General features: G+C 60.1%; 206 protein-coding genes, 1 tRNA gene and 11 pseudogenes (2 of these 218 running past the window's edge). 104 read left to right on the top strand and 114 right to left on the bottom strand.

The window, feature by feature from the left end; genetic code table 11:
• A protein-coding gene (locus tag ACS4RR_RS09220) for a glutathione S-transferase family protein (RefSeq protein WP_026154256.1) crosses the window boundary here: on the top strand, positions 1-689 show its 3' portion. Its footprint begins 322 nt before the window's first position; the window shows 689 of its 1,011 coding nt (coding positions 323-1,011); its start codon lies off the left edge, out of view; its stop codon occupies positions 687-689.
• Between the two features lie 80 nt (positions 690-769).
• Here ACS4RR_RS09220 and ACS4RR_RS09215 read toward each other — a convergent pair whose 3' ends face one another.
• Positions 770-1,246 carry an NUDIX domain-containing protein gene (locus ACS4RR_RS09215; RefSeq protein WP_456189993.1) on the bottom strand — a complete coding sequence of 159 codons (477 nt, stop codon included), beginning with the start codon at positions 1,244-1,246 and terminating at the stop codon, positions 770-772.
• Between the two features lie 73 nt (positions 1,247-1,319).
• Here ACS4RR_RS09215 and ACS4RR_RS09210 point away from each other — a divergent pair, with 73 nt between their 5' ends.
• The 5 genes and pseudogenes from ACS4RR_RS09210 to ACS4RR_RS09190 all read left to right on the top strand — a co-directional run.
• Positions 1,320-2,228 (top strand): metallophosphoesterase family protein, encoded by a 909-nt coding sequence (locus tag ACS4RR_RS09210; protein ID WP_162116574.1) that lies wholly within the window; start codon positions 1,320-1,322, stop codon positions 2,226-2,228.
• A gap of 159 nt (positions 2,229-2,387) precedes the next feature.
• A complete protein-coding gene (locus ACS4RR_RS09205) occupies positions 2,388-2,948 on the top strand; it encodes a tetratricopeptide repeat protein (protein ID WP_064247836.1) in 561 nt (186 codons plus the stop codon).
• 187 nt (positions 2,949-3,135) lie between these two features.
• Positions 3,136-3,645 carry an RNA polymerase sigma factor gene (locus ACS4RR_RS09200; protein ID WP_017965361.1) on the top strand — a complete coding sequence of 170 codons (510 nt, stop codon included), beginning with the start codon at positions 3,136-3,138 and terminating at the stop codon, positions 3,643-3,645.
• A 2-nt stretch (positions 3,646-3,647) separates the two neighbouring features.
• The gene (locus ACS4RR_RS09195; RefSeq protein ID WP_456189992.1) at positions 3,648-4,493 is read left to right on the top strand and encodes an anti-sigma factor family protein; all 846 of its coding nucleotides are present in this window, start codon (positions 3,648-3,650) and stop codon (positions 4,491-4,493) included.
• 4 nt (positions 4,494-4,497) lie between these two features.
• Positions 4,498-4,650, top strand: a pseudogene (locus ACS4RR_RS09190) (winged helix-turn-helix transcriptional regulator); the annotation flags it as partial.
• A gap of 40 nt (positions 4,651-4,690) precedes the next feature.
• Here ACS4RR_RS09190 and leuA read toward each other — a convergent pair.
• The 3 genes from leuA to ACS4RR_RS09175 all read right to left on the bottom strand — a co-directional run bounded on the left by leuA (position 4,691) and on the right by ACS4RR_RS09175 (position 8,848).
• Positions 4,691-6,442, bottom strand: a complete 1,752-nt coding sequence (leuA, locus tag ACS4RR_RS09185; protein ID WP_260109161.1) for a 2-isopropylmalate synthase — start codon at positions 6,440-6,442, stop codon at positions 4,691-4,693.
• Between the two features lie 427 nt (positions 6,443-6,869).
• Positions 6,870-8,069, bottom strand: a complete 1,200-nt coding sequence (locus ACS4RR_RS09180; RefSeq protein ID WP_260109162.1) for a benzoate/H(+) symporter BenE family transporter — start codon at positions 8,067-8,069, stop codon at positions 6,870-6,872.
• A 194-nt stretch (positions 8,070-8,263) separates the two neighbouring features.
• Entirely contained in the window at positions 8,264-8,848 is a 585-nt protein-coding gene (locus ACS4RR_RS09175) for an ATP-dependent Clp protease proteolytic subunit (protein WP_017965367.1), read from the bottom strand.
• A gap of 279 nt (positions 8,849-9,127) precedes the next feature.
• Between ACS4RR_RS09175 and ACS4RR_RS09170 the strand changes: the two genes are divergently transcribed.
• Positions 9,128-9,904: a DUF2076 domain-containing protein gene (locus ACS4RR_RS09170; RefSeq protein ID WP_260109163.1), complete on the top strand. Its 777-nt coding sequence runs from the start codon at positions 9,128-9,130 to the stop codon at positions 9,902-9,904.
• Between the two features lie 124 nt (positions 9,905-10,028).
• Here the strand turns inward: ACS4RR_RS09170 and queF are convergent, their stop codons facing one another.
• The 6 genes from queF to ACS4RR_RS09140 form a co-directional block, all read right to left on the bottom strand.
• A complete protein-coding gene (gene queF / locus ACS4RR_RS09165; protein ID WP_170281354.1) occupies positions 10,029-10,493 on the bottom strand; it encodes a preQ(1) synthase in 465 nt (154 codons plus the stop codon).
• Positions 10,493-11,407 carry a CDF family cation efflux transporter EmfA gene (gene emfA / locus ACS4RR_RS09160; protein ID WP_170260650.1) on the bottom strand — a complete coding sequence of 305 codons (915 nt, stop codon included), beginning with the start codon at positions 11,405-11,407 and terminating at the stop codon, positions 10,493-10,495. Before emfA ends, queF begins: the two co-directional genes overlap by 1 nt.
• Before the next feature lie 319 nt (positions 11,408-11,726).
• Positions 11,727-12,398 (bottom strand): DUF2161 domain-containing phosphodiesterase, encoded by a 672-nt coding sequence (locus tag ACS4RR_RS09155; RefSeq protein WP_170260649.1) that lies wholly within the window; start codon positions 12,396-12,398, stop codon positions 11,727-11,729.
• A gap of 15 nt (positions 12,399-12,413) precedes the next feature.
• Complete coding sequence (locus tag ACS4RR_RS09150) at positions 12,414-12,653, bottom strand: hypothetical protein (protein WP_260109164.1); 240 nt, start codon at positions 12,651-12,653, stop codon at positions 12,414-12,416.
• Between the two features lie 121 nt (positions 12,654-12,774).
• Positions 12,775-14,964: an anthranilate synthase gene (locus ACS4RR_RS09145; RefSeq protein WP_260109165.1), complete on the bottom strand. Its 2,190-nt coding sequence runs from the start codon at positions 14,962-14,964 to the stop codon at positions 12,775-12,777.
• Between the two features lie 266 nt (positions 14,965-15,230).
• Entirely contained in the window at positions 15,231-17,480 is a 2,250-nt protein-coding gene (locus ACS4RR_RS09140) for a TonB-dependent hemoglobin/transferrin/lactoferrin family receptor (protein WP_456189991.1), read from the bottom strand.
• Between the two features lie 210 nt (positions 17,481-17,690).
• Between ACS4RR_RS09140 and ACS4RR_RS09135 the strand changes: the two genes are divergently transcribed.
• Positions 17,691-18,683: an extensin-like domain-containing protein gene (locus ACS4RR_RS09135; protein WP_456189990.1), complete on the top strand. Its 993-nt coding sequence runs from the start codon at positions 17,691-17,693 to the stop codon at positions 18,681-18,683.
• Between the two features lie 24 nt (positions 18,684-18,707).
• Here ACS4RR_RS09135 and ACS4RR_RS09130 read toward each other — a convergent pair whose 3' ends face one another.
• Both ACS4RR_RS09130 and ACS4RR_RS09125 read right to left on the bottom strand, forming a co-directional pair.
• Positions 18,708-20,387, bottom strand: a complete 1,680-nt coding sequence (locus ACS4RR_RS09130; protein WP_222295067.1) for a formate--tetrahydrofolate ligase — start codon at positions 20,385-20,387, stop codon at positions 18,708-18,710.
• A gap of 199 nt (positions 20,388-20,586) precedes the next feature.
• Complete coding sequence (locus ACS4RR_RS09125; protein WP_260109168.1) at positions 20,587-22,236, bottom strand: COG3904 family protein; 1,650 nt, start codon at positions 22,234-22,236, stop codon at positions 20,587-20,589.
• A gap of 330 nt (positions 22,237-22,566) precedes the next feature.
• On the opposite strand from ACS4RR_RS09125, the gene ACS4RR_RS09120 reads away from it, so the two are divergent.
• Positions 22,567-23,292: a helix-turn-helix transcriptional regulator gene (locus ACS4RR_RS09120; protein WP_260109169.1), complete on the top strand. Its 726-nt coding sequence runs from the start codon at positions 22,567-22,569 to the stop codon at positions 23,290-23,292.
• Between the two features lie 46 nt (positions 23,293-23,338).
• Positions 23,339-23,770, top strand: a pseudogene (locus ACS4RR_RS09115) (PAS domain-containing protein); the annotation flags it as partial.
• Between the two features lie 51 nt (positions 23,771-23,821).
• On the opposite strand, the gene ACS4RR_RS09110 reads toward ACS4RR_RS09115, so the two are convergent.
• The 5 genes from ACS4RR_RS09110 to ACS4RR_RS09090 form a co-directional block, all read right to left on the bottom strand.
• On the bottom strand, positions 23,822-24,604 hold the full coding sequence (locus tag ACS4RR_RS09110; protein ID WP_050561851.1) for a carbohydrate ABC transporter permease: 783 nt from the start codon (positions 24,602-24,604) through the stop codon (positions 23,822-23,824).
• A gap of 95 nt (positions 24,605-24,699) precedes the next feature.
• On the bottom strand, positions 24,700-25,593 hold the full coding sequence (locus ACS4RR_RS09105; protein ID WP_017965380.1) for a carbohydrate ABC transporter permease: 894 nt from the start codon (positions 25,591-25,593) through the stop codon (positions 24,700-24,702).
• Between the two features lie 66 nt (positions 25,594-25,659).
• Positions 25,660-26,919, bottom strand: a complete 1,260-nt coding sequence (locus ACS4RR_RS09100) for a type 2 periplasmic-binding domain-containing protein (RefSeq protein WP_260109170.1) — start codon at positions 26,917-26,919, stop codon at positions 25,660-25,662.
• Positions 26,920-26,995: 76 nt separating this feature from the next.
• On the bottom strand, positions 26,996-28,090 hold the full coding sequence (locus ACS4RR_RS09095) for an ABC transporter ATP-binding protein (protein WP_260109171.1): 1,095 nt from the start codon (positions 28,088-28,090) through the stop codon (positions 26,996-26,998).
• A 47-nt stretch (positions 28,091-28,137) separates the two neighbouring features.
• A complete protein-coding gene (locus ACS4RR_RS09090; RefSeq protein ID WP_260109172.1) occupies positions 28,138-30,882 on the bottom strand; it encodes a glycoside hydrolase family 2 protein in 2,745 nt (914 codons plus the stop codon).
• A 178-nt stretch (positions 30,883-31,060) separates the two neighbouring features.
• Here ACS4RR_RS09090 and ACS4RR_RS09085 point away from each other — a divergent pair, with 178 nt between their 5' ends.
• Positions 31,061-32,056: a LacI family DNA-binding transcriptional regulator gene (locus ACS4RR_RS09085; RefSeq protein ID WP_260109173.1), complete on the top strand. Its 996-nt coding sequence runs from the start codon at positions 31,061-31,063 to the stop codon at positions 32,054-32,056.
• 31 nt (positions 32,057-32,087) lie between these two features.
• On the opposite strand, the gene ACS4RR_RS09080 is transcribed toward ACS4RR_RS09085, so the two are convergent.
• The 3 genes from ACS4RR_RS09080 to ACS4RR_RS09070 form a co-directional block, all read right to left on the bottom strand.
• Positions 32,088-33,218: a DUF2333 family protein gene (locus tag ACS4RR_RS09080; protein WP_260109174.1), complete on the bottom strand. Its 1,131-nt coding sequence runs from the start codon at positions 33,216-33,218 to the stop codon at positions 32,088-32,090.
• A gap of 150 nt (positions 33,219-33,368) precedes the next feature.
• Entirely contained in the window at positions 33,369-34,442 is a 1,074-nt protein-coding gene (locus ACS4RR_RS09075; RefSeq protein ID WP_260109175.1) for a hypothetical protein, read from the bottom strand.
• A 74-nt stretch (positions 34,443-34,516) separates the two neighbouring features.
• Entirely contained in the window at positions 34,517-35,119 is a 603-nt protein-coding gene (locus ACS4RR_RS09070; protein WP_260109176.1) for a thymidine kinase, read from the bottom strand.
• Between the two features lie 236 nt (positions 35,120-35,355).
• On the opposite strand from ACS4RR_RS09070, the gene ACS4RR_RS09065 reads away from it, so the two are divergent.
• From ACS4RR_RS09065 to ACS4RR_RS09035, 7 genes are all read left to right on the top strand, one after another.
• A complete protein-coding gene (locus ACS4RR_RS09065; protein WP_260109177.1) occupies positions 35,356-36,312 on the top strand; it encodes a choline ABC transporter substrate-binding protein in 957 nt (318 codons plus the stop codon).
• 72 nt (positions 36,313-36,384) lie between these two features.
• Positions 36,385-37,230: a choline ABC transporter permease subunit gene (gene choW / locus ACS4RR_RS09060; RefSeq protein WP_064247862.1), complete on the top strand. Its 846-nt coding sequence runs from the start codon at positions 36,385-36,387 to the stop codon at positions 37,228-37,230.
• A complete protein-coding gene (gene choV / locus ACS4RR_RS09055; protein ID WP_222246773.1) occupies positions 37,227-38,279 on the top strand; it encodes a choline ABC transporter ATP-binding protein in 1,053 nt (350 codons plus the stop codon). The genes choW and choV overlap by 4 nt, the downstream gene beginning before the upstream one ends.
• 31 nt (positions 38,280-38,310) lie before the next feature.
• Positions 38,311-39,060 (top strand): HugZ family pyridoxamine 5'-phosphate oxidase, encoded by a 750-nt coding sequence (locus tag ACS4RR_RS09050; protein ID WP_456189989.1) that lies wholly within the window; start codon positions 38,311-38,313, stop codon positions 39,058-39,060.
• Positions 39,061-39,175: 115 nt separating this feature from the next.
• Positions 39,176-39,493 carry an ArsR/SmtB family transcription factor gene (locus ACS4RR_RS09045; protein WP_017965391.1) on the top strand — a complete coding sequence of 106 codons (318 nt, stop codon included), beginning with the start codon at positions 39,176-39,178 and terminating at the stop codon, positions 39,491-39,493.
• Between the two features lie 313 nt (positions 39,494-39,806).
• Entirely contained in the window at positions 39,807-41,132 is a 1,326-nt protein-coding gene (aptA, locus tag ACS4RR_RS09040) for an omega-aminotransferase AptA (protein ID WP_456189988.1), read from the top strand.
• A 234-nt stretch (positions 41,133-41,366) separates the two neighbouring features.
• Positions 41,367-42,315, top strand: a protein-coding gene (locus ACS4RR_RS09035) for an IS630 family transposase (protein ID WP_260109160.1) whose coding sequence is annotated in 2 segments (ribosomal slippage) — positions 41,367-41,702 and positions 41,704-42,315 — 948 coding nt in all. Because the reading frame shifts where the segments join, the coding sequence is not laid out codon by codon here.
• A 48-nt stretch (positions 42,316-42,363) separates the two neighbouring features.
• Here the strand turns inward: ACS4RR_RS09035 and ACS4RR_RS09030 are convergent.
• Positions 42,364-43,278, bottom strand: a complete 915-nt coding sequence (locus ACS4RR_RS09030; protein ID WP_456189987.1) for an HD-GYP domain-containing protein — start codon at positions 43,276-43,278, stop codon at positions 42,364-42,366.
• A gap of 488 nt (positions 43,279-43,766) precedes the next feature.
• Between ACS4RR_RS09030 and ACS4RR_RS09025 the strand changes: the two genes are divergently transcribed.
• From ACS4RR_RS09025 to ACS4RR_RS09010, 4 genes are all read left to right on the top strand, one after another.
• A complete protein-coding gene (locus tag ACS4RR_RS09025) occupies positions 43,767-44,870 on the top strand; it encodes a branched-chain amino acid ABC transporter substrate-binding protein (RefSeq protein ID WP_456189986.1) in 1,104 nt (367 codons plus the stop codon).
• 119 nt (positions 44,871-44,989) lie between these two features.
• On the top strand, positions 44,990-46,687 hold the full coding sequence (gene ade, locus ACS4RR_RS09020; RefSeq protein ID WP_456189985.1) for an adenine deaminase: 1,698 nt from the start codon (positions 44,990-44,992) through the stop codon (positions 46,685-46,687).
• Positions 46,680-46,946 (top strand): hypothetical protein, encoded by a 267-nt coding sequence (locus ACS4RR_RS09015; RefSeq protein WP_456189984.1) that lies wholly within the window; start codon positions 46,680-46,682, stop codon positions 46,944-46,946. The genes ade and ACS4RR_RS09015 overlap by 8 nt, the downstream gene beginning before the upstream one ends.
• On the top strand, positions 46,943-47,197 hold the full coding sequence (locus tag ACS4RR_RS09010) for a ParE family toxin-like protein (RefSeq protein ID WP_456189983.1): 255 nt from the start codon (positions 46,943-46,945) through the stop codon (positions 47,195-47,197). Before ACS4RR_RS09015 ends, ACS4RR_RS09010 begins: the two co-directional genes overlap by 4 nt.
• A gap of 3 nt (positions 47,198-47,200) precedes the next feature.
• Here the strand turns inward: ACS4RR_RS09010 and bglA are convergent, their stop codons facing one another.
• Entirely contained in the window at positions 47,201-48,847 is a 1,647-nt protein-coding gene (gene bglA / locus ACS4RR_RS09005) for a beta-galactosidase BglA (protein ID WP_456189982.1), read from the bottom strand.
• 285 nt (positions 48,848-49,132) lie between these two features.
• Between bglA and ACS4RR_RS09000 the strand changes: the two genes are divergently transcribed.
• The 7 genes from ACS4RR_RS09000 to ACS4RR_RS08970 all read left to right on the top strand — a co-directional run bounded on the left by ACS4RR_RS09000 (position 49,133) and on the right by ACS4RR_RS08970 (position 56,165).
• On the top strand, positions 49,133-50,713 hold the full coding sequence (locus tag ACS4RR_RS09000; protein ID WP_456189981.1) for a peptide ABC transporter substrate-binding protein: 1,581 nt from the start codon (positions 49,133-49,135) through the stop codon (positions 50,711-50,713).
• A gap of 48 nt (positions 50,714-50,761) precedes the next feature.
• Complete coding sequence (locus ACS4RR_RS08995; RefSeq protein ID WP_017965401.1) at positions 50,762-51,685, top strand: ABC transporter permease subunit; 924 nt, start codon at positions 50,762-50,764, stop codon at positions 51,683-51,685.
• Entirely contained in the window at positions 51,682-52,599 is a 918-nt protein-coding gene (locus ACS4RR_RS08990; RefSeq protein ID WP_018495229.1) for an ABC transporter permease, read from the top strand. Before ACS4RR_RS08995 ends, ACS4RR_RS08990 begins: the two co-directional genes overlap by 4 nt.
• On the top strand, positions 52,600-53,592 hold the full coding sequence (locus ACS4RR_RS08985) for an ABC transporter ATP-binding protein (protein ID WP_456189980.1): 993 nt from the start codon (positions 52,600-52,602) through the stop codon (positions 53,590-53,592).
• Positions 53,585-54,571, top strand: a complete 987-nt coding sequence (locus tag ACS4RR_RS08980; RefSeq protein ID WP_017965404.1) for an ABC transporter ATP-binding protein — start codon at positions 53,585-53,587, stop codon at positions 54,569-54,571. The genes ACS4RR_RS08985 and ACS4RR_RS08980 overlap by 8 nt, the downstream gene beginning before the upstream one ends.
• Before the next feature lie 167 nt (positions 54,572-54,738).
• Positions 54,739-55,080 (top strand): hypothetical protein, encoded by a 342-nt coding sequence (locus ACS4RR_RS08975; protein WP_017965405.1) that lies wholly within the window; start codon positions 54,739-54,741, stop codon positions 55,078-55,080.
• Between the two features lie 164 nt (positions 55,081-55,244).
• On the top strand, positions 55,245-56,165 hold the full coding sequence (locus ACS4RR_RS08970) for a sugar kinase (RefSeq protein WP_017965406.1): 921 nt from the start codon (positions 55,245-55,247) through the stop codon (positions 56,163-56,165).
• Between the two features lie 110 nt (positions 56,166-56,275).
• Here the strand turns inward: ACS4RR_RS08970 and gstI are convergent.
• A pseudogene (gstI, locus tag ACS4RR_RS08965) lies at positions 56,276-56,466 on the bottom strand (glutamine synthetase translation inhibitor GstI).
• 432 nt (positions 56,467-56,898) lie between these two features.
• Between gstI and ACS4RR_RS08960 the strand changes: the two are divergent.
• Both ACS4RR_RS08960 and ACS4RR_RS08955 read left to right on the top strand, forming a co-directional pair.
• Positions 56,899-57,939: a glutamine synthetase beta-grasp domain-containing protein gene (locus tag ACS4RR_RS08960; RefSeq protein ID WP_017965408.1), complete on the top strand. Its 1,041-nt coding sequence runs from the start codon at positions 56,899-56,901 to the stop codon at positions 57,937-57,939.
• 245 nt (positions 57,940-58,184) lie between these two features.
• Complete coding sequence (locus ACS4RR_RS08955; RefSeq protein ID WP_170254710.1) at positions 58,185-59,369, top strand: glycosyltransferase family 4 protein; 1,185 nt, start codon at positions 58,185-58,187, stop codon at positions 59,367-59,369.
• Between the two features lie 252 nt (positions 59,370-59,621).
• Here the strand turns inward: ACS4RR_RS08955 and der are convergent, their stop codons facing one another.
• The 3 genes from der to ACS4RR_RS08940 form a co-directional block, all read right to left on the bottom strand.
• On the bottom strand, positions 59,622-61,046 hold the full coding sequence (der, locus tag ACS4RR_RS08950; protein ID WP_170283073.1) for a ribosome biogenesis GTPase Der: 1,425 nt from the start codon (positions 61,044-61,046) through the stop codon (positions 59,622-59,624).
• A 15-nt stretch (positions 61,047-61,061) separates the two neighbouring features.
• Positions 61,062-61,745, bottom strand: coding sequence for a tetratricopeptide repeat protein (locus ACS4RR_RS08945; RefSeq protein ID WP_162116474.1), 684 nt, complete (start codon positions 61,743-61,745; stop codon positions 61,062-61,064).
• A 206-nt stretch (positions 61,746-61,951) separates the two neighbouring features.
• A complete protein-coding gene (locus tag ACS4RR_RS08940; protein WP_017965412.1) occupies positions 61,952-62,536 on the bottom strand; it encodes an NnrU family protein in 585 nt (194 codons plus the stop codon).
• 120 nt (positions 62,537-62,656) lie between these two features.
• Between ACS4RR_RS08940 and ACS4RR_RS08935 the strand changes: the two genes are divergently transcribed.
• On the top strand, positions 62,657-63,646 hold the full coding sequence (locus ACS4RR_RS08935) for a polysaccharide deacetylase family protein (protein WP_456189979.1): 990 nt from the start codon (positions 62,657-62,659) through the stop codon (positions 63,644-63,646).
• A gap of 193 nt (positions 63,647-63,839) precedes the next feature.
• On the opposite strand, the gene sbmA is transcribed toward ACS4RR_RS08935, so the two are convergent.
• Complete coding sequence (sbmA, locus tag ACS4RR_RS08930) at positions 63,840-65,105, bottom strand: peptide antibiotic transporter SbmA (protein WP_456189978.1); 1,266 nt, start codon at positions 65,103-65,105, stop codon at positions 63,840-63,842.
• A 125-nt stretch (positions 65,106-65,230) separates the two neighbouring features.
• Positions 65,231-66,415: a YbfB/YjiJ family MFS transporter gene (locus ACS4RR_RS08925; RefSeq protein ID WP_456189977.1), complete on the bottom strand. Its 1,185-nt coding sequence runs from the start codon at positions 66,413-66,415 to the stop codon at positions 65,231-65,233.
• Positions 66,416-66,581: 166 nt separating this feature from the next.
• On the opposite strand from ACS4RR_RS08925, the gene ACS4RR_RS08920 reads away from it, so the two are divergent.
• A complete protein-coding gene (locus ACS4RR_RS08920; RefSeq protein WP_456189976.1) occupies positions 66,582-67,157 on the top strand; it encodes a PadR family transcriptional regulator in 576 nt (191 codons plus the stop codon).
• Between the two features lie 260 nt (positions 67,158-67,417).
• Here the strand turns inward: ACS4RR_RS08920 and map are convergent, their stop codons facing one another.
• From map to glpK, 6 genes are all read right to left on the bottom strand, one after another.
• Positions 67,418-68,176 (bottom strand): type I methionyl aminopeptidase, encoded by a 759-nt coding sequence (gene map / locus ACS4RR_RS08915; protein ID WP_456189975.1) that lies wholly within the window; start codon positions 68,174-68,176, stop codon positions 67,418-67,420.
• 135 nt (positions 68,177-68,311) lie between these two features.
• On the bottom strand, positions 68,312-69,373 hold the full coding sequence (locus ACS4RR_RS08910) for an LLM class flavin-dependent oxidoreductase (RefSeq protein WP_170260675.1): 1,062 nt from the start codon (positions 69,371-69,373) through the stop codon (positions 68,312-68,314).
• Between the two features lie 574 nt (positions 69,374-69,947).
• Positions 69,948-70,415 (bottom strand): SRPBCC family protein, encoded by a 468-nt coding sequence (locus ACS4RR_RS08905; protein ID WP_260296780.1) that lies wholly within the window; start codon positions 70,413-70,415, stop codon positions 69,948-69,950.
• A gap of 100 nt (positions 70,416-70,515) precedes the next feature.
• Entirely contained in the window at positions 70,516-71,775 is a 1,260-nt protein-coding gene (locus ACS4RR_RS08900) for an RNA polymerase sigma factor (RefSeq protein ID WP_456189974.1), read from the bottom strand.
• Positions 71,772-72,146: a YciI family protein gene (locus tag ACS4RR_RS08895; protein ID WP_017965421.1), complete on the bottom strand. Its 375-nt coding sequence runs from the start codon at positions 72,144-72,146 to the stop codon at positions 71,772-71,774. The genes ACS4RR_RS08900 and ACS4RR_RS08895 overlap by 4 nt, the downstream gene beginning before the upstream one ends.
• 173 nt (positions 72,147-72,319) lie before the next feature.
• Positions 72,320-73,813 carry a glycerol kinase GlpK gene (gene glpK / locus ACS4RR_RS08890; RefSeq protein WP_456189973.1) on the bottom strand — a complete coding sequence of 498 codons (1,494 nt, stop codon included), beginning with the start codon at positions 73,811-73,813 and terminating at the stop codon, positions 72,320-72,322.
• Between the two features lie 157 nt (positions 73,814-73,970).
• On the opposite strand from glpK, the gene ACS4RR_RS08885 reads away from it, so the two are divergent.
• From ACS4RR_RS08885 to xdhC, 4 genes are all read left to right on the top strand, one after another.
• A complete protein-coding gene (locus tag ACS4RR_RS08885; protein WP_456189972.1) occupies positions 73,971-74,747 on the top strand; it encodes a 3-hydroxybutyrate dehydrogenase in 777 nt (258 codons plus the stop codon).
• A 29-nt stretch (positions 74,748-74,776) separates the two neighbouring features.
• The gene (xdhA, locus tag ACS4RR_RS08880) at positions 74,777-76,243 is read left to right on the top strand and encodes a xanthine dehydrogenase small subunit (protein WP_456189971.1); all 1,467 of its coding nucleotides are present in this window, start codon (positions 74,777-74,779) and stop codon (positions 76,241-76,243) included.
• A gap of 220 nt (positions 76,244-76,463) precedes the next feature.
• Positions 76,464-78,803 (top strand): xanthine dehydrogenase molybdopterin binding subunit, encoded by a 2,340-nt coding sequence (xdhB, locus tag ACS4RR_RS08875; protein WP_222387028.1) that lies wholly within the window; start codon positions 76,464-76,466, stop codon positions 78,801-78,803.
• A 292-nt stretch (positions 78,804-79,095) separates the two neighbouring features.
• Positions 79,096-79,911 carry a xanthine dehydrogenase accessory protein XdhC gene (xdhC, locus tag ACS4RR_RS08870; protein ID WP_456189970.1) on the top strand — a complete coding sequence of 272 codons (816 nt, stop codon included), beginning with the start codon at positions 79,096-79,098 and terminating at the stop codon, positions 79,909-79,911.
• Here xdhC and ACS4RR_RS08865 read toward each other — a convergent pair.
• A complete protein-coding gene (locus ACS4RR_RS08865; protein ID WP_456189969.1) occupies positions 79,887-80,090 on the bottom strand; it encodes a hypothetical protein in 204 nt (67 codons plus the stop codon). The two genes, xdhC and ACS4RR_RS08865, sit on opposite strands and share 25 nt — an antisense overlap.
• A gap of 101 nt (positions 80,091-80,191) precedes the next feature.
• On the opposite strand from ACS4RR_RS08865, the gene gcvA reads away from it, so the two are divergent.
• Positions 80,192-81,088, top strand: coding sequence for a transcriptional regulator GcvA (gene gcvA / locus ACS4RR_RS08860; RefSeq protein ID WP_017965430.1), 897 nt, complete (start codon positions 80,192-80,194; stop codon positions 81,086-81,088).
• A gap of 55 nt (positions 81,089-81,143) precedes the next feature.
• Here the strand turns inward: gcvA and ACS4RR_RS08855 are convergent, their stop codons facing one another.
• Positions 81,144-81,476: a hypothetical protein gene (locus tag ACS4RR_RS08855; RefSeq protein WP_026154268.1), complete on the bottom strand. Its 333-nt coding sequence runs from the start codon at positions 81,474-81,476 to the stop codon at positions 81,144-81,146.
• Positions 81,477-81,841: 365 nt separating this feature from the next.
• Between ACS4RR_RS08855 and puuD the strand changes: the two genes are divergently transcribed.
• The 3 genes from puuD to ACS4RR_RS08840 all read left to right on the top strand — a co-directional run bounded on the left by puuD (position 81,842) and on the right by ACS4RR_RS08840 (position 85,650).
• Positions 81,842-83,080 (top strand): urate hydroxylase PuuD, encoded by a 1,239-nt coding sequence (gene puuD, locus ACS4RR_RS08850; RefSeq protein WP_456189968.1) that lies wholly within the window; start codon positions 81,842-81,844, stop codon positions 83,078-83,080.
• Positions 83,077-84,387 carry a guanine deaminase gene (gene guaD / locus ACS4RR_RS08845; protein WP_222387031.1) on the top strand — a complete coding sequence of 437 codons (1,311 nt, stop codon included), beginning with the start codon at positions 83,077-83,079 and terminating at the stop codon, positions 84,385-84,387. The genes puuD and guaD overlap by 4 nt, the downstream gene beginning before the upstream one ends.
• Before the next feature lie 120 nt (positions 84,388-84,507).
• Positions 84,508-85,650, top strand: coding sequence for an alpha-hydroxy acid oxidase (locus tag ACS4RR_RS08840; RefSeq protein ID WP_456189967.1), 1,143 nt, complete (start codon positions 84,508-84,510; stop codon positions 85,648-85,650).
• A gap of 40 nt (positions 85,651-85,690) precedes the next feature.
• Here ACS4RR_RS08840 and ACS4RR_RS08835 read toward each other — a convergent pair whose 3' ends face one another.
• From ACS4RR_RS08835 to ACS4RR_RS08825, 3 genes and pseudogenes are all read right to left on the bottom strand, one after another.
• Positions 85,691-86,131, bottom strand: a complete 441-nt coding sequence (locus tag ACS4RR_RS08835; RefSeq protein ID WP_170260621.1) for a hypothetical protein — start codon at positions 86,129-86,131, stop codon at positions 85,691-85,693.
• The gene (locus ACS4RR_RS08830) at positions 86,128-87,456 is read right to left on the bottom strand and encodes a phosphatase PAP2/dual specificity phosphatase family protein (RefSeq protein ID WP_456189966.1); all 1,329 of its coding nucleotides are present in this window, start codon (positions 87,454-87,456) and stop codon (positions 86,128-86,130) included. Before ACS4RR_RS08830 ends, ACS4RR_RS08835 begins: the two co-directional genes overlap by 4 nt.
• A 9-nt stretch (positions 87,457-87,465) precedes the next feature.
• Positions 87,466-89,249, bottom strand: a pseudogene (locus ACS4RR_RS08825) (bifunctional alpha/beta hydrolase/class I SAM-dependent methyltransferase).
• A 201-nt stretch (positions 89,250-89,450) separates the two neighbouring features.
• Here ACS4RR_RS08825 and ACS4RR_RS08820 point away from each other — a divergent pair.
• The 4 genes from ACS4RR_RS08820 to ACS4RR_RS08805 all read left to right on the top strand — a co-directional run bounded on the left by ACS4RR_RS08820 (position 89,451) and on the right by ACS4RR_RS08805 (position 93,763).
• Entirely contained in the window at positions 89,451-90,062 is a 612-nt protein-coding gene (locus ACS4RR_RS08820; protein WP_222387036.1) for a CDP-alcohol phosphatidyltransferase family protein, read from the top strand.
• A 163-nt stretch (positions 90,063-90,225) separates the two neighbouring features.
• Positions 90,226-91,362: a PspA/IM30 family protein gene (locus tag ACS4RR_RS08815; RefSeq protein ID WP_456190140.1), complete on the top strand. Its 1,137-nt coding sequence runs from the start codon at positions 90,226-90,228 to the stop codon at positions 91,360-91,362.
• Between the two features lie 5 nt (positions 91,363-91,367).
• Positions 91,368-92,015, top strand: coding sequence for an OB-fold-containig protein (locus tag ACS4RR_RS08810; protein WP_017965440.1), 648 nt, complete (start codon positions 91,368-91,370; stop codon positions 92,013-92,015).
• Entirely contained in the window at positions 92,012-93,763 is a 1,752-nt protein-coding gene (locus ACS4RR_RS08805; protein WP_456189965.1) for a flotillin family protein, read from the top strand. The genes ACS4RR_RS08810 and ACS4RR_RS08805 overlap by 4 nt, the downstream gene beginning before the upstream one ends.
• 135 nt (positions 93,764-93,898) lie before the next feature.
• On the opposite strand, the gene ACS4RR_RS08800 is transcribed toward ACS4RR_RS08805, so the two are convergent.
• From ACS4RR_RS08800 to ACS4RR_RS08765, 8 genes are all read right to left on the bottom strand, one after another.
• Positions 93,899-94,639 (bottom strand): metallophosphoesterase family protein, encoded by a 741-nt coding sequence (locus ACS4RR_RS08800; RefSeq protein ID WP_456189964.1) that lies wholly within the window; start codon positions 94,637-94,639, stop codon positions 93,899-93,901.
• Positions 94,640-94,911: 272 nt separating this feature from the next.
• A complete protein-coding gene (gene uraH / locus ACS4RR_RS08795) occupies positions 94,912-95,268 on the bottom strand; it encodes a hydroxyisourate hydrolase (protein ID WP_456189963.1) in 357 nt (118 codons plus the stop codon).
• Positions 95,265-95,786, bottom strand: a complete 522-nt coding sequence (locus ACS4RR_RS08790; RefSeq protein ID WP_441005716.1) for an ureidoglycolate lyase — start codon at positions 95,784-95,786, stop codon at positions 95,265-95,267. The genes uraH and ACS4RR_RS08790 overlap by 4 nt, the downstream gene beginning before the upstream one ends.
• The gene (locus ACS4RR_RS08785; RefSeq protein WP_017965444.1) at positions 95,770-96,132 is read right to left on the bottom strand and encodes a HepT-like ribonuclease domain-containing protein; all 363 of its coding nucleotides are present in this window, start codon (positions 96,130-96,132) and stop codon (positions 95,770-95,772) included. Before ACS4RR_RS08785 ends, ACS4RR_RS08790 begins: the two co-directional genes overlap by 17 nt.
• A complete protein-coding gene (gene uraD, locus ACS4RR_RS08780) occupies positions 96,129-96,629 on the bottom strand; it encodes a 2-oxo-4-hydroxy-4-carboxy-5-ureidoimidazoline decarboxylase (RefSeq protein ID WP_017965445.1) in 501 nt (166 codons plus the stop codon). Before uraD ends, ACS4RR_RS08785 begins: the two co-directional genes overlap by 4 nt.
• On the bottom strand, positions 96,629-97,552 hold the full coding sequence (gene puuE / locus ACS4RR_RS08775; protein WP_170260613.1) for an allantoinase PuuE: 924 nt from the start codon (positions 97,550-97,552) through the stop codon (positions 96,629-96,631). The genes uraD and puuE overlap by 1 nt, the downstream gene beginning before the upstream one ends.
• 127 nt (positions 97,553-97,679) lie before the next feature.
• Complete coding sequence (locus tag ACS4RR_RS08770; protein ID WP_456189962.1) at positions 97,680-98,387, bottom strand: DUF1045 domain-containing protein; 708 nt, start codon at positions 98,385-98,387, stop codon at positions 97,680-97,682.
• A 114-nt stretch (positions 98,388-98,501) separates the two neighbouring features.
• Positions 98,502-99,680 (bottom strand): NAD(P)/FAD-dependent oxidoreductase, encoded by a 1,179-nt coding sequence (locus tag ACS4RR_RS08765; protein WP_260109202.1) that lies wholly within the window; start codon positions 99,678-99,680, stop codon positions 98,502-98,504.
• Between ACS4RR_RS08765 and mnmC2 the strand changes: the two genes are divergently transcribed.
• The 3 genes from mnmC2 to ACS4RR_RS08750 all read left to right on the top strand — a co-directional run bounded on the left by mnmC2 (position 99,679) and on the right by ACS4RR_RS08750 (position 101,031).
• Entirely contained in the window at positions 99,679-100,395 is a 717-nt protein-coding gene (gene mnmC2, locus ACS4RR_RS08760) for a tRNA (5-methylaminomethyl-2-thiouridine)(34)-methyltransferase MnmC2 (protein WP_260109203.1), read from the top strand. The genes ACS4RR_RS08765 and mnmC2 overlap by 2 nt on opposite strands.
• 82 nt (positions 100,396-100,477) lie before the next feature.
• Positions 100,478-100,726: a type II toxin-antitoxin system ParD family antitoxin gene (locus tag ACS4RR_RS08755; protein ID WP_017965450.1), complete on the top strand. Its 249-nt coding sequence runs from the start codon at positions 100,478-100,480 to the stop codon at positions 100,724-100,726.
• A complete protein-coding gene (locus tag ACS4RR_RS08750) occupies positions 100,723-101,031 on the top strand; it encodes a type II toxin-antitoxin system RelE/ParE family toxin (RefSeq protein ID WP_260109204.1) in 309 nt (102 codons plus the stop codon). Before ACS4RR_RS08755 ends, ACS4RR_RS08750 begins: the two co-directional genes overlap by 4 nt.
• On the opposite strand, the gene ACS4RR_RS08745 is transcribed toward ACS4RR_RS08750, so the two are convergent.
• The gene (locus ACS4RR_RS08745; protein ID WP_260109205.1) at positions 101,025-104,402 is read right to left on the bottom strand and encodes a PAS domain-containing hybrid sensor histidine kinase/response regulator; all 3,378 of its coding nucleotides are present in this window, start codon (positions 104,400-104,402) and stop codon (positions 101,025-101,027) included. The genes ACS4RR_RS08750 and ACS4RR_RS08745 overlap by 7 nt on opposite strands.
• Before the next feature lie 317 nt (positions 104,403-104,719).
• On the opposite strand from ACS4RR_RS08745, the gene ACS4RR_RS08740 reads away from it, so the two are divergent.
• The 3 genes from ACS4RR_RS08740 (at position 104,720) to ACS4RR_RS08730 (ending at position 108,188) form a co-directional block, all read left to right on the top strand.
• Complete coding sequence (locus ACS4RR_RS08740) at positions 104,720-105,028, top strand: hypothetical protein (protein WP_017965453.1); 309 nt, start codon at positions 104,720-104,722, stop codon at positions 105,026-105,028.
• A 76-nt stretch (positions 105,029-105,104) separates the two neighbouring features.
• Positions 105,105-106,220, top strand: coding sequence for a DNA alkylation repair protein (locus ACS4RR_RS08735; protein ID WP_260109206.1), 1,116 nt, complete (start codon positions 105,105-105,107; stop codon positions 106,218-106,220).
• Between the two features lie 246 nt (positions 106,221-106,466).
• Positions 106,467-108,188: a DEAD/DEAH box helicase gene (locus tag ACS4RR_RS08730; RefSeq protein ID WP_260111057.1), complete on the top strand. Its 1,722-nt coding sequence runs from the start codon at positions 106,467-106,469 to the stop codon at positions 108,186-108,188.
• A 55-nt stretch (positions 108,189-108,243) separates the two neighbouring features.
• Here ACS4RR_RS08730 and ACS4RR_RS08725 read toward each other — a convergent pair whose 3' ends face one another.
• Positions 108,244-109,146 carry a DMT family transporter gene (locus tag ACS4RR_RS08725; RefSeq protein WP_170279032.1) on the bottom strand — a complete coding sequence of 301 codons (903 nt, stop codon included), beginning with the start codon at positions 109,144-109,146 and terminating at the stop codon, positions 108,244-108,246.
• Between the two features lie 386 nt (positions 109,147-109,532).
• Between ACS4RR_RS08725 and ACS4RR_RS08720 the strand changes: the two genes are divergently transcribed.
• The 3 genes from ACS4RR_RS08720 to ACS4RR_RS08710 are packed head-to-tail and all read left to right on the top strand — an operon-like array spanning position 109,533 to position 112,720.
• Positions 109,533-110,942 (top strand): circularly permuted type 2 ATP-grasp protein, encoded by a 1,410-nt coding sequence (locus ACS4RR_RS08720; RefSeq protein ID WP_017965457.1) that lies wholly within the window; start codon positions 109,533-109,535, stop codon positions 110,940-110,942.
• Positions 110,942-111,883 carry an alpha-E domain-containing protein gene (locus ACS4RR_RS08715; RefSeq protein WP_017965458.1) on the top strand — a complete coding sequence of 314 codons (942 nt, stop codon included), beginning with the start codon at positions 110,942-110,944 and terminating at the stop codon, positions 111,881-111,883. The genes ACS4RR_RS08720 and ACS4RR_RS08715 overlap by 1 nt, the downstream gene beginning before the upstream one ends.
• Positions 111,884-111,895: 12 nt before the next feature.
• Positions 111,896-112,720 (top strand): transglutaminase family protein, encoded by an 825-nt coding sequence (locus ACS4RR_RS08710; protein WP_456189961.1) that lies wholly within the window; start codon positions 111,896-111,898, stop codon positions 112,718-112,720.
• A gap of 323 nt (positions 112,721-113,043) precedes the next feature.
• On the opposite strand, the gene ACS4RR_RS08705 is transcribed toward ACS4RR_RS08710, so the two are convergent.
• The 8 genes from ACS4RR_RS08705 to chvE all read right to left on the bottom strand — a co-directional run bounded on the left by ACS4RR_RS08705 (position 113,044) and on the right by chvE (position 122,129).
• Positions 113,044-113,454: a type II toxin-antitoxin system VapC family toxin gene (locus ACS4RR_RS08705; protein WP_260109208.1), complete on the bottom strand. Its 411-nt coding sequence runs from the start codon at positions 113,452-113,454 to the stop codon at positions 113,044-113,046.
• A complete protein-coding gene (locus tag ACS4RR_RS08700; RefSeq protein ID WP_456189960.1) occupies positions 113,451-113,693 on the bottom strand; it encodes a type II toxin-antitoxin system Phd/YefM family antitoxin in 243 nt (80 codons plus the stop codon). The genes ACS4RR_RS08705 and ACS4RR_RS08700 overlap by 4 nt, the downstream gene beginning before the upstream one ends.
• 113 nt (positions 113,694-113,806) lie before the next feature.
• Positions 113,807-115,546: an L-arabinonate dehydratase gene (araD, locus tag ACS4RR_RS08695; protein ID WP_162116441.1), complete on the bottom strand. Its 1,740-nt coding sequence runs from the start codon at positions 115,544-115,546 to the stop codon at positions 113,807-113,809.
• Positions 115,547-115,607: 61 nt separating this feature from the next.
• Positions 115,608-117,041 carry an aldehyde dehydrogenase family protein gene (locus ACS4RR_RS08690; RefSeq protein WP_017965463.1) on the bottom strand — a complete coding sequence of 478 codons (1,434 nt, stop codon included), beginning with the start codon at positions 117,039-117,041 and terminating at the stop codon, positions 115,608-115,610.
• A gap of 69 nt (positions 117,042-117,110) precedes the next feature.
• Positions 117,111-118,106 carry an AraD1 family protein gene (araD1, locus tag ACS4RR_RS08685; protein WP_456189959.1) on the bottom strand — a complete coding sequence of 332 codons (996 nt, stop codon included), beginning with the start codon at positions 118,104-118,106 and terminating at the stop codon, positions 117,111-117,113.
• Positions 118,107-118,225: 119 nt separating this feature from the next.
• Positions 118,226-119,437: a multiple monosaccharide ABC transporter permease gene (gene mmsB / locus ACS4RR_RS08680; RefSeq protein ID WP_456189958.1), complete on the bottom strand. Its 1,212-nt coding sequence runs from the start codon at positions 119,435-119,437 to the stop codon at positions 118,226-118,228.
• Positions 119,434-120,972, bottom strand: a complete 1,539-nt coding sequence (gene mmsA / locus ACS4RR_RS08675) for a multiple monosaccharide ABC transporter ATP-binding protein (protein WP_164577199.1) — start codon at positions 120,970-120,972, stop codon at positions 119,434-119,436. Before mmsA ends, mmsB begins: the two co-directional genes overlap by 4 nt.
• A 92-nt stretch (positions 120,973-121,064) precedes the next feature.
• On the bottom strand, positions 121,065-122,129 hold the full coding sequence (gene chvE, locus ACS4RR_RS08670) for a multiple monosaccharide ABC transporter substrate-binding protein (RefSeq protein WP_003561803.1): 1,065 nt from the start codon (positions 122,127-122,129) through the stop codon (positions 121,065-121,067).
• Positions 122,130-122,399: 270 nt separating this feature from the next.
• Here chvE and ACS4RR_RS08665 point away from each other — a divergent pair, with 270 nt between their 5' ends.
• Complete coding sequence (locus tag ACS4RR_RS08665) at positions 122,400-123,404, top strand: LysR family transcriptional regulator (RefSeq protein WP_260296808.1); 1,005 nt, start codon at positions 122,400-122,402, stop codon at positions 123,402-123,404.
• A 159-nt stretch (positions 123,405-123,563) separates the two neighbouring features.
• Positions 123,564-124,034, top strand: coding sequence for a hypothetical protein (locus tag ACS4RR_RS08660; RefSeq protein WP_170257238.1), 471 nt, complete (start codon positions 123,564-123,566; stop codon positions 124,032-124,034).
• Here ACS4RR_RS08660 and ACS4RR_RS08655 read toward each other — a convergent pair whose 3' ends face one another.
• The gene (locus ACS4RR_RS08655; protein ID WP_260296809.1) at positions 124,035-124,316 is read right to left on the bottom strand and encodes a hypothetical protein; all 282 of its coding nucleotides are present in this window, start codon (positions 124,314-124,316) and stop codon (positions 124,035-124,037) included.
• Positions 124,317-124,742: 426 nt separating this feature from the next.
• Between ACS4RR_RS08655 and iolG the strand changes: the two genes are divergently transcribed.
• Together iolG and ACS4RR_RS08645 are read left to right on the top strand one after the other, a co-directional pair.
• Positions 124,743-125,735 (top strand): inositol 2-dehydrogenase, encoded by a 993-nt coding sequence (gene iolG, locus ACS4RR_RS08650; protein WP_017965470.1) that lies wholly within the window; start codon positions 124,743-124,745, stop codon positions 125,733-125,735.
• A 410-nt stretch (positions 125,736-126,145) separates the two neighbouring features.
• Positions 126,146-127,084 carry an IS110 family RNA-guided transposase gene (locus tag ACS4RR_RS08645; RefSeq protein WP_260109994.1) on the top strand — a complete coding sequence of 313 codons (939 nt, stop codon included), beginning with the start codon at positions 126,146-126,148 and terminating at the stop codon, positions 127,082-127,084.
• A 178-nt stretch (positions 127,085-127,262) separates the two neighbouring features.
• Here ACS4RR_RS08645 and ACS4RR_RS08640 read toward each other — a convergent pair whose 3' ends face one another.
• Positions 127,263-128,486 (bottom strand): ROK family transcriptional regulator, encoded by a 1,224-nt coding sequence (locus tag ACS4RR_RS08640; protein WP_456189957.1) that lies wholly within the window; start codon positions 128,484-128,486, stop codon positions 127,263-127,265.
• Between the two features lie 227 nt (positions 128,487-128,713).
• On the opposite strand from ACS4RR_RS08640, the gene xylF reads away from it, so the two are divergent.
• The 4 genes from xylF to ACS4RR_RS08620 all read left to right on the top strand — a co-directional run bounded on the left by xylF (position 128,714) and on the right by ACS4RR_RS08620 (position 132,414).
• Entirely contained in the window at positions 128,714-129,754 is a 1,041-nt protein-coding gene (gene xylF, locus ACS4RR_RS08635; protein WP_170257241.1) for a D-xylose ABC transporter substrate-binding protein, read from the top strand.
• 266 nt (positions 129,755-130,020) lie between these two features.
• Positions 130,021-131,334 carry a sugar ABC transporter permease gene (locus ACS4RR_RS08630; RefSeq protein ID WP_260109212.1) on the top strand — a complete coding sequence of 438 codons (1,314 nt, stop codon included), beginning with the start codon at positions 130,021-130,023 and terminating at the stop codon, positions 131,332-131,334.
• A 14-nt stretch (positions 131,335-131,348) separates the two neighbouring features.
• Complete coding sequence (locus ACS4RR_RS08625; protein WP_131711977.1) at positions 131,349-132,131, top strand: ATP-binding cassette domain-containing protein; 783 nt, start codon at positions 131,349-131,351, stop codon at positions 132,129-132,131.
• Between the two features lie 206 nt (positions 132,132-132,337).
• Positions 132,338-132,414, top strand: a tRNA-Arg gene (locus ACS4RR_RS08620).
• A gap of 38 nt (positions 132,415-132,452) precedes the next feature.
• Here ACS4RR_RS08620 and ACS4RR_RS08615 read toward each other — a convergent pair.
• From ACS4RR_RS08615 to ACS4RR_RS08595, 5 genes are all read right to left on the bottom strand, one after another.
• Entirely contained in the window at positions 132,453-133,640 is a 1,188-nt protein-coding gene (locus tag ACS4RR_RS08615; protein ID WP_456189956.1) for an IS481 family transposase, read from the bottom strand.
• Positions 133,621-134,112 carry a hypothetical protein gene (locus ACS4RR_RS08610; RefSeq protein ID WP_260109214.1) on the bottom strand — a complete coding sequence of 164 codons (492 nt, stop codon included), beginning with the start codon at positions 134,110-134,112 and terminating at the stop codon, positions 133,621-133,623. The genes ACS4RR_RS08615 and ACS4RR_RS08610 overlap by 20 nt, the downstream gene beginning before the upstream one ends.
• Positions 134,113-134,343: 231 nt before the next feature.
• The gene (locus ACS4RR_RS08605) at positions 134,344-135,609 is read right to left on the bottom strand and encodes a sensor histidine kinase (RefSeq protein ID WP_456189955.1); all 1,266 of its coding nucleotides are present in this window, start codon (positions 135,607-135,609) and stop codon (positions 134,344-134,346) included.
• A 110-nt stretch (positions 135,610-135,719) separates the two neighbouring features.
• Positions 135,720-136,391, bottom strand: coding sequence for a response regulator transcription factor (locus ACS4RR_RS08600; protein WP_017965669.1), 672 nt, complete (start codon positions 136,389-136,391; stop codon positions 135,720-135,722).
• Positions 136,388-136,735: a PepSY domain-containing protein gene (locus ACS4RR_RS08595; RefSeq protein ID WP_222296500.1), complete on the bottom strand. Its 348-nt coding sequence runs from the start codon at positions 136,733-136,735 to the stop codon at positions 136,388-136,390. Before ACS4RR_RS08595 ends, ACS4RR_RS08600 begins: the two co-directional genes overlap by 4 nt.
• 130 nt (positions 136,736-136,865) lie before the next feature.
• Between ACS4RR_RS08595 and ACS4RR_RS08590 the strand changes: the two genes are divergently transcribed.
• Both ACS4RR_RS08590 and ACS4RR_RS08585 read left to right on the top strand, forming a co-directional pair.
• Positions 136,866-137,141 (top strand): PepSY domain-containing protein, encoded by a 276-nt coding sequence (locus tag ACS4RR_RS08590; RefSeq protein WP_222296498.1) that lies wholly within the window; start codon positions 136,866-136,868, stop codon positions 137,139-137,141.
• On the top strand, positions 137,138-137,701 hold the full coding sequence (locus ACS4RR_RS08585; RefSeq protein ID WP_222387053.1) for a cytochrome b/b6 domain-containing protein: 564 nt from the start codon (positions 137,138-137,140) through the stop codon (positions 137,699-137,701). The genes ACS4RR_RS08590 and ACS4RR_RS08585 overlap by 4 nt, the downstream gene beginning before the upstream one ends.
• Positions 137,702-137,799: 98 nt before the next feature.
• Here ACS4RR_RS08585 and ACS4RR_RS08580 read toward each other — a convergent pair whose 3' ends face one another.
• The gene (locus ACS4RR_RS08580) at positions 137,800-137,913 is read right to left on the bottom strand and encodes a DUF982 domain-containing protein (protein WP_348642892.1); all 114 of its coding nucleotides are present in this window, start codon (positions 137,911-137,913) and stop codon (positions 137,800-137,802) included.
• A gap of 470 nt (positions 137,914-138,383) precedes the next feature.
• Here ACS4RR_RS08580 and ACS4RR_RS08575 point away from each other — a divergent pair, with 470 nt between their 5' ends.
• Together ACS4RR_RS08575 and ACS4RR_RS08570 are read left to right on the top strand one after the other, a co-directional pair.
• A complete protein-coding gene (locus ACS4RR_RS08575) occupies positions 138,384-138,758 on the top strand; it encodes an EF-hand domain-containing protein (protein ID WP_222296494.1) in 375 nt (124 codons plus the stop codon).
• A 53-nt stretch (positions 138,759-138,811) separates the two neighbouring features.
• On the top strand, positions 138,812-139,201 hold the full coding sequence (locus tag ACS4RR_RS08570) for a DUF302 domain-containing protein (protein WP_026154295.1): 390 nt from the start codon (positions 138,812-138,814) through the stop codon (positions 139,199-139,201).
• 136 nt (positions 139,202-139,337) lie between these two features.
• On the opposite strand, the gene ACS4RR_RS08565 is transcribed toward ACS4RR_RS08570, so the two are convergent.
• Positions 139,338-140,033 carry a VIT1/CCC1 transporter family protein gene (locus ACS4RR_RS08565; RefSeq protein WP_260109216.1) on the bottom strand — a complete coding sequence of 232 codons (696 nt, stop codon included), beginning with the start codon at positions 140,031-140,033 and terminating at the stop codon, positions 139,338-139,340.
• 453 nt (positions 140,034-140,486) lie between these two features.
• Here ACS4RR_RS08565 and ACS4RR_RS08560 point away from each other — a divergent pair.
• Positions 140,487-140,666: pseudogene (locus ACS4RR_RS08560) on the top strand (universal stress protein); the annotation flags it as partial.
• A gap of 180 nt (positions 140,667-140,846) precedes the next feature.
• Positions 140,847-143,492, top strand: a complete 2,646-nt coding sequence (mgtA, locus tag ACS4RR_RS08555; protein WP_456189954.1) for a magnesium-translocating P-type ATPase — start codon at positions 140,847-140,849, stop codon at positions 143,490-143,492.
• Between the two features lie 26 nt (positions 143,493-143,518).
• Here mgtA and ACS4RR_RS08550 read toward each other — a convergent pair whose 3' ends face one another.
• The 5 genes from ACS4RR_RS08550 to ACS4RR_RS08530 form a co-directional block, all read right to left on the bottom strand.
• The gene (locus ACS4RR_RS08550; protein ID WP_246709685.1) at positions 143,519-144,448 is read right to left on the bottom strand and encodes an ABC transporter ATP-binding protein; all 930 of its coding nucleotides are present in this window, start codon (positions 144,446-144,448) and stop codon (positions 143,519-143,521) included.
• A gap of 271 nt (positions 144,449-144,719) precedes the next feature.
• Positions 144,720-145,385, bottom strand: coding sequence for a CBS domain-containing protein (locus ACS4RR_RS08545; RefSeq protein ID WP_260109219.1), 666 nt, complete (start codon positions 145,383-145,385; stop codon positions 144,720-144,722).
• Between the two features lie 374 nt (positions 145,386-145,759).
• The gene (locus ACS4RR_RS08540) at positions 145,760-146,932 is read right to left on the bottom strand and encodes an acetate/propionate family kinase (protein WP_456189953.1); all 1,173 of its coding nucleotides are present in this window, start codon (positions 146,930-146,932) and stop codon (positions 145,760-145,762) included.
• Positions 146,925-147,278: a hypothetical protein gene (locus ACS4RR_RS08535; protein WP_222387059.1), complete on the bottom strand. Its 354-nt coding sequence runs from the start codon at positions 147,276-147,278 to the stop codon at positions 146,925-146,927. Before ACS4RR_RS08535 ends, ACS4RR_RS08540 begins: the two co-directional genes overlap by 8 nt.
• The gene (locus ACS4RR_RS08530) at positions 147,259-148,893 is read right to left on the bottom strand and encodes an MBL fold metallo-hydrolase (protein ID WP_456189952.1); all 1,635 of its coding nucleotides are present in this window, start codon (positions 148,891-148,893) and stop codon (positions 147,259-147,261) included. The genes ACS4RR_RS08535 and ACS4RR_RS08530 overlap by 20 nt, the downstream gene beginning before the upstream one ends.
• A 50-nt stretch (positions 148,894-148,943) precedes the next feature.
• Here ACS4RR_RS08530 and ACS4RR_RS08525 point away from each other — a divergent pair, with 50 nt between their 5' ends.
• The 3 genes from ACS4RR_RS08525 to ACS4RR_RS08515 all read left to right on the top strand — a co-directional run bounded on the left by ACS4RR_RS08525 (position 148,944) and on the right by ACS4RR_RS08515 (position 150,121).
• Positions 148,944-149,159: a hypothetical protein gene (locus ACS4RR_RS08525; protein WP_162116424.1), complete on the top strand. Its 216-nt coding sequence runs from the start codon at positions 148,944-148,946 to the stop codon at positions 149,157-149,159.
• Positions 149,160-149,409: 250 nt separating this feature from the next.
• Positions 149,410-149,709, top strand: a complete 300-nt coding sequence (locus ACS4RR_RS08520; protein ID WP_260109221.1) for a hypothetical protein — start codon at positions 149,410-149,412, stop codon at positions 149,707-149,709.
• Between the two features lies 1 nt (position 149,710).
• Entirely contained in the window at positions 149,711-150,121 is a 411-nt protein-coding gene (locus ACS4RR_RS08515; RefSeq protein ID WP_222387061.1) for a universal stress protein, read from the top strand.
• 10 nt (positions 150,122-150,131) lie between these two features.
• Here the strand turns inward: ACS4RR_RS08515 and ACS4RR_RS08510 are convergent, their stop codons facing one another.
• Together ACS4RR_RS08510 and ACS4RR_RS08505 are read right to left on the bottom strand one after the other, a co-directional pair.
• Positions 150,132-150,497, bottom strand: coding sequence for a hypothetical protein (locus ACS4RR_RS08510; protein WP_222387062.1), 366 nt, complete (start codon positions 150,495-150,497; stop codon positions 150,132-150,134).
• 51 nt (positions 150,498-150,548) lie between these two features.
• Positions 150,549-151,007 carry a pyridoxamine 5'-phosphate oxidase family protein gene (locus ACS4RR_RS08505; protein WP_260109222.1) on the bottom strand — a complete coding sequence of 153 codons (459 nt, stop codon included), beginning with the start codon at positions 151,005-151,007 and terminating at the stop codon, positions 150,549-150,551.
• Positions 151,008-151,137: 130 nt separating this feature from the next.
• Between ACS4RR_RS08505 and ACS4RR_RS08500 the strand changes: the two genes are divergently transcribed.
• Entirely contained in the window at positions 151,138-151,959 is an 822-nt protein-coding gene (locus ACS4RR_RS08500; protein ID WP_456189951.1) for a universal stress protein, read from the top strand.
• On the opposite strand, the gene ACS4RR_RS08495 is transcribed toward ACS4RR_RS08500, so the two are convergent.
• Entirely contained in the window at positions 151,956-153,818 is a 1,863-nt protein-coding gene (locus tag ACS4RR_RS08495) for a heavy metal translocating P-type ATPase (RefSeq protein WP_456189950.1), read from the bottom strand. The two genes, ACS4RR_RS08500 and ACS4RR_RS08495, sit on opposite strands and share 4 nt — an antisense overlap.
• A 26-nt stretch (positions 153,819-153,844) precedes the next feature.
• Positions 153,845-154,168, bottom strand: a complete 324-nt coding sequence (locus ACS4RR_RS08490; protein WP_017965688.1) for a TraR/DksA family transcriptional regulator — start codon at positions 154,166-154,168, stop codon at positions 153,845-153,847.
• A gap of 238 nt (positions 154,169-154,406) precedes the next feature.
• On the opposite strand from ACS4RR_RS08490, the pseudogene ACS4RR_RS08485 reads away from it, so the two are divergent.
• Both ACS4RR_RS08485 and ACS4RR_RS08480 read left to right on the top strand, forming a co-directional pair.
• A pseudogene (locus ACS4RR_RS08485) lies at positions 154,407-155,243 on the top strand (HAD-IC family P-type ATPase); the annotation flags it as partial.
• Between the two features lie 101 nt (positions 155,244-155,344).
• Entirely contained in the window at positions 155,345-156,178 is an 834-nt protein-coding gene (locus ACS4RR_RS08480) for a universal stress protein (protein WP_222387067.1), read from the top strand.
• A gap of 440 nt (positions 156,179-156,618) precedes the next feature.
• On the opposite strand, the gene hemC is transcribed toward ACS4RR_RS08480, so the two are convergent.
• The 3 genes and pseudogenes from hemC to hemA form a co-directional block, all read right to left on the bottom strand.
• On the bottom strand, positions 156,619-157,557 hold the full coding sequence (hemC, locus tag ACS4RR_RS08475) for a hydroxymethylbilane synthase (protein WP_456189949.1): 939 nt from the start codon (positions 157,555-157,557) through the stop codon (positions 156,619-156,621).
• Positions 157,557-159,300: pseudogene (locus ACS4RR_RS08470) on the bottom strand (ABC transporter transmembrane domain-containing protein). The gene hemC and the pseudogene ACS4RR_RS08470 overlap by 1 nt, the downstream one beginning before the upstream one ends.
• 317 nt (positions 159,301-159,617) lie before the next feature.
• On the bottom strand, positions 159,618-160,832 hold the full coding sequence (hemA, locus tag ACS4RR_RS08465) for a 5-aminolevulinate synthase (RefSeq protein ID WP_456189948.1): 1,215 nt from the start codon (positions 160,830-160,832) through the stop codon (positions 159,618-159,620).
• A gap of 72 nt (positions 160,833-160,904) precedes the next feature.
• Between hemA and ACS4RR_RS08460 the strand changes: the two genes are divergently transcribed.
• The gene (locus ACS4RR_RS08460; RefSeq protein ID WP_456189947.1) at positions 160,905-161,174 is read left to right on the top strand and encodes a thioredoxin domain-containing protein; all 270 of its coding nucleotides are present in this window, start codon (positions 160,905-160,907) and stop codon (positions 161,172-161,174) included.
• Positions 161,175-161,605: 431 nt separating this feature from the next.
• On the opposite strand, the gene ACS4RR_RS08455 is transcribed toward ACS4RR_RS08460, so the two are convergent.
• From ACS4RR_RS08455 to ccoN, 17 genes and pseudogenes are all read right to left on the bottom strand, one after another.
• A complete protein-coding gene (locus ACS4RR_RS08455) occupies positions 161,606-162,286 on the bottom strand; it encodes a CBS domain-containing protein (protein ID WP_260109228.1) in 681 nt (226 codons plus the stop codon).
• Positions 162,287-162,360: 74 nt separating this feature from the next.
• Positions 162,361-162,834 (bottom strand): cytochrome c-type biogenesis protein, encoded by a 474-nt coding sequence (locus tag ACS4RR_RS08450; RefSeq protein ID WP_260296827.1) that lies wholly within the window; start codon positions 162,832-162,834, stop codon positions 162,361-162,363.
• Positions 162,835-162,894: 60 nt separating this feature from the next.
• Complete coding sequence (locus ACS4RR_RS08445; RefSeq protein ID WP_260109230.1) at positions 162,895-163,881, bottom strand: IS110 family RNA-guided transposase; 987 nt, start codon at positions 163,879-163,881, stop codon at positions 162,895-162,897.
• Positions 163,882-164,185: 304 nt separating this feature from the next.
• On the bottom strand, positions 164,186-166,174 hold the full coding sequence (locus tag ACS4RR_RS08440) for a heme lyase CcmF/NrfE family subunit (protein ID WP_260109231.1): 1,989 nt from the start codon (positions 166,172-166,174) through the stop codon (positions 164,186-164,188).
• The gene (gene ccmE, locus ACS4RR_RS08435; RefSeq protein ID WP_260111060.1) at positions 166,171-166,674 is read right to left on the bottom strand and encodes a cytochrome c maturation protein CcmE; all 504 of its coding nucleotides are present in this window, start codon (positions 166,672-166,674) and stop codon (positions 166,171-166,173) included. The genes ACS4RR_RS08440 and ccmE overlap by 4 nt, the downstream gene beginning before the upstream one ends.
• Positions 166,675-166,878: 204 nt before the next feature.
• Positions 166,879-167,595: pseudogene (gene ccmI / locus ACS4RR_RS08430) on the bottom strand (c-type cytochrome biogenesis protein CcmI); the annotation flags it as partial.
• A 67-nt stretch (positions 167,596-167,662) separates the two neighbouring features.
• A complete protein-coding gene (locus ACS4RR_RS08425) occupies positions 167,663-168,391 on the bottom strand; it encodes a response regulator (protein ID WP_085991563.1) in 729 nt (242 codons plus the stop codon).
• 210 nt (positions 168,392-168,601) lie between these two features.
• Entirely contained in the window at positions 168,602-169,267 is a 666-nt protein-coding gene (locus ACS4RR_RS08420; protein ID WP_026154300.1) for a Crp/Fnr family transcriptional regulator, read from the bottom strand.
• A 21-nt stretch (positions 169,268-169,288) separates the two neighbouring features.
• Positions 169,289-169,447, bottom strand: coding sequence for a cbb3-type cytochrome oxidase assembly protein CcoS (ccoS, locus tag ACS4RR_RS08415; protein ID WP_017965701.1), 159 nt, complete (start codon positions 169,445-169,447; stop codon positions 169,289-169,291).
• Positions 169,444-171,732 (bottom strand): cation-translocating P-type ATPase, encoded by a 2,289-nt coding sequence (locus ACS4RR_RS08410; protein WP_260109233.1) that lies wholly within the window; start codon positions 171,730-171,732, stop codon positions 169,444-169,446. The genes ccoS and ACS4RR_RS08410 overlap by 4 nt, the downstream gene beginning before the upstream one ends.
• Entirely contained in the window at positions 171,729-172,214 is a 486-nt protein-coding gene (locus ACS4RR_RS08405; protein WP_260109234.1) for a FixH family protein, read from the bottom strand. Before ACS4RR_RS08405 ends, ACS4RR_RS08410 begins: the two co-directional genes overlap by 4 nt.
• Positions 172,211-173,782, bottom strand: a complete 1,572-nt coding sequence (ccoG, locus tag ACS4RR_RS08400; RefSeq protein ID WP_456189946.1) for a cytochrome c oxidase accessory protein CcoG — start codon at positions 173,780-173,782, stop codon at positions 172,211-172,213. The genes ACS4RR_RS08405 and ccoG overlap by 4 nt, the downstream gene beginning before the upstream one ends.
• A gap of 263 nt (positions 173,783-174,045) precedes the next feature.
• Positions 174,046-174,231 (bottom strand): hypothetical protein, encoded by a 186-nt coding sequence (locus ACS4RR_RS08395; RefSeq protein WP_456189945.1) that lies wholly within the window; start codon positions 174,229-174,231, stop codon positions 174,046-174,048.
• 11 nt (positions 174,232-174,242) lie between these two features.
• Positions 174,243-175,106, bottom strand: a complete 864-nt coding sequence (gene ccoP, locus ACS4RR_RS08390) for a cytochrome-c oxidase, cbb3-type subunit III (RefSeq protein WP_456189944.1) — start codon at positions 175,104-175,106, stop codon at positions 174,243-174,245.
• 1 nt (position 175,107) lies between these two features.
• The gene (locus tag ACS4RR_RS08385; protein WP_017965707.1) at positions 175,108-175,260 is read right to left on the bottom strand and encodes a CcoQ/FixQ family Cbb3-type cytochrome c oxidase assembly chaperone; all 153 of its coding nucleotides are present in this window, start codon (positions 175,258-175,260) and stop codon (positions 175,108-175,110) included.
• Positions 175,261-175,269: 9 nt separating this feature from the next.
• Entirely contained in the window at positions 175,270-176,004 is a 735-nt protein-coding gene (gene ccoO, locus ACS4RR_RS08380; protein WP_017965708.1) for a cytochrome-c oxidase, cbb3-type subunit II, read from the bottom strand.
• Between the two features lie 9 nt (positions 176,005-176,013).
• Entirely contained in the window at positions 176,014-177,636 is a 1,623-nt protein-coding gene (ccoN, locus tag ACS4RR_RS08375; RefSeq protein WP_017965709.1) for a cytochrome-c oxidase, cbb3-type subunit I, read from the bottom strand.
• Positions 177,637-177,874: 238 nt separating this feature from the next.
• Between ccoN and ACS4RR_RS08370 the strand changes: the two genes are divergently transcribed.
• The 3 genes from ACS4RR_RS08370 (at position 177,875) to ACS4RR_RS08360 (ending at position 181,141) form a co-directional block, all read left to right on the top strand.
• A complete protein-coding gene (locus ACS4RR_RS08370; RefSeq protein WP_026154301.1) occupies positions 177,875-178,606 on the top strand; it encodes a Crp/Fnr family transcriptional regulator in 732 nt (243 codons plus the stop codon).
• Between the two features lie 18 nt (positions 178,607-178,624).
• Complete coding sequence (locus ACS4RR_RS08365) at positions 178,625-180,550, top strand: hybrid sensor histidine kinase/response regulator (RefSeq protein WP_456189943.1); 1,926 nt, start codon at positions 178,625-178,627, stop codon at positions 180,548-180,550.
• A 387-nt stretch (positions 180,551-180,937) separates the two neighbouring features.
• Positions 180,938-181,141 carry a twin-arginine translocase TatA/TatE family subunit gene (locus tag ACS4RR_RS08360; RefSeq protein ID WP_260111061.1) on the top strand — a complete coding sequence of 68 codons (204 nt, stop codon included), beginning with the start codon at positions 180,938-180,940 and terminating at the stop codon, positions 181,139-181,141.
• Between the two features lie 114 nt (positions 181,142-181,255).
• Here ACS4RR_RS08360 and ACS4RR_RS08355 read toward each other — a convergent pair whose 3' ends face one another.
• Both ACS4RR_RS08355 and ACS4RR_RS08350 read right to left on the bottom strand, forming a co-directional pair.
• The gene (locus tag ACS4RR_RS08355; RefSeq protein WP_017965712.1) at positions 181,256-181,474 is read right to left on the bottom strand and encodes a hypothetical protein; all 219 of its coding nucleotides are present in this window, start codon (positions 181,472-181,474) and stop codon (positions 181,256-181,258) included.
• An 84-nt stretch (positions 181,475-181,558) separates the two neighbouring features.
• Positions 181,559-181,648 (bottom strand): annotated as a pseudogene (locus tag ACS4RR_RS08350) (DNA-binding response regulator); the annotation flags it as partial.
• 6 nt (positions 181,649-181,654) lie between these two features.
• On the opposite strand from ACS4RR_RS08350, the gene ACS4RR_RS08345 reads away from it, so the two are divergent.
• The 10 genes from ACS4RR_RS08345 (at position 181,655) to ACS4RR_RS08300 (ending at position 196,104) form a co-directional block, all read left to right on the top strand.
• Positions 181,655-182,143, top strand: coding sequence for a hypothetical protein (locus ACS4RR_RS08345; protein ID WP_456189942.1), 489 nt, complete (start codon positions 181,655-181,657; stop codon positions 182,141-182,143).
• Between the two features lie 146 nt (positions 182,144-182,289).
• Positions 182,290-182,652, top strand: coding sequence for a hypothetical protein (locus tag ACS4RR_RS08340; RefSeq protein WP_260056558.1), 363 nt, complete (start codon positions 182,290-182,292; stop codon positions 182,650-182,652).
• A gap of 397 nt (positions 182,653-183,049) precedes the next feature.
• Positions 183,050-184,462: a peptidoglycan L,D-endopeptidase MepK gene (locus ACS4RR_RS08335; RefSeq protein WP_456189941.1), complete on the top strand. Its 1,413-nt coding sequence runs from the start codon at positions 183,050-183,052 to the stop codon at positions 184,460-184,462.
• A 982-nt stretch (positions 184,463-185,444) separates the two neighbouring features.
• Entirely contained in the window at positions 185,445-186,401 is a 957-nt protein-coding gene (locus ACS4RR_RS08330; RefSeq protein WP_456189940.1) for an NAD-dependent epimerase/dehydratase family protein, read from the top strand.
• A gap of 31 nt (positions 186,402-186,432) precedes the next feature.
• On the top strand, positions 186,433-187,653 hold the full coding sequence (locus tag ACS4RR_RS08325) for a glycosyltransferase family 2 protein (RefSeq protein ID WP_456189939.1): 1,221 nt from the start codon (positions 186,433-186,435) through the stop codon (positions 187,651-187,653).
• On the top strand, positions 187,647-190,649 hold the full coding sequence (locus tag ACS4RR_RS08320; protein ID WP_456189938.1) for a trifunctional glycosyltransferase/class I SAM-dependent methyltransferase/polysaccharide deacetylase: 3,003 nt from the start codon (positions 187,647-187,649) through the stop codon (positions 190,647-190,649). Before ACS4RR_RS08325 ends, ACS4RR_RS08320 begins: the two co-directional genes overlap by 7 nt.
• Before the next feature lie 2 nt (positions 190,650-190,651).
• A complete protein-coding gene (locus ACS4RR_RS08315) occupies positions 190,652-191,728 on the top strand; it encodes a glycosyltransferase family 2 protein (RefSeq protein WP_260298840.1) in 1,077 nt (358 codons plus the stop codon).
• Positions 191,721-193,475 (top strand): ABC transporter ATP-binding protein, encoded by a 1,755-nt coding sequence (locus ACS4RR_RS08310; RefSeq protein ID WP_162118025.1) that lies wholly within the window; start codon positions 191,721-191,723, stop codon positions 193,473-193,475. Before ACS4RR_RS08315 ends, ACS4RR_RS08310 begins: the two co-directional genes overlap by 8 nt.
• Positions 193,472-194,596, top strand: coding sequence for a glycosyltransferase family 2 protein (locus ACS4RR_RS08305; protein WP_222386717.1), 1,125 nt, complete (start codon positions 193,472-193,474; stop codon positions 194,594-194,596). The genes ACS4RR_RS08310 and ACS4RR_RS08305 overlap by 4 nt, the downstream gene beginning before the upstream one ends.
• 1,301 nt (positions 194,597-195,897) lie before the next feature.
• Entirely contained in the window at positions 195,898-196,104 is a 207-nt protein-coding gene (locus tag ACS4RR_RS08300) for a hypothetical protein (RefSeq protein WP_004676311.1), read from the top strand.
• A gap of 371 nt (positions 196,105-196,475) precedes the next feature.
• On the opposite strand, the gene ACS4RR_RS08295 is transcribed toward ACS4RR_RS08300, so the two are convergent.
• From ACS4RR_RS08295 to ACS4RR_RS08265, 7 genes and pseudogenes are all read right to left on the bottom strand, one after another.
• Entirely contained in the window at positions 196,476-196,724 is a 249-nt protein-coding gene (locus ACS4RR_RS08295) for a hypothetical protein (protein WP_064247947.1), read from the bottom strand.
• A 103-nt stretch (positions 196,725-196,827) separates the two neighbouring features.
• Positions 196,828-197,535 carry a TfuA-like protein gene (locus ACS4RR_RS08290; protein ID WP_222386718.1) on the bottom strand — a complete coding sequence of 236 codons (708 nt, stop codon included), beginning with the start codon at positions 197,533-197,535 and terminating at the stop codon, positions 196,828-196,830.
• Entirely contained in the window at positions 197,532-198,725 is a 1,194-nt protein-coding gene (locus ACS4RR_RS08285) for a YcaO-like family protein (protein WP_456189937.1), read from the bottom strand. Before ACS4RR_RS08285 ends, ACS4RR_RS08290 begins: the two co-directional genes overlap by 4 nt.
• A gap of 42 nt (positions 198,726-198,767) precedes the next feature.
• Positions 198,768-198,980 carry a hypothetical protein gene (locus ACS4RR_RS08280; RefSeq protein WP_260296834.1) on the bottom strand — a complete coding sequence of 71 codons (213 nt, stop codon included), beginning with the start codon at positions 198,978-198,980 and terminating at the stop codon, positions 198,768-198,770.
• Between the two features lie 20 nt (positions 198,981-199,000).
• Positions 199,001-200,847 (bottom strand): annotated as a pseudogene (locus tag ACS4RR_RS08275) (peptide antibiotic resistance protein).
• 9 nt (positions 200,848-200,856) lie between these two features.
• Positions 200,857-201,282 carry a helix-turn-helix domain-containing protein gene (locus ACS4RR_RS08270; protein WP_017965729.1) on the bottom strand — a complete coding sequence of 142 codons (426 nt, stop codon included), beginning with the start codon at positions 201,280-201,282 and terminating at the stop codon, positions 200,857-200,859.
• A 163-nt stretch (positions 201,283-201,445) separates the two neighbouring features.
• A pseudogene (locus ACS4RR_RS08265) lies at positions 201,446-201,603 on the bottom strand (class I SAM-dependent methyltransferase); the annotation flags it as partial.
• 239 nt (positions 201,604-201,842) lie between these two features.
• Between ACS4RR_RS08265 and ACS4RR_RS08260 the strand changes: the two are divergent.
• On the top strand, positions 201,843-202,733 hold the full coding sequence (locus tag ACS4RR_RS08260; RefSeq protein WP_260296836.1) for a DUF6030 family protein: 891 nt from the start codon (positions 201,843-201,845) through the stop codon (positions 202,731-202,733).
• 179 nt (positions 202,734-202,912) lie between these two features.
• Here the strand turns inward: ACS4RR_RS08260 and ACS4RR_RS08255 are convergent, their stop codons facing one another.
• Positions 202,913-203,287 (bottom strand): hypothetical protein, encoded by a 375-nt coding sequence (locus ACS4RR_RS08255; RefSeq protein ID WP_260298841.1) that lies wholly within the window; start codon positions 203,285-203,287, stop codon positions 202,913-202,915.
• A 204-nt stretch (positions 203,288-203,491) separates the two neighbouring features.
• On the opposite strand from ACS4RR_RS08255, the gene ACS4RR_RS08250 reads away from it, so the two are divergent.
• The 12 genes from ACS4RR_RS08250 (at position 203,492) to ACS4RR_RS08195 (ending at position 214,756) form a co-directional block, all read left to right on the top strand.
• Positions 203,492-204,565 carry an endo-1,4-beta-xylanase gene (locus ACS4RR_RS08250; protein ID WP_222386722.1) on the top strand — a complete coding sequence of 358 codons (1,074 nt, stop codon included), beginning with the start codon at positions 203,492-203,494 and terminating at the stop codon, positions 204,563-204,565.
• A 31-nt stretch (positions 204,566-204,596) separates the two neighbouring features.
• Positions 204,597-205,748, top strand: a complete 1,152-nt coding sequence (locus ACS4RR_RS08245) for a glycosyltransferase (RefSeq protein ID WP_222295655.1) — start codon at positions 204,597-204,599, stop codon at positions 205,746-205,748.
• On the top strand, positions 205,748-206,254 hold the full coding sequence (locus ACS4RR_RS08240) for an acyltransferase (protein WP_170257253.1): 507 nt from the start codon (positions 205,748-205,750) through the stop codon (positions 206,252-206,254). Before ACS4RR_RS08245 ends, ACS4RR_RS08240 begins: the two co-directional genes overlap by 1 nt.
• Positions 206,251-207,153 carry an exopolysaccharide glucosyl ketal-pyruvate-transferase gene (gene pssM / locus ACS4RR_RS08235; protein ID WP_064247959.1) on the top strand — a complete coding sequence of 301 codons (903 nt, stop codon included), beginning with the start codon at positions 206,251-206,253 and terminating at the stop codon, positions 207,151-207,153. The genes ACS4RR_RS08240 and pssM overlap by 4 nt, the downstream gene beginning before the upstream one ends.
• A gap of 150 nt (positions 207,154-207,303) precedes the next feature.
• Positions 207,304-208,806 (top strand): lipopolysaccharide biosynthesis protein, encoded by a 1,503-nt coding sequence (locus ACS4RR_RS08230; protein WP_170257254.1) that lies wholly within the window; start codon positions 207,304-207,306, stop codon positions 208,804-208,806.
• A gap of 30 nt (positions 208,807-208,836) precedes the next feature.
• Positions 208,837-209,868, top strand: coding sequence for a polysaccharide pyruvyl transferase family protein (locus tag ACS4RR_RS08225; RefSeq protein WP_456189936.1), 1,032 nt, complete (start codon positions 208,837-208,839; stop codon positions 209,866-209,868).
• A gap of 11 nt (positions 209,869-209,879) precedes the next feature.
• A complete protein-coding gene (locus tag ACS4RR_RS08220) occupies positions 209,880-210,701 on the top strand; it encodes a galactosyl transferase (RefSeq protein ID WP_170257255.1) in 822 nt (273 codons plus the stop codon).
• Positions 210,702-210,784: 83 nt separating this feature from the next.
• Positions 210,785-211,729 carry a glycosyltransferase family 2 protein gene (locus tag ACS4RR_RS08215; protein ID WP_456189935.1) on the top strand — a complete coding sequence of 315 codons (945 nt, stop codon included), beginning with the start codon at positions 210,785-210,787 and terminating at the stop codon, positions 211,727-211,729.
• A gap of 24 nt (positions 211,730-211,753) precedes the next feature.
• Positions 211,754-212,638, top strand: a complete 885-nt coding sequence (locus ACS4RR_RS08210; protein ID WP_260296838.1) for a glycosyltransferase family 2 protein — start codon at positions 211,754-211,756, stop codon at positions 212,636-212,638.
• Positions 212,635-213,615: a glycosyltransferase family A protein gene (locus ACS4RR_RS08205; RefSeq protein WP_260296839.1), complete on the top strand. Its 981-nt coding sequence runs from the start codon at positions 212,635-212,637 to the stop codon at positions 213,613-213,615. The genes ACS4RR_RS08210 and ACS4RR_RS08205 overlap by 4 nt, the downstream gene beginning before the upstream one ends.
• 209 nt (positions 213,616-213,824) lie before the next feature.
• Positions 213,825-214,283, top strand: a complete 459-nt coding sequence (locus ACS4RR_RS08200) for a glycosyltransferase family protein (protein WP_170257259.1) — start codon at positions 213,825-213,827, stop codon at positions 214,281-214,283.
• A complete protein-coding gene (locus ACS4RR_RS08195; RefSeq protein ID WP_456190139.1) occupies positions 214,280-214,756 on the top strand; it encodes a glycosyltransferase in 477 nt (158 codons plus the stop codon). Before ACS4RR_RS08200 ends, ACS4RR_RS08195 begins: the two co-directional genes overlap by 4 nt.
• A gap of 42 nt (positions 214,757-214,798) precedes the next feature.
• Here ACS4RR_RS08195 and ACS4RR_RS08190 read toward each other — a convergent pair whose 3' ends face one another.
• From ACS4RR_RS08190 to ACS4RR_RS08175, 4 genes are all read right to left on the bottom strand, one after another.
• Positions 214,799-215,494, bottom strand: coding sequence for an SGNH/GDSL hydrolase family protein (locus ACS4RR_RS08190; protein ID WP_170257261.1), 696 nt, complete (start codon positions 215,492-215,494; stop codon positions 214,799-214,801).
• A gap of 148 nt (positions 215,495-215,642) precedes the next feature.
• A complete protein-coding gene (locus ACS4RR_RS08185) occupies positions 215,643-216,950 on the bottom strand; it encodes an HlyD family type I secretion periplasmic adaptor subunit (protein ID WP_017965745.1) in 1,308 nt (435 codons plus the stop codon).
• A gap of 15 nt (positions 216,951-216,965) precedes the next feature.
• Complete coding sequence (locus tag ACS4RR_RS08180; protein ID WP_017965746.1) at positions 216,966-218,732, bottom strand: type I secretion system permease/ATPase; 1,767 nt, start codon at positions 218,730-218,732, stop codon at positions 216,966-216,968.
• 463 nt (positions 218,733-219,195) lie between these two features.
• The gene (locus ACS4RR_RS08175) at positions 219,196-220,806 is read right to left on the bottom strand and encodes a right-handed parallel beta-helix repeat-containing protein (protein WP_170257262.1); all 1,611 of its coding nucleotides are present in this window, start codon (positions 220,804-220,806) and stop codon (positions 219,196-219,198) included.
• A gap of 688 nt (positions 220,807-221,494) precedes the next feature.
• On the opposite strand from ACS4RR_RS08175, the gene rapA2 reads away from it, so the two are divergent.
• Positions 221,495-222,205: a calcium-binding lectin RapA2 gene (rapA2, locus tag ACS4RR_RS08170; RefSeq protein WP_170257263.1), complete on the top strand. Its 711-nt coding sequence runs from the start codon at positions 221,495-221,497 to the stop codon at positions 222,203-222,205.
• 227 nt (positions 222,206-222,432) lie between these two features.
• Here rapA2 and ACS4RR_RS08165 read toward each other — a convergent pair whose 3' ends face one another.
• From ACS4RR_RS08165 to ACS4RR_RS08145, 5 genes are all read right to left on the bottom strand, one after another.
• Positions 222,433-223,137: a hypothetical protein gene (locus ACS4RR_RS08165; protein WP_170257264.1), complete on the bottom strand. Its 705-nt coding sequence runs from the start codon at positions 223,135-223,137 to the stop codon at positions 222,433-222,435.
• Positions 223,137-225,413 (bottom strand): polysaccharide biosynthesis tyrosine autokinase, encoded by a 2,277-nt coding sequence (locus ACS4RR_RS08160; RefSeq protein WP_170257265.1) that lies wholly within the window; start codon positions 225,411-225,413, stop codon positions 223,137-223,139. The genes ACS4RR_RS08165 and ACS4RR_RS08160 overlap by 1 nt, the downstream gene beginning before the upstream one ends.
• Before the next feature lie 51 nt (positions 225,414-225,464).
• On the bottom strand, positions 225,465-226,172 hold the full coding sequence (locus tag ACS4RR_RS08155; RefSeq protein WP_170257266.1) for a sugar transporter: 708 nt from the start codon (positions 226,170-226,172) through the stop codon (positions 225,465-225,467).
• Positions 226,173-226,251: 79 nt separating this feature from the next.
• Positions 226,252-227,463 (bottom strand): polysaccharide biosynthesis/export family protein, encoded by a 1,212-nt coding sequence (locus ACS4RR_RS08150; RefSeq protein WP_206120196.1) that lies wholly within the window; start codon positions 227,461-227,463, stop codon positions 226,252-226,254.
• Between the two features lie 289 nt (positions 227,464-227,752).
• Complete coding sequence (locus ACS4RR_RS08145) at positions 227,753-229,177, bottom strand: O-antigen ligase family protein (RefSeq protein ID WP_456189934.1); 1,425 nt, start codon at positions 229,175-229,177, stop codon at positions 227,753-227,755.
• A 307-nt stretch (positions 229,178-229,484) separates the two neighbouring features.
• Between ACS4RR_RS08145 and ACS4RR_RS08140 the strand changes: the two genes are divergently transcribed.
• Together ACS4RR_RS08140 and ACS4RR_RS08135 are read left to right on the top strand one after the other, a co-directional pair.
• A complete protein-coding gene (locus tag ACS4RR_RS08140) occupies positions 229,485-230,084 on the top strand; it encodes a transglutaminase-like cysteine peptidase (protein WP_456189933.1) in 600 nt (199 codons plus the stop codon).
• 266 nt (positions 230,085-230,350) lie between these two features.
• On the top strand, positions 230,351-230,686 hold the 5' portion of the coding sequence (locus tag ACS4RR_RS08135; RefSeq protein WP_017965755.1) for a UDP-glucose dehydrogenase family protein. 993 nt of this gene lie beyond the right edge of the window; the window shows 336 of its 1,329 coding nt (coding positions 1-336); its start codon is at positions 230,351-230,353; its stop codon lies beyond the right edge, outside the window.

Genomic DNA, 230,686 nt, shown 5'->3' with positions numbered 1-230,686 from the left:
ACCTCTTCGACGCCACCACGCTCTGGCAGATCTATGTCAGGGCCGATCCGCGCTATTCCGGCCGCGTCACCGTTCCCGTGCTCTGGGACAAGAAGACCGGCACGATCGTCAACAACGAATCCGCCGAGATCATCCGCATGTTCAATGGCGCCTTCGACGGGCTGACCGGCTCGACAGCCGATTTTTATCCCGAGGACCTTCGCTCCGACATCGATGCGCTGAACGCTATCGTCTACGACACCGTCAACAACGGCGTCTACAAGGCGGGCTTTGCCACCACCCAGCAAGCCTATGAAGAAAACGTCGGCAAGCTGTTCGAAACGCTCGACATGCTCGACGAGCGCCTTGGCAAGGGCCGCTACCTCTTCGGCAACCGCCAGACCGAGGCTGACTGGCGCCTGTTCACCACGTTGGTGCGCTTCGACGCTGTCTATGTCGGCCATTTCAAGTGCAACATCCGCCGCATCGCCGACTACCGCAACCTGCCGGGCTATCTGCGAGACCTGTATCAAACCGCAGGCGTTGCCGAGACGGTGAACCTCAACCACATCAAGCAGCACTATTATCGCAGCCACAAAACGATCAATCCGACCGGCATCGTTCCCGTCGGCCCGGCGCTCGATCTCGACAGTCCGCACGGCCGCACTACAACGCCGCGCGCCTTTTTAGACGTGCAAAGGACGCTGTAGCACTTCGAATTGCTGCAAATTTTATCCCTAAATCGATTCCGATTTAAGAAATTATGCAGTCGCTTGCCGCCGCCTGAGGTTCACCAGCGGTGGTCGGACTCCCGCTCGCCGCGAAGCTCCGCGAGACGGCGATACGTCGCCTTGGTCGTGCCCTCGGGCAAGCTGTCGAGGAAAAAGAAGCCGCTGTCGGATATCTCCCAGTCCGGCGGCCGCGGAGCCGTCTGCTCGACGGTCGCCCGGTAGAAGACGACATGGTCGCGCCTTGTGGTCGTGGTATTGAAATAGACCTGGATCAGCTGCGGCTTGCCGATGATCCTGAGGTTGCCCTCCTCGCGCAATTCCTTGGCAAGCGCTTCCTCGACCGTCTCGTTGCGCTCCAGCCCGCCGCCTGGCATATGCCAGCCGCCGACATAGCTGTGGCGCACGAGAAAGATGCGCCCGTCCGCATCGAAACAAGCGGCCCGCACGCCCACGGTCATGCTGCGGACGAAACTGAAATAGACATGCAGCAGGCGCAATGCCAGCCTCATGTGAAGGGGCCGGTTCTCTTTATCCACTATCACTCCGTTTCAGCTCTTCATCGCGCCCGATGTGTTTGATTTGTCAATAAGCTGGTCTATGTCTCGTAACATGTTCAAGCTCGCGCATATCTCCGACGTCCACCTCGGGCCGCTGCCCAGTCTTTCCGTTCAAGAGCTGTTTTCAAAACGCATAACAGGCTTTGTGAACTGGCATCGAAATCGACGCAAGCACCTTTTCGGCAGCACGTTGGATCTGCTGCTCGACGACATTCGCGCCCACCAGGCCGATCACCTGGCCGTCACCGGCGACCTCGTCAATCTGGCGAGCGGCATTGAGATTCGCGCCGCGGCTGCATGGCTGCGCGCGTTCGGCGATCCCGCGAACACGTCAGTCGTTCCCGGCAATCATGACGCCTATGTACCAGGCGCCTATGAGAAGTCGATGCGCGCCTGGTATGATTATGTCCGCGGCGATCTGGCTCCGCCGCAGTGGCAGGACGACCGCCATATCTTCCCCTATCTGCGTGTTCGCGGCAAAGTCGCGATTGTCGGCTGCTCGACGGCGGTCGCCACTCCTCCCTTCGCCGCCTCCGGCTTTTTCGGCGCGCGACAGGCCCGCGATACTGTCAACATGTTGCGCGCGGCTGGGGAAGCCGGGCTCTTCCGCGTTGTCATGATCCATCATCCGCCAATCCGCGGCGCCACGGCCTTCTACAAACGGATGATCGGCATCCGCCGCTTCGCCGCCGTGATTTCGACGGGCGGCGCCGAACTCGTGCTACACGGTCATACGCACCTGAACACGCTGCATTGGCTGCGCGGCCAGGTGCAGCCGGTGCCGGTCGTCGGCATTGCCTCAGCCTCGCAGGGACCGGGTAGCGTCAAGCCGCCCGCCGCCTACAACCTCTTCTCCATCGACGGCTCTCCCGGCGCCTGGGAGCTCAGCGGCGAGCGCTTCAGCCTCAACAGGGCCGGCGACGCGGTGATGCCGGAAAGTGCCGATATTTTCGCGCCTTAGCGTCACTTCTGAACGCTTTTTATGCAGCACTTGAATCGATCTGCGAGGACATCGGGCCACCGTCGCAACATTTGCCATGGAGGTTGCTTACCCTCTTGGTATTTTTAGTGGTAAGCGTACAATCCGAGCAACTGCATTGCCTGAGAATGGAGCGCGCCGATGACTTCTTCTTTCCGTTACCTGTCCAGACTTTCGCTCGCCGCCGGCTTTGCCTTCGGCATCGCCACGGCCGCTTTTGCGGCCGGCGACAGCAACGATGACACCAATCCGCCGCCGAAGACCCAGACGACCAAGACCTGCACCGGCGGCAAGGTCTGGGACAAGGCCAAGAAAGAATGTGTCAACCCGAAGAAGAGCAGCTTCAATGACGACGATCTCTATCAGTTCGCCCGCGAGTTTGCATATGCCGGGCAGTATGACAACGCAATCACGGTGCTCAATCTCGCTCGCAACCAGAACGACCCGCGCGTCCTGAACTATCTCGGTTACGCCAATCGCAAGGCCGGCCGCATGGAGCTCGGCATGTCCTACTACCGCAAGGCGCTGCAGGCGGATGAGAATTATATCCTCGCCCGCTCCTATATGGGCATGGCGCTGGTGGAACAGGGAGACATCCAGGGCGCCCGCGTCCAGCTTGTCGAAATCCGTGATCGCGGCGGCGAAGGCACCTGGGCCTATCGCTCCCTGCTGCAAAGCTTGAACGGCTACAAGACATATTGACGCAAGCTTTGCGGGCCACAATACGAAAATCTCTCGGGAAAGAGGGATGAAGACGACCGGATGCTTGCGAAGTGCAGGAGACTTGTTTCATAAAGCTCATGCATCGACAGCGTCGATAAAGTCGGTTTCGCGCCCGACGGCGAACCCTTCGTCCGCGAGACCATTGTGAATGCTTCTTGGATAGACAATGCGTCAGCCCGCAACGACCATCGATCTCCGGCGTGATCTCGTCGGCCTCCTACCCCGCCTTCGCCGCTTCGCGATCACGCTCGCGGGTGAGGTTGCCGTGGCCGATGAACTCGTTCAGGCCGTCTGTCAGCGCGCCATTTCCAAAGGTCATCAATGGAGCGGCGAAGGCCGGCTGGAAAGCTGGATTTACACGCTTGCCCGCCAGCAATGGACTGACGACATCCGCAAGCGCAAGCCGAAGGCTTCCGTCCGCGGCAACGTCACCGATATTCGCGAGGCCGCGCGCGAACGCTCGGCTGCGGTCGATCCCGACACCATCCATCACATGATTTCCGATATGCCGGATGGCGTTTCCAGCATGTTCCTGCTCGTCGACGTCGAAGGCCACAGCTATCAGCAGGCGGCCGACATCATGGGCATTCCGTTGACAAACGTCGTCTCTCAGCTCGCCACCGCGAGGCTGCATTTCGCCGGGCTCGCCGGCACTCACCCGATCCACAGGTACTGAATTTGCTCGATTTTAGGAAATTGCCGCTCGAAGCCCAGCTCACCGCCCTTCTCGACGGCGAAGTCTCGCCCGAACAGCGGCACGAATTGGAACAGCGTCTGGCAAGTGACGAGAATGCGCGCCGGCTGCATGAGAAGCTGCGTCACGGCGCCGATTTTGGCCGCCGCCGCCTCGACGATATCCTCAAGGAGCCGGTGCCGCTCGCCCTCGTCCGCTCCATCAAGAGCACGCAGCCGCCAAAAACGCCGATCGCCCAGCGCGCCACGCGTCCGCAGGTGAAACTGGCGCCGAGCGGCCCGCAGGCGCTGGCCGCCGCTCTCATCCTCTTCGTCGTCGGTTGCGGCATCGGCTATTTCGTCGGCGCAGCCCCCGATGCCGACGAGATCGCCACCATGGCCACCACCAATACGGCACCGACCAATACCAACGACTGGCTGGGCGACGTCACCGCCTATCAGCGCCTGCTGATCCGCCAGCCCCGCCATCTCGTCGAAGTGCCTGCCTCGCAGGCCGAGGAAATCTCCAGCTGGCTGACGACCGCGATCGGCGTGCCCTTCCGTGTGCCTGATCTCAGCGCCGAAGCCTGGACCTTCCAGGGCGCGCGCGTCATCCTCGGCGACAGCCGCCCTGTCGGGCAGCTCGTTTATTCCAACGCCGACGGCGACGTTATCTCCATCTGTTTCCGCAAGGACGCGCAGCCGCCCGAGACCGACGACTTCAAGGAAACGATCAAGGACGAGATCGGCCTCGTGACCTGGCACAATGCCGGCACCTCGTATGTGCTTGCCGGCCCCTCCGCCGAGGCAACCCTCGGACACCTCGCCATGGAGATCGCCACCGCGATCTGATTGCCTCGGCCTCGAGCCGGTGCTGCTGGCGCTCTGCCAACGGGGCCAGCGCCATGCCGAGGCGCGCAACGAAGCCGGCGATATCGCCGACTGCATCGTCAGGCCGCGCCGCGCGACGGCGCAGCGCATCTTTTCAGACGCGGATAGGACGCTGTAACACTTTGAATTGCTGCGGTCGCGGCCTGAGTCCTTTAAGATCAGGCCTTGCCGGCCTTCACGTCGAGCACGCGGTTGGCGGCCGAGACGATCGCTTCCAGCGATGCCGCGACGATGTTGGTATTGATGCCGGCGCCGAAGAGTTTGCCGCCGGGATAGGAGGTCTCGACATAGGAGATCGCCGCCGCGTTCGAGCCATGCTGGAGCGAATGCTCGGAATAGTCCTCGACCGACATCTCAATGCCGAGATAATGCGACAGCGCATTGATGAAGCCGTCGATCGGACCGTTACCGCGCCCTTCGATGCGCTTGATCTCCCCATTGTCGTTAATCTCGGCTGCGACGATCCGCTGACCTTTGTGCTCGGTGTCGGGATAGGTGTGATGGTCGACGAAGCGCAGGCGCCCTTCCGGCTGCGTCACGTAGCGCTCGATGAAGCGGTCGTAGATGCGCCGGGACGGAAGCTCCTTGCCCTCTACGTCGGTGATGCGCTGGATATCCTCGCGGTATTCCACCTGCAGGTTACGCGGCAGGTTCAGCCCGTAATCCTGCTGCAGGATATAGGCGATGCCGCCCTTGCCGGACTGAGAGTTGATGCGGATGATCGCCTCGTAGGAACGACCGACATCGCGCGGATCGATCGGCAGGTACGGGACCTCCCACACGGGATGATTGGCGACCTGTGCTGCCTTCATACCCTTGTTGATCGCATCCTGATGCGAGCCGGAGAAGGCCGTATAGACCAGTTCGCCGACGTAGGGATGACGCTCGCCGATCGCCATCTGGTTCGAATATTCGAACACTTCCTTGATGCGCTCGATATTCGAGCAGTCGATCTCGGGATCGACGCCTTGCGTGAACATATTCAGCGCCATCGTCACCATGTCGACATTGCCGGTGCGCTCGCCATTGCCGAACAGCGTGCCTTCGACGCGGTCGGCACCTGCCAGCAGAGCCAATTCGGCAGCGGCAATGCCGGTGCCGCGGTCGTTATGCGGATGCAGCGAAACGATCAGGTTCTCGCGATTGTCGAGGTTGCGACACATCCATTCGATCTGGTCGGCATAGACGTTCGGCGTCGCCATCTCGACGGTAGATGGCAGGTTGATGATCAGCTTGTTATCGGGCGTCGGCTTGACGACCTCGATGACGGCGTTGCAGATCTCCAGCGCCACATCGAGTTCCGTGCCGGTAAAGCTCTCCGGCGAATATTCGAAACGGTAACCGCCGCCGGCCTTCGCGGCCATATCGGTGATCATCTTGGCCGCATCGACGGCGATCTGCTTGATGCCCTGCACATCCTTGGCGAAGACGACGCGGCGCTGCAACTCGCTGGTGGAGTTGTAGAAGTGCACGATCGGCCGATTTGCGCCTTCCAGTGCTTCGAAGGTGCGGGTAATGAGTTCCGGGCGGCACTGCACCAATACCTGCAGGGAGACGTCGTCGGGCACATTGCCCTCCTCCACACACCAGCGGGCGAAGTCGAAATCGGTCTGCGAGGCCGAGGGGAAACCGATCTCGATTTCCTTGAAGCCCATCTCGATCAGCAAATGGAACATCCGCGCCTTGCGATCGTGTCCCATCGGGTCGACGAGCGCCTGGTTGCCGTCGCGCAGGTCGACCGAGCACCAGACCGGTGCCTTGGTAATGGTCTTCGTCGGCCATGTGCGGTCAGGAATGTTCACCTGCGGATAGGCCCGGTATTTCACCGCGGCGTCAGGCATGCCTTTTGCGGAGCTCGTTCCGCTCTTGGAGGCCATCTTATTTTCGGAGGATTGCGTCTTTGCGTCCATCGTATCGTCTCCTCGTCCCGGCATTTGCCCGCTCTTAGCCGATCAGGTCGGGCTTGGCGATAAACAAATGCGGACCTCGTCGGTCGTTAGGTCAATTTTGAAAATGAGTCGCGAGGAGCGATGGCCGGGCGGGCTTTCGGCCGCCGGGCGCTCCTCAAAGGACCCGGCAACCGCGTGTAAGGCCGAGGAGAAGAAGCGAGGTCAGGGCGCGCGAGACGTCACGCAGGGCGATGCGGCCGCGTACAAACGTCTCAGAAATTCTGGCGCCAGTGGTCTTCATGACCGCGCTTATAACCTCGGGCAGTAAGACTGGCAAGTCCTTGCCCGGCTTTTGGTCGCCGCCAACGATCGACGAACTGTCCTTATTGCCGGCGGAGCTGCTTGAAAGCGCCAGGATCCGGCATTTGGGGAGCACAACGACCTTCCGTTACCTCGACTGAGCTCGGTCTTTCCAAATCTTCACCAGCCGCGACAGCGCCAGCATCAGCCCACCCGCGATCAGGCCCCAGAAGGCGCCGGAAATGCCGCCGAAGGAAACCCCGGATGCGGTGACGAGGAAGGTGATTGCCGCCGCCTCACGGGAGGCTGGCGCCTGGAAGGCCGACATCGCCGAGGACGAGAAGGCGCCGACCAGCGCCAGCCCCGCTACCGCCTCGATCAGGATCGAAGGCGCCAGCGCGACGAAGGCCGTCACCGCGCCGGCAAGCAGCCCGAGGATGATATAACCGACGCCGGCGATCAGCGACGCCCAATAGCGCCGCTTCGGGTCGGCATGGGCATCCTGTCCGGCGCACATCGCCGCGGTGATGGCCGCCAGATTGACCGCGTGGCCGCCGAACGGCGCCGACAGCAGCGAGAAGAAGCCGGTGACGGCAAAGAGCGGACCGGGCTTCGGATCGTAGTGGTTGACCTTCAGCACCGCGATACCCGGAATGTTCTGTGAAGCCATGGTGACGATGAAGAGCGGCAGCGCGATCGAGATGAGGCCGGCCAAATTGAACACCGGCCGGACGATTTCCGCCGTTGGCACGAGTGATTGTTCCAGCGAGCCGAGCGCACCGTCGGGGATATCGACGCCGAAGGCGAGCACCAGCGCGAAGGCTGCGAGTGCTGCCGGCACCGCCCAAAGCCGCTTGAAGACGCCGACGACGATCCATGCGACGGCTATCGGCAGGCCGAACAGCGGATTGAAGCCGATCGCCTTCACCGGTGCGAAGCACAGGCCGATGAGCACGCCGGCGAGCATCGCATTGGCGAGTGGTGTCGGAATCGCGGCAACCGCTCGCCCGAGCGGCTTGAACAGTCCCGCAACGATAATCAGTACAGCGCAGATCAGGAATGCCCCGACCGCCGCATTGAAGCCGCCGTCGATCGCCCCGGTGCTTGCCAGCAGTGCGGCACCCGGTGTCGACCAGGCGATGCTGACCGGCAATCGGGTCACGGCACTCAACACGATCGCGCAGATGCCCATCGAAATCGACAATGCCATGAGCCCCGAAGCCGCCTGTACGTCCGTGGCGCCGACCGCCTGTAACCCGTGCAGCACGACGGCGAAGGAGCTGGCAGAACCGACGAAGGCAGTCAGCAGCCCCATGAACAGGGCCTGGACGGAAAAATCTTTGAGCATGGCAGGACTCGCGGGCTGCGGGAATGGCGCATGGAGCATGATGGTTGCCGCAGGCGCAAGTCCGGACTCTGTGCTTTCCGTTCAGACCTTGTCGATAGGAGACCATCTCCGTTCAAGCCTTATCCGAAAACAAAGCGCCCTCGCCTGCCATCGGCAGGCAAGGGCGGGTTCTCGGCAGCTTTGGCTGAGAAAGCTCAGATATCGGCCTGCGACGTGACGATCCGCGAAACGAGGCCATACTCCTTCGCCTCTTCGGCCGAAAGCCAGTAGTCGCGATCCGTATCCTTGGCGATTTTGTCGAGCGGCTGGCCGGTGGCCTCTGCCATGATCCTGTTCAGGCGCTCGTTCATCTTGATGATTTCGCGCGCCTGGATTTCGATGTCGGATGCCATGCCGCGCGTACCGCCGGAGGGCTGATGCAGCAGGAAGCGCGTGTTCGGCAGGCACAGGCGCCGCTCCTTCGGAGTGGCGACATAGATCAGCGCGCCGGCGGAGGCGACCCAACCGGTGCCGATCATCCAGACCTTCGGCTTGATGAACTTGATCATGTCATGGATGGAATCGCCGGATTCGACGTGACCGCCGGGCGAATTGACATAGATGCGAATGTCCTCGTCGCTGGCCGCGGCCAGTGCCACGAGCTGCGAGCAGACCTTCTGCGCCAATTCCTGATTGATCGGCCCGTAGATGAAGATCGAACGCGACTTGAAAAGATTCGCCTCCGTTTCCTTGCCGAGCGGCAGTTCCTTCGTCTTGTCGTCCTGGTCTTCGTCGTTCATTCGAACCTCTTGGAGATGAATTCGGCTTCCCCGCACATAGTGCGACTCAATGCCTAAAACAATGTGGGAAAAACACAAGGCACCGAAGCGATGGAGATATCCTTAAGAAGCCGCGCGCCGTTCTGCAAGCCTTACTGAAATGTAACGGTGAAAGGCTTTGAAAAGCCTGAATCGGTTCCTACCTCAACCTCACGCAGCGATAGCTGCACCGAAAAACCATGGAGCGCTGTACGCGTCCGGTCGGATACGAGAGTGCTCCGGACCAACAGGAGGCAGAACATGTCACCCGAAGAACGCCAATTGCTGACCGCCCTCTTCGACCGTGTGCGCACCGCAGCGGCCCAGCCGCGCGACCGCGACGCTGAGGCCCTGATCGAACAGGCGACACGCGAACAGCCCTCCGCCACCTACTATCTGGCCCAGGCCGTCATCGTTCAGGAAAAGGGGCTGGAGGCGGCGGCCAACCACATCAAGGAACTCGAAGAGCGTGTCCGCCAGCTGGAAGCCGGCGAGAGTGAACACCACCAGGCCGAGCGGGGCGGCGGCTTCCTGAGCTCGATCTTCGGCAACACCCAGACGCAGCAACCGGCACCCGTCCCCTCCAATCCCGGTCCCTGGGGTCAGCAGTCCCGCGCCGATGACGATTCACGCGGCTATGACCGCGATGGCCGCCATCCGCAGCAGCAACAGCCGACCGGCCCCTGGAGCCAGCAGGTCTCGGCGCCGTCGGCCGGCGGCAGCTTCCTGCGCGGTGCGCTCGGCACGGCAGCCGGCGTTGCCGGCGGCATGCTGCTTGCCAATTCGCTGAGCGGGATCTTCGGCAATCACATGTCCTCACTTGGTTGGGGCTCGCCCTTCGGCGCCAACCCCTTTGGCAATGCCAGCGCGCCCACAGAGGAAACCGTCATCAACAATTATTACGGCAATGACGACACCCGCCAGGCGTCCGACAATGCGGCCGATAATAACGACAACGACAATCTGCAGCAGGCCGATTATGACGACGGCGACGACTACACCGACGATTCGTCCAGTGACGACGTTACGGATGTGTGAGGTTTGGCGGTTGGAGACGGGCAGCGGTTGCCGCACCGTATCCCGGCCCTTCGCTTAAGCTCAAGGCGTTCGCCGCTGCAATCGATTCGCTGGATCGATTGCTCGGGCTTTGCCCGACCGCGGCTCACCCACGGCCGCGGTAGGTGGCGACGCCCTGTTCCGGCAGCCACACGCCCTCCGGCGGTGTGCCCGTCTGCCAGAAGACGTCGATCGGAATGCCGCCGCGCGGATACCAGTAGGCACCTATCCTCAGCCACCTCGGATCGAGCAACTCGACGATGCGCTTGGCGATGTAGATCGAGCAATCCTCGTGGAAAGCGCCGTGATTGCGGAAGGAATGCAGGAAGAGCTTCAGCGACTTCGATTCCACCAGCCATTCGCCTGGAATGTAGTCGATGACGATATGGGCGAAATCCGGCTGCCCGGTCATCGGGCAGAGCGAGGTGAATTCCGGCGCGGTGAAGCGCACGACATAATCGGTGCCGGCATGGTTGGACGGCACTTTCTCAAGCACTGCCTCTTCCGGCGATCTTGCGGTTTCGGTTTGCTGACCCAGCATCGACAGGCTGGAAACATCGGTATTCGGCATCATGCCTCCTTGACGACTTTGACGCGGATGCCGTGAGCCTTCTCGCCCTCCGGCTCCACATGAATTGCGATAGTGGCGCCCTCGTGCACCGCCCTGATGGCATCCTCAAGGCGGTCGCATATATCATGCGCCTGCCGAACGGACATCGCTCCTGGCACCACCATGTGAAAATCGATGAAGGTGACTTTACCCGCACGTCGCGTTTTCAGGTCGTGCACGCCGATTGAGCCTTCGGCGTGGGTAGCGATCGCTTGTTTGATCGCCTCCTCCTCCTGCGGCTCGACCGCCTGGTCCATCAGGCCGCCGATCGATTGCGAGATCACCTTCCACCCCTGATAGAGGATATTGACGGCAACAAGGATGGCGAGTATCGGGTCGAAGATCGCATAGCCCGTCGCCAGCGCCAGCAGCAGGCCGACGAGCACGCCGACAGAGGTCACCACATCGGACATGATGTGCTGCCCATCCGCCGCGAGCGCCGCCGAGCGGTGCTGGCGCCCCGTCCGGATCAACAGCCGCGCCCAGATCGCATTGATGACGCCGGCCGCGAAATTGATCGCAAGGCCGAGTACCGGCGCATCGAGCATGCGCGGTTCGGCGAGGAAACCGATCGCTTCGTTGACGATCAGCAGGGCGGCGACGATGATCAGCGCGCCCTCGGTGACGGCAGACAGATATTCCGCTTTGTGATGGCCGAAGGGATGGTCGTGATCGGCCGGCTTCTGCGCGTAGCGGATGACGAAGAAGGCGATGAAGGCGGCGGCGACATTGACCGACGATTCGAGCCCGTCCGACAGCAGCGCCACCGACCCGGTGACCCACCACGCCACCATCTTCAGACCCATGACGCCGAGCGACAGCGGAATCCCCCACATCGCCAGCTTCCGAACCGTAAGATCGCCGTCGTCACTCATATCGTCCCCCTGCGGTTGCGAATGAATTGCAGCTTTTAAGCCGTTGAAACGCAAAACCGCCCACGCGAATGTCGCGCAGGCGGTTCAGTCTAGGGTGATATGGGCGATGACGGAGGATTTGTCAAAGGGGAATGACACGCCGTTCACAAGCGTTGCCGGCCTTACAGCGCCGCGCATCCTTTCGGACGCGTAAAAGACGCCGTAACACTTTGAATTACTGCATAATTTTATCCTCAAATCGATTCCGCTTTACGGGGCTATGCAGTAGCCGGAAAGCAGCGCTCGTCGAACGATCCCCTTTGCTTGGTACTGCGCCGGCTCAAGGAGCCGGGTCGGAAAGGACAGGCTGCGGCCAGCGCAAAAGAGCAGCCTGTCCTGCAGACGTCAGGGCGTAAACACCCTTTTCTATCCGCTCGAACCATCCGTAGACGTTGTCGCGCAGGATCGGGCCGGCATTGGGCACAAGCGCCTTCATATCTCGCGGCCGCTTGAGCCCTCCATCGAGTGCTGAGGCGCAGAGCAACGCCTGCTGGCGATAGGCGGTCATGATCGGCGCCCGCGAGCCGCCACCGACGGCGGGGTCGCCACGGCGGCGCTGATGCTCCCTGACAAGGCGCGAGCGCCGCTTCGGATTGGTGCGCGGCATAGGCGAGACAGAGCTGACGATGACGCTGACCTCGCCGCCATCGGAGACGCCAAGCATGCCGATACCAAGTCGCCGGCAGAGGTCGCGGTATCGTTTGTCGGCCTCCCGCCCTCGGCCTTTGGCAGAAACGCGGGCCGCGACCCAGACTTCATCACTCATCGCCGCGCGGTCAACCGCCTGGAGAAGCAATTCGAGATTGAAGGAGAGTTTCAGTTCGCAGACCACCACGACCGGCGGCTCGGCGCCGCTCAAGCCGACGAGATCGCATCCGCCGACCTCGCCCTTCACGACATAACCAGCCGCCTCCAGGAAAGCTTTGACCGGCAGGTAGAGCGACGTCTCCATGGTAAAAACGGCGCCTCAGGCGGCGTTGAGATCGGCAATCTCGCCATATCGTGCAAGCAATCGCGGCGACGACATGTCGCCGGTTTCTTCATCGACGATCACGGCATAGGCCGCCACGCCGACGAAACGCTCAGCCATCGCCGAGGCGATCTTTTCCGCACTGACGGAGTTCGATGCCTGGCGCATTTCGCCGGCCACGAGATTGCCGCGGTTCTTGCGGTAAGGGAGAACGATGAACTTTTCAGCATTGGCCACGGCGACAGGTTCCGATTGATCGTTCCTGAAATGTTCTGATTTGCCGGAAGAAGTCAAGTCGCGGCCCGGCGGCCTGACGCCTGGCCCTTCCCATAGTAGGAAGGGCCAGGCGAAATTGCCGTCACGCAGCCTTCGTCTTCACCCTGCGCGCCAGATGCGCCACGACATTTTCGATCATCCGCATTCCCGCATCGCCACCGAGCGTCATGATCGACTCCGGATGGAACTGCACTGCGGCGATCGGTTCCTTGGCGTGTTCGATACCCATGATCGTGCCGTCGTCGCTTTCCGCCGTGATGATGAACTCGCGCGGCAGCGTCGAGGGATCGGCGAAGATCGAGTGGTAGCGGCCGACCGTCACCTCCTTGGCAAGGCCGGAGAAGACGATGCCAGGCTCCAGCACGCGGATGCGCGAGGGCTTGCCGTGCATCGGCAGCGCCAGATGGCGCAGTTCCCCGCCATAGGCTTCGGCGAGCGCCTGCAGGCCGAGGCAGACGCCGAAGATTGGCAGGTTGCGCGCCCGCGCCTTCTTGATCGTCGCCTTGCAATCGAAATCCTTGGGCGTTCCAGGTCCTGGCGACAGCACGACGAGGTCCGGGTTCAGCCGGTCGAAGATTTCCTCCGGAACGGGCGTGCGCACGGTCGAAACCGTCGCCCCCGTCTGGCGGAAATAATTGGCGAGTGTGTGGACGAAGCTGTCTTCGTGATCGACGAGCAGGATGCTGACGCCCTTGCCGACGCTCGCGACGTCGCGCTGGATCCTGCCGGAATTGCCGGTCTTGGCGTCTCGGATGGCGGAAAGCATGGCGGAGGCCTTCAGTTCTGTTTCGGCTTCTTCTTCCTCAGGAATGGAATCGTTGAGCAGCGTCGCACCGGCGCGCACCTCGGCGATACCATCCTTGATGCGCACGGTGCGCAGCGTCAGGCCGGTGTTCATGTCGCCGTTGAAGCCGACCATGCCGATCGCCCCGCCATACCAGGCACGCGGGCTCTTTTCATGGCTCTCGATGAAGCGCATCGCCCAGAGCTTCGGGGCGCCGGTGACAGTGACCGCCCAGGCGTGGCTGAGGAAACCGTCGAAGGCGTCCATGTCGTCGCGCAGCCGCCCTTCGATATGGTCGACCGTGTGGATGAGGCGCGAGTACATCTCGATCTGCCGGCGGCCGATGACCTTGACCGAACCCGGCTCGCAGACGCGGCTTTTGTCGTTGCGGTCGACATCAGAGCACATGGTAAGCTCGGACTCGTCCTTCTTCGAATTCAGGAGCTTCAGAATCTGCTCGCTGTCGGCGATCGGATCGTCGCCGCGCTTGATCGTGCCCGAAATCGGACAGGTTTCGATGCGACGGCCGGAAACGCGCACGAACATTTCAGGTGAGGCGCCGACCAGATATTCCTGATGGCCGAGATTGATAAAAAAGGAATAGGGCGACGGATTGATCGCCTTCAGCCGCTTGGAAATGTCGGACGGCCTGCTGTCGCAGCGCTCCATGAATTTCTGCCCGGGCACGACTTCGAAGAGGTCGCCCTTGCGGAAACTTTCCTTCGCCTTGGTGACGAGCTCGGCATATTCGCCCGGCCGGTGATCGCTCTTCGGCGGAATGGCATCCGTGTGTTTGAAGGGCTCCGCCGCGATATCTTGGGCCTTGCCCTCGGTCGACACGCCGCCTTTTTCGAAGTCGTAACGGTCGACCCAGGCCTTGGCGGCGTAGTTGTCCACGACAAGGATCTCGTCCGGCAGATAGAGCACCATGTCGCGCTGGTCTGAGGGCCGCGTCAGCTTCAGATCGATCGCATCGAACTGGAAGGCGATGTCGTATCCGAAGGCGCCGTAGAGCCCGAGGCTCGCATCCGCCTGCGAATAGAACAGGTCGGTGACGGCGCGCAGCACGGTGAAGACCGTCGGCATCTTCGAGCGCTCTTCCTCGGTAAACACCCGGTCCGGCGTCTTGACGGTCAGGTCGAGGCGACGGGCGGAGGACACGCCGAGCACGATGTCGGACACCGTCTTCAGCCGCTCGGTCACGAAGCCGAGGATCACTTCGCCGCGTTCATTATAGGCTTCGATCCAGACGTCACGCCCGAAGGAGGAGATGCCGAGCGGCGGATCGACGACGGCAGTATCCCAGCGCGTATAGCGGCCCGGATATTCGTAGTTCGACGAAAACACCGCACCGCGGCGCTCGTCGAGCTTGTCGACATAGGAAGAGACCGCATCGCCGTAGGGGATCGCCCGCCGCTGCCGCGTGACGGATATGCCGCCCTTGGTCTCGTAGATTTCCGCACCATCATCCCGCAGGATCGTTACCATTGTTCCACTCCGTTATCGGGGCCCGGACGACAGGCGGCCATAAAACAAAAAAAGCCGCCTCGAAGTTTCGGGCGGCTCACTCGTCGTCTTTGAACACGATTGGTCGAGGCCGCCTTAGCGAACCCACCACCAAACTGCAATGTTCAAGGACTTGATCATGGAGAAAATTGTTAGCCTGAGATCAGCCATTGCGCAAGAGGCGAATGCGGGAATGAAAAGGGCGACCCGAAAGCCGCCCATCCCCAGCCCTGGAAGCGTGATCGCGATCAGAAGGTCTTGGTCAGCGACACCTTGAACGTACGACCCGGCTCCGAATACCACTCCCGCGGCTGGGACGCCGTCGAGCTCAGGTTGACATCGCGCACGGCGAGCGCGTTGAAATATTCCTGGTCGAAGATGTTGTAGACGCCTGCCTGCACGCGCAGGCCCGGCATTTGGTCCGGCGTCCACCAGCCGGTCAGGTCGACGATTGCGTAGCCGGGCGCATCGAAGGTTGTGTCGGCGGTGTTGGTGACGGGTGTCTTGAGATGGTCGGTGAGCATGCCGGCCGAAAGCGTAGAAGAAAGATCGAAGCCGAAAGTCTCATTGCTCCAACCGCCGCCGACGATCGCCTTGAATGGCGCCACCGAGCGCAGGCGCTGGGCGGTATCCTCGTTCTTGCCATAGGCATAGACAAGTGACGCATGCAGATTGATGCCGTTGTTGAACGTCTTGACGGCGCTGGCTTCAATACCGGAGATCGTGGCCGCTGACACATTCGCGTAGTTGAACGTCGTGAAGCCGGTCGCATCGATGCTCGTCACCGTCTCGATAAAGTTCTGGTAGCGGGTGTGGAAAGCCGCGACCCGACCAGTAAAATCGCCCGTGTCAAAATTGGCGCCGATTTCGACGCCGCGGCCGATTTCGGGTTCAAGATCGGGATTGCCGAGCTGGGCGTAGCGGCCCGTCGGGTTGTAGAAGCGGCTGTAGAGTTCGTCCACGGTAGGTGCGCGGAAGCCGACTGCCAGCTGCATGTAGAGCTGCACGTCAGGCGTCAGGTCGTATGTCGCAAGAATCTTCGGTGACAGGCCGGCTTCCGTTCGGTCGTTCAGGTCCCCGAAACGGGTAAGCCCGGTATTGCTTGCGAAACTCCCGCCGGTTGAGGGATTGTAGTTGAACCAGTCAAAGCGGAAGCCGGGTGTCAGCGCGAAGCCGGTATTGCCGATTTCGATCTTGTCTTCGAAGCTCAACCCAAGGTTCTGAATGTCGACATCGGGCACTTCCGCCTGGTTGTTCAGCGAGGGGCAGGTCGTCGGTGTGGGGCAAAGTGCCCAGCCATACTGGCTCCAGCTGGAAACGCCGACATCGAGGCCAACGCGAACGGAGTGGCTGAGACCGGAATATTCGAAATCCTTCGTCGCCGTGCCGCTGAAGCCCCAGGTTTCGTTTTCGATCTCGTTGTTACGGCCATAAGCCACATTCGCTGCCGTACGGCCCTTGCTGCCGGATTCCTTCTTCAAATCCAGCCAATAGAGCGTGGCTCGCGCACTGCTGAAGAATGCGTCGGAAGACTGGGCCTCATAATCATAATCGAGCGATACGCGATCGCGGTCACGCAGTTCGCGACCGTCGTAGTTGCCGATCATATAGGTGCGTCCGGTGCCTTGCTGTTCACGCAGGTCGGTCTGCAGGTCGCGACGGAAACGCTCGGCCGTCAGGCCGATGCGGTGCCCGCCTTCCATCTCCTGACGCAGTTTGAAGAGCAGATTGTGTTGATCGAAATCAGCCGGATCTGCCTCGGTGCGGAAACGACCGTAGCTGTCATTGTCGCCCATGTTGTCGCGTTCATGGCCCTTGCGGTAACCGCCCTGAAACAAGATCGACGTGCCGCCGATCTTCTTGGCTGCGGCGGCCGAACCGGAAATGCTGCGGTCTTCACTGTCATAGGTCGACTTGACGATCGCGCCCCAGTCGCGGCCTTCAGGGATAAGATCCTCCGGCTCCAGCGTATTGAGGACGATGGCGCCGCCGAGCATACCGGAACCGCCCTTGCTCGAATCTGCCCCGCGCACGATATCGAGCGAGGACAGCGAATCGAAATCGAAGGTGTCGCCGCCGCCGTTGGCGTTGCTGAGGGCGAAAGCACCCTGGCGCGCGCTGTTCGAAATATAAGGGATCGGAATGCCGTCAATGGTAGTCAGGATGCGCGCGCCGGAAAGGCCGCGCAGGTTGAAGCCTGCGTCACCACGCGAATAATTTACGCCTGCATCGACGCTGCGGCCGATATCGTCAAAATTGGTGACCTGCTTTTCTGCCATCTGCTTGGCGGTGATCTCGGTCGCCAGCGGCGTGTCGGCGACGCTGCCCGGCGCCACGCGTTTGCCCTTGACGACGATCTTCTCCAGGACGGTGCTGTCATCCGTCGCGGCTTGCGGCGTGGCTGCCGGAGCGCTTTGCGCAAAAGACTGCGAAACAGGAAGAACAACTGTGGCTGCCGTGCAGACCAATAGAACCGAGCGCCAATGCCGGACGATCATAACCTACCCTCTAATGATGATTACCGGGCTGGCTGGTCGTGGCGTGTCGCACGCTCGAGGGGCTGGCTAGGCTTTTGCGGATGAAGGCGGAGCAGAATTCCGCCTTCTTTTCGCCGCTTAAAAAACATGATTAATATTGTCAACATAAGTTGACCGCCTTATGTTGAATATATCAATCACGTTTTAGCGATCTTCAAGGACGTTGCACAATTGCAACGAAAAACGCCCTCATGCGTTGTCTTCGGCCACGGACACGAGGAATCGGACGCGTTGAGAAAACTTTCGATATTAGCGATCCTTTTCGCCGCTAGCGCCTTTCTTGCCGGCGCCCGCCTGCCCCCGCAAGGCCCGATGCCCGAACCTCGGCCAGATGCCGGACAGGCGACCAACCCCACTTCCCCGTCCTCGGAAAAGGCGGAACCGCCCGCGCCCGAAGAGGTCCCGGCCCCTCAGCCGAAACCCGATCTAGAGGATCCGGAGGCACCGGTGCCGAGCCAGCCGCCAGCGCCGCAGGCCGCACCGTCAAAGCCTGGGCCGACAGAGCAGATGCAAGGTCCGCCACGACCGCCCGGCAGCCCTGAAGAAGGTAAGCCGCCCGGCGAGCAGACACTGGAAGAGCAACACCTGACGATCGAGCCCGAAAGCGATGCCGAGCATGCCGAATGCACGGCTGCGCTTCAGGCCCTGGGTGTGGTCTTCAAGGAAGCGCCGCGCATCGACGACGGCAATGGCTGCGGCATCGACAAGCCGATCATCGTCTCCGAAGCCCTGCCCGGCATCAAGCTGAAGCCGGAGGCGACGATCCGCTGTCCGGCAGCGCTTGCCCTTGCCCGCTGGATGAAAGACAGCGTCATCCCGGCGGCCTCCGCCGCCCTGCCGGAGCAGGGCCGCATCACCACCGTCAACCAGGCAACGGCCTATATGTGCCGCCTGCGCAACGGCGCTGGAACCGGCAAGATCTCCGAACATGCCCGCGGCAACGCCATCGACATTGCGAGCTTCCATTTCGAAAAGGGCGAGGATGTTGCCGTCCGCTCCCGCCGCGAGGATCCGACGCTGACCGGCGCCTTCCAGCGCACCGTCAGCGCCGCCGGCTGCCTCTATTTCACCACCGTCCTCGACCCCGAAAGCGACGCCGCCCATGAGACGCATTTCCATCTCGACGTGATCGAGAGGAAGGGTGGCTATCGCTATTGCCACTAATCATCCCGGTAGGCCGTCGCCGGATCAGAACAGACCTTCGATATAACCCTGATCGTTCAGGAAAATCCGCTCCGCCGACGGCGATTTCGGCAGGCCGGGCATTGTCATGATCTCGCCGGTGATGGCGACAACGAAGCCCGCTCCCGCGGAAAGCCGCACCTCCCGCACGGTGACGATGTGGCCTTCCGGCGCGCCACGCAGGTTTGGATCGGTGGAGAAGGAATATTGCGTCTTCGCCATGCAGATCGGCAGCTTGCCGTAGCCCTGTTCCTCCCATGTCTGCAACTGGTCGCGCACCGCCTTGTCGGCCGTCACCTCGCCCGCATGGTAGATCTTCGAGGCGACGATCTCGATCTTTTCGAACAGCGAAAGATCATCGCCGTAAAGCGGCTGGAATTTCGCCTGCCCGGATTCTGCCAGTTCCACCACCTTGTGCGCCAGGTCCTCGATGCCGGCCGAACCCAGCGCCCAGTGACGGCAGAGGATTGCCTCGGCGCCAAGTCTCGAGACAAATTCCTTGACTGCCGCGATCTCAGCCTCGGTATCCGAGACGAAATGGTTGATCGCCACGACGACGGGCACGCCGAACCGGCGCACATTGGCGACGTGCCGGCCAAGATTGGCGCAGCCCTTTTTCAGCGCCACGACATCCTCGGAGCCGAGATCTTCCTTCTTCACCCCGCCATTCATTTTCAGCGCCCGGACGGTCGCGACGATGACCGCCGCATCCGGCTTCAGCCCTGCCTTGCGGCACTTGATGTCGAAGAATTTCTCAGCCCCGAGATCGGCACCGAAGCCCGCTTCCGTCACCACATAATCGCCGAGCTTCAGCGCCGTCTTGGTCGCAGTCACCGAGTTGCAGCCATGGGCGATGTTGGCGAAGGGGCCGCCATGCACGAAGGCCGGATTGTTCTCCAGCGTCTGCACCAGGTTCGGCTGCATCGCATCTTTCAAGAGCACCGCCATGGCGCCGTCGGCCTTCAGGTCGCGCGCATGCACCGGTGTCCGGTCGAAACGATAGCCGATGATGATGTCGCCGAGCCGCCGCTCCAGATCCTTGAGATCGGTGGCAAGGCAGAGGATCGCCATCACCTCGGAGGCGACTGTGATGTCGAACCCACCCTGGCGCGGGAAGCCGTTGGCGACGCCGCCGAGCGAGGAGACCATGCTTCTGAGTGCCCGGTCGTTCATGTCCATCACCCGCCGCCAGGTGATGCGGCGGATGTCGATATTCTCTTCGTTGCCCCAGTAGATGTGATTGTCGATCATCGCCGCCAGCAGATTGTGTGCCGAGGTGATCGCATGGAAGTCGCCGGTGAAATGCAGGTTGATGTCTTCCATCGGCACGACCTGCGCGTAACCGCCGCCGGCCGCCCCGCCCTTGACGCCGAAGCAGGGGCCGAGAGAGGCCTCGCGGATGCAGACGACGGCTTTCTTGCCGATCCGGTTCAGGCCGTCGCCGAGCCCGACGGTGGTCGTCGTCTTGCCCTCGCCCGCCGGTGTCGGATTGATTGCGGTGACGAGGATCAGCTTGCCGTCCTTCTTGCCCGCTTGGGCGGCGATGAACTCGGCGCTGACCTTTGCCTTGTCGTGACCATAGGGAACGAGCTGCTCGACCGGAATGCCGAGTTTCGCCCCGATCTCGAAGATCGGCTTTTTGGCCGCGGCGCGCGCGATTTCGATATCGGATTTGATGGATGGCATGGATGTTCCCCCGTCCGACATCCGCGGGCGCGGAGCCGTTGTTTTTCTCTTGATCGAGATAGCGAAATATCGGCGGGGTGTGAATAGTGCTGCGCCTTGCGTCAGTTAAGGATTAGCGGGCGGCACGGGCGCCTTCGGAGCTTGACCAAGCGGCAGCCGGACGCGAAACGCTGAGCTGTGCCTGTTCCGCATTCCGATATCAATTTAGCGAAGCAGCAGCAGGAGCGATCTCTGCTTCAGCTTTTCTGGGGCATCGAAGACTTTGCTTGGCATCAGGTCCACACAAGCGATAGCCGGGTTCGTCACCATAAGGGATGATACCATTGATGAGGCCAAGCTCGAGCGCCTGAGAACGAGGCATGGTTTTTTGCTCGATCGATGTCACAAGCATCATCGTCTCGAATGTCGCGGAACTGACACCCATCTCGTCGAAATAGGCGAAGAATTTTGGATATTCAGCCGTCGTGGGTCTGGCGAGGCCGATATCGGAATATCCGACAAGCCGCGGCGTTCCGCTGATCAAGACCAGAGCACAGGTCGAAAGGCAGTATGCGCCGCCGGCAGAGACCTCGCCCTTGGTCGGGCCGCTTTTTGCCATGCTCGCCTTGCAACGCGGATCCAGCGTCGGGCAGTTCGGCAACCGCGTTCTGCCAATCGAGGTCTCCAGGCCAGCAGCCCGGATCATACGCCCCATCGCGAAAGCCGCATCCATGTCCCCGCCATTAGACTGAAGGACGACCGGCAGCTTTCTTTCGCCAAGCGTTTTCAAGATTGCCTTGAACTGAGCCGGTGTCTCCGGCGTGATGTCTCCTTCCGCAGAAATCCACTGTGTGCATTCGTCCTGGCAATTGCCGTCATACAGCAGCAGAAAATCCATCGGCCGATTTTCCGCCGGAGTCTCGCTGGTTATCGCCGCCGCATCCTGCGCCCGCCCCTCGGTCGCCGGACGGCGGTGACAAACAGCCTCAGCCGCCGCATCCAACGCGCAAAGCGGCATGCCGGGCCATTCGTTATACGCCAGCACGTCCGTTGCGAGACCCATTCGAAGTGCGTCTTCGGGCGGTACGACATTGATTTTGTCAGGTGTGGCACTCATCATCACACCGATGAGATCGGCACTGACGCCCATTTCTTTCAGATAGACTGTCAGGGCAGCGGTTGCCTTCTTTCCAAGTTTGGTCGAACTGCTTTGCCCCGCTGACTTGCGTCCAACCTCCTTGCGGGAAATTTCCGTCTTCTTGCCGTTCACGATCTTGTATTCGATGCGATAGGAAACGCGCACCTTGCTATAGATGGTCGTGATCTGGTGGACGCCGATGAAAGCCCATTGCGGCGCCGCACGCACAGTCCCGCCGGCGAACACCAGTGGACAAGCGGAAAAGCAGTATGCACCATAGGAATAGGCGTCGCCAAGCGAGGGCCCGTCCTTCGCGACAGCAGCATCGCAACGCATATCTTCCGCCGGGCAATCCTTCAACCGGGTGCCGCCGACCGCTGTTTCCAGCCCGGCCTTGCGGATCATTCGGCCCATTGCATAGGCCGCGTCTACTTCGCCACCCTCCGAAAGCAGGACAATAGGCAATTTCCGATCGCCGATCTTCTTCAGAATTTTTCGGAGCTGGGCCGGCGTATCGGAGGTTATGCGTCCCTCTGCCGATATCCATTCCGGACAGTCTTCCATGCAGAGGAGACTGCGCACGAGGATGAAGCGCATCGGCGGCTGCCCTGCCTGCTTCTTCTGCCCGGCGGCCTGCGAGGTTGCCGCTCCTATCGGCAGGGTTAGAAATAATAAAACGAGTAATATCAGGGAAAATAGGGACTTCACTGAAAAAGAAATCGCAGAACGCACGGTTGAATTGCCTCAATTATACATGGTAAGACGCTTAGCAATTGCATTGATCGCCAGCAAGCCGGTTTTCGACAAGTGTTGCCGCCAGGCTCTTCCCAAGGTGATTCTCTTCCTACATCACTGCGCGAAACCCATGACGGATGCGCATGGAGGAAATCAAAGATACCACAACGCTATATCCGCAAGTCGAAACTCAACTAAAGCGCGATCTGCTGTCAATAATTTTACACAATATGAGTAAATCGGCCGACGTTAAGTCAATTGGGACTAGCATCCGGCCGCCTTTCCATGTTTGATAGCGTTAACATTGAGGCTGGCGGGGGCGCACAAATGTCTTACATGACTACCTCTGAAAGACAGTCATTGCTTTCGGCAGAGCTTGCGACCGCTCGAACCCGCAGCCTGTTTGCGCACGCGCTCGGCAGAGTGTCCACAGCCTTCGGATTGTCGCATGCGACGCTGATGCACGCTCCTTCCCCCGAAGATCTTCTCTTAAAACCCCTGCTGATCGAGAGCTCGCTTCCGGCCGCCTATATCAGGGATTTCGACCACGCCCACATGATGCGCGGCTGCCCTTTCGGCCTAAGGCTGAGGCAGTCCGTTGTGCCGCCGGCCTGGCATCTCAACGACGCTGTCAATGGCCAGGCCTTTCCCGCCGAACTTCGTGCCCTGATGCTGCGCCATGCCATACCGGCGGGTGTTGCCATGCCGACCATTGCAGCCGACGGCCAGCGCCTGGTCTTTTGGTTCTGCGGCGACCGCGCCGCACTCGGCCAGAGCGAGATCAATGAGCTGGCAATGATCATTCTCCATGCACTCGATGCATACAATGCAGTCAAGCGCAACGAGGAATGCGCGCATAACGCGCTATCGACCAGAGAACTAGAAGTTGTACGCTGGACTGCTCAGGGCAAGACCTCGATCGAAATCGGCCAGATCCTGACGCTCTCGGATCATACGGTGAACGCCTATATGACGAACGCGATCAAAAAACTCGATTGCGTCAACCGCACCCAGTTGGTAGCTAAGGCAATTCGATTGAAGCTGATCAACTGAGGAATCGGAAGAGAGTCGGCACGTCGTCCCGTGATCTGGGGGAATCGTGCCTGTTCACTTCGAACAGCCCGTCACTAACAAGACAGAGCAATCCCGCGCTCAAATCGGCATCACCGATGCTGAAGTTGTCCAGATGCTTGCTGCCTATCGTCTTTTCGGCTTCTGGCGCATCGATATCGAGACAGGACATTTCTTTGCAAGCGAGGACGTCCACGCGATCTTCGACCTCCCCTACAGCGACGGCCCTATCAACCTGACAGAGCTAACGTCACGTTTCCACGAGGACGATCGCAGCCTGATCGCCCAAACCTTCGAAGACGCGAGCCTTGACGGCGTCGGCTTCCATTTCGTCTATCGCGTCGACAACCGGCTTGGCGGCCACAAGATGGTGCGCAGCGTCGGTCGCTTCCGCGACGATGAAATCGGCGGCGGCATCGTCGGCATCACCTATGAATTCGTCGGGAAACTGCGTGTCGTCGACTTGGGCGGCGCTCTAGGGTGTTATTACAGAAATGCCCACGAAGCCCCATTATCCCTTTATTCCGGCGGAGAGCATGATGGCGCGCGTGACCTGCTTCTGAAAGAGGAGGTAGAGTATGGCGACGGGAAGACCGGCCAATACCGCCGCAGCCATGTCCTTGGCAAAGCGCACGCCGAAGACGTCCTTCACCTGGGTGATGCCGACGGGAATGGTGATTGTGGCGTCCGAAGTCGCGACCAGGAACGGCCATAGGAAATTGTTCCATGCCGCGATAAAGGTCGTGATACCAAGCGCGATGATCACGCCCCAGTTCATCGGCACATAGATCTTCCATAACGTTCGCAAATGGCCCGCATTGTCGAGCATCGCCGCCTCGCGGAATTCCTTCGGGATCTGGTCGAAGAACTGTTTGAGGATGATAATGACCGATGGCACCACGAGTTGCGGCATGATGATGCCGCCCCAGCTATTGATCAGCCCGAATGAGTTCATCAGCACGAAATGGTTGATGATAAGCGCCTCCGCCGGGACCATCACCGAGGCAATCAGCGCGCCGTAGATCAGGCGGCGGCCGGGAAAGTGAATTTGGCTCAAGGCATAGGCACAGCAGACGCTGGCTGCCAGCACCACCAACGCAATGATCGTCGATGTGCCGACCGAGTTGATATACCATTGCACGATACTGGAGCGGTCGATCACGTAGAGATAGGGCTCGATCGTCGGTTCTTTAGGTAACAACCCGGATGCTGGGCTCGCCACCTCAGTGTCGGATTTCAGCGAAGTCACGATCGCCCAGTAAAGCGGGAAGAACCAGATCAGCGCCCCGAGCACGGCCAGAGCAGTCAGCGCGCGGCCGCTCCAATTGCTTGCGGCAATGCTACCGTTCGTCCGCGCCAGAGCCGCTTGTTGATCGGTTGCCAGAACGCTCATTTTTCACCTCGCGCCCGCAGGAACTGATATTGGAAAACGGAGGCAATCAGGATGATGATGAACAGTATGGTAGCGACGGCTGCACCTTCTCCACCCTTGTTCTGCTTGAAGGCGAGGTCGTAGATGACGGTCATGACCACGGATTGCGCGTCAGCCGGCGTGTGGGCGAAATAGCCGAGCAGATACGGCTGCGAAAAAATCTTGAACTGCGCAATCAGCTGCAGCGTCAGCACCAACGCTGTCACCGGCCAGATCAGCGGCCAGGTTATCTTTGAGAACACCCGCCAGCGGCTGGCATTGTCGAGCGCCGCCGCTTCGTAGATGTCGGACGAAATGCTGCGCAAGGCGGCAAGAAACAGAAGAATGTTGAAACCGATCGTCCACCAGATCGTGACGACGGCGACGGAGGGCATGAAATAGGTCGGCGAACGCAGCACCGGCAGCGGGCGGCCGCCGGTAAACAGGCCGATGACATTCTGGATGACGCCATATTGCATGTTTGCGATCCAGGTCCAGATCTGGGTCACCACCGATACCGGCAGAATGGAAGGCAGAAAAAAGCACGCCAGGACCAACATCTGTATGCGCCCGGTCAGACGATTGACCCCCATGGCAACGAACAGCGCCAGAGACGTGCCGGGAATGACGGTCAGAACGATGAAGTACAGCGTGTTCAGAAGCGCCTTCTGAAATTGAGGCGAATAGAGTTGGCGCGCGTAATTGTCGAGGCCGACCCACTCGCCGGGACCGATCAGCGGCGCATTGGTGAAGCTCATCGCCACCATGCGCCACGTCGGATAGGCAAAGATCACCAGAAACGCGATGACGGCCGGTGCGACCAGCAGCGCTGCAATCAGGCTGTCCTGCTTCTTGTTGCTGACTGCAGCCATCTATCACCTGCCTCGGTTATGCGATCCCGGGCCAGGAACTGCCCCGGGGACTGTTGAAGGAAAACGTCACTGAGAGTTCATATGATCGCGGAACGTCTCCAGTGTCTCCTTCAGATCGCCGTCGCCGTTCAGCGGTCCGGACGCCATGTTCTGCCAGTCGTCGTCGAACTTGGACGCAGCGCCGGTGAGCGGCGTCTTCGGCATATAGAAGGCGTTGAGCGCCATGGCGGCATAGTCCGCTTGCGGCTTGAGCGCCTTATAGGCGTCAGACGTGCTGACCGGCAAATAAGCCGGGATATGGCCGGCGCCGGCCCATTCCAGTGAGTTCACATTCATCCATCTGATGACTTCGAGAACTGCGGCACGCTTTTCCGGCGTCATGGTCACGCCGACATTGTTGGGCATGACAAACGAGTGCGAGTCCGCCCAGTTGGCAGGCTTGCCCATCCAGGCGGGAATGTTCACCATGCCGTAATCGAAGCCGCTGCCCTTGGCCACTTCGGTTTCCATGGTCGGCAGCTCCCAGTTGCCGTTCAAGAAGAAGGCGGATTGTCCGGCCAGGAAGGTCGGAGTGATGGTTTCAGGGTCGATATAGGGCTGCGCCCAGCCTTGCTTCACCCAATTGGTGATCTCGCCATAGGCCTTTTGCATCTTGTCGAAATTGTCGCCCTGCAGGAATTTGCCATCGGTGGTCAATTGACCGCCCAATTGGCCGAACAAAGTATAGATGTCGCGCAAATCGCCGCTGGACGACGCGATGACGACGCCGTTCTTGCCGGCTTCCTTGGCCTTGGCCAACAGCGCCCGCCAGCCTTCCAGCGTATCGATGCCGGTCGGCTTGCCGTCCTTGCCCAATGCTCCAAGTTCCTTCAGTACATTCTTGTTGTAGTAGAGCACCTCGCCGTGCACGTCGAACGGTACGGCGTAGCGCATATTGTCGACCGTCGAGGCGGCGATTGCATTCGGCGGATAGTCGCTGTCCTTCAAACCGACAGCCTGAAGCTCCTTCGGATCGATTGGCGACACGGTCTTGGCCGAAACCGCACCGGCCAGGCGCGACAGGTGGTAGGTGGCGATGTCAGGTCCCTGGCCGACAGCAGTTGATGTCTGCAGCTTGGTGTAATAAGGGATGCCCCATTCGAGGGTGGTGCCCTTGATTTGGATCTTGTCCTTATGTTCGTCGTTGAAGCGCTGAATCAGCGCCTTCATTCGCACGCCGTCGCCTCCCGACAAAAAGTCCCACCAAACGACATTTTCGGCTGCAAATGCCGGGAAGGCAATCATGACGGCGAACGCCGCAATCGATGTTTTCAACAGGTTACGCATTCTCACTCCTCCAGAATGATCGGTTTTCCTGCCGGGACCTCCTTCGGAGGGCGGCCTTGCTGTCTCGCGCCGCAGCCTAGCCGGCCGCGTGATAACCTTTGCCCATTTCATCAAACAGCATCGCCGTCGCTCCTTCGACGGCAAACGCGATTTCGGAACCACCACGGGCCGTGGTGATTGGGGCGTCAACGCCGACGACCTGCGTCCCGTCGGCGAGTTCGGCGTGGACCAGAGAGCGGTCGCCCATCTGCTGCACTGTGACGACTTTGCCCCTTAGCGTGCCGTGCGGCGAGACCGTCAGGCTCTCCGGCCGCAAGCCAAGCGTGAGGTTGGCACCAGGCAAACTGTCGAACGGAACCGAGGTTTGCAGCCCGACGCCGCCGCCGGTTGTGACAATCGCGCCGTCCAGACCGCTCTCAATCCGTGCCGCCGGCAGGAAGTTCATCGGCGGCGAGCCGACGAACTGGGCAACGTAGCGGGTGCTGGGGCGGGCATAAATATCCATGGGCGCGCCGACCTGCTCGATCCTTCCTTTGTTCAGAAGGACAATCCGGGTCGCCAGCGTCATTGCCTCGGCCTGATCATGGGTTACGAAAACCATCGTGGCGCCAAGACGATCATGCAGCTGCGACAGTTCGAAACGGGTGCGTGTACGCAGGCCGGCGTCCAGGTTCGACAGGGGTTCGTCAAAGAGGAAGACTTTTGGCTCACGCACGATGGCGCGGCCAATCGCAACGCGTTGGCGCTGGCCGCCGGACAGATGCGCCGGCTTGCGGTCGAGGAGATGGTCCATCTCCAGCATCCTGGCCGCCGTCGCAATGCGGGTTGCAATCTCGGCTTTCGGCGTACCGACATTGACCAGTCCAAAGGCAAGATTTTCTCGCACGCTCATATGCGGATAGAGCGCATAGGACTGGAACACCATGGATACCTCACGCTGGCCGGGGGCAAGCTGGTCGACACGGCGCCCGCCGATCCAGATTTCGCCGCCCGAAACCGTCTCCAGCCCGGCGATCATGCGCAGAAGGGTGGACTTGCCACAGCCGGAAGCGCCCAGGAAGACGATGAACTCGCCGCTGTCTATCCCGAGCGAGATGTCGTTGAGCACTTCCACCGCCCCAAAACTCTTGGAAACGTTGCGGATGTTCACGCCTGCATCTGTCTTGGCCACCTAAACCTCCTCCCGGTCATGTGCGGCGGTTCAATTCTACAAACGGCCTATCCCGCGGCGGCCGTCTCGATGATGCAATCAAGCAAGGTCGCTGCGACCGGATCGGCGCCCGCGGGTTCGCGCATCAGGCCGAAGGTCGTCGCCACGATACGACCTGAGCCGACCCGCCGTTCGGCAATGGTCGCGCAGGGCTTGTGAATCCAGCCCGCCATCGTGCCGGCATGGACCAGCCCATCGAAATGGATCGGTCGGAAGCCGGTGATGACGCGGTTGGGGTTGACGCCGACAAAGGATAGGTCGGTGAGCGGGCCGCCCGGCAGACGTTCAAATACCCCGGAACGCTTCACCCAGCTGAAGCCGGTGACCCAGTTACCCTTCCAGATGGTGCCGTTGCGTTCGGTGACGCGCATCTGCGGCATGGGCTGCCCGCGATCGCCTCCGGTCGGATAATTCCAGTTTGGCTGATCATTGCGCAGATTGCCAAACGACAGGAGCGCAACATCGGCCAGCGACACGTAATGGGCGCCGTGCTCCAGGGCATCGATATCGGCCTGGCTCAATGTCGAGACAACCCGCACATGCGCCTTGTCGGCGTTTACGACCTCATAGCCAAGGGAGGTCAGATATTGCGCGATCTCGGGCTCTGCCGACGAAACCGAACGCACAGTTTTGGACCGTCGGGCATAGACGCTGATATCGAGGCTGTTGCGCGCCAGCTCGTTGTCGCCGGCGGTCAGCGTGAACTGGACACTGGCCTGATTGCCGGCTTTTTCTGCGGCGAAGGATAGATCAATTGCTGGCAGGCGGCACACTGACGTCGCATCCACCGCTTCGACCGCCATCTTGCCAGCAGCTGCGCCATCGACACTCCAGCCCAATTCGGTCGCTGGCAGCGCCTTGCCGCCCGTCGAGATTTCGAGCTCGATGCTGGCCGTGTCGCCCGCCCAGACCGCATAGCGCTGCATGCGCGGCACGATGACCACGTCGGTGTTAATCTCATGGAAACGGTTGTGATAGGCGCGCGTATTGCGCTCCATGTCCATGAGGCCATTGGCTTCCCAGTGCAGATCGGTCAGCTCGGTGATGACATAGCCCTGGATCGAGGCATGGCGGCGCATTTCTTCGATCTCGAACTTGAGGGCATTGAACTGATGCCATTGCGTGTCCTCGATGAAGGAGTCGAAGGACGGAAAAACCTTGTCGAACTGAAAGGTGCGGAAGCGCTGCTCGACACCATGCGGATAGGTCGCACCTTCGCTGTCCCACTCCAGTCCGTTGCTGAACCAGAACGGCTCCTTGCCGTCCTGCAGCAGCTTGTCTGGACGCGGCAGGCCCCAGACGCCGAACTCGGAGACGACGAGCGGCTCGTCGCCGCGCCGTTTCGCATCGCCGTCCGGCGAATAGGACCAGTCGGGCCGCTTGGCGAAGGCCGAAACCCAATCGGCCCACTCGCGCGCCATTTCCGGAACCGAGGCGTAATAGTGGTAATCATCGATGTCGGAGACGACATGGAAGTTTGGAATGCAGGCGGAATTGTCCACCACCAGCCGTGTCGGGTCCTTCTTTTTCAGCCAATGGTAGGCGTTGTCCAGCCAGCTCCGCTGATCGGCGCTTTCGACAAGACGCGTCCCCCAGTCTTCGTTGATGATGGTCCAGATCACGATAGAGGGATGGTTGCTGTCGCGGCGCAGGATCCCTTCCATCGTATCGAGCAGGCGCTGCGCCGACTTCTCGGTGAACGTCTGGACGTTGGGGATTTCCGTCCAGACCAGCAGGCCAAAGCGGTCAGCCACATCATAGTAGCGCGGATCGGGAACCTTGATATGGCAGCGCAGGAGGTTGAGGCCAAGCTCCTTCGATTTACGCGCCTGGTCTTCCAGAAACTCCAGTGACGGCGGCGTGTAGATGCCCTCGGGATAGTAATCCTGATCCAGCGCGCCGCGCATGTAGAATGGCTGGCCGTTCAGGAAAAACTTTCCATCTCTCGCTTCAAACGTCCGAAAGCCGAAATCCTGGACGTCGGCATCGATGACGACGTCGCCCTGACGCAGTTCGACGACAGCCCGGTAAAGCGCGGGATCATCGAGCGACCAGGCCTCGACCTTGGCGACCTTGAGCGCGACGGAGGCGTGTGCCGCGCCGTTGAGAGCAAGCTCGGCGGACGCCGCCACCGCGCCATTGCGGTCGAGAAGCCTAATGTTCAACGCACCAGTGAAGGCCGCGGCCAGTTCGACATCAACCGTCACGCCGCCGGTGGAGAGGTCGGCGCGAATGCCCTGGTGAGCGATATGCGCCTCGGAGCGGCACTCCAGCCAGACCGACTGCCAGATGCCGCCCAACATACCGTACCAGCTCTGCTTGCCGTGCGGGATTTCATCGAATGGAAAGTCGGGGAAAGCCTGTCCGTCAGAACTCGGCAGCGTGACCCGTACGTCAAGACGCATTTCACCGCCCAGCAGATCGGCGGGGATGACAAATTCAAACGGCAGATAGCCGCCTTCGTGAGAGCCAAGGTGCCTGCCATTGACCGACACTTCGGCGAAATAGTTCACCGCGCCGAAATGCACGATCACCTGACGACCTTGCCATTTCTGCGGCACGGTAAGCGTGCGCGAATAAGTTGCCACGCCCGCAGCGGCGCGTAGATCCGGAAGGTACGCCTGCCAAGGAGCGGGCACGGCAATCGTCGCGGGCTCGTGTCCCTGCAGCTGAAAGTCCCAGGTCCCGTCGAGAGAGAGGCGCGCACGCGGCCCGGAATGGGTGTCGGCGAAACGGCGGGAGGCGATGGTCATGAGCCGCAAGCTTTCCAGTTGGATGTAGTCACAAAATAAGTTACAGATAGGTTTCGTAACTCAAAAATGTAACTCCCGCAAGCCCGCCGCTTCACATTGTCCGTTAGATTTTCTAACGTGCATGCCAACTGTCTGAGAGAGAAACTGCGTGAACGACAAAATAACGAAACGACCGACAATGTCCGACATCGCTGCAAAGGTCGGCGTTTCGCATGCGACGGTTTCACTGGTGCTGAACGAGGCGCCCGGCAAGCGCGTTTCCGAGAAGATGCGTAGTCATGTGCTGGCTGTGGCCGAGGAGCTTGGCTATCAGAAGACCAGGCCCGTCAATGGCCCGATCGGCGGCATCATCGTGCTTTTGATCGACGATCTGATGGCTTCGCATCACGCCGCGCCGCTGATTGAAGGCGTGCGTGAGGCAGCAGAAGAACGGGGCTTGGCGGCGATCACCGTCGTTACCGGCGGACAGGTCGAATTCGCAGAGGTCATTCTCGACTATCTGGGCCGGCGTCAGATCGTCGGAGTGGTCTACGCCACCCTCATCACCCAGTTGGCGCCAGTGCTGCCCTCCAAACTTGCCAACTACCCGACCGTGCTCTTGAACTGCCATCAGCAGCGGGCCGAATTCTCGTCGATCATTCCTGGCGATCTTGCCGGCGGTTTTGCGGCGACGGAGACACTAATCAAGGCCGGACATCGCCGCATAGCCATGATCGACGCGGGCAAGGAGCGGCTTGAAGCGTCCCGAGATCGTTTAAGCGGTTACCGCCAGGCGCTCACCACCTACGATATCGCGGTGGATCCAGAGCTGATTGTGTCCGGCGCCTGGTCGCTCGACCTCGGGCGCGAGAAAATGCTGCAGTTGCTCGACCTGCCATCCCCGCCGACTGCGGTATTCTGTTTTTCAGACCGGGTGGCGATGGGTGCCTATGATGCAATCAGAATAAGAGGCTTGAAAATCCCCGAAGACATTTCCGTCGTCGGCTTCGATGATGACAGCCTTGTCCGAAAAATCCTGCCGCCACTCACCACGTTGAAACTGCCGCACGAGGAGATGGGCCAATGGGCGGTGGCTGAGCTTCTGGAAAAGGTGGCGCAGCCGAAGAGGACACCAGTGCGGCTGAAGATGGAATGCCAGTTAATCCTGCGCGCTTCCATCGCCCCGCCTCGTTAAGGCAAGTGGGGATTCTTCGCGACTTGATGACCTAGCGATCGAGCACCGACCGGATCTCGACGAGGTTTGAGCGCACCCTCAGAATATAAAAGCCCATCGTGGCGAGATGGCTCGGCATGATCCAGCCGTCCTCGCGCCCGTTCGAGATGATCGCCGGCTGGATGCGGAGCGCCGCCTGGAACTGCCGCATGGTCCCGCCCCAGATCGTTCCGAGATTGCGTTCCGCCACCACCTGCGAGAAATCCGCCTGGGCGGCAGCCAAGATCGCGTAGTAGCCATAGAGCTGGCCATAGGCGAACCAGAACCGGTCGTCGGCGCGTGTATCGAACCAGCCGCGATTGTGGTTTTCCGAGCGCTCGGCGAGCATGTCGGAGGTGCCGCCGAGATCGTTGGCAATGCGGTCGATAAACTGCATCAGGTTGTCGGCGCGGCCGTCGAAAATGACATTGCAGAGGGCGAGATCGGTGTTGAACTTGCGCAGGCTGCCGATCGCCGAGCGGTAATAGGAAGGCGTCGGCGTCTTCGGCCCGAAGGGATTGAGCCCGAAATACCAGCTGTTTTCGTCAAACTGCAGATTGCCGCGCGCGCTCTGCAGGTCGTTGTTGATGCCCGATGTGCCGCGCACGCGTCCGAGCGTATCGACAAGCTCCGCCGAAGTCCGCCGGACCGCCTGGTTGACGCCGCGCTGGAACGACGCCTTGTTGTCGAGGAAGGGCGTGTGATCCCAGTCGATGCCGAAGAAGCCCATCTTGTAGAGCAGCATGGAGGAGATCCATGCGTTCTGGTTGACATTGAAATCGGTCAGATCGGCCGCGACGTCGACGATCGCCGAGCGCTGGCAGGTCTTCGGCGCCGTCGCCGCCGCGCCGCCGGCCGCCGGCACGTCCTGCCCGGCTGCGACCTTGCGTTCGGAAAGCCGGTACTCGTCGACGAAGGCGGGGTTGAAATTCGACCAGACCTGCGTCTGCCAGAAGAAATAACCGTAGAGCACGACCAGCAGCGCCACGAACGCGATCACCGGCAGCCGGATCATCCAACTCCGGCGCTGATACCAGCCCTGCGCGGCAAGAAAGGGCCAGAAAGCCCAAGCGAAAAACAGGCGGGCCCAGCGGCCGATCGTCTGGCCGATCAGCCTGAAAAAACCGGCTATCCGGTCAAGCATCGTCGTCTCCTGTCAGGCGAGGCGAACATCGGGACATTGCCGCCCCGCTGCATCCCACATATGCGCTCGATGGGCCGAGCACAACACGAGCCCTTCGATTTTTCGGAATGAAAGCATTGCGCAAGAGGGGTATTGCCCGCGCCCTGCCGGTCAGGAGCGCAGGAGAGGCAGGCGGAAGCGCAAGGACCTGCGCGCCGTATCGATCAGAGGCGCTCCCGATGTTTCCGCCGACGGCTCGGCATAGGTCGGAAACCTTCTTGTGAATTCGAGATCGGCGCGGCTCTTGCGCCGCTCCAGATCCTGGGCGACCAGCATGCCCTTCTCGAACAGCCTGATCGGCGTGGCGATATCGGGAAAGAGTTCCGGTTTGATCCTCGCCTTCATGCCCGGCCTGTCGGTATCGACCTGCGCCTGGTAGATGATCAGCCGCTCCTCGACGTCTATCAACAGCTTGCGCAGCAGCACATTGCAGGCGGCGATCCGGCCGTTCAGCGAATCGACAAAGGCCTGGAACAGGCCGATGAAGCGCTCGCGCCGCTGGCTGTCGTCTCGCATCTCGTGCTCTTCGGCGGAATTTCGCTCGGCCTCCGCCTTCAGCGCCCGCCGTTCCGCCTCCATCTGCTCCCAATGAGCCCTGTTGCCATAGACGCCGATACGGCCCTGCGTGGTCAGCGCCTTGGCATTGAGCTCCTTCATCTTGAGGCGGGCGATATCGATGGAATCGACCAGCCGGCGCCGCTGCTCGACAATATCGACAAGGCTGCGTTCGGCTGCCCTGTGCCGTTCGGTGAGCGAGGCGCGCTGGCCGGCGATCAGCTTGGCGAGCGCGTCCGATTTCGTCAAAAGGTCGAGCAGCCGCTCGATGACCGGCGCCTCGCGCACGCGTTCGGTATACATGCGCCACATCCGCTGGCGCGACACCCAGCCGGCCATCTTCTCACCCAGCGTCAGCCCCCGGAAACTATCGAGATCGGCAGAAACCTCGGCCGTCAGCCGGTCAAGAGAAAAGACCAGCTCGGCCAGCTGGGCGTCGAGCGCCGCAGCATCGGCGATATGGGCCTGGAAGCGGGCATTCTGTTCCAGGAAAACCTCGTCAGCCGACCGCGTTTCCTCGCCGCTGAAGGCGCCGATCGCCGCCACGCAATAGGCTCCTTCGGCCGCAATCCTCTCGGCAAAGCTGCCTACAGCTTCGTACTGGCTATCGAATGGCGGGGGTTTGCGCACCTGATCTCTCCAGGGAATCTCCTGCTCAAGCTAGTCGCTTGCGGCGCTAAAGAAAACAGGCGGCATCGCCGGCTTCAGACCGGCTCGGCGATCCAGGCTCCGTTCATCGCGTCGTCCCAATGCCTGCGGCAGAGCGAGACATATTTCTCGTTGCCGCCGACATCGATCTGGGCGCCTTCGTGCAGTACGTTTCCTTCCGCGCCGAGCCGCACAACCATCGTCGCCTTGCGCCCGCAATGGCAGATCGTGCGCACCTCGCGCATTTCGTCGGCGATCGCCAGCAGTTCCTGCGAGGCCGGAAACAGCTTGCCCTGGAAATCGGTTCTCAGCCCATAGACCATGACAGGGATACCAAGCCTGTCGACGACGCGGGCAAGCTGCCAGACATGGACAGGCGTCATGAAATGCGCCTCGTCGACGAAGATGCAGGAAATCGGCGCGCCTTCGCCGCTCAGCGCCGCGACGAGCCGGAACAGATCCTCATGCGGCTCGAAGGGAATGGCGCTCGCCTCCAAGCCGATCCGCGAGCCGATGACGCCACGGCCGGCGCGCTCGTCGAAGGCGGCGATCAGCTGCACCGTGCGCATGCCGCGCTCCTGGTAATTGTAGGAGGCCTGCAGCAGCATCGTCGACTTGCCGGCGTTCATCGTCGAGTAGTTGAAATAGAGTTTTGCCATCCGATTTCTCCTTAATCGGCTTATTGAAAGCTCGGAATGGCAAAGAAAAGCCCCGAGAGAACGATAATCACAGGAATCCGGCTCGAAAACCGGCGAAAGCCTTGAAAACCAGGCGCTCGGAAAAAATCCGCCGACGTCGCAATCGCATAGGTCGATACGACGCAAACGCGCTGAGGTCGCTTGTCAAACTCGGTTATTGATGGTTGGCTTGGGAACTTAAAGACTGGGAGTCTAAAATGAAAACAACAAGCACGTTCAAACTCGTTACCGCAACTGCCGTCGCCGCCCTCTCCGTTGCGACCGCCGCCTTCGCCGCCGATCCCGACAGCTGCTCCACCGTTCATTTCTCGGACGTCGGCTGGACGGATATCACCGCCACCACCGCCACCGCATCCGTCGTCCTGAAGAGCATCGGCTATCAGACCGACATCAAGGTTCTCTCGGTGCCGGTCACCTACACCTCGCTGAAGAACAAGGACATAGACATCTTCCTCGGCAACTGGATGCCGACACAGGAAAAGGACGTCCGGCCCTATCTCGACGACAAGTCGGTCGAATCTTTCGGCCCCAACCTCGTCGGTGCCAAGTATACGCTCGCAACCAACGCCAAGGGTGCGGAACTCGGCATCAAGGACTTCAAGGACATCGCCGCTCATAAGGACGATCTCGACGGTAAGATCTATGGCATCGAGCCTGGCAATGACGGCAACCGCCTCGTCATGGACATGATCGAAAAGAACACCTTCGGCATGAAAGATCTGGAAGTCGTCGAATCCTCCGAGCAGGGCATGCTCGCCCAGGTCGCGCGCGCCGACAAATCAGGCAAGCCCGTTGTCTTCCTCGGCTGGGAACCCCATCCGATGAACACCAACTTCAAGCTGACCTACCTCACAGGCGGCGACGATATCTTCGGTCCGGATTTCGGCGGCGCCAAGGTCTTCACCAATGTCCGCGCCGGTTATCTCGACGAATGCCCGAATGTCGGCACGATGCTGAAGAACCTGACGTTCTCCCTCGACATGGAGAACCACATCATGGGCAAAATCCTCAACGACGGCAAAGAGCCGGAGGCTGCAGCTTCCGAATGGCTGAAGGCGAACCCCGCAGCACTCGAGCCCTGGCTTAATGGCGTCAAGACCCGCGATGGCAAGGGCGACGCTCTCGCGGCCGCCAAGACCGGCCTCGGCCTCTGACGATACGACCGGGGCGGCTCGCCGCCCCGGTTCATTTTTGTCCGGTTGTTGTTTTTTTGGATGGGCGCGCCGTTGAATTGGATCACCGAATTTAAGATTCCCATTGGCTCCTGGGCCAAATCCTTCGTGGACTGGCTGACCTCGAACGGCGAATGGTTCTTCAACCAGGTCGCCTTCCTGCTGTCGAGCGCCATAGACGGCCTGCTCTTCGTGCTGCAGAAGCCTCATCCGCTGATCGTCATCGCCGCCATCACCGCCATCGCCTTTTGGTTGCGCCGATCGATCGCGGTCGCGGTCTTCACCTGTCTCGGGCTGCTGCTGATCGTGAACCAGGACTATTGGAAGGAAACGACGGAGACGCTCGCCCTCGTGCTCGCCGCCACCTTCGTCTGCATGGTGATCGGCATTCCGCTCGGCATTGCCGCTGCTCGCCGCCCTTGGGTCTATGCGGCCATGCGCCCCGTGCTCGATCTCATGCAAACCATACCGACATTCGTTTATCTGATCCCGGCGCTCATCTTGTTCGGCCTCGGCATGGTGCCAGGCCTGATCGCGACCGTCATCTTCGCAATCCCCGCCCCGATCCGGCTGACGCGCCTCGGCATCATCTCGACGCCGCCGTCCCTCGTCGAAGCCGCCGTCGCTTTCGGCGCGACGCCGATACAGGTGCTACGCAAGATCGAGCTTCCCTTCGCCACGCCGCAGATCATGGCGGGTCTCACCCAGACCATCATGCTGTCGCTGTCGATGGTCGTCATCGCCGCCCTTGTCGGCGCTCCCGGGCTTGGCGTGCCCGTCGTCCGTGCGCTTAACACCGTCAATATCGCCAAGGGCTTCGAGGCGGGCTTCTGCATCGTCATCCTGGCAATCATTCTCGACCGGATGTTCCGCACGGCGGGTGAAGGAGGCGCTGCATGACCGCGGTAAACTTTAACAATGTCAGCATCATCTTCGGCGATCGGCCGGAAACAGCGCTTGCCATGGTCGATCAGGGCAAATCGCGAGACGAAATCGGCGCCGCGACCGGCTTGGTGCTCGGCGTCGCCGATGCCTCACTGACGATCGAGGAAGGCGAGATCCTGGTGCTGATGGGCCTTTCCGGCTCTGGCAAGTCGACGCTGCTGCGCGCCGTCAATGGGCTCGCTCCCGTGGTGCGCGGTGATGTAGCGGTCTCCACGACCACCGGCCCCGTCAACCCCTACAGATGCAATGCCAAGGCGCTGCGCGATTTGCGCACCCACACCGTCTCCATGGTGTTCCAGCAGTTCGCCCTTTTGCCTTGGCGCACGGTCGCCGAAAATGTCGGCTTCGGCCTCGAACTCGCCGGCATGCCGGAAGCCGAACGCAAGCTCCGCGTCGGCGAGCAGCTTGAACTGGTCAACCTGACGAAATGGGCAGGCCGCAAGGTCAACGAGCTTTCCGGCGGCATGCAGCAGCGTGTCGGCCTTGCCCGCGCCTTTGCCACCGGCGCCCCGATCCTGCTCATGGACGAGCCTTTCTCGGCGCTCGATCCATTGATCCGCACCCGCTTGCAGGACGAGCTCCTGGAGTTCCAGCGGCGGTTGAAGAAGACCATTCTTTTCGTCAGCCACGATCTCGACGAGGCCTTCCGCATCGGCAATCGCATCGCCATCATGGAGGGCGGCCGCATCATCCAATGCGGAACTCCGCACGACATCGTCAAGAATCCCGCAGACCAGTATGTCGCCGATTTCGTGCAGAACCTCAATCCGATCAACATGTTGACTGCGGCCGACGTGATGCAGCCCGGCCTTGGCCAGACTGCCGCCGGCATGAGTGTCAGCGCCACGGCTCGTGCCGCGACGCCGCTGATCGATGTCCTCGACGCCCTGGCCCGCCAACCCGGCAGTATCGGCATCGTCGAGAACGGCGCGATTGTCGGCACCATCTCCGCTCAGGATATCGTCGCCGGCCTCACCCGCCATCGCCGCAAGCAGGAAGCTTGATGTTTTCGATCCGCTTTGTCACAAAACGGATATGAAAGATCCGGCCTCACCCTTACGCGAAACCGACGACGATGCCCGCAAGCTCGCCCGCGTGCTTCTGCGCTCCGCCCGGCACGCCGCGATTGCCGTTCTCGACCCCGAGACCGGCTTTCCCTTTGCCAGTCGCGTGCTGGTCGCCACCGATATCGACGGCGCCCCCGTCATCCTCGTTTCGAAGCTATCGGCCCATACAAAGGCGCTTGCCAGAGACCCGCGCGCCTCGCTCCTGACAGGCGAGCCCGGCAAGGGCGATCCCCTCGCCTATCCGCGTCTGACGACCCAATGCCTGGCAGAACCCGTCGAGCGCAGCAGTGCATTCTACGAGCGTATCCGCACGCGTTTTCTCGCTCGCCATACCAAGGCGAAGCTTTATATCGACTTTCCTGATTTCCTGTTCTTCCGTCTTAAGCCGGAACAGGCCAGCCTCAATGGCGGCTTCGGCCGCGCCTACCAGTTGGATGGGAACGATCTCATAATCCAGTCGGCCGCGAATGAGGCAATTGCCACCGAGGCGGAAGAGACAGTGCGAGATTTAGTAGAACGCCATCCCGATGTCGCCGAAGCCCTCGCTATCAGGCTGAAGGCGCCGGAATCGGGTCCTTGGCGCATTTGTGGTATCGATTCCTCAGGTTTTGACATGATTTCCGGCGACTTGCTGCTGCGATACGAGTTCGAAACCCTCGCTGTGGATACCGATCACATTTGTTCAAACATGACTAAAATAGCATACTCGATACCTTAAATTTAGGTATATACAATCTTCGAGCCCAGTTGCTAGTTTTTAGCGTCAGTCAAAATCCCGGCTGACGGCCTGTGCCAGCACGAATGATGTACGTTTCGCATTAGGAAGATAACATATGGAAACCTCTGATTTGGCCGATCACACGAACGTGGCGGCAGCTTTATTGTCGGCCATGGCAAACCCGAAAAGATTGCTGATCTTGTGTAGCCTCGTGAAGGGCGAAGTGGCCGTCGGCGTGCTTGCGACGCAGGTCGGCCTCAGCCAGTCGGCTCTCTCTCAGCACCTGTCGAAACTACGCGCTCAAAAACTGGTCAAGACCCGCCGAGACGCACAGACCATCTATTATTCGAGCAGCTCCGAGCCGGTCATGAAGATCCTGGCAACGCTCGAAGACATCTACCTCGTGCAGAAGAGAAACAGATCCGCCGCTTGATGATAGCGCTGACATGAATGTCGGCCGATGCCAGCACCTGAACCTTATGGCACGACCGGCAAATTTCCGATTTGCCGGTCGTGCCTTTGAGTGCCCTGGTCTTTCTGCTCCTTTCGCCGGCGGCGAAGGAGTTGCAGCCTCATCGCGCTGAAGCGCTCGCCTCATGATCGATCGACGCAGCTTCACCCTGCTGTCAGGAGGAGCTTTCGGGACTTTTCCCGTTGACGCCTTGGGAAGCCCTGATAATTTGACCGGGCAGTAAAAATATGGGCGTGAAGCCCCGGGAAGGGCCGTCAGCGGCCAGGAGAACAGCATGTCCAATCGCCTCAATGCACCGAACGATCTTCGCGCCTTCTGGATGCCGTTTACGGCAAATCGCCAGTTCAAGAAGGAGCCGCGTTTGTTCGTGGGCGCCAAGGACATGTACTATACGACCCATGACGGCCGTCAGGTGCTGGACGGCACGGCTGGCCTCTGGTGCGTCAATGCCGGCCACTGCCGCCCGAAGATCACCGAAGCGATCCGCGAGCAGGCCGGCGAGCTCGATTATGCGCCGGCCTTCCAGCTCGGCCATCCCAAGGCCTTCGAACTGGCGAACCGCCTGGTCGACATTGCCCCGGAAGGCCTGAACCACGTTCTCTACACCAATTCCGGTTCCGAATCCGTCGAGACGGCGCTCAAGGTGGCGCTCGCCTATCACCGCGTGAAGGGCAATGGATCACGCTTCCGCCTGATCGGCCGCGAGCGCGGCTATCATGGCGTCAATTTCGGCGGCATCTCCGTCGGCGGCATCGTCACCAACCGTAAGATGTTCGGCACACTTCTGACCGGCGTCGATCACATGCCGCACACCCACCAGCCCGGCAAAAACAACTTCACTCGCGGCGAGCCCGAGCATGGCGGCGACATCGCTACCGAACTCGAGCGTATCGTCACCTTGCATGACGCTTCCACCGTCGCCGCCGTCATCATCGAGCCGGTGGCGGGTTCCACCGGCGTCTTGATTCCGCCGAAGGGCTACCTGCAAAAGCTGCGCGAGATCTGCACCAAGCATGGCATCCTTCTGATCTTCGACGAGGTCATCACTGGCTTCGGACGCCTCGGCGCTCCCTTCGCCGCGCAATATTACGACGTCAAGCCTGACATGATCACCGCCGCCAAGGGGCTGACCAACGGTGTCATTCCGATGGGCGCGGTCTTCGTTACCTCGGAGATCCATGATGCCTTCATGAACGGCCCGGAACATATGATCGAGTTCTTCCACGGCTACACCTATTCCGGCAACCCGATCGCCTCCGCCGCCGCGCTCGCCACGCTCGACACCTACAAGGAGGAGGGCCTGCTGACACGCGCCGCCGAGCTTTCCGAGTACTGGGCCGACGCGCTGCATTCGCTGAAGGACTGCCCCAATGTCATCGACATCAGGAACACCGGCTTGATCGGCGCGATCGAACTCGACCCGATCGCCGGCGAGCCCACCAAGCGCGCCTTCACCGCTTTCCTGAAGGCCTATGAAAGCGGCCTGCTGATCCGCACCACCGGCGATATCATCGCGCTCTCCCCGCCACTGATCATCGAGAAGCACCATATCGACGAACTCTTCGGCAAGCTGCGAACCATCCTGCAGAACAACGTCTGAGAAAGCTCTGAGGCTTCCAGCAACAGGGCCTGCGGCGGACCTCCTGCATTCCTTAAGTCGGAATCGATTTAAGGATAAAATTGTGCGGCAATTGAAAGTTTTACAGCGTCCTTTGCGCGTCTGAAAAGACGCGCGGCGCTCTAGAGCGTATCCGGATTTAGTTGAATCGGAAGGGATTCCGTTTTTGTGTGTTTTGTGATTCAAGATGCTGGCTGGAGTGGAGGCCAGCATCGAATGACGCGACCTCTTTCCAATGATCTTCGTGAGCGTGTTGTTGCTGCAATCGAAGCCGGTGAGAGCTGCCGGTCGGTTGCGGCGCGGTTCGGTATTGCCGTGTCTTCAGCGGTAAAGTGGTCGCAGCGTTATCGTTCGAGCGGATCTGTCGCGCCTGGGAAGATGGGCGGCCACCGCAAGCGGGTTCTGGAGCCGCATCGGGCGTTTATCGTGGAGCGGATCAACCAGACGCCGCATGTGTCACTGCACAGGTTGAAGGAAGAGCTGGCCGCGCGAGGGGTGAAGGTATCCCACGATACGGTATGGCAGTTCCTGCGGCGTGAGGGATTGCGGTTCAAAAAAAACACTGTTCGCCCTTGAGCAGGCGCGCGCTGACGTCGCGCGACGGCGACAGCGCTGGCGATCCTGGCAGGCTGGCCTCGATCCAAGACGGCTGGTCTTCATCGATGAAACCTGGATCAAGACCAACATGGCGCCGCTTCGAGGGTGGGGGCCGAAGGGCAAACGCCTGCGCAGCTTCGCGCCGCACGGACATTGGCGCACCCTGACTTTCCTCGGCGCGTTGCGCTGCGATCGGCTTACCGCACCCTGTGTCTTCGATGGACCGATCAACGGTGAGTGCTTTCGCGCCTATGTCGAGCAGCAACTCGTACCGGTGCTCAAACCCGGCGACATCGTCGTGATGGATAATCTCGGCTCCCACAAGTCGGCCGCCATCCGTCAGATGATCCGCAACGCTGGTGCTCGGCTCTGGTACTTGCCGCCATACTCCCCCGACCTCAATCCGATCGAACAGGCTTTCGCCAAAATCAAGCACTGGATGCGCCTGGCTCAGAAGCGAACCATCGATGACACCTGGCGCCACATCGGACACCTCGTCACAACCATCGAGCCCAGCGAATGCAGCAACTACTTCGACAATGCCGGATACGCTTCCGTCAAAACCTGAAACGCTCTAAGCCCACGCAGGCCCTTTTGTTGCGAAGCCAGATAGATTTCAGCTCACCGCGGCGACGGAAAGGCAGAGGGCGAATTTCTTCAGGAGCCGGCGATCGAATTGCCCTTCGCTGCCAAGCATCCATTTCAGTGATTGGCTCGCGCTCCATGGCGCCTTGTACGGCCGCACGGAGGTCACGGCGTCATAGACGTCGCAAATCGCAGCAACACGCGCGTGGAAGCTGACCTGCGCCTCGGAAAGCCTGCGGGGATAACCCTTGCCATCGATACGCTCATGATGGTTGAGGCAGACGTCGAGAACCATCTCCGACATGCCTTGCTGGCGTGACAGAATTGCATGCCCCTTTTCCGGATGATCGCGGATCATTTTGATCTCATCCTCGTCCAGGCGCCCTTCCTTGTTGAGTATCTCGAGCGGAATTTCGAGCTTGCCGACGTCGTGCAGCAATCCTGCCGTGCCGAGCATCTGCACGGTAGTCTCGTCAAGTCCGAGATGACGGCCGAACAGGATCATCAGCGCGCTCACCGAAAGGGAATGCAGAAATGTTGCCTCGTCCTTGGATTTCAGACGCGTAACGCTGAGAAAGACGGTGGGATTGTCATCCATCGACTTGGAGACAGAGGAAATCACCGGCGCCACCTGATCGACGCTGATGCCATCGCCATGCTGGAGCCGGCTGAAAACGCTTTCCAGCACCTGCACGGATTTCTGGATGGTCTCGCGTGCCGCCTTGGTGTCGATCTCGATATTGCCGCCTGGCAGGCCGTCGATGTCGAGGCCTCTGCTGGTGTTGATGACAATGCCTTCAATACCGCTCTTGCGAAGTTTCAGGGCATCGGCTTCACGGCGCAGCAGAAATCTTCGCTTGGACAGAAGAGGGTCATGCCATGCACCCTCGATCGCCTCCACAAACATTCCGTTGCGCACCTGTCTGGCTTCGATACGCTTCAGCATCCAGATCTCAGTTCCTGAAATATCTCTCTGTCTATGATCGACCGTTCTTTTGCATCGCAGCAATATGCGGGAACAATGGTTCTACTCTAATTGGTAGAATCAAGTGTTAATCTCAAAACAGAATTCGAATATTCAGAAAGACCAAGAGACCTTCCGCGAAATTCAGCAGGTTCATCGGCGCATCGCGATTGTGCGGGGTACCGGCACCCTCCTGAAAATCAGCAGACGGCGCCAGGATCGACGATTCGGGGACGAATTCGCCCCTGATCGAGCCGATTTTCGTTCTATTTTGTTATCAACTTGCGGAATCTCACCAAAATTCCTAGAAATCTTGTCGCTGCACCACTCGAGCCAAATATGGCCGGAGGGCGCATTGATCGCGCCGATATCGATCGTTCTTGGCACGGCTCCTGGGCCGCTGAACGATCCGGAAAAGCCGGCGCGACGCTTCATCGCGGGTCGCATGACCCCATCCAAGGAGATAGACAATGACCCTCAAGACATTGACGGCGGCCCTCGTCGCGTCACTCGCCTTTGCGCCGCTTGCCCATGCCGATATCACCATCGGCCTGATCGCTCCGTTGACAGGCCCCGTCGCTGCCTATGGCGACCAAGTGAAGAACGGCGCTCAGACGGCCGTCGACGAGATCAACAAGAAGGGCGGGATTCTCGGCGAGAAGGTCGTCCTCGAACTGGCCGACGATGCCGGCGAACCGAAGCAGGGCGTTTCCGCCGCCAACAAGGTCGTCGGCGACGGCATCCGCTTCGTCGTCGGCCCGGTAACCTCGGGCGTAGCCATTCCTGTTTCGGACGTGCTTGCTGAAAACGGCGTGCTGATGGTTACCCCGACCGCGACGGCCCCTGACCTGACCAAGCGTGGTCTCACCAATGTGCTGCGCACCTGCGGCCGCGACGACCAGCAGGCAGAAGTCGCCGCCAAATATGTGCTAAAGAATTTCAAAGACAAGCGCGTCGCCATCGTCAACGACAAGGGCGCCTACGGCAAGGGCCTCGCCGATGCCTTCAAGGCGACGCTGAATGCCGGCGGCATCACCGAAGTCGTCAATGACGCAATCACGCCTGGCGACAAGGATTTCAGCGCGCTCACCACCCGCATCAAGTCCGAAAAGGTCGACGTGGTCTATTTCGGCGGCTACCATCCGGAAGGCGGCCTGCTCGCCCGCCAATTGCATGACCTCGCCGCCAACGCGACGATCATCGGCGGCGATGGACTCTCCAACACCGAATTCTGGGCAATCGGCACGGATGCGGCAGCAGGTACGATCTTCACCAACGCTTCGGACGCCACCAAGAGCCCGGATTCCAAGACCGCAGCCGACGCGCTCGCCGCCAAGAACATCCCGGCCGAAGCCTTCACGCTGAACGCCTATGCCGCCGTCGAAGTGCTGAAAGCCGGCATCGAGAAGGCCGGCAGTGCCGAGAATGCGGAAGCCGTCGCGACCGCGTTGAAGGACGGCAAGGAGATCCCGACTGCCATCGGCAAGGTCACCTACGGCGAGACCGGCGACCTGACCTCGCAGAGCTTCTCGCTCTACAAGTGGGAAGCCGGCAAGATCGTCGCCGCCGAATAAACCATCGCTTACCGTCGACGACCGGGCGCCCCTACGGCGCCCGGTTTCGTTTTGCGGCACTCGCTTGTGGCGGCAGATCGGTTATAAGTTTCGGAATCGGTTGTAATGTGAGCAATGCCATGACCACCAAGCTCGAACGTCTCATCGACCAGGGCGTCGGCCGCGTGCCGGCCGATATCGTGCTGAAGGGTGGCCGTTTCTTCGATCTGGTCACCGGCGAACTCGTCCTGTCGGACATTGCCATCGGCGCCGATCGCATCGTCGGCACCTCAGGTAGCTACGAAGGTGAAACCGAGATCGATATATCGGGCAGGATCGTCGTCCCCGGCTTCATCGACACGCATCTGCATATCGAATCTTCGCTCGTCACACCCCACGAATTCGACCGCTGCGTTCTGCCCTATGGCGTCACCACTGCGATCTGCGATCCGCACGAGATCGCCAATGTGCTCGGAACTGCCGGCATCGAATTCTTTCTCGAATCGGCGCTGGAGACGATCATGGACATCCGCGTCCAGCTCTCTTCCTGCGTGCCGGCGACGCATCTCGAAACCTCCGGTGCCGATCTGCCGATCGAGCGCCTCCTGCCCTTCCGCCACCATCCGAAGGTGATCGGACTTGCAGAATTCATGAATTTTCCCGGCGTGATCCACAAGGATCCCGTCTGCATGGCCAAGCTCGACGCCTTCCAGGGCGGCCATATCGACGGTCATGCGCCGCTGCTGTCCGGCAACGACCTCAACGGTTACCTCGCCGCCGGTATCCGAACCGAGCATGAATGCACGACTGCCGGCGAAGCGATGGAAAAGATCCGCAAGGGCATGCACATCCTCGTGCGCGAGGGTTCGGTATCCAAGGATCTCGCCGCGCTGATACCCATTATCACCGAGCGGCTTTCACCCTTCCTCGCGCTCTGCACCGACGACCGCAATCCGCTCGACATCGCCGAACAGGGCCATCTCGATCATATGATCCGCACAGCCATCGGAAGCGGCGTCGAGGCCCTGGCGATCTACCGCGCCGCCTCGATTTCGGCTGCCCGCGCCTTCGGTCTGAGGGACCGCGGCCTGGTCGCGCCGGGCTGGCGCGCCGATCTGGTGGTACTCGACAGCCTGGAAAACTGCCGCGCCGACATGGTCTTTTCCGCTGGCCGCCGCGTCACCGATGCGCTCTTTTCCTCGCGCAGACCGGTTGCCCCGATCGGCCTCGACAGCGTCAAGGCTCGGCCCGTCAACGCCGCCCATTTCGGCGTACCGTTCGCCGAAGGCGAAACGCCTGTCATCGGCGTCATCCCGGGCAAGATCATCACCGAGCATCGCCGCTACCGCCTGCCCGTCAGCGGCAACGAGACTGCGGTCGATCTTGCCAACGATATCATCAAGGTCGCCGTCATCGAGCGCCACGGCAAGAACGGCAACCACGCCAACGGCTTTGTCCAAGGCTTCGGCCTGAAGAAGGGTGCGATCGCCTCGACCGTCGGCCATGACAGCCACAATATCTGCGTCGTCGGCGTCAACGAGGACGATATGGCGCGCGCCGCAAACCGTCTCGGCGAGATCAAGGGCGGCTTCGTCGTCGTCGAAGACAGCAAGATCACCGGTGAAATCGCCCTGCCTATCGCCGGTCTTATGAGCCTCGAGCCCTACGAGACGGTCCGCGATACGCTGCACCATCTGCGCAAAGCCGCCTTGGCACTGGGCGCCACGCTTGAAGAACCCTTCCTCCAGCTCGCTTTCTTGCCACTGCCGGTCATCCCGCACCTGAAAATATCCGACCGCGGCATGGTGGACGTGGACAAGTTCGCGCTGATTGGGTGACGGCATCCTTGGCAAATTCGGCGACAGCGCTTATTTTGCGGTAACGTTGGAGCCGATCATGACCAAGCTGGAACAGATTGAAAAAATCGTTACCGAACTCGATAAGTACGAGTTCGAAGCCTTTTCGGCGTGGTTTGAAGCCCTTCAAGCCGAACGCTGGGACAGGCAGATGGAAGCGGACGCAGCGAGTGGCAAACTCGATCATCTCGCTGAGAAAGCCTTTATCGATTTTCGTGCCGGAAAGACAAGACGGCTTTGAAACACCACGCCACTCCCGCCTTCTGGGAGGCCTATGACTGCTTACCTGAGCAGATACGGAAACTGGCCGACGGAAACTTCGATCTGCTCAAACAAGATCCCAGGCATCCCTCCTTGCATTTCAAGCGCGTCGGCCGCTTCTGGTCGGCGCGCGTCGGCACATCCTGGAGAGCTTTAGCCGCCAGGGATGGAGATGACATCATCTGGTTCTGGATCGGCTCGCACGCAGATTACGATAAGCTTCTGAAATAGCCGTCAAGCCCGCGCGCAAAACCCGTCTAGCGCCGCAAGTTTCACCAGCCCCGCGCCAGCCACCGCCCCGAAGCCCGGCATCTCGAGCGGTTCCCCGAGCACCATGCCATCAGGCAGGCGGAATTCCGCCGGTTTGCGCGTCAGGTTGAAAACGAAGAGCAGTTTTTCTCCGTTCCTTTCGCGGGTGAAGGCGAGCAGATCCTGGTTGGTGCCGATGAAGGTCATGTTGCCGTCGATCAACGCCGGGTGACTCCTCCGGAATGCAAGCGTCTTGCGGTAGTGATGCAGCACCGAGCTGTCGCTCGCTTCCTGCGTATCCACGGAAAGCACTGCCTGCTCGTAAGGCACCGGCAGCCAGCTCTTCTCGGCCGAGGTGAAGCCTGCATGCGCCTTGCCGGCTTCCCAAGGCATCGGTGTGCGGCATCCGTCTCGGCCCTTGAAGGCCGGCCAGAAGCGGATGCCGTAGGGGTCGCGCAGGTCTTCGAAGGCGAGTTCGGCCTCCGGCAGGCCGAGCTCCTCGCCTTGATAGAGGCAGATCGAACCGCGCAGCGCCGCAAGCACCGAGATCGCCAGCTTGGCGATGACAGACCGCTCTTCCTCCGTCCGCGCGAAACGGCTCACATGGCGCATGACGTCGTGGTTGGAAAAAGCCCAGCAGACCCAGCCGTCCGTGACGGCCTTCTGGAAGGCCTCAACACAGCCGCGAATATGCTCGGCGGTGAAATCCGGCCCGAGCAGATCGAATGTGTAGCACATGTGCAGCTTGTCGCCGCCACTCGTATAGGCGCCAACTGTCTTCAGCGAACGAGCGCCATCGCCGACTTCGCCGACGGTTGTACGATCTTCGTACTGATCGAGCAGCGCCCGGAAGCGCTTGAGAAAATCGACATTTTCCGGCTGCGTCTTGTCATAGAGATGGTTCTGCATGCCGTAGGGGTTGGTGTCGGGCGCATCGAGGCCCCCGTCACTGGTATCGGGCTCATGCGGCGGGTTGCTTCGGAGCTGCTTGTCGCAGAAATAATAGTTGACCGTATCCAGCCGGAAGCCGTCGACGCCACGGTCGAGCCAGAACTTCACCGTCTCCAGCACCGCCTCCTGCACTTCTGCGCTGTGGAAATTGAGGTCGGGCTGCGAGGTCAGGAAATTGTGTTGGTAATATTGCCGGCGGACACCGTCCCATTCCCAGCCCGGCCCGCCGAAGATCGACAGCCAGTTGTTTGGCGCCGTACCATCGGGCTTCGGATCGGCCCAGACATACCAGTCGGCCTTAGGATTGGTCCGGCTCGATCGGCTCTCGACGAACCAGGGATGCCGGTCGGAGGTATGCGAGATCACTTGGTCGATGACAACCTTGATGCCGAGCCTGTGCGCTTCGGCCATCATCTCGTCGAAATCGGCCAGCGTCCCGAAGATCGGATCGACGTCGCAATAATCGGAAACGTCGTAGCCCATGTCGGCCATCGGCGACTTGAAGAAGGGTGAGAGCCAGATCGCGTCGACGCCGAGGCTGGCTATATGCGGCAGCCGGCGGGTGATTCCCCTGAGATCGCCGAGACCATCGCTGTTGGTGTCCTGAAACGAGCGCGGATAGACCTGATAGATCACCGCGCCACGCCACCAGTCCGCACTCCCGCCTGCCTGCAATGCCATCGGCTACATCTCCTGCCTCGTTTGCGCTCGCCACACTAAAGCGACCGAAACAAAAGACAACCATGTGAAGCCTTTATGAAGGCCCTGCGAAGGCAGCGACGAGTCGTCGCGATATGACAAGGGGGAGACGTATGTAGACTTGTCCACAACCCGAATCCACCCTCCGGATTTGGGGTTGCAACGCAAAGCCTTTGCGATAATGTGCGCACTGACCTGCACGTAAGAGGTCAAACACCGGGAACAAATGTCTAATAAAGGCGCAAAGCCTAGAAAGGTGGACCCACCATGAACCATTTCGGGAAAAAATTTCTCGCCTCTGCAATGCTTGGCACATTGCTGGCGTTTTCGGCCCATGCGGCCACGCTCAACATTCACAATGGTGGCGACCCGCAGTCGCTTGATCCGCAGAAGCTTTCCGGCGACTGGGAGAACCGTATCGCCGGCGACATTTTCGAAGGTCTCGTCACCGAGGACGCCAAGGACAATCCGGTCCCCGGCCAGGCTGAAAGCTGGACGATTTCGCCTGATGGCAAGGTCTACACCTTCAAGCTTCGCGACGGCATCAAGTGGTCCGATGGCCAGCCGGTAACGGCAGGAGACTTCGTCTTCGCCTTCCAGCGCCTCGTCGACCCGAAGAATGCCGCCGATTATGCCTATCTGCAGTTCACCATCAAGAACGCGGAAAAGATCAACAAGGGTGAGATTACCGATCTCAACCAACTCGGCGTCAAGGCGATCGACGACAAGACGCTCGAAATCACCCTCGAAAACTCCACCCCTTATTTCCTCAATGCCCTGATGCACTACACCGCCTATCCGCTGCCGAAGCATGTCGTCGAGGCGAAGGGGCAGGATTGGGTCAAGATCGGCAACATCGTCACCAACGGCCCCTACAAGCCCGTCGAATGGGTTCCGGGCTCGCATGTCACCACCGTCATGAACGATCAGTGGTATGACACCAAAGACCTGAAGATCGACGGCGCGAAGTTCTTCGTACTTGAAGACCAGGAAGCCGCGCTGAAACGCTACCGCGCCGGCGAATTCGATATCCTCACCGATTTCCCGACCGACCAATACGAATGGATGAAGAAGAACCTGCCTGGCCAGGCGCATGTCGCCCCCTTCTCCGGCCTCTACTATTACGTCGTCAACTCGCAGAAGCCGCCCTTCAGCGACAAGCGCGTCCGCCAGGCTCTCTCCATGGCGATCAACCGTGAAGTGATCGGCCCGCAAATCCTCGGCACCGGCGAACTGCCGGCCTATTCCTGGGTTCCGCCAGGCACGGCGAATTACGGCGAGCCGGCCTATGTCAGCTGGAAAGACCTGCCCTATAGCGAGAAGGTTGCCGAAGCCAAGAAGCTTCTGACCGAAGCCGGCTTCGGGCCGGACAAGCCGCTGCACGCCGTGCTGAGCTACAACACCAACGACAACCACAAGCGTATCGCCGTCGCCATCGCTTCCATGTGGAAGCCGCTCGGCGTCGATGTCGAGCTCGTTAACGCCGAAACTAAGGTGCATTACGACCAGATGCAGCGTGGCCAGGTCGAAATCGGCCGCGCGGGCTGGCTCGCCGACTACAACGATCCGGACAACTTCCTGAACCTCCTGGTGACAGGCGTGCAGATGAACTACGGCCGCTGGTCCAATCCCGAGTACGACAAGATGATCAAGGAAGGCAACGCCGAGACGGATCTCACCAAGCGTGCGGCGATCTTCAAGAAGGCCGAACAGTTGGCGCTCGATGAATCTGCCGCCCTGCCGATCTACTACTACGTCTCGAAGAATGTCGTTTCGCCGAAGATCGAAGGCTTCGTCGACAACATTCAGGACATCCACCGCACTCGCTGGCTGTCGATGAAAGAGTAAGGGAAAACGGTCCCTCCCGCGCACTGCGGGAAGGACCGGCCCACGATCATGATCAAATACGCACTCCGTCGCCTGCTGTCGACGATCCCCGTCATGTGGATCGCCGTGACAGCCTCGTTTTTTGTTTTGCGCCTTGCCCCCGGCGGACCTTTCGATGGCGAAAGGCCATTGCCGCCGGTGATCCTGAAGAACCTTGCGATCCACTACAATCTCGACAAGCCGCTCATCCAACAGTACCTGATCTATGTCGGTGACCTGCTCCGAGGCGATCTCGGGCCCTCCTTCGCCAGTGAGGATTTCACCGTCGCCCAGCAGATCATGATCGGTCTGCCCTACACCTTCACCATCGGTACGGCTGCCTTCCTGATTGCGATCATTGTCGGCGTGGCCGTCGGCTGTCTTGGGGCGCTCTATCAGAACAAGGCGCCGGATTATATTCTGGGCGCGCTCATCCTGATCGGCGTCGTATTGCCGAACTTCCTGATTGCGCCCATCCTGCAGCTCGTCTTCGGTATCCATCTCGCGTGGTTTCCGGTTGGCGGCTGGGGTGACGGCTCGATCAAATACCTCATCCTGCCGATCGTCGTGCTCGCCCTCCCGCATGCCGGCCGTATCTCGCGCATCACGCGCGGCTCGATGATCGAGGTCATGAACCAGAACTTCATCCGCACCGCCAAGGCCAAGGGCATCGGCCCGCGGCTCACCGTGATGCGCCACGCGCTGAAACCTGCGCTGATGCCTGTAGTCTCCTACCTCGGGCCGGCCGCAAGTTACCTTCTCACCGGCTCGCTGGTTGTCGAGAGCATCTTCGGATTGCCCGGCATCGGCCGCTATTTCGTCAACGCAGCGCTGAACCGTGATTACGGCATGGTTCTCGGCACCGTCATCTTCTACATGGTGCTGATCGTGTTCCTGAACCTTCTCGTCGATATCGCCTATGCGTGGCTCGATCCGAAAGTGAGAAACAGATGATCCTCAACCCCGCAAAGCGCGAGCTGCTCGCGCAGGAGCTGCTGGAGGCGGAAGGCCTTGCGCCCGAAAGCCGCTCGCTCACCAAGGATGCCTTGCGCCGCCTCGGGCGCAACAAGGCCGCCGTCCTGTCGATCGTCGTGCTGACGGTTCTGATCCTCGCCGCCTTCCTCGGCCCCTGGTTCATTCCCTTCAACTACGAGGATCCGGATTGGGCGGCCTTCCGCATCCCGCCCTCGATCGAGACCGGCCACTATTTCGGTACCGACCCGAACGGCCGCGACCTTCTCGCCCGCGTCCTTTACGGCACCCGCGTCTCGCTGGCCGTGGCGCTGACGGCGACCGTCGTCTCTGTCTTCATCGGCGTGCTCTACGGTGCGGTCTCTGGCTATATCGGCGGCAGGTTGGATGCGATCATGATGCGCTTCGTCGATATTATGTACGCGCTTCCCTATATCCTCTTCGTCATCCTGCTGATGGTGATCTTCGGCCGCAACGTCTATCTGCTCTTTGCCGCCATCGGCGCGCTGGAATGGCTGACCATGGCCCGCATCGTGCGCGGCCAGACGCTGTCGATCAAACACCGCGAATTCATCGAAGCGGCCCGCGCATCCGGGCAGCGGCCGTTCAAGATCATCATCAAGCACATCATCCCGAACCTCGTCGGACCCGTGGTCATCTTCGCAGCATTGACGGTGCCTGAAATCATCGCCACCGAAAGCTTCCTTTCCTATCTCGGCTTCGGCGTGCAGGAACCGCTGACCTCGCTCGGCACGCTGATCGCCGAGGGAACCGATGCCATGGAAAGCATGCCGTGGCTGCTGGTCTTCCCGGCAAGCTTCCTCGTGGCCCTGTTGCTCAGCCTGCTCTTCATCGGCGACGGCCTGCGCGACGCGTTCGACCCGAAGGATCGTTAAATGGCGGATATCCTCCTCGAACTCAAAGACTACTCGATCACCTTCAAAACGCCGGATGGAGAGGTGAAAGCCGTCTCCAACATGAACCTGACCGTCAGGCGCGGCGAACGCATCGCCATCGTCGGCGAGTCCGGTTCCGGCAAGAGCCAGACCTTCCTCGGCATCATGGGCCTGCTTGCCAAGAACGGCAAAACAACGGGACAGGCGCTGCTCGAAGGCAAGGACGTGCTGGCGCTGAAGCCGCGCGAGCTCGACCAGATCCGCGGCAAGGACATGGCCATGGTCTTCCAGGACCCGATGACCGCCTTAAACCCCTCGCTGAAGATTTCAAGGCAACTGACGGAACAGCTTGAGGTTCACGGCGGGCTGACGGCACGCGCCGCATCCACTGCTGCCCTCGACATGCTCAAACGCGTCGGCATCCCCGACCCGACGCGGCGCTTCCACCTCTACCCGCACGAACTCTCGGGCGGCATGCGCCAGCGCATCGTCATCGCCATGGCGCTGCTCACCCGGCCGAAGCTATTGATCGCCGACGAGCCGACGACAGCGCTCGACGTCACAATCCAGGCGCAGATCCTTGATCTATTTAACGATCTGACGGCGGAGATGAACACGGCGCTGATCATGATCACCCACGATCTCGGCGTCGTTGCCGGCCTCGCCGACCGCGTCGCCGTCATGTATGCCGGCCGCATCGTCGAGGAGGCGCCCGTCGACGAACTCTTCGACAACCCCGCCCATCCCTATACCGCAGCACTGCATGCCTCGATCCCGCGCCCGGACCAGGACGTCGACGACCTCGTCGTCATTCCGGGCCGTCCGCCGAACCTGCAGCACCTGCCGAAGGGCTGCAATTTCTCGCCGCGCTGTTCGCAGGTCCAGGACGATTGCATCGACCGCCCGCCACCGCTCGAAACGCTGGCGCTGCGCCATTGCGCGGCCTGTTACCACCCCTTTCCCCGCCGCGAGGAGCTGTTGAACCATGGCTGATCGATCGCTCCTGAGGGTCGAGAATCTGACGACCCAATTCGAACTGCCGGCCAAGGGCCTCTTTAAGCCGCCGGTCTTCCTGACTGCCGTCAACAATGTCAGCTTCGACCTCAGCGAAGGTCGGACACTCGGCATCGTCGGCGAATCCGGCTGCGGCAAGTCGACGCTCGGCCGTTCCATCCTGCGGCTGCTGAAATCGCAGAAGGGCCGCATCCTCTGGCAGGGCCGCAACCTGCTCGACCTCACGGATGAGGAGATGCGCGCCGCCCGCCGCGACATGCAGATCATCTTCCAGGATCCGATCGCCTCGCTCGACCCGCGGATGACGGTCGGCGATATCATCGCCGAGCCGCTCACCGTCTTCGAGCCGAAGCTTACGAGGGCCGAGCGCACCGAACGCGTCCGCGACATCATGACCGCCGTCGGCCTGGTGCCGGAGATGATCAACCGCTATCCGCACGAATTCTCCGGCGGCCAGGCGCAACGCATCGGCATCGCCCGCGCGGTGGTCACCAAGCCGAAGCTCATCATCTGCGATGAGCCGGTTTCGGCCCTCGACGTCTCGATCCAGGGACAGGTGATCACGCTTCTGCGCAAGCTGCGCAAGGAATTCGGCCTGACGCTGATCTTCATCAGCCACGACCTCTCCGTCGTGCGCCTGATCTCCGACGATGTGCTGGTGCTCTATCTCGGCAGGGTGGTGGAAGCCGGCGACTGCGCCACCGTCTTCGATCATCCCGCCCACCCTTATACGCAGGCGCTGTTTTCCGCCGCGCCGGTCCCGGATCCGAAACTTGCACGGCTGCGCACGCGCATCCGCCTGCAGGGCGATCCGCCGTCGCCGCTCAACCCGCCGAAAGGCTGCGTCTTCTCACCGCGCTGCTGGAAGGCGACCGACATCTGTCGCACCGAAATGCCGCCAACAGAGCAGGTCCGCCCCGGCCAGACAGCCGCCTGTTATCATATGGACAGGCCGTGAATGGAACGGCGGCCGCGCAAGCGGCCGCCAGCTCATAAGAATGCCCAGTGCGCCATCCGTTTCGGGGCGAAGCAGACTTATTTTGGGTCTAAAGACCCTGATAAGAAAGCCTTTATAAGCATGTGTTATCCCATTTCGGCCTAATCGCAAGCCAGGGGAACGCATATATGAAATCGAAAATATCAGGTGTAATCGCACTTACCGCGGCCATGATTGCCGTCTCCGCCGTTTCGTCGCATGCCGAAGATCTGACGTTCAAGCTCATCAACGGAACGAACTCCGTGCTGACGCGCTTCTACAGCTCGCCGACCGGCGTCGACAACTGGGAAGAAGACGTCTTCGGCGAGAACGTTCTCGATCCGGGCGAAACCATGGATATCACCATCGCCGACGGCCGAACCGTCTGCAAATACGACATGCGCTTCGAATTCGAGGAAGACTCAAACCTCGAAACCACCGAAGATACGCAGGACCTTTGCGCGATGGGCAGCTACACCATCCACGAATAGGTATTAAGAGCCCGCCTTCGCCTCGTCCGTGAAGGCGGGCTTTCATCTCTCGTGATATCGACGCTTGTCACTCTGCCCGGCTCCGCGTATCAGCGATTGTGCGCCAATTCAAAGTGATAGCGCGTCCTGTTGGACGCGCGGCGCCCTAATGCCGGGAGGACAGAGTGAGCGGACGGTTTCTATCGATCGGTGAATGCATGGTGGAACTCTCGCAAGCAGGCGACGGCCTGCTGCGCAAGGGCTTTGCCGGCGATACCTTCAACACCGCCTGGTATGCCCGCGCCTGCCTTGCCGCCGACTGGTCGGTCGATTATTTCACCGCCCTCGGTGACGACGCCATGTCGGATGAGATGCTGGCCTTCATCGACACGTCAGGCATCGGCACGAGCCTCATCCGCCGTATCCGGGGCAGGACGCCCGGCCTCTATATGATCAACCTGAAAAATGGCGAACGCTCCTTCAGCTACTGGCGCGACAGCTCGGCCGCCCGCAGCTTGGCTGCCGATCCGGACAGTCTGCGCGAGGCGGTGGAAAGCGCTGCCGTCATCTATTTCTCCGGCATCACCCTTGCCATCCTGCCGCATGAGGATGCCGAGACGCTGCTCGCCGAAGTTCGTCGCGCCAAGGCCGCCGGCAAGCTCGTCGTCTTCGATCCGAACATCCGCCCGCGCCTCTGGTCGAGCTACGACGTGATGCACACGACGATTAGCGAAGGCGCCCGCTCCTCCGTGCTCGTCATGCCGAGCTTCGACGACGAGGCCGCCCATTTCGGCGATGATTCCATCGAGGCGACGATCCATCGCTATCGCGCGCTAGGTGCCATCGATATCGTCGTCAAGAACGGCGCTGACGGTGTCACGCTGAATTTTGCCGGCGAGCAAACCTTCGTTCCGGCCGAAAAGGTGAAGAAGGTGGTCGACACGACCAGCGCCGGCGACAGCTTCAACGGCGCGTTTCTCGCACGGTATCTCGAAGCAGGCGATGCGCCTGCCGCCGCCCGTTTCGCAGCAAAGGTCGCTGCCCGCGTCGTCAGCGAACATGGTGCATTGGTCGTAAAGGAAAAGCTTGGATTGGATGGCAGCTAAGCCTCGTGAACTTTCAGCTTACCGAGCTTTAGGTCTTTGTGACGCAGTATGAACGCCATGTGCGGGCGCGCTCGGCTTTGTCGGCGTCCTTGCCTCGCGACCAGGGGAAATCAGGACTTGGTCGGCCGGTCGGATCGCGAACCGCCTCGTCATGGTACCAGCAGCTGTCGAGTGCGGCATCGCAGACTTCGGCTGCCTCGCGCTCCATCAGGCGGGCGCGTTCGAACCTGTTGGCGTTGCGTATCGCCTTGACGGGAAACTGGTAGATCGTTGCGGAATCACGGTGGAAACCGGTGGGCATGAGATCGCCTCCATTCAGCTCGGCGCATCAACATTTCAGGACCGCTACCATAGCATAATGCACATAGTTTATGCAAATTGCACAAAATAAGAGCAATGTTGCAATTGTAGCCGGTCGGCATGCTGTCTCGACCAAAAGCTTCCGCCAATTTGTTTAACACTTCATCATTTGAGCTTAACGCCGCAATTTTCATCCGGTTCCAGATGGAAAAGGTGCGTTTTGATGGCCGATACCGCCTGCGAGCGTTAAAAACAGCCCGATTATCCAAAAGGGAAAAAATCGGTCGGTACGCTGATTCGCGATTTTTCTTTCGCGCGGCGCCAAAACTGGCACGCTACGTGCTTTTAAAGCGTCATCCCTGGCGATCGGATGCGCTTGCGCGCCGAGGTTGCCTCCGGATTTGCTCACCTTTGTAGCACTGAGAGAGTCGCGATGACAAAATTTAAGCTCGAGTACATTTGGCTCGATGGGTACACACCGGTACCGAACCTGCGTGGCAAGACGCAGATCAAGGAATTCGATGAATTCCCGACGCTGGAGCAGCTTCCGCTGTGGGGCTTCGACGGTTCGTCGACCATGCAGGCCGAGGGCCGCAGCTCTGACTGCGTGCTGAAGCCCGTCGCCATTTATCCCGATCCGGCCCGCACCAACGGCGCTCTCGTCATGTGCGAAGTCATGATGCCGGATGGCGTCACACCGCACGCATCGAACGCTCGCGCGACCATCCTCGACGACGAAGATGCTTGGTTCGGCTTCGAACAGGAATATTTCTTCTACCAGAACGGCCGTCCGCTAGGCTTCCCTGAGCAGGGCTACCCGGCTCCGCAGGGTCCCTATTACACTGGCGTCGGCTACTCGAACGTCGGCGACGTTGCCCGCGAAATCGTCGAAGAGCACCTCGACCTCTGCCTCGCTGCCGGCATCAACCACGAAGGCATCAATGCCGAAGTGGCCAAGGGTCAGTGGGAATTCCAGATTTTCGGCAAGGGCTCCAAGAAGGCCGCCGACCAGATCTGGATGGCACGCTACCTGCTGCAGCGCCTGACCGAAAAGTACGGCATCGACATCGAGTATCATTGCAAGCCGCTCGGCGACACCGACTGGAACGGCTCGGGCATGCATTGCAACTTCTCGACCAAGTACCTGCGCGAAGTCGGTGGTAAGGAATATTTCGAAGCGCTGATGGCGCAGTTCGACAAGAACCTCATGGACCACATCGCGGTCTACGGCCCCGATAACGACAAGCGCCTGACCGGCAAGCATGAGACGGCTCCGTGGAACAAGTTCTCCTACGGCGTTGCCGACCGCGGTGCTTCGATCCGCGTGCCGCACTCCTTCATCAAGAACGACTACAAGGGCTATCTGGAAGATCGCCGCCCGAACTCGCAAGGCGACCCCTACCAGATCGCTTCGCAGGTTCTGAAGACGATCTCGGAAGTTCCGACTGCAAGCTCGGCCTCCGCTGCCGCTTAACCTCCCGAACGGCGCCGGTCCTCGATCGGCGCCGTGACCTTCTTTTTTCCGTATGAAAACCGCCGCCGGCTACCGACATGATCGGGGCGATCGGTCAGGCGAAAGCCCTGCAATCCTTGCAATATGGGCTGTAATATTTCCATCATGGTCATGCCTCAAAATAGAGAAGCGGGAATCGCCGTTCCGGAACCCCGCTTTGGGGTTGAGCGTTGCCAGATCACTGCGACGTGGATGGAAATCGTGACATGCTGCAACGTCCGGCAAACACTAATAGCGGCGAGAGCTGGGCCAACGCCGCAGCCGCCGGAAACCTGCCCGAGAGGCTGGTGATCGTCACCGATGCCTGGCACCCGCAGGTCAACGGCGTCGTGCGTTCGATCGAGAACACCAACCGCGAACTGGCGAAGATGGGCATCGAGGTTTCGATGGTGACGCCGGAGCGCTTCAACAGCATCCCCTGCCCGACCTATCCTGAGATCCGCCTGTCGATCGCCAATTACCGCCGCATCGCCCGCGAAATTGAAAAGCACAAACCCTCCTACGTGCATATCGCCACCGAAGGTCCTCTGGGGCTCACCGCCCGCCGCTGGTGCCTGAAGAACCGCATGCCGTTTTCGACGAGCTACCACACCCGCTTCCCGGAATACGTTTCCGCGCGCCTGCCGATACCGAAGAGCTGGCTCTACTCCTTCGTCCGGTGGTTCCATAATGGCGGCGCCGGCTGCATGGTGGCGACACCGAGCCTTGCCCGCGAACTGTCGGAAAAGGGCATCCGCAACCTCATGCCCTGGAGCCGCGGCATCGACGCCACGCAGTTCCGTCCGATGGAGCTCGAGGAAAACCCGTTCGGCCTGTCGCGCCCGATCTTCATAACCGTCGGCCGCGTGGCGCTGGAAAAGAATCTGCCGGCATTCCTCGATCTCGACCTGCCCGGTTCCAAGGTCGTCGTTGGTGATGGTCCGGCCCGCGCCGAGCTCGAAAAGCAATATCCCGAGGTCTTCTTCGCCGGCGTGCAGTTCGGCGAGGATCTGGCGAAAGCCTATGCCCAGGCCGACGTCTTCGTCTTTCCCTCGCTCACCGACACCTTCGGCAACACCATCCTCGAAGCACTGGCATCGGGCGTGCCCGTTGCAGCCTATCCGGTCACCGGCCCGCTCGATATCATCGGCGAGGACAGCGAAGTCGGGGCGCTCGACACAAACCTGCAAACAGCCTGCCTTGCCGCCCTCTCCGCCTCGCGTATCAAGGCGCGTGAACTCGCCATGCAATATTCCTGGGAAGCGGCGACGCTGCAGTTCATCAACAATATCCGCGCCGCCAACGGCGTGATCACGCCGAAATGGAAGAAGGCCTGGCAATTTGCCACCAAGTCGCTTCCAAGAAGCAGAAAGCCCGGCGAAACCGCCGGGCCTGTCCCGTCCGCGGACTGATCGCTCTTGCTTGTGCAAGGCGCTGTGGACGGCAGGTGTTTCGGCGATGGCGTTTAGAAGCACGAAGCAACTGCGATGCAGCAGACTTCACCCGCTGCCGGCCGAGATCGTGGCGCTGCGCGAGGCGTTGATCGGAAGCGCTGCTGAAGGGCCGGAATGGCTATCGCAGTGCTTATGATACCCCCAGAGGGGGGTGGCCACACGGCACACGCCCAACTCCACAAAACGCCACGAATCAGCGTCAACCCAAGCCTACGTCCGTCTCTTCTTGCCTTCGAACGGATTGTCAGGCGAGCGGAAATGGATGCGGATCGGCACGCTCGGCATGTCGAAATCGGCGCGCAAGCCGTTGATCAGATAGCGTGTATAGGATTCCGGCAGCGCATCCGAGCGGGTGCAGGAGATCATGAAGGCCGGCGGGCGGGCTTTGACTTGCGTCATATATTTCAGCTTGATGCGGCGGCCGGAAACGGCCGGTGGCGGATGCTGAATCTGCTGCGTCTCCAGCCAACGGTTGAGCCGCGCCGTCGAGATGCGCTTGTTCCAGACCTTGTCCGTGTCGATGATCGACTGCATCAGCTTGTCGAGCCCCCAGCCGGTCTGGCCGGAGATCGGCACGGCGCGAATGCCGCGCGCCTGCGGCAGCAGCCGGTCGGTCTTTTCGCGCAAGTCGGCAAGCACCGCCTGCCGGTCTTCGATCATGTCCCACTTGTTGAAGGCGAGCACGGCGGCACGGCCCTCGCGCAGCACCAGGTCGACGATCTGCAGGTCCTGTTTCTCGAAAGGGATCGTCGCATCGAAGACGATGACGACGGTTTCGGCAAAGCGGATGGCGCGCAGTGCATCGGCAACCGAAAGCTTCTCCAGCTTCTCGATCACCCGCGCCTTGCGGCGCATGCCTGCCGTATCGAACATCTTGATGGTGCGGCCGCGCCAGTCCCATTCGACCGAAATAGAGTCGCGAGTGATGCCCGCCTCCGGTCCGGTCAAAAGCCGATCCTCGCCGAGGAAGCGATTGATCAGTGTTGACTTGCCGGCATTCGGCCGGCCGACGATCGCCACCCTGAGCGGCTTGGTCTCGTCATAGGCCGGCTCTTCGTCCTCGTCGCTGCCCCCGCCTTCGGTCTGCGGAATGTCGACGTCAGTGACGGCGACATCCTCGTTGGCGGGATAGGCTCGGTCCTCGCCGATTGCCGCAACGATGGCGTCGCGCAGGTCGAGCATGCCCTGCCCATGTTCGGCCGAAATCGGCGTCGGTTCGCCGAGCCCGAGCGTATAGGCGTCGTAAAAACCGCTGTCTGAGCCGCGCGCTTCGGATTTGTTGGCAACGAGCACCACCGGCTTGCCGCGCCGGCGCAGCATTTCGGCAAGGTCGGTATCGACGGGCGTCAGTCCGCTCTTGGCGTCAACGACGAAGAGCGAAAGATCCGCCTCGTCGATCGCCGCTTCCGTCTGCGCCCGCATCCGGCCCTGCAGGCTCTCCGCGTCGGCCTCTTCCAGACCAGCCGTGTCGATGATCGTGAAAGTCAGGCCCATCAGCCGCGCATCGCCCGGCCGACGGTCGCGGGTTACACCCGGCGTGTCATCGACAAGCGCCAGCTTCTTGCCCACCAGCCGGTTGAAAAGTGTCGACTTGCCGACATTCGGGCGACCGACGATGGCGACCGTGAAACTCATTCTTCTTCCTTAAACTCAGCCCTGAGCGGCGGGCGCCTTGCCGGATGCAGTAATCAGATCAAGCATCATATGGGCGCGATTGGCAACATTGCGCGGGCTGTCGGTATCGTCGACGATCGACTGGAACCACTGCCGCGCCTGCGCCATGTTGCCGGCCTTATAGGCGGCAAGGCCGAGTGCCTCACGCGCCGAATGGCGGAAGGCGTTGCCCGGTACGGCCATTTCCTCGATGGCCGCCGAAACCTGCTCGTAAGAGCCGTTCTCGATGAGCAGCCAGCCTGCACGCATCTTGGCGGCATCACGTACGGCCGCGGGAACGCCATTGTCCTTGCCGATCTCGTTGAAGGCGGCGATTGCCGCTGCGCTATCGCCCTTCTGCGCCTGAACGGTCGCGGCCCGCATGCGCGCCAGCACCGGATAGGCGCCATGGCCTTCCTTCTCGAGCTTGTCGAGCGCGGCGAGCGCCTCGTCGTTCTTATTCTCGTCGGCAAGTTTCATCGCCGCCAGGAACTGATCGCCGGTGCCCGACGAGCGGTTGTCGTCCCAATACTCGTAGACGACCTTGCCGGCGGTACCGACGACGATCAGGATGGCGACAGCAATGATATAGCGGCCGAACCGGCGCCAGACGCCCTTCATCTGGTCAGACCGCAATTCCTCATTGACTTCACGGATGAAGCTGTCGTCGTTGAATGCCATTCTCGTCTCCGGCCGCGGAAATACCCACACGCTGTGCAAAACGCACATAGTCGGGCCTTCTACTCCATTTTGCCGCCGTTGTAAGGGGGATGTGAAAGATTAGAGCGCCGCGCGTCCAACAGGACGCGCTAAGGACGCTCTAACGCTTTGAATCCGCGCATAATCCTTTCCGAAAATCGGAATCTATTTTCGAGGTTATGCGTCGGTCACATGACGAGCGGCGAAACCCCGATCAACCATTCGTGCAGCTTCCAGATGATCAGCGCCCAGACGACGATGCCGATGACAACAGCATAGAGATCGTATTTGGCCGAGACGAACGGCCGGAGCGTGATCTCGCCCGCCCGCTGCCGCCGTTTAAGCGAAATGCGCAGGATGACGCCCCAGGCGAGAAAAGCGCCAAACAGCAGCACCGACGATGTCTCGCCATTGGCGAGCAGATGCGCCAGCGCCCAGATCTTCACCGACAGCACCATCGGATGTTTGGTCTTGGTCGCGATATGCCCCGCTGGCAGCAGCGAGGCGACGAGACAGATCATCGCGATCAGCATCAGCGTGATTGTTATATGCGCCATCCAGACCGGCGGATTGTAAAGCACGCCGGTCACATGGCGCGCCTGCCCGAAGCCGTAGATCAAAAGGATCAGCGTGGCGATGCTGGCAATCGAATAGACCGCCCGCCAGCCCTTCTCGCCGAGGCTCGCGATCATCGAACGACGAAAGTCCGGCAACACCACCCGCACCAGATGCACCCCGAGGAAAAGTATGATGCCGACGATAAGCAATGTCATTGTGGATCCCTTCCGTGCCGTTTGTCATGGCTTACCGGCTGGCGTGAAAAAACGCCAGCGAGACCGCAGCTTCGCCGCAATTCTATCGGAGGAAACCGCGAACAAATTGTCGCGGTGTCCATGTCCCGTCTTCTCCTCTCCACCTGCCTTTCTGTTTCGCTTCTCATCGCGGCAATTGCCGAGGCGGCCGACCGACCGAAACAGCTCGTCATCATTTCCTTCGACGGCGCCCACGACAATGCGCTCTGGTTGAAGAGTCGCGAGATGGCGGCGAAGAACGGCGCCCACTTCACCTATTTTCTCTCCTGCACTTTCCTGATGAACGAGGCGGCGAAGAAGGCCTACCAGGCGCCACACCAGAAACGCGGAAAATCCAATGTCGGCTTCGCCCAGAGCGACGACGAGATCCGCGAGCGCCTCGGCAATATCTGGCACGCCCATCTCGAAGGCCACGACATATCTAGCCACGCCTGCGGCCATTTCGACGGCCGCCTCTGGAGTGAGGCCGACTGGTCGGCCGAATATGCCACCTTTCGCGCGACCTTGAAGAATGCCTGGAGAAGCGTCGGCCTCCAGGAGCCGGCCGGGTGGCAGGATCTGGTCGATCACGGCATCGAGGGCTTTCGCGCGCCCTATCTGTCGGCGACAGCGGGCGCTGACATGATCGCCGCCGAAAAGAAGGCGGGCCTCAGCTATGACGCGAGCCTCGTCACCAAGGGCCCTGCCATGCCTGTCGAGGAAGACGGCATCATCCGCTTCGGCCTGCCGCTGATCCCCGAAGGCCCGAGCGAAAAGCCGATCATCGGCATGGACTACAATCTCTTCGTCCGCCACTCCAAGGGTGAGGAAGACACCGCCGGTTCCGCAGAATTCGAGAACCGCGCCTACGCCGCCTTCAAGGAGGCGTTCGACAAGCAATATGCCGGCGCCCGCATTCCGCTCCAGCTCGGCTTCCACTTCGTCGAAATGAACGGCGGCGCCTACTGGCGTGCTCTTGACCGACTGGTCAGCGACGTCTGCCACCGAACGGATGTGGCTTGCGTCAGCTATTCGGAAGCGATCCCGATGATCGAGGTGCGCGGGAAATTGCAACAGACGTCGGGGCTCTGAAGAGCCAATTATCTGGACGAACCGACGTGCCGTGCGGCCCCCTCATCCGCCTGCCGGCACCTTCTCCCCGCTGGGGAGAAGAGATCTGTTGCGACGCTGCGATTCCCCCTTCTACCCGGCGGGGAGAAGGTGCCGGCAGGCGGATGAGGGGGCCGCACGCGCCGACATTTCGATTACGGACAAGCCCCGCCCATCAACCGTCAGCGTGCACGACGCCCGTCTCACGCTCCAGGTAGCGCTGGTCGATTTCAGGCAGCGGTTCGTCGTCGATTGCGGCCTCGAAGGCCTTGAGGCGTTTGTGGATCGACAGAAGCTCGATGATCGTCGTCCAGGAGTTGACGAGATACTGGAACGAGTTGCTGACCTGGCCGAATGCGGTCGAGATCTGCTGGAAGATACCGTAAGTGATAGTGCCCGCCACGATCGTCGGCACTAGCATGAAGACCACGAAGAGCGCGTCGGCCTGGATGTAGAAATAACGGGCGACATTGAAATACATGTAATGGAAATACATGCGGTAATAATTGCGACGGACGTTACCGAACAGCTCCCTGACTGTCAGCGGGTCAGCCCGTTCCGCATGGTCCTCGCCATAGACGAGCTCCTTGCGATAAGCTGCTTCGACGCGCTGGTTGCGGAAATTCAGCCCCGGCAGCTTAACGCCGGCGACCGCCAGCAGAAGCGTGCCGAACGCCGACCAGAACAGCGCCAGCCAAAAGAGCGAGTTCGCCACCGGCCCAATGAACGGCAGTTCGGTCACGTAATGCGACAGCGCCAGAAGGATCGGAAGGAATACCACGAGCGTCATCACCGAGTTGATCAGGCTGATACCAAGACCTTCGAGCGTGCTCGAAAAGCGCATCGTATCTTCCTGAACGCGCTGGGAGGCGCCTTCGATATGACGAAGCTTTTCCCACTTCGACATGTAGAAATTGTTCATCGCCGTTCGCCAGCGGAAGATGTAATGGCTGGTGAAGAAGTCGGTCATGATCGACACGAACATGCTGAGGAATGCGATCTGGCAGAAGAGCCACATCAAGGTGTAGAAATTCTCGACGGAAATGCCTGGCTGCTTCGACAATGCGTTCTGCAGAAGGTCACCAAACGGCCGGCGCCAGTTATTGATCACAACGCTGATCTGGACGCCGAAGTAGGTCACGAAGATGATCAGTGCCGAACCCCAGATCGACCAGATCTTCCAGGGGTGGTTCAGCGCCCTCAGATGCCATGCACCGCAGAAGATCACCGCCGACAGAAGGAAATAGCTGTAGAACCAGACATTTTCGGGCAGCAGGAAGAACGAAAGGTCGATCGGTTGCTGCTCTTCGGGAACCGGCGCATAGCCAAGCGATACACCGAGACTGGCGGCGAAGAGATACCAGCCGGCAATGGAAATCAGGGTCCAAACAACGAGCGAAGTAAAGAACGCCTTTGGCTGCGGAAAAAAGGAATGAAACACGGGAGGCTTTGCTTTCCTGAACTGTGAGTCTCGGGAGTGTCGTCGAACACTGATTGTGCCGGAAACTAAGGCAGTTCGAAGGACGCAGCAATGGGTTCGGCCGATTGTTACGGAGATGTAACCGGTTAAGCGATTTTCTTGATCACCGGCATCACCAGCGCTGCGCAGACGACGAGGGCCACGGCGGCGATCACTGTCGGGACGGTGAAGCTGCCTACGCGCTCGGCGATCCAGCCGGCAACGACAGGCCCGACGATCTGACCGACGCCGAAGGCAGCCGTCATCATCGCCAGGATCCGCCGCGGACTGTCAGGCGAAAGTTTGCGGCCGATCTGCAGTCCGTAAGCGGTGATCGCCAGGAACGTCGCCCCGAACAGCGCTCCACCGATCAGCGGTGCGACGGAAGGTGGCAGCGCCACCGTCGCGAGCACCCCGGCGGCCTCGACCAGAAGAGCTGCGACATAGACCCCGCCAAGCCCGAGCGGCCGGACCAGAGGCTTCCAGGCAAACAGCGCTACCGCAGCCGTCAAGCCGGCGACGAACCAGCAGAGGAATTCGACGAAGGGTCCCGTTGCAGAAAGGCGCGCGATGGTGACGAGGAAGGTCGCGGTGATGACGTAGCCGAAGCCGAACAGGCCGTAAGACAGCGTCAGCAGCACCATCGGCCGGTTCCAGATGAGCGCCGGCTCCTTGCCTGCCTGCGCCGATTGCGCCGGCGACGACGGCAGCAGCAAGAAAACGACGACGAGGCTTGCCGCGCAATAGAGCGCCCCGCCGATCCAGTCGGCGCGCCAACCGCCCGGCCCGCCGTGAAAGCCGAGGCCGATCAGCAGCACCATAACCGAGGACAGCGCGATACCCGCCCCCGGCCCGCCGAAATGCGCCGCCTGCACATGGTCGTTACCGGCAGCAGCCCCGTGGCTGAGCACGATCGACGAGGTGAAGACCATCGCAAAGGCACTGGCGACACCGGCCAGGAAGCGAATGATGGCAAAGACGACGACGGAATCAGTGGCCGCCATGGCGGCAAGCAGGATCGCGGTTGCCAGCAGCGACAGCAGCGCCACCAGCCGCTCCCGTCCGGCCGCCCAGCCATAGGCGGCAAGCACGGCACCGACGAGATAACCGACGAAATTCGCCGATGCGATGAAGCCGGCATCTGCCGCCGAAAGCGGCACGCCGCTGATCATACCGGGCAGGATCGGCGTGTAGGAGAAGCGCCCGAAGCCCATGGCGGCGGCCATGGCAATGGCGCCGGCAGCGGCGGTGGAGACAAGATCCGGCGAGGAGTGACGGATGCGCTCGAGCATGCAGCGCTTATCGCGCCGCAGCATCGGTGGCACAATCAAGTAATTCTGATCGATTGATCAATTTCCCGAAACGCCGGAAATTTTCACCTTCTCTTGAAAAGAGTTATCTTACGATATATGTTTTACGACATAGTCAACGATACATCTAACGATGAAGGGAAGAACCATGAGAGGTTTTAAAGGCGGCATGTTCGGCGGAGATTTCCGCATGGGCCGCAAATTTGCGGCTGGTGATCTCCAGCTCGTCATCCTGGCCCTGCTCGCTGAGCAGCCGCGCCACGGCTATGAATTGATAAAGTTGCTGGAGGAGCGGTCCGGCGGCTTCTACGTGCCGAGCCCCGGCGTCATCTATCCCGCTCTCACCTATCTCGAGGAAACCGGCCTTGCCGAGGTCGAGGTGGAGGGCGCCAAGAAGCTCTACCGTATCACCGATGCCGGCCGTGGCCGCGTCGAGGAAAACCGCGCGATGATCCTGCATACCTTCGCCAAGCTGGAACGCATCGGCGAGAAGATGGCCCATGTGAAGCGTGTCTTCGAAACCGACCGTCACGGCGCCGACGAAGGCGATGACGGCGATTTCATGCAGGACGGTGGTGATATCCGCGCCGCCCGCATGCTGCTGCGCTCGGCCATGCGGATGCGCTATCCCTGGTCGAAACCCGAAGCCGCCCGCATCGCCGGCATCCTCGAACGCGCCGCCACCGAAATCCTGCAAGGCGGCAGGCCGGGAACGCCGGGCTGAGGACGAGAGCCGAATGGTGAGGCGATCGTTCGTGGCAGGCAAGAAGCGACGTTGCGGCAGGACCCTTCGAGGCTATGCCCTACGGGATCTGCACCTCAGGGTGAGGTGCGTTTGAGGATGCCGCAAAGGTGTGGAGAATGCACGGCTTCTGCTGCCAACGCGTGAAGCCTCCAAGAGAGCCTCACCCTGAGGTGCCCCGCAGGGGCCTCGAAGGGCGAGGCGGGTGCTCCCACCCAGCCGGAATAACACCGGTCCCAGCCCTAAGCCCGTTCATCCGGCAAGGTCAGAACCACCGGCCCGTTACGTGTCGCCACCACCGTGTGTTCGTATTGCACGGTCGGCGCCTTCGGATCGGCATAGAGCGTCCAGGCATCGTCGCCGCCTTCGGCCCATGTCGCGCCGAGTGAGAGAAACGGCTCAACGGTGAAGACGAGGCCTTCCGTCATCATCCGTTTTTCCGAAGGATCCGGCCAGGTCGAGAGTTCGGCCGGCTCCTCGTGCAGCGAGCGGCCGACGCCGTGGCTCGCCAGATTGGCGACCAGCGTATAGCGGTTCTTCTGCGCGAAGGCACCGACGGCAGTGCCGATCTTCGCCAAGGGTTCGCCCGATTTCACCTGGTTGAGCCCGACCCAGAGCGCCCGCTTGCCGTCGCGGCAAAGCCGCTCGATCTTCGGCTTCACCGGCGGCATCGCGAAGGAGGCACCGGTATCGGCAAAGAAACCATCCTTTTCCGCCGAGACGTCGATGTTGATGAGGTCGCCGGCGCGGATGACGCGCGGGCCGGGAATACCGTGGGCGATTTCCTCGTTGATACTGATGCAGGTGGCACCGGGAAACTGGTAGCAGAACTCCGGCGCCGAGCGCGCGCCCGAACCCTCGAGCACCTTGCGGCCGATCTGGTCGAGCTCCAGCGTCGTCATGCCAGGCTCCATCGCCGCCGCCATCACCTGGATGGCGTTAGCACAGATGCGGCCGATCTCCTTGAGCTTTACCAACTCGTCGTCGTTTGCGATAACCATTCGTCTGTTCCGACCTTGCGCAGGACGGCCGTGGCCGCCCTAGAGCGCCGCGCGTTCGACAGGACGCGCTATAACTTTGAAGTGGCGCACAATCCCTTCCGAAAATCGATTCCGATTTTCGTGGGTATGCGCCAATCAAGCCGTGGCTTTCGCCTCTTCGCTGCTATCAGTCAACGCCTTTCTGACGATCGGCGCGACTTTCGTACCGTAAAGCTCGATGCCGCGCATGATCTCGGCATGCGGCATCAGACCGATCGCCATCTGCAGCAGAAAGCGATCGTTCTTGAAAAGAGCGTGATGGGCGATGATCTTTTCGGCGACCACCTCGGGATCTCCGACGAAGAGCGCACCGTTCGGACCGCGCGACATGTCGAAATGCGACCGGTTCGTCGGCCCCCAGCCGCGCTCGCGGCCGATGCGGTTCATCACCTCGGCCTGCGGACCGTAGAACTGGTCGGCGGCGGCCTCCGTCGTATCGGCGATGAAGCCGTGGACGTTGATGCTGGTCTTCAGCTTCGCCTGATCCTGCCCTGCCCGGCGCGCGGCCTCGCGGTAGAGATCAAAGAGCGGCGCGAAACGGCGCGGCTCGCCGCCGATGATCGCCAGTGCCACCGGCAGGCCCAACGCGCCGGCGCGCGCCACCGACTGTGGCGTACCGCCGACCGCGACCCAGAGCGGCAACGGATCCTGCAGCGGCCTGGGATAAACACCGCGCCCATTGATCGGCGCGCGAAGCTCGCCCTTCCACTCCACAACCTCTCTGTCGCGCAGCGCCAGCAGCAGATCGAGCTTCTCCTCGAAAAGCTGGTCGTAGTCTTCGAGATTGTAGCCGAACAGCGGGAAGGACTCGATGAAGGAACCGCGCCCGGCCATGATCTCGGCTCGGCCGTTGGAAATCAGGTCGAGCGTCGAAAACTGCTGGAAGACGCGCACCGGATCATCGGAGGAGAGCACGGTGACCGCACTGGTCAGCCGGATGTTCTTCGTCTTGACGGCGGCGGCCGCCAGCGCGACCGCGGGAGCCGACGCCGCATAATCCGGCCGATGATGTTCGCCGAGCCCGAAGACGTCGAGCCCCACCTGATCGGCAAGCTCGATTTCCTCGATGAGATACTTCAGCCGTTCGGCCGCTTCCGCGCCCTTGCTGCGGGAAGGGTTGGGATTGACGTCGGCGAATGTGTAAAGCCCCAGTTCCATCATCGGCATCCTGTTGAATTCTCGGCTGAGATAAGGATGCCGGGGATGGAGCGCAAATACAAATTCTGGAACGGAATGTTCGAGAATTTCGATGGGCGGCATTGTGTTTCGGACGGCCGATGGACTTCACCGCAAGACGGCAAAGAGTCCTCGCGCCGTGGACACGGCACCGCTGGAGTCTTGTGGCTTGGCTCCCTCTTCTCCCCAGCGGGGAGAAGGTGGCTCGAAGGGTCGGATGAGGGGGCCGCGCGGCACTACGTCATTCATTGCTCTTCGCTTGCGCTACGAGCATTCGCGGCACCGCCGCTCACCCCCTCAACCGCCTGCCGGCACCTTCTCCCCGCTGGGGAGAAGAGATTCGTGGCAGCGTCTTTGTCCCGCTTCTCCTCGGCCGGGCAAAAAGATCACGGAGGTTGCGAGCATAGAATAAATCCGGGGCGATCCAGACCCCGAACCGACCAGAACAATCAATTCGAATCTGAATTCAACGGCTTCGCAGCACCGGCGGAATCATCTTTCGAACCGCCTCAAATCTTGCTTGAAGCGTCAGGACGACGCGGTCTCGCGGCGCCGCTCACATCTTCGCCAGCAACTCCGCCAGTTGGTCCGCAGCCTTGCCCCATCCTTGGTGGAAACCCATCTTCTCGTGTGCTTCCTTGTCCTCGGCGCGCCAGTGCAGCGCCTTGGCGGTATATTTGGTGCGACCGTTGCCGAGATCTTCGAGCAGGATGACGCCCGTGAAGAAAGGTTTCTCGGAAGGCACCCAGGCGCTGGTGTAGGCATCGGTGAAGACGATCTTCTCGTTCTCGACGATTTCGAGATAGACGCCACGGTTCGGGTATTGATTGCCCTCGGTGTCATGCATGACGACGACGTTGGAACCGCCGGGGCGGACGTCGAGCGTTGCTTCCGCCACACCCCAGGGACGCGGCACGAACCACTGCTTCAGCAAGGCGGGATCGGTCCAGGCCTTGTAAATCTTCTCGCGTGGCGCGTCGAATTCGCGAACGAGGACGAGTTCATGTTGCGTGCTGGCGGTCATGTCGACATCTCTCCATTTGGATGAAACCTGTTTCCTGTCAGGCTGTTACAAGGACGTGTTGAAGTTCGCTGTTCCGACAACGCACCGGCTTTTTCGCATTTTATTTTGCGATCGGCTGCGTGGCCTCTTCCTGCATCTTGTCGATCTGCCGGCGGATATGGGCTGCTTCAGCGGCCGAATGGGCGAGCGCAATGGCGCGGTCGAAGGCTTCTCGTGCCTGGCTGGTCAAGCCAAGCTGCTTCAGCAGCCCGCCCCGTAAGCCGTGATAGTAGAAATAGCCCCCGAGTTTTTCGCCAAGCGGATCGATGAGGTCGAGCGCATCCTGCGCACCCTGGAGCTTGGAGACGACGACGGCCCGGTTTAGCGTTATGACAGGCGACGGCTGGAGACGCTCCAGCGCGCGATAGAGCAGATCGATCTCCACCCAATCTGTATCCTCGGCGCGTTTTGCACGGGAATGAACAGCGGCGATGGCTGCCTGAATCTGATAAGGAGCGGGCTGACGATGGCGCAGCGCCTTGTCGAGCAGCGCTAAAGCCTCGTTGATGAAGGGTTGGTTCCAGAGCGACCGGTCCTGATCTTCGAGCAGCACGATCTCGTCCCCGGCGTTGAAGCGCGCCGGCCGGCGCGAGATCTGCAGGAGCATCAGTGCAAGCAACCCCATCAGCTCCGGTTCCGACGGGAAGATATGCAGCATCAACCGAGCTAGCCGGATCGCTTCGTCGCTGAAGGCAGCCGCCTCATGCCTGGGATCCGCCTGACTGTAGCCCTCGTTGAAGATCAGGTAGATCATCGTGCTGACGATCGAGAGCCGCTCGGCCCTCTCCTGCGGGCTCGGTGTTTCGAAAGGCACACCTGCCCTGGCGACGCGCGCCTTGGCCCGGGTGATGCGCTGTTCCATGGCGCTCTCGGAAACCAGGAAGGCACGTGCGATCTGCGGCACTGAAAGGCCGGAGACGATGCGCAGCGCCAGCGCGATCTGCTGGGTCGCGGGTAGATCGGGATGGCAGCAGATGAACAGCAGCCGCAGAATATCGTCGCGATAATGGGAATCGTCCAGCCGCTCGACGATGTCGCTTTCGGCATCCTCGGTATCGGAGATGACGTCCTCATCCGGCAAAGCCTGGATCTTCGCCCGCTTGCGCACCGCATCGATGCCGCTGTTTCGTCCGACGAAGATCAGCCAGGCCGTGGGATCGCGCGGTGGCCCTTTCTCCGGCCATGTCCGGATCGCCCTCAGACACGCCTCCTGAAACGCCTCTTCCGCGGTATCGAGATTGCGAAAATAGCGCAGCAGCGCGCCGAGCGCCTTCGGGCGGGCAGAGGCAAGCGCGAGGTCGATCCAGGCAATGTCTGTCATGATGAAGCATCTCCGGGCCTGAAGACGTAGAAAGGCCGAATTTCGTAAGAGGTGGAACCTGGATTGACGGATGAAAGCTGCTTCGAGAAGGCGATCGCCTCGTCGAGCGTTTCGAAGTCGACCACGTAGAAGCCGAGAAGCGCCTCTTTCGTTTCCGCAAAAGGCCCATCGATGACCAAGGGCTCGTCCCTGCCCTTGCGCACCGTGGTCGCAGCCGTCGTCGGCATCAGCCGTCCGACAGGGCCGAGCCTGCCGGATGCGGCAAGCGGCTCCTGCACGGCGTAGAGTTTCTCCATGACGGCAGCTTCCTCCTCCTTGGTCCAGGCGAAGACGGTTTCCTCATGGGCGTAACAAAGGATTGCATAAAGCATCGCTCACTCCTCTTTTTGAATGACGAAGGAGTAACCGCTTACCCGACAGGCCGCATCAAAAAATTATTGACCGGAAATTCGTGATCTTCCCGAATACGGCGCCGCAGTAGCCGCAGAAATAGCTGAGCATCTCCCGGGAACGAGTGGAATTATATCGCGGCGCCGCCTGCCCCTTACCCTTCGCTTAGAGTCCGTTTGACCGCGTTCTTCCAACCCTTGAGCTTTGCCGCCCGCACCTTCTCGTCCATCTCAGGCTCAAACCGCCGATCCCGTTTCCACGTCGCCGAAAATTCGTCCCGGTCCGGCCACAGCCCTGCCCGGCTGCCGGCGAGCCAGGCGGCCCCGAGCGCCGTCGTCTCCAGGATCACCGGGCGATCGACCGGCGCATCGAGCAGGTCGGCAAGGCGCTGCATCGTCCAGTTAGAGGCCACCATGCCGCCGTCGACGCGCAGCACCGTGTCGTCAGTGCCGTTCTTCCAGTCCTTCTGCATGGCATCGAGCAGGTCGCGGGTCTGATAGCAGACGGCTTCCAGTGCCGCCCGGGAGAGTTCCGCCGGACCGCTGTTGCGCGTCAGCCCGAAGATCGCCCCCCGTGCCGTGGCATCCCAATGCGGCGCCCCGAGGCCGGTGAAGGCGGGCACGAGATAGACCTCCTGCGTCGGATCTGCCCTTCCGGCAAGCGCGTTGGTCTCGGCAGCGCTGCCGATGATGCCGAGCCCGTCCCGCAGCCATTGCACGGCTGCACCCGCGATAAAGATCGAACCTTCCAGCGCATAGGTCGTCTGGCCATTCAGGCGATAAGCGATAGTGGTCAGCAGCCGATTTTTGGACCGCACCATGTCGGCGCCGGTGTTGAGCAGCGCGAAGCAGCCGGTTCCGTAAGTCGATTTCATCATGCCCGGGGCAAAACACGCCTGGCCGATGGTTGCCGCCTGCTGGTCGCCGGCCACGCCGAGGATCGGGATAGCAGCACCGAAAATATCAGGATCGACCGTGCCGAAATCGGCGCCGCAATCCTTCACTTCAGGCAGCATGGCAGCAGGCACCCTCAGAATCTCGAGCAGATCCTCATCCCAGGCGTTTTCGGCAATGTTGTACATCAGCGTGCGCGAGGCATTGGTGGCGTCGGTGAGGAAGCTCTTCCCACCCGTCAGCCGCCAGATCAGGAAGGTGTCGATCGTGCCGAAGCAGAGATCGCCCCTGACAGCGCGCGCCCGCGCGCCCTTCACGTTTGCAAGCATCCAGGAAAGTTTGGTACCGGAAAAATAAGGATCGAGGATGAGGCCGGTCTTCTTCGTGAACAGCCGTTCGAGATCCTGTCTTTTCAGATTGTCGCAATAGCTTGCCGTGCGCCGGTCCTGCCAGACGATGGCATTCTGGATCGGTCGGCCCGTCTCGCGCTCCCAGACGACCACCGTCTCGCGCTGATTAGTGATGCCGAGTGCTGCAAGATCCCTAGCCTCGATCCCGGCATTGCGCAGCGCCATGTGGACGGTGGAGACGACCGAATCCCAGATTTCCTCGGGATCGTGCTCGACCCAGCCGGAGCGGGGGTAGATCTGGGTAAATTCTTTCTGGCCCTTGCCGACGACCTGCATGTCGCCATCGAAGACGATCGCCCGCGTCGACGTCGTTCCCTGATCGATCGCCAGAACATATCCGCTCATGAAAACCCTCCCTCAGCATGTCAATTGTCGTGACAAATCAATAGGACACGGATGCGGGCGAGAAAAGCGAATAAAGCGGAATTGCCAGCCCGCCGGCTTTGGGCATAACCTCGCAGCCAACGCTGCAACGCAGCATCGTGATTTCAGGGAGAACAGCATGAGCAGAACAGTCGTCGTCACCGGTTCCACCAGCGGCATCGGCCTTGCGATCGCCACTGCCTTCGCCGAAACGGGCGACAACGTCGTTATCAACGGTTTCGGAAAAGCCGATGAAATCAAGGCGATCGTCGGGCGGCTTGAATCAGTATCGAAGGGACGGGCGATCTACCATCCGGCCGACATGACCAAGCCCGCCGAGATCGCTGACCTGATCGAAACGGCAGCGAAAACCTTCGGCGGCGTCGATGTCCTGGTCAACAATGCCGGCATCCAGCACGTCGAGAAGATCGAGGATTTCCCGATCGAGAAATGGGATCAGATCATCGCGATCAATCTGTCGAGCTCCTTTCATACCATGCGCGCCGCGATCCCGCTGATGAAGGCTAAGAAGTACGGCCGCATCATCAACATCGCCTCGGCCCACGGGCTCGTCGCGTCCCCCTTCAAATCCGCCTATGTCGCGGCAAAACATGGTATATTAGGCCTGACGAAGACGGCGGCGCTGGAGCTTGCCGAATTCGGCGTAACCGTGAACGCCATCTGCCCCGGCTACGTACTGACACCGCTCGTCGAGAAACAGATACCGGACACCGCCAAGGCGCGCGGCATGACCGAGGAGCAGGTGAAGAGCGAGGTCATCCTCAAGGCGCAGCCGACGCATGAATTCGTCAAGGCCGAGGAAATAGGCGCACTGTCGCTCTACCTCGCCAGCGATGCCGCCCGGCAGGTGACCGGAACGCACATCTCGATTGACGGTGGCTGGACAGCGGCTTAACCATTTGGAAAAACAACAACGGGAATATCATGAACGACAGTATCCGCTTCATCCTGAATGGCGAGGACATCACGCTCACCGATGTCAGGCCAATCGAGACGCTTCTCGATTTTCTGCGGTTGAAGCGGCGGCTGACGGGCACCAAGGAAGGATGCGCGGAAGGCGATTGCGGCGCCTGCACCGTGCTCGTCGGCCGGCTGGCCGATGGCAAGCTTATCTATGAATCGGTCAATGCCTGTATCCGTTTCATGGGCTCCTTACACGCTACGCATGTGGTGACGGTGGAGAATCTGGCCGGCAGAGACGGCGCGCTGCATCCGGTGCAGCAGGCATTGGTCGATTGCCACGGCTCGCAATGCGGCTTCTGTACCCCTGGTTTCGTCATGTCGCTTTACGGTCTCTGGCTCGCCAAGGAAAAGCCCAGCCGCCAGGAAATCGAAAAGGCACTGCAAGGCAATCTCTGTCGCTGCACCGGCTATGAGCCGATCGTCAGGGCCGCCGAGCAGGTAAGCATGATGCGGCCGAGCACGCTCTTCGATCCATTGCAGCGGACGCGTTCAGAAATCGTCGCCCGGCTCTGGGCGATGCAGGCGAGCGGCACCATCAGCATTACGAATGGCGAAGACCGGCTGATCGTACCGGCTTCCATGGAGGCGCTGGCAGGAATCCTTTCGCAGGAACCCGACGCGACCATCGTCGCCGGCGCGACCGATGTCGGCCTCTGGGTGACGAAGCAGATGCGCAGGCTGAGCCCGGTGGTTTTCATCAATCACCTCAGCGAATTGCAGTCGGTCACGGAAGGCGAAGACGGCATCACCATCGGCGCCGGCGTCAGCTACACCAAGGCCTTCGAGGCAACCTCCAAGAAAATCCCGGCGCTCGGGCGGCTGATCGATCGCATCGGCGGCGAGCAAGTGCGCAACATGGGCACGATCGGCGGCAACATCGCCAACGGCTCGCCGATCGGCGACAGCCCGCCGCCGCTGATCGCGCTCGGCGCGACGCTGACGCTGCGCTCCGCAAACGGCACGCGCACGCTGCCGCTCGAGGATTTCTTCATCGCCTATGGCAAGCAGGACCGGAAACCCGGCGAATTCGTCGAAAGCGCTTACGTGCCCTATCCCAAGGGAACCAGCCGCTTTGCCGCCTACAAGATCACCAAGCGCCGCGACGAGGACATCACCGCCGTGCTCGGCGCTTTCCTGTTGACCCTTGACGAGGCCGAGATGATCACCGACATCCGCATCGCCTTCGGCGGCATGGCGGCGACGCCGAAACGCGCCCGCACGGTGGAAGCCGAACTGATCGGCAAACCGTGGGCGGAAGCGACGATCGAGGCAGCCCGCCCCGCATTCGATGTCGATTACCAGCCGCTGACCGACTGGCGTGCCACGGCTGAATACCGCCAACTGACGGCGAAGAATCTGCTGACGCGGTTCTATCTTGAGACCGTCGGCGCGCCGGCGGAGCTGAAGCGGTTCGAGGAGTTGGCGTGATGAAAAAAGCGACCGTAAGCGCCAGCCGTCCCCCTCATCCGCCTGCCGGCACCTTCTCCCCGCTGGGGAGAAGAGACATGCCGCAGGGCCAGCGCCAAACCATCAAGGCTGAATTTTCGCTGAGACAGCACCACGTGCTCCTCTCTCTTCTCCCCAGCGGGATTAGGCCGCGAGCGCCGGGAGCACCGGCGATGGGCAACCTTTCGGCAGGGAGGCGCTAATGGATAAGTCCACCTTCGAAGACCGTAAGCTTAACATATCAGGCCCGATGCACGGCTCGCTGCGGCATGATTCAGCGCATAAGCATGTCACCGGAACCGCCGATTATATCGACGATATTCCGGAACCCGCAGGTCTGTTGCATGGCGCCCTCGGCCTCTCCGACCGGGCGCATGCCGAAATCCTCAGCATCGACCTTTCTGCGGTCGCCGCGCATCCCGGCGTCGTCTGGGTCTTCACCGGCAAGGATGTCCCTGGCGTTAACGACGTCAGCTCCAACGGCAGCCATGACGAGCCGCTGCTGGCCGAAACTTTAGTTCAGTTCCATGGCCAGCCAATCTTTGCCGTCATCGCCGAGACGCGTGATGCCGCCCGCCGTGCCGCACTGCTGGCAAAGGTAGACTATCGCGACCTGCCGCATTGGAGCGACATTGACGGCGCGCTCGCCAATGGCGGCCCGCTCGTCATCACGCCGATGACGCTCCGGCGCGGCGAGCCGGATACGGAAATGACGAATGCCGCCATGCGCCTGAAAGGTCAGATGCGCATCGGCGGGCAGGAGCATTTTTACCTCGAAGGCCATATCGCTGTGGCTATCCCCGGCGAGGACGACGAGGTCACGGTCTGGTCCTCGACGCAGCATCCGAGCGAGATCCAGCACATTGTCGGCCACGTGCTTGATATTCCCTCGAACGCCGTGACCGTCAACGTGCGCCGCATGGGCGGCGGCTTCGGCGGCAAGGAGACCCAGGGAAATCAGTTCGCAGCGCTTGCCGCCATCGCCGCCAAGAAGCTCGGCCGCGCGGTCAAATTCCGTCCGGACCGCGACGAGGATATGAGCGCCACCGGCAAGCGCCATGATTTCCTCGTCGATTATGAGCTCGGCTTCGACGCCGAAGGCCGTATCCACGCGGTCGACGCGACCTATGCGGCGCGCTGCGGCTTCTCCTCGGACCTCTCGGGACCGGTGACCGACCGTGCCCTCTTCCATGCCGATTCCAGCTATTTCTATCCGCATGTGCATCTGACCTCGAAGCCGCTGAAGACGCATACCGTCTCCAACACCGCCTTTCGCGGCTTCGGCGGGCCGCAGGGCATGCTCGGCGCCGAACGCTTCATCGAGGAGATCGCCTATGCGGTCGGCAAGGATCCGCTTGATGTCCGCAAGCTGAATTTCTACGGCCAGCCGGGCTCCGGACGCACTCTCACCCCCTACCACCAGGAGGTCGAGGACAATATCATCGCCCGCGTCGTCGAGGAGCTGGAGGAAACGGCCGAATACCAGGCACGGCGTAACGCCATCATCGCCTTCAACCGCGACAGCCGCTATATCAGAAAGGGCATCGCGCTGACGCCGGTGAAATTCGGCATCTCCTTCACCATGACAGCCTTCAACCAGGCCGGCGCCCTCGTCCACATCTACCAGGACGGCTCGATCCACCTGAACCATGGCGGCACCGAAATGGGCCAGGGCCTCTATACCAAGGTGGCGCAGGTGCTGGCCGACAGCTTCCAGGTCGATATCGACCGCGTCAAGATCACCGCGACGACGACGGCCAAGGTGCCGAACACTTCGGCCACTGCCGCCTCCTCCGGCTCGGACTTGAACGGCATGGCCGCCTATGACGCTGCTCGCCAGATCAAGGAACGGCTGGTGGCCTTTGCCGCCGAAAAATGGGATGTTGGGGCCGCCGACGTCGCCTTCCTGCCGAACCGCGTGCGCGTCGGCGAGATCGAGATCCCCTTCCCCGATTTCATCAAGCAGGCCTATTTCGCCCGCGTCCAGCTTTCCGCCGCCGGCTTCTACAAGACGCCGAAGATCCACTGGGACCGCAAGGCCGGCCGCGGCACGCCCTTCTATTATTTCGCCTACGGCGCCTCCTGCACCGAGGTGTCGATCGATACGTTGACCGGCGAATATCTGATCGACCGCACCGACATCCTCCACGATGTCGGCCGCTCGCTGAACCCGGCGATCGATATGGGCCAGGTCGAAGGCGGCTTCGTGCAGGGCCTAGGCTGGCTGACGACGGAAGAACTCTGGTGGGACGACAAGGGCCGGCTGCGCACCCATGCCCCCTCGACCTACAAGATCCCGCTCGCTTCCGACCGCCCGAAGATCTTCAACGTGCGCCTTGCCGAATGGTCCGAGAACACTGAGGCCACCATCGGCCGCTCCAAGGCCGTCGGAGAGCCGCCTTTGATGCTGGCGATCTCGGTGCTGGAAGCGCTGTCGATGGCGGTAGCAAGTGTGGCCAACTACAAGGTCTGCCCAAGGCTCGACGCCCCGGCGACGCCGGAGAGGGTGCTGATGGCGGTCGAGCGGATGAAGCGGGTGTAGAGATGCGAACGCGTCCGGCTGGTTTGTTGGTTGAGCAGGACGGACAGAAAGCTTGGAGTGAGCGATACCCCCCTCTGTCCTGCCGGACATCTCCCCCACAAGGGGGGAGATCAGCAAAACGGAATGCTCTGCGCTTCGCTATCCTGCCGCTACATCACGAAAGTCCGACGCTGCGCCACGACTTCTCTGTTCCGGGAAGCCGCTGCCTCATACCGATCTCCCCCCTTGTGGGGGAGATGTCCGGCAGGACAGAGGGGGGTGACACACCCGCGAACCCATCGGCCAACCACCCATGACCGACATCTACCCCTTCCTCGCCGCCCAGCCAGACTGCATCCTCGTCGATATCACCGGCACGCAGGGCTCCACCCCGCGTGAGGCCGGCACCTTCATGCTCGTCTCGGCTGAAGCCCTATGGGGCACGATCGGCGGAGGGCAGCTCGAGTTCATGGCGATCGCGAATGCGCGGGACATGCTCGCGGGAACCGGCGGAATGGCGCAGATGGATGTCCCGCTCGGACCTGACATCGGTCAGTGCTGCGGTGGGCGCACACAGTTGCGGTTTCGCCGGGTGACGCAGGCGGTTGCCGAAGAAATCGAGGCCAGGCTAACCAGTGAGGTCGAGCGTCTGCCGGAGGTCTATCTCTTCGGTGCCGGCCATGTCGGCCGGGCGCTGGCAACAGCCCTTGCGCCGCTGCCGCTGTCGGTGACGGTCGTCGAGACGCGGCGGGAGGAACTCGCCAACCTGCCTTCCAAGACGAAGACGCGGCTCATGCCGATGCCGGAAGCGCTGGTGAAGAATATTCCGGCCGGCGGCGCGGTCGTCATCCTGACGCACGACCACGCGCTGGATTTCCTCATTGCCCGCGAGGCGCTTCAGAGAACCGACCTCGCCTATACCGGCATGATCGGCTCGGCGACCAAGCGCGCCACCTTCGCAAGCTGGCTTTCCCGTGAAGGCGGCGGAGAGCCCGGCTGGATGGAGCGGCTGACGCTGCCGATCGGCGGCGCGGTGGTCAGGGACAAGCGCCCTGAGGTTATCGCCGCCATGACCGCCGCCGAGATCCTGACGGCGCTTGGCGCCTACCGCATGCGCTCGTCTTCGTAGTAGGGATCGCGTCCATCGAGGAAACCGAGATCGCGCTTGACGCGATCGGGGGCCGCATTGAGATCGAGCCGGGGTAGATGGCGGAAACGATCGGCGCCGCTTGCCAGCCAGCCGGCAAGACGCCGGAAAATCTGGATTCTCTGCTCCGGCCGGCCCTCTTCGATAACATGGCAGTCCATGAGATCACCTCGATAGATTGATGGTATGAGTTGCAGTTTGCCGCCAAAAATGCTGCAATTCCAATCGAACGACCGTCTGCCTGCATCAAGAGAACTTATCCATGAAACTCTCCAAACAATTCCCGCTGAATGCGCTGCGCGTCTTCGAGGCTGCTGCCCGGCTCGGAAGCTTCACCAAGGCGGGCGACGAGCTCGGCATGACGCAGACGGCCGTCAGCTACCAGATCAAGCTGTTGGAGGAGAATGTTGGCGAGCCGCTCTTCCTGCGCCGTCCCCGCCAGATCGCACTGACGGAGACCGGCGAGCGGCTGGCGCCGAAGGTGACCGAAGCCTTTGCCATGCTGCACGACGCGATGGCAACGGCGCGCGACAGCGTCGAAGGCACGCTCGCGATCAGTTCGACCCATACCTTCGCCTCGAAATGGCTGGCGCCGCGCCTCGGCTCCTTCCACTTGAAGCATCCGGCAATCGCGGTGCGCTTTCAGGCGAGCTCTGACATCATCGACTTCGCCCGCGAGCAGATCGACGTCGGCATCCGCTGGGGCGACGGCAACTGGCCGGGGCTGACGCTGCACCGGCTGATGGGTCTGGAGTTCACGCCGATGCTGAGCCCGAAGCTGGCGGAGACGGCAGGCGGCATCAGGGAGCCGCGCGATCTCCTGAAGTTCGATCTCTTCGACGCCGGCGACATCTGGTGGAAACAATGGTTCGAGGCAGCAGGCGTCACCGAGACGGATCTCGATCGGCGCCCGCGCAACCAGCTCGGCTCGCAGGCAGTGGAAGCCGACGCGGCAATCGCCGGCCATGGCGTCGCCATCCTTCATCCTTCCTTCTATGCCGCCGAGATCGCGCTCGGCCGGCTCTATCAGCCCTTCGAACTGACCCGCAGCGACGGCAAGGCCTACTGGCTCGTCTACCCCGAAAACCGTCGCAACGTGCCGAAGATCAAGGCTTTCCGCAACTGGATCCTTGAGGAGATGAAGGCAGCCGGAAATTAGAGCATCGCACGCCGGACCCGTTTCATGAGCTGGGTCCGGTCCTGCGGTCCCGCCTTCAATATCCCATCTCCGGCGCGTAGAAACAGCGCGGCGTATCCTCGTTCGGGAACAGACAGAGATGATAGTCGTTGTCACCGGATTGCATCGCCTTCGTCATCGGCAGCAGGAAGACATGAGCATGCGTGACCATCCGGTGGTCGCCCGGCAGCAGCGTCACACGATATCCGCCTGGCGTCACTGCCACGCTTTTCGATGGGATCATCTGGCAATCGCCATTATGACTGTCGCCGTTACAACAATAGGGGTCGTAACTCCACCCCGAGGGTGCGTCGTGAGCCGTCGCCAACGACGCATAGGCAATCATCACACACGTCAGAATACTGCGCATCGGCATCTTCTCCGTCGATGAATGCGCCGCCGATGATCTAACGGTTCTTATTTTATTCCGGCGGCCTGCAAAAATAACTGTAATCGAGTCGTCGCAGTTCAAGATCTGCTGAATTAGCAGATTCAGTATAAGTCAGAGATAATGCACAGCCTTCTCGGCAGCTTTTAGGCACGCGACAGAAGATCGGTGATCCGACCGCGATCGGTAACTTCGGCAAAACGGCCGAAGATCTCGACGGGCGCGGCGATTCTGCCATTGCTCCTTGGCCGCGCCGGTCGTTGCGCGTGTGCAGTTCTTCAATCTCCTCTTCCCTCCCCGCCAAAATTTCCGCAATGTCACGAGTCGGAGGAAGATAGGGGAACTCGATGTATGAATATGCCATAGCATGGGAATGGCTCGCCTTCGCGGCGCGTTGGTTCCATGTCATTACCGCGATCGCCTGGATCGGATCGTCCTTCTATTTCATCGCGCTCGATCTCGGACTGGTGAAGCGCCCACATCTGCCAGCCGGCGCCTATGGCGAGGAATGGCAGGTCCATGGCGGCGGCTTCTATCATATCCAGAAATATCTGGTGGCGCCCGCACAGATGCCGGAGCACCTGACCTGGTTTAAATACGAGAGCTATTTCACCTGGATTTCCGGTTTTTTGATGCTGTGCATCGTTTATTACGGAGGCGCCGACCTCTTCCTGATCGACCGGCACGTGCTCGATATCAGCCCGCCCGTCGCGATCCTGATCTCGCTGGCATCGCTTGCCCTCGGCTGGGTCGCCTACGATCTGCTCTGCAAGTCGCCGCTTGGGCGGAACACCTGGGGACTGATGGCGGTGCTCTACGTCGTGCTCGTCTTCATGGCCTGGGGCTATACGCAGCTTTTCACCGGCCGCGCCGCCTTCCTGCATCTTGGCGCCTTCACCGCGACGATCATGTCTGCCAACGTCTTCATGATCATCATTCCGAACCAGAAGATCGTCGTCGCCGACCTCATCGCCGGACGGGTTCCCGATCCCAAATATGGGCAGGTCGCCAAGCAGCGTTCGCTGCACAATAACTACCTGACCCTGCCCGTCATCTTCTTCATGCTGTCGAACCATTATCCGCTCTCCTTCGGTACTCAGTTCAATTGGGTGATCGCGGCCTTGGTCTTCCTGATGGGCGTCACCATCCGCCACTGGTTCAACACGACGCATGCGAGGAAGGGCCGGCCGACCTGGACCTGGATCGTCACCGTGATCCTTTTCATCCTGATCATGTGGCTTTCGACTGTGCCGAAGCTGCTAACCGGCGAAACGGATGTCGCAGCGGTCGCGCCTGCCTTCCAGCAGTTCGCCGGCGATCCGCACTTCCCCGCCGTCAAGCAACTGGTCTCGACGCGCTGTTCCATGTGCCATGCAGCCGAGCCGGTCTATGAGGGCATTGTGCGGCCGCCGAAGGGCGTGATGCTCGAAAACGACGCGCAAATCGCCGCCCATGCCCGCGAGATCTATATACAGGCGGGCCGCAGCCATGCCATGCCGCCCGGCAACATCACCGACATCACGCCGGATGAACGCAAGCTGCTCGTCGCCTGGTTCGAGAGCGCAGTCGAAGGCAAGACACAATGACGACGACACTCCTGCGCGGCCGCCTGCTTTCCTTCCATCGCGCGCCGCTAAGCCTTACCGACAGCCAAAGCTATCTCTTCGAGGAGGATGGCGGCCTGCTGATCGAGAATGGGCTGATCGCGGCAATCGGCGCCTTTGCCGACGTCAAGGCAAAAGCAGCCGCGGACGCAGCCGAGATCGACCACCGCCCGCATCTGATCATGCCCGGCTTCATCGACATGCACCTGCATTTTCCGCAAATGCAGGTGATTGCCTCCTATGCGGCCAACCTGCTCGAATGGCTGAACACCTACACCTTTCCCGAGGAATGCCGATTCGTCGAAAGCGCGCATGCCGAAAGGATCGCCACGCATTTCTACGACGAGTTGATTCGCCATGGGACGACGACGGCGGTCGCTTATTGCTCCGTGCACAAGACCTCGGCCGACGCCTTTTTCGCCGAGGCGCTGAAGCGCAATATGCGCATGGTCGGCGGCAAGGTAATGATGGACCGCAACGCCCCGCAGGGCCTGCTCGACACGCCCGAGATGGGCTATGACGAGACCCGACAGGTGATATCGGACTGGCACGGCAAGGGCCGCAATCACGTCGCCATCACCCCGCGCTTCGCCATCACCTCGACACCGGCGCAGATGGAAGCAACATCGGCCCTTGCCCGCGAATTTCCCGACCTGCACATCCAGACGCATCTTTCGGAAAATCACGATGAGATCAAATTCACCTGCGAGCTCTATCCCGACGCGCTCGACTATACCGACATCTACGCCCGCTACGGCCTGCTCGGGCCGAAAAGCCTCTTCGGCCACGCCATCCACCTGTCCGAGCGCGAGGCCGATGTGATGAGCGAGGCAGGCGCCGTCGCCGTCCACTGCCCGACCTCGAACCTCTTCCTCGGCTCAGGCCTGTTTCCGCTGAAGGCGCTGGCGCGACGGGAAAAGCCGGTTCGCATCGGCGTGGCGACCGACATCGGCGGCGGTTCCAGCTATTCGATGCTGCGGACGATGGATGAGGCCTACAAGATCCAGCAGTTGCTCGGCGAACGGCTGAACCCGCTGGAAAGCTTCTATCTGATGACCCGCGGCAATGCCGAGGCGCTGTCGCTGGCGGACCGGATCGGTACGCTGGAACCCGGCACAGAGGCCGATCTCGTCGTTCTCGATGCAACGGCGACACCCGCCATGGCGCTGAAGATGGAAGTGGTGAAGACGCTGCCCGAGGAACTCTTCCTGCTGCAGACGATGGGCGACGATCGGGCGATCGCCGAGACCTATGTGGCCGGTGTTGCGTTGAAGGCGGGGCTTCGATGACACGCCCTTTTACTCTCGAATTTGGACCGTGAAAGCAGCCCGGCACGGCCATTTCCCGCAACACTCCTGCCAAATTCATGTTATGGCCGATAGCCGCATTCAGATGTGAAGGTTCAATTCATGGCCACTCCGCTCACCATCGCCGACCTGAAAAAGCTCGCACAGCGCCGTGTGCCGAAGATGTTTTTCGACTATGCGGATTCGGGCGCCTGGACGGAATCGACCTATGCAGCCAACGAGAGCGATTTCAGCCACATCAAGCTGCGCCAGCGGGTGATGGTCGACATGACCGACCGCACGCTGGCAACGACGATGATCGGCCAGAAAGTGTCGATGCCGGTGGCCCTGGCGCCAACCGGCCTGACCGGCATGCAGCATGCCGACGGCGAGATGCTGGCGGCACGTGCCGCCGAGGAGTTCGGCGTTCCCTTCACGCTTTCGACGATGAGCATCTGCTCGATCGAGGACGTGGCGTCAGCGACGACGCGCCCTTTCTGGTTCCAGCTCTATGTGATGAGGGACAAGGATTTCGTCCTCAACCTCATCAATCGCGCCAAGGCGGCGGGATGCTCGGCGCTGGTGTTGACCGCCGATCTGCAGATCCTCGGCCAGCGGCATAAGGACCTGCGCAACGGCCTGTCGGCACCGCCGAAATTCACGGCGAAACATGTCTGGCAGATGGCGACCCGGCCTTTCTGGTGCCTGGACATGCTGCAGACCAAGCGCCGCAGCTTCGGCAATATCGTCGGCCATGCGAAGAATGTCTCCAATATTGCCTCGCTCGCCGCATGGACGCACGAGCAGTTCGACCCGCGGCTGTCCTGGGCCGATGTCGCCTGGATCAAGGAACAATGGGGCGGCCCGCTGATCATCAAGGGTATACTCGATCCGGAGGATGCCAAGGCGGCCGCCGACACCGGCGCCGATGCGATCGTCGTCTCCAATCATGGCGGGCGTCAGCTTGACGGCGCCCCCTCATCGATCAGCATGCTGCCGAAGATCGTCGATGCCGTCGGCGACCGTATCGAGGTCCATCTCGACGGCGGCATCCGCTCCGGCCAGGACGTGCTGAAGGCCGTGGCGCTCGGCGCCAAGGGCACCTATATCGGCCGGCCCTTTCTCTACGGCCTCGGCGCCATGGGCAAGGAAGGCGTATCGCTGGCGCTCGGCATCATTCGCAAAGAACTGGACATCACCATGGCGCTCTGCGGCAAGCGCGACATCAAAGACGTGAATTCGGCGATTATCGACGGGCGGCAGTGACCTGCTTGAGAAGCCTAGAAGAGTCACGACCGCATGCGATTCAGCATAGCGGCAGGCTGTCGCTTGCATCGAGCAGAAGGATCGCGAAAATCACGAGACAGGCGGCGAGTGCAAAACGCTGCCGCCAGACGATACGGCGCGATCCGGCAATCCGCTTCTCCAGGCCAGTCGGCGTCTTCTCAGGCTTGCGAAGCTGCATCCTGGACAGCAGGTCGTCGACGGCGGCAAGACCGGCGGCCTCGGTCTCGTGGCTCGACGCGAGACGAAACAGCAGCGCATCGAAGAGAAGATGGACCGCCAGCGCAAGGACAATCACGCAGAAAACGAGGATCGAAAGCCAGCCGAGCGATGGAGCGAAGCCTCGATATCCCACGGCGATCGGGCCGGCAACCAGTGGCAGCAGCGCTATCAGCCCGCAGAAGATCGAATTGCGGCCGAGATTTCGCGCTGCCGCCAAGGCCGCGGCATTCCACTGCGTCATTGCAAGCCCTCCGTCACGGCGCGGATACTTTCTGCGGGCAGATGAATACGCCGCCCCGCCCGTTCGATCAGCCGCACTGCTTCGGCTGGATCTTCGCAACGCCGGCTGATGAGCAGCCAACGCACGATGACGCAGGCGCTCCGCTCGAAGCCCAACGCACAGCAGACGAGAACCGGTCCCTGCTGGCGCGCAATCTCGATGAGGTTTGCCGCGGCGAGCGCCTGGATCTTGTCGATGGCTGTAAGATCAAGGGTCGGAAAGCTGCACCAGCGCGCGAGCGTCCCGCTCGGGCGCTGAAGTTCGCCGGTCATGTCGATCACCGTGGCAAAACGGTTGGCCTCGTGGCGACGCGGAAAACGACCGAGATGGACGCCGTCGGCGATCGCCACAGAAGCCGGCATTCTCCGGGTCCAGAGCCGAATATTGATGAGAGCGCCGAGCCGGTAAGGTGCCAGCAGCCAGCGGCCGGCAAGCGTTGCCCGGCCATCGACGCGTTTCTGGAATATCTGCGGGCCGGCGCCGAAATATCCGAGTGCGACGATCGCCAGCGCAACAGCCGGCCAGAGCAACAACAGGGCTGCCGCCGATAGAGGAGTGAAGAGCGCCGCAAGGCCGAGAAATGCGACGTCACCGCACAGATAATAGAAGCCGAGACGGCGCGACTTTGGATCGCCGCTCATCGTAAAATTCGCGAGAGGCGAACCGGCATCGCGCGGAAAAAGCCAGATGGCAAACAGACCGAGCAGCATGCCGGTCGGTATGTCGATGATGTGATGCTGCCACGTGGTCAGCACGGAGACACCGATCAGGAAGCACCAGAGGTGCCAGAGAAGCCGCACCTTCCGCGGCAGCCGGCCGCGCAGATGATCCCAGATCACCACCAGGAGTGCGATATGGAGCGACGGCGCTTGATTGAACGGCTTATCAAAGCCACCGAGGACGGCGAACATGAAGCCCGGCAGGCCACTCGTTGCCGGCCGCACGAAGGTCGCTTCGAGCGGAAACGCGATAAAGCAAGCGACGGCTATTATCTGGATCGTCAGATAACGCCTCGCCAGCCTATCCACATCGCGCGGCGCCGTGTTGATGAACAGGCAGAGTGCATAGAACAGATTGATCGACCAATAGGGAATGATCGTCCATCCGAGGAACGGAATGGCGCTTTCCCATGCGAAGGCGACGTTCGGCACATGAGCGCGTTGCGATGCCAGCCAATTGGCGCCGCCATAGCTCAGATAGAAGGACGGCGCCAGGAAGGCGAGCCAGAGCGCTGCCCGCTTCGGGACCAGCGCTGTCTGGGAAAAAGTTGAACGTACCTTCTCCACGCTTTGCCCTCAGACTCTCTCGGCCAGCGGACGGTGAAAATGCCCCACTGGTCGATCCGCTGCTCGATCTTGCGGAAACCGGCTGCGGCAACCAGCTGGTCCATTTCCTCTTGCGTCCGCCGCCGCATCACCCACGCCTCGCCGCCGCGGTGCGACGTCAGGGCGCGGGCGATCATCTCCAGTTGCGGATGCCATGGCTGGTTGGTGTAGACCAGCAGGCCACCGGGCCGCATCGCGCGGGCCATCCCGCCGAGCGAAGCGGCTATCATCGCATTGTCGGAAAACAGCTCGTAAAGGCCGGAGACAATCGCGAGATCTGGAGCCGGCGTGATTGCAGCCAGCCCTTCGCCGTCAAAGGCATCCTGCTGGCGGAAACTGACGAAATCGCCCAGTCCCCGCGCGGCGATGCTGTTGCGGCCGGCATCGACATTAACCGGGGAATAGTCCTGCAACCGCGCACTATCGGGACGCGCGGCAGCGGTCTCGATTGCATCAAGGACATAGCGGCCGTGCCCGGCCGCTATGTCGAGTATATGAGTACTGCGGCCGGCTGCTTTCAGGTGCAGCAGCCCGCGGTCGATTAGTTCCTGCAAATGCAGCTTGCGCTGCCTGATGCCGCGCCAGCCGATCGCCTCGAGGAACACCTTGTCGATCAACCGCCCGCCGGGACCGAGCCCGCGCGGCCTGTTCTCGTAGACGTAATCGAGCGTCGAGCCGGAATCAAAACCGGTCTTGACCCCGGTCTTTATGCCTTCGGACACCAGCGCGCCGAGCCTGATGTTGAGACGGCTGAGCGCCCAGTAGATGCCGCGTGGAGATGTGGCATCCAGAGGGCTCGCAAGCCGGTCGGCCTCATCCTTGGTATAGCCCTGGATATGGGCGGTGCGAAGGTCGACAGGCGCCCGAGGCTCGGCGAAACGTGCATCGATAAAACGGCGGATCTCGGCGAGCGCAATTGCGCGGTCCTTTTCGCCAAGCGTGTCATGGTAGAAGCCGGCAAGCACATGCCGTTCCTTGATTCGGCTGCCGAGGTTTTCGTAGAACCGGTGCTGCGGTGCCTGTCGCACCACCCAGTCGCTCCCCGAGATCAGCATTTGGGTTGGAACCGTAATGGCGCGGGCGTCGCCGACGACGCAGGCCGCCGCCTCATAGAGCTGCAACAGGATGTTGGAGGCAATCGGCCGGGAGATCAATGGGTCGGATTCATACGAGGCGATCCGCTCGGGATCATGCGTCAGAAACCTCGCCTTGACATAGGAGTTAACGAAGAATGTCCCCTTGAGCTTTTCCCAGAGCGCAATGCCTTCCTTGGCAAAAGGCACGTAGAGTTTGACGCTGAAGGCTGGGGAGGCCAGCACGAGCGCACGGATTGGCGGCGCATAGTCGTGCACCCAGGTGGTGGCCAGAACCGCGCCGACGCTCTGTGCAATGACGGCGATGTCTTCGACTGAAACACCGCTTGTCTCGCTGACATGGCGAACGAAGCAATCAAGATCATGCGCCGAGGCCGCAAAGGATGGCGAATAGCCGCGCTCTCCCGGCGAACGCCCGTGGCCGCGTGCGTCCCAGGCGTAGAAGGCAAAATCATCGAGGCCGAGCTCGGTGGCGAGATGGGCGACGCGGCCGCCATGCTCGTGGCCGCGATGGAGAAGAATGACTGCGCCCTTCGGGGAAGCCCCGGTCGCGGGCCACATCCGGTAAAACAGTCGAGTACCGTCATGCGAAGCGAATTCGGATTCACGCATTGGTCTGGCCGTCGAGGACGGTTGCTCGCTATCGGCAGTTTGCAGCACGGTCTTCTCCAATTCTGATAGGTGGATAGATTTCGTCCATTGGCGAGCACAGTGATTTGCTTTCATTGCAAAAGTCTAGTTGCAAATGTAAGTCCTATGCGTGAACCGATATAAAGTGCGGGCTTCCTCACAGCTACGACGATCTTCACTGCCCGAGCCGAGATAGACTGATCAAACGCCACGATATTCCACTGAGGTCGCATGTCTGTTTATCAATTGAAGTCCCGGTTTCAGAATATTCTTCGCCCTCTGGTGCGCTCCCTCGCGGCGCGAGGCGTCACCGCCAATCAGGTGACTTCAGTTGCCGCTGCCGTCTCGGTTGCATTGGGCCTTTTACTGAGCGTCCTCCCGCTTCCGCATTGGTTCCTGCTGGTGCCTATATGGTTTCTCCTGCGCATGGGCCTCAACGCCATTGACGGCATGCTGGCGCGCGAACATGGGCAGAAGAGCATTTTAGGCGCGTATCTGAACGAGATCGGTGATGTCGTGTCGGATGTCGCCCTGTATTTGCCGTTCGCGCTCATCGATCCGAACGGCTTAATGCCGGCGATATCAGTCATATTCCTCTCGGCGCTGACGGAATTTACCGGCGTTCTGGGTCAAACGGTCGGCGCAAGCCGGCGTTACGACGGGCCGCTGGGCAAAAGCGACCGTGCGGTGCTTTTCGGCGCGCTCGGCACCTTTGTCGCGGTCGGTGGGACGTTTGCAGCATGGACATCGTGGCTTTGGGCGGTGGTGGCTTTACTTCTCATATGGACGATCATCAATCGCATCAGCGCCGGTATTCGCGAGGCCCACACAGCCACCCGGTAGCGAGCGGAGCCGATCTGCCGCCGCTTCACTGCCGCCAGCCGGAGCTCATGAAATGTCTCGGTTGATCGACCCTGCCTTCCTCCTTCAACTGCATGTTAAACATAGGTTGCATTTTTAGCGCTGCACCTTGAAAGCACCAAAGCGGTGCTTTATGTTTTATTTCATGGCGAACACAGGCAAGACACCCCACCCATCGCTACTGCGCTACACGCTGGCGCCTGATGATTCTGCCCGGCAGGCGCTGGACGATACTGTTGCCGCCTATCGGAGGATGATCGACATCCTCAGTGAACTCATCCACGACAGGGCGGGCGCCAATCTCGTCGTCCTGCATGAGCTTGCCTATGAAACAGTCCGCGAGCAGACAAGCCTGCCAGCACGGCTGGTGACACTCGGCCTTCGCGATTTCGCCGCCAATCGCGGCGTGAGCGCCGATCCGCCATATCTGCCGCTCGATGACAAGCTCTTCGCCATCAAAGGGCCCTCGGACCTGACGATCGCCACAGTGCACGGACGCGTTGCCGTGCCCTACGATGTCGCGGGTTATTCACGGGGATGGGAGAGTATTTTTCCGGCCTACCTCGTTTCGGGCCGGGATCGCTACGAGATTCACATCGGCGTCACGCCGAATTCCGCTCCGATGGAGGAAAACATGACGAACGAAGGCATTCTCTCACGCATGGGTCGCCTGATCGCGGGTATCGCGAATGCGGCGATCGACAAGGCGGAAGGCGTAAATAAGATCGCCGTCATCGAACAGGCGATCCGCGAGATCGATGCGGCAGCGGAAGACGCCCGCACCGATCTCGGCAAGGCTCGCGCGGAGGAATACCGCATCCAGAGCCGCCGGGACGAAATCGTCGAAGACATGAACGCGCTCGACTCCAAGATCCGCCTCGCCGTCTCGTCTCAGCGGGATGACTTGGCAAAGGCCGGCGTTGCCCGCCAGATCGATCTCGAATCCCAAATCGCAGCGCTCGACAAGGCGCTGGCCGATGCCAGGGAACAGGTGGACGAAGGCCAGAAAGCCCTGCAGGCCGTGCTCGCCACGCGCCGCGAGGCGGATGCTCGCCTTGCCGATTTCAAGCGCAGCATCGCAAGGCATCCCGAGCACGCTACCGGCCAAAGCCAGCCGGCACCGGGTCCGGACGCCGCCCGCGCTGCCGCAGCGGTCTCGCGGCTGACCGGGGTTCCCGCTGGCGAGCATGCCCATAGTTCCGAACTGGACGAACTCGACCGGTTGCACCGCGAACAGGCAATCGAAGCCCGCCTCGCCCGCTTCAAAGCGGATAACCGGTAGCGCCGATGGAGCTCCTTTTCTCACCGGAATGTGCGCCCTTCGCCATCGCCGCAACTATCCTTGTCGGCCTGACCGCGATCGAGATGCTCGCGATGGTCATGGGCTTTTCGATGACGGAATTTCTGGGAAAGCCGGAGGTTCATGGCCATGACGGCATCCTGGCTTACCTTTCCTGGCTCAATCTCGGCGGTGTTCCCCTGCTGATTCTCATGATGCTGACGCTCGGCTTGTTCGCGATGACGGGCTTTGCGTTGCAGGCCGTCGCCAACGCCTTCTGGGCGCCACTGCCAAGCTTGATAGCCGTCATACCTGCCGCGCTGGCAACCATCCCCATGGTCAGGGCATCGAGCAGAACCGTGGCGCGTATCGTACCGCACGACGAGACCTATGCGGTCGATCTCGACGCCCTGCTCGGCCGGACCGCCGAGGTTTCGATCGGCCCGCTCGATCAGGGGCTGCCGGGCCGCGTCCGCGTCAAGGATCAGCATGGAAACTGGCATGTGCTTCGAGCCCGAGCCGCCAAGGGCGAAGGTCCCCTCGCGATCGGCGCTTCGGTACTTCTCGTCGATCACAAGGCAAATGTGTTTATCGCCATTCCCGCGCCGGTTGACCCCGCCGATGCGGACAATCAATCTTTCAGGGAGCAGCAATGATGTACGACGTTATTCTACCAGCCGGCATTGGGATTGTTCTGATCTTCGGCATCGGTTTTGTCCTCGCCTCGCTTTACACGCGCTCCAGCCGCGACGAGGCCTATGTGCGCACCGGTCTCGGCGGCCAGAAGGTCGTGCTCGACGGCGGTTCGGTCGTTCTGCCGATCTTCCATTCGACCGCTCGGGTTAACCTAAAGACACTGCGGCTCGAGGTTCGCCGCGGCGAAGGCGATGCACTGATCACCAAGGACCGCATGCGCGTCGATATCGGCGCCGAGTTCTATGTACGCGTGAAACCCGATGCCTCCTCGATTGCGCTTGCAGCTCAGACACTCGGCAACCGCACCAACGACGCCGAGGCTCTCCGCATCCTGATCGAGGCGAAATTCGTCGATGGCCTTCGCTCGGTGGCCGCGACGATGAATCTCGACGCGCTGCAGGAACAGCGCATGGATTTCGTCAAGGCCGTGCAGGAAGCTGTCGGCGCCGATCTTCAGTCGAACGGCCTCGAACTCGAATCCGTGTCGCTGACACGCCTCGACCAGACCGACATCAAGCATTTCAACGCCAACAACTTCTTCGATGCGCAAGGCTTGGCCGCATTGACCCGCATCACCGAGGGACGCAAGAAGGAGCGAAACGAGATCGTTCGCGACACCGAAGTCGCCATCGCCCAGAAGGATCTCGAGGCCCGTCAGCAATCGCTGACCATCGAGCGGACCAAGCGGGAAGCCGAACTCAGCCAGGAACGGGACATCGCCAACAAATCCGCGGCGACACGCGCCGAAACCGCGCAGCAGGAGCAGGCCGCAAAACGCGCCGAGGAGGAAGCCCGAATCGCTTCCGAACAGGCGATCGCCGAACGCGAGGCATCTGCCAAACAGGCTCGCGAAAGCGCCAACATCGATGCCGCCCGTGCCGTCCAGCAACGCGAAACCGAAGCCAAGCGTGACCTCCAGATCGTGGCACAGGAGAGCGCGATCGCAGTTGCCAACAAGAGCCGTGAAGAATCCGAGGCGAAGGCAGCGGCTGAAGCGGCCCGCGCGCTGGCGATAGCAGCAGAAGAAAAGGTCGGCACCGCCAAGGCGATCGAGATTGCCGAACGCGAAAAGCAGATTGCCGTCATCGACGCACGCAAGAAAGCCGAGACGGAAGCGACTGCCGTCACCGTCGGTGCCGAAGCCGAAAAACAGGCGGCAAGCGACCAGGCCGAGGCCATCAAGACGCTCGCGACCGCCGAGGCGGATGCGGCGATCATCAAGGCCAAGGGCATTCTCGAAACCGGCAAGGCCGCGGCCGAGAGCGAGGCATTGCTCAACGACGCGCGCAACAAGCTGAGCTCTGCTATCATCGAGTTCGAGATCACCCGCGAACGGATCCGCATCATTCCGCAGGCGCTCGCCGAAGCGGTCAAGCCGATCGAGAAAATCTCCGATATCAGGATATTCGACACCGGCGGCATGCTCGGCCGCGGAAATGGAGCGGCCGGCGGAAACGGCATCGGGCTCGGCGAAGGACTGGCCGGCCAGCTCCTCTCCTACCAGGCGAACAAACCGATTCTCGACAAATTGATGAAGGAAGCCGGCTTCGAGGGCGACGATGCCATCTCATCCCTTCTGGGAAATCTCGATGGAGCAAAACCGGCAAGACCGGCAACGCCCGCCCCGGCAAAGCCGGCAATACCGGCCGCAGCCCCGACACAAACGATCATCCCTCCGGCGCCGAAGCCGGCACCAAAGAAGGACTGATCGCCGCGCAAGCGGGTCTGGACTAGAACAGGATGATTTTAGGCCGGTTCGGCCTAAAATCTGAATTCTGTTCTAAATTAAATAGTTAGAGCATGATGTCGCCTGAAAACTGCTCACAATTTTCGGCATCATGCTCTATCTCGCCCAACCCATTGCCAGCGCGCTCGCCCAGTCGGCACGGCCCCTTTCGGCGGCCAGTGCCGACATCGCCATGTGGTCATAGGCGACGGTTCGGAACTGCCATGTCCATCCGCCCGCCGTCTTTTCCAGAATGGCATAACTCGCCAGCGGATGGCCGGCTTCCACCTTGTGGTAATAAGGCAGTTCGTCGTCATAGGCCGGGCATCCGACGCTGCCGGGATTGACGATCAGGCGGCCATCGGAAAGCCGCACGGCGTGGGGAATGTGGCTGTGGCCGCAGAGGATCAGCGGCAGGTCGATGCCTTCGGCCAGCGCCTCGATCGCTTCGATCGGCTTCAGGAAGACGAAGCCCTCCGGCGAAACCGATTCCATCCAGTAGAGATTGTCGTCCTTCGGCGTCGCGTGACAGAGATAGACCTCGCCGCTATAAACGGTATCGGACGGCAGGCCGCGCAGCCAGTCGAGATGGGATGGCGTCAATTGCCGGTAGGCGGCGGCATCCGAAGCATGCATGGAGGCCGGATCCTGCTCGATCAGATAGCGGTCGTGATTGCCGCGGACCGACGTCAGGCCGAGCGGCATCAGCAGGTCTGCCGTCCTGCCGGCTTCGAGCGGGCCGCTGAAGAAATCGCCGAGATTGACGAACTCCTCGACGCCTTGCGCGCGGATATCAGCAAGCACTGCCTCGAGCGCCAGATGGTTTCCGTGGATATCGGCAATTGCTGCAAACCGCATTTCTAGAGCCTTTCCTGGTCAGATTGAAGCATTCTGTTGGCTCAAACGGAGTCGGATGGTCGACCTGCCGGCGCGCGTCGTAGCCAAGCTCTACGGCCAAGCCGGCCGGTCGATTAGCCGGCCCGTTTCAGCCAACCCGAAGGGCCGGGCATCTTTCCGCCAGGGCAGAGGCGATCGGCTCGGACCTACCACGAAGTATGCCCTTCGCCAATCGCCTCTGCCCCGACGAAAACCTGCTCCGGCAGAATGCTGCAATCTGACCGGGAAAGGCTCTAGCTCCCTCGGTAAGTAGAATAACCATAGGGCGATATCAGCAACGGCACATGGTAGTGCGCCGTGACGTCGGCAATGCCGAAGCGGATCGGCACGAGATCGAGGAAGGCGGGATGCGACAGCGGCGTGCCGCTGGCCCTCAGATAATCGCCGGCGTGGAAGACCAGTTCGTAGGTACCGGCTCGAAAATTTTCACCAATGAGGATAGGGCCGCCATCAACCCGGCCGTCGGCATTGGTCTCCACCGTCTTCAGATGCCTGCAGATCTCGCCGTCGAGCTGGAAAAGATCGATCCTCAAGCCTTCGGCCGGCTTGCCGAGAGCGGTGTCGAGAACATGCGTGGTCAGTCCGGTCATGGGGCTGGCTCTTCGATGATATAGGGGGTTTCGAAAAAGAATTCTTCCAGATTGTTGCCCGGTCCGTCGCGGTCGACGACCAGGAAATCTGAGACTTGGCCAAGCGCCATCAGCGGATGATGCCAGACGTTGCGGCGATAGTTCACCCCCTGGTCGCCGCGCGCCAGAAACACCTGCGGCCTGCCCGGGCGGCCGTTCTCATCCTCGGAGACGACGACGAGAAAAGGACGGCCCGAGACCGGCGAGAAACTCTGGCTGCCGAAAGGATGGCGCTCCATCATGGTGACTTCATAGGGGAAGCTACGCGGCTGGCCGCGAAAGAGGTTGATGACGACGCGCGCATCCTCGCCCGTCGCCTCAGTGGCGGCGAGTGCATGGAAACGCTCCGTTGTGCCGCCATTGATGAGCCGCATTGCGGCCGGATCGGCCTCGATCACCTCGCCGAAGGGAGCAAAGGCGGATCGGGTGAGCGGGCGGATGCCGAGAAAATCGGGCATGACTTCACTCGCCTTGCGCATGCCAGTGACGGATGGCATCGATCGCGGAGAGAAGCTCCGGCAGTGTGCGATACGTCGCCTCCCAGATCTCGGAGGGATCGAGATCGAAGAGATCGTCGAGGATACGGTTGCCCGTGCCGCAGATTTTCGTCCACCGCAAGTCGGGATGCTCGGTCGCAAATTCCGGATGTGTCACCAGCAGGCGGGACGCCGCCGCACCGATGGTGAAGTGGCAAAAGACAACCGCCTTGAAGGTGAGCTTGTCCCCGGTAAACGCAGCCTCATCCATTCCGCCGACGAAGGTCAGCGCTTCGGATGCCGCCTCATACATCTCATTGAGATAGTCGATCGCTCGCCGCTCTTTCATTCAGCCTCCGGCAGCATCGATGTCAGGCGCAGCAGCGCGATCCGCTCGACTTGCGCGGCCGCGGTCGCCAATTCTTCGTCTCGGCCATTGCCGATCCGCGCTTCGAACGCCGACAGGATGTCGTCCTTTGTAAGCCCCTTGACGGCGATGATGAAGGGAAAGCCGAATTTTTCGACATAGGCCGAATTGAGTTCGGTGAAGCGGGCATGTTCGGCCGGGTTCAGGCGGTCGAGACCGGCGCCGGACTGCTCCTTCCGGCTGTCTTCCGTGAGATCGCCAGAGATGGCAAGGCGCCCGGCAAGATCGGGATGGGCGCAGAGCACCCCGAGACGCTCCTGCGGGCTTGCCGCCCGGAAGATGGCGGCAAGGGCCGCATGCACACCGGCTGCCGCCAGTGGCTCCGTCACGTGGCCGGCGTCATAGGCGCGCTCGGCGATGAAAGGCGAATGTTCAAAGACGCCGCCGAAGCGGGAGACGAAATCCTCGCGCGACATCATCACAGCGCTTCCGGCTGATGGTGCTTGTGCCAGTGCTCGGCGATCTCGATGCGGCGCGGAATCCAGACTTTGTCGTGCTTCAGTACATATTCGATGAAGCGCTTCAACGCCGCCGCCCGGCCCGGGCGCCCGACGAGGCGGCAATGCAGGCCGACCGACATCATCTTCGGGCTGCCCGCCTTGCCTTCCTCGTAAAGCGTGTCGAAGGCGTCCTTTAGATAGGTGAAGAACTGATCGCCGGCATTGAAGCCCTGCGGCGTGGCAAAACGCATGTCGTTGGTTTCGAGCGTATAGGGGATGATCAGGAAGGGTTTCCCGTCGACGCCCTTCACCCAGTAAGGCAGGTCGTCGGCATAGGAATCGGAGGAATAGAGGAAACCGCCCTCCTCCTGCACCAGCCGAAGCGTATTGTCGGAAGGCTTGCCCTGATACATGCCATAGGGCCGCTCACCGGTAAGTTCGGTATGCAGGCGCACCGCTTCGAGGATATGCTTGCGCTCCAGATCCTCGGGAAAATCCTTGTATTCCAGCCAACGGTAGCCGTGGCTGGCGATCTCCCAACCGGCCTCCTTCATCGCGGCGACGGCCTCGGGGTTGCGGGCCATCGCCAGCGTCACGCCGTAGACGGTCGCTTGCACGTTGAGATCTGTGAACATCCGCCAAAGCCGCCAGAAGCCAGCACGCGAACCATATTCGTAGATCGATTCCATGTTGAGGTTGCGCTGTCCCGACCAGGCGGCCGCGCCGACGATCTCCGATAGCAGGTTTTCGGAGGCCGCATCGCCGTCGAGGATCGAGCTTTCGCCGCCTTCCTCGTAGTTGATGACGAACTGCACGGCGACACGCGCCTCGTCCGGCCATTTCGGATCGGGCGTCAGGCGCCCATAGCCGACAAGATTGCGCGGATAAGTCTCGGATACCATTAAATCACCCTCTGAAAAGACAGAGGAAACGGTAGCATCCGTAGCCGGAATGTCGAGCCGGAAACTGCGCAACGGAGTTCTGTCCGAACGCCGGCGCTCCGGCGCCAACCTTTGAGGCATTGGTTCGTCAGGCGATCCTGCGCGCGCTGACCTTACCCATCGGATGCAGCGAATGAACGCGGAAAGGGCCGCCCGTGCCCTCCTCGATCATCAGCGCCACGTTCGAAACCGTGACCGGCTCACTCAAGACAGGCTCGAAGATCGTCCGCAGCGCCGGCTCGATGCGCGGCATGTCGATCGCGTTGACGGGGCCTGTCACCGGCATATGAAAGCGGAACTCTTCCATCACATAGGGATTGCCCCAGCGATGAAGGTTGGCAAACTGTGCCGCCGATAGCCCGTCCGGATCACTGCGTTCGATCTCGGCCTCGCTGAGCGGTGCGCGGAAACGATCGAATTCCTGCACGATCGCCGAGGCGAGATACTGGATCTGCTCGCAAGGCGTGCTCGGCAGCAAGCTGTAGAAATTGCCGAGCCGGGCGACTTCGACACGCGGAATCTGAAAGGGAACGAAGGTCCCGGAAAAACGCATCAGATCGCGCAGGAGTTGCGATTCGGACATGTCGTTGGACAGCTGAAATGGCGCTTTCAAGACGCCATGAAAACCGTAGCGCCGGGGCACGGCGGTATGGAAGGCGATCTCGTGAATACCGAGGCCACGAACTGCCGGAGGCTCCATCATATCGCCCGAAAACACGTTTCGGCCAAGCCAATTGGCGGCCACGAGCGACAACAGGTCGCTCGCCGGAGGCGTGAAGCAAATGGCATAGCGCATGCAATTTCCTCCATCAAGGAAGTAAGCGCCGTTCAGATCCGGCGCTGTCGATGCGCAAGCAGATAGGTGATTTGCATGACAGAATAACGAAACGAAGCAGCGCCTAATTCACGTTTAACGTGAAGCCGCCGCGATGTGGCTTGAGATTGCGAAGCTTTCCGGCAGCAAAAATCCGCAGTCTGCATCGTCTGCGATACATATCGCCGCCTCCGCCAGCCGGTGGGCGAGGCCGAAGCTGACTTTGAAGCCGCCGGTCAGCGCGATCAGGCGTGGATGTTCGGGATGGCGGCCGATCATCGGATCCCGGTCTATCGCCTTTGGGCGAAGCCCGGCCCAGCGCTCGACAACGGGGGCGTCGCGAAGAGATGGCACGATGCCGCGCGCCGCCTCGATCAGCATATCGAGCTGGGCGTCGGTCGACGTCGGGTCGTCAAAACGGTTCTCGCTGGTGCTGCCGATTGCCGCTTGCCCGCCCTCGTGCGCGACGACATAGAGCCCGTCGAGGAAGATCGTCGGCAGCGCCGGGTCGATATCGGCTTTCAATAGCGCTGCCTGCCCCTTGACCGCCTGGCCGAGCGGCTGTTTCAGCCCCGGCGTCAGGACCTGCAACAACGGAAAGGACTGATGGCCGGCGGCCAGGATGCAGTGACTGAAAACGATGGTTTCGCCGTTTATTTCGGCCATGCCGCGATCGGGGTCGAGGCCGGCAATCGCCGCATTCTCCTGGACGCGAACATGCTTTGCCCGCCGCAGGAAGGCGATGAGCGCTGCGATCAGCAAGCGGGGCGCAACGCGGGCGGCGAGTGTGTCGTGTACGAAGCCGCTCTCGCCGGCAGACGCCTCGATCCAACCGTCCATATCAAGGCCGTCGAGCACATGCCAGTGGAAGCGGCGGTCACCCGCCCGCCAATGGCGTTCGGCGTCCTCAAAATGGCCACGCGCTATTTTGTTGAGATGCGGCTTCGGCAGCGGGATCAGCCGTCCGGACCTGTTATACCCGGCGGAAAGCCCGGTCTCCGCTTCGAGCGCTGTGATTTCGGCTTCGAGCGAGACCAGCGCATCGAACTGGAACTGCTTCTTCTCCGACCACCGGTCCGGCATATGCGGCATCAGCGCGCCGAGCAGGCCACCACTTGCACCTTCGCCCAACCTGCCGGCGTCAGCGATTAGAGCACGGATGCCCCGGCGTTCGGCATGGACGGCCGCCCAGAGCCCCATGATGCCGCCGCCGACAATCAGCAATTCTAAGGACGATTGACCTGAGACCGGCTGAGGACTATCGGCTTTTTCCATGACAGACGTGAACCCCGATCAGATTGGCGCGGGCGCGCCGCAGCCGCTCGAATGGCGCGACGGCGATATGCCCTATTCCACCGCCTTTGGCGATCATTTTTATTGCCAGACCGATGGGCGGCTGGAATGCGGCCACGTTTTTCTCGCCGGCAACGGCCTGCCGGAGCGCTGGAATGGGCGGCAGAGATTCCAGATCGGAGAACTCGGCTTCGGCACCGGCCTGAACTTCACTGAAACCTGGCGGCAATGGAAGCTCCATCGTGCGAACGGCCAGCACCTGCATTTCATCTCCTTCGAACTTTATCCGATGCGCAGCGAAGAAATCGGCAGGGCGCTGTCGCATTGGCCGGAGATCGATGTCGAACGCGGATCGCTGACGGCGGCTTGGCCGCAAGCGCCTGCTGGCACCGTCTCGCTGAACCTCGATTCTCAGACGACGCTCAGCGTGATCTGCGGCCGCGCACTCGATGGCGTTGCAGAGGCCAAACCCGGCTTCGACGCCTGGTATCTCGACGGCTTCGCCCCGTCGCGCAACAGCGATATGTGGTCGGAAGAACTGATGCGGCTCGTCTGCGAGAAAAGCGCAGCCGGCGGCACTTTCGCCACCTATGCGGCGGCCGGCTTCGTGCGCCGCAATCTCATCGCTGCAGGTTTTGCCGTCGAGCGCCGCAAGGGCTTTGCCGGCAAGCGCGAAATGCTCTGCGGCATCAAGTAAACTCGGGCAAGTGCGATCGATTCAAACGGCTGAGTTGCTAACAGTTATCACTCTGTGCGATAATAGTCCGAGAGGAACCAGTATGGCCAGCAGCGCGAATCTTGGACAGCAACTCGAAAACTATGTGAACGAACTTGTGAAATCGGGGCGTTACAACTCTCGCAGTGAAGTTCTGCGGGAAGGTGTCCGGCTTGTCGAGGAGCGGGAAAAACGGTTGATGGCGCTCGATCTGGCAATCAGCCAGGGGATCGCCGACGCGAAAGCAGGTCGCTTCAAGCCCATCAGCGATGTCGCCGCCCGCCTTGCGGCCAAATATGACGGCCGTTCGTGATCGTCCTCATCACCGCCCAGGCGGAGGCGGATCTCGAACGTATTGGCGACTATATCGCTGAGGACAATCCGCAGCGGGCGCCAAGCTTCATTCAAGAACTGCTGGAACGGTGTGAGCGTCTGGCCGAAACGCCGAACGGTTTTTCATTGGTTCCACGTTACGAACGCACCGGCGTTCGCCGCCGTCCTTACGGCAACTATTTGATCTTTTATCGCGTTGGCGAGGATCGTATCGAGATCCTGCATATCCTCAACGGCGCCCAGGATTTCGAGAGCATCCTGTTTTCCGAAGGTTCAAATCAGTAGCTGGTGCGCTCCGGCTGCTGCTCGCTCGTTCCGAGCCACTGGCGGATTTTTTCCTCGAGCAGTTCGGGGCTGATCGGCTTCGACATGTAGTCGTCCATGCCGGCATCGAGGCACAGTTCGCGGTCGCTTTCGAGCGCATGGGCGGTGACGCCGATTATCGGCACTCGATGGCCTTGTCCCTTTTCCCGTTCGCGGATCGTCTGCGTCGCCTGATGGCCGTTCATGACGGGCATCGAGACGTCCATCATGATGATGCGCGGCGTATACCGCTCCCAGGCGGCGACCGCTTCCTCGCCATTGTCGACGACGAGGAAGGAAAGACCCGTGCCTTGCAGGATCTGCGTGAAGACGATCTGGTTGACCTCGTTGTCTTCGGCGACGAGCACGTCGACGAATTCAGCGGCCCGCTTCTGCGGCACGGGCGCCGGCGCGGGCACGGCCACTTCCGTCTGCAGCCGGGCGATCTCGGCCTCGGAGGCCTGTTTGACGCGGCTGGCGCGCACCACCTCGGCGACGGTGTTGCGCAGCACGTTGGCGCGCGCCGGTTTCATCAGATGCGCATGGCCGTTCAGCGCCGCGAATTCCTTCTCCGTGCCCGAAATATCCATCGACGTCAGGAAGATGATCGGCAGTTCGACGAAGCGGGGATCGGCGCGCAACCGGCGCGCGACATCGGCGCCGTTCATATCGGGCATGTGATAATCGAGCACGACGGCATCGACGATAATGCCGAGACCGGCCGCCGCCTCCAGGATCGCAAGCCCGGTGCCGCCGCCCTCGGCGGCCACGCCGTCGAAGCCCCAGAGAGACAGCTGCTCGGTGAGGATTCGCCGGTTCACTTCATTGTCGTCGACGACGAGGATACGCGCACCCTGCACGTTGATCGGCAACGGCTTCGGCTCAGGGCGAGCGGCAGCCACCGCAAACGGCAGGTTGATGGTGAAGACGGAGCCCTTGCCCCATTCGCTTTCAACGTTGAGATAACCGCCGAAAAGGTCGACCAGCCCGGCGGTGATCGCAAGACCGAGGCCGGTTCCTTCATGCCGCCGGGTTGACGAGGCGTCCACCTGCGAGAATTTGTCGAAGACCGATTCGAGCTTCTCCGGTGGGATGCCGATCCCGGTATCCTCGATACGGATGCACGCCATGATCTCGCCGCCGGCGGCCGGCTCGAAGCCGACATCGACGAAGACATGGCCACGCTCGGTGAACTTGACGGCATTGCCGACGAGATTGGTGACAATCTGGCGGAACCGCCCGGCGTCGCCGATCACGGCTGCGGGCAAATCGGGTGCGGCCCGCACCAGGAGTTCGATGTTCTTCTCGGCGGCGTGCGAGGACAAGAGTGTCGCCACATCCTCCACCGCTTCGGTAATATCGAAGGCGGTTTTGCGCAGTTTCATCTGCCCGGCGTCGATCTTCGAGAAGTCGAGGATGTCGTTGATGATCGTCAGCAGCGCATTGCCGGATTTGACGATAATGTCGACGAAGGTCTTCTGGCGCGTATCGAGATTGGTCTTGGCAAGCAGTTCCGCCATCCCAAGCACGCCGTTCATCGGCGTGCGGATCTCATGGCTCATATTGGCAAGGAATTCGGATTTGGCGCGATCGGCGGCTTCGGCGCGCGACAGCAGCTGGCGCAGTTCCTCCTCGCGGCTCTTCAGCTCGGTGACGTCAGTGAAGAGCGCCACCCAGTGCTGCCCCTTGCTGACCGTCGCATCCATGTTCACCCATCGCTCGCCGTCGACATGGAAGACGGTGGAAATCGGCAGCCTGGCCGCGATATTGTCGCGCCAGCCCTGCAGGATTTCGGCGGCGGCATCGTGGAAATCGCCACGCGCCGCGCAAAATTCGAACATGCCAATCCAGCCCTCGCCGGGTTCGAGATAGGTGGCCGGAATCTGCAAGATGTCAGAAAGCGCCTCGTTGGACAGCTTGATAATGCCGTCCTGAACGATGGCCAGGCCCTGTGGCATGGCATGGGTCGCGTCGCGCATCATCTCGCCGAGTTGTTCCAGCGCGGCGCGGGCCTCGTGGACTTCATTTTCCCGCTCACGCACGGCCGTGATGTCGGCATAGGTGAGCAGGATCCGGTCGTTGGAGATACGGCGGCTATCGAAGATGACGGATTTGCCGCCCGCCCAGCCGAGCTCGATCGGCTCGGGCTCCTCGGTTTCGAACAGGTGCTTGCGGAAAGCGTAGATTTCCTCGGGTGTCTGCGTGCCGTCGTAGCGACCGAGCTCATAATTGCGACGGATGACGTCGATGAAGGGGCGCCCGTCAAAGGGGTCGTCGAGCGGCAGCTCCCAGATGCTGTAGAATTCGTCGTTGACGTAGAGGATCTGGTGATCGTTATCGAGGATCAGCACGCCGACCGGCAGCGAGCGCAGAATATTCTCGATATCCCGGTGCAGCACTTCTTCCTGCTTCCGCGCTTCGATCAGTGCCTTCTCCCGCTCCTTGAGCGGTGAAATGTCAGAAAAGGAGCCGACGACATAGGCTCGCCCATCCGCCGTCACGACACGCTTGACTCGCGAGATCACGGGATGGATGCGGCCATCCTTGCTCGGCATTACGCCTTCCAGCTCCTGCGACAGGTCTTGTTCCAGCGACAGCCGGTTTTCCTGGTAGATCGCCTCGCCGCCCTCCGGCCCGAACATTTCATATTCGGTCATTCCCAGCACCCGCGAGCGCTGGTGGCCGCTGAAAGTCTCATAATACTGGTTGGCATAGACGAGGTGATGTTTCTCGTCGCGCACGAAAACTGCGACCGGCAGATCCTCCATGATGGTGCGCAGCAGGTCTCGTTCGTCGACGCTCGCGTGCCAGCTCGAATCGGTAGGGGCTACGGGTTTCTCGCCGTTGCGATAGGCGGCGTTGATGACCAGAGGCCGGCCGTCTTCGGCAAAAATGCCGATCGGGTGGTCGAGCTTTTCCAGCGCCTCGCGCACGCGGGCGAAATCGCCGGCAAGGCCATGATCGTCGGCGCCCTTCCCGTCTCCAAGGGCGCGGCGTGGCGTCTCGCGCACTTCGAAGATGCCGAGCACATAGGCTCGCTCCGGCGATGGCGAAAAGCTTTCGATCTGGATACGCTCATGGCTGAGGCCGGCCGCATCAAAGCAGATGGCGTTTTCCTCTGTGCCGAACACCAGTGCGCGGCGCTCCTTGTCCTCACGATCCTCTTCTTCAGGACGGTCGAGAAGCTCGCGGCTGCGCCTGCCGATGAAATCGGAGATCTCGCGGCCGAGGAAACGGGCATAGGCCTCGTTGACGGCGATATAACGCAGCTCGCTATTCTTGACATAGGCCGGGGTATCCAGATCAGCGATCCGGCGGCAAGCCAACTCCAGAAGTTCCCCGGCTGATTTCAAAAATATCGCTCCCGCAATGAACGAAATATCGACTACAAAAACTATAACGCCAAGGCTTTTAACAAGGTTTTAACCATAAATTTCGACAGCGGAATTTTACAAGCCGGCTCACCAAGCTGAAGATAATCCGAGATTACCAGCCCCGGCTTGCACGAGACTGAAAGGACGCCGGCAATAATTTCTTTCGACGTTGGGATCCGTTGAAATCATGACGAAAATTTAATGCCGAAACGGCTTGTGCGGCCATTGCGCTGCCGCGATCCGGGCCGAGTCTCGGCATGGCTTTATGGAAGCCATGCCCATGAAAGGAAAATAGCATGTCCGTTCTTCATAAGACCATGGCGACGGGCCTGATCGCCCTGACCTTTGCCGGCGCCTCGCTCGCCACCGCCACCACTGCCGATGCCCGTCCACGCGATGCCTTCTGGGGCGGCCTTGCAGCCGGCGTCGTCGGTGGCGCTCTGCTGTCGGAGGCCGCCCGTCCCGCCTACCCGGTCTATCCTGCTTACCCCTATTATCGCCCCTATCCGGTCTACCGGACCTATTACCGGCCGTCCTACTGCCACCTCGAATGGCGACACGACGATTGGGGCGACCCCTACCGCGTCAAAGTCTGCACGGAATAGAAGAAATCGCATCCGGCGCCGCTTGACCTCCCGGCGGCGCCGGTCCAATGCGTCCCCGGCGCAAAGGAGGATCAGCATGCCGGAACCGCTCAAGAACCTGCTGCATGAAGCGTTGATCGCCGAAATGGCCGATCGAATCGCCGGCAATTCCCCGTCGTTCGACAAGGGCCGCTTCGTGACGCTAGCGACCGGTGGCCTTCAGGCGCTGGAACTGATGGAGCGATCGGCCCTGATCCGCGACGCGCTGTTCTCAACGCTTCCCGACAATTTCCCGGAGGCCGCCGCCATTCTGAAGGTAAGCCTCCCCTCGGAAAGCAAGCCTGGACTGACAGGCTGGATGCTGCTGCCGGTCAATCAGTTCATCGCCGCACGCGGCCTTGATCATTTCGATCTCGGCCTCGATGTCCTGAAGGCGCTGACGCCGCATTTCACTGCCGAATTCGGCATCCGCCCCTTTATCCACCGCGACCAGCAGCGCGCGCTGGCGATCATTTCCGGCTGGGTCGACGATCCCGATCAGCATGTGCGACGGCTGGCGAGCGAGGGAACGCGGCCGCGCCTGCCCTGGGCGATGCGCCTGCCGCAACTCGTCAAGGATCCGGCACCGATCCTGCCCATCCTGACTGCGCTGATGGATGATCCGGAGGAATATGTACGCCGCTCCGTGGCCAACAGCCTGAACGACGTCGCCAAGGATCACCCGGACCTGGTCGCCGCCTTCGTCGCTAGTCATATCGACGGTGCTTCATCCGAACGCCGCTGGCTGCTGAAACATGCCTCGCGTACACTTCTGAAGAAAGGCCACGCGCAGGCGCTCGTCAATTTCGGCTTCGCCGCCACCGCTTCGCTCGAATGCGAACTGCGGCTCCAGAATGCAGAGGTGATGTTCGGCGAAGGGCTGGATTTCGAAATCCGGGTGACAAACGCCGGCGAGCGAGCGCAGTCACTGATGATCGACTACGCCATTCACCATGTGAAGAGCGACGGTTCGCTCTCACCCAAGGTCTTCAAATGCAAGGCGATAATGCTCGCTCCGGGGCAAAGCCATACAATTGGGCGCCGCCACGCCATGCGGCCGATCACCACGCGACGCTATTATCCCGGCGAACATCGCATCGCCATCCTCGTCAATGGCGCGGAGACCGCATCGCAAAGCTTCGTCCTCGTCATGCCCTCACCTGACCCAGCTTGAGGCTTTCTTGTGCACTGCACTTGACTTTCCACGCGAACTAGCCCAAATGCGGGTCAGCTTTCACCCTTCCGGCCGCCGCGTGAGCGTGCCCCTGCTGAAAAATACAGACGCAGGAAGAAGGGACAAAAGCGCATTTCGATAGAGCGCCGCACTCCCATGAGCGGCCAGAAGCGCTGGAAAGCTTTTTCCAACTCACAAGTTCCCACTTCACGCGGGGTTCTTGACGCCAGAATGAAACCGGATCGCATGGTGCGTTCCGGCGATAGTCATTGTGGCGCCCCGAAAGGTTATACCTTGACTAATTTTGAATCGCTTGGTGTCTCCAAGCCGATCGTCGCTACTTTGTTCCAGCTCGGCATCGAAACGCCGACGCCGATCCAGGAACATGCCATTCCCCTCCTCCTCGAAGGCCGCGACCTGATCGGCCTTGCCCAGACAGGCACCGGCAAGACCGCCGCTTTCGGCCTGCCGCTGATCGAAAAGCTGCTCGCCGATGAACGGCGTCCCGACAACCGCACGACGCGGACGCTGATCCTTGCGCCGACCCGCGAACTGGTGAACCAGATCGCCGAGAGCCTGAAGAAGTTCATCCGCAAGTCGTCGCTGCGCATCAATGTCGTCGTCGGCGGCGTCTCGATCAACAAGCAGCAGCTTCAGCTCGAAAAGGGCACCGACATTCTCGTTGCCACGCCCGGCCGCTTGCTCGACCTCGTCAATCGCCGCGCGATCACGCTGACTGCGGTTCGCTATCTGGTGCTCGATGAAGCCGACCAGATGCTCGACCTCGGCTTCGTGCATGATCTGCGCAAGATCGCCAAGATGGTGCCGAAAAAGCGCCAGACCATGCTCTTCTCGGCCACCATGCCGAAGGCGATCGCCGATCTCGCCGGCGAATATCTCGTCGATCCCGTCAAGGTCGAAGTCACGCCTCCAGGTAAGGCTGCCGACAAGGTCGAGCAGTACGTGCATTTCGTCGCCGGCAAGAACGACAAGACGGAGCTGCTCCGCAAGTCGCTGACCGAAAACCCCGATGGCCGCGCCATGGTCTTCCTGCGCACCAAGCACGGTGCCGAGAAGCTGATGAAGCATCTCGAAAACATCGGCTATTCCGTCGCCTCGATCCACGGCAACAAGAGCCAGGGTCAGCGCGAGCGGGCACTGAAGGCCTTCCGCGACGGCAGCATCAAGACGCTGATTGCCACCGACGTCGCCGCCCGCGGCATCGACATTCCTGCTGTCAGCCACGTCTATAATTACGATCTGCCTGAAGTGCCTGACGCCTATGTCCATCGCATCGGCCGCACCGCGCGCGCCGGCCGCGACGGTATCGCCATCGCCTTCTGCGCTCCCGATGAAGCCAGGCTGCTGCGTGATATCGAGCGCCTGATGGGCATCGACATCACTGTCGCCAGCGGTGAAGCTCCGGCAAACATGAACGGCGCGCCCCGTCGCGCCAATGGCAACGGCAATAACCGCAATCGCAATGGCGGCCAGGGTCGCGAAGGTCAGGGTCGCGGCGAAGGCCGCGGCGACCAGAACCGTTCGGAGCATCGCGGCAGCCGTCAGGAACGCCGCCCGCGCCTCGAAGGTGAAGGCAGCGAAGTCCGCGCCGGCGGCGAAGAGCGTCGTCCGCGTCCGGAGCGCCCGACCGGCCGCAATGAGGATTTCCGTGGCCAGCGCCGCGGCGAAGCGGCCCCGAATCTCGGTCCTGACAACGATCTGGCCTCGACCTCCGACTTCCGCCCCTCGGCAAAGCCGCAGCGTCCTGCCCACGCCAATGGCGAACCGAGCGGCCATCACCGCGGCAACAGCCGCCACGCCCATGGCCGTCCGGCCCGCAAGCATGGCGAAGACCGCGGCCCGCAGCAGGCCCAGGCCGGCGAACCGCGCCGGGACGGCAACGGCGGAAATCGTCGCGGTGGCTCCGGCTCCCGCAACGGCGGCGGCCAGCGCCGCGAACGCGCCTGATAGTTGAACGACTGAAAAGCGGAAAGGCCGGGGGATCTTCCGGCCTTTTTGTTATCTACGCCGCCGCGGGCCGGTCTTGGCTGAGCGCCTTGCGGTTCGTGAGATAGACGCCGGTCACCACCACCACGGTGCCGACGATCAACGGCAGGGTTAGCGGCTCCCCAAAGGCGATGAAGGCTTCGAGAGCGACCGTTGGCGGCATCAGGTAGATCAGCGAGGCGGCGCGCGACACCTGACCCCGGCGGATCAGATGAAGCAGCAGCCCGACGCCGCCCATCGACAGACCGAAGACCGACCAGGCGAGCGCGCCATAGGCCTGCTCGGTGCCGTCGAAATGCTGATGCTCGAACATCAGCGAAAGCGGCAGGGTGAGGATCAGCGCGCCGATATATTGCAAAGTCGCGATGGTTCTGAGGTCGCCGGATTGCAGGTGCTTCTTCTGATAGAGCGTGCCGTAGGTGACGGACGCCATGGCGACGAGGTTAATCGCCAGCGGCAGGGCTGCATGTGTGAGATCGGCGGTCGCTGGGCCGAGCAGCTTCGGCGAAATGGCAATGGCAATGCCGATGAAACCGAGGGCAAGGCCAAGTTTCTGCGCCTGCTGCAGCCGCTCGCCGATGAGGATGGGAGCTGCCATTGCCGTCAGCAGCGGCTGCAGCGCCGCGATGATGCCCGATATGCCGGCCGGCACGCCATTGGCGATGGCCCACCAGAGACCGGCGAGATAGAAGCCATGCAGGAAGAAACCGGAATAGATGGCGCGTAGCGCCGTCGCCCGACTTTTCGGCCATTGCGCCCGCACCACCAGGCAGAGCGCCAGGAATGCCGCCGCCGACAGCGCGTAACGTATCGAAAGAAAAGTGAAGGGCTCGGAATGCAGCGAGGCATATTTCGCCACTACCCAGCCCGTGGACCAGAGTAGGACGAAAACGGCGGGGGCAAGGCGATCGAAGGACATGGGGCGGCTCGGGAGAGAAGGGTCGCCGTGCTGATAGCCCCACCCGGCGGCTGCCGTCAAAGGCGAAGCGTTGATGTTTATTTGAAATTTCGCTGATGGCAGAGACCCAGTGGCGGTCGCGCCAGCCGGCGTTTACCAAGGAGGGAGGGCGGGGGGCGCCTACGCGCGTGACCATATTCGACCGTCTTGCCCGAACGAAAAGCGATCACATGCTCAGATTTTGCGCAAGCCTCGGGATCACCCATCCATCATGCCGCACTGCATCACTTAAAATGCCCAGATTTTCACCCGTTTCTCGCAGCGCAAAATCTTTTCCTCGAACTGCGCATGGTTCTTGCATTGCCATTTGCGTTGTATTCAAATGAACAAAAAGGGGAGCCGCGCTTTTGGCATTTGATGAAATGATTACCGGGGACGAAAGTCCGCGCCCGCCTTACGACAAATACTTCGAGTGGTACAACAGCCAAGACCGGGCGCATCTGATTGCCAAGTCCCGCGATGCGGAAAACATCTTCCGGAAGACAGGCATCACCTTCGCGGTCTACGGCCATGCCGACAGTTCCGAAAAGCTCATCCCCTTCGACATCATTCCCCGCATCATCTCCGCCCGCGAATGGCGCAGGCTCGCGCAAGGCATCGAGCAGCGGGTGATCGCGCTGAACGCCTTTCTCGACGATATCTACCACAAGCAGGAGATCATCCGCGCCGGCCGCATTCCGCGTGAGCTGATCGAGAACAATGTCACCTTCATTCCCGAAATGATCGGTTTCCGACCGCCCGGCGGCGTCTACACCCACATCGTCGGCACCGACATCGTGCGCACCGGCGAGGACCAGTTTTACGTGCTGGAGGATAATGCGCGCACGCCCTCCGGTGTCAGCTACATGCTGGAAAACCGGGAAACCATGATGCAGATGTTCCCCGAGCTCTTTCATGAGAACAAGGTGCAGCGCGTCGAGGATTATCCCTATCTGCTGCGTCAGAGCCTCGCCTCGCTCGCCCCTCCCGGCTGCAAGGGCAAGCCGCGCGTCGCCGTGCTGACGCCGGGCATTTACAATTCCGCCTATTACGAGCATTCCTTCCTCGCCGACATGATGGGCGTCGAACTGGTTGAGGGCGCGGATCTGCGCGTCATCGACGGCAAGGTGAAGATGAGGACGACACGCGGTTACGAGGCGATCGATGTGCTCTACCGCCGCGTCGACGACGACTTCCTCGATCCCCTGACCTTCCGCTCCGATTCCGCGCTCGGCATTCCCGGTATCATGGATGTCTACCGCTCTGGCAACATCACCATCGCCAATGCGCCAGGCACCGGCATTTGCGACGACAAGGCGATCTACTCCTATATGCCGGAGATCGTCGAATTCTATACCGGCCGCAAGGCGCTGCTCGAAAACGTGCCGACTTGGCGCTGTTCGGAAGCCGACAGCCTGAAATATGTGCTGGAACACCTGGAAGACCTCGTCGTCAAGGAGGTACACGGCTCGGGCGGCTACGGCATGCTGGTCGGCCCGACCGCATCGAAGAAGGAGCGCGCCGATTTCGCCGAGAAGCTGAAGGCCAAGCCGAACAATTACATCGCTCAGCCGACGCTGTCGCTCTCCACCGTGCCCATCCTCGTCAACAAAGGCATTGCTCCGCGCCACGTCGACCTTCGCCCCTATGTGCTTGTATCCGACAGGGTACAGATCATTCCGGGCGGGCTCACCCGTGTAGCGCTGAAGCAAGGCTCGCTGGTGGTCAATTCCAGCCAGGGCGGCGGCACCAAAGACACTTGGGTATTGGAGGACTGATGCTCGGAAGAACAGCAAACGGCCTCTACTGGATGTTTCGCTACATCGAGCGCGCCGAAAATATAGCCCGCCTGATCGATGCGGGGTTGCGCATGTCGCTGACCCGCAGCAGCACCGGCGATGACAATTGGGATGGCGTTCTACAAAGTGCGGGCGTGCGCGAGGCTTATGACGAAGGCCACAACAAGCTGACCAACGCCGACGCGATCGACTATCTCCTGCGCGATCGCACCAATCCGTCGAGCGTCATGTCTTGCATCGATTCCGGCCGCAACAATGCCCGTATGGTGCGCACGGCGCTGACGCGGGAGACCTGGGAGGCGACCAACGAATGCTGGATCGACTTGAAGTCGCTGCTCGAAAAGCGAGTCAAGGCGGCCGAAATGCCAGAGGTGATTGATGTCATCAAGCGCCGCGCCGGCCTCATCCGCGGCGCCTTCCATGGTTCGACGCTGCGCAACGAGCTCTATAATTTTGCCCGCATCGGCACTTTCATCGAGCGAGCCGACAATACCAGCCGCATTCTCGACGTGAAATATTACGTGCTGCTGCCCTCGGTTTCATCAGTCGGTTCCTCTCTCGACAACGTCCAGTGGGAATCGATTCTGCGCTCGGTCTCAGCGCACCGCGCCTATAGCTGGGCCTATGACGGCGAATACCGGGCGATGAACATCGCCGACTTCCTGACCCTCAATGTCCAGATGCCGCGCTCGCTTGCCTATTGCTACGAGAAGATCGTCAGCAATCTCGGCTATCTCGCCCAGGATTACGAGGAGCGGCTTCCCGCCCACGATACCGCGGATTCAATCCGCAAGACACTGCAGACAAGGGCGATCCGGGACATCATGGATCAGGGCTTGCACGAGTTCCTGGAGGATTTCGTCTCGCGCAATAACAAGCTCGGCGCGGAAATTTCCGACGGCTACCGGTTCTATGCATAAGCGGATAACAATATGAGATTGAAGATCAGCCACCTCACCGAATACCGCTACGACGGACCGACTCAGTTCTCGCTGCAAAGGCTGCGGCTGACGCCGCCGACCAGCCCCGCTCAGAAAGTGCTCGGCTGGGCGCTGAACGTCGAGGGCGCCACGCCAGAAGTCGAATATGACGACCAGTACGGCAATCACGTCAATCTGGTCTCGCTGGAAGGCGAGCAGGATGTGACGCGCATCCTTGCCGAAGGCGAGGTCGAGACGGAGGACAACAACGGCGTCACCGGCCCGCATACCGGCTTCTGCCCGCTTTGGCTCTTCCTGCGCGACACGCCATTGACCAAGGGCGGCAAGCTGGTCAAGGAACTGATCAAGGACGTCGGTGGCGATAACGAGCTCGCCCGTATGCACGCGCTGATGGCAGCAATCCACCAGACGGTCGATTATAAACCCGGCACCAGCAACACCGAGACGACGGCCGAACAGGCGCTGGAGAAAAAGAGCGGTGTCTGCCAGGACCACGCGCATATTTTCATTGCCGCCGCCCGCGCCCTGCAGGTGCCGGCGCGTTACATCTCCGGTTATTTGATGATGGAGGAAAAGGTCGAACAGGCTGCGACCCATGCATGGGCCGAGGCCCATATTCCCGGCCTCGGCTGGGTCGGCTTCGATCCCGCCAATGAGATCTGCCCGGATGCGCGCTACATTCGTGTCGCCTCCGGTCTCTGCTATCGCGACGCCGCGCCGATTTCAGGCATGCGCATCGGCACGCCGGGCGAAACGCTGTCGGTCACCGTGAAGGTCGAGGACGGCGGACAAATGCAAAGCCAGAGCCAGAACTGAGCGGAGCGTACAGATAGCTTTACCGCACGCTGCGAAGGGCCGATAGAATAGCTGCCGAGCTCGCCGCGAAACTAACATATTGGACTTGAATATAGAGACGGACGGTCCCGAAATTCCGCCTGCTTCCGGCGTGTGGCGCACGTCATAATTGCCGTTCGTCAATTTTTCATTGGCCGCAAATGACGGCGATCCGTGCGCTCTTCGAACATGGTGCCAACGAGGATCGCAGCATGGCGGTCTCAAACGGCAAGAGCAGGATTGTTTTGGGCCGCCGGATACCATGGCCCCGTCCCAAGACAGCAACTGACGGCTCCACCCAAAGCCTATCCCGCTGCAAGAACCTGGAGGTGCCCGCGCGCGCCGTAGCTGAGGATCGCCTGGTCGGCCGTAAGTAACGGGACGCGGTGAAAACGGGCTGTTGCAGCGATGATGCGGTCGGCGGGATCGGCATGAAACTCGCCAGGCAGCCGACCACTGTCTATCGCGATGGAAGGCTCAATCGGTGCGAGCTGGATACCGGGCAGAGACAATGCGCTATCGATCCATCGACCGACATCGTCGCCGAGCGCCAGGCGTCCCTTCTGAACAAGCAAGGCGATTTCCCAAGGTGTAATCGCCGAAACCAGAATCCGGCTTTTCTCCGTCATCTCGTCGATGATGCGCCGGGCTTGTGATCCGAGGCGCGCATCGTCCTGCATTGCCCAGACGAGGATATGCGTGTCGATGACGATCAACGAACGGCGCCCCAATCTTCTGCTTCAGCAGCCGGAGATAGCGGATCGTCATAGCGCAATACGCTGCCCTTCATCGCGCCGATGATACTTCTGCGTCCGCTCGTGTCACGTGCCGGCGAAAGCACGGCAACCGGCCTGCCGCGCTTGGTGATGACGATAGATTCGTCGTCCTTCCCCATCTGGTCGATAAGGTTTAGGCACTTCGCCTTGAACTCGGCCGCGCCGACTGTCTTGGACATGACTATATCTCCTGTACATCTATACGGAATATAGGGCCATTTCCGCATTGAACAAGTGCAAAGAAAAAGGCGGGGTGGTGCCCCGCCTTTTTCTCGTTATGGATTGAACGGCGCTAGTGGCTGTCCTTGCCGACCGCATTTCCGCGACATCCTTTGAGGAAGTCGAGGTCGGCGCCGGTATCGGCCCCTTCGACATGCTGCTGATGCAGGAAGGCATAACCGGATGTGGGCAGATCATGGTTCGGCTGCCATTCGGCGAGCCGCCGTGCCAGTTCCTCCTCGGAAACGTCGAGATGCAGCCGACGGTTCGGCACATCCAGCTCGATCATGTCGCCGTTTTTCACGACCGCGAGCGGCCCGCCGACCGCCGCTTCCGGCGATGTGTGCAGCACGACGGTGCCGTAGGCCGTTCCCGACATGCGGGCGTCGGAAATGCGCACCATATCGAGGATGCCCTTCTTGAGCACCTTCGGCGGCAGCCCCATATTGCCGACCTCGGCCATCCCGGGATAGCCCTTCGGCCCACAGTTCTTCATGACCATGATGCAGGTTTCGTCGATATCGAGGTTATCGTCATTGATCTTGGCCTTGTAGTCATCGATGTCCTCGAACACGACAGCCCTGCCCCGGTGCACCAGCAGATGCGGCGAAGCCGCCGAAGGCTTCAACACCGCGCCCTTCGGCGCGAGGTTGCCGCGCAGCACGACGATGCCGCCCGAAGCTGTCAGCGCCTTTTCGGCCGGCAGGATAACGTCTTCGTTCCAGTTGACGACGTCCTTGACCTCGTCCCAGACGGTTTCGCCTGATACCGTCAGCGCATCCTTGTGCAGGAGGCCCGCCTCGCCGAGGCGCTTCAGCACCACCGGCAAGCCGCCGGCATAGAAGAACTCCTCCATCAGGTACTTGCCCGACGGCATCAGGTTGACGATGGTGGGCACGTCACGGCCGCAACGGTCCCAGTCGTCAAGCGAAAGATCGATGCCGACACGGCCGGCGATGGCGAGCAGATGGATGACGGCATTGGTCGATCCGCCGATGGCCGCGTTGGTGCGGATGGCATTTTCGAAGGCATGCTTCGTCATGATCTCGGAGGGCTTCAGGTCGTCCTTGACCATTTGCACGATACGCCGGCCTGTCAGCTGCGCCATGACCTTGCGGCGGGAATCGACGCCCGGGATCGCGGCGTTGCCGGAAAGCGCCATGCCGAGCGCCTCGGCCATGGAAGCCATGGTGGAGGCGGTACCCATGGTGTTGCAGGTGCCCGACGAACGGCTCATCGAGGCTTCCGCCTCGAGGAATTCGGCCTGCGTCATCTCGCCGGCCTTCACCATTTCGGAAAACTTCCACAGATGCGTGCCCGAGCCGACGCGCTCACCACGGAAATAGCCGTTCAGCATCGGGCCGCCAGTGACGACGATCGACGGCAGGTCGCAGGAAGCGGCCCCCATGATAAGTGATGGCGTGGTCTTGTCGCAGCCGACCAACAATACGCAGCCATCCATCGGCTGGCCGCGGATCGCCTCTTCCACCGCAAGCGCCGCAAGATTGCGGTACATCATCGCGGTCGGACGGAAGGTGTTTTCGGATGCTGAGAACACCGGTACCTCAAGTGGGAAGCCGCCGGCCTCCCATACGCCCGCCTTGACCTTCTCGGCGAGCTCTCTGAGATGACCGTTGCACGGGGTCATATCCGACCAGGTGTTGAGGATGCCGATCACCGGCCGACCATCGAACAGGTCGTGCGGATAACCCTGGTTCTTAAGCCAGCCGCGATGATAGATCACATCGCGGCTCGTACCGCCGTACCATTCCTGCGACCTCAGCCTGCGCGGCCATTCCGCTTTCTTTTTCATAGTCTCTATCCTTCAGGATATCGCCGGACCGCCTCGTACGGCCCGGGTTATCGCACTTGTCTCAAGCCAGGGTGTAGGCGGTCTTGACGGTTGTGTAGAATTCGGCGGCGTACTTGCCCTGCTCGCGCGGACCGTAGGACGAACCCTTGCGGCCGCCGAACGGCACGTGGAAATCGACGCCTGCCGTCGGCAGGTTCACCATCACCATGCCGGCCTCGGAATTGCGCTTGAAGTGCGTCGCATGTTTCAGGCTGGTTGTGGCGATGCCGGCCGAAAGGCCGAACGGCGTATCGTTAGCAATGGCAAGCGCCTCGTCGTAATCCTTCGCCCGGATCACCGAGACCACAGGCCCGAAGATCTCCTCGCGCGAAATCCGCATCTGGTTGGTCGCCTCGGTGAACAGCGTCGGCTGCAGGTAGAAGCCGGGCGTGTCGCGCGAGATCACCTCGCCGCCGAAGGCGAGTTTGGCGCCTTCCGACTTGCCGATATCGATATAGTCGGTATCGGTCTTCAACTGCCGCTCATCGACGACAGGGCCGATATGAGTGCCGGCCTTCAGGGCGTTGTCGACGACCAGCGTCTTCAGCTTGTCGGTGAGTGCTGCGACGAACTTGTCGTGAATGCCTTCGGTGACGATCAGCCGCGAAGAGGCGGTGCAGCGTTGGCCGGTCGAGAAGAAGCCGGAATTGGCGGCCGCCTCGACGGCGACGTTGAGATCGGCATCGTCGAGCACGACCATCGGGTTCTTGCCGCCCATTTCCAGCTGGAACTTGCGGTTATGCTCGATGGAGGCGGCGGCGACACGTCTGCCGGTGCCGGTGGAACCGGTGAAGGTGATGCCGTGAACGTCGGGGCTTTCGAGCATGGCCTGACCGACCACCGAGCCCTTGCCCATGACGAGGTTCAGCACGCCCTTCGGCAGGCCGGCGCGGTGCAGGATGTCGACGATCGCCCAGGAACAGGCGGGCACCAGTTCGGCCGGCTTGAAGACGACGGTGTTGCCGTAGCAGAGCGCCGGCGCGATCTTCCAGGCGGGAATGGCGATCGGGAAATTCCACGGCGTGATGATGCCGATGACGCCGAGAGCCTCGCGGGTGATCTCGATGCCGATATTCGGACGAACCGACGGGAGAACCTCGCCGGCCAACCGCAGTGCCTCGCCGGCAAAGAATTCGAAGATTTGCGAAGCGCGGATCACCTCGCCGGTCGCCTCCGGCAGCGTCTTGCCTTCTTCGCGGGCAAGCAACGCACCGAGCTCGTCTTTGCGCGCCATGATCTCGTCGCCGGCCTTCTTCAGGATGACGTGGCGCTCCCAGATGCCGGAGCGCGACCAGGCCGGGAAGGCGGCCTTGGCGGCGGCAATGGCGTTTCTCGTGTCATCAGCGCTGCCGTCGGCATAGAGGCCGACGATCTCGTTCGTATCCGACGGGTTGATGTTCTTCGTCGCGTTCGAGCCGACCCATTCGCCGGCGATCAGGTTTTGATAAATGGTCATGGGCTCAACAAGCCTCCTCTACCGTTTACGAGCATAGATCCGACCGCCGAATGCGGCCGGGTCTTCAAATCAGAGCTGCCTGACGGCGATCTCTTCCTCGGCGGCCACCTCAAGCGGATTGCGGAGCGCCAAGCCGAATTCGGCGACTTCGATCTCGAACACATCGCCCTCTTCGGTCTTGACGCCGTCGGCAAAGGAAAGGGTCGCCGTACCAAACATATGGACGTGAACATCGCCCGGAACACGGAAGAGGCCATATTTAAAATGGTGGTATTCCAGATTGGCGAAGGTGTGCGACATGTTCGCCTCACCGGACAGGAACGGCTTTTCGAAAATCACCTTGTCACCGCGCTTGATGCGCGAGGTGCCGCGAATATCTTCCGGGGCCGCGCCGACGCGGATTTCCGGGCCGAAGCTTGCCGGACGCAGCTTCGAATGGGCGAGATAGAGATAGTTGATCCGCTCGGTGACGTGATCGGAAAATTCGTTCGACAGCGCAAAGCCGATACGGAAGGGCGAGCCGTCCTTGGCGATCACGTAGATGCCGGCCATTTCAGGCTCTTCGCCGCCATCGAGCGCGAAGGAAGGCGAAACCAGCGGCGCGCCGGGGGCTGCGGCTCCATAGCCGTTACCCTTGTAGAACCATTCAGGCTGGACGCCCTTTTCGCCGGCCTTCGGCTTGCCGTTCTCAAGGCCCATCTTGAACATCTTCATCGAGTCCGTCAGTGTTTCCTCAGCGGCTTCCGTGGTCTTCTTGTGCATGGAATCGCGCGTTGCCGCCGATCCCAAATGCGTCAGGCCGGTGCCGGTCAGATGCAGATGGGCGGCGTCGGGATGGGTGATCGGCGGCAAGAAGCGGCCTTCCGCATAGGCCTTTTCAAGATGGACGGCGTCGCCATAGCCATGCGCCTCGATGACTGAGGCAAGGGACTTGCCGCCGTCTGCGGCCTCGATCGCCAGCGCATAGACGCTGACGGCGTTTTTGACCGACTTGGCAGCGCCGCCCGGCTCGCGAACGGCAACGACGATCTCTCCGTTTGCACCCTTGATCTGTGAAATAAGCACGTCTTCGATCCTTCTCGTTTCGGCGAAGACAGGAAAAAGCTCCGCCTGTCCGGCCCCATCAGGAGCCGGAATCCATCATTCATAGGACTGCGAATGCCTGGCTGGCGCTTAGGAAGCGCTCAGCCCTTGTTCTTATTGTAGACGTCGAAGAACACGGCGGCGAGGAGCACCGCGCCTTTGACCATCTGCTGCAGATCGGTGCCGAGACCGTGGATCGACATGCCGTTGTTCATGATGCCCATGATCAGGGCGCCGATAACAGCGCCTGTCACCTTGCCGACGCCGCCCTGGGCGGATGCGCCGCCGATGAAGCAGGCCGCGATCACGTCGAGTTCAAGACCGAAGCCGCCCTTGGCCGTTGCCGAGTTGAGACGCAGGGCAACGATCAGTCCGGCCAGTCCGGCAAGCAGGCCCATGTTTGCGAACGTCAGGAAGGTCAGCCGCTCGGTGTTGATACCGGAAAGTTTCGTCGCCTTCTCATTGCCGCCCATGGCGTAGATGCGGCGGCCGATCGTCGTGCGGCGGGTAATGAAGGCATAGGCAGCCACCAGAACAAGCATGACCATCAGCACATTCGGGAAGCCGCGATAGATCGACAGCTGGTAACCGAGCACCAGAATGGCGAAGGTGACGAGGGCGTTCTGGACGAGGAAAAAGCCCAGCGGCTCGACGTCATTGCCATGCTTTTCATTCGATAGACGTTTGCGCCATGCCAGGTAGAAGAGGGTTACGGCGCCGACAACGGTCAGAATGATCGAGGTCGAGTTGATGCCGCCCATATCGAAAGCGTTCGGCAGGAAGCCGATGCTGATCAACTGGAAAGCCGGCGGGAAAGGACCGATGCTGGTGCCGGTCCCCGATGCCGTCATCACGAACAGCGTCAGGCCGCGGAAGACCAGCATGCCGGCCAGTGTGACGATGAAGGACGGGATCTTGTGATAAGCGACGAAATAGCCCTGGACGCCGCCGACAAGCGCGCCCATGGCAAGGCAGATAATACCTGCCAGGACATAATTGGTGTGCCATTGCACCGTCATCACGCCGGCGATGGCGCCGATGAAGCCGACGACCGAGCCGACGGAAAGATCGATATGGCCAGCGACGATCACCAGCAGCATGCCGAGCGCCATGATGACGATGAACGAGTTCTGCAGAATGATGTTTGTCAGGTTGAGCGGCCTGAAGAGAACGCCACCGGTCGAGAACTGGAAGAACACCATGATCGCGATGAGGGCGATAAACATGCCGTATTCGCGGATGTTGCCGCGAACGTAGTCTCCGACCGAGACGACACGCCCCTGCTCAGCGATGGGTTGATTGATCGGCGTCATTGTTTCTTCTCCCCTGAGCGCATGATAGCGCGCATGATGGTTTCCTGGCTTGCTTCTCCCTTCGGCAGTTCTGCGACGATGCGTCCTTCGTTCATCACGTAGATGCGGTCACACGTTCCGAGCAGTTCGGGCATTTCCGACGAGATCATCAGAACGCCCTTTCCATCGGCGGCAAGCTGGTTGATGATAGTATAAATTTCATATTTTGCGCCAACATCGATGCCGCGCGTCGGCTCGTCGAGGATCAAAATATCCGGATCGGAGAACAGCCACTTCGACAGCACCACCTTCTGCTGGTTGCCACCGGAAAGATTGACCGCCTCCTGGAAGATGCTGGAGGAACGGATGCGCAACTTCGACCGATAGTCGGTCGCAACCCTGGATTCCTTGACGCTGTCGATAACGGACGCATTCGACACCGCCTTCAAATTGACGAGCGTCGTGTTGTGCAGGATCGTGTCGTTGAGGACGAGGCCGAGTTGCTTGCGGTCTTCGGTAACGTAGGCGAGACCTGCGTCAATCGCCTTGCGCACGGTGCTGACGTCGACCGGCTTGCCGTGCATCAGCGCCTCGCCCGAAACCTTGTGGCCATAGGCCTTGCCGAACAGGCTCATGGCGAATTCGGTGCGCCCCGCCCCCATCAGACCAGCGATACCAACGACTTCGCCCTTGCGGACTGTGATGTTGATATTGTGCAGGACCTGACGGTCGCGGTGCTGCTGATGATAGGCGTTCCAGTTCTTGACTTCGAGAATGGTTTCGCCGATCGGCACCGAACGCGGAGGATAGCGGTCCTCGAGATCGCGACCGACCATGTTACGAATGATGATGTCTTCGCTGATCTCGTCCGCGTGACAGTCGAGCGTCTTGACCGTCATGCCGTCGCGCAGGACCGTGATCTGGTCGGCGACCTTGCGGATCTCGTTCAGCTTATGGGAAATGATGATCGAAGTGATGCCCTGCTTGCGGAACTCCATGAGCAGAGTGAGCAGCGCGTCGGAATCGCGTTCATTGAGCGAAGCGGTCGGCTCGTCCAGGATGAGCAGCTTGACGCTCTTCGACAGCGCCTTGGCGATCTCGACGAGCTGCTGCTTGCCGACGCCGATGTCGGTCACCAGTGTGTTCGGAGATTCGGACAGGCCTACTTTCTTCAGCAGCTGCTTCGTGCGGTTGAATGTCTCGTCCCAGCTGATGACGCCGCTCTTGGCATTCTCGTTGCCGAGGAAGATATTTTCGCCGATCGACAGCAACGGCACGAGCGCCAGTTCCTGGTGAATGATGACGATGCCGATTTCTTCTGAGTCCTTCAGGACCTTGAAGTTGCGCGTCTCGCCTTCGTAGACGATGTCGCCTTCATAGCTTCCTGTGGGATAGACGCCTGATAGCACTTTCATCAGGGTCGATTTGCCGGCCCCGTTTTCGCCCACCAATGCGTGGATTTCACCCTGGCGAACCTTGAGGTTCACATTCTCCAGCGCCTTGACGCCCGGGAACGTCTTGGTGATGCTCCGCATTTCGAGGATGGTATTGTCCATAGTCAAAGTTCCAGCGCCGACAGCCGTCAAGCGGCTGGGCGATCATAAAATCGAAGACCGGAACCCGCAAGCGCGGGTTCCGGTCCTTCTCATTACTTCAGCTTGTCTTCAGAGTAGTAACCGCTGTCGACGAGGATCTGCTTATAGTTGGTCTTGTCGACGGCAACCGGCTTCAGCAGATAGGACGGAACGACCTTGACGCCGTTGTCGTAGGTCTTCGTGTCGTTGACCTCAGGCTCCTTGCCAGACATGACGGCGTCGACCATGGCAACAGTGACCTTGGCGAGTTCGCGGGTGTCCTTGAAGATCGTCGAGTGCTGTTCGCCAGCGATGATCGACTTGACCGACGGGATTTCAGCGTCCTGACCGGTGACGATCGGGAGCGGCTGAGCCGCGGTACCGTAACCAACGCCCTTCAGCGAGGAGATGATACCGATGGACAGACCGTCGTAAGGCGACAGGACGGCATCGACCTTGGCGTCGGTGTAGTTGGCCGAGAGCAGGTTGTCCATGCGGGCCTGGGCCGTTGCCGGATCCCAACGCAGTGTGCCGACCTTGTCCATGCCGGTCTGGCCGGACTTCACGACGAGCTTGCCGCTGTCGATGTAGGGCTGCAGGACGGACATTGCGCCATCATAGAAGAAGAAGGCGTTGTTGTCGTCCGGCGAGCCGCCGAACAGTTCGATGTTGAACGGGCCCTTGCCATCCTTGAGGCCGAGGCCGTCAACGATGGAGCCAGCCTGCAGAACGCCGACCTGGAAGTTGTCGAAAGTGGCGTAGTAGTCGACGTTGCCCGAATCGCGGATCAGCCGGTCATAAGCGATGACCTTGATGCCGGCGTCGTGTGCCTTCTGGAGGACGTCGGAAAGCGTCGTGCCGTCGATCGAAGCGATGACGAGAACCTTGGCACCCTTGGTGACCATGTTTTCGATCTGCGAAAGCTGGTTCGGAATGTCGTCGTCGCCATACTGCAGGTCAGTGCCGTAACCGGCAGCCTGCAGCTGCTTGACGATGTTGTTGCCGTCGTCGATCCAGCGGGCAGAAGCCTTGGTCGGCATTGCGATGCCGACGGTGCCCTTATCCGCGGCAAGAGCCGGTGCAACGAACGAAGCGACGCCGAAGGCAGCCGCGGCCATCAATGAGATAATGGATTTCATTTCTCTCTCCCTTGTTAATAAGCAGCGGACGAAAAATCGCCCGCCCCGAAACTGTGGCAGGTTCCGTATTGGATAGTTACTTCAGATGGTGAGAAACGAAGTAGGTCTCCTCCACGATCTCACACGTGTTGAGTGCCAACCAGCACACGGCGGCAAACTGGTATGGATTCCTATAACTGTCAAATAGAATAAGTGCTAACGTGCATAACAATTTTGGTATATCGTTAAAAAGTATTACTTTTGATGGAGCGCAGCGAGGAGGCTGCAACCATGGCGATTATTTCTGAGCCATTTTTGATGGATCACGTCGATATCCACAGCGATAATTTCGGCGATGACGGCCTTTTGCGTGCAGGACTTAAGCTGAATCACCTGCGCATGATCGTCGCAATCGAAGATAGTGGACAGATTTCCGCAGCTGCGGAAGTCCTGAACATTTCGCAGCCCGCCGCATCGCGCATGTTGTCCGAAATGGAATCGATCACCAAGACGTCGCTCTATGAGCGCGTGGCCCGCGGCGTCGTGCTGACGACCTTCGGCGCAGCGCTTGCCCGAAGGGCTCGGAAGATCCTTCTGGAGCTGCGCGAGGCGAGCCGCGAGATCGGCGAACTGAAAAGCGGCAAGGGCGGGTCGGTCTTCATCGGCGCGGTGACGGCGCCGGCCATGAGCCTTGTCGTGCCGGCAATCAACAAGGTGCGCAAAGCCTATCCAGGCATCGAGATCAACATCCAGGTGGAGACGAGCAACGTGCTTGCCCGCGAGCTACTCGCCGCCCGCCACGACTTCGTCATCGGCCGCATTCCCGATGATCTCAACCCGCGCCTGTTCGAGGTGACCGAGATCGGCATCGAACGGGCTTGCCTGATCGTGCGCAGCCGCCATCCGCTCATGAAGCAGAAGACGAGCAGCCTCTCCGACGTCAGGGATTACGACTGGGTGTTCCAGCCGCCGGGCACGCTGCTGCGCCGCACGATCGAGGACGTTTTCCTGTCGCGTGGCGTGGCGCTGCCCGAAAACATCGTCAACACCTCCTCGCTGCTTCTGACCTGTGCCATCATCTGCGAAACCGATGCGATCGCTCCCGTTGCCGTCGACGTCGCCCAGTTCCTTGCCAGCCAGGGCTCGAATGCCTCTGATGTGCGCATGCTGCCGATCGATTTCGACATCAACGTCAAACCTTACAGCATGATCACAGCCAGGGAACGGGCGCTGCCGCCGAGTGCGCGGCTGCTCTACGACATCATCCTCCAGGAGAGTCACAAGCAGGCCGGCTGACGACAGCCGCAAGCCCTGCGCCATCTTGCTCTCTTTTAGTGCGCCTGGAGCAATTCCAGCAAAACTGTGCAGCGGTTTTACGTCCGGAATTGCGCGAACAAAAAGATAGAGCATTTCCGTGATTCGAAGAAAAACGGAGATGCTCTCAAGGAAGGCGGGATGCTGTTCGGACAGTCGGTATTTCAATCAGTCCTCGAGCGGCTGATGGCGGAGGATGAGACGACCGAAGACGCCGAAGCCCCGGCGGCCCATCGTGTCTCCGGTCTCGGCACCGGGCTTGCCTTCGATGTGATGGCGGGCGTCTCAGTCGCCTCGCAGCGCGTCGGCCAGGCCTATTTCGATAATCTGGAACTCGATGCTGTCGCTGGGGTCGTGGAGAAACCGGCGCCTGCGCCTCCACCCGAGCCCATCATGCCGGATCATCTCGTGCGCACGACTCCGCAGGAGGTTGCTGAAGAACTGGCGATCTCCGCCGCCGATACGCTGCTGACACTCCGCGAGAAGCGCCGCGCCTTCGCGCGCGCCAATCATCCCGATGGCGTAGAATTGCCCTTCCGTGACAATGCGACGAAGCGCATGATGCTGGCCAATCTGCTGATCGACGAAGCGCTGCGGCGGTTGAGCCGCTGACTATTCCGCCTGCCCGTCCTTCGAAAGTTTTTCAGCGGCCGCCGCGGGTTCGCCTTCGTCCTCGGCGTCAGGCTGTACGGGCCGCTCGATGGCAGGAGGCTGCGGATTGAAGGTCCAGAACAGCATATAGAAGGAATAGGCGCCTGCCCCGCCGGCCAGCACCGCCCAGAACGGATCGCCGGTGACAAGTTCGACCACGGCCCAGCCGAAGCAGACGGCAACGATGGCAATCCGCACCCAGAGGCGCCGATATGCCGGATGATTCGGATCGATGAGTTTCATTCCTGCCCCGCGGTCGCATTTGTCGCACGGCCGTCGGCCCGTGCCGCGATTGTCTCTAGAGCATGATGCCGAAAAGTGTAAGCGGTTTTCGGACGACGTCATGCTCTAACTATATAATGCAGGACAGGATTCAGATTTTAGGCCGACCGGCCTAAAATCATTCTGTTCTAGGGCCTTTCCTGGTCAGATTAAAGTATTCTCTTGGCTGAAGGGCCGGGCATCTTTCCGCCAGGATCAGAGGCGACCGGCTCCGCACTGACCAAAATCTGCTCCGGCAGAATACTTCAATCCGACTGGGACAGGCTCTGGTTCGAATCTTGCAAATGTGAAAGATCCGCGGGCTTGACGTGGTTCACAGAAGATGGAATGAAAATTCCAGAATTTTGACAATTCGGTTTATTTGTTCCGAATTCAAGGGAGGTTAAAATGACAGTGAGATTTGGTCTTCTCGGCGCCGGCCGCATTGGCAAGGTCCATGCAAAAGCCGTCAGCGGCGACGCCAATGCGACGCTCGTCGCGGTCGCAGACGCCTTTCCGCAGACTGCCGAAGCAATCGCCTCCGCCTATGGCTGCGAGGTCCGCACCATCGACGCGATCGAGGCAGCCAAGGATATAGACGCCGTCGTCATCTGCACGCCGACGGATACACATGCCGACCTGATCGAGCGTTTCGCCCGCGCCGGCAAGGCGATCTTCTGCGAAAAGCCGATCGATCTCGACGTTGCCCGCGTCAAGGCCTGCATCAAGGTAGTGGAAGAGACCGGCGCCAAGCTGATGGTCGGCTTCAACCGCCGTTTCGACCCGCATTTCATGGCGGTGCGCAAAGTCATCGACGAAGGCAAGATCGGCGATGTCGAGATGGTGACGATCACCTCGCGCGACCCCGGCGCCCCGCCGGTCGACTATATCAAACGCTCCGGCGGTATCTTCCGCGACATGACGATCCATGACTTCGACATGGCCCGCTTCCTGCTCGGCGAAGAACCGGTGTCGGTTTTCGCGACCGCTGCAGTTCTCGTCGACAAGGCGATCGGCGAAGCCGGTGACTATGACAGCGTCTCGGTGATCCTGCAGACGAAATCCGGCAAGCAGGCCGTCATATCCAACTCCCGCCGCGCCACCTATGGCTACGACCAGCGCATCGAAGCACATGGCTCCAAGGGCCTGGTCTCGGCCGAAAACCAGCGCCCGGTCTCCATCGAAGTCGCAAACGGCGACGGCTATACCCGCCCGCCGCTGCACGATTTCTTCATGACCCGCTATACCGAAGCCTATGCCAACGAGATCGCCAGCTTCATCGCCGCGATCGAGAAGGGTTCGAAGATCTCGCCTTCCGGCGCCGACGGTCTCGCAGCGCTGGCACTCGCCGATGCCGCGGTTCAGTCCGTCAAGGAAGGCAAGCTCATCAAGATCGGCTGACGGCCCTCTCCCGGCCGGACGCCATGCATGAGATGGCCGGGCGCACGCCCGGCCATTTCGCTTTGGTGGCATCATCGGCCTTGTGCTACAGTTGTCCGGCTGAGCCGATGACGTTAATTCTGTTTGGTTTCAGACGTTTCCTGCGGATCGAGACATGAGCATGATTTTAATGTCACGCGACCTCCCGACCCGAGGAAATCGACGAGACCAGCCCCTTGTATCTGCATGTTAGATTTTATGTGCGATGGAAGCGATTGAGCCTCTGGCTGGGTGGCCACCCAGCCAGAGGCGTGACGAAGTCGCCCGTTTCCCCCTCCGGTTACAACCGTGGATGAGCCTGGGATCTTCGTCATCGTCACGTACGACCGAATAGTCGCTTGGCTTCAACCGCACGCACAAGGCAGGTTACCGTGAACAGAGTTATATGTGGAGTGGATGTTTCGAAGGACTGGCTGGATGCGTTTATCCGCCCGTCCGGGGTTTTTGAGCGTTTCAGCAACGATGCGGCCGGCATCGGCGCGCTGGCTGCGCTCTGCCGGGAGCAGGGTGTCGAGCTCGTCGTCATGGAGGCGTCGGGCGGCTACGAGCGTTCGGCCTTCCTGCTGTTGTGGGAGTTGGGGATCGCCTGCGCGCTTGCCAATCCGCGCCATGTGCGCCGCTTTGCCGAGGCCATGGGCTTTCTGGAAAAGACCGACCGGATCGATGCGGCGATGATCGCCCATTATGCCGAGGCCAGGCGGCTGTCTGCCCTGCCGCCGCCGAAAGCCGCGCAGCTGCGGCTGTCGGCGCTGATGACGCGGCTGTCTCAGGTCACCAGCGATCTGACCGTCCAGAGGCAGCGCCGCAGTGCTGCCCGCGATCAGCAGAGTGTGGCAAGCCTCGACGAAGTGATCGCGCTTCTGGTGCGCCAGAGCCGCACCCTTGAGGGCGAGATTGCCTCGATGATCGACGACGATCCGCTCTGGGCCTGCCTCAACCAAGCCTTTCGCTCGATCAAGGGGGTGGCGGACCGTACCGTTGCCCGGCTGATGGCCGAACTGCCCGAAATCGGCCGAATCTCCAACAAGGCGATCGTCAAACTGGCCGGCCTGGCGCCGATTGCCAACGATAGCGGCAAACGCAGCGGACCCCGGCCGGTGCGCGGCGGGCGCTCCGGACCGCGTGGCATCCTGTTCCTGGTCGCCGCCACCGCGGCCAGGTACGATCCGCATTTGGCTGCCTTCAGGCAAAGGTTGCAGAGCGCTGGCAAGCCAAAAATGGTTATCCGCATTGCGCTCGCCCGAAAACTGCTGGTCATTCTCAATGCAAAAGCACGGGATGCGCGAAGAGAATTCGAATGCGCAACTTGACAACCCAGATAGTCGCTCATCCGGCCCTCGGGCCACCTTCTCCCCGCAGGCGGGGCGAAGGGGATAGGCCGCGACCTCTCCGTTCCCAGCACACCTCTCGCAGGGCACGTCCCCTCGCCCCGTTTACGGGGAGAGGGTTAGGGTGAGGGGCAGCGTCCGAGCGCCCGCGGAACCCCCGTCAAGCCGCCCCCTGGACCCCTGACAGCACGATATCCTCGTCGATCACCGACAGCGCCCGGTTCAAATGTCCTTCGAAGACGAGGATCTGCTCGTCGGCCACTACCCTGATCTCGGGCATGCCTTCCATGCGCACGATATGCGACTGCCCCAGCCCCTCTTCTATCCCTTGCCGAAGCAGGTCGTAATAACGCGTGCCCGGCCCGGTGATGGCGATCGGCATGCGCTCCGTTAGGCTCAGCATGCGCGACAGGCCGTTGCCGAGCGCCAGCCCCGCCTGGCGAAAGGCGAAGGCGGAGACGCGGTGGCCCTGGCGCGCCTTTGCGGCGATCTTGTCGAGTTCCGCCACCGGCACGAACTTTGCCGGAATCGTATCGAGCGGCACCTCGAAGGCGCTGCGTAGGATCGCGTAGAAACCGGCATAGGCCTCGATGCAACCGCGCGTGCCGCAGCGGCAGAGCCCACCATTCGCCATGTGCAGCATGTGCCCGAAATTGGGCGCCGATATCTCCTGGCCTGTCTGGTTCCCGCGCCTCACGATGCCGAGACCGACGCTGTGGCCAAGCGAAAGGGCTGCGAGCGAGCGGAAATCAGCGCCCTTTACCATCTCCTCACGCGCGCCGAGCGCGGCTGCGACCAGCAGCGTCTCGTTGTCGAGGATCACCTTGGCCTGCCATTCCGGCCGGAGTGCCGATTCGAAATCGATCTGGTCGCTGCCGAAGATCGGCGACCAGACGAGAACCGGCTCGGTGGAATTGACCAGCCCCTTGCTGCTGATCGAGATCAGCAGCACCTTTTCTTGGCTGATCTTCGAGCGATCGAGAATGCGCAAAAGCCCGGCCCGCACCGCCGCGACGAAGCGCACGGCACCCGCCGGATCATGCGAACGTTCCTCGCTGAAGCGATCGATCAGCTTGCCGGCATAATCGACCAGCGAATATTGCACCGCATCCGAGGAGATGATGACGACGATGAGATAGCCGCAATCGCGCCGCTGGCGCAGCAGCACGCGCGGCCGGCCGCGGCCGCTTGCCGGCTGCTGTTCTGATTTTTCGATGATCTGGGCTTTTTCCAGCTCAGTGGTGATCGCCGAAATGGTGGCCGATGACAGCCCGGTGGAATCGGAGATTTCGGTATGCGCGAGCGCACCGTGGCGACGCAGCACGGACAGCACGAGCACGCTGTTTCTCTGCCGGACCAGCTCCGTGCTCGACTTGGTCAGCATGAATGCCGCCCTCTCCTCCTGCTTGCTCTTCCCTTGGTTTCCACTGCATCTCCAGCCGATGTTTCGCAAGGAAATTAAGCTGGCAGTGCAGTGTTGACAGTTGAAAAAATCTCTGACACTAAATTTCTCGACTGTCGAGAAAAAAATCCGAACCTTTCTCGACAGCTATTCGCGGTGGCCGGAGGAAGCATGGGCTGGGCCGGTCGCAATCCACTCGGGAGGACATTATGAAGTCTATTTTGAAATTGATGGCAGGTGCTGCCATCCTCGTTTCCGTGCATACCGCTGCCATGGCTGCCGACCTCGTCGTCGGTGTTTCCTGGTCGAATTTCCAGGAAGAACGCTGGAAGACGGACGAAGCCGCCATCAAGAAGGCTCTCGAAGCCAAGGGCGCCAAGTATATTTCCGCTGACGCGCAATCTTCTGCCGCAAAGCAGCTTACCGACGTCGAATCGCTGATCTCGCAGGGCGCCAACGCGCTGATCATTCTCGCCCAGGACTCCGACGCCATCGGCCCAGCGATCGAAAAGGCCGCCGCTGAAGGCATCCCCGTCGTCGGCTACGACCGCCTGATCGAAAACCCGGCTGCTTTCTATATCACCTTCGACAACAAAGAAGTCGGCCGCCTGCAGGCTGAGGGCGTTTTCAAGGCCAAGCCGGAAGGCAATTACGTCTTCATCAAGGGTTCGTCTTCCGATCCGAACGCCGACTTCCTGTTCTCGGGCCAGCAGGAAGTCCTGAAGGCCGCCATCGACGCCGGCAAGATCAAGAATGTCGGCGAGGCCTATACCGACGGCTGGCTGCCGGAGAACGCTCAGCGCAACATGGAGCAGTTCCTGACCGCCAACAACAACAAGGTTGACGCCGTCGTCGCCTCGAATGACGGCACCGCCGGTGGCGCGATCGCTGCTCTCGACGCACAGGGCCTCGCCGGCTCCGTTCCGGTTTCCGGCCAGGACGGTGACAAGGCAGCCCTCAACCGCATAGCTCTCGGCACGCAGACGGTTTCCGTCTGGAAGGACAGCCGCGAACTCGGCAAGCGCGCCGCCGAAGTCGCTCTCGACCTCGCCGGCGGCAAGGACATGAGCAAGATCGACGGCGCCCAGGCTTTCAAGGGCGGTCCCAAGGGCGTCGAAATGCAGTCTGTCTTCCTGAAGCCGCTTGCGATCACCAAGGAAAACCTGAACGTCGTCATCGACGCCGGCTGGATCTCCAAGGCGGAAGCGTGCCAGGGCGTCAAGGCCGACAGCGTCGCTGCCTGCAAGTAAGTCAGGGCTTGTAAACTGGAATTGCCGGCGCCGCAGCGGAACACCGTTGCGGCGCCGGATGCGGATGAGAATTCCAACGACGAAGTTTTCTCCGCCTCGCCGCACCATCGCGGGTTTTCACTCCCTGCCGGAAGGGTGTCGCGACGCCACGCCACCGGTTTCCGGAAGCATCGCGATGGTGAGTTGAAGAACAGACGCATGACGCCGATGGCAGCCTCTAGCACTCCGGCGCGTCCGTCCAAACAAAATGGGGGAACGGCAAACCCATGGCCGAAATGGTAAAATCCACAACATCAAGCGGACCGCGAGCGGCGGAAGCCAGTCCGGTGACCCGCTTCTTCCGCGCCACCGAGATCGACACGCGTCTGCTCGGCATGATCGGCGCGCTCATCATCATCTGGATCGGTTTCCACATCATCACCGGCGGCCTCTTCCTGACCCCGCGCAATCTCTGGAACCTCTCGGTCCAGACGACCGACATCGCGGTGATGACGACGGGCATGGTGCTGATCATCGTCACCCGCAATATCGACCTGTCGGTCGGTTCCGTGCTCGGCCTCTGCGGCATGATCATGGGCGTGACGCAGGCAAAGATCCTGCCGGAATATATCGGCTTCGACAGCCCCTTCACCTGGATGATCACGCTGCTCGTCGGCCTGATCGCCGGCGGCCTGATCGGCACCTTCCAGGGCATGATCATCGCCTTCTTGAATGTTCCCTCCTTCATCGTGACACTCGGCGGCCTGCTCGTCTGGCGCGGCGCGACCTGGCTCGTCACCAGCGGCCAGACGGTTGCCCCGATGGACCAGACCTTCCGCATCATGGGCGGCGGCGCGGAAGGCTCGATCGGCGCCACCTGGAGCTGGATCGTCGGTATCGCCGCCTGCCTCTTCGTCATTGCCAGCATCATCGGCTCGCGCCATCAGCGCCGCCGCTTCGGTTTTCCGCGCCGGCCGATCTGGGCGGAATATTTCCTCGCCATTCTGAGCTGCGTGTTGATCCTCGGCGCGGTCTGGATCGCCAACAGCTATTACTGGCCGATCAACATCGCCAAGCGCTATGCGGAAGCCAACAATGTCCCCTGGCCCGAAACCGGCCTGGATATCCCCTACGGCATCGCCGTGCCGGTGCTGATCGCCATCGTCGTTGGCATCATCATGACCTTCATCGCCACACGGCTGCGCTTCGGCCGCTATGTCTTCGCGATCGGCGGCAACCCCGAAGCGGCCGAGCTCGCCGGTATCAAGACCCGCTGGGTCACCGTGCGCATCTTCGCGCTGATGGGCATTCTCGCGGCCATTGCAGCGGCGATTTCCACCGCCCGCCTCAATGCCGCTACGAACTCGCAGGGTACGCTCGACGAGCTCTACACCATCGCCGCCGCCGTCATTGGCGGAACGTCGCTGGCAGGCGGCACCGGCACGATCGCCGGCGCCATGCTCGGCGCGCTCGTCATGCAGTCGCTGCAATCCGGCATGGTGCTGGCGCATGTCGACACGCCGCTGCAGAGCGTCGTCGTCGGCACCGTCCTTGTCGTGGCGGTCTGGCTCGACACCGTCTACCGCGCCCGTGCCAAGTGAGAGGAGCCCCAGACATGGCTGATCAACGCACTCCCCTCGTGGAACTGAAAAACATCTCGATCTCCTTCGGCGGCATTCATGCCGTGGACAATGCCTCGGTCGATCTCTACCCCGGCGAAGTCGTGGCATTGCTCGGCCACAACGGCGCCGGCAAGTCGACGCTCATCAAGATCCTCTCCGGCGCCTACAAGCGTGATGGCGGCGAGATCCTGATCAATGGCGAGCCGGCCGACATCCGCAATCCGCGCGATGCCAAGAAATACGGCATCGAGACAATCTACCAGACGCTCGCCGTCGCCGACAATGTCGACGCCGCCGCCAACCTCTATCTCGGCCGCGAGCTAAAGACCCGCTGGGGCACGCTCGACGACGTCGCGATGGAAGCCTCCGCCCGCGAAGTGATGGGGCGCCTCAACCCCAACTTCAAGCGCTTCAAGGAGCCGGTGAAGGCGCTTTCGGGCGGCCAGCGGCAATCGGTGGCGATCGCCCGTGCGATCCTCTTCAACGCCCGCATCCTGATCATGGACGAGCCGACGGCAGCGCTTGGGCCCCAGGAGACGGCGCAGGTCGGCGAGCTGATCAAGCAGTTGAAGAAGGAAGGTATCGGCATCTTCCTCATCAGCCACGACATCCACGACGTCTTCGACCTCGCCGACCGCGTCTCGGTGATGAAGAACGGCCAGGTCGTCGGGCACGCCCGCACCGAGGACGTGACCAAGGACGAAGTGCTCGGCATGATCATCCTCGGCAAGGTGCCCACAAAGGCCATCCCCGGCCCCGGCGCCATGCAGATCTGATTGCCGCAAGGTGACAACCCACGACAACAACGCTCCGCCGCCCGCAAGGCCGGCGGAGTTTTTATGCAACTATCCCCAGCCTGGCGGATAAAAACGCCCGTCAAACCGCAAGCATCCGGTATTTCCGAGAATTTCGCGATTGAAGCCAGCCGCAAGCTAGGCTAAGAACCACCCATCGGACAGGCGATTCAAACCGCCTCAAGCATGCACCCGTAGCTCAGCTGGATAGAGTGTTGGATTCCGATTCCAAAGGTCACAGGTTCGAATCCTGTCGGGTGCGCCACCAAACTTGTGGTCCGTTCTGGACACATGGGTTACGGTTTATTCCTGAGACATAGGTAACACTTTCGCGCCGAAAGGGTTCGGCAGCGGTTCGAGCCTGCATGTCTCGTCATCGAAGTATCCCAAGTCGTAATCCATGAAGCTTGCGAGCCAGATATGGTCTTCGACCTGTTTGATGCCGATGGCCTGGCCGGCAAAGACCAGGCTGAGATTGATCTTCTTTCGCTTGTAGCAGATGCGGCCGCATGTTGTGACGGTAACGGTCTGGTCGTGGAACGGATAGTCGAGCTCCGGCAGGCCGCGATAGGATCGTGGTGAGGCGTTGTAGCGCTCTGCCGGGCAAGCCATGTCAAGCGCCTGGTGGGGCCGCTCGGTGTTGAACTCCTCGATGAAGTCGTCGAAGCGGGCCTGCTGCTGCAGGAAATTGGCGCCGGCCGGCTTGGTGGTCTCCAGCTTGAGTGTGAGATGCATGCGTTCATGGCGGCCGTTCTGCTGCGGATTGCCTGGCTTGATGTGCTCGATGTCGATGCCGAGCCTGAGCCACCAGACCGCCAACCGCGACAGATTGAACAATCCGTTGGGGCTGGCGAAGGGTACGCCATTGTCGGTTCTGATCGCCCTGGGCAGGCCGAACTCCTTGAAGACGCTCTCGAACACGGTGAAGGCGTAGGCTTCCTTCGTCGTGTGCAGCGCTTCGCAAGCCAGGAGATAGCGGCTGGCGAAATCAGTGATCGTCAATGGATAGCAGTAGCGCTTGTCGGCGAGCATGAACTCGCCCTTGTAATCGGCGCACCACAGGTCGTTGGGTTGGCGAGGTTGGGAGAGTGGTGTTCCCTGCGCCCTGTTGCGCCGTCGTTTGCGGTGCTGGACCAAGCCGTTGCGGTCGAGCACCGCATGCACGGTCGAGATCGCCGGCGTTTGCACGTCCGGGTAAAGCCGCGCCAGTCGTTCTCTGATCTTCGGTGCGCCCCAGCTCGGCTTCTCCTGCTTGGCACGCACAATCAGCTTCTCGATTTGGAAAGGAAGCTGATTGGCGTGCCGGTAAGGACGTCGCGAGCGATCTGTCAGTCCTTCCAGTCCGCAGGCATTATAGCGGCTGATGATCTTGTGGCCGGTCTTGCGGGAGATGCCGAACTCGCGGCACAGCGCCGCTATCTTCTCGCCATCCAGAACCCGCGCAACGAATTTGAGACGCTCGTCCATAAGGTTACACTCCTGCCAAGGCACCTTCGCTCTCCTCGCAAAGGCCAAAAGTGTAACCCATGTCTCCGGTATGAACTGTCACCCTTCTCTCGGGAAGGACACTGGCGAGCTGGTCGAGAACCTGCGAAAGGGCGTTTCCGATTTTGCCCGGCCCGGCGTCGTTATCCCCCAGCCCAGTTTCGCGCGCGAAGGCCGTGGCGCACTCCACCGTCGTTATCGGCCGTCCGGCCTCACGGAGAGTGCGCAGAGCGAAGCCTCTGCGGTCGAAGTCCCTGAAGAGGTCGGAAACGCCGTCGGTATTCGATCCGTCCCGCTTGCTACGGCGGCGGAACACCCTTGGCTCCGTGCCAGGATCATATTCCGGCTCGTATGTCCGGATGACGACGACGAAAGCGGCCTGCTGCTGCTCCAGCGCGGCGAGCTCCAACCGCAGCTCCTCGATCCTCAAGCGGATCTCGGCCTGTTTCCGCTTCAATTCGTCTGCAACAAGGACCATGCACAATTACCCCCTAGGATCACACCGATCCTAGGGGTTCAGCAGACCGAAGTCTGGTGGCAGTTGCTACCTAATTGCGTGCATGCATTTGCTACCGAATTCGGTAATTGTCCCCTCCCTGTTGGTTTCCACGCGGCCGCAGTTACGGCACAATTTAATGAAGGATACTCGCGCGTCGGCAAACGCGGACATACGGCGTCGATCCCCTCGGAAGATGTTATGTTGTCGCCGCTACTCTTGAATGGAGTTTTCGGGGGCGATGACGTCGGGGAAGACGACTTCCGCACGGAAGCCACCTTCGACGCGGTTTTCCAGGCTGAGCGCAAGATCGTACACCGCTGCGATCTCCGACACGATGGCAAGACCCAGACCAGAGCCGGGTTTCAAACGGTCGAGACGGACACCCCGATGCGGAAGATCGGGCAATCTCTCTGGCGACACGCCTAGGCCGTCGTCCTCGATTACGAGGCGGGAATGGCCATTCTGTCGAACCGCGCTGACATTTATCCTGCTCCTGGCCCACTTGCAGGCGTTCTCGAGCAGGTTTCCCACAAGTTCGCGAAAGTCGTGCGGGTCGACCGGCACTCTTAAGCCGTTGGCAACGTCTATTTTCCAGGCGAGGCGTTCGCCTGCATCAGTGTGTCTGAGCATTCGAACGGTCTCGTTGATGATCTTCTCGACGTCGGCATCGCCACTCCGTTGATCAGGGCTCGGGGTGATACGGGCACGGGCGAGCTCGTGCTCGACGTGCGAGAGCATAGTCTCGGCAAGATGGTCGAGTTCATCGGCGATCTCCACCTCGCCCTTCTCTCGAAGCGAGTACGCGTTGTTTGTGAGAACGGTCAGAGGCGTCTTCAGCCCGTGAGCCAGATCACTGGCCCTGCCCCTGGCCTTCTCCATCGCCGCGGCCTGGCTTTCCAGAAGTTTGTTCAGTTGATTGACGAGCGGTTGGACCTCGCGCGGATAGGCCCCCGCCAGTCGGCTGGCCCTCCGGTCGCGCACCGCTTCAAGATCACGGCCAATGCGGTCGAGGGGTCTCAATCCGATCCAAAGCTGCCCGATCGACATCAACACGAGGAGCGCGGCAAGAACGGCGACATAGGGCAGGATGTCGAGAGCAAATCCAAGGCGCGCGCTGTCGACCTCGTCGGCATTCACCGCCACAGCAATGCGAATGGGTCTCGTGCCCTCCGGTGCGACCAACGACAGCACGCGTTCCTGAACAAGGACATCCTTCCCCTCCGGCCCGGAGAGACGATATTGATGCATGATGCCGACAGGATGTGAATCCTGCGGCAGAGCCAGGACGTAGTCGAAGAGCGAGGAAGATCGGACCTCCGTCTTCCCCACAGGATCGTCGATCTGCCAGTAGAGCCCCCCATAAGGTATCAGGAAACGATTGTCAGGAGGGTTCTCGGGCACCTGCAGCCTGCCTCCGGGCAAGAAGCGGATCACGGCCGCCAGACGGTTTATGTGTCCGGTCAACTCGTTCTGCACGCGCTTGCTGTAGCTGTCCGCAAAGATCTGGACGAGAGCGACGGATGCAGCGGCAAGGCAGATCGACACAGCTATCAGCGACGTGATGATGAAACGGCCGTGAAGCGACCTCATGTCCCCTCGCCCGATGCTATCTGGTACCCGAAGCCTCGGCGCGTGACGATGGCGTTCCTTCCAAGCTTCTTTCTCAGCCGTCCGATCAGGACCTCCACCGAATTGCTCTCCCGTTCAAAATCCTGGGTGTAAAGCTGCTCGGTAAGCTCGAGCTGGGAGATCGCGCGACCGCGGTTCTGCATCAGCACGGACAGGCATTTGTACTCCATGGGCGTGACATCCACAGGCATCCCGTCGACCATCACCGCGCGTCGGCGCGGGTCGATGGAAACGGGACCTGAAGACAGGACCGCACTGGCATGGCCAGAATATCTGCGCAGGACTGCGTGCAATCTGGCGAGAAGCTCCGCGATGCGGAATGGCTTGCCAAGGTAGTCGTCGGCGCCAGCGTTGATCCCCTCGACGCGCTCCTCCCAGTTGCCGCGCGCCGTCAAGATGATGACCGGCATGTCACGACCGTTCGCCCGCCAGTTTTTGAGGATCGTTAGGCCGTCGATCTTCGGCAGACCCAGATCAAGGACGACGGCGGCGAAGTCTTCATGCTCGCCGGCGAACAGGGTGGCTTCTCCGTCGGTCTCGTGGACGACGTTGAAACCGGCCTTGGTGAGCTGGGCGGCCACGTCACGGGCGATGAGCGGGTCGTCTTCGGCAAGCAATAGGCGCATCATTCGTTCTCGATTTCGACGATCCTGCCTGACGCGGCGTCCAGTTCCACCTCCGTGACCTGACCGCCGCCCCTCAGAATCCGGAACTCGTAGATTATGCGATCGTCATGCCGATCGACACTGATATCGATCAATTCGCCGGGCAACTTGGCGAGGACTTTCGCCTTCAGTACGGCCAGAGGCAGGATTTTCCCTTCGTGCACCCGTTTAGGAAGGTCCTCGTGCGACGGCAGGTCATCCGCTTCGCGGGAACGACCAGGGAAATCGTCGGCATGTGCGCTCCATATCGGAAGCAACGGCCACAGAAGAACTAGGCAGACGAACGCGAGCGTGCGGGGCGGGTACATTGTCGAAGAATATCCTATCGAAGATGACAATAACCTGACAATCGCGATCAGGTCGCCGTCAGGTCGCGCCTCATAGGTTCGAGGCCGACCAGATGAGCAAAATCGCTCCTGGGATGATGGAGAAAGACCAATGAAGAAAATCATGTTCGCAACCCTCCTGCTCGCCACCGCGTCGATCGGCGTTGCCCGCGCCGAAGAAGGTCAGAATTGCACGCAGGCTTCCAAGGACAGGTGGTTGAGCGAGGACGGCATCAAGGAAAAGGCCAAGGCCGCGGGCCTCGATGTGCGCCGGGTCAAGGTGGAGGGCAGTTGCTACGAGGTCTACGCCGTCGATATGAAGGGCAAGAAGGTCGAAACCCTGTTCAACCCCGAAACCGGCGCAGTGGTCGGCAACGAAAGCGAATGACCATGCGCAGGATGGATATGGATGCGGCGGGCGCTGGCTCGCCGCCAAAGATCAGGGTCTGGGACCCGGTCGTGCGGATGTTCCACTGGGGTCTGGTGGGCCTGTTCGCGTTTTCCTTTCTGACGGGCGACGAGTGGAAACAGGCGCATATTCTGTCGGGCTACGCCATCGTAGGTCTCCTGCTCGTGCGGATCATCTGGGGCTTCGTCGGCAGCCATCACGCGCGCTTTTCCAACTTCATCTACGATCCGATCACCACCCTCGGCTTCTTGCGTGACAGCCTGGCCATGCGCGCGAAGCGCTACATCGGCCACAATCCGGCCGGAGGCGCGATGGTGTTAGCGCTGCTCCTCGCGATCTCGGGCATTGCCACAACCGGGTACATGATGACGACGGACGCCTACTGGGGAGTGGAATGGGTGGAAGTGGCGCATGAACTGCTGGTCAATTTGACGCTTGGCCTAGTCGTCCTTCACATCGCTGGCGTCCTCCTGGCAAGCATCGAGCACAGGGAAAACCTTGTCCGAGCGATGGTAACCGGCAGGAAGCGAGCCGATTGACCTGGATCGGCGTCGCGGCCAAGTAGGACCTGAAGCCATGGAAGACACCTGGGTTAAGGACTTGTTGCTCATTTGCCGAGCTGATCTCGTCCCGGCGTCTACGAACGACCAGGGGCCGCGCAGGTGGACATCCTGGCTTCGTCAGCGGCCTGAATGAAAGCCGTGCGCGCTGGCTCCTGCGAGACATTCCCGCTTACGGCCGCGGCGCAGATCTCTCTCGCGAATGCGTGTTTTCTACGCCATCGATTTGCGGGAAAGTCGAGCGCTCCCTCGTCCGCCGACAGCCTCAGGGACGTTCATCCCACCTGGACGAAAACAGGTTCCGACCAGGTTCCTTCAATCTGTTTCTGGGACGTCATCCTCGATCTCCTGAACGTTTCGAATTGCGAGCGGGGCATCATTACGAGGGCGGGACCACGATCAGGCGCTGGCTGATGGCGTCAGGATACAGCGTTCGACTGGCATGGACGTTGATCAAGCCAGGTCGCTTCAGCCGCGATCATTCCTCGGCGACGCAGGTGGCTGACGTCGCAGTCATGGCGCCGCACGAAGGCGATCGGTCCGACCTCGATGACTCGAACCATACAAGTGGTTGATCCAGCGCAATGTGTGAAGCCAGTGGGCATCCTATTCTCAAAGGCAGCTCCAACTCGTGGAGGACAACACTTAAAGGAGATTCAGGATGTCCATGTTCAAACTGCCAACGATCGCTATGTTGGCCTTGCTCGGTGCCGTGGGTATCGCCTCTGCCCAGACGAAAAGTCCAGACCCGGCCCAGTCGGAGGACAAGCCCGATGCCGACGGATCGGAAATGATGCCAGGCATGATGGGCCGCAACATGATGTCATCGGACATGAATGAAGGAGTGCGCATGATGGGGCCTATGCGCGGTCATATGATGAAGATCATGTTCGTCATCGCCGACAGTGATGGGGACGGCGCAATATCTTTCGAAGAGGTGACCGCAATCCACAAACGCATCTTCAACGCGGTCGACGCAAACAAGGACGGCAAAGTCACACCTGAAGAAATGCAGGCATTCATGCAAGACATGTGATTGGACGCCGTGCATTTGCCGGCCGTTGCATGGGAGCCTAAAGGAGACTTCTCATGACCTATACGCTCGATAGAACTCTCTGGGCGACCAGTTTCGACGATGCGGTCGGCAGGACCAAATCCGCTCTCATCAAGCACGGGTTCGGTGTTCTGACGGAGATCGACGTCAAGGCAACCATGAAAAAGAAGATCGACGCCGACATCGACGACTACCTCATCCTCGGAGCCTGCAATCCGCGCATGGCGTTCGAGGCGATGAAACTGGAACCGAAGGTGGGGGCCATGCTGCCGTGCAATGTCATCCTGCGCGGGGTCGGTGGCGGCAATGTCATGGTGAGCGCCATCGATCCGGTCGCATCCATGCAGGCTATCGACAACGAAATGCTGACCAGTCTGGCAGGCCGGGTTCGCTCGATGCTCACCGAGACGGTCGCCGAGATCTGACGATTGGGAGTTCCGGCCACCGAGCTCTGAGGGGTCGATCTTGCGTCGCCCCTTTCGTTGCGACCAGAACCGCAACATCCTACAAACTCACCCCGTCCTCAAGCTGGGCGTGCAGGAAGGGGCGGAAAGTTACTGGTCAGACTGCGGTATCAACCAGCGCACCGATCCCCGCCGTCAATGTCATAGCGAAAGCGCCCCAGAAAGTGACGCGCGTGGTGGCTCTCCAGACGTTGGCGCCGCCCGCTTTCGCACCGATAGCTCCCAGCAGCGCGAGGAAGGCCAAAGACGCGGTTGCAACGGTATAGATTAGCACCGAGGCGGGCGAAAGTACGACCATGAGCAGGGGCAACGCGGCCCCCACCGCAAACGTGACGGCCGACGTCAAGGCCGCCTCAACCGGCCGGGCCGCCATGTGTTCGACGATACCGAGTTCGTCGCGTGAATGCGCGTCGAGAGCATCATTTGCAGTCAGTTGGATCGCGACTTGCCTGGCCAGCTCGTCGGTAAGGCCGCGTTTGACGTAGATCTCCGTCAGCTCCTCGCACTCAACTTCTGGTTGCGTATCCAGCTCGATTCGTTCTCGTGCAAGATCGGCTTCCTCGGTGTCCGCTTGAGAGCTTACCGACACGTATTCACCGGCCGCCATGGACATCGCGCCCGCGACCAGACCAGCGACGCCTGCTACCAGGATCTGCGAGGGTCCGGCGGACGCGGTGGCGACGCCCATGATCAAGCTCGCCGTCGAGACGATCCCATCATTTGCGCCGAGGACGGCAGCCCTTAGCCAACCGATGCGGGAGACCAGGTGATGTTCCGAATGCAGTCTGCTCATGCGCGTCTCCCGCCGGCGGCGACGCTGACGAGCACGTAAATACCCGCGCCTATGGTAACGCCTAAACTGTACAGGACGGCGTGCGACAGGGTTAGCGTACGTGCTAGTCTCCGCCGCATCCCGGTGGTTTCGGCGGTCGTTGAATTCACTTCGCGCTCCCATTGTTCACAGACACGTCCTCCTGGCTTCAATACCGGAGCTCGGCCATCAAGGATTTGACCACGATCAACTTACGCGGGCTTCCAGTTGGAAAGGCGCCTATGTGAACTTCCGGTTATCGTGGCGCTCGGCGAAGGAGAGACGGAATTCTGGCACACGGCGCCGGCCGTGGCCAGGAAGCCGGAGCGCCGGCAATTGCGTTACATCAATGCCGAGTCGAAACGAATAGGAGATAGATGATTGCAATCGCGGCGGTCCGCGAGAGATGGAGCAGGACATGACGGCACAATATTTGCCGCTCGGTTTACCTCGTCATCCATCGGTTTGAGCATTCAGGAAGCAGCACTGGAACTGGACGCCGATATCCTGGTCATGGGAGGATTTGGACGCTCGAGGTTACGCGATTCTGTCCTGGGCGGAGCAACCGATGGCGTCTTGCACGAGCCTCTTCTGCCCATCCTCATGTCGCATTGACGAACTGTGCCCGCCGTGGCTGGTTTCGGCTGCTATCGAGCGGCGGGACCTCACCGGCTTCGAACGGCGTGGACGTGGGTATCGATCAAGCCAGGCACCTACGATGCGAAGCTTTGACAACCATCAATGACGTCCCCCTGGCGGAGACGATAATCGGCGAAATCACATACGGAGTTCGCCATGGATATCCCCGTTCCTCCCTCTCCTCCCCCTTCGTCCGCTTTAGAGGTCGCGACTTCTGCATACTGGGTGAGATCGCCCACGGAGCTGGGCGCTGCCCTCGCCAGCTCCCTGCAGGACGGGCTGACGTCCGGCGAAGCGGAAGAACGGCTACGACGGTTCGGGCCGAACTCTCTTTCCGAGGAAAGCGGCGGAGGCATGTTGGCGAACTTCGCGCGCCAGTTCAAAAGTCCGCTCGTGCTCGTGCTTGTGTTCGCAGCGCTTGTCGCGGGTAGCGTCGGCGAAGTCCACGACGCCTTCATCATCGGCATCATCATTCTCGCTAGCTGCTTCCTGGGTTTTCTGCAGGAACATGGCGCGCAAAGAGCGGTCGAGGCGCTGCGACAGCGAATTTCTCTCACTTCAAGGGTCCGCCGCGACGGCGCCGACAAGGTCGTGACTGCAACCGGCATCGTGCCGGGCGACCTGATCCTGCTCTCGGCGGGGAGCCTCGTGCCTGTCGATGCAGTCATCGTTGTCGCGCAGGATTTAAACGTCAGCGAAGCGACGCTTACCGGAGAGACTTTTCCCGTTGCGAAGGCGCCCGGCTTTTCAACCGAGGACGCCGGTCTCGCGGACCGTTCCAACTGCGCGTTCGCAGGAACCTCGGTTCGGAGCGGCACGGCGACGGCCCTTGCTATCGCGACCGGCCCCCGCACGGAATTCGCACGGATCGCCAGCGCCGTCGCGCGTCAGATTCCGGAAACGGAATTCGCTCGAGGTGTTCGGCATTTCGGATTTCTGATGACGCGGATCATGCTCTGCATCGTCGTCGTCGTGCTGGTGGCGAATCTCCTGCTTCATAGACCTATCGTGGACTCTCTGCTTTTCTCGCTCGCGCTTGCCGTCGGCCTGACGCCTGAGCTGCTGCCTGCGATCATCAGCGTGACGCTCGCGCGCGGCGCCCGGATGATGTCGAAGTCTGGCGTGATCGTTCGCCGCCTCGATGCAATGGAGAACCTTGGCAGCATGGACGTGCTTTGCACGGACAAGACGGGGACGCTTACCGAGGGCGTCATCCGCCTTGACAGTTGTGTCGACCCGCAGGGCGTCGGCTCGCCGGAAGTGCGGCGGCTGGCACTTCTCAATTCGGCGTTTCAATCGGGAATGAAGAATCCGCTCGACGACGCCGTGACGGCCACGATCGCCGCGGGGGAGATTTCTCCCGACGCCCGCAAGCTTGCCGAGACCCCCTACGATTTCTCGCGCAAGCGCCTATCCGTGATCGTTGCCGGCAAGGACCGGCCGCCGCTGTTGATCTGCAAAGGAGCGGCCACCAACGTGATCGACGTCTGCGCCGCAGTCATGACCGCGCGCCGCGAAGTGGCCTTGGACGACAATGTCCGCAAACGATTAGACGATGCCTGCCGGCAATGGGGAGAAGCAGGCATGCGCGCGCTCGCGGTCGCCACCCGGCCCATATCCAAAGCCGCTCCCGAAATCTCGAGGGAAGACGAATGCGGGCTTTGCCTGCAAGGTTTTCTGCTCTTCTCAGATCCCCCGAAGACCGATATTTCAGCCGTGGTAGCAAGCCTCATGGAACGAGGGGTGCGGATCAAGGTGATATCGGGAGACAACCGATATGTCGTCCAGCATCTCGCGTCGTCGATCGGAATCGACGGTTCCTGCATGCTCACGGGGAAAGAGGTCGGCCGCATGAGCAACGACGCACTGTTCAGCCGTGCGGGGAAAACCGACCTGTTCGTCGAGATCGACCCAAATCAGAAGGAACGGATCGTGGCGGCCCTCCGCAAGGCCGGACACGTGGTCGGATATCTTGGAGATGGGATAAATGACGCGCCGGCCCTTCACGAGGCGGACGTCGGGATTTCGGTTGAGGGCGCGGCCGACGTCGCCCGCGAGGCTGCCGACGTCGTCCTGATGCGGCAGGACCTCGCCGTCCTTTCCAAAGGCGTGGACGACGGACGCAGGACCTTCACTAACACGATGAAGTACATATCGATCGCGACCAGCGCCAACTTCGGCAACATGATCAGTATGGCAGCGGCGTCGCTCGTGCTGCCATTCCTGCCGCTCCTTGCCAAGCAGATACTGCTGAACAATCTGCTGTCGGACCTGCCGGCGATGGCAATCGCCACGGACAAGGTCGATCCGGCAGACCTTCGGCGTCCGCAGCGTTGGGACATCTCCCGCATCAAGAGGTTCATGCTCTGGTTCGGGCCGCTAAGTTCTCTCTTTGATCTGGCGACGTTCGTCGTCCTGCTGGCAGTGTTTTCCGCCGGACAGGACGAGTTCCGCTCCGCATGGTTCGTTGAATCGCTCATGACACAGTTGGCGACCATGCTCGTCATCAGGACGCCGGGTCCGATCTGGAGGAACCGGCCCAGTCCGCTGCTATTCGGCACGGCGATCGCCGTCGCTGCGGCAGGAGTGACCATCCCTTACACCCCGATCGGTGGGCTTTTTGGTTTCGTTCGGATCCCCCTCGAAATTCTCGCAGTGCTTTTGGCTGTGACCTTGATCTACGTATCAGCTCTCGAGACCGTGAAGATCTTTTACTTTGCGACGTTGTCAACGCAGCACCATTCACTGCAGCGAGCGTCGCGTCGTCGGCCTCGCGCTCGTACAAGGCGCCTTTCAAAATAGGCGTGATCGCCGGGCGCGGAAGGCACTCACGTCTTGCCAATGCCAGCGCCATCGAACTTCGCGGCGTCCCTGATGAGCCTGAACTTCACCTGGGTCACCCTGAGGTCACGATACCAGTCCACGATCGCCCCCCAAGGGTCGACGATCTTTGCCAGTCCCGAGACGAAGGCGACAACGGTGCCTATCTCGGTCTTGCCGGTGACAACATAATATCCCCCGAGGACGAAAATGCCGACATAGCCCAGTTGCGCCATGAGATTCATGAGAAAGTTCATGGCGTACTTGTAGCGGTAGATCTCCATGTTGGCGGAGAAGATCGCTCCGATGCGCGAAGTTTGAGGATCCTCTCCCTGGCCACCTTCGATCGCATGCACCATGCCTTCGCTGACGTCGCGCATGATGGCGACCTTCGCCTCGACCCGGCGGTTGATCGCGGCCTGCAACATCGGGACGAACGCAATCTGCGGGGCGAAGGTTGCTGCGACGGCCAGCATCATCAGCGGTTGGAGATAGATCAGGTAGCTGCAGACGGTGACAAGGATGCCGACCTGCAGCAGCGGCTCGGAGATGCTGGTTCCGACGAAACCGCCGACCGGCTCGGCTTCCGCAAGCACGATCGACAGCTCGACGCCCTCGAGCATGGATTCTGATGGCGGCGTCTCGGCCCGATGCAGAACGCGCGCTCGCAGCCAGAGCGTGCCCTTCTCGCCCACCCAGCTTCTGTAGAGATTGAGGGTGAATTTTATCACGCCCTCCAACACTGCCACCGCGAGATAGAGGGATACGAGAAAAAGAAGCGTCCCGTAGGATGCTTGCTGGGTCGCCTCATTGACGATCCGGCGCTGGAGTTCGAGAGGCGCCGCGCCGATAACAAACAGAACCAGGGACAGCCCGGCGATCAACGCCTGATGACGCCTTCCCATCAGCCAGATAAAGCCGAACAGGTCGGAGGGCATCGAATCTGTCGCGCTTCCGGTCTTTTGCAAGACGCGGCCCGGCATTCCAATCCTGGAGGGCCAAATGTTCATCGCGCACTCACGGGTCAGAGAGAGAGCGCTCGACGCGCCCGCTTCGAGAGTCGTCGGATGGTTTCACCAGCAGGACGCCCAAGACCGTCCCGACCATGAGGACAAGAATGACGAGGAGAAGCCTCGACATGATGGCGTCTGCAATGACCCTGACAAACATGACGGAAACACCGGGGACGATTTCATCGTTTGAGGGAGCTTACCATGCGAAGGCCAGGGTGATCTTGTTCACCACGCCGCCGACGCCGCGGACGCTTTCCGCCGCCACCTTGGCCGCTGAGCGTTCCAGCTCAGTGTCGACCTCTCCCCTCAGGGTGACGATCCCGTTGGAGATGGTCGCTTTGACCGTAGGGGCGGTTATTTCGAGCTCGGCTTCCAGGCGGCTACGAACGGCGGTCCCTACCGCCTCGTCGCCGGAAGCTGTGCACTGCCGAGGAACATCGAGAAGCGCTCGCATCAAGTCGCGACGGCTGATCATTCCGGCGAGCCTACCGTTCTCGACGACCGGCAGGTGTTTGATGTTGTGGGCCTGCAGCAGCTCGGCGAGTTGGCTGGCGGTGGCGGTCGGGGTGGCGCTGACGACGGGCGTCGACATCACGTCCCTGACGCGCCAGCTTCGGGCCTTCACGTAGTCCGCCAGTCCATCTTCGCGGTCGCGCGTATGTGGGACCGCCCGTCTCGCCCAAGACGACGCCACCCGGCGCAGCAGGTCTCCCTCCGTGACGATGCCCGTGAGCCGACCTTCGCCATCGACGACGGGCACCGCGCCAATTTTGCTGGCGTTGACGATCTCGACGGCTTCCCTGACGTTGTGTCCCTCGTCGAGCGTCGTAACGGGGGTCGTCATGATGTCTCTAGCAAGCATCGTGTCGTCTCCTTTAGATTGGCAGGACAATTACACGCGAAAAATCGATCCGCCGCCTTGACGAAGATCAAACCTGAGCATCGTGTCACACCGGAGGTCGAGGAAACCAGTTTCCTCCTAAGACGCCCTTTCCCGTGCGAGTTCAGTACCTCCGGCATGTCCTCGCCATCCTCTTTGATGGACGCTTCGACGAGCCTCATCACGGTGATGTTGAACGGCATGGTCGTCGTGCATTGCTCCACGCACATGGACCTGCCGTGATCGGTGCGACGGTACGCCAACCGATGAATGAGTGGAAGTAAGCGAAGATGACCGGCCTACTCCGTGAAGATGTCGTTGAACGCGCGACTTAGCGTGCACACATGTTCGACCCCTTAAAGCCTGTGGCGGCTGATGACTTCGATCGCTTCGTCGGCGATCACCTGTTCCTCGTCGGTCGGAATGACGAGGGCGACGATTTCGCTTTCCCTTGCGCTGATCACGGTCGCGTTCATCTTGTTCGCGGGCTCGCTCAACGAGAGACCCAGCCAAGAGAGATGGCGGGCGACGCCACCCCGTATCTCCGGCTGATGCTCGCCTATGCCGGCGGTAAAGACGATGGCGTCCACCCCGCCAAGAGAGACGGCAAGCCTTCCGATTTCGCCGGCGATCCTGAAGCAGAAGAGGTCGAGGGCTTCCCTTGACGCCGGATGGAAGTCCTGCAGCAGGACCCGGACGTCGCCGCTTTTCCCGGAGACGCCGAGCAGGCCGCAATGGTGATAGAGGAAATCCTCGAGACTGTCTGCGTCGTGGAAATTGTTGCGCAAAAGGTGGACGACAGCGCCCGGATCGAGCGAGCCCGGCCGGGTCGACATCGGAATTCCGTCCAGCGGGGAGAACCCCATGCTGGTGTCTATACTCACGCCGTCGACCATGCCGCAAAGGCTCGCACCGCTTCCAAGGTGCGCGCAGACGACACGGCCAGCGGCAAGATCTGGATCGTGTTTCCTGAGTTCGCCGGCGACGTACTTATAGGAAAGACCGTGGAAGCCGTATCTGCGGATCCCGGCGTCGTGCAGCTCTCTCGGAATGGCGAGCCGTGCGGCAAGACTGCTCTGCGACGAATGGAATGCGGTATCGAATGACACTGTTTGGGGTATGTCCGGATATGCGCTTCGGATTGCGCGGACGATCGCAAGCGCCGGAGGAAGATGCACCGGTGAGAGATGCGTCAGATCTTCCATTCTGAGGACCACTTCGGGCTCCAGCAGAACGGGGCCATCGAAGACCTGTCCGCCGTGGACGACGCGATGGCCGGCCACCACGGGGTCGAATCCTCTGCGGACGATGCAATCGACGAGCTGCAAAACCAGCCCCGCGTCGATTGCTGTCCCGGACGGAAGATCGACAGCCTCGTCCCCGTCAGAAAATCGAAAGGTGAACCTTGGCTGGTCTCCGAGCGTGGCAACGCCGCTTCCCAGCCGGAGTGCCCGGCCGTCCTTCAACCTGAAGACGCCGACCTTGAGGCTGGAGGAACCGGCGTTGAAAGTGACGGCAACCCTATCCATGGCCCGGAGTCCTGGGGCGTGCCGTCCCAGCAGACCTCGCAGCCACCTTCGTTGCAGCCTGCCTGGCTGCCTCCTTGCTTGCCTCTGCGAAGAATTCGCATGCGTACTCTAGGGCGGCCTTCTCGTCTTCCGACGACAGACCGAACGGCGCGCACTGCTCCTTCATCGCCCGCAGGATCTTCTTCTTTAGCGCAGCGACCGCAAAGGCATTCTTCGAAGCGAGAACCTCCTGCAGGCAGGTTATAGCGACGACCTCCAGGACGATAAGCTTGCCTTGCACTTCCCCCTGGCTCGGTATCGCGAAGCGTTCCCCGCCGCGCTTGCAGTCACGATCCATGATCAGCATTGCCGTCCCTCCTCCCTTCGACCGCCGGAGCATCGTCCGGGTCCAGTGCGCGTCGAAGCCTGCGCAGCACGACCGCGCGACCCTTTTCGTCGGCGACGGATGTCAGGCGATCCGACAGGTCGAGCACGAACCGCTGATAATCATTGTTCCAGTCGGGCCTGCCGGGCACGACCGGCTTGATACGTGCGGGCGTCCGGTCATCGACGAGGCGTGCACCCGACGGTGCAAGCTCGTAGGCGTCGTCCAGCGACGGGCAGACGACCTTTGCAGAAACTTGCTTTGGGAGCCGGGCGGACATCGCTTCACGAGCGCTCTCCTCTCCATGGACGAGGAAGATCGCCTTCCGGATCGGTTCCCGACCCGCAACCCACGCGTCCAGTTCGCTTGCATCCGCATGTCCGCTATAGGCGTCGAGCGTGGCCATCCTGGCGCCGACGTGAATCTCCTCGCCCTGGATGCGGACGTCGGTCGCGCCCTCCTGCAGGATGCGGCCGAGCGTCCCCGCCGCCTGAAACCCGACAAACAGGACGGTGCACTCCTGCCGCCAAAGCCAGTTCTTCAGGCGGTGGCGGATCCGCCCCGCCTCGCACATTCCACTTGCCGCGATGATGATGTGAAAGCCTCGGACGAGATCGAGCGCCTTCGACTGCTCGGCCGTCTCGGTGAAGCGGACATTCGGCGCATTGAGCGCGCGAAGGAACGCCTTGCCGTGACCGAGGTCGGCCGCATGCCTCTTGAATGCCTCGGTCGCTTGCGATGCAAGCGGCGAGTCTATCATGATAGGGCACCGCGGCACCTCTCCTTCGTCCATGAGGGCGACGAGATCGGTCAGCACCTCCTGCGTCCTCTCGACGGCGAAGGAGGGAATGAGAAGAACCCCGCCAGGGCTGTTCGAGGTCGCCACCACGCCGCGCAGCCGGTCCCGTCGAACCTTCAGGGCGTATTCTTCCCGTTCCCGGTCTCCGTATGTGCTTTCGCAGATGAGGTAATCGACCCCGGAAGGTGCCCGCGGGAGATTTTCGAACAGCTTGTTGCTCGCGCCGACGTCGCCGGAGAACAAAATTCTTGTCGGTCCGTCGGCGCCGGGGGCCTCGAGTTCGATCGATGCGGAACCCATCAGGTGTCCAGCATTCCAGTAACGGAACCTTGCGCCGCCAACGGTCTCCCGCCACTCACCATACTCGACGGCGATGAACTGCGGCAGCATGCTGCGGGCGTCGTCGGCGGTATAGATGGGCTCCACCGGCTCTCGCGCCCTTCTGCGATTCCTTCGGTTGAGCTGTCGGACCTCCGACTCCTGGATATGACCCGAATCCTGCAGCATGATCGTGCAAAGGTCGATCGTTGCTGCCGTTGCAAAGATCGGTCCACCGTATCCCGCCTTCGCGAGCTTCGGAAGCAGCCCCGAGTGGTCGATGTGCGCGTGCGTGAGCAGCACGGCGTCGATCGTCGATGGTTCGAAGGGGAATGGCTTGTAGTTGAGCTCCTTCTCCGATTTCGAGCCCTGGAACATTCCGCAGTCGATCAGAATGCGCGTGCCACCAGCCTCTAAAAAGAAGCACGACCCGGTGACCGACCCCGCGGCGCCGTGGAAATGGAGAATGGGATTGGCCATGACAACTCCTACTGTTGTCACGAACCTACGCCGCCGCAGGCGATCGTACGTTGACGAAGGTCAAAGACAAGCTCGACGACGGACGCTTAGCCGTCGGGCGCCTAAGAGTTGCTGCAGGAAGGCCTCGTTGCATCCACAAGAGCATGGACGCTGGTGACGCATCGGATGCGGCCGCCTTCGCCATCGAGAATACTCCGATCCTGGCGATCGATCGCGTTGCGAAACCGCCGTCGCGTGTAGCCGGTGAAGCCGGGCTCGTCGCATAGATTATCCGCGACCCGCGGCAAAATTCGCAGTGCCGCGGGCGTGGCCCAATCCCCGAGGCGAATCGTACGGCCCCTCGTCAAGCACCATTGCCCTAACGTGTCCCTTCATAGTCAGCGGAATCTCATCGCCTTCCCGACCTTCGCTTGATCCGGGTCAAACATCCGGATTGATGCTCGTCAAAGACGGAATGCCTGAGGTCCGATAGCCTCCCTGGACACAGCGCCACGACCTCATCCAAAGGAGACGGACATGCGCGAACACGAAAAGACACGCAACACCGCAGCCGACCTAGCCACGACCGCTTCCCCGGTCGAGCGAACATCGGCAGACCTTGTTCTCGAACGTCGGGACGAGAATCGCTGGGAGGTGACGGCGGCGACGCCGCGGGGCCAGGCATGGGCGAGAGACCATTTCTGCTGCGCGCTGCGGCAATCTTTCACTGGCAGCATGTGTCTCGACATCATGAGCGCCGATCGGCTTCTCAAGGAAGCGCATGGCGAGGGCCTGACGACCGAGTTCGTCAGCCTGTCTGGAAAGGACATATACTGAGATGTTCGCCACAGTCGTCTGCGCCATCGGCCGAGGATCCCGGCAACGCATGCTCCAGCTTATCGAAACGGCCCGCGCGCAGCTCGCGCACAACGGAAGCCTCCACCTCGTTCACGCGGTGGAGGGCCTACCCTCGTCCGCCTCGCCGGACGATTGGGCGATCGAGGTGATGGCCGCCGCTGAGACCAGACTTTCGGAAGCCCTGCGGTCGACCGACACTCCTGCTTCTATACACGTCAGGGCGGGCAACCCGTCTCAGATCATCGTGGCCATCGCGAAGGTGACCGCCGCCGATCTCGTCGTGATTGCCTCTCACCGGGACGACGTGCTCGACCGGGTCTTTGGCTCGGTCGTGGATCACGTCGTGCAGCGCGCACCATGCTCCGTGCTCGTCTTGCGAACGACCCGGTGAGCAGCGCGCTTCACACGACCCTCTTCGCCTCAGCCTCCCTGACCTGACCGGCGGCGATGTCACGATACAGTTCGGCGGTATGCGACAACAGTCGTGACCCGGTCTCGCAAAGCCGCGACACCTCCTTAGGATATTCCTCCAGCTCGGTCTCGACGAAGTCCGAAAGGACCTCGACCGCATCGCCGTGGTCGATGCTGCAGCCAAGTCTTGTCAGAAATTCAAAGCATCGAAGCCCTCGCCGAGCGGCGGACGCCGTCAAATCCGTGGTGATCGTGGCCGACGTGACGAAGATCTGCTCTTGGATCAGAGCCCCTGCACAAAATGCGGGTGCGAGGGTGAAGTTGAATGTGGCGCTTGGACTGGGGAGATATGTCATGTGGTGCTCCGCTTGAGGGATGTGGGTTGGGTTCGGCTCGAGCGTCGACGGTCATTTCGTTCTGACTGCGCTGCGTCCCGACACGGCCGTGACGGCAATGCCGTAGAAGACGTGAGGAGAACCATCGGACATCGGGATCTCGTTGGGCTTCATAGAGCCGATCTCCCACCAGTCCGAATACTTTTGGAGAAGCGACCACGCGTGTAGCCTTTCGCTTCGTCGCGCATCGCTGTCCGGAAACTCCTCGAACCTGCCTTCGACGACGATGCTCGTCCACCCGCCACTGCTCGAACGCTGCTCGACGTGAAGACAGACCTTGTCATTCCCCCGCATCCAGTCGAGCTTCTTGCCGGGCATGGTGAAGCTATAGGCGACGCCGCCGGAAAAGGCGAAATAGATCGCCGCCACGTAAGGCTGCCCATCCTTGCAGCAGGCGAGATGACCGAAGCGTTCGTTCTCAAGGATTCGGTAGCACTCACCGGGGTTGATCTCCGTCAGCTTGATCGTCATGGCCGTGTTCTCCAGCTTTAATGAAGGCACGATCATAGGAGCTCCGTTGCGCCGCGGCCTTGACAAAGCGCAATGCAAACTCTCTCCGCGGCATGCATCATGACGGCTGTTTAGACCTCAGGAGGCCAGCATGAAGGCGCAGTTCCATCTTCCGTTATCGACCTATCCCGACCCGAGTTCCTTCACCGTCATCGACAACGCGATCGACCTCGCTCGGCAGAACGACGCCGATCTCGTCGCCAGCATCCCGCAAGTCCGGATCCCCCAGGTCCATCAGCCCTTTCCCACTTTTATCGATGTCGACACATGGCGGGAACAAGCAGAGCGGTATAGCCGGGACAGCGGGACTTCGCTGCGGGAACACGTCGCCGACGCTATTTCGGAAACTGGCTTCGAGGTGCAGATCCACGGATTCAAGGTCAGGGAACCGTTCCTCTATGAACGCTTTTCTGAAATTGCCAAGTGCTACGACCTTTCCATCGTCGAAGCCTCGGAGCTCTCCCGACAGCTCTCCGAAACGCTGCTATTCGGAAGCGGCCGTCCGCTCGTGCTATTTCCAGTCACCAGCGTCTACTCTCGTGTGGACACGATCGCCGTCGCCTGGGACGGCAGTGCCACTGCAGCGCGCGCTCTTTCCTGCGCACGGGTCTTCATCGAACGCGCGATCAAGGTGCAGGTCATCTCGATCACCGACGATAAGGAGATCGACGAGGCGAACCGCGCCCTCCTGATCTCTTCTTTGAAGCATTCGGGACTCGACGTGGATGACGTATCGATCCAGGCACTCGGCGAGACCGCGACAGCTGCCATCCAATCGGCGGCGCTGGAACGAAAGGCGGACCTTCTGGTCGCGGGCGGATTTGGCCATTCGCGGCTTCGTGAGTTTATCCTCGGCGGCGTTACTCGCGAACTGCTCGTCAAGGCCGAACTGCCGGTGCTTCTCGCCCATTAGAGGGCGCGAAGGGCGTTGAGAATGACGGCAACGTCGATGGCCTCCTGAAGCAATGCGCCGGCGACTGGCGGAAGGTATCCCGCTCCCGCGAACCCCATCGCGAGGAGCGAGAGACCTATGCCGGCATAGATGCTTTGAAGCGCGATCTTGCGGGAACGACGCGCGATGCCGATCGCCGTCGCTATCTTGGCGAGATCGTCCCGGACGAGCACGATATCCGCGGCCTCCGCGGCCGCCGCAAGGTTCTCGACACCGACCGCGATTCCGACGTCGGCCGCCGCCAGCGCTGGCGCGTCGTTCACGCCGTCGCCGACCATCAGCACTTTCCCGTGGACGCGCTCCTTTTCGACGACTGCGACTTTGTCTGCGGGAGCGAGCCTCGCCGCAACGTCGTCCAAGCCAAGCGAGCGAGCTATGGCTGTCGCGATAGCCAACCCGTCACCAGAAGCCAGGACTATTCGAGAGATTCCCGACGCCCTGAGCTGGGCGACGAGTTGGACAGCATCTTCGCGAAGCCGGTCTTCGAGCGTGATCGTGCCAGCCGGCGTGCCGTCAAACAGCACCTTTATGCGCATTGCGCTGATTGACCCGTTCGGCTCGGACGGCGGCGCTTCTCCGAAATACGTGTCTCCTCCGACGCCGACACGCACGCCATCGACAATCCCGGAAATTCCGGATCCGGCGGTCTCGGTCACCTCCGATGGGCGGCTCAGTAGCAACCCACGTCTATGCGCCTCGTCCACCAGCGCGCGCCCGACCACGTGCCCCGACGCCTGGTCCAGCGAGGCGGCCAGCCGCAGGATCCTGTCGGGATGCACCGTGCCCTCGATGTGGCCTACTTCCGGCTGTCCCGCGGTGAGCGTTCCCGTCTTGTCGAATACCGCCACGGTGGCCTGGGCGAGTGCCTCGAGAGGTCCCGCGCCTTTCACCAGCACCCCCTCCCTGGCTGCTTTTGAAGTGCCGGCCGCAAGCGCGACGGGCACGGCTAGGATCAACGGACAGGGGGTGGCGACGACCAGCACGGCCACGATCCTTGAAAGGTCTCCGGACATGAACGCCGAGGATCCTGCAATCGCCACCGTGGCGAACAGGAACCAGACCGAGAACCGGTCGGCCAGGCGCATCAGCTTCGCCTTGGAGCGCCTCGATGCTTCCACGAGCCTGACTATACCCGCATAGGTGCTGTCCTCGGCGCGGCTCAGAACGCGGATTTCGATCGCATCGCCCTCGTTCGTAGCGCCGCTCGAAATCTTGCCGTCCCTGGCGATGCGCACCGGGAAAGGCTCTCCGGTCAGCACCGCCTGGTCGATCGTCGCGACTTCGCCAACGAGAGTCCCGTCGGCCGGTATGACGTCACCCTTGCGTATCAGGAGCACGTCGCCGACCGCGACCGTCTCGATCGGAATTTCTTCGAAACCGGTTCCGGCAAGCCGCAGGGCCGTCCGCGGAACTTGCACCAGCAAAGCCGACATGCCCTCGTCGGCGCGACGATGTGCGTATGCCTCGAGGAACTGACCGCCGGAATACATGAGACCGACGATCACGCCGGCAAGATATTCGCCGAACCATAAGGAGGACCCCATGGCCATCGCCGCGATCAGATCCAGGCCGTATTCCTGCTTCCGCAGCTTCTTGGCGATCTCAATACAAAGAGACAGCAGAATCAGACTGGTGCAGCCTACCAGTATTAACCGATATCCAAGGTCATGATCCGCGAGATAAAAGGCGAGTGCGGCCGCAAGCGCAAAAAGCGACGACAGCACCAGAAGGCCCGACCGGGAGTCCGCCGCCCTCAGTCGCGACATGCCGCCGTGAGGCCACGTCCACCTGCCAGCCCTCCAAGCCGCCGCTGTAGCCACCTCTCATCCTCCCATCAATCCAGAAGTCAGCGGAACGATTTTGCGCAATCGATGCAGAACGGCGTATAGGGAACCGCAGTTAGCCGCTCCTTGCCGATCGGATGATGGCATTTGACGCATCGCCCATATGTGCCGTCGTTCAGCCGGTCGATCGCCGCGTCGATGGCCGCAATCTGGTCGCGCCCCTCGGCTTGCATCTCGCGGAGAACTTCGTCGTTCTCAACCTGGGTCGCGCGCTCCTCGCTGTCCTTCTCGAGCGCCACGCAGAGGTCCGCATCGATCGCTCCGAGACGACGGACAAGATCCTCCTTCATCGTCTGCAACACCGTCTGTACCGAGCTTTTATTCATTTTAATCGCCTTTCAATCATGCCGGATCAATTTGGGTCCACACGCGATGCCGTCGTAATACCGAACCAAACGCACCACCTTCGAAACGCCATGACCGCGTATGCCGCGGCCCACAAGTCGTCTGCAGCATATCTCAATGCGATCGGAGCTCCTTGATCCCGGTCAATGCCGCCTGCGCAGGGGCACATAGGCTGTCGCGCGAGCTTTCAGTGAAATCGTTGCGACCAGCCCGGAGACCATGATGAATCTCACGGCGCAGACACCCGCCCCCACCGCACCTACGGCAATCGGTCTGACCGACGTCGAGGCCGCGGAACGCCTTGCCGAGCTCGCGCCAAACACGCTGCCCGAGCCTGAGCCGCCATCGCCGCTGAAGGTGTTCCCCATCCAATTTCGCAACCCGATCATTTACATTCTTTTGCTGGCGTCGGGGCTCTCGTTTGCGACCGGCAGGATCGAGGACGCCCTGTTCATTCTCGTCGTGCTTCTGATCAATGCCTCCATCGGCACGTATCAGGAGTATTCTGCGGATCGGGTGGCCGCCGCCCTTCGCAAGCTCGAGCAGCCGTCGGCCAGGGTCATCGCCGCCGAGTTGGGAAGAGCCGATTCCTCGCAGCCTCCGCTTGTCGCCCGTCTGCTGAAGTTCACGAACGCGCTCGCTCTTTTCGTAGGATTGGCGGCATTGGTGCTGGTCGTCGCCGGCTTCATGCGGGGCCTCTCTGCACGATCTTGTCATGATGTCCGTAGGTCTGGCGGTGAGTGCTGTGCCGGAAGGGCTTCCGATCGCCATTTCCGTCGCGCTTGCCGTCAGCATGCGGCGGATGGCCGGCCGCAATGTCATCGTCCGAAGCATGCCGGCGGTGGAGACCCTGGGTTCGACCACGATGATCGCCACGGACAAGACGGGTACCTTGACCAGCAACGTGCAGACGGTGACTGAAATTCGCCTGCCTGATGGCACGGACATCGCTCTGGACGCCCATGCCGATCTCGACAGGTGCTGGACGGCGGCCTGGTCCGCGAGAGGGCGCGCAGGCTGCTGCGCGCACTGCTTGCAAACGAACCCTCGTCCGCCGGGACGACCGCGATCGTTCATCCCGTGTTGCTTGACGAAGATCAAAGACGTCAGCGCATGCGCCGTTATCCTTTCGATATTCAACAAGAGAGGTGATCGAAATGTCCATTCGCACGGTATTGAGCATCCTGAGTTCCAAATATTTCGATGAAGACCTGAAGGCCGCCGTCGAGTTTTGCGGAGCCTCAGGAGCGCATCTCAGCGCGGTCGTGATCTGCATGGGCGCGTCGCCCATGATGGGAGAATATAACTCCCTGTCGACCGTCTGGCTGGAAGAACGCCAGCGCGAAATCGAGGAAATCGTCAAGAAAGCCGAAGAGATCAAGGCGTATCTCTCGCGCACCGACCTGTCCTACGACGTGCAGGACGTCTATACGGAATATGCTTTTGCACGGGAGGACGTTGCAGAACGGGCGCTCTACGCCGACGTCGTTCTCGTCGGCCGCCAAGCGTGCAAGGACGAGGAACTCCAGAAAAGGGTCATGGATGGCGCTCTGTTCCATACGCCGACGCCAATCATCATCAACCGCGGACGGCGGCCGCTCTCTTCAACTTCAAAATCGATCGTACTGGCGTGGGATTCGAGCGACGAGGCGTCGCGTGCTGCAAGGCAGGCCCTCGACCTGCTGAAGACGGCGGACTGCGTCTACGTGACGATGGTCGATCCGGTCTCGCGAGAGCGGGTGAATGGAGAAGAACCAGGCGCCGACATCGCGAGCTTCCTCTCCCGTCACGGGGTCAAGGTTCAGGTGGATCGCGTGGCCAGTGGCGGAAACACCGCCGACGAGGTCCTGAGGCGGCATGCGATGGACGTCAACGCCGATCTGGTCGTCATGGGCGCATACAATCACCCTCGCTGGCAGCAGACGCTCTTCGGAGGCGTGACGCGCAACATGATAGAGCAAAGCAGCATGCCGATTTTCATGGCGCATTGACTGAGGGAGGAACATGGCCGCGGAACATTTGCGGTCATGGCCGCCCAGTGGTGCGGCATGGCGCGTTCAACACGATCGATGTTGGCCGTCCGGATGTCACCCGCGTTAGGCTCCGACGGCGCCGACACCGCCGCCCAATCGGCGTCAGCTAAAGACGGTGATTGAAGACGACGCCATCGATCACCAAGTCAGGTCGATGCAATTGGACGGGCACAGGATCGTGGCGCAAAAGCCCATCGCTGATTATTCCCCACGTCGGGCAGTGGGACGACATCTGGCTGATAGCGCGGCGCCCTTGTCTGGTTCCTGATCGGGGAACGGTTCCTCGCCGGGTATCTCGGGCTCATTGAGATCGCTTGCATTTTACCGATCGGTTTACCGGCCTCGAAAGATCCGACGTCGTATGCACGTCCATGGGAACTTGACGCCACCCGATCCCTCTAAACGTGTCCGGACGCCATCCCCACCCCGGCCAGGACCATCCGACCGGCCTCTTCGCCCAGCGCCGCCGGGACTGTCCGAGCGCCACGCACGGTCACGCGCCGAGGGTTCCGCCCATCAGCATCAATGCTCAGACCGCGAAGCAGAATCTCGCTTCCATGACAGACCGCGAGCGCTCCGATCGGCGTTCGGCACGAGCCGTTGAGGGTTCGAAGGAAGGCATGCTCGCAGCGAACGGCATCGGCCGTGCTTGCATCGTTTAGAGCCGATACCAGTTCAGTTATTCGGTCATTCGCGACGACATTCTCGATACAGATGGCTCCCTGCGCGGGCGAAGGTGGGAAATCGCGCGGGTTCAAAATCTCCGTTGCGGCGTCGAACATGCCCAGTCGGTTCAGTCCCGCCATCGCAAGCAGCGTCGCGTCAACAACCCCACTCTCGAGCTTCTGCAGCCGCGTACCGACAGATCCCCGAAATGGAACGATATCTGGATCTGGCCGGTGCATTGCGACAAGCGCTGCGCGTCGGATCGACGACGTACCGACCACGGCGCCAGGCGGCAGCTCCCACAATCGATATCCGCTGCGTGAGATCAACACATCGCGCACGTCCTCCCTCGGCAGGAACGCGCTGAGGTGCAGCCCGTCCGGAAGGGTCGTGGCGACGTCCTTGGCCGAATGCACCGCAAGATCGAGGTCTCCTGAAAGGAGCCTTTCCTCCAGTTCAATTGTAAAAAAGCCTTTCACTCCGACCTCTGGCAACGGCCGTTCGTCAATCCGATCGCCTCTGGTCGTCAGAGGCACGATCTCGAAGCAGTCACCAGGAAGACCGTGGTAGGCGGCGAGCCGGCCGGCCACCTCCTTCGCCTGGGCAAACCCAAGCGGGCTCGCTCGCGTACCGATCTTGATTTGGTTCTGTGCAGCTCCTCCCGACTTCATCAGGCGGCATCCTGTTCGGGCTGGGTGGCGACATTGAACTGCAACTCCGCGAGTCTTGCGTAAAGTCCCCCCTGTCGAACTAGCGACGCATGTGGACCCTCCTCCACGATCCTGCCCTTGTCCATGACCAGGATGCGGTCGGCATTGAGAACGGTGGCGAGCCGGTGCGCAATAACGATCGTCGTCCGACCGCTTATGAGTCCTTCCAATCCCCGTTGAACGAGCTGCTCGTTCTCGGCGTCCAACGAGGCGGTCGCTTCGTCGAGAAGGAGGATTGGAGCATCTTTGAGCAGCGCGCGTGCAATCGCTATCCTCTGGCGTTGTCCTCCGGAGAGCGTCAGACCGCGTTCGCCGACGACGGTTTCGTATGCCTTTGGGAGCGCGGCGACAAAGGCGTCCGCCCGCGCTTTGGCGGCAGCCGCCGCTATTTCCGCCTCCGTGGCGTCAGGACGACCGAATGCGATGTTTTCAGCGATCGAGGCGCCGAAGATCGTCACGTCCTGCGGGACAACGGAAATCTCCTTCCGAAGATCTTCGGGCGTGGTCGATCTGATATCCCGCCCGTCGATCGCGATGCTGCCCGAGTAGTCGTCATAGAAACCGAGCAACAACGAGAGAACGGTACTCTTCCCCGATCCCGATGGGCCGACGATCGCGACTGTCTCGCCGGCCACGACCTGCAGCGAGAGGCCTCTAAGGACTTCTCGTTCAGGCGAGCCAGGATAGGCGAAATGGAGATCCGCGATCTGAACGTCGCCCCGTACCTGACCGATCGGTCTGACGGAACCACGCTGACGGACGCTCCCTTGTTCGTCCAATAGCTCGAAAAGCCGTCCAGCCGCTCCAGCAGCCTGGGCCATTTCGCCCCAGACTTCGGAGAGCGACCCGAGCGAGCCCGCCGCGATCACGGCATAGATTAGAAACTGACTGAGATTACCGGCAGAAAGCGTTCCGCTAAGCAGGCTGTGCGCCCCAATCCATAGCACTCCGACGACGCTTCCGAATATTAGAGCGATTGCAACCGCCGTAAGGGACTGCCCGCGAGCGCGAAGCGACGACTGCGCTTCGATAGGACTCCTCTATATCCTTTGAGTATCGGCGACAGGCGATCTCCTCGCCGTTGAATGCCTGGACGGTGCGGCTTCCGGCTATGATTTCGGCCGCGTAAGCGGATGCATTGGCCAGGGCGTCCTGAGCGGCCCTCGACCGCTTCCGAACCGAGCGTCCGAATACCACCAGCGGGGCCACGACTAAGGGAATGGCGCCCATGGTGATCGCGGACAAAGCGGGGCTTGTGACGAACATCATGGCAAGAGCGCCGACGCAGAGGATGGAGTTTCTCAACGCTACGGATGCGGCGAGACTCGTCGCTGTCTTAATGTGAGCAGCGTCGGCGGTCAGCCGCGAGGCGATTTCCCCCGACCGGTTTGCATCGAAGAAACTCGCGGGGAGACGGGTGATCTTGTGGAAGACCATTATCCGGAGATCGCCAACGATCCGTTCCCCAAGCGTCGTGACGAAGTAGTATCGGCAGGCGCTTGCTACCGCGAGTCCGATCGCGAGGATCATTAGCATCATGAAGTAACGGTTGACGAACGCGCCATCAGCCTGGCTGAAGCCATTGTCTATCATCCTGCGAACCGCCAACGGGAGCGCAAGCGATATCAGAGCCGCACAGGTCAGCGAAACACCCGCGCACACCACCAGCGGCCGATGATTGCGAAGCAATGGTCGCAAACGCATCAGGCCGCCGATCCTCCGCTTCGCGGAATTTCCCCCGCATGTATCCGTGGCGCCTTCCAACGGGCCGGCGGAACGGCAGTCGTGCTTTGCAATCATCAATGTCTTGGTCTCCGACTTCATTCCGTGGCACTCTTCTTCTGGGAAGGCGGCTCTGTCTTTGATCGCGATCAATAATAATGGCGATACATCCTCGTCTTGCCGGAAGCGCGATCCCGCACCCGAGACCTGAAAAAACGTAGAGGGCTGCACGACGGCTGAATTTAGCAAGCAGACGACGGGTCATGCCTTCGTTAGAGAACGGAAGTGTCCTCAATGCATCAGGCGACGTGCCTCGCGAGCGCGCAGCGCGACCAGAGCGAATGCAGCGCCTCGACCAGATGGGCGATATCGGCGTCGGAATGCAGCGGCGTCGGCGTGATGCGCAGGCGCTCGGTCTTCTTCGGCACGGTGGGATAGTTGATCGGCTGGACATAGACCCCCCAATTGTCGAGCAGCAGGTCGGAGATCCACTTGCATTTCGCCGCATCGCCGACCAGCACCGGCACGATATGGCTCGGATTGGGCATATGCGGAATGCCGCGCTGATCAAGCAGCGCCCTCAGCTTGCGGACACGGTCCTGATGCCGGGCGCGCTCGAACTGGCTGACCTTCAGGTGCTGGATCGAGGCGACAGCACCGGCTGCCAGCGCCGGCGGCAGCGCCGTGGTGAAGATGAAGCCCGACGCGAACGAGCGGATGAAATCGCAAAGCGCCGTCGACGCGGCGATATAGCCGCCCATCACCCCGAACGCCTTGCCGAGCGTGCCCTCGATCACGGTCAGCCGGTCCATCAGCCCCTCGCGCTCGGCAATGCCGCCGCCGCGCGGCCCATACATGCCGACGCCATGCACTTCATCGAGATAGGTCATCGCCCCGTATTTGTCGGCGAGGTCGCAGATTTCCTTGATCGGGGCGATATCGCCATCCATCGAATAGACGCTCTCGAAGGCGATCAGCTTCGGCGCCTTCGGATCGGCGGCCTTGAGCTTGGCTTCGAGATCGGCCACGTCATTGTGCTTCCAGATGACCTTGTCGCACTTGGCATAGCGGATGCCCTCGATCATCGAGGCATGGTTCAACGCGTCGGAGAAGATGATCAGGCCGGGGATCTTGGCGCCGAGCGTGCCGAGTGCTGCCCAGTTGGAGACATAGCCCGACGTGAAAATCAGCGCTGCTTCCTTGCCGTGCAGATCGGCAAGCTCGCGCTCGAGCATGACGTGATGGTGGTTGGTGCCAGAAATATTGCGGGTGCCTCCCGCACCCGCGCCACAGTGGTCGATGGCGTTCTTCATCGCCTCGATCACCTTCGGATGCTGGCCCATGCCGAGATAGTCGTTGGAGCACCAGACCGTGACCTCCTTTTGGCCATCCGCGGTGTGACGCGTCGCGCGCGGAAAATTGCCGCGGTGACGTTCGAGATCGGCAAAAACGCGGTAACGGCCTTCGCTATGAAGCCCGTCCAGCTCGTCTTTGAAAAACGCTTCGAAATCCATGTGCACGCTCCCCTGTTCGATTCGAGCAGTACATTGCGGTGGTTGCGGCGTATTTGATCCTGATCAAGTTGGGTGAAAGCTGAACACCGACTGGCGAGCGCATCGGACCAGTCACGAGATTCCCCCGTTCCAATCGTTGTGGAAAACGGCAATCCGTTCGCGGCAATCGGAATCGACACCACGGGAAGAAGCTCGATCGACTGGGGAGCCTACGGCGTCCCCGAAACATTTATTATCGATCGCACGGGACAGATCCTCTTGAAACATGTCCGACCGATCGACGAGAAAAGCCTCACGATTGATTTTCTGCCCATTTTGGAAGAGATCATTGCCGCCGAATGAACGCTGCCTCTGCCAGCCGTGTTTGACCTCCATCAAGGAAACGGCCTCGCCTATTGAGTATGTCGATTTGGCGGGTCGGGATTTTCCCGTGTCAAGGGGGGAAACTTGACAGAGGCTCGCTCGGTTTTGGGGCGCAACACCGAGCGAGCCTCCTCGCGTCAAATTCACTCTCACCAACGAGCGCCAGCCGAAGCCGCGCCGCCAGGCGCGGGCGGCAGTGCCGCAAGCTTGAGAATTTCGGGTGTCCAGAATCTGCGAGATTGTCTGGTTGAGGCAAGCGGCGATTTCACTAAATCTTTGCGAGATTCGGCTTGAACACCAGCGGGCGAGCATAAGATGCTTTATCGCCGCATATGCTCCGACATCCAGAAATTGGTCTCCGCGGATGTGCGGATATTGGTCGGCGCTTTAAACAGCATAGAGGCGCTGTCTCAACCCACCTCGGTCCCGGTCAGCCGAGCGATCTGGAGCCGGTCACGATAGGCGCCGACACCCAGGCTTTCGACCAGGGTGCGAACAGCCTTTTGCTTCAGCTCCGACTCGACGTTGCCGTCGAGTGTCACCTGGCCGTCCTTGACGGTCACCTGGATCTTCTGAGGCGTTATCCCCAAGTCCGACCTCAGTCGCGTCCGGACAGCCAGCCTGATCGATTCATCTTCTTTTGGCAACGGTGCCGTTTGGGCATCGATGATCAGGCCGAGGATGTCCCTGCGGCTGACAATCCCGACAAGGCGCCCGTCCTCGACGATAGGCAGCCGCTTGATCCGGTGCGCCTGGAGGCTTTCGGCGATATCCGATACCTCGCTGTCGGGGCTCGCCACGATCACATCTTGAGACATGACATCGGCGACACACCAGCCATTGCTGGAAATATATCGCTCAAGATCGATCTCGGATATGATTTCGGGTGCGCGGGCGGCGCGGGGAGCGAAGCGGATCTCTCTTCGCAGCAGCAGGTCGCCCTCCGTAAGCATTCCGCAGACGCGGCCTTCGTCGTCAATGACAGGAAGGCCGCTGACGTTGTTGTGCATCATGACAGCGACAGCGTGGCGTATACTGACTGCTGGACCGATCGACACCACCTTCGTGGTCATTATGTCCTTCGCCTGCATTGTCCTGCCTCGTTTATAGGAATTGTTGCTGCGACGACGATAGGACGACCGCGTCGAGCCGCCATTGATCTCCGTCAAATAGTGCGATTTCTGTGAAGCATCTCGCTCAGCTTCGCTTGTTCATCGGCCGTCAGCTTGCTGCCGGTCGGTTTGCCGGCCCTCTTGCGGGCAAAGACCAGCAGTGACCGTCCGCCGGCAAGGATCAGCAGCAGCGGTGCGCCCCAGAGCAGCCCCGTCTTCAGGCTGAGACGCGGTTTCAAAAGCACGAATTCACCGTAGCGCGAGACGATGTAGTTCAGCACCGCCTCGTCGCTGTCGCCATCGCTGATGCGCTCGCGCACCAGCAGCCGCAGGTCCTTGGCCAGATCGGCGTTGGAATCGTCGATCGACTGGTTCTGGCAGACCATGCAGCGCAGCTCGGCCGAGAGAGCGCGAGCGCGGGCTTCCAAAGCTGGATCGGCCAGCACCTCGTCGGGATTGACGGCGAAGGCGGAGACGGGCGTGAAGAGGACGAAAAGGACGATGAGGAGCCGGGAGAGAAGCCGCATTCCCCTTCGCCCCTCGGGGAGAAGGTGCCCGACAGGGCGGATGAGCATCTGTGTTTGGTGTCAAGGTGGATTTGGTGTCCAGATGCGGTTTTTGGTGATGAGGGTGTTTGCCAGGACGATGAGCTTTCTCATGACGGCGACGAGGACGACCTTATTGGGTTTTCCGACTTTCTTCAGCCTTGCGGCGAAGCGTGCGAGGTCCGGGTTGTGACGAGAGGCGGACAGGGCGGCCATGTAGATGGCGTTCCTGGGTGCTGGGCGTCCGCCCCTGATGGAGCGATGTTCGGCCCGCTCGCCACTTTCGCAGGCAATCGGCGCAAGGCCGGTCAGCATGGCGGCCTGCTTGCCGGAGCAGGCGCCAAGTTCGCAAAGGCCAGCGATCAGGCTTGCGGCGGTGACGGCTCCGATGCCAGGAATGGAGATGAGGATGTCGAGGCGGCGGCGCATCTCGGGATCGGCGCAGATGCTGCGCTCGATCTCGGCGTCCAGTCTTGCGATATGGGTGTCGAGCGCGGCAAGCCGGCGCGTCAGTTCCTTGCGCAGGAAAGCGGTCACGGCCGTCTTCATCCGGTTGGACAGGGCGGTGCGTTCACCATTGGCGGCAGATCGGGCATTGACCAGTTCCTGCAGGGTTTCCAGCGCTTGGTCCGGCGGTGGGGTCTGTGCGGGCTTGAGGGCTTCTCCCATGATGGCCAGAAACCGCGCATCGAGCCGATCGGTCTTGGCGAGAAAGCCGCAGGCTTTGGCAAACAGTCGGGCGCGCAGCGGATCGACGACCGACACGTAAAAGCCATCGGCATGCAGCGAGCGCTGGACGGCGCGATGCCACTTGCCGGTCGCTTCCATGACGATACGCAGCGCCGAGCGCGGCATCTGGTCAAGCGCATCGAGCTCCCGCTTGAGGCGGCGCAGGCCGGCCGTGTCGTTGGTCACCCGAAAACTGCGGCCGAGAGGATGCAGATGAATGTCCAGCCACTCTTTACAGACATCGATGCCGACATAAACTGTCGCCATCGCGGCGCGTTCGGACGATACCTTGCCTTGCATACGGGACCTGCTCCCCACTATCTGTTCAGGACAAACGCGAAGGACGAGCGGACCAGGCTCATCCCCGGTTCACGCCAAGGGGGTTACGGTCCCGCCCGTCCGACCCCTGGGGGATGGCCATCCCCCAGGGGTCGCACCCATCATCAACGGATGCAGTTTGAACATGCAAGGGGGCCACCCTTCGCAGCACAGGCGACCTTTCGCTTGCGCTCAAGCTCCTCGCAGCTCCGCCGCTCGGCCCCCTCATCTGCCCTTCGGGCATCTTCTCCCCGATGGGGAGAAGGGGAAGAAAGCCGTGAGCGCGTCATTCCGCCGGCTCCATGGCAGGAGCTGCCGGCTTCGCCTTGCGGCGCGGGGCGCCGACACGCAGGCGCCGGTCGCTGAGCGAGACCAGGCCGCCGAAGGCCATGATCACCGCGCCGCCCCAGATGCAGAGAATGAACGGCTTCCACCAGATGCGCACGACGATGCCGCCGTCCTTGGTGGCGTCACCCAAAGAGACGTAGAGCTGGCTGAGGCCGAAGGTCAGAATACCAGCCTCCGTCGTCGGCATCTGCCGGGCGGTATAGAGCCGCTTGGCCGACCAGGTATCGGCAACCGCGACACCGGCGCGGCGGATGGTGAAGTGGCCGCGCTCCTCGGTATAGTTCGGCCCGGTCCCCGGCTGCATGCCGTCGAAATGCAGGCTGTAACCGCCGGCCTCGGTCACCTCGCCGGGCTTCATCTCAATGACATGCTCGCTCTCAAACGTCGTCACCGCGACGATGCCGAGCACGGTGACGCCGAGCCCGGCATGGGCTAGCGCCGTGCCGAAGGCGGAACGCGGCAGGCCGGAAAGCCGCCGCCAGGCAAGGCTGCCCGCCACCTTGCCGATGCCGGCGCGATACCAGAGATCGGCGACCGCGCCGAGGATGAGGAACAGCCCGGCGGCCAGGCCGAGGACGGCAAGCACCGGCCCGCCATGTTCGATATAGAAGAAGATCAGCGCGGCAAGGAAGGCGAGACCTGCGACGACATAGAGCCGCTGCAGGGCACCCAGCAGATCGCCGCGCTTCCAGGCCAGCATCGGCCCGAAGGGTACGATGACGATCAGCGGTGCCATCAGCAGGCCGAAGGTCAGGTTGAAGAAGGGTGGTCCGACGGAGATCTTGTCGCCGGTCAGCGTTTCCAGCAGCAGCGGATAGAGCGTGCCTGTGAGCACCGTGCCGCAGGCGACCGTCAGGATCAGATTGTTGACGACGAGCGCGCCCTCGCGCGAGATCGGCGCAAACAGCCCGCCGGCCGAAAGCTTCGGCGCGCGGAAGGCAAACAGCGACAGCGCCCCGCCGATGAAGATCAGCAGGATGCACAGAATGAAGACGCCGCGGGATGGGTCGCTGGCAAAGGCATGCACCGAGGTCAGCACGCCGGAGCGCACCAGGAAGGTGCCCATCAGCGACAGCGAGAAGGTGAGGATGGCGAGCAGCACCGTCCAGATCTTCAGCGCCTCGCGCTTTTCCATGACAAGCGCCGAATGCAGCAGCGCAGTGCCGGCGAGCCACGGCATGAAGGAGGCGTTTTCCACCGGGTCCCAGAACCACCAGCCGCCCCAGCCGAGCTCGTAATAGGCCCAGTAGGAGCCCATGGCGATGCCGAGCGTCAGGAAGGTCCAGGCCGCCAGCGTCCAGGGCCGCACCCAGCGTGCCCAGGCAGCGTCGATGCGCCCTTCCATGAGCGCAGCAACGGCAAAGGAGAAGCAGACGGAGAAGCCGACATAGCCGAGATAGAGCAGCGGCGGATGGATCGCCAGACCAACATCCTGAAGCACCGGGTTGAGATCGCGGCCCTCGGCCGGCGCCGGATCGAGCCGCAGGAAGGGATTGGAGGTCAGCAGGATGAACAGCGTGAAGGCGACCGAAATCCAGGCCTGCACGGCCAATACATTGGCTTTCAGCGTCTCCGGCAGATTGCGGCCGAAGACGGCGACCAGCGCGCTGAACAGCGTCAGGATCAACAGCCAGAGCATCATCGATCCCTCGTGATTGCCCCAGACGCCGGAGTATTTGTAGATCAGCGGCACCAGCGAATGCGAATTCTCCCAGACGTTTTCGACCGAGAAATCCGAGACGACATGGGCATAGGTCAGCACGGCGAAGGAGAAGGCCACAAGCGCAAACATCGCCAGCGAGCCGACCGTCGCCACATCCATCATCGCCCGGTCGTGACGACGGGCTCCGATCACCGGCACGATGGAAAGGATGAGCGCCGTGGCCAGCGCCAGCACCAGCGCGTAATGGCCGATCTCGATGATCATGGCGTCGCCTTCACTTGCTGTTCCTTCACTTCCTGGCCCTGACCTTCCTGGCCTTGGCCTTCCTTCCACAGCCCCTGGGCTTTCAGCTTGTCGGCCACCTCCTTCGGCATATAGGTCTCGTCATGCTTGGCAAGCACGGTGTCGGCGACGAAGATGTTCGTGCCGGCAGTGAACATGCCTTCGGTGACGACGCCCTGGCCCTCGCGGAAGAGATCGGGGAGGATGCCGGTATATTGGACCTTGACGGCATTGGCGCTGCCGTCGGTGACGGCAAATTCCACCGTCGAGCCGGTGCCGCGCACGACACTGCCCTCACCGACCAGGCCGCCGAGGCGGATGCGGGTTTCCGGCGCCACCGGCGTCTTGGCGAGATCGGCCGGCATGTAGAAATAGGCAACCGACTGGCTGAAGGCGAACATGACAAGCAGCACGGCGGCGAGGATGAAGCCCATGCCACCTGCAGGATCCTCGCTGAGCTTGGCATCGAGGCTTTCGACCATGCCGCGGATCATCTGCTGCCGGTCGCCGGCGTCGGCCGCCGTCACATCCTGCTGCGTGGGATTGCCGGGAGCAGCCGCACCGGCGCCCGGATTGACGTCAGGGCCTGCCGGCGCGCCGCCGTTCATGGCGATATGCTGGTTGACCAGCGGCAGCCACGGCGCATCGGCCGGCGATTGTTTTGCCAGCGCCTCGAAGGCCTGCCGCGCCTCATCGGGCCGTCCCGCCTGCTCCATGCTGAGGGCGATGTAGAAACGGGCGCGCACATTCGCAGGATCGATCTGCAGCAAGTTATTGAGCGCGAGCAGGACATCTTCTCCCACAAGCCCGTTTGAACGAGCCATCAACGCTTCCGAGAGCCCGCCCAGACGCGGTACGCTCGCGCCAAGGATACGAAGCGCGGATCGATATGCCTCGACCGCGTCGTCCGCTCGACCCATCTTGAGGAGAACGGGGGCAAGTAGATCCCACCCCCGACCGTCCTGTGGACTGCTGACGAGATGGTCGTGGGTCTTCTTGACAAGGATCGCAAGATCCTCGCCAGGGTCATCAAGTCTGGCCTGCAAAGGTCGCGACTCAAGCTCAGGAGAACCGAGAGAGGCGTAGACTCCGATGCTAATTAGTGGGAGCATCGCAGCGACGGCCAGTCTGACGCGCCTGTGGGAGCGTTGGGGACCGCTAGGCGTCCGTGGCAGATCCATGGACTTGAAGAGCCGTCGCGCTGTTTCCGCCTTGGCAAGTTCGTACTCGTTTGCACCAATCTGTTGCCTCGCCAGCTCCCTTTCGAGTTCGAGGAGCTGGTCCCGGTACACGTGGGCGTCCACGCCGACGTTCGAATGACGGGCGCGAACCGACGACAGCGGATGCACTAGGACTGCGGTTGTTGCGGCCGAGACGACCGCAAAAAGTATCCAGATGATCATTGGTCCAGAAGCCATTGCACGGCCGACCGTATGCACGATCGCTACGTGGAACATTGACCCTGATCAACTATCTCACATTTGATGGGCGTGGTGTGAAGACGTATCCGACGCCGCGAACCGTCTGGATCATCGTCGGTTCCTTTGGGTCAACTTCGACTTTTTTCCGAAGGCGGACGATCTGCGCATCTATCGCCCGGTCGAAGGCCTCCAGGCTGCGGCTTCTCGTTAGGTCCATTAGCTTGTCACGCGACAGCACGCGGCCAGGATTTTGCGCGAAGACCAGAAGCATTTCGAATTCTCCGGTCGTCAAGGAGACGTCCTCTCCCTGCGGAGAAGTTAGCTTCCTTCGACCAACCTGGAGCTTCCAGCCGTCGAACTGGAGGACTTCCTCCTCTGCGTTCGCGGCTCGGTCCGTCGGAGGGGTCTGTATCCGCCTCCTTAGTACAGTCCTTAGCCTTGCGAGCAGTTCCCGCAGATGAAATGGCTTTGCAATATAGTCGTCAGCACCAAATTCCAGGCCCACAACCTTGTCGGTCACGTCGTCCTGCCCAGTGAGCATCAGCACCGGAACGTCGGACGTGTTGCGCAACTCCTTCAGCAGTTCGAGGCCGTTCTCTCCATTTGGGAGCACGAGATCGAGAAATATGGCCGAGTAGGACGCCTTGGACAATTCGGCGCGCATGGCGGCGCCATTGCCGACGGCGTTCACCCTGTATCCGTTGTCCTCGAAGTAGCGGACAAGCATCTGTCTGATCCGGGCGTCGTCGTCGACGACCAGAATGCGATCCGGTTCCATGTCCCTCATTCGTCCCGCTGCAATTCTGTTTCAAAACCAGATACCGCAGGATCGGGGACAGCGCTACTGTTGTTCTGGTCATGATAACAGTCCAGATCGTAACCGACCGACTGCGAGCGCTCCCTTCCGAGCAGCAAGTCGTCACAGCCCCGCAGGTCTCGTCCGTCGCGCATCGTGGTTAGCGCTCTCGGGGGGCGCTGAAGAAGACTTCTAACAAGCTTCCCTTAGCTGGGCCACGCTGCCGATACAGACCGTCCGGCCCCTCACGTCCACTCCCGCACCGGAAAGAGCTGCAAAGGCGCGCGACAGCGCCTCGGGAGCGAGCCCAAGCTTTCCGGCAAGAACTCTTTTCTGATAAGGCAGTCGGAACGTCGCCTGAGATGCGGAGTTGGGACACCGGCTCACGAAGTAGTTGGCAACGCGCTGGGCAGCGGTGTGCAGGCGGTCTCCCGCGATGCAGTCCAACGAGCCCAGCAGATGCCTGGCCATGATCCGCATGACGTTGCGCTGGATGCCGCCGTGTTCGGCGGCAAGTGCACGAAGGCCGGGCAGATCGAACTGCGCAAGCTCCACGGGGGCCGCGGCCCAAGCCCCATGCGCGTAGGCGTCCCCCATGGGAACCAGATATTCGCCAAAGCAGTCTCCGGGCTCACAGATGCAGACGTCGGCCTCGCGCCCGCCAGCCTCGGCCTTGGTCAACCGGACCACGCCAGACAGAACGCAAAACACGTGGGACGCTCGCTGTCCTTCGGCCACTATTCGTTCGTTGACCGCGACTGCCCGCAGACCCACCAACTCCAGCATGCTTCGGCATACTTTCTCATCGAGTCCTTCGAAGAGCTCTGACCGCAGTACTATCTCATCATCTAAGGACATCGTCGCCCCCCCTTTAACGGCCTACGACTTAGGCGGATCGTATTCATCGTCAGCGAGCACCCGCCAGGCGGCTCCCTGAAGATCGTCATACTGACCGCTCCGAAGAGACCAAAGAAATGCCGCAAGTCCGGCGCCGCCCATGAGGAGCGCTATCGGAATAAGAAAGATCAGCATGTTCATGCTACTTTGACCTCCCCGCCCCTCGCGGCTGGCCGCGAAGCATCTATGACAGGAGATCGCTTGGAGCCTGCGTTGAGCCTGAGAGCGTTCGTAACGACGATGATCGATGAAGTGGACATCGCCACTGCTGCGATCAGGGGCGTGGCAAGTCCCGCCATCGCGATCGGGACGGCCAGCACGTTGTAGCCGATCGCCAGCGCAAAGTTCTGACGTATGAGGGCAGCCGATCGCTTCGCCACTGCGATCGCCTGGGGGACGGCGTCCAGCCGTTCGTTGAAGAATACCAGATCGGCGGACTGCCGGCTGATGTCAGAAGCCGTGGCAGGCGCCATGGAGACATGGGCGGCAGCCAGCGCCGGCGCGTCGTTGATGCCATCTCCCACCATGAGGACGCGATGGCCGGCGTCGCCGATCTTCTGGCACTCGTCGACTTTCTGTTTCGGAGTAAGCGCTCCCATCGCCCGACCGACGCCGAGCGCACGCGCCGCACTGTCTACTACGCTCTGACGATCTCCTGAAACGATCAATGTTCCAAATCCGCCGGATTCGAGTTCTTTGATAACGTCCTGCGCGCCAGCTCGGAGCGCGTCCTCGAAGAAAAAGCGCGCAAGCGCTTCTCCGTTCCTGGAAAGGACGGCTTCGGAGAGCGGGCTGTCGGCCGTCGACGGAGCCGGATCTACGCCGCACGCGAACGCCGCGCTCCCCAGCCTATAGGTCTCCTCGCCACGCATGCCTTCGAGCCCGCCACCGGGAATTTCGCTGACGCGATCAAACGGAGCCGCGACGTGGCCGGCGCTCTGGGCCAACGTCTGGGACAGTGGGTGCCTCGAGTGGACGGCTAGTCCCACCGCTTTCCCCAGATCGGCCTCATGCGCGGCCTCGAGCCTGACCAGCCTTGGACGCCCGATGGTCAGCGTTCCCGTCTTGTCGAAGGCGACCGTGTCGATCTCTGCAAGCCTTTCGAGCGCCGAGCCGTCCTTCACCATGATACCCCTGCGGAAAAGCTCGCCAGCCGCCACGACTTGAACGACTGGAACCGCAAGACCCAGCGCGCATGGGCACGTAATAATAAGCACGGCCACCGCGACCAGCATCGCATGCTTCCAATCGCCGTCGATCAGGCCCCAGGCAAGAAACGAGGCAAGTGCGAGAAGATGGACGACCGGGGAATACAGCGCGGCGGCGCGATCGGCGATACGCCGGTAGCGCGCCCTTCCGCCCTCCGCAGCCTCCATGAGGCTGATGATTTCGGCCAACAGGGAGTCCTTCGCGAGCTTGGTAGCGCGGACCACGAGAGCGCCCGTCAGGTTCATGGCGCCGGAGCTGACCCCGACGCCGACGCCTACGGAGACAGGGGCGCTTTCACCGGTAACGATCGCAAGATCGAGGTCGCTTTCGCCGACCGCGACGGTTCCATCCACCGGAATTCGTTCGCCGGCCGCGACCGCGATCTCGTCTCCCACGACGATCTCGTCAAGCGGAACATAACGGCGCGATCCGTTGGACGACAGGAGCAGCGCACCGCGCGGCGCAAGTCGCGCCAGGCCGTTGATGGCAGCACGGGCTTTTTCGCGCATCACATGGTCGAGCGTCCTGCCGATAAGAAGGAAGAACAACAAGGAGACGGTCGCGTCGAACCAGGCGTGTTCGCCATGATGCGCGGTCTCCCAGAGCGAAACCGCGTAGGAAAGGGTCACGGCCAACGATATCGGCACGTCCATGTTCGTGCGGCCGTGCTTCAACGCGTGCCACGCCGACCGAAAGAAGAACCGCCCCGCGTAAACTAGCGCTGGCGCGGCAATCAGCGCCGAGATCCAGTGGAACATGTCCCTCGTCGCGGCGTCGGCGCCGGACCAGACGGAGACGGACAGAAGCATGATATTGGTGGCTGCAAAGCCGGATACTCCGACTGCCAGGAGAAGCTGGTTCCTTGTCTTGTCGGTCTCGGGCGCCACTGGCGTGAACAGATGCGCACGGTATCCGGCGGCATTGACCGCAGCGATGATACCCGTCGGATCGGTGGCCCCTTCAACGGTTTCTTCAGCGTACACGCAGGTGACGCGCCGCGACGTGAGGTTCACTCTGGCTTTCCGGACGTATGGGAGCGCTGAAACGGCCTTTTCCAAGGTCGATATGCAGCTCCCGCAGTGGACGTCCGGAACGCTCAGGTCGAGCTGCCGGAGTCCTTCGCCTAAGGAATGGCTCACTAGCGCGATTTCCTCGGCGCTGATGAACGTCGTGCTTATCGCGAGAACCCCTTCGGCATCCATCGTGCAGCATGTCATTCGCCGAATCCCGCGGTATCGAGACGGGAGGCCTCGTGCATGACGACTTTGCCTTCCCTGCGCGAGATGACCTCCACGATCCAGTCGCCCGAGCCGACACGGTGCCGGGACTCAAACTGTCCGTCTGCGACTTTCGTGAACGAAATGTGGAAATCTTCGTGATCGCCGACGGGGCGTTTGAAGTTTGCGGTCACGTCGTCGACGATGACAGGAGATCCGTCACGGTTACGGATGTCGTAATGGATTCGGCCGCCGTCGAGCGACAGGCTTCCGATGATTCCGGACGCCGCCATCGCCTTCATATCTGCCACCTTGCGGTTGAACTCCTGGCTGGCGACATAGGTGTTTTCGACGACCAGACCGCTCCAGCTCGACGAGGCGAACCAGGCCATGATCACGTTGACGCCGATCACCACCGCGAAGAACGAGCACGTGGCGATCAGCATGTGCCTCCCTGTGAATCCTTGACTGGCAGTCGTCATCTGGTATCTCCTGGTGAGTTGAACGCGGCTCGATATGTTGCTCTGTCGGCGTGGGCGGCGTCCTCGATGGCAAAGAGGAACTCGGCGACCGCGGCAGCCGACGGTTTGCTCGTCACAAACACTTTCACGGTGGTCGCAACATCCGGCGCCGCTTCGATGGTGAAAGCTCGGGCGTCTTCTTTGCCGAGCTCGGGAATGCGCATGGTAGCGCCCTCGTCGAGGCCTAGAAGGCTCAGCTCGACCTTGCGTGGAGCCGGCACCATGTTGAGTATTCGCAGCGTGTAGCCGTTGCGGATCGAGCCGTCGCTCTCCATGACGTACTGCGGATTGCGATCGTGGACCACGTTCAGTTCAAGTCCCTCACGCATTGCGAGGTGGACGACCATCGCGACGCCGATCAAAAGCCAGACAGACGCGTAAAACAGCACGCGTGGGCGGAATATGATCCGCCAATCGAAATGTTTGATCGTTTCGATAAACGAGCCATCAGCATTGCGGACCTTCGCGGGCTGCACCGAGGTCCTTCCGCCGTCCGTCGCGATGGCCATGTTGGCGGCGTATTCGCTGAGCGTCGCGTAGGCTATCAGCCCACGAGGCTTCCCGAGCTTGTCCATGACCCCATCGCAGGCGTCGATACACAAAGCGCAGGTGATGCATTCCATCTGCTGACCGTCGCGGATGTCGATGCCCATGGGGCAGACGGCCACACACGCATTGCAGTCGACGCAATCGCCGACGGGCTGTCCGGCAGCCAATGCCTTCTTCGGGTGACGTGAGCGAGCCTCGCCGCGCCAATCGTTGTAGGTGACGACCAAGGAATTTTCGTCGAGCATGGCCCCCTGGATTCGCGGCCAGGGGCACATGTAGGTACAGACCTGTTCGCGCATGAGCCCGCCAAGCACGTAGGTGGTGGCGGTAAGTGTGGCGACGGTCGCGTAGGCGACAACCGGCGCCTTTCCGGTGAAAAAGGAGACGAGGAGCGTGGGCGCATCGGCGAAATAGAAGATCCACGCCCCCCCGGTCGCGAGGCCGATGATCAGCCATATCGCGTGCTTGGCGACACGTTTCTTCGCCTTGTCGAAATTCCACGGCCCGGCGTCGAGCTTCATGCGGGCGTTTCGGTCCCCCTCGATCGCGCGCTCGACGACAAGGAAAAGATCGACCCACACCGTCTGCGGACATGCATATCCACACCAGGCCCGCCCGACGGCGGACGTGACCAGGAAGAGACCGAAACCCGCCATGACCAGCAGGCCTGCGACGTAGTAGAATTCCTGAGGCCAGATCTCGATGAAGAAGAAAAAAAATCTGCGTGAGGCCAGATCGATCAGGATAGCCTGATCCGGTGCGTAAGGCCCCCGGTCCCAGCGAATCCAGGGAGCCAAATAATAGATCCCCAGCGTGATCAGCATCACGATCCACTTGAACCGCCGGAAACGGCCCTCGGCACGCTTCGGAAACACCTTCTTTCGCGGAGCGTAGAGGGGTTCATTTTTATGGCGGTTGTTTACGGGTTCAACGTTGATCCGTTCGACCGGCGTGGGATCTGGTGCTGTGTAGAGGTTCATTGCGCTCTGTCCGATTTTCCCTGTCTTCTCAGCTTTGGGAGGACCCGTCCTTGATCCAGGTCAAGGACGACAACTGCTCAAAAAAGTGGGCCGCACTCCGGACAGGGAAACGCGGCCCAAAAAGACTAGATGCCGGCTGGTAGCAGCCCGCCGCAATCGGCTCCTTTGAGAGATGGAGCTTAGGAATGGCCACGCCTCGGAAGAGAAGGCGTGGCCTGGAGGAACTGCGGGGGAGAGACCGCCTGGACGTCCTCGAGAGGTTCCTACCTGCTTGTCGGCTTCTGTTCTTTGAGCCCGATCAAACTGATCATCGAATTCCCCATCTTTTCCGCATCCCCCTTTTCGGGATCGGGTGTGACGGGCTTTGCGTGCACGGAAACTCGCGAGTGTACGACCGCGCGGGGGATTCCATAAAGGGCGAGCAAGGGGTCGTGGTCGTGTGTGGTCATGTTGATCTCCTTCAGGTTCCACCGCCAAGCGAATGGACAAAAATGGTAAGCTCCTTGACCGTTGTCTCACCCAGGCGCGCTGCCCAGGCAGGCATTACGCCATGTTTGGGAGAGGCGACCTGTCGAACGATCGCATCTTCGCCGCGCGCCTTCAGCCAGATTGCGTCGGCGAGGTCCGGCGCACCCATTTCCGCCTTTCCTTTGGCATTCTCGCCGTGACATGCGGCGCAGTTGTCGAGGAAGATCTGTTTTCCCGCCTCTGCGAGAGCGGGGTCCGAGGGCGTATTGCTCAGCCCCCACACATAGGCGGCGACCTGCCGCATCTGGACAGGCTCCAGAACGTCGCCAAAGGCCGGCATCTCGGAAGCGTGGGTTTCGGCATCCGAGTCGAAGCGGATCCCATGGGCGATCGTGGTCTGGATGGCATCCAGATCTCCGCCCCACAGCCACTCGTCGTCGTTGAGGTTCGGAAAGCCCGGACCGCCGCTCGCCCCCGAGCCGTGACAGGGCGCGCAGTTCACCTTGAACGCGGACGCGCCGCCGGCGCTCGCAAATTCACGAAGAGCAGGATCCGCGTCGATCTCCTGCACCGTTTTGGCAGCGATCAGATCATGGAGCTTCGTCTGGGATGCCTTGGCGAGATCAAGCTCCTGCTGCAGTTCGGCGCGAGTTGAGTAGCCGAGATAGCCCTTCGTGGCGGAAGTGAACATCGGGATGGCTGGATAGGCGATCGCGTACCCGATCGCCCATAGAATGCAGACATAGAACGTCCAGACCCACCATCTCGGCATCGGATTGTTGAGCTCGCGGATACCATCCCATTCATGACCGGTAGTCTCGACGCCGCTGATTTCATCGATATGCTTGTCCGACATCTCAGTCATCCTTCAGGGGAATATCGGCTGCTTCCGCCGCCGTCTGCTTGCTGCCGGGGCGAAGGGTGTAGACGACGGCGCCTACGAAGAACGCGGCCATTGCCAGCAGGCCCCAACTGTCGGCGAAGTGCCGCATCGCTGTGTACGTTTCCATTGCATCGCCTCATCGATAGCCGGTTGCGTCGTCGTAGGTCGAAAAGTCGACCAACGTCCCAAGCATCTGCAGGTAGGAGACGAGTGCGTCCATCTCCGTGAGCGTCTGCGGATCGCCGTCGAAGTCGCCGGTCTTGGCCTTCGGATAGCGCTCTAGCAGCGCCGTGGTGTCGGCGTTCGGATCGGCCTGCATCTTCATGTCGGCTTCGGCATTGGCCATCATGTCGTCGGTATAGGGAACGCCGACGTCCTCGTTGGCCTTGAGGTCCATGCCAATATCCGTGACCGAAAGCTCCTTCGACTTGAGGAACTCATACTTCGGCATGATGGATTCAGGCACCACGGCCCGCGGATCGGAAAGATGCTGGACGTGCCACTCGTTCGAATAGCGGCCGCCGACGCGCGCAAGGTCCGGCCCGGTTCGCTTCGAACCCCATTGGAATGGGTGGTCGTACATCGATTCCGCAGCCAGAGAGTAATGACCGTAACGTTCCACCTCGTCGCGGAACGGCCTTATCATCTGGCTGTGGCAGAGATAGCAGCCTTCGCGAATGTAAATGTTTCGGCCGGCCAGCTCGAGTGGCGTATAGGGACGCATCCCCTCCACCTTTTCAATCGTATTCTGCAGGTAGAACAGCGGTGCGATTTCGACGATGCCGCCGATGCTGACGACGAGCAGCGAGCCGACGAGAAGAAGCGTTGCGTTCTTCTCGAGGATCTTATGTTTATCAAGTATCGATGCCATTTTCTCACCTCACTCGGCAGGCTGTGCCTGGGGCACGTATGCGGTCGGAATGGCTGCCTCGTCGCGGAGATGGCCGCGGACCGTCATGAAGACGTTCCATGCCATCACCAGGCCGCCGGCCAGATACAGGCCGCCTCCGACGACGCGGAGCACGTAGTATGGGAACATCGCGGCCACGGTCTCGGCGAACGAGTAGACGAGGAAGCCCTGCGAATTGTACTCGCGCCACATAAGGCCCTGCTGGATCCCGGCCACCCAGAGCACGGCGGCGTAGATGACGATGCCGAGTGTAGCGAGCCAGAAGTGCCAGTTGACCATCCGCAGACTGTAGAGACGTTCACGTCCCCAGAGCTTGGGCGTCAGGTAGTAGATTGCACCAAAGGTGATCATGCCGACCCAGCCGAGGGCTCCCGAATGTACGTGGCCGATCGTCCATTCTGTATAGTGGCTCAGCGAGTTGACGGTCTTTATCGACATCATCGGGCCCTCGAAAGTCGACATGCCATAAAAGGCGATGGCGACGATCATCATGCGGATGATAGGGTCGGTCCGAACCTTGTCCCAGGCCCCGGAAAGGGTCATGAGGCCGTTGATCATGCCGCCCCAGGAAGGCATCCAGAGCATGACCGAGAAGACCATGCCGAGCGTCTGCGCCCAGTCTGGAAGCGCCGTATAGTGCAGATGATGCGGACCCGCCCATATGTACATGAAGATCAACGCCCAGAAATGGATGATCGACAGCCGGTAGGAATAGACCGGGCGGTTCGCTTGCTTGGGCACGAAGTAGTACATCATGCCCAGGAAGCCCGCGGTAAGGAAGAAGCCGACCGCATTGTGGCCGTACCACCACTGTGTCAGCGCGTCCTGAACGCCGGAGAAGACCGAGTAGCTCTTCGAGCCGAGGAAGGACACCGGAACGGCAAGGTTGTTCACCACATGCAGCATCGCGATCGTCACGATGAAGCCAAGGTAGAACCAGTTCGCCACATAGATGTGCGGTTCCCTGCGCTTTAGGATCGTCCCCAAATAGACGGCCAGGTATGCCACCCAGACGATGGTCAGCCAGATGTCCACGTACCATTCCGGTTCCGCATATTCGCGCGCCTGGTTGATCCCCAGGACGTAGCCTGTCGCGGCCATGACGATGAAGAGCTGATAGCCCCAGAAAACGAACCACGCCAAGCTGCCGCCGAAAAGGCGCGCATGGCACGTACGCTGAACGACGTAGAATGAGGTCATGATGAGCGCGTTGCCGCCGAAGGCGAAGATGACGGCGGAGGTGTGCACAGGTCGAAGACGGCCGAAATTGAGATAAGGCGCTAGATTGAGGTCCGGGAAGGCCAACTGCGCGGCGACGACTACGCCGACGAGAAAGCCGATTACGCCCCAGAAGACCGTAGCGATCAGTCCGTACCGGATCACCTCGTCAAAATAGCCTGACGTGTCGACCTTCTGCTGTCTTCCAGCGGGCGAAAAATCGACGTTCCTCACCAGCAGCAGGGTGCCAACGGACAAGCAGAAGCATAATATGCCCATGTGGACCGAAAATAGATGATCGTGCGCGAATGCGGCTCCTAGCAGCGCTAGGAAAGCAGCGACCGCGACCACTGCCGTTTCCGTTGTATAATTCATCACGTCGTCCCCAGTGCCCAGACGACCGCAACGCGGCCGGTTTTCTCGTACTTTGAGGCAGGACTGGCATGGGGGCGGCCTCTGCTCCTTGATCTAAATCAACGAAGGACGACTTTGGGGGCCGCATCCCGCGGCTGTTACAAACGGTTACACAGTCTCACCATTTGAAACCCGCCAATCATTGTCGTGTGACGTGCGTGCCTTCTATTGCATCCATCGAAAACGCGGGGACACCAAGATGCTGATGCAGAATCGCCAAGGCTTCCAACAGATCGAAGCCACCACGAGCAATGCGCGCGGCGGTCCCTCCCTCGGTTCCGTATTCAATATGTCGCCACTGGAATCGGTTTCGGCCGGAAAGGCCATCTGCTGGGAGGGCGACGCAGCGAAACACCTCTTCCAGGTCGTCGAAGGCGTCGTCCGGCTCCAGCGCATCATCGGCGAAGGACGCCGCGTGATCACGGCTTTTCACTTCGGGGGCGACGTTGTCGGCGCCTTTCTTCAGAACGACTTCCTCTTCACAGCCGAGGCAGTCACCGACTGCAAGATTCGGCGTGTCGCACGCAAGAGGTTTCTTGACGAGGTTGGGCGATGCGACCTGCTGCGTCCCGAATACATCTCTCTGCTCTGCAACGAGACCGTCGCCGCTCATGACCAGATGGTGCTTCTGTCCAAGAAGAATGCCGAAGAGCGGCTTTGCAGCTTCATCGCCAGGCTGGTGTTCCGTCACAACGCCGGGGTCAACAAGGGCCTGCTGCGGATCCCCATGAACCGCCAGGATATTGCGGACTACCTCGGACTGACGATCGAAACGGTATCCCGCACGATCACAAAGCTCGCTTCCCGGAACATCGTTGTTCCGGAAGGGCGTCATGACCTGAGAATCGTAAACTTGCGCCGTTTGCAGGAACTCTCAGGCAACCCAGATGATTTCTCGGAGAAAACCTGCCATAGCGTCAGTCTCCACTAATTGCACGCCGGACAAACCATGCCTCACCGTCTCGTATCGCCACGAACAGCCTCCTATCAGGAGCTTGACGTAATGGTTCACGTGCTGGACGGCGCCGATATCCTGATCCATCGGTTCGAGGGCACCATCAGCCATTGGTCGATCGGCTGCGAGAACATGTATGGCTGGACCAGGGACGAGGCGGTCGGCGAGAACGTCTACGAACTGCTCGCCACCAGGTTTCCGGAGCCGGTGGACGAAATAAGAAACCAGATCAAGCAACGCGGGTTCTGGCAGGGCGAAATCATCCATCGTCACAAAAGCGGGCATGAGATCCACGCCGCCTCCCGCTGCGTGCTTGTGAACCTTCCCGACGGCGACCTGGCCATCATTCAGACCAACAGCGACGTCAGCGCCCTGAAACAGGCTCAGGACGCGGTCAAGTCCCGCGAGGCCCATCTAAGTTCCATTCTCGACACCGTTCCGGATGCGATGGTGGTCATCGACCATAAAGGAATGGTGCTTTCATTCAGCAAGGCGGCAGAAAAGCTGTTCGGGATGGCCTCCGATCAGATCTGTGGGCGCAATGTTAGAAACCTGATGCCGAATCCCTATCGTGACGCCCACGACGGCTACATCGGCCACTACATCGAGACGGGTGAAAAGCGGATCATCGGCTACGGCCGAGTCGTCACCGGCCAGCGGGCCGACGGCACCCAATTTCCGATGGAGTTACACGTCGGGGAAGCGACGGCAAACGGTGAACGGATCTTCACCGGTTTCGTCCGTGATCTGACAAGCCGCTTCAAGATCGAGGAAGATCTCCGCCAGGCTCAGAAGATGGAAGCCGTGGGGCAGTTGACGGGCGGCCTGGCCCACGACTTCAACAACCTTCTGACCGTGATCAGCGGGAATCTCGAGATGATCGAGGACAAGCTACCCCCCGGCAAGCTTCGAGACATCCTCAGGGAGGCGCAGGACGCGGCGGCCGACGGCGCGAAACTTACGGGCCAGTTGCTTGCCTTCGGCCGGCGTCAGCCTCTCAATCCCAAGCATGCTGATCTCGGTCAGCTCGTGACAGGTTTTTCTGATCTGCTTAGGAGAACCCTCGGAGAAGACATCAAGCTCTCCACGACGATCGCGGGATCCGATCTGAACGTGGTGGTCGACAGCTCGCAGCTTCAGAACGCTATTCTCAACATCGCTCTCAACGCTCGCGACGCCATGCCCAAGGGGGTCAGTCTGACCACCGAAATCTCGCGCGTCCACCTGGATTCAGATTATGCGAAGATGTACCCAGAGGTCCGCAGCGGCAATTTCGTGCTCATTTCCGTCACCGACACGGGCGTCGGAATGACGGACGAAGTGAAGAAGCACGCCATTGAGCCATTCTTCACCACGAAAGAGGTCGGATCGGGAACGGGACTGGGTCTCAGCATGGTCTACGGCTTCGTCAAGCAGTCCGGGGGCCATTTTCAGATATACAGCGAGGTAGGTCGAGGCACCACCATACGGATCTACCTTCCGGCCCTGACAGGATCCAAACTGCAGAAGCCAGATTCAGAAGACGGCAAACAAGCCAATCCGCTTCCGCGAGGAAGCGAAAGCATTCTTGTGGTGGAGGATGATCCACGCGTTCGCCGGGTAGCCGTCGCGCGGCTCGCCGACATGGGATACGTGGTGCTTGAAGCGGAGAACGGCCGTGAAGCATTGGGAATCTTGCGCGACCACCAGGAAATCGCGCTCCTGTTCACAGACATCGTCATGCCGGGCGGAATGACCGGAGACGAGGTGGCGAGGGAGGCTCGCCTCCTTCGGCCCGACGTCGCCGTCCTCTTCACCTCCGGGTACTCGGAGCCGGCCCTCGCGACGACCGATGTCATCTCCGGCGCTCGATGGCTTCGCAAGCCATACACTGCGAGGGAACTGGCGTCCATGATCCGGGAGCTTTTCGATCGGCATTGACGTCTGGGACGGGAAGCATTTGAAGGACGATCCTAGTACCACGGCGCCTTGCTGTCACAGTCCGTCCTGACGCGGCAGAGAACCCACGTTCCCCCGCGCGGCCGACAAGGTCGCGAAGCAGTCAGAAGTGTTCTCGGCGGGCGATGCCTGCACACGCGTCGCCACATCGAAACGACTCGCTCAAGGGGATCCCGATTGTGGCCGCCAGTCAGCGCAACAGCTTGGTTGCGCCTCGATCCGCTTGGTGTGCCCCAAACAAATATCTTGCAGGTACCTCGCGCCTCCTGATGCAAGACGCAGCGGGAAACGGCTTAGGTCGGCCATAGAAGCCTTCTAGGGATGGTCGCCAAGAAGCTTTCTTCTCGAAACCGCTGCCGCTCGTCTCAATTGCGTGCGAAGGCTGCGCCCATCTTTCTAGATTTGGTCATCGTGCTTATCTTGTTTGGTCGTGGCAAGATACCTGAACTGATGGCCGACGTTGCACACGGCATAAAGGCATTTAAGAGGGGGATCCAGGACGATCATGTCCGCGTTGGTAACGACGCGACGCAACCTGGGTGTTCTTCGGAGCAAGCGCGGGATAATGAATAGCTGGCACCGGGACATCGCAATGTGGAACGCTCGCAATGGCCCTGCCCTCGTCCTTGTCTCGGAGACGCCCGTAAGCTGTTCCAAAGTCGCCGCGAGCTCGCGACGCCCCGCTTGTTATCGGGTGTCATCGAGCATAAGTGCCGTGGCGAGATAGCCAACGCCGAGGGTGCTGGCGAACAGGTACACGAACATGCCCTGGGCGATGTAATAATCCGTCGAACTAGCTGAGGAAATTCCGGCAAACCCGTTGCTCCATACGACGAGCCCTACCACGCACCCCAATCCGGCGCCGGCAGCGATGCGCGTCAGCATGAATGAAATCAACCGAGGCATCTTGCGTCTCCTTGGCCTTCGCGCTCAACGTACGAGCGCTAATCAAGTTCCGGCGGCGAAGTCACGTTCGATTAAATAGGTGGGCAGGAGTTCCCCCTGGTATGGGGGCTTGGCCAGATAGCCGTCCGCGCCAGCATCGAGCCCGGTTATGCGCTCGTTGATATGACCCGCTGCGGCCTTATGCCTAGCGAAATCAAGACCTGCTCACAGTTCTCGCGGAAGCTCAAAGGTTACGAGGAGTTCCTCCAGAAGAATGCCGTCTCGTACGATGTCATCCGCGGTCTCATTACCACGAATTCGACGGTTCGCGAGATCGCCCTGGCCCAGATCGCTTCCGGCGTCCGCTTCGACACCTCCGACCTGAGAGCAGTCCGGCGCGGAGTTGCCGATAGCAAGCTCACCGAATTTCAGTATCAGGCTCGAGCTAGCAAGAAGGCCATGCTCGACGCCGCCCGCCGGCGCTCGGCCGAGACCGTGCAGGAGTTCCAGTGCGACGCGGTCGCGCTTTTGGAGAAAGTCGCAGCGCTTCCGACAGCGACGACGAGGAGCTCCACGTCACGACAAATGGCGGAGATCGCGCAGGAGGCAGCCCGGCTGCTACCCGTGTTCGAGACGATCGCCGGATCCGACCATCCGCGCGAGGGTGAACAAAGGCGGCGACTTCGGTAGCAAAAGGCGAACCGCGTCGAAAAAACCTCGTTTTCACTATCCGCAAATTGCTGCCGAAGCGGTCGTTAGCACAGTGTTAGCGCGAGCCACCTAGTGTGGTGACGCCATGGGAAACTCGGTTGTCCGTTGAAAACAGGACAAGCAGAATGAAGACCAGCCCTGCCGCGGCTTACGGAGGTTACATGAAACTGGTTCTAGGCAGTGTAATATTGGCGTCTGCCATACTGCTATCCAGCTTGTCGGGATTCGCAGCTTCGGGAGGATGGCATTCCGATGGGCAAGGAACGAGATACTGGCACGTCACTCCACCGCCCGGGCAATGTAATATAAGCCAAGCGAAGAACAGGGCGCTTCGGGCCGGCATCTATCGTAGCGAGATTATACAGCAGGATGATAATGTCATCGTGCTCAGAGGTCTGGATGAATCGGGCGACCGGCGAACGATCGGTTTCGGCAACATCAGGGGGTGCCCCGAGTTGGAAGGGTATGAGGATAGTCCAAACTTCTGAGGACATAGTTAGAGTTTGTTCAGCGAGTTTTTCCAGTTCCGACCGACGTGCGCATTTCTGGGCAAGCATCGCGTCTGTACCGATCGACAAGGCTGGCGGATAGCAGCGCATCGGATGCCTCATTCCGAACTGGCCTGCCCTGTTGATCCGGGTTTAAGGTCGAAGCATGTTCTGGTCAGCCGCCAGGTGGGAGTTGAGGTCGCGTGTTCGGGGAGATCGAAGGTCGGGAGCGGTTGTAACCGTTTCAGAGCGGCGGGGATTTCAGAGCGGCTGCTCTCCTCCCGCGGGCGCAGGCTCCGACTGCGCTTGGGATGATTCGCATCCTCAATCCGCCGAGCTCACGCATCCACTCGTTAGGAATTTATTGACCATAAGCTGGCTTTACTGAGCGCGATGGATGCGGAGGTTCCCGCACGTCGCCGAGTGTTTGGTGTGGGCGGGATTGTTCGTGTTGAGGTATCCAGTGCAAGGACTATCAGGCGCAGCCTTGGGCGGAATTGCGACACTCCTGTCGCGTGCGGAACGTTTCGTCGCGCAGACCATTCTGCCGGCGCTGTTTGCGCTTCCGGCACTTGTCGGCTCCGCATCATTTGCCTCGGCGGAAGATCGCGCCCTGAAGCTGTTCTTTACCCATACGGGCGAGAGGGCGACGATTACCTACAAGCGGGACGGCAAGTTCGATCCAAAGGGCCTTGCCCAGATCAACCGGGTTCTGCGCGACTGGCGAAGGAACGAGCCGACCCGGATGGATCCCCGGCTGCTCGACCTGGTCTGGGAAGTGTACAAGCGCAGCGGCGGCACGGACTACATCCACATCGTCTCCGCCTATCGTTCGCCCACCACCAACAATATGCTCCGCAACCGCTCACGCACCACGGGCGTCGCCAAGAAGAGCCAGCACATGCTGGGCAAGGCGATGGACTTCTATGTTCCCGGCGTGAAGCTTTCGAGGCTGCGTGCACTTGCCATGCAGATGCAGGTCGGCGGCGTCGGATATTATCCGACCTCGGGATCGCCCTTCGTGCATCTCGACGTCGGCAACGTCAGGGCCTGGCCCCTCATGTCCCGGCAGGAACTCGCTCGAATATTCCCGAATGGGCAGACCATGCATCTCCCGGCCGATGGCCGGCCGCTGCCGGGATACGATCAGGCGATTGCGAACTACAAGAAGCGCGTCGGCCCCACCTCGATCCAGATCGCCAGCACCGCTGGACAAGACGAAGATACAGGAGCGCCGACCACTTCGAGCGGCGACAATAACCTCGTGACGGCGCTTCTGCCTGCGCCCCGAAGCCGAGCATTGAATGCGCTCGCGCTGCAGACGGGCGCGGTCGAGCGCGATGACAAACGGTCCACTGGGGATGTTTCTTCTTTGCCGATTCCGGTACCAGCGATGCGGCCGCCTGCCCTCGAGCACGACGCGGGCGCAGATGACATACTGGAGACTGCGTCGATTGGCCCAATTGCCGTGCTTCCGGATAGGCCGGCGCCGGCATTGCCGACCTACGCCCGCTTCGAACCCCTCGTTGTTGCACACCAGGCCTCCAAATACGGCGCTGAAATGATCGCCTCCCTGCCCATGACCGCTTCCTGGGAAGGAGCCAATTTCTTTGGATCGACGTCCGACGCGGCGCTGATGAAATGGGCGCTGCATTCTCCAGGAGAGCTGATGGGATTGAGCGCGCCTCACGTTTCCCCCCGCACGGTTCATCGCGAGGTCAATGTCGCGACGTCAGGTGAGGATATCATTCCGCTCGCCGCCACAGACCTGTTCGATGCGAGCCGGTTTGCGTCGCCTCCGGAGGGCTGACCTCAGTCATCAAGGCTTGATGCGCTGTACGAAGCCGATCGGAAGCGCTGGAACAACCATGGTGAGAACCGGTTGGCGATCCCGAGAAACCAGCCGCCGCCACCCATGCCGAGCGCGATTGACGATGACATACAGATGCCTCTGGAAACTCTATCGTCAGCGTTAGAATGGCCGCACGGCGGCCAATTCGCACTTTTTAGAAGCTCCTAAAAAACCAGCATGCCTTACAGTCAGTGCTCGCGCATCGGCTCGAAAATCGGAATCGATTCTCCGGAACAATGAGGTTGATTCAATGTGTTAATGCGCGATCTCCGCGCCTGAAAAGGACGCGCGTCGAACGACGATGACGAACGTTTCCGCGCGCCCGAAACCCAGACCAAAGTCCGACCCACCCCGGACTTCGTGCCCATACAAAACGTCCGCGCGCTGTAATAACAATAATATATTCTTAAGTAACGAGGCAGGACGATGTGAGAAACGTGTTAATTCCTGGGTCGGCTTCATTGGATCGCATTTATGCCACCGACTTGTACTTAGGAAGTGATACCCAGAAACTGGCTGTTATTGACAATCTTTGCACCGGACCTTTCGAAAATATAACACACTTCAAGGATCCAGTGTTTCCACCGAGCGACATGCTTTTCGATGAGGCACCTCAGCTCTCGATCCGAACTCGTCGGAGAGGTTCTCGATACCATGCCGATTCCTTCGATCGACCCGCAGATGCTGGCGGCCGTCTCATGGAACGGATGGTCGAGATTGGGCAGGTCGTGATGATCGCGCGACGATCATCTGTAGCATCCGTTCCGGCGTGGCCGCTCGTTACCGAACGCGGCAGGGACACGCATCGCCTTAAGGTAGGCACGTATAAGAATTAACATTAATAAGCGAGTATTTCTTAGAAAGACTCTAAGTAATTGTCATGCAATACAGGCGATGCTAATAAGCAAACACCTTATCTCAAGTCACGAGGGGCAAAGCAATGAAAAGCGTATTGATTTCTGGCGGGGCTGGCTTCATCGGATCCCACTTGTGCGATCGACTTTTGCTTAGGAAAGACATCCAGAAGCTGGTCGTTGTCGACAACCTCTGGACCGGGCTTTTCGAGAATATCGCACACATCAGGGACCCCCGTTTCCACTTCGTGAAATCCGACGTCGAGACGCTGCAGACCTCGGATAAATTCGACGAAATCTATCACCTTGCATCGCCCGCATCGCCGCCGTGGTACATGAAGGAGCCGAAGAGGACGATCTCCGCCAATCTCCTCGGGGCGTTCCGGTTGCTCGACTTGCTGAAGAAGGGCGGGCGTTTCGGTTTCACCTCTTCTTCCGAAGTCTATGGCGATCCTCTGGTGTCGCCGCAGCCGGAATCCTACAAAGGCCAGGTCGACTGCACCGGCCCGCGCTCGTCCTACGACGAGAGCAAACGGTGCACGGAGTCGCTGCTGTTCGAGATGCAGCGTACCCAAGGGCTTGACGTCAAGATCGTTCGCCCCTTCAACATCTATGGTCCCCGGACACGTTCCGACGATGGCCGCGCGGTCTCCAACTTCATCACCCAGGCGCTTTCGGGTCGCCCGATTACCGTTTTCGGCGACGGCTTACAGTCTCGCAGCTGGGGCTATGTCGATGACGTTGTCGACGGTTTCGCGCGCTATTTCTGGATAAATGAAACCGACTATAAGGGGCCTCTGAACGTCGGCAATGATCGCGAGATTTCGGTTCTCGAGGTCGCGCAATATGTCTCCAGACTCGTTGGCGGCGTGCCGATCGTCTTCGAGCCGTCACCGCCGCAGGACCCCACGAACAGACGGCCGGACTTGACCAACGCGCACTATGTCATGCCCGATTGGTCGTGCAAGATCACCTACGAACAGGGCGTGGCAATGACGCTCGACTGGTTCAGGAACCAAATGAAGGCACACGCGGCAGAATAAGCCATGATGACTTTCGAGACTCGCGTCCTGGATGCAGGTGGCGTATGTTCACGGTGCGATTGAGAGAGTAATAATGCGAGAACCAGTTCCGTCCGATCTCAAGGATATAAGTTTTCCAATACCGATTCACTATCTTGATCTCGCCACCCCTCGCTTCGATGCCGTTTCGCCCCCTGTCTCCAATGGGCTCGTGGTCTTTCTGTCGGATGGTCTTCCGGTAGGACAAGCCTATATCGAAAGGCACGAGACGGCGGCGGCACTCGCCGAGCGTGTCGTGCGACCCGAGACGCTCGAGCATGCGCGTCATGTCGCGCAAACGCCAGTGCGCAACCGTGACGTCAGCATTCTGATTTGCACAAAGGACCGGCCGGAGGAACTACGCCGGTGCCTGGCCTCAATCCCCAAACAGTCGCTCAGCCCCATCGAGATCATCGTGGTGGATAATGCCTCCGCCGGCGAGGCGACGCGTCGGGTGGTAGAGGAATCGGGCGCCACCTATGTCCGTGAAGACCGGGTCGGGCTGGATTATGCGCGCAATGCGGCGGTTCGTGCGGCGAGAACCGAATTCGTCGCGTTTACGGACGATGACGTCGTCCTCCACGAGCGGTGGCTGGAGAACTTGATGAAGGGGTTCGATCTGCCGGAGATCGCCTGCGTCACCGGATTGGTCCTTCCCGGAGAACTCGCAACGCCTGCACAGTTTATCTTCGAAAAGCATTGGAGTTTTGGCCGGGGCTATCTGCGGCAGGATTTCAATCAGGATTTCTATACCAGGGATACACGTTACGGCGCTCCGGTTTGGACGATCGGAGCCGGCGCAAGCCAGGCCATCCGCCGCAAGGTCTTCGATGAGATCGGCCTGTTCGATGTCCGCTTGGACATGGGAGCTGCCGGATGCTCAGGCGATTCCGAATACTGGAATCGGCTCCTCCATCATGGCCATGTCTGCCGCTACGAGCCGACGGCGGTAGCCTGGCATTTTCATCGCAAGGATATGAAGGGGCTCGCCAAACAGATCTACCAATATATGAGTGGCCACGTCGCAGCCCTGCTCGTCCAGTATCAGAACACAGGAAATAACGCCAATCTGCGGCGGATCCTGCTCTCGTTTCCGAAATATTATGCCGGAAGGGTTAAAAGACGGCTTCGCAAAGGTGCGACATCACACGACTTCTTCCTGAAGCAGGAAATGCTCGGATGCGTAAATGGCGCTCTATACGTTCTGCGGCGATGGAAGAGGCCCGCATGGTAACCGCTGTGAAGCCTGACATTTCTTTCCTCATACCCGCCTATAATGCAGACGATACGCTTGCTGAATGTCTTGCCAGCCTGCAGCAGCAGACGCGATCGAACTGGCAGGCCGTCGTGCTCGATGACGGTTCGACAGACGGCACCTGGGAGCTTCTCGAGGGCATCGCAAAAACGGACAGCCGCATTCTCCCCGCCCGTCAGCCGAATGCCGGCGCCGCCGCGGCGCGAAACCATGCCGCCAGACTGGCAGCCGCACCTCTGCTCTGCATGCTGGATGCCGACGATTGGCTGGATCCGACTTTCATTGAAAGCATGCTGCCGGTGGCAGAAGATGCATCTCCAGCAGTTATCTCCTATTGCGCCTACCGCCGTGTCGCCCCGGACGGCAGGCTTATGCAGGTAGAACAGCCTCCCACCCTGACGGGTGATGCCGCCAAGCGCGAATTCTCCTCCTTTTGTGCGCTCGCCATACATACGGTTGTCTTTCCCCGGAGCCTTTTCGAGCTTTTGGGAGGCATGGACGAGACCTTGCAGACCTGCGAAGACTGGGATCTTTGGCTTCGCATGGCCTTTTCCGGCGCCGAATTTCGTCGAGTCGACAAGTGCCTGGCTTTCTATCGCATGAAGTCGGGCTCTCTATCCGGCGATCCGACCAAAATGATGCGTGACGCCATTCGCGTGACAACGAAGGCGCAAGCGCTGCAGATGCAGCAAGGCTTGTCGGCCGAGGAGCCGGAGACAGGTTGGATCACGCCCGCGATCAGCCAAGTGCGCATGCTAGCCTGGGTCGTCGCGGCCAAGCTCGATCCGACTTTGGATATAGCGGCCCTTGCATCGCTCCTGCCTGACATGCCGGACGGCGCGGGCTACGAGAACCTTCTTGCCGGTGTAATTCTGCATGGTTTGCAGACAGGGCTCTTTATCGATCGGGCCGACGATCTCATTGATGTCAGCGATAAATGGCAGCCAACGTTCCTTTTGCTCATCCAGCTGATTCAGAAACAATCCTTCCCAGGCACTGGGCGCAAGATCATTGAGTCCGCTTGCTGGCACATATCCGCCGCAAACCCTTTGCGGTCATTCACGCTTGGCAATGTCCAGGTGGTCAGTGTCGCGCTCGAGACGCTTTCGCGGATCCGCAAGGTCGAGCCAGCCGACACGCTCATCATGCACGCCCTGTCCGGCGGACAGCTTGTCGGCTCTTTCGTCGGGCCATTCTGGGGCGATCTTTCGATCCGGGCGCAGATCAGGCTGATCATGCATGAGATGCAGGCCGAAGAGCATCTGCAAACACCGCCCAAGCTCGCCTATATGAGCTCCTGGACGAAGGAGGCATTGCGCGGGTACAGAGCCTTCGGTGGCCTCATCATACGAAATGGCCGGCGGCGGGGACGTCTCGAACGGATTTTGGTCCGTACCGGACGCAACGCCCTTCTTGCCTGCGCGCCAAGCGACAAACAAGACAACGACGCCCGGCTGTCCGACATCCTGCGAAATCTCCGACGCGATCCGACTCGACTGCTTTCAGATTCTTCTGACCCGTCTCCGGAGGAAAAAAATGCGGCTCCCCCCATTCAGTCGGAAGAAGAGTATTGGGAGCATATCTTTGAGCGCCCGGATCCATGGAATTACGTCTCCGTTTACGAGCAGGTCAAATATGCGCAGACGTTGAGCCTGATCCCGGAAGGGATCGAGAAGGCCCTCGAGCTCGCCTGCGCCGAGGGGATCTTTACCGAGAAGCTGGCGCGGAAGGTCGGTCGGCTGACGGCCACGGATATTTCCCAGCGGGCGATCGACAGGGCCGTCGAGCGGTGCCACGACCACCGCAATGTCGAGCTTCGTGTGCTTGACTTCGTCAGACAAGATCTTCCACCCGAACAGGATCTCGTCGTCTGCTCCGAAGTCCTTTATTACATGAAGGATGAGGAGATGCTTGCCGCCGTCTGCGGCAAGATGGCCGCAGCATTGAAGCCGAACGGCTACCTGATCACGGCCCACGCGCATATCCGCCGGGACGAACCCACCCGGACCGGTTTCGACTGGGGCAATCCCTTCGGTGTCGGCACGATCAAACAGGTTTTGGCCGCACAGCCTGGCCTGGCCTTGGAAGACACGATCGAAACCGAACTTTACGCCATCCACCGGTTCAGAAAGGGCTCGCTGGCCGATCCTGTGCTGCGGGTCGAGCGGCACGGAACTCCGTTGGACGCCGATGTGGCGAAGCACATCATCTGGGGGCCGGCTGGCGTTGAGCGTGAGGCGGCATGGACAACGGAGGTTACGACCTCGGTTCCCATCCTCATGTATCACAGGATCGCAGACGAAGGCCCCGCTGCACTCCGGCGCTTCCGTACGCCGCCCGAGATCTTCCGCAAGCAGATGCAGTTCCTTCGGCGCCAGGGTTATTATACGCTGACGGCGCAGACGCTTACGGATCTGCTGCGCAGCGGCAAGCCGATCCAGGGCCGGCCCGTCATGCTGACCTTCGACGATGCCTACCTGGATTTCCTGACGGACGCCTTCCCGATCCTTGCCGAGAATGATTTCAGCGCCGACGTATTCGTCGTCACCGATAAAGTCGGCAGTCAATCAGATTGGGATTCTGCCTATGGAGAGCCTGCGCCGCTGATGTTGTGGTCGGATATTCAGCAGTTGCACCAAAAGGGCATCAGCTTCGGCTCCCACCTCGTATCACACACACCGGCCACTGCGATGGACAACGAAGCCTTGCTGGCCGAAGCCATGCTTTCGCGCAATGCGCTGCACAGCCGGCTGGGCACCTCCGTGGAATCCATTGCGCTTCCTTATGGCGCGACGGACTTCAGGGTCCCGGGCATTCTGGCGCTTGCCGGCTATGGGGTCGGCTTCACGACACGGCAGGCGAAAGCCACATTTTCCGATAATCTCTTCGCTCTGCCACGCCTCGAAGTCCGCGGCGATTGTCCTCTTGAAGCCTTTCCCGAACTTATGGGCCTGCCGGGAGCTTTTATCGGATGACAATAACTGGCGTTGCGGCCCCCCTCATTACCATCGTCATACCGGCTTACAACGCTGAGAAGACGCTTGCCGAAACGTTGAAAAGCGTCTCCAACCAGTCCTACGACAAGCTCGAAATCCTTGTGGTCGACGACGGATCGCGGGACGGTACCTTCGATCTCGCGAGCGACCACAGCCTGATCGATCGCCGTGTCCGTGTTCTCCGCCAGGAGAATGGTGGGGTTGCGCGCGCGCGCAACCACGGCGTCCGGGAGGCCAGCGGCCTTTACATAGCCCCCGTCGATGCCGATGATTTATGGCACCCCCGGAAAATCGAGCTCCAGCTTGAGGCACTAGGGAAGTTTCCGGACGGACGCGGAGTCGCCTACAATTGGTATGCGGCGATTGACGAAAACGGGATCATTTTCGGTCATTCGCGACCAGTCCTGCATCAAGGGAATATCTTCGAACCTCTGTTAAGGGAAAACTTCATCGGCAATGGCAGCACGCCCTTGATGCCGCGGGCGGACATTCTTCGCTGCGGCGGCTATGACGCCAGCCTGCGCGACAACGGCGCCGAGGGATGCGAAGATCTGAAACTTTATCTGGCTTTGGCCGAAACCTTGCCCTTTGCCCTGGTTCCCGATTTCCTGACCGGTTATCGTTTCACCAAGGGAAATATGTCCAGCAACGCTTATCGGATGTTGAAGTCCCACGCCCTGGTGATGGCCCCGATCATCACGCGCTATCCGCATTTTACGCGTGACATCAAGACAGCCGAATTCAACACGGCGCGCTGGTATTTCGCCAAGGCGTTTCTCGGCAGCGATTTTGCCCAGGTCAAAAAGCTGGCGCCGATGATGGTCAGCAAATATTCCTTGCGCCTTATCGCCCACGGCGTGCAGCAGGGCTGGCGCCAGGCGAAACGCGGCCTCCGGATGGCAAAGCGCGTCCTCGGCAAGTCTTCGGCGCGGCCGAAAACCCGCGTCGCGAACGCGCCGCTTCCGCAACCCGGAACAGCATTCAGCGATCGTTTCATAGCCGTGCCTGCCAAAGAGGCAATCGGTCTGACCTCTTCCCGGATGGTCAACAATGAATAGGTTTCGAAAGCCGCCTTCCGCTAAACCCGCAAGAGCCTACAACCTGGTTGTAGCGGCTCGGTTCCGCGAGCTTCTGCAACTCGTACCGGCACTGCGACTCAAGATGACAGTGATGATCATCCTGGGAATTCTCACCGGCTTCTCGGAAATGGTCGGGATCACCTTTCTGGTCAGCCTCGTCTTTCTTCTCGGGCAGCAAGGTCCCGCTTCCGGCTCCGCCGTTGCATGGCTTCCGGCGTTTTTCGGCGGCATTGACCTCAGTCTTTCGAAGCCTGTCCTGATCGGCATCCTGATCGGCTCGATCCTGTTTCGGATTTTTCTCGGATGCGCCAATTCGCTCATTGCAAGCGCTGTCAACCACCGAATTAGCGACCGCATGCGAGACCGTCTCTACGCCAAGGTCTTGACCATGCCGTTTCAGCGCTTTCAGGATTACGAGCGTAGCGACCTGATCAACGTTATCGCGACCGAATCCCATGCAGTGTCGTCGGCGCATGCCAGCCTGGTACGACTGGGAGTGAATTTCGGCACGATTGTGATTTTCGGCGTCGGCATGCTGGTAATGGCCTGGCCGATCGCGTTGCTCGCCCTCGCCTTCGGTTTCATCCATAATTTTGTATTGGGTTTCTTTGCCGGTGCCTACCGCCGTCTCGGCGCCTCTGCATTGGCGGCAGTGGAAGCATTGACGCAACTGAGCTGGACAACGCTACAGACTTTGAAAGCCGTCAAAAGCTTCGGCATGGAAAAGCGTCACCAACAACTCTTCGCGGCGCTTTCCAACGACGTCGGCCAGACCTGGCGGCGGTCGGACTGGATGGGAGCGATAACCTCGCTTCTGAGCGAAATTCTGACCTTCGGGGTCATCCTGACGATCATTCTGTCTTCGGAATTCCTGCCGGTCGATTTCAAGGCGGCGCTCTCGGCGACGATCCTTCTTTACAGGCTTCAACCGCATATTAAGGGATTTGATTCCCAGATTCTCAGCCTTTACGAGATGGAAGCGTCCCTGCAAAACGTCCTGGCGCTGCTTTCGGAGAAAGATGATATCAAGCAGGCTTCGCAAGGGGAAAAGGTAAGCCGCCTGGCGGAGGCGATTGTCTTCCACGACGTCTCGTTCGCCTATGAGCGATCGAACGCACCGGCGGTTCACAATCTCAGCTTCTCGATCAGGGCAGGTGAGACGACGGCTCTGACGGGGCCGAGTGGCTCCGGCAAAACCACAATCCTCAACATGATTCTCGATCTCAACCCGCCGACCCGGGGCCTGATCACGGTCGACGGCAGGGATCTGACAACCATCGACCGTTCCAGCTGGCTGCAGCTGCTCTCCGTGTCGGGCCAGGACGTTGAACTGATGGAGGGCACGGTCCTCGACAACATCCGGTTCCGTCGCGATATCTCGGAGCAGGATATCCGCTGGGCGGCCGATGTGGCCTGCGCAACGGAGTTCATTAAAGATCTGCCGTATGGCTTTGATGAATGGCTGGGTGACGAGGCGATCCGGCTTTCGGGCGGGCAAAGGCAGCGCATAGGCCTGGCGCGCGCGCTCGCCGGCCGGCCTCAGATCCTGCTGTTGGACGAAGCAACAAGCGCGCTCGACGAAGAGACCGAGATGCGGGTGTTTTCGGCGATGAAAGAAGACGCCGGCAGAACACTGATTGTCGTCAGCCATCGGCCCGCTGTGGCCAGGCTGATGAAGAACCGGATCGATCTCCGCCCGCCCGCACCCACATCTAAGCTCGGGTGACGGACATGGATGTGTCAACGATGTCAGGTGTTCGGGTGGCGGTCGTGATCCCTGCCTATAATGCCGGAGAATACCTTGCCCAGACGCTCCAATCCGTTGTCGACCAGACCCACAAGGCGCTTGAGATCATCATCGTCGACGACGGCTCGACGGACGAGACGCCCTCGATCTGTCGCCGTTTCGCCGCGGGTGATTCAAGGATCCGAATTCTGTCGACCGAAAACCGTGGCGTCGCTGCGGCCCGCAATACTGGGATCCAGGCATCGAAATCCGACTATATCGCCTTCCTCGATGCAGACGACCTATGGCATTCGACCTATATCCAAAGAATGCTCTCGGCTCTCCAGCCTTTGCCGGACGCCTGGGGCGCGGTCTATGCGCTTCACCGCTTCATCGATACCGAAGGATATTGCACAAGATCCGGTTCGTCGCTGAACGCCCGAGACAGCATTCTCAACCGTCATCTCGTATTCCGCTTCGTCGGCAATGGCAGCGGCTTCATGGTTCGCCGCGCTGTTATCGACAAGATCGGCGGCTACGATTCAAGCTATGCCAGAAAGGGGATTGGAGGATGCGAGGATTTCGATTTCGAACTCCGCACCGCTGAACATTTCAAGATCGAGACGGTGCCGTTGGGCCTGGTGGGCTATCGCTCACATTCCGCAGCCATGTCTTCAGACAGGTCACGGATGGCGCGATCGCTTCTGGCGGTGACCGAGCAATGCATCGCCCGCAATCCTGAGCTTCCGGCTTTTGTCGTCAGTTGCGCCCGCGCGTCGGCGCATCTTTATGCATTCTCAAAATTTGCCGCTTTGAAAGATTGGTCCAGCGCTGCGACCTCGCTCAAACACATTTATCATCATAGCCCAATGCTCGCCTCCGGCATCCTCGCCAGGCTGCTCTTTTCAAAAGCTGGCAGAGCCACACGCCGGGCGTTATCGAAAGTCTGGCCAGCGAGGGAACAAAAGCAAAAGAATCTCAGGAAATTCGAAGAGATAGAACCGCTTCTCCCCTTGGTCGGTGGTTGGTCTCGCTTCAGAACGAAGGCCTTGCTCAGCCGCTTGTCTGAGATGGATCGGACTTGCGAATGCTCTGTGGCGACCTCATCGCAGGAGGCTTGATGTCTGTCGGCTGAACGGCTGTCGATGGCGTTTTTCGCTCGGCCGCTATGTCGCGCCGAAGAGATCGAGCACCGTCAAACATCCAGAGGTTTGACAACGCCTCCCGTCCATCAGCCTGGTGACTATCTCGCTATTTTGTACTACGAGCTTTTATTTTAACGAAGAATAGCAATTGCTATAAAAGAGAGTAACCTACAGAAAGAAGAACTACCCCAATAATAATCTTCGACAATCTCGATTTTAACTGCAATCATACCTACGTACTGTGCAAGCATTCCGGCTGGAGGACCCGCCAACCACCCCGGCGGGTCCTCAACTTTCCTTCTCGACCGGTTGCACAAATGCAATCGCCATTAACACTGCATCAGCATAGATAGATCTTACTTCGGACGACGATATTACGCTGTTGAGATCGGCTTGATGAGAAAATCTCGCATCATCGGCAGGTGACGGTCGAAGTGCCGGCTCTCCTGCTTAATACTTCGATCAAAATTTCAATTGAGCGCGCGATATTTTGGGATCTGCAGTGAAATTTCGGAGACGGAGCAATCCCTCATAAAGTTGATATTGCTTTTCAATAGAAATTAATAAGTATCGATGCCGCTATTAGGAAATGCATCCTCTGATTATTTCTTGATATAACTTTAACCGCCTCACCATTGGCATCTAAATACAACCATTATCTGAAAGTCATAAATTTTACCTTTTGATAAATTTTTTTGTTATACCCAATTATTGTTGCCAGTTTAATTAGTTCCTTCATTTCATAAGCATCGGCGTTCAGGTTTCGCGCGAGGGCTGGAAATCTCCCGAAAGCTATTTTCCTCCCCCCGGTTCCCAACGATCGGACAACCTGCCGGCACACTGGTGATGTTGTTACGGCCGATGGCCCCAATAGTCCTGGGCTGGTCGCGCGTGGGAAAGTTGCCGATGCAATTCAACATCGCCGCACGAAACATTAACATTCTGATACATAACGATATTATATAAGACCGGCCAATTCAGCCCAACGGCATTCGGTCTGTCATTTCAAAGGCCGGCATATGGGGCTGTACTTGCCAACGGAAATACCGATGCAAAACCCGCGGCGTAAGAAATGCCTATCCTCTAGGCGAGCCGCCTAATACGAAACAACTGATATGCTTGGACGAAGTTGGACGGTCCTGATTCATTACATCAGAGGCCCCGACCTGTGTCGAAATGGTCGCACCTCGCCCGCGAATTAACCCTTCATAAAGCATTTGCTTGCTCAACTTATAATTTGTGTCATGGTCACTGTAAGTAGCGAGGGAGCCGACCTGATGAGTGATATGGCATCGCAGATTCCGGAATTTGGTTACGATGAGCGCGTGATGATCTGCCGGAAGCAGATCGAAAAGGCGGTCTATCAGTTCATTGCAAATACGAAGGTCGAGGGATGCGATCCAGCGGAAGTCGCAATGGCCATCGCAGACATTGCCGACGATTACATTTTACTGCTGGCCCAGAAGCGCAATTTGACCCATTGAGGTCAATGGATCGGCCGTCAATCGGCCGATCGTCCGCACGATGTGCGTGACCCAAAATCGCCGCCGCTTTTCTGCCCGGAGGCAACGTCAACGGAATCGTTTACGGATTGCGCCGAAACCATCCGAGCGATGATGTCGAACAGCGTTTGAATAAACCGTCCAACCACACTCAACAGCGCATGCGTCCGGCCCTGAACGAACCGGGCTTCTCCCAATCTATAATTCGCGCCAGCTCACAGAATGGATTTCGATTGACCGCTCACCGGACACCAACATATGCATAACCCCGGAAATCGATGCTGATTTCGGGGGTTATGCATGGATTTGAAGTGGTAGAGCGTTCCAGCGCGTCCGATCGGACGCATGCCGGTCTAGTGGCTTCTGACGCTCACTTGCGGAACCGGGGAGCTCAATTCAGCCAATTCCCTGGTCAAGCCCTCCCCGACCTCCTGCTTCACTGCCTCGAGCGCAAGGTCGAGGCAATTCGTCGCGAACGGCAGTTTGACATCCTGGGCGACCTGTCGCGCATAGGCGATCATCCGCGCCAATGCGACGAGCTCTTCCAGACCGTCTTCCGCCCCTTGGTCTGCTTCTACCTTTCCAACCGATGTCACGCCCATGTCCCATTTCTCCAATGAATTGAAGGAATGATACGCGCCTAGACGTGATCCACCCCGTGAAAAAAGCGTGACACAACCCTCGGTGACTATTGCCGGCTCCGATTCACAATGCAGGGCGCGTGCGGAATGAAGTTTGGCGCAGTTTCCAGGGCAGATCGGCATTCGACCGAATATCGCGAACGTCCTGCACGGCTTTCAACAATTCCAAGGCATCGATGCGTTTCTGGTCGACGGCATTCGACAAAAGTGCCGCCATCAGGTGCGGACGATGCTGCTCGGCCAGCCCTGCACATTGCTCGACGACCGCCCGCCAAGTTCGCTTCTTGAAGAAGATAGCGCCTGCGGCATCCTCCAGCTGTTGGCGCAACCGACTTTCCAGCAGTCCGCTATCCTCCATCACATCGAGCGTTGCGCTGACATTGACGAGCGGTATCGTGAGCGGCTTGCTGCCCAGCGCGCTCGGCGCGTGAGTGAGTGCAACCGCGGCATCGTCGACCAGCCGGCCGATGCGATAGTCTTCGAAAATGCGCCCGATCCCGATCATGCCGAACGGATGGCATTCGGCAGCGCGCAACGCACCCATGCTTGCCGCCCCGAGAACCGCGACGCCCAGCGAAAGAGCATGGAGAATTTCCTTGTGCCAGACTGGTGCGGTATATTCGAAGCCGCCGTCGATCAGGCCGATGACATTGGCGCCCTGTTCCACCGCCGCCAAGACATCGCCCTGCGTCGCAGGCGGCAGGACGCATATCCCCTCGCCGGCAAGCGACGCCGCATCGGGAAGACTGGGACCTGCGAAAATGATCTTCAAAACCCTATTGCCCTGGCAAGCGCCCTTGTTCCGAACCGCTGGGCACGCTCCCCCTCCGGATTTTCGAGCTCGGGAATGACAATCTTGACGACACTGAAGGGAAGCGTGTCGTCGCTGAGGCGCACGGCGATCACCGAAGCGATCCGCCTGCCGCGTAGCTGGTCAAGCACATGCTGCAGCAAGCGGGCCAGATCCTGCTGCCAATGTCTGGCAACCGCATCAAGGCCGATGGCGGCAGCCGGCGGTGCAGCAACCGCAGCGAAGGCCTGCCGCATCAGCGGCGGCAAGGATCGTGAGAAAGTTGCGGGAGAGATATCGTCGCGGGCTCCGCTGATATAGGTCAACCGAGATTGCACGGCTTCCGTCACCGCCCGAATGGCCGCGCGCACGGGAGACGGGTGAGCGCCGGTGCCGCCGGTCACCTCGACGAGGCGAATGTCCCTGTTTCCGTGAAGGTCCCGGGAACCAAGCACGGCATCCCCAGGACCCAGCATGGCGGTGAAACAGGGGATTGCGATGTCGCTGGTGATATCGAAGAGCCTGAGCGCCAATCCCGATGTTTCGATCTTGTCGATCAGCCCGTCCAAAGCGACGTCCTGGAAGCCGCGGGGATCGACGCAGCCGGCATAACGATCCGCTTCCGCGCCCACCTGCCACAGCACATGGGCGTCACGCTCGATACGCTCCAGAACGCCATGAAAGATCGCCTCCTCGGCATTGTTTCCCGACGCCAGGCCGTCTGAAGACATCCAGTATCGCGCGTCACGCGTGCGGTCGAGCACCACCGCTTCAAAGGGGACATAGACCTCCTCGCCGGTGAGGACATCGATGCCGGCAACCCATTCCGTCTCCTCGTCCGGTCCAAGATCGGGTTTATGAAGAGCGGTCAGGCAGTTCAGCGTGTCGGTCTTGCATCCCATCGCCTGCAGACGGGAAGAGGTGCCGTGGACGAGATCGACGGCGGGTTCGCCGGCAACCGCCCGTTCGAGGGCTTCCATGATAGTGGATACTTTGGCGTCAATATCGGTCAGGCCCTTTCCCTGGGCAATCACGATCGAGCGGGAATTCGGGGCATATGCGCACCAGACGGGGATTCCGATGTCGTCCAGTCCGGTATGTCGCGCAACCCTGGTAATGCCGAACCCGGCCAAAAGAGGTTCGACACGGGAAAGGGTTTCTCGCGGCGACATGATCCTGTCGGAATATATGGACCGATCCGTCAGAATGCCGGCTCAGCCGTCGACGTGACCGGAGAGGGCAACCTGCGCCGACGAGACGGCAACGGCAAGGTCGACGCCCTTCACAAATGTGCCGCCGGCTTTGCGCAGGTCGTTCGCGGTCGCCAAATCCCCCATCGGATTGAGAGGCTTGACCGCACCTGCGCCGAGATCGGCAAGCCAAAGATCCGCCTCTCCGGGTATACCTACAATGACAGCTTTCGCCATGTAATGCCCCTAATCTATTGTTAAAAACCGGCCTTCAATAGGCCCTCCCGATACAGCTCTTTTTGCCAATGCTCTTTGAAGGGAACGATGGCAAGCCATTTCTCGACGTCGAAGGCCGGGTTGATGCTTGCGACCCGTTGCCGATGGAAAAGCGCCCGTTTTCGATCGCCGATCATTGCGCAACTGGCCGCAGCAATGCGATGGGCCGGCGCTTTGTCTTTCATCGCCTCGACATAGGCGATGGCCTCCTCGTATTGTTCTAGGAAGAAACTCGCTCCCGCAGCACACCAGAGATAGGCGTCAGGCGCAATCGGATTGAGCGAAATCGCCTTTTTGATCTTGGCGAGCGCATCGCCCGGGCGGGATGCATGGACCAGCGTGTCGGCATGGCTGTAGATGACATCGGCAAAATGCGGGCTGAGTTCTTCCGCCAGATGAAGTGCGGCGACACTGGCATCGACATCGCCGAGATAGAGTTTGGTGACGCCAAGCTCGCGATGACCCGCCGCCGATTCTGGATCCCGCTCGATGGCCCGAAGGGCATTCTGCTCGGCCAGATGCAGCAGCTCGTTGTTTCCCTGCGCCGTCACGAGCCACTCGCTGGTGAAGGTCCTGGCCAGCCCGGTAAATGACGGAGAAAAATCCAGCTTATGCAACAGGGATTGCTTGAATGCCTTCCTTGCCCGGCGGATATGCGGCAACGTCAACCTGCTCATCAGGCTCGAGCCGACGAGATAGGAATGATAAGCTTTCGGGTTGGCTTCGAAGCGTAGTCGCTCTTCCTCGTTTTCAGCCAGCTCGCTTGCCACCGATAAGGTCAGTTGCTGCGCGATCAACCGTCTTTGCCGTGGCAATATATCGGGCGTCATCGCAAAGCGATTGGCCCAGATAATCTCGTCCGTGGGAAAGTAAACCAGCTGGGCGAATAATCCCTCTTCGGAAAGCCTCGTATCCAGAAGATAGGCGATCGAATGACGCGCGACCACGGCAGCCTTCTCGAATCGCGGCGGATCTGGCCGGCCGTATGCGGCGCGACGATGGAAATGTTTCGTAGCGCGCAGAGTTCGATTGTAACGTCTTCGATCAGGGCGTTGGCAAGCGCAAGTCCGGCATCGACATGTTTCGATGTCGGAGGAAGCAGCACCAGGCGAGGCAAGATCAGCGGTATCGGCGATATACGTTCGATGTCGGCAGCTGTCTGACCACCGGCCTCTGACCGCTTCACCTGTACCCGGGCATGGTCGTCGCCGTTCGGCAATCTCTCATTGAGGGACGAACCGCCGGATAGCCGGTGCAGCAAGGCTCTGACCTGCTCGTCATTCGGATCCCGTTCGAGGATCTGCAGGGCGGCGCTGGAAATGGTGCGCGCCGCGCCGGGCTTTTGCGCGTCCGGCAGCGCATCCAGCAGTGCCTGCCGCAACTGCAGCGCCTGAGCGTCCCGTTGCGCCCTGATCCACGCTTCTATCAGCTTTGTCGCTGGTTTGATATTTCCGATGAAGCCGCGCTGGGTCAGTTCGGCGATCGCGTTCAGCCGCTCCAGCGGCGAACCGCCTGTGCGAAAGATATCCAGATCGCTAGAAACCGCCTGCGTGTCGAGACGAACCGTGGTGGCGGTGAAATCAAAGGGCATTTCCGCGCGTCCGCCGTCTGTATCGCGGATGCGGGAAAGCAGTTTGCGCAGATTGAGCCGCGCCAGGTCAGCTTCGACGTCGTTCCATAGAAACTGAGCCAATTCATAACGGCTGAGTTCATGGTCCGCGCCGGCATAGAGATGGGCCATCATCAACAGGCCCTTGATCGGATAACGAACCGGGTCGCCATTCGTCTCGATCAACCGCAGATCGCCGAATGTCTGCAGATGGAGCACGATCCGTCCTCAGCTGTTCACAACCGAATCGTGCAACTCACTGTCGCTTTCAGGCAACCCCGCGGCTGCCAGGCTTTTGGCCAACGCAACCAGCTTTTGCCTGATATTCGGGTCCTCGATGGCGATGAATGCCTTGTTGAGCGCCAGCCCCTCCTTCGAGGACAAAAACTTGTTCAATTCGCTCGTCTCGCCCTCGATTGGTCCGGCGCCGCCGTTCTCGAAGAAAAAGCCGACGGGCACGCGAAGAATCTCGGATATGCGCTGAAGGCGGCTGGCGCCTATTCTATTCGTTCCTTTTTCGTATTTCTGGATCTGCTGGAAGGTAATGCCGAGAAGTTCGGCCAAGCCGTTCTGGGTCATCCCGAGCGTCTTCCGCCGAACTCTCACGCGGTTGCCAACATAGACGTCGATCGAATTCGGCGATTTAGCCTTCATGTGAATTAGTCTCCCGCGTTATCAGCACGCCCAGCTGTATAATGGAGAGTTTAAGCAAGAATGCAACTAAAAGTAAATATTTCGTAAGGGTTTTTTTCAGCCGTGCACACAGTAAAAACAACTTGTGGATTATTGCAACGGGGTGCCATTTGGCGCGGTGCTGCTATCGCGCACGTCGCAGCAGACGAATCCCGTTCGAAACGAGCGCCGCTCCGACGCCGTGTCTAAGAGGCTTTTGCGCAACAGCGATCATCGACTTGGCGAAAACGGCAATCCTTCCAACATATTCAAACGAACATTGTCGAAGCCGGTATCCAAAATATGCAGCGCGCCTTCCTGATGACGAGGCACAAAGGTGCCCAATTGCCGACACGAAGCCAAAGATATTTAACGGCTGAATGTATATGCTGGATCTAGAGCAATTCCAGCAAAAGTGCGCAGCGGTTTGTGTCCGGAGTTGCGCAAAAACAAAAAGATAGAGGGTTCCGTGGCTTGGAGAAAAACGGAAATGCTCTAGCCAGCCCGATCGAAACCCTTCTCGCGCGCCGGAGAAGACAAGCTTGCCCGATAATTCGTCGTCCGCATATGCGAAACAGCCGGTGGGAAAACCGCGGATTCCCGTGGTCTTCTGGTTGCTGCTGGCGATTTCCCTCTCACTGGTCATGGGGACGGTGCTGCTTTCCAACGACATGAAACACTTAAAGACAGTCAGCCATTATTTTGGCTTCGATCTTTTTCCCCATGAGGTGAGGCCGCCTCCACCCAAACCCCTTCCCCGCCCGATGCCCCCTGCCAGCTTTAAGCTTCCCTTGCATGCCATCGAACCGCCGATGGTAGAGGCCGCGTCGACTTTTCTACGGACATGGCGGATATCCGGCGCCGCGATGTGTGCGGCACTGCACAATGCCGGCATCGAGACTAGCGATTGGGCACCGGCGAGCTTCAACGCCGATACGTTCGAGTGCTTTTTCGAGCAGAGCGGCAAGCGGGAAAAGGATCAGCTCCCAAAGTCCATTTTCGTCATCGTTCGCGGCAACGCCGCCGGCACGATCAACAATATGCGCGTGAAAATCATCAATCCCGAGACTGATCGAAATGGCCAGCTCGATCCCGGCATTCTGAGAATTTTCGAAATCATGCTGCGACAACCGCAGTGGCTCGATTTTCACGAGACCCTGAACGCGATCAAGAATCTGAGGGACATCAAGGAAGACGGATTCGGAGCCAGCATCAGCTTCACCCGCGAGGTGCTCAATCCCGGGAATTACAATTTCACACTCTCGCTGGATGCGACTTCAGGAGCTCAGAAGAGAACGAGAAATTATTTTTCCGGCAGAATATGGCTGCCATTGCCGGACCCCGCGGTCGAGACCGACAGCCCACAACCGGAAGCAGTTTCCAGGCCTCCCGATGCCGAGGCCCCGGCAGAAAGTCGGCAACACCCGCATTAGAACCCCGTGCGTCGTTTCAGACGCACAAAGGACGCTTTAGCTCTTTCAATCCTCGCATCAGCAAAACTGTGCAACGATTTCACAGGGCTTGCGCGAAAACAAAGAGATAGAGCATCCTCGCGACCTGGAGAAAGGCGACCATGTTGTCGATTTCTGGTTTCACCCCAAGCACCGGCCCATCACGCCATGTGACTTACATCGTCACGATGTCTGGCCAGAATCTTGTAGAGCTCTTTCAAACTGTCCGCACTCGGCCGTTCGGTGCTGTCCCCACCCGCCAGGCGCCAGACACGCTCGGCATTGAGGTCCTGTGTGATTTGCGCAAGGTCATCGTTCAGCGAGCGAATGACGATCTCCGATCGACGCAGCCGCCACGACATTCTGACGATAACTGCGAACGGGAGGAAAATGACGCCGATGATGCCGAGAACAAGGGCAGCGAACTGCCGGTCATCGAGAAGAGATAGATGGTTTCGAACAGTCGCCATAAAAAAAACGGCATTTTGAAATGCCATATAAAAATAGCTCCTCAGATAGCTAGACCAATCTTCCATCACCGGCGCCCTCCCCCGACGGTCTATATTTTGGAGCATGCTGAAAAGTCTAGCAGACACTGACAATATCCCGTGCCGGAAAAGTATATTTGAGGTTGCATTAGCCTGCTGAATTGAACGCGAATCCCCTGGCGGATCGGTGCCGACGAGCTCGGTCCTTCAAATTCCACTGCGGACATGAAAAAGCTAACAGAGAGAGATAGAATGAATAGAAGACGTTTCCTCGCCTCGCTTCCGCTCGCTCTGTTATATGTTCGTGCAGGCCAGGCCTTGGCACAGGTGCCTGCCGCTGCAGGGTTACGCGCCCTTGCCGACAAGAAGTCGTTCCGATTCGGATCGGCAATCGACCTGCAAAACATCAACGATCCAATCGCTTCCGAGATCTACATCGACAACGTCAATTCGATAACGCCGCGAAACGAGCTGAAGTGGAATGCGACGGAAAAGAGACCAGGTGTTTTCAGCTTCGGCAGTGCCGACCGCATGGTTGCATTTGCACGCAAAAACAACATGAAGGTTTATGGCCATACGCTGATCTGGTATCGCGTCCCGGGCTGGGTGTCTGATATCACGGACGCGAAGACTATTCAGGCGGCGATGAACCGTCATATAAAACAGGTTGTCACTCGCTATAAGAACTCGATCGATGCTTGGGATGTGGTCAACGAACCGTTGGAGTATGATGCACCGGATCTGCGGGATTGTGTTTTCCGACGCCTTCTTGGCGACGATTATATTCGTATGAGTTTCGACATGGCGCACCAGGCCAATCCCGACGCAACGCTGGTACTCAACGAAACGCATCTGGAGAAAAAATCAGACGTGTTCGAACAGAAGCGCGCGCACATCTTGAAAATCGTCGAGGATCTCGTGGCAAAAAAAACGCCGATCAATGCGGTGGGGCTGCAGGCGCATTTCCGCCCCGGTCTCGACCGGATCGATCCGGAAGGAATGGGGCGCTTCTGCGCGGCGCTGAAGGACATGGGTGTCGGCGTTTTCATCACCGAACTGGATGCGTCCTGCCACTTCCTGAACCGCGACAAAGCCCTCACGCCGGCATCCTACGCCGATATTTTCAGTGACGTGATCACCGTGGCGGCCGAACATGGCGACTTGAAAGGCGTGACAGTATGGGGCATGTCGGAAAAATACGGCGAGCGCGATGAGAAAGCGGCCGATCCCGCCGCCGCTTGCACGAAGCGCGTTAATCTTTACGACGAAAATAATGCGCCAAGAAGTGCGGTTGACGGTGTCCGGCGGGCAATAGAGGCGATGTGATGCATAAGACAACGGAGACGCGAACAGATTCATGAAAAAAGCCGTTATTTATGTGGAAAAATTTTTGCCTGCCAGCCAGGCATTTGTTCTTAACCAGGCGGTAGCGTTTCGTACTTTCGAAGCTGAAATTCTTGCCGGCTCGCGAATTTCTTCGGCGCATACAAAAAAATCCACTGTTCCGGTTCATGACATCCGTCGGTCTCCCATTGCGCGGGCCGGTGAACTGCTGCTGAAAATCCCGCAGATCGGCCTTCCCTTCCTCTTTCCTGCGATCGGCAAAGCCGATCTCGTTCACGCCCATTTCGGTAAGAACGGCTATGTCATTGGCCCGCTGGCCCGGGCCGCCGGCAAGCCGCTCGTCACGACGTTCCACGGCTTCGATGCCACCTATTCCGGCGACCCGAAAAAGCCGGGCGGCTTCAATCAGGTGCGTTTCTTCGCCAAGGGCCGGAGCGAGATGGCCAGCTGGAACAGCTGGAACATCGCCGTTTCCGATTTCATCCGCGACCGGCTGCTGGCCCTCGGCTTTCCAGCCGAACGCGTCTATCGCCATCATATCGGCATCGATCTCGATCTCTTCAAAATGGAACCCCGCCCCCGAAAAAAAGGGCTCGTGGTTTCAATTGCCCGCTTCGTCGACTATAAGGGCCATCGTTTCATGATCGATGCGCTTTCGCGTGTGGCCGCCGCCGGCACCCCCGTCGAATTCGTCATGGTCGGCCAGGGTCCCTTGAAGGAGGAAATCGAAGCACTGGCGCGTCGTTCCTTGCCAAGCGTCACGATCCATGAAAATCTGTCGCAGACTGAGATAAGAGATCTGCTCGCCAGTGCGGAGCTTTATCTCCATGGAAGCGTGACCCTCGACAATGGTCACGCCGAAGCTTTCGGCCTCGCAAATCTCGAGGCGGAAGCCGTCGGTACTCCGGTCGTCGCATTTCGCTCGGGAGGCGTCGGCGAAGCGATCGAAGAGGGGAAAACTGGTTATCTCGTGGAGGAGCGGGATGTCGCGGGAATGGCGGACGCGGTCGGAAGACTGCTCAACGACCAGACCCTGTGGACAGCCTTTAGCGCGCGGGCACCGCTTCTGGTGGCCGAGCGCTTCGACTTACGTCGTCAGACGGGGACGCTCGAGGACTATTACAGTTCCGTGCTAGACGAATTTTCCAGCCGGGGTCGGACTTGATGGTGCAGACGGGAAAAAAGCCGAAGTGGGGACTGAACGTATTTCGGCCACTGCGGAACGGATTTGTGAAGGCCAAGTGGCTCTATTATACGAAATTCTGGGGAATGGATATCGATCCGACGGCGAGCTTTTCCTTGAGCGTGCGTTTCGACAAGACCAACCCGAGGGGATTGCATATCGGCGCGGAAACTTACGTTGCCTTTGAGGCTGCGATTCTGACCCACGATCTCACACGCGGGCTCTACCTTCACACGAGGATTGGCAAACGCTGCTTCATCGGCGCCCGCAGCATCATCCTGCCCGGCATCGAGATCGGCGACGAATGCGTCATCGGCTCGGGCTCAGTGGTGACCAAGAGCATTCCACCGCGCTCGCTTGTGGCGGGCAATCCGGCAAAGATAATCCGCAGCGACATCAAGATCATTTCGCGTTACGGACGCATGGCACGCGAAGACGAGACGGTCTCGCAGATCGTGACGCACTTGCCGACTGGAGAAGCACGATGAAGATGTTTGCCTACCGGGGGAAACACGAGAATTTTGGCGACGAACTGAACCATTGGCTTTGGGAGCGCCTGCTGCCCGGCTTCTTCGACGACGACGAAAGCCAACTTTTTCTCGGCATCGGTTCGATTCTCTATGACAATTTCGACCCGAATATGCAGAAGATTGTCTTCGGCTCGGGCTATGGCGGCTACACCAACCCGCCGAAAGTCGATCGCAACTGGACATTCTATTTCGTGCGCGGAAAGAAGACTGCCGAAATCCTCGGCATCGATCCGAGCTACGCCATCGGCGATTCGGGTATCCTCACGCGCAGCTGCTGGGATGCGAAAAGCATCGAGAAGCGCTACCCGGTCTCTTTCATGCCGCATTACGAAAGCGCGATGTATGGCAGTTGGGATAAGGCCTGCGAGCTCGCAGGGATTCACTATATCGATCCCCGCTGGTCTGTGGAAAAGGTTCTGACCGAAATCAGCGCATCGCATAAAGTTGTCTCCGAGGCGATGCATGGCTGTATTATCTCAGACGCGCTGCGCGTTCCCTGGCGGGCTATCCGGCCGATCGCGCCGGGGAATCGAGCCAAGTGGTACGATTGGGCAAGTGCGCTTGATCTCGAGATCGACTTCGACGCGATTGGCCCGTCAAATATCGTCGAAGCAGGCGCGTCGCTGGTACGGAAAAACACCTACCTTTTGAAGAACATAACGTTCCGCCACCGCCGCATCCGACAGCTCACTGGCAACTATGTCTTTGGGTCGACGGTCAAGACGTTGCAGCGGGTAGCAGAGAAGCCGGGCCAGCTCAGCACAGATGAGTCTATTATAAAGGCGCACGACAGAATGCTGCTTGAGCTAAACCGACTGAAGCAAGATTTTTCCAAGAAAACGGCAAGCGTCGTGTGATGTCGCAAACCGAGTTCGTGACGAGGCAATAGGCATGATCCTTTCTAACTCCATCAACCCGCTCTGCCCTGACGAAGGGGAGCAGCACTTTGGACGGGTGTGCAGCCCACTTAAATGGTCGATGTCCTCGTCGTGCGGAGCCATTGATCTATGAGCAGTGTTACCGACCGGCTGATCCAAGGTAGCATATGGCTGAGTCTGTCCCGCGCCATCGTCAACGGGCTTTCCGCACTCAGCACCTTTGTCCTGGCCTGGTATCTCGTGCCGGCCGACTTTGGTCTCGTTGCTATCGCAACGACGATCCAGGTCATTTTGAGCTCCGTCACCGAACTCTCGCTCAATCAGGCGCTTATCCGCCACGATTCTCCGAGCGAAGTTCACTTCAGTGCGGTGTGGACATTGAGCGTGACGCGAAGCGCGGTATTGGCGCTGCTGTTTGCCGCCAGTGCCTATCCGATCGCCGAGTTTTACAACGAGCCTCGGCTGACAAGCGTCATGCTTGCCTTGAGTTTCAGCCTGCTCCTGAGTGGTCTCGCCAATCCACGCCGCGTCATGCTCCAGCGTGATCTGATCTTCTGGCAGGAGTTCGTACTGAACGTCTCGCAAAAGCTGGTCGGCTTCGTCGTGACGGTGGCAATTGCTGCCATCTACCAGAGTTACTGGGCGCTCGTTGTCGGCACCCTCGCCTATCAGGTCACGAATATCATCGTTTCCTATACCGTCCTGCCGTTCTGGCCGCGCATAACCTTCCGGCATGCACGGGAATTGTTTTCGTTTTCGCTCTGGCTGACGGCCGGACAGATCGTCAACACGCTGAACTGGCGGGTCGAGTATCTTTTAATCGGCAAGATGCTGGGCGCCACGCAGCTTGGCCATTATACCGTCGGCAACACTCTTTCGACTCTGCCAACGCGCGAGGCGACGGCGCCTTTGAACCAGACGATTTACCCAGGCTTTTCGAAGGTCCGCAACGACCCGGTCCGGCTTGTCGCAGCCTATCAGCGTGCACAGGCGCTTCTGGCGGCGGTGGCGCTTCCGGCCGGAATCGGCATGGCAGTGGTAGCTGATCCGATGATGCGGCTTGCCTTGGGAGAAAAGTGGGTTCCCGCCATCTTCATCGTACAGGCGCTCGCATCGGTCTTCGCTCTGCAGACCCTCGGTTCGCTCGTCCAACCGCTGGGCATGGCAAAAGGCCATACCAAGATGCTGTTCATCCGCGACACGCAGATGCTGGTGGTCCGCGTGCCCATCATCATCGCTGGTCTCATGATGGCTGGGCTTCCGGGCGTCGTTTATGCACGCGTGTTGACGGGCCTGATTTCCACCGTAGTCAACATGCTTCTCGTCAAGCGCTTGATCAATCTGCCATTCTTCCAGCAGCTCGCGGCAAACTTTCGCGCGCTTGCCAGTGTCGCCGTGATGGCTGCCGGCGTCTGGGGATTGTCGCATGTCCTGAACACTCCCACCGACAAGTTGGCGCTGGCCCTTCACTTGGCCATCATGGTCGTCACCGGCGGTATCCTCTATGTCGGTTCCAGCTTTGTCCTTTGGCTCGCGATGAAGAAGCCAAACGGCCCGGAAACTGAAGTTCAGCGTATCGTTGTCAAGTTCCTGTCAAAAGCCAAACGTATTGCCGTACCCAAGTCGGCCTGAAGCGAAACGAACATCAAGAAGAGAGGCAGAATGACCAGCCAATCCAGATCGGAGCTGATCGCAAAACTCAATGGCATGATCCATGATTGCCTCAAGGACTATGTCTCGCGCGACGAACCGCTTGCGATTCTCGACTTTCCTGACATCCGCAATTGCGGCGACTCGGCAATCTGGCTGGGTGAGATGGCCTATCTCAAAGATCGCTTCGGCAAGCGCCCGGACTATGTTTCCAGACTGTACGACTTCTCCGCCGACGAACTGAAACGGCGCGTACCGACCGGCCCGATCTTCATTCACGGCGGCGGCAATTTCGGCGATATCTGGGTTGCCCACCAGGATTTCCGCGAAACGATCATGGAGCGTTTCCCGGATCGGCAGATCATCCAGTTCCCGCAGTCGATCCACTACAGTTCGCCTGAGCGCATCGAGCAATCCAAACGGGCAATCGGGCGCCACAAGAATTTCGTGCTGCTCGTGCGCGACGAAGAATCGAAGGAGTTTTCCGAAAAACACTTCGACTGCACCGTACGTCTATGCCCCGATATGGCTTTTGCCATCGGCCCGCTTGCGGAAAGGGCGACACAGATTCCCGTCCTCGCCATGTTGCGGGAGGATGCGGAACGGGTTGGCGGTACCGATCGCAAAATTCCTTCCGATATTCCTGTGGAAGACTGGATTACCGAGTCGAAACGGAAGGTCGATATCGCCAAGAAGTTGGGGGTAGCTTCGGCCTATCTCGCATTGAAGCCGAGCGAAGTTGCCTTGCGCAGACTGGACGCTGCGGCACACAACCGTTTCGAGCGCGGCATCAGTCAGATTTCGCGTGCCCGCGCAATCGTGACCGATCGCCTGCACGTCCATATCTGCTCGCTGCTGCTCGGCCGTCCGCATGCCGTGCTGGACAACAGCTATGGAAAGATCCGCCGCTTCATGAATGCTTTCTCCGGCGGAACCGACCTTTCATACAAGGCAACCTCGCTCGAGGACGGAATAGAGTGGGCGCGTGGTCAGGCAGCCAAGGGGCGTGTCGATGAAAAAGAAGCTGTAAGCTTGCGGGCTTAAGGGGGCATTCGATGACACTTGTCACCTTCATTATCCCGGTCCGCCATCAGGACAATGCCCGCGATTGGAGCAGGCTGAAGGCAAACCTGACCCAGACCGTGGCCTCCATTTCCAACCAGACCAACGGAGACTGGCGCGGCATCATCGTGGCAAACGAAGGCGCCGATCTGCCTGACCTGCCGGAAAAATTCTCCGCCGTGCGTGTCACCTTTCCGCCGAACGACCTGCATGAACTTGGAAAGGGCAGCAAAGAAGACTTCCTTGATGCCTTCCGGGCCGACAAAGGCCGTCGCGTTCTGAGCGGCATGCTGAATGCCACCGACAGTCGCTTCTTCATGATTGTCGATGACGACGATTTCGTCAGCTCGCGGATCGTTCAACACGTATTCGACAACCGGGACGCCAACGGATGGACGATCGACCATGGTTATATCTGGGACGATGGCGGCAACTTTCTGTTTGGCCATGACGACTTCAGCCATCTCTGCGGTACCTCGTTGATCATTCGTGCCGATCTCTACGAACTGCCGACCCGCTTTGAGGATGCTTCGCTGGACTGGATCAAGTCGATGCTGGGCAGCCATGTCCGCATAGCGGATATTCTTGCGCAACGGGGAGCGCCGCTCACGAAGCTTCCCTTTCGCGGGGCAGTCTATCGGGTCGCCCACGGCGGATCGCACAGTCAGGCACCCAGTTTGCTGCGGCAGTATTTCCTGAACCGCGGCGTACTCACCAAACCGCGGCGGTGGTTGCGCAATCTTCGTAAGCTGAGGATAGTCGGCGAGGGTCACAGGCGCGAGTTTTTCGGTAAGACGCGGTCGAACCCCGCGTAAGCGCCGATCCCATTCGAACATCGCACAGGCGGTCAAAATATGAAGCTCTTCTCTTTCGACTTCACCAAGAGGGTTGGTAACTGATGTCGGATCTCTTCGTCAGCGTGCTCTTCTCATCTTACAATGGCGCCAGCCGCCGGCTGCGCCATACTTTGAATTCCTTAGTGCGCCAGGAGCTTCCGCATGATCGATGGGAATTGGTTGCTGTCGACAACAATAGCAATGACGATACGTTTGAGATTTTGAAATCGTATAACGAGAAACTTCCGATCACCGTCCTGCAGCAGCGCAAACCGGGAAAGTCCGGCGCACTGAATTTGGCTTTGGATCGAGTTAAGGGAGATCTTATCGTCTTTACGGACGACGACATACGCGCCGAACCGAACTGGCTGAAAGCGATCGTCGACTGTGCCATCGCGCATCCGGGCTATGGCGTGTTCGGAGGCAGAATCGTCCCCGACTGGGAAAAGGAGCCGAAGGGCCGCTTTATCGATTGGATTCCCATGGGCTCGACTTTCGCGATCGTCGATGAAACGCAAAGCGGACCTTGTGACCCGACGAAAGTCTGGGGTCCTAACACGATCATTAGGCGAGAGTTGCTCGGAACGAGCGTCCGTTACCGCGAAGATATCGGTCCTCTTCCAGGGAAGATATTTGCCATGGGTGAGGATGCGGAAATCATCATTCGTCTCGCAGCGAATGGCGCGAAATCCTATCGATGCGCAGAGGCCGTGGTTCATCACTGGATACCGGCATCAAGTGTCACTGAGGATTGGGTGCAGAAACGAGGCGAACGGCTTGGTTATGGCATGCCGGCGCTCTTTCCCGACGAGATACCTGAAGGGGTGAGGCTAAGCGGAGTTCCACTACCGATCTGGATCGAAAGCGCGCAATGGGCATTTCGGGCAGCCATGCTTTATCTCCTGCCGCAATCGAAGAAGCGTTTCTGGGCTATCTGGAAATATTACTACATGCGTGGATATCGTGCTGGAATTCGCCGGTATGCGCCCCAGACACTAGCCCGGTGATCGATTGGCCCAGGAGGCGGTAGTTTGAAACTCTCGGTGCTCATCAATAATTTCAATTACGGTCGCTTTTTGCGTCCATGCATCGACAGTGTGTTGTCGCAGGCCTACCCCGACTTCGAAGTGGTGGTGGTCGATGACGGATCGACCGACGATTCCCGCCAGATCCTTGCCTCTTACGGCGAGCAGATCCTGACGGTATTGAAGGAAAATGGTGGCCAGGCCTCGAGCTTCAATGCGGGCTTTGCGGCGGCAAGCGGCGATATCCTCTTTCTCCTCGATGCCGATGATGGGTTTCTGCCCGGCAAACTTGCTCGTATCGCCGAGATCTACGATCGCAATGAGATCGACTGGTGCTTCGATCGGGTGACGACCGAGGAAAGCGACCTGCCGCCTGCAACGCTGCAAGTGAGACTGTTCGACAAGCGGGACACGCTTCGCAGGGGCGGCTTTCCCTCACTTCCGGTTCCGACATCGGGCTTGAGCTTCCGCCGCCACCTGCTGTCCCAGATCCTGCCGATGTCCGTTGCAACAGACGTCGTCCTCAGCGACAATTATATCAAGTTTGCTGCTGCCTTTCTCGGCCGCGGCGCGATCGTCGAAACACCGCTGACGTTTCAGCGCATTCATGAGTCGAACCGCTACACGGGCACAAGCAGGGCAAAGACGCTGCGCCCGCGGATCATGATCGCGACTGGGCTGGAGCTGGCACGCCGCTATGACGGGCTGCAGGCACTCGGCAAAAGCCTCGTGGCCGGCGGAATTGCCGAAACGACATCGCTTCTGAAGCTCCGGAGCGAAGCTCGCAACACGGTGGCCGGCGGTCCGTTCGGCGATGCTGCCGCGACCGAAGTGGCCTTGATGGCGGCGCGCAAACGTTTGGGAAATATGCTGCGGAGAGGACAGTCATGAGTCAGCAACAGACTTTTCCGCATTCATCCGTCGGCACGGAAGCAGGCAGCGCACCGCTGAATATCGCCGTCGGCGTGCTGACCTATCGACGCCTCGACGGGATCGCCAAGCTGCTCGACGTGATGACGCGCCAGGTCAGGCATCCGGATCGCCTCTATCATCTCACTATGGTGATCGTGGATAATGATGCGGCCGGCAGCGCAAAGGCCACAGTGGAGGGTTTCGGCCAGACAGGTGCCTACGACCTGATCTACGTCATCGAACAAAACCAGGGCATACCCTTTGCGCGCAATCGCGCGTTGGATTCAGCGCCCCTCGGCACCGACCTCTTCTGCTTTCTCGACGATGATGAATGGCCGGTCGACGGCTGGCTGGACGCGATGCTGGAGACAAGAGAGAAAAACCGCGCCGATTGCGTCTATGGCCCCGTCCAACCGGTCTATCCCGAAAACCCGCCGGAATATTTCATCAAGGCAAGGGTGTTCGAGCGCAAGAAGAACAAAGACGGCCAACGCATTTCTTATGCCGCCTCGAACAACGTCATGTTCGACTATCCCCTGATCCGCTCATGGAATCTGCGTTTTGAAGAGAAGATGCGCTTCACCGGGGGCACGGATTATCTGTTCTTCAATCAGGCCATTCGCCGTGGCATGCAGGTTTTCTGGGCTGATAAGGCGCTTGTCCATGATATCGTTCCTGCCAGTCGGATGACGTGGAAATGGGTATTGCAAAGACAATACCGGCTCGGCAATACCTTCGCAGTCAGCGAGGTCCTGCATGGCAACCTCAAGCGCCGGATCTATCGCGCGGCCTATGGCGCCACGAGAGTCGTGCTTGGACTGCTCATGCTGCCGGCGATCTTGATTTCGCCCTATTGGGGCATGCGAGCCCTCACCCATGTTCTGCGCGGTGCGGGCATGGTTAATGGAATTCTTGGACATGCATATCAGGAATACAAGCCCAATGCCGCTCTCTGATATTGTTTGCAAGAGCGCCCTTGGAAGAGTTCTGACCCTTATTATCTTCCCGATGAAAACTCATGAGTGATTGACTGTCCATGAACTTCAAGGCTTCAACCAACCGGGCCAAAAATGCTACACTTCTACTGAACTATCGTGACACAGCCGCTATTCGAACCGAATGGTTTTTCGCGCTTTCATCGGTCAAATATAGGAGATGCCTGTCTATGGCTGAGAAAAAATTGAAGGTTCTCGCTGCCTCGTCGGGAGGCGGCCACTGGGAGCAGCTGATGGCGATGCGCGGTGCATTCGAGGGCTGCGATATCGTCTTTGCGACGACCATCCCGGGACTGCTTGCAAAATACGACATTCGGGACGGACTGGTCCTTCCCGATTGCAGCCGCGACTCGATTACCATGTCGATCCGGTGCTTTTTCAGCGCCTTCTCCATCGTCATCAAGCAGAGGCCAGACGTCATTATCTCGACCGGTGCGGCGCCCGGGCTTTTTTGCCTGCTTGCTGGCAAATTGACGGGCAAGCGGACGATCTGGATCGATAGCGTCGCCAATGTCGAGAAGCTGTCCCTATCGGGTAAATTGGCCGGCCATATTGCGACGCTCTGGCTCACGCAATGGCAACATCTGTCGCGGCCGGATGGCCCCCATTACGCTGGAGCTGTCCTTTGATCCTTGTCACCGTCGGAACACAGCTGCCGTTTGATCGCCTCGTCAGGTCTGTCGACACCTTTGCAAAGGAACTGTCCAAACCGGTTCTGGCGCAGATCGGCAGAGGCAGTTACACGCCACAGAATATGAAATGGATCAAGAATATCGAGCCTAAGGACTTCGATAACGTTTTTCGCGATGCAACGGTCATCGTCTCTCATGCGGGAATTGGTACAGTGCTCACGGCCAAGCGTTTTGGGAAGCCGATCATTCTCGTTCCCCGACAGGCGGCGCTCGGCGAGCACCGAAACGATCATCAGCTTGCCACGGTCGGCCAGCTCGCAGGCCGACCGGGTATCTACGTCGCACATACCGATGACGATCTCAGGAACTATCTGCTTGAAGAGCTGGATAGCCCGTCTCACGAAGATCTGTCGGAGGCCGGCCGGGCTTCGCTGGTCACCTACTTGAAAACCTATATTGCGGCCGTCTGACCTGGAAGCCGCTAAAATCTGTGACGGATTTGAGAAATCTTTTCACTCTCCGCAATTGTTGCCGGCGATATGTTTGACGAGTTCAGGCGCGATGATTTTGGAGGCCATATCGGGCTGAGGATGCACGCCGTCGGGAATTGCCGTGGCCAGGTCATCCGGTGTAAGACGCTCCCAGTTGGCCCGGTGGTCGACAAACTCCAGACCACGTTTTTCCGCCTCCGCCTGATGTGCAGAGACATAACTATTGACGAAGGGGCGGATCAGCCCACGCAATCCTGAAAACGGATTCATGGCCATGACGATGATCCGCGCTTGCGGCAGGCGCTGCTGGAGCTGGTCGAGAATGTCGCCGATATTCTTTCGGCTTTGAGCAAGCGACACGAATCGATGCAATGTTGCATCATTGGCGTAGAGTTCAATTAGGATGATATCCGGCTGCGCGGCAACCACGCGATCAACTTGGGTAAGGGCCCATAATGACGTCTCGCCGCTCTTTGCAACACTCTCGACTTTCACGGGCCTTTGCAGGCAGGCTGCAAGCCTTGTCTCGAGAGCGGGCTGCCATCCCCCGCGAGCCGTTAAGGATGTGCCGAAAGCCACTATTTTCAGCGGCTGAGCGCCATCGGCATGGCCGTTTTTGACCGCTGAAAACATTACCAGACACGCCAGAAACAGAACCAATCCATAAGCCGATCGCTTCTCAGTCGGCGCCCCTCGCCAAGGCAGCAAACACATCATGGGGAGACCTTGCAGCAGGCTTGAGACAATTTGGTGAAATGGCCGCTCATGCCCATTCGAGCAAGGCGAAACTATCCAACCTCAGCCTGGCGGATGATACCGGCTGCTTTGAGATGTAAGGCTCCTAACGACCCGAAACAGCCGCCAATCACTCCTGGCGAAATACGTGTTGCATCTGATCGGTCAGCGGCTTCGTCAGATAGGATATCACGGTCCGGTCGCCGATCTTGATGAAGACCTCGGCCGGCATGCCGGGATAGAGCTTTATCGTCTTCAATTTGGCAATGCTTTCAGCTTTCGGCTTGACGCGCAGGGGATAGTAGCTGATGCCCGTGCGCTCATCCTTGACGATATCAGGGGCGATTGAGGTAATCTCACCGCTCACATCAGGCGTCGTGCGTTGATCGAAAGCGCTGAAACGCACATCGACGGACTGGCCGACGTGAACCTGATCAATATCGCGGGTGGCGACTTTCGCCTCGACCGTAAGTTCGTTATTTTCGGGAACGACGAGCATCAACGTCTGACCGGGATCGATAACACCATTGACGGTGTGAACCGAAAGTTCGTGAACTCGCCCAGTCAACGGTGCGGTAATGTCGAGACGGTGCAGCTGATCGACTGCGGTTCCGCGGCGCTCTTCATATTCGGCGATCTGCGCCTCGACGTCGGTCAGGTCCTTTGCAATTTCCGAACGACGATCCTCATCCAGCTGGATCGACTGGCGATCGATCTCGATTGCCTTACCTTCGGCCTCCGCCTTAGCTGCGATTTCCTGGCCGCTGTTGCCCTGGAGATCGGCGCGGGCGCGCTTGAGCGTATTCAAACGCTGGAGCGTGACGAGGCCTTTCTTGTAAAGCGTATCAATGCCTTCAAGCTCCTGTTCGATCAAGCCCAGGGAATCGTTGGTGGCGTTGATCTGAACCACCAACCCCTTTACCTGCTCGGCCAGTTGATCCTTGCGGGATGCCAGCTGGCTCTTCATTCCGATGAGCGCCGTCCTGCGACTGTCGAACAATTTCTGCTCGCCATCGAGAAGCTTCTGCGCCGAAGTGCTGGATGTCAGATCGCTGATGTTTTCCTCGACCTCGAACGATTCGGCGCCGATCCGTTCCGCCTTCAGACGGGCACGGCGCGCATAAAGCTGAGCGAGCGTGCTTTCGACAATCGAAAGGTTCGCTCTGGTCGTCGTCCCATCGAGCCTGATCAGGACCTGCCCTGCCGTCACATGGTCGTTTTCCGAGACCAGCAATTCCGACACGATACCACCTGTCAGGTGCTGGATCTTCTTTACATCGCCGTCGACGACGATTACGCCCTCGCCGATGACTGCGCTCGACAGCTCTGACGTCGCCGCCCAACCGCCAATGCCGCAAACGAGGGCTATCGACAACACACCGACGACGGCAACATGCCGATTGAGGGAGCGTTTCGATTCACTGATAACCTTGATCACAATCTTCCTTCTGGCCTATTCGGCCGCATTTATGCCGTCGACGACGACTTTAAGCTGAGCCACGCGCTCGGCAATCGGCGTACGCGCCGCTTCCGGCCGGCTGACCCTTGCCAGAACTTCCTCTTTGGGACCGAACGCGATCATACGGCCTTCCTGCATCATCAGCACGAAGTCGCAGACTGCCAGAACGCCTGACCGATGTGCGATGACAACGACAATGCCGCCGCGCGCCCGCACGCTCATGATCGCGGCACTCAGCGCCCGCTCGCCTTCTTCATCGAGATTGGAGTTCGGTTCGTCGAGCACGACGAGGAATGGCTCGCCGTAAAGCGCTCTTGCAAGCGCGATACGCTGCCTCTGGCCGGCCGAAAGCGCAGCACCGCCTTCGCCGATTTCGGTTTCGTAACCGTTCGGTAGACGAAGAATAAGATCGTGAACACGCGCCGCTCTCGCTGCGGCAACCACTGTCTCAGGCGACATCTCCTTCGCGAAACGGCAGATATTCTGCGCGACGGTCCCCGAGAAAAGCTCCACATCCTGCGGGAGATAACCGATATGCCGGCCAAGCGCGTCGCCATCCCACTGGTCGAGTGCTGCGCCATCGAGACGAATGGACCCTCTGACGGTCGGCCAGATACCCATCATCGCCCGCGCCAGCGACGACTTACCCGAGGCGCTGTAACCAATGACACCAAGCGCGCTCCCTGCCCTTAAGCCGAAGCTGATATCGGAGATGACCAGGCGCTGACCCGCCGGCGGTCCACTCGCCAAGCCCTCGACCGTGACTTGCTTGGTAGGAGCCGCGAGCGCAAGGGGGGCTGGAATCTCAGGAATGGTTTTCAGCAGGCTCGAAAGCCGCGCCCAGCTCTGCTGAGCAGAAACGAAACCACGCCAATTTCCAATCGCCGCTTCGACAGGCGCCAGGGCGCGCGAGGTCAATATCGAGCCCGCGATGATAATTCCCGAAGAGGCCTGCCCTTGAATGACCAGGATTGCGCCGGTCGCGAGCGTTCCCGATTGCAGAGCAATACGGAAAATCTTCGACAAGGTCGCATATCCGTTGCCGACATCCGATGCCTGCCGGGTGATCGTCCGATATTCACTGTTCTTGCGGTCCCAGATTTCGGCCATCGTGCCTGCCATACCCATGGCGTGAATAACCTCGGAGTTGCGGATCGAGGTCTGCGCGAAGGCATTCCGCATATTGGCGGAGTCAGACTGCTTTTTGGAGAGCGTACGCGTTCCCTGATTGGTCATGAACGTCAGGATAGCGAGAACCAGCGATCCACCGATCGCGATATATCCGATCGCCGGATGAAAGAGGAAGCAGATCACGATATAGAACGGCAACCAGGGCAGATCGAACATCGCTGTCGGCCCCATACCGGACAGGAAGGTTCTGATCTGGTCGAAGTCGCGCAACGGCTGAAGCCCGTCTCCGCCGATTTTGACTTTCAACGGAGCCTTGATCAGCGCGCGGAACACACGTCCGTTCACCATCTCGTCAAGCGCACCGGCAACACGTACAAGCATCCTGCTTCGCAGAACCTCGAACGCTCCTTGAAAACAGTAAAGCATTAACGCAAGTATTGCCAGGACAACCAGCGATGGTATACTTTTACTAGGGATGACCCGGTCATACACCTCAAGCATAAAAAATGAACTTGTAAGGTATAGGATATTAATAAGCGCGCTTGCTATTCCGATGAAAACCAGCCCCCCCTTGCATTTCTTTAATGCTTTGGATGGCTCGCTGACATCAGCTGCTGAATTCTGAAACACGAAATAATCCCTCTCTTACCGCATCGCACGAAAGCAAATATGCCGGCGCACACTCCAGCTCCGGGTCCATCACGCCCGATCAATGACACGACTGCATTGGACCCCGACACCGGCGCCGGACCCGCTTGCAAGCCCACGACTTATTACATGAATCCAACCAAAAAGTGGCCAAAAACTCCAATTTATAACGAGCGGTTTCAGGGATTCTGTCTTGACGCTACGCTAAATATACCAACCTGAGCAAGTGAAAATCGCAAATTGCCCAACAACGGCGCAGAGAGATGAACGTATCGCGCGCATGTGTGCGACGATTACTCCGGCGTTAACTTTAAATTCAATCTATAGTTCATTTTTCCTTTGAACGGCGGAACTATTTTTTTATCCGCACCTTCGACCGCCGACACCCCTTCATCATCAAGCTTTCAGATGTTGAACAGCGGACCGGCGCTCTTTTTGGCATGATTCAAACCAGCAGGTGCGATGCTTGGCTGCTATGGAACGCGTCCACATCGATATAAACGCCGAGCGAGTCGGTATCGATGTGAGAAGCGCCGTCAGAAATCTTATATTGGAAGGATTCGCTGACCTTTCCGCTGAGACCGGCGATTTTCACCGCATCGACCGTATACGTGTAATCACCATCGCTCTCCACATGGATGACGCCATATTTCCCGGTCAGCGTCAGGCCATGCTTATCCACTGCACTGTCACCGAAGCGACGAAGCAGCACGGTTCCATTGATTGCGCTATCGTTTTCGAGGAGGTTGCCATGATAGGCGCTGCCCGTATCCGTGGAGATCTTCAGGCTGTCATGGGCTGCGACAATCTTGGGAACGGCGACGGTGGGTGCGGTGGAAACCTGCGCTTCAGTCGCGGGCGCCGGAGTGCTTGTCTGCGTCGGTGTTGACGGTTCGACATGCGGCTCCACAACCGGTGTGGTAGGCGTCTCACCGTTGGACGGGGTGTTGCCAGTCGCAGCGTCGAGTTCGGCCTGCGCTTGCTCCAGCGTTTTATTATCGTTGATCAAAAAGGTGCTCTGGAGGGCAATTGCGACCGGCATTGTCAACGTCGACACCACGCTGTCGATGACATTATCATGAAAAGAGCCGGATGCAGGCCTGTCGACCTTCAGCGCTGAAGACGACAGGTCGTCAAAGACATTACCATGAATATCGATATCGATGCGTGTATAACTTGGGTAACCTGCAGCGCTGATCGACACGCCCCAGACGCCGTCATGGATATAGTTTCCACTGATATCATAGTTTGTCGCATTGCCCTGATCGCCAAGGCCGATACCGTAGGACCAACTATAGCCGCCGTATCCCGAGATGTCGTTGTCGTGGATGGCGATATTCGTGCCCGCGTTGGCACCTATCCCGAAACCGCCGCCGACCACGGTGTTGTCCTCGACCGCTGCATTTACAGCCCGAACAAGCACCAGAACGCCCTTTGCGCTGTTGGTCTCCGTTTGCTCCAGGTGGTTACCCTTGATCAGGATATTGCTGCTGTCGTTCAACTGAACGGCGTCTGCCGCAGCGCCTTGGCTGTTAATGACCAGGTTATTGACGATGGTAACGCCAATCACCCTATCCATCCAGATGCCGTCTCCATTCACCCCGGAAATCTTGCTGTTCTCGATGGTAATGTTCTGGCTGCTCTGGAAGTTGACGGAACCGGGCTTGCCGGCAAGTCCGGTATTTTCGACCTCGACGTTGCGGACGATCCAGTTAGAGACATTTCCCGCATATATCGCCCCACCGCCGGTATCAGCAATCTTGATGTTCTCCACAATGATGTTTGACGCTTTCGATCCGTGGATGCCGTCATTGCTACTGTGAATGACCGGCGCATCGCCAACGCCGTAACTACCAATGGTAATCGGAGAGTTGACAGTGCCGGAGTATTTCAGGTCGAATTGTTCGTTAAACACGCTTCCGGCGGCAAGCAGCACGTTGTCTCCCGGCTTTAACCTCAAGGATTCGACTGCGGAAAGCGTCGCGAAAGCCGACTGCTCGCTCATCCCACTATTCTGATTGGATCCCGTTGCCGAATTTACATAGTAGACGGTCACGCCATGATCTCCCAAAGATACTGGAAAATCTTTTACCTGCGGACCCCTCTCTGCCTCCTGAAATGGAACACTAAAATGCGTTCTATCTCGCGATAATTCTTACATCCTCTACAAATTATCTTCGCTTCTCTCATATTTCGCATTGCAAAAAAAGTTGCGCTGCACAATTATGAATAAGTTGGCTGACATCAGCGGTGACATTAAGACTATCTTCCAGGACACGCATATTAATTTGCGAAACTTGCGCCTCGAAAGAAACGTTACCCGATAAACATATGTGACAAGAGCACGACATCAGTCACTTCGCCGAAAATCATGAGATCGAGCGGGAAACGAAACAATACAGCGATGTCACGCCATAGCCCGTAGTGATTATATCAATATCTCATCTGCACACCTGAACCTAAGCGTATTTTTATAAATTACCTTTGCATAAACATCATTATCTCCTCAAGAAAAATGGATTCGTATCTGTCATTCGACATTTTCTCTTATTTTAAACGTAACAATTCCCTGGCGTTTCATTGCCTATGCGAGTTCAAGGTGTGTCATTATTGTACAATACACCCGAAAAACGTTCACTTGCTGTTAATTACACCCTTGACTCTCAGTATTAAGATATCCTTAATCGGGCGGCTCGCTAAAGGTCAGAATTGACCTAGCAAAGAACAATTCAAGGAGAGAACCGATGGCTGTTCACGCAACCGACGATAGTGCAACATTCCTGGAAACTGACGCCATTTCAGGAAATCTGCTTTCCAACGACTCATCCGATAACGGACACCTGTTCCTGCGCGCCTTTGATGGCGCGAGCGTTGGCGCCAAGAGCGGCAACAGCCAGGTCACAGAGATCCAGGGCGACTACGGCACCTTCTTCGTCAAGCCTGACGGTAGTTACACTTATGTCCTGAGCGACGCTGCCAAGGTCGGCTTCACCAATGGTGAATTGATCCAAGAGAAGGTCTCGTACAAGATCTCCGACGGCAGCGGTCATACCGATTTTGGCCTGTTCACCCTGAACATCCAGGGCGTAACCCAGGTAAAGCCGATCGCCGTCGACGACCACTACAGCTTTACCGAGGGCGACGCCATCGGCGGCAACGCCCTGGACAACGACATTGCCGGCGACAATGGTCATCTCTTCCTCCGCCAGTTCGATGGCAAGGCTGTAAACGGCGATCCGAGCGCAACGACCGACGTCGCCGGCGCCTACGGTACGTTCCATGTAAAGGCGGATGGCTCATTCACGTATGATCTGGCAACGGATATCGCTCCGGGCGATCACGTCACGGAAACCGTCCAGTATTACAAGATCTCGGACGGCGAAGGCCACACCGACGCCGGCATTCTGACGCTCAATATCACGGGCACGGATTTTGTCTCCGGCGCCAGCGTCTGATCGTCAACAACCAGTCAATAAACAATGCCCGCCGCGCAGACGGCGGGCATTGTTTATGCAAGTTGAGCTCCTCAAGAGAATAGGTGCTCAGCTGTCGGCGACCAGATGGACCGCTAAATTCAGCGGTGTTCGGAACTGCCTCCAGAACAGCACGATTATATTCCATCGGGCGTTGGTGCAGTGCCGTTTTGGAGCTTTGAACTGCCTTTGAAAACGGCTTCGGTGATTTACTTGCTGCAACGCTGTCGGAACCGCGCCGTAGCAGCCTCTCCAACGCTCGTCCAGGTTTGATCGAAGATTGGACGAAGCTGTGGGCTAATCTCTTTTATCGTGGCGTTGACCCTGCAACGATCGCCCAGTTTCAGCATCGTCGTGAGATCGCTATCGAGCGCACGCTTTGCCGCGGCAAGCGTTCCATCGGTAAAATCGTTCCAGAAATAAAACCGCGTCAGAATCATCACCTGGTCGTAGGGCGCGAGCACGACCGAACGCTTCATCATCTCTGCGATCGCGACCGGCTCTTCCGCAATTGTCGACTCCACGGCCGCAAGGCGAAGCCAAAAATTGCTGTTCGTCGGCATGCATGAAAGCGCGTACCGCAGATACTGGCGAGCACTCGACGCCGCAACGGCCCAGGCGTCGTAATTGACATTGACATTCTGCCGATCGAGTTGCGCCAGAACGAGGGTTACGCCAGCAGCCACGATGTCTGATCGACAATAATGTCCGTCAACGACGTCGACACTACGCAACGCATATTTGGAAACGACATCGTCCGCGACCGTCTCTCCACGCTCGATCCTTTCGGCGACGATCGAGATGCTGGCCGTTCTTATCGAAGCGGAGAGCTCTCGACCGGCCAGCACCCCAAAGAAGACGGTGACAATAACGAAAGCGATCCCGGCAACCGAAACGACCTGACCGCGGAACATCAGCTTTCGGTGTAGTATCGCGAATAACGCTTATAATAATACTCGCTCGAACCGAATGTCCGGTAAAGCTTCATCTGCGACGGGTCGACCTTGGTCAATATAGTGCCGACGCACTTCGCATAGAGTTCCGGCTCGGACAGCAGGGTCGACTGCACGACCTTGCGCGATGTCTTTCCCCACTCGATAACGAAAACCACCGCATCCAGCTTCGAATTGATGGCGCGTGCATCCACAACCGGCGCCAAGGGCGGCAGGTCGACAATAATATAATCGAAGCTTTGACGTGCCGTTTGAAGAAGTTGATCCATGCCGCGTGACGCAAGCAGCTCCGACGAATGCGGAACACGATACCGTGCCACCGTCGGCAAAAATGCGAGCTTTGTTTTGGGATCGAGAAGGATCAGATCCTTGAGCGGGCGGCTGTCGACGATCGCCTCGAGCAAGCCGGCCTCGGCATGGCGGCCGATCGCCCGGGTAGCACCAGGATTGCGCATGTCGCCGTCGATAAGCAGGCAACGCGCACCCTGCATTGCCAGGAGCTTGGCAAAGTTGATGGATGTCGTCGACTTCCCTTCGCCGGGCAAGCTCGACACGACGCCGATGACCTTGCAGCGCTGGTCGGCAGCACTGAGGTCGATGGCAATCTTCGCGCTTCGAAGCGTCTCGGCAAATGCCGAGAGCGGATGCTCCTCGACATAGGTCGTGGTCTTCCCGCCCCTGGCGATGCTTCGCGGATTGCCGGGATCAACGAGCGTCGGATCGTCGACGTTATTTTCAATCAGCGGCATGACACCGAGAGACTCGACATCGAGCACGTCCCGGACATCGTCGCCGGTGCGGAAAAACCGATCCCGGAATTCGCGGAAGGCGGCTATACCACTACCAAACGCACATCCCACGAACATCGCGAAGGCCACTAGGAGAGCTCTCTTCGGAGCGCTCGGCTTCGTCGGCGTCTCCGCTGTCGTGATGATGCGCGCAGCGGTAATCGGGAAGCTCTGCTGTTGAATTGCTTCCTGATAGCGCGTCAAGAAGCTCTGATAGAGATTCTTATAGGTATCGCGCGTGCGCTCCAGCTCGCGAAGCTGCACCTGCGTTTCGCCCGCCGTTGCGGCAACGCCCGTCGCCTGTGTCACACTGTCGCGCAGAGAAGTTTCCCGCGATTTCGCGACCTGCAGCTCGCTTTGGTAGCTTTCGGCGATGCGATTCAACTCATCGAACATGAGCCTCTTATATTCTTCCATTTCCGCACGAAGCCGAACCGCCTGGACGTGATCGGGACCGAGCCGCGCCTCAATTTCGGTCTCGAGCTTGGAAGCTTCCAGATATTTCTTGCGCAGGTCGTTCGAAATGGAGCTGTCGAGCACATCCGTGACGATCGCATCGGTCTGCTTGGCGTCGATGATCGACTTGACGCGGGCATATCGTGCCTCGGCCTTCGCTGTCTCGGCCTGCGCGTTGATCAATTGGGTGTTGATCTCGGAAAGCTGCTGTTCGCTAATCAGCGTACCGGATCCGGCCTCGACAAGCCCATGCTCGCCGCGGAATTTTTGAACCGCAAGGTCGGTGTCCAGCGCCTGCTGTCGGAGCTCTTCGATGCGCTCCTGCAGCCATTGGCCGGCCCGGCGCGTCGCCTCGTATTTCGAATTGAGCTTGTCGACCAGATAGACGTCGGCGATCCCTGCCGCGATATCACGCGCCAGGCCGGGCGACTGCGCGGTATAGCTGACATCGAGGACGTAGGAGCGGCCGACGCGTTCGACGTCGATATTACCTGCGACAGTCTCCGCAGCGCTTCGCCGCCTCATTTCCGGATCGGGGGCGACGACCGCATCATCGGCAAACCACGACCGAAAATTCATTAAGGATTTCAACGTTGACACGGAAAAGAGCGAGGTTTTCGGTGCCATGAACTCCGGATTGTCGACGAGTTTCAGCTTGTCGACGACAGCATAGGCGATGGTGTCAGACTTCAACAGCTCGACCTGACTGAGGACAGTACCTTCGTCATCGTCCATCTGGCCGAAAGCCGCCAACTGGTTGATCACCTGACTATCGCTGCGGTCGATCAGCACACTTGTGTCGGCGGTGTAAACAGGCACCGACGTCAAGACATACACAATGCCCAGAATGGCGAAGGCGAAACCGCACGCCGCAACCATCCGCCACTGTCGGCGGGCGATTGCGATGAGCTTGTCGAAATCGATGAAGTCAGCTTCGTTTCCAGTATCGCGGGAGGGGTCGATACGCGGCGTAAGTTTATCTGGCGATAGCAATTTCGATCTCCAACAAAAGCGTCAAGCGCTAAGATCTACGGGCAATTCCAGCTATTGTATGACCGGGACACTCTGACTCGTCGACTGCGTCGGATCGGTGGACGACTGCCCAGCCGCTCCGATGCTGACGATCGTCGTCGTTGAAGTCGACGATGAATCATCTGCGCCGGCATTCGAAACCTTCAGCGTACCCGCAGTTGTGACCGCGCCGTCGAACGGCGTACCATCGTCCGCTCCAGGCCCGGTTTGTCCCACTTGCCCGTCATTGCCGATGCCGGATGCGGCAGCTGCAGCACTTCCACCCGGACCGAGCGCCGCGGTGCCGCCTTCAGCCAGAACCTTCGCAAAGGCGGCAAGGAGCGGCGCAAGATCCGGATCGGTGCTCGCCGCCTCGGCGACGGCCTTTTCGATGGCTAGCTTGAATAGTGGATCCGTTACCTGGCAGCTGTTTGCGGCCCGCCCAAGACCGGAACCGATAGCGGCCATCTGTGCGGCATCGGCTTTCTTGGCCTGCTCGATCACCAGCGACAGCGCGTCATTGCTGCTCCCAACCAGTGCGCGGACGCTCGATGACAAAACCAGCGGATCGGACATATCAAGCAGAGCGGTGGGGTTGGCCGTAAATCCATTGATATCGACGAAAGTCACGCTTGAAAGCTTGACGCAAGCTGCTGCAAAAGCGCTTGAATTCATGCTGGCAAATATTGCGACGACAATTCCGCTGTACGCAAGCTTACGATAAACACCTGAACTTGCCATAACCACAGTCCTTCATCAAATCCGCAATATAGGTCGCCGGCACTGATCATTCGCGATCGATGCCGGCGACCTATTTCAATCAATTTCCAAGATCCTGTACCGCGTTGCGGGTATCCCTCGTATCGTCGGCCACTCCGGAAACAGTGGATGATACCGAGTTCACGATGTCAAGGAACTTGACCAGTTCAACAGAGTCCGAATTGGAAATATAGATAATATCCTTGTCTTCCATCTTGAACTGCTGAACAGCAAACAAAGTTGCCGGGTCGCGCATATTCGCACGGATGATCACCGGAACCATTTCACCCGTAAACCTCGTCGCGTCCACGTGCATCGCTGCAACCGTTTTCCTGGGGACAAGGCGGTAGAGCAGGACCTGAGCCGGATCGGCGCGGTCGTCGCGCAAGCCGCCCGCCTTGGCGATTGCCTCTCCAAGTGTCAGATCAGACTCTTCGAAATCGAAGCGGCCACTGACGCCCGCGGCGCCGAGCGCAAGATATGTGCGACGCTCATGATCGATCGAGATCGTGTCATCGGGCGCAACATAGATATTTTCGGCCGGGTTCTTCAACAGCGTCGTGTAGGCGACGGTTGCTGTCTTTCCGCGACGCTGCAGCGTCACATTCGTTTCGATATTGTTGGTCGTCAAACCGCCCGCGGCGGAAATGACATCCAGAACGCGCTCGCCGGCCGGGCTGATCTGGACGCGCTGGGGATTGTTGACGTCACCGAGCACGGCAACCTGACTGGAGCGGTTTGTGGTTGTCGTAATAACCACCTGCGGCTCGATCGCTCGGCTTGCCAGGCGATCCTCGACGTCCTGCTCCACGGTCTCCTTCAGGCGACCGGCAGCCGGAACCCGACCCGCATAGGGAATTGTGATCGTCCCATTTCTATCGATGGTCTGCTCCGGCAGCGAGATGTAATTGCCGGGTCGGCTACCTGCGTCCGATGGGATGAAGAGACCGCCGGACTGAGCTTCGAAGATGGCGACCTGGACGACGTCGCCGTAACCGAGCGGAATTTCAGGCGCCCCGCCTCGACCACCACCAAACCCTTTGAACGAGGTCGGCTGGGGAGCGGTAAAATACGACAAGACGTTTTTGCTGAGATCAATCAGGGCGTAGTCGATACCGACGCGACGCTCCTTGGTTGTCACTTTCACGGCTGCATCGCGATCAACATCTTTGTGATCGGGACCGGATCTTGGCAACGATGTGCAGCTTGCCAATATAGTCGTTAGCGCTACAACAATGGCGACGCGTGTACTACCGATACGAGAACAACCCATAGAATACCCTGCGTTTACGCCCCTGAAGCTACTGCCCCGCAATCTGACAAAATACAAGACAATCCCCGATCAATAACACTGAAAGCCGATTAACATTCCCCTAACTGTGGCAGGCTGGCAACGCCGAGCCCTGTAGGAAGCGAAAAACGACTTCGGTCCGACTTTTCTTGCATCGCAACAATCCGAAGGCTGCACCCGCTATAAAATTTCTAGGGTTTCAGAGTCAACCGTTCGCACCTGCACAATCGATCTTTTCCGAAAATCTTATTAAAATCCATCCGTTTAAACTTTACGTGGTTAACGGCCGCTCATAAGCCATGTCCGCCTCTCCGTTGCTGCGTCCCAGACATATCGCGACAACGGCACTCAGGAAGGCGGAGAAAAACACCGCAAAACCGGGTATCTGCAGCGAAAAATCGACCGCCGCATGAAGGGCGACCAAAACGCTCGCCGCCAGGCCAAGAAGAACATAATGCCTGAGACGCCGTCTTTGGGCGAACCCGCGCCGGAACACTCTGGCAAGCACCGAGAAGGCAAGGACCGCTGCAATGGGGAACAATATTCCGAGACCCAGAAATCCTTCGAGATAGAAATTATGCGCGCGGTCGAAGACCCCGAAAATTCCGCAAGCCGGATCGCGGTAGGCGGAAAACACGGTCCGGAAGGTTCCGAGCCCCGTTCCCGTCAACCAATGATCCGAAATGGCACGCCATATGCCCGGCAGAATGCAAAACCGATCATCATCCTCGAGTCGCCGCTCCTGCGCGCGCAAAATCGCCTGGCCTGCAAACATCGTCAGTAACACTACGACGAAACCAATCGCCGAGAGGAGTATCAGCAACGAACGCCATCTTGGCGCCGGCCTTAAATGGCGCCTCGATCCGTTCCAATTGAGGACAAGCCATGGAAAATAGATGAGAGCGGCAACAAAGGTCGCAAATATCCCGGCGCGCGAGCGGCTCAGCATCAGCGCGGTGAAGCATGCGCACAAGAGCAGGATGTAGATCCACGATTTCAAGAGAAGCGCGTTTCGGCCCGGTTCGCCGGGCGGATAGTTCGAATAGGCACGAGCTATGTCCCTGACCAGGGTCAGCATCAGCAGCGTTCCAAGCCCGAGGAAGGTCGCGGCGGTATTGCGGTTGACGAAGACTGTAGTCAGGCTGTCTAGGTAGGCGCGTTTCTCCACGACGATTAGGATGTTGGGAAACAGCAAAAACTGCAGCAGGCCGAAAACAGCGACAATGCCCGCCGTAAGCCCGAGTCCCGTCAGCACTTTCCGCGCACGCTGATCGGTATCGCATAAGAGCAGCCCGGTCAGAAATGTGACGAAAGGCAGGGCGATCCACAGGATCGACGCAAGCGTGTCGGCCGGTTCGACCGAGATCGCTGCGTACTGGACACTTGCCAGATCACGCGCAGCACTCCAGGCAGGATTGGCCAACCAATTGGAAGGCAACTCGACGGTTTGGATGAACGTCCAGCCTGTCAGCACGACGAGCAGAAACAAAGCGATGCTGAAAACCGATCTGGTCTGCCTCGGCTCCCCGAACAACAGCGCGGAAATAATCGCCAGCACAAACATTCCGATCGCAGCGAAGGCGAAGGGAAAGGGCGTGACGCTTCCGAACGGAATAAGAGTCAATATCACCAGGCAAATGAAGACAACGAGGATCACCTCCCGCATGATCTGCCTGTTGATGAGGTTGGATAACATTTGAATTCGCTCACCGGCAGCAGCGGGAATGAGGGGCCTACAGCCAATACGATCAATATTCCCGTACTAACATAAGTTGCATATCAAGCGCCTGCGTGTTAAAGTGCAACAGAATTTCACATCATTTAAAATTGTCGCGAAGCGTTTAAATCAATCGAGACAACCCCTGGCTATGCTCCTTGAAGCAGCAGGAACGGGACAGACGTTCTGCGGCCAATACTTGGCAGATTACTAAGTCGCCATGCCATTGACTGAGACCAAAGGCAAGCCTGATCTCAATCGGTTGTCCGTAACGGGGATTTAAGAGATGAAGAAAACAGTCGTTACACTTCTGGCGCTGGCCTTTACAGCAGGCAATGCATGCTCGGCATTTGCCGCCGGTCCCGCAGGTTTTGCCCGCGGTATGACCGGTAATTCGGCGGTCAGTTATATCTCTGAAAGAGGTAGGATCATTCCACCTTTCGCCCAGGTGCTGTTCTGCGCCCAGAACCCGACCGAATGCCGCGATAACAATGGTTTGGCGGTCGTTGCACTGTCGGACACGCAAATGCTGCAACTGAAGGACGTCAACTCTGCCGTCAATCGTACGATGATCGGCCGGAACGACCCCCGCAACGAATTGAATGGCGACGTCTGGAAGGTGAATGTGCGCAGCGGCGACTGCGAAGATTTCGCATTGACCAAGCGCAGCCGGCTGATAGCGATGGGCTGGTCGTCGCGCGCTCTGCGGATCGCGACGGCATATACGCCCTCCGGTGAAGGGCACGCGGTCCTCGTCGTCAGAACCGACAAGGGCGATCTCGTGCTCGACAACAGGAAGAGCAGCATCAAGAACTGGCGCGATACCGATCTGCGCTGGGACAAGATTCAATCGGGAACAGACCCCTATGTCTGGTACCAGCTATAACGGCCGAGGCAGCGACATAGATTGATTGATCCTGTTTCCGGATTGAAGTCGAGCCTGCTCTGACGAGCCGCTCGACTTGTCATATCGCCCACATAAACCTATGTTTTGGCTGTCGACGGGGCAGCGGGCAAACTGCGGTGCCCGGAGTTCGATTTTCGATGTGGGTATCAAGCGATCTTCGATATTGTCTTTTCGCCCAGATTGAGTATGACGAACGTCATGCTGCGACGCAGCATGACGTTCTACTCTAATGATTTGAGGGAAATATGCGCATCACGATGATTGGATCAGGCTATGTCGGCCTCGTTTCAGGCGTTTGCTTTGCGGATTTCGGCCACGACGTCATCTGCGTCGACAAGGATCTGAGTAAGATCGAAGCCCTTCGCGAAGGCCGCATTCCGATCTACGAGCCGGGTCTGGAGCAACTGGTCGCCGAAAATACCAGCACCGGCCGGCTGTCCTTTTCGACCGATGTCGGCGAAAGCGTCCGCAGCGCCGACGTCGTGTTCATCGCTGTCGGCACGCCGTCCAGGCGCGGCGACGGCCACGCAGACCTTTCCTATGTATACGCCGCTGCACGCGAGATTGCCACCTATGTGGAA

The sequence above is a fragment of the Rhizobium zaerense genome, assembly GCF_051810725.1.
GTDB lineage: Bacteria > Pseudomonadota > Alphaproteobacteria > Rhizobiales > Rhizobiaceae > Rhizobium > Rhizobium leguminosarum_I.
Note: the sequence above shows the minus strand (reverse complement) of the source record. Positions and strands in the feature narration are given on the sequence as shown.

Excerpts from the sequence above, each read along its gene's own strand:
- ACS4RR_RS09210 (WP_162116574.1), top strand. The coding sequence starts at position 1,320 with ATGTTCAAGCTCGCGCATATCTCCGACGTCCACCTCGGGCCGCTGCCC.
- ACS4RR_RS09205 (WP_064247836.1), top strand. The coding sequence starts at position 2,388 with ATGACTTCTTCTTTCCGTTACCTGTCCAGACTTTCGCTCGCCGCCGGC.
- ACS4RR_RS09200 (WP_017965361.1), top strand. The coding sequence starts at position 3,136 with ATGCGTCAGCCCGCAACGACCATCGATCTCCGGCGTGATCTCGTCGGC.
- leuA (WP_260109161.1), bottom strand. The coding sequence starts at position 6,442 with ATGGACGCAAAGACGCAATCCTCCGAAAATAAGATGGCCTCCAAGAGC.
- ACS4RR_RS09180 (WP_260109162.1), bottom strand. The coding sequence starts at position 8,069 with ATGCTCAAAGATTTTTCCGTCCAGGCCCTGTTCATGGGGCTGCTGACT.
- ACS4RR_RS09175 (WP_017965367.1), bottom strand. The coding sequence starts at position 8,848 with ATGAACGACGAAGACCAGGACGACAAGACGAAGGAACTGCCGCTCGGC.
- ACS4RR_RS09170 (WP_260109163.1), top strand. The coding sequence starts at position 9,128 with ATGTCACCCGAAGAACGCCAATTGCTGACCGCCCTCTTCGACCGTGTG.
- queF (WP_170281354.1), bottom strand. The coding sequence starts at position 10,493 with ATGCCGAATACCGATGTTTCCAGCCTGTCGATGCTGGGTCAGCAAACC.
- emfA (WP_170260650.1), bottom strand. The coding sequence starts at position 11,407 with ATGAGTGACGACGGCGATCTTACGGTTCGGAAGCTGGCGATGTGGGGG.
- ACS4RR_RS09155 (WP_170260649.1), bottom strand. The coding sequence starts at position 12,398 with ATGGAGACGTCGCTCTACCTGCCGGTCAAAGCTTTCCTGGAGGCGGCT.
- ACS4RR_RS09145 (WP_260109165.1), bottom strand. The coding sequence starts at position 14,964 with ATGGTAACGATCCTGCGGGATGATGGTGCGGAAATCTACGAGACCAAG.
- ACS4RR_RS09140 (WP_456189991.1), bottom strand. The coding sequence starts at position 17,480 with ATGATCGTCCGGCATTGGCGCTCGGTTCTATTGGTCTGCACGGCAGCC.
- ACS4RR_RS09130 (WP_222295067.1), bottom strand. The coding sequence starts at position 20,387 with ATGCCATCCATCAAATCCGATATCGAAATCGCGCGCGCCGCGGCCAAA.
- ACS4RR_RS09120 (WP_260109169.1), top strand. The coding sequence starts at position 22,567 with ATGTCTTACATGACTACCTCTGAAAGACAGTCATTGCTTTCGGCAGAG.
- ACS4RR_RS09105 (WP_017965380.1), bottom strand. The coding sequence starts at position 25,593 with ATGGCTGCAGTCAGCAACAAGAAGCAGGACAGCCTGATTGCAGCGCTG.
- ACS4RR_RS09100 (WP_260109170.1), bottom strand. The coding sequence starts at position 26,919 with ATGCGTAACCTGTTGAAAACATCGATTGCGGCGTTCGCCGTCATGATT.
- ACS4RR_RS09090 (WP_260109172.1), bottom strand. The coding sequence starts at position 30,882 with ATGACCATCGCCTCCCGCCGTTTCGCCGACACCCATTCCGGGCCGCGT.
- ACS4RR_RS09085 (WP_260109173.1), top strand. The coding sequence starts at position 31,061 with ATGTCCGACATCGCTGCAAAGGTCGGCGTTTCGCATGCGACGGTTTCA.
- ACS4RR_RS09080 (WP_260109174.1), bottom strand. The coding sequence starts at position 33,218 with ATGCTTGACCGGATAGCCGGTTTTTTCAGGCTGATCGGCCAGACGATC.
- ACS4RR_RS09070 (WP_260109176.1), bottom strand. The coding sequence starts at position 35,119 with ATGGCAAAACTCTATTTCAACTACTCGACGATGAACGCCGGCAAGTCG.
- ACS4RR_RS09065 (WP_260109177.1), top strand. The coding sequence starts at position 35,356 with ATGAAAACAACAAGCACGTTCAAACTCGTTACCGCAACTGCCGTCGCC.
- choV (WP_222246773.1), top strand. The coding sequence starts at position 37,227 with ATGACCGCGGTAAACTTTAACAATGTCAGCATCATCTTCGGCGATCGG.
- ACS4RR_RS09050 (WP_456189989.1), top strand. The coding sequence starts at position 38,311 with ATGAAAGATCCGGCCTCACCCTTACGCGAAACCGACGACGATGCCCGC.
- ACS4RR_RS09045 (WP_017965391.1), top strand. The coding sequence starts at position 39,176 with ATGGAAACCTCTGATTTGGCCGATCACACGAACGTGGCGGCAGCTTTA.
- aptA (WP_456189988.1), top strand. The coding sequence starts at position 39,807 with ATGTCCAATCGCCTCAATGCACCGAACGATCTTCGCGCCTTCTGGATG.
- ACS4RR_RS09030 (WP_456189987.1), bottom strand. The coding sequence starts at position 43,278 with ATGCTGAAGCGTATCGAAGCCAGACAGGTGCGCAACGGAATGTTTGTG.
- ACS4RR_RS09025 (WP_456189986.1), top strand. The coding sequence starts at position 43,767 with ATGACCCTCAAGACATTGACGGCGGCCCTCGTCGCGTCACTCGCCTTT.
- ade (WP_456189985.1), top strand. The coding sequence starts at position 44,990 with ATGACCACCAAGCTCGAACGTCTCATCGACCAGGGCGTCGGCCGCGTG.
- bglA (WP_456189982.1), bottom strand. The coding sequence starts at position 48,847 with ATGGCATTGCAGGCAGGCGGGAGTGCGGACTGGTGGCGTGGCGCGGTG.
- ACS4RR_RS09000 (WP_456189981.1), top strand. The coding sequence starts at position 49,133 with ATGAACCATTTCGGGAAAAAATTTCTCGCCTCTGCAATGCTTGGCACA.
- ACS4RR_RS08995 (WP_017965401.1), top strand. The coding sequence starts at position 50,762 with ATGATCAAATACGCACTCCGTCGCCTGCTGTCGACGATCCCCGTCATG.
- ACS4RR_RS08990 (WP_018495229.1), top strand. The coding sequence starts at position 51,682 with ATGATCCTCAACCCCGCAAAGCGCGAGCTGCTCGCGCAGGAGCTGCTG.
- ACS4RR_RS08985 (WP_456189980.1), top strand. The coding sequence starts at position 52,600 with ATGGCGGATATCCTCCTCGAACTCAAAGACTACTCGATCACCTTCAAA.
- ACS4RR_RS08980 (WP_017965404.1), top strand. The coding sequence starts at position 53,585 with ATGGCTGATCGATCGCTCCTGAGGGTCGAGAATCTGACGACCCAATTC.
- ACS4RR_RS08975 (WP_017965405.1), top strand. The coding sequence starts at position 54,739 with ATGAAATCGAAAATATCAGGTGTAATCGCACTTACCGCGGCCATGATT.
- ACS4RR_RS08960 (WP_017965408.1), top strand. The coding sequence starts at position 56,899 with ATGACAAAATTTAAGCTCGAGTACATTTGGCTCGATGGGTACACACCG.
- ACS4RR_RS08955 (WP_170254710.1), top strand. The coding sequence starts at position 58,185 with ATGCTGCAACGTCCGGCAAACACTAATAGCGGCGAGAGCTGGGCCAAC.
- der (WP_170283073.1), bottom strand. The coding sequence starts at position 61,046 with ATGAGTTTCACGGTCGCCATCGTCGGTCGCCCGAATGTCGGCAAGTCG.
- ACS4RR_RS08945 (WP_162116474.1), bottom strand. The coding sequence starts at position 61,745 with ATGGCATTCAACGACGACAGCTTCATCCGTGAAGTCAATGAGGAATTG.
- ACS4RR_RS08940 (WP_017965412.1), bottom strand. The coding sequence starts at position 62,536 with ATGACATTGCTTATCGTCGGCATCATACTTTTCCTCGGGGTGCATCTG.
- ACS4RR_RS08935 (WP_456189979.1), top strand. The coding sequence starts at position 62,657 with ATGTCCCGTCTTCTCCTCTCCACCTGCCTTTCTGTTTCGCTTCTCATC.
- ACS4RR_RS08925 (WP_456189977.1), bottom strand. The coding sequence starts at position 66,415 with ATGCTCGAGCGCATCCGTCACTCCTCGCCGGATCTTGTCTCCACCGCC.
- ACS4RR_RS08920 (WP_456189976.1), top strand. The coding sequence starts at position 66,582 with ATGAGAGGTTTTAAAGGCGGCATGTTCGGCGGAGATTTCCGCATGGGC.
- map (WP_456189975.1), bottom strand. The coding sequence starts at position 68,176 with ATGGTTATCGCAAACGACGACGAGTTGGTAAAGCTCAAGGAGATCGGC.
- ACS4RR_RS08910 (WP_170260675.1), bottom strand. The coding sequence starts at position 69,373 with ATGGAACTGGGGCTTTACACATTCGCCGACGTCAATCCCAACCCTTCC.
- ACS4RR_RS08905 (WP_260296780.1), bottom strand. The coding sequence starts at position 70,415 with ATGACCGCCAGCACGCAACATGAACTCGTCCTCGTTCGCGAATTCGAC.
- ACS4RR_RS08900 (WP_456189974.1), bottom strand. The coding sequence starts at position 71,775 with ATGACAGACATTGCCTGGATCGACCTCGCGCTTGCCTCTGCCCGCCCG.
- ACS4RR_RS08895 (WP_017965421.1), bottom strand. The coding sequence starts at position 72,146 with ATGCTTTATGCAATCCTTTGTTACGCCCATGAGGAAACCGTCTTCGCC.
- glpK (WP_456189973.1), bottom strand. The coding sequence starts at position 73,813 with ATGAGCGGATATGTTCTGGCGATCGATCAGGGAACGACGTCGACGCGG.
- ACS4RR_RS08885 (WP_456189972.1), top strand. The coding sequence starts at position 73,971 with ATGAGCAGAACAGTCGTCGTCACCGGTTCCACCAGCGGCATCGGCCTT.
- xdhA (WP_456189971.1), top strand. The coding sequence starts at position 74,777 with ATGAACGACAGTATCCGCTTCATCCTGAATGGCGAGGACATCACGCTC.
- xdhB (WP_222387028.1), top strand. The coding sequence starts at position 76,464 with ATGGATAAGTCCACCTTCGAAGACCGTAAGCTTAACATATCAGGCCCG.
- xdhC (WP_456189970.1), top strand. The coding sequence starts at position 79,096 with ATGACCGACATCTACCCCTTCCTCGCCGCCCAGCCAGACTGCATCCTC.
- ACS4RR_RS08865 (WP_456189969.1), bottom strand. The coding sequence starts at position 80,090 with ATGGACTGCCATGTTATCGAAGAGGGCCGGCCGGAGCAGAGAATCCAG.
- gcvA (WP_017965430.1), top strand. The coding sequence starts at position 80,192 with ATGAAACTCTCCAAACAATTCCCGCTGAATGCGCTGCGCGTCTTCGAG.
- ACS4RR_RS08855 (WP_026154268.1), bottom strand. The coding sequence starts at position 81,476 with ATGCGCAGTATTCTGACGTGTGTGATGATTGCCTATGCGTCGTTGGCG.
- puuD (WP_456189968.1), top strand. The coding sequence starts at position 81,842 with ATGTATGAATATGCCATAGCATGGGAATGGCTCGCCTTCGCGGCGCGT.
- guaD (WP_222387031.1), top strand. The coding sequence starts at position 83,077 with ATGACGACGACACTCCTGCGCGGCCGCCTGCTTTCCTTCCATCGCGCG.
- ACS4RR_RS08840 (WP_456189967.1), top strand. The coding sequence starts at position 84,508 with ATGGCCACTCCGCTCACCATCGCCGACCTGAAAAAGCTCGCACAGCGC.
- ACS4RR_RS08835 (WP_170260621.1), bottom strand. The coding sequence starts at position 86,131 with ATGACGCAGTGGAATGCCGCGGCCTTGGCGGCAGCGCGAAATCTCGGC.
- ACS4RR_RS08820 (WP_222387036.1), top strand. The coding sequence starts at position 89,451 with ATGTCTGTTTATCAATTGAAGTCCCGGTTTCAGAATATTCTTCGCCCT.
- ACS4RR_RS08815 (WP_456190140.1), top strand. The coding sequence starts at position 90,226 with ATGGCGAACACAGGCAAGACACCCCACCCATCGCTACTGCGCTACACG.
- ACS4RR_RS08810 (WP_017965440.1), top strand. The coding sequence starts at position 91,368 with ATGGAGCTCCTTTTCTCACCGGAATGTGCGCCCTTCGCCATCGCCGCA.
- ACS4RR_RS08805 (WP_456189965.1), top strand. The coding sequence starts at position 92,012 with ATGATGTACGACGTTATTCTACCAGCCGGCATTGGGATTGTTCTGATC.
- ACS4RR_RS08800 (WP_456189964.1), bottom strand. The coding sequence starts at position 94,639 with ATGCGGTTTGCAGCAATTGCCGATATCCACGGAAACCATCTGGCGCTC.
- uraH (WP_456189963.1), bottom strand. The coding sequence starts at position 95,268 with ATGACCGGACTGACCACGCATGTTCTCGACACCGCTCTCGGCAAGCCG.
- ACS4RR_RS08790 (WP_441005716.1), bottom strand. The coding sequence starts at position 95,786 with ATGCGCAAGGCGAGTGAAGTCATGCCCGATTTTCTCGGCATCCGCCCG.
- ACS4RR_RS08785 (WP_017965444.1), bottom strand. The coding sequence starts at position 96,132 with ATGAAAGAGCGGCGAGCGATCGACTATCTCAATGAGATGTATGAGGCG.
- uraD (WP_017965445.1), bottom strand. The coding sequence starts at position 96,629 with ATGATGTCGCGCGAGGATTTCGTCTCCCGCTTCGGCGGCGTCTTTGAA.
- puuE (WP_170260613.1), bottom strand. The coding sequence starts at position 97,552 with ATGGTATCCGAGACTTATCCGCGCAATCTTGTCGGCTATGGGCGCCTG.
- ACS4RR_RS08770 (WP_456189962.1), bottom strand. The coding sequence starts at position 98,387 with ATGCGCTATGCCATTTGCTTCACGCCTCCGGCGAGCGACCTGTTGTCG.
- mnmC2 (WP_260109203.1), top strand. The coding sequence starts at position 99,679 with ATGACAGACGTGAACCCCGATCAGATTGGCGCGGGCGCGCCGCAGCCG.
- ACS4RR_RS08765 (WP_260109202.1), bottom strand. The coding sequence starts at position 99,680 with ATGGAAAAAGCCGATAGTCCTCAGCCGGTCTCAGGTCAATCGTCCTTA.
- ACS4RR_RS08755 (WP_017965450.1), top strand. The coding sequence starts at position 100,478 with ATGGCCAGCAGCGCGAATCTTGGACAGCAACTCGAAAACTATGTGAAC.
- ACS4RR_RS08740 (WP_017965453.1), top strand. The coding sequence starts at position 104,720 with ATGTCCGTTCTTCATAAGACCATGGCGACGGGCCTGATCGCCCTGACC.
- ACS4RR_RS08735 (WP_260109206.1), top strand. The coding sequence starts at position 105,105 with ATGCCGGAACCGCTCAAGAACCTGCTGCATGAAGCGTTGATCGCCGAA.
- ACS4RR_RS08730 (WP_260111057.1), top strand. The coding sequence starts at position 106,467 with ATGGTGCGTTCCGGCGATAGTCATTGTGGCGCCCCGAAAGGTTATACC.
- ACS4RR_RS08725 (WP_170279032.1), bottom strand. The coding sequence starts at position 109,146 with ATGTCCTTCGATCGCCTTGCCCCCGCCGTTTTCGTCCTACTCTGGTCC.
- ACS4RR_RS08715 (WP_017965458.1), top strand. The coding sequence starts at position 110,942 with ATGCTCGGAAGAACAGCAAACGGCCTCTACTGGATGTTTCGCTACATC.
- ACS4RR_RS08710 (WP_456189961.1), top strand. The coding sequence starts at position 111,896 with ATGAGATTGAAGATCAGCCACCTCACCGAATACCGCTACGACGGACCG.
- ACS4RR_RS08700 (WP_456189960.1), bottom strand. The coding sequence starts at position 113,693 with ATGTCCAAGACAGTCGGCGCGGCCGAGTTCAAGGCGAAGTGCCTAAAC.
- araD (WP_162116441.1), bottom strand. The coding sequence starts at position 115,546 with ATGAAAAAGAAAGCGGAATGGCCGCGCAGGCTGAGGTCGCAGGAATGG.
- ACS4RR_RS08690 (WP_017965463.1), bottom strand. The coding sequence starts at position 117,041 with ATGACCATTTATCAAAACCTGATCGCCGGCGAATGGGTCGGCTCGAAC.
- mmsB (WP_456189958.1), bottom strand. The coding sequence starts at position 119,437 with ATGACGCCGATCAATCAACCCATCGCTGAGCAGGGGCGTGTCGTCTCG.
- mmsA (WP_164577199.1), bottom strand. The coding sequence starts at position 120,972 with ATGGACAATACCATCCTCGAAATGCGGAGCATCACCAAGACGTTCCCG.
- chvE (WP_003561803.1), bottom strand. The coding sequence starts at position 122,129 with ATGAAATCCATTATCTCATTGATGGCCGCGGCTGCCTTCGGCGTCGCT.
- ACS4RR_RS08665 (WP_260296808.1), top strand. The coding sequence starts at position 122,400 with ATGGCGATTATTTCTGAGCCATTTTTGATGGATCACGTCGATATCCAC.
- ACS4RR_RS08660 (WP_170257238.1), top strand. The coding sequence starts at position 123,564 with ATGCTGTTCGGACAGTCGGTATTTCAATCAGTCCTCGAGCGGCTGATG.
- ACS4RR_RS08655 (WP_260296809.1), bottom strand. The coding sequence starts at position 124,316 with ATGAAACTCATCGATCCGAATCATCCGGCATATCGGCGCCTCTGGGTG.
- iolG (WP_017965470.1), top strand. The coding sequence starts at position 124,743 with ATGACAGTGAGATTTGGTCTTCTCGGCGCCGGCCGCATTGGCAAGGTC.
- ACS4RR_RS08640 (WP_456189957.1), bottom strand. The coding sequence starts at position 128,486 with ATGCTGACCAAGTCGAGCACGGAGCTGGTCCGGCAGAGAAACAGCGTG.
- xylF (WP_170257241.1), top strand. The coding sequence starts at position 128,714 with ATGAAGTCTATTTTGAAATTGATGGCAGGTGCTGCCATCCTCGTTTCC.
- ACS4RR_RS08630 (WP_260109212.1), top strand. The coding sequence starts at position 130,021 with ATGGCCGAAATGGTAAAATCCACAACATCAAGCGGACCGCGAGCGGCG.
- ACS4RR_RS08625 (WP_131711977.1), top strand. The coding sequence starts at position 131,349 with ATGGCTGATCAACGCACTCCCCTCGTGGAACTGAAAAACATCTCGATC.
- ACS4RR_RS08610 (WP_260109214.1), bottom strand. The coding sequence starts at position 134,112 with ATGGTCCTTGTTGCAGACGAATTGAAGCGGAAACAGGCCGAGATCCGC.
- ACS4RR_RS08600 (WP_017965669.1), bottom strand. The coding sequence starts at position 136,391 with ATGATGCGCCTATTGCTTGCCGAAGACGACCCGCTCATCGCCCGTGAC.
- ACS4RR_RS08595 (WP_222296500.1), bottom strand. The coding sequence starts at position 136,735 with ATGTACCCGCCCCGCACGCTCGCGTTCGTCTGCCTAGTTCTTCTGTGG.
- ACS4RR_RS08590 (WP_222296498.1), top strand. The coding sequence starts at position 136,866 with ATGAAGAAAATCATGTTCGCAACCCTCCTGCTCGCCACCGCGTCGATC.
- ACS4RR_RS08585 (WP_222387053.1), top strand. The coding sequence starts at position 137,138 with ATGACCATGCGCAGGATGGATATGGATGCGGCGGGCGCTGGCTCGCCG.
- ACS4RR_RS08575 (WP_222296494.1), top strand. The coding sequence starts at position 138,384 with ATGTCCATGTTCAAACTGCCAACGATCGCTATGTTGGCCTTGCTCGGT.
- ACS4RR_RS08570 (WP_026154295.1), top strand. The coding sequence starts at position 138,812 with ATGACCTATACGCTCGATAGAACTCTCTGGGCGACCAGTTTCGACGAT.
- ACS4RR_RS08565 (WP_260109216.1), bottom strand. The coding sequence starts at position 140,033 with ATGAGCAGACTGCATTCGGAACATCACCTGGTCTCCCGCATCGGTTGG.
- mgtA (WP_456189954.1), top strand. The coding sequence starts at position 140,847 with ATGGATATCCCCGTTCCTCCCTCTCCTCCCCCTTCGTCCGCTTTAGAG.
- ACS4RR_RS08550 (WP_246709685.1), bottom strand. The coding sequence starts at position 144,448 with ATGCCCTCCGACCTGTTCGGCTTTATCTGGCTGATGGGAAGGCGTCAT.
- ACS4RR_RS08545 (WP_260109219.1), bottom strand. The coding sequence starts at position 145,385 with ATGCTTGCTAGAGACATCATGACGACCCCCGTTACGACGCTCGACGAG.
- ACS4RR_RS08540 (WP_456189953.1), bottom strand. The coding sequence starts at position 146,932 with ATGGATAGGGTTGCCGTCACTTTCAACGCCGGTTCCTCCAGCCTCAAG.
- ACS4RR_RS08535 (WP_222387059.1), bottom strand. The coding sequence starts at position 147,278 with ATGCTGATCATGGATCGTGACTGCAAGCGCGGCGGGGAACGCTTCGCG.
- ACS4RR_RS08530 (WP_456189952.1), bottom strand. The coding sequence starts at position 148,893 with ATGGCCAATCCCATTCTCCATTTCCACGGCGCCGCGGGGTCGGTCACC.
- ACS4RR_RS08520 (WP_260109221.1), top strand. The coding sequence starts at position 149,410 with ATGCGCGAACACGAAAAGACACGCAACACCGCAGCCGACCTAGCCACG.
- ACS4RR_RS08515 (WP_222387061.1), top strand. The coding sequence starts at position 149,711 with ATGTTCGCCACAGTCGTCTGCGCCATCGGCCGAGGATCCCGGCAACGC.
- ACS4RR_RS08510 (WP_222387062.1), bottom strand. The coding sequence starts at position 150,497 with ATGACATATCTCCCCAGTCCAAGCGCCACATTCAACTTCACCCTCGCA.
- ACS4RR_RS08505 (WP_260109222.1), bottom strand. The coding sequence starts at position 151,007 with ATGACGATCAAGCTGACGGAGATCAACCCCGGTGAGTGCTACCGAATC.
- ACS4RR_RS08500 (WP_456189951.1), top strand. The coding sequence starts at position 151,138 with ATGAAGGCGCAGTTCCATCTTCCGTTATCGACCTATCCCGACCCGAGT.
- ACS4RR_RS08490 (WP_017965688.1), bottom strand. The coding sequence starts at position 154,168 with ATGAATAAAAGCTCGGTACAGACGGTGTTGCAGACGATGAAGGAGGAT.
- ACS4RR_RS08480 (WP_222387067.1), top strand. The coding sequence starts at position 155,345 with ATGTCCATTCGCACGGTATTGAGCATCCTGAGTTCCAAATATTTCGAT.
- hemC (WP_456189949.1), bottom strand. The coding sequence starts at position 157,557 with ATGAAGTCGGGAGGAGCTGCACAGAACCAAATCAAGATCGGTACGCGA.
- hemA (WP_456189948.1), bottom strand. The coding sequence starts at position 160,832 with ATGGATTTCGAAGCGTTTTTCAAAGACGAGCTGGACGGGCTTCATAGC.
- ACS4RR_RS08455 (WP_260109228.1), bottom strand. The coding sequence starts at position 162,286 with ATGCAGGCGAAGGACATAATGACCACGAAGGTGGTGTCGATCGGTCCA.
- ACS4RR_RS08450 (WP_260296827.1), bottom strand. The coding sequence starts at position 162,834 with ATGCGGCTTCTCTCCCGGCTCCTCATCGTCCTTTTCGTCCTCTTCACG.
- ACS4RR_RS08445 (WP_260109230.1), bottom strand. The coding sequence starts at position 163,881 with ATGCAAGGCAAGGTATCGTCCGAACGCGCCGCGATGGCGACAGTTTAT.
- ACS4RR_RS08440 (WP_260109231.1), bottom strand. The coding sequence starts at position 166,174 with ATGATCATCGAGATCGGCCATTACGCGCTGGTGCTGGCGCTGGCCACG.
- ccmE (WP_260111060.1), bottom strand. The coding sequence starts at position 166,674 with ATGGTCGAAAGCCTCGATGCCAAGCTCAGCGAGGATCCTGCAGGTGGC.
- ACS4RR_RS08425 (WP_085991563.1), bottom strand. The coding sequence starts at position 168,391 with ATGGAACCGGATCGCATTCTGGTCGTCGACGACGACGCCCGGATCAGA.
- ACS4RR_RS08420 (WP_026154300.1), bottom strand. The coding sequence starts at position 169,267 with ATGTCCTTAGATGATGAGATAGTACTGCGGTCAGAGCTCTTCGAAGGA.
- ccoS (WP_017965701.1), bottom strand. The coding sequence starts at position 169,447 with ATGAACATGCTGATCTTTCTTATTCCGATAGCGCTCCTCATGGGCGGC.
- ACS4RR_RS08410 (WP_260109233.1), bottom strand. The coding sequence starts at position 171,732 with ATGACATGCTGCACGATGGATGCCGAAGGGGTTCTCGCGATAAGCACG.
- ACS4RR_RS08405 (WP_260109234.1), bottom strand. The coding sequence starts at position 172,214 with ATGACGACTGCCAGTCAAGGATTCACAGGGAGGCACATGCTGATCGCC.
- ccoG (WP_456189946.1), bottom strand. The coding sequence starts at position 173,782 with ATGAACCTCTACACAGCACCAGATCCCACGCCGGTCGAACGGATCAAC.
- ACS4RR_RS08395 (WP_456189945.1), bottom strand. The coding sequence starts at position 174,231 with ATGACCACACACGACCACGACCCCTTGCTCGCCCTTTATGGAATCCCC.
- ccoP (WP_456189944.1), bottom strand. The coding sequence starts at position 175,106 with ATGTCGGACAAGCATATCGATGAAATCAGCGGCGTCGAGACTACCGGT.
- ACS4RR_RS08385 (WP_017965707.1), bottom strand. The coding sequence starts at position 175,260 with ATGGAAACGTACACAGCGATGCGGCACTTCGCCGACAGTTGGGGCCTG.
- ccoO (WP_017965708.1), bottom strand. The coding sequence starts at position 176,004 with ATGGCATCGATACTTGATAAACATAAGATCCTCGAGAAGAACGCAACG.
- ccoN (WP_017965709.1), bottom strand. The coding sequence starts at position 177,636 with ATGAATTATACAACGGAAACGGCAGTGGTCGCGGTCGCTGCTTTCCTA.
- ACS4RR_RS08370 (WP_026154301.1), top strand. The coding sequence starts at position 177,875 with ATGCTGATGCAGAATCGCCAAGGCTTCCAACAGATCGAAGCCACCACG.
- ACS4RR_RS08365 (WP_456189943.1), top strand. The coding sequence starts at position 178,625 with ATGCCTCACCGTCTCGTATCGCCACGAACAGCCTCCTATCAGGAGCTT.
- ACS4RR_RS08355 (WP_017965712.1), bottom strand. The coding sequence starts at position 181,474 with ATGCCTCGGTTGATTTCATTCATGCTGACGCGCATCGCTGCCGGCGCC.
- ACS4RR_RS08345 (WP_456189942.1), top strand. The coding sequence starts at position 181,655 with ATGCCTAGCGAAATCAAGACCTGCTCACAGTTCTCGCGGAAGCTCAAA.
- ACS4RR_RS08340 (WP_260056558.1), top strand. The coding sequence starts at position 182,290 with ATGAAGACCAGCCCTGCCGCGGCTTACGGAGGTTACATGAAACTGGTT.
- ACS4RR_RS08335 (WP_456189941.1), top strand. The coding sequence starts at position 183,050 with ATGCGGAGGTTCCCGCACGTCGCCGAGTGTTTGGTGTGGGCGGGATTG.
- ACS4RR_RS08330 (WP_456189940.1), top strand. The coding sequence starts at position 185,445 with ATGAAAAGCGTATTGATTTCTGGCGGGGCTGGCTTCATCGGATCCCAC.
- ACS4RR_RS08325 (WP_456189939.1), top strand. The coding sequence starts at position 186,433 with ATGCAGGTGGCGTATGTTCACGGTGCGATTGAGAGAGTAATAATGCGA.
- ACS4RR_RS08320 (WP_456189938.1), top strand. The coding sequence starts at position 187,647 with ATGGTAACCGCTGTGAAGCCTGACATTTCTTTCCTCATACCCGCCTAT.
- ACS4RR_RS08310 (WP_162118025.1), top strand. The coding sequence starts at position 191,721 with ATGAATAGGTTTCGAAAGCCGCCTTCCGCTAAACCCGCAAGAGCCTAC.
- ACS4RR_RS08300 (WP_004676311.1), top strand. The coding sequence starts at position 195,898 with ATGAGTGATATGGCATCGCAGATTCCGGAATTTGGTTACGATGAGCGC.
- ACS4RR_RS08295 (WP_064247947.1), bottom strand. The coding sequence starts at position 196,724 with ATGGGCGTGACATCGGTTGGAAAGGTAGAAGCAGACCAAGGGGCGGAA.
- ACS4RR_RS08285 (WP_456189937.1), bottom strand. The coding sequence starts at position 198,725 with ATGTCGCCGCGAGAAACCCTTTCCCGTGTCGAACCTCTTTTGGCCGGG.
- ACS4RR_RS08280 (WP_260296834.1), bottom strand. The coding sequence starts at position 198,980 with ATGGCGAAAGCTGTCATTGTAGGTATACCCGGAGAGGCGGATCTTTGG.
- ACS4RR_RS08270 (WP_017965729.1), bottom strand. The coding sequence starts at position 201,282 with ATGAAGGCTAAATCGCCGAATTCGATCGACGTCTATGTTGGCAACCGC.
- ACS4RR_RS08255 (WP_260298841.1), bottom strand. The coding sequence starts at position 203,287 with ATGGAAGATTGGTCTAGCTATCTGAGGAGCTATTTTTATATGGCATTT.
- ACS4RR_RS08250 (WP_222386722.1), top strand. The coding sequence starts at position 203,492 with ATGAATAGAAGACGTTTCCTCGCCTCGCTTCCGCTCGCTCTGTTATAT.
- ACS4RR_RS08245 (WP_222295655.1), top strand. The coding sequence starts at position 204,597 with ATGAAAAAAGCCGTTATTTATGTGGAAAAATTTTTGCCTGCCAGCCAG.
- ACS4RR_RS08240 (WP_170257253.1), top strand. The coding sequence starts at position 205,748 with ATGGTGCAGACGGGAAAAAAGCCGAAGTGGGGACTGAACGTATTTCGG.
- pssM (WP_064247959.1), top strand. The coding sequence starts at position 206,251 with ATGAAGATGTTTGCCTACCGGGGGAAACACGAGAATTTTGGCGACGAA.
- ACS4RR_RS08230 (WP_170257254.1), top strand. The coding sequence starts at position 207,304 with ATGAGCAGTGTTACCGACCGGCTGATCCAAGGTAGCATATGGCTGAGT.
- ACS4RR_RS08225 (WP_456189936.1), top strand. The coding sequence starts at position 208,837 with ATGACCAGCCAATCCAGATCGGAGCTGATCGCAAAACTCAATGGCATG.
- ACS4RR_RS08220 (WP_170257255.1), top strand. The coding sequence starts at position 209,880 with ATGACACTTGTCACCTTCATTATCCCGGTCCGCCATCAGGACAATGCC.
- ACS4RR_RS08215 (WP_456189935.1), top strand. The coding sequence starts at position 210,785 with ATGTCGGATCTCTTCGTCAGCGTGCTCTTCTCATCTTACAATGGCGCC.
- ACS4RR_RS08205 (WP_260296839.1), top strand. The coding sequence starts at position 212,635 with ATGAGTCAGCAACAGACTTTTCCGCATTCATCCGTCGGCACGGAAGCA.
- ACS4RR_RS08200 (WP_170257259.1), top strand. The coding sequence starts at position 213,825 with ATGGCTGAGAAAAAATTGAAGGTTCTCGCTGCCTCGTCGGGAGGCGGC.
- ACS4RR_RS08190 (WP_170257261.1), bottom strand. The coding sequence starts at position 215,494 with ATGATGTGTTTGCTGCCTTGGCGAGGGGCGCCGACTGAGAAGCGATCG.
- rapA2 (WP_170257263.1), top strand. The coding sequence starts at position 221,495 with ATGGCTGTTCACGCAACCGACGATAGTGCAACATTCCTGGAAACTGAC.
- ACS4RR_RS08165 (WP_170257264.1), bottom strand. The coding sequence starts at position 223,137 with ATGTTCCGCGGTCAGGTCGTTTCGGTTGCCGGGATCGCTTTCGTTATT.
- ACS4RR_RS08155 (WP_170257266.1), bottom strand. The coding sequence starts at position 226,172 with ATGGCAAGTTCAGGTGTTTATCGTAAGCTTGCGTACAGCGGAATTGTC.
- ACS4RR_RS08150 (WP_206120196.1), bottom strand. The coding sequence starts at position 227,463 with ATGGGTTGTTCTCGTATCGGTAGTACACGCGTCGCCATTGTTGTAGCG.
- ACS4RR_RS08145 (WP_456189934.1), bottom strand. The coding sequence starts at position 229,177 with ATGTTATCCAACCTCATCAACAGGCAGATCATGCGGGAGGTGATCCTC.
- ACS4RR_RS08140 (WP_456189933.1), top strand. The coding sequence starts at position 229,485 with ATGAAGAAAACAGTCGTTACACTTCTGGCGCTGGCCTTTACAGCAGGC.